The following is a 230,686-nucleotide window of genomic DNA, read 5'->3' as shown; positions in this document are numbered from 1 at the left end:
CGGCACGATGCGCGTAGTCGATGCCGCGGGCAAGACCCTGCTGGAGCACAAGGTCGAAGAGGGTGATATCTGGCGGGCCTGCCAGGTGAAGGATGCCCCGATCCAAGACTGGGTCAAGCTGGCTGTGAACCGTGCCAAGGCGACGGGGGTGCCCGCCGTGTTTTGGTTGAACAAGGACCGAGCCCATGACGCCGAGTTGATTAAGAAGCTGAATACCTATCTGCCGAAGCATGACACGACCGGCCTTGAGATCAAGATCATGGCGCCGGCCGATGCCTGTCGCTACTCACTGGAGCGGATGAAGGAAGGCAAGGACACGATCTCCGTGACGGGCAACGTGCTGCGCGACTACCTCACCGATCTGTTCCCGATCCTCGAGATCGGGACCAGCGCCAAGATGCTCTCGATCGTTCCGCTGTTGAACGGCGGTGGCCTGTTTGAGACGGGTGCGGGTGGATCGGCCCCGAAACATGTGCAGCAGTTCCAGGAGGAGGGATATCTCCGATGGGACTCACTCGGCGAGTTTCTTGCCTTGGCCGCATCGCTTGAGCATCTGGCGAAGGTGGGGGATAACCGGGTGGCAAAGATCTTGGCCGATACGCTGGATCAAGCCAATGCGAAGTTCCTCGAGAGCAATAAGTCCCCCGCACGCAAAGTCGGCGAGATAGACAATCGCGGCAGCCATTTCTACCTCGCTCTGTACTGGGCGCAGGCCTTGGCGGCTCAGACGGCGGATAAGACCATCGCCGAAAAATTCTCAAAGATCGCCAAAGATCTCGGCGACAACGCCGCGAAGATCGATCAGGAGCTCCTGGCTGCTCAAGGCAAACCTCAGGACGTCGGCGGATATTATCATCCGAACGACGAGAAGGCTTCGAAGGCGATGCGTCCCAGTGCCACACTGAACAAGATCATCGACGCGATCGCGTAAGTCATGGGCAAGACGGCCGGGCCGCAGGGCGGCCCGGCCGGAGTGAGCGTCAAGACAGTCGGTTCCGGCGACGATTCAGAATGAGGATGCAGGGAAATGGCTCCAGACGATACCAACGTCATCGACCAACCTGAGGTGCTGAAACCCAGGATGGTGACGATTGAAATCTCCGGGAAAAAATACGAAGTCCCGGAAGGGATCACCGTCATCAAAGCCCTGTGGTATACCGGCCAGGAAGTGGTCAGAGGCGCAGGTTGTCTCGGCGGTTTCTGCGGCGCTTGTGCGACCTACTATCGAACCAAGGATGACCCCAAGGTCAGAACCTGTTTGGCCTGTCAGACGGCGGTGCAGGACGGTATGTCGTTTACGATCATGCCGCCCTTCCCGGCCCGGAAGGCCATTTACGACATCCAGACCCTGAAGGACCCCAAGCAAGACCTGTTCAACCTCTATCCCGAAGCCCCTCTCTGTAGAAATTGCAACGCATGCACGGAAGCCTGTCCGCAGAAAATCGACGTTCGTGAGGGCGTCTGGAAGGCTGTGTTCGGCGATTTCAAGAGCGTATCGGAAATGTTCATGGACTGCGTGATGTGCGGGATGTGCACGCCGGTCTGCATTGCCGATATCGCCCCCAACCTTGTCGCACTGTATGTGAGTCGGGCCCAAGGCGCGCATTTCGCCGAGAAGCCGGCGGGCTTACAGACTCGCATCAAGGAGATTCGAGACGGTCGTTTCAACGACGAGTGGAAGAAGATTCTCAAAATGAGCGAGAAGGAACTCGCCGATCACTGCGCGACGGTGAAGTGAAATGGCGATATTCGTCAATCGTCAGTCCTCAATCGTATCGAAGCTCTGAGAGAAGACGGTTGGCGAATGACGCTTGACGCATGACGGATTGAGAAGATGGACATTCACGCACTCCAACAAATCGTCCACAAGACTCGAGATGCACGCCGTAAGCAAACCATCCCGAAGTTTTCTCCCGCCGATCGCGACCAGCTGATTCACAAATACCATCCCGACTTTCGCGCGAGCGCCTATCGCCCCATCCGATTCGGCCCCAATGCCGGCGACAAGACCGTTGTGGAGCTGGCGACCCTGTTGGAAGGGGATAGTCCGATTCAGAGCGACAGCGACCTGACGCCCCACTACACGACCGACGTGCTGGTGGTCGGAGGCGGAGGCGCGGGCTGTGCCGCGGCTCTGCATGCGCACGGCGCCGGCTCCAAAGTCATTCTGGCCACCAAGCTCCGACTCGGAGATTCGAACAGCGTGATGGCCCAGGGTGGGATGCAGATTTCGGTCGCCCCGGAGGACTCGCCGGTCACGCATTTCATCGACACCCTGAAGGGCGGTCACATGCAAAATGACCATGCCCTGCTCAAGGTGATGGTCGAAGACGGGCCGGCCATCGCGCAATGGCTGATTGATCTCGGCGTTCTGTTCGACCGGCAGGCGGACGGCAATCTTCACGTGAAGAAGGGCGGCGGCAGCTCGAAGCCTCGTCTCCTGACCTGTTCAGACTACACCGGGCTTGAAATCATGCGGGTATTGAAGGACGAGGTCATCAATCAGAAGATTCAGTTGCTGGAGTTCTGCGCGGCAGTCGAACTGCTCAGCGACGACGAGGGGCGTTGTGCCGGCGCCGTGTTCAAGGACCTCGACAATCATCGTACGGTCGTGGTTGCGGCCAAGTCCGTGATTCTCGCCACGGGCGGCATCGGTCGCCTGCACATCCAGGGGTTTCCCACGAGCAACCATTATGGGGCCACCGGCGACGGGCTCTGTCTGGCCTATCGAATGGGTGCCAAACTCGCGCATATCGACACGTTTCAGTATCACCCGTCCGGCGCCGTGTACCCGGAACAATTGATCGGGGCCTTGGTGACGGAAGGCATCAGGTCCGAAGGCGGACATCTCGTCAACGCCAAAGGCGAACGCTTCGTGAATGAGCTCGACACGCGCGACGTGGTATCGTCTTCCATCATCCGCGAATGCGAGGAGGGTCGCGGTATCCGTACGATGTCGGGTCGTGTCGGAGTCTGGCTCGATACCCCGCTTTTGGACGCGGAGCATGGACCCGGAACGGTGGAAAAGCATTTCCCTGCCATGATGCTGCAGTTCGAGCGGTTTGGTATCGATATCAGCAAGGATCCGGTACTGATCTATCCCACGCTGCATTACCAGAACGGCGGGGTGAAGATCGATACGAATTCAGAGACCGACGTGCGTAACCTCTTCGTGGCGGGTGAAGCTTCCGGCGGTCTGCATGGGCGCAACCGCTTGATGGGGAATTCGCTGCTGGATCTCATGGTGTTCGGCAAGCGGTCGGGACTGATGGCTGCGTCCCGCGCCGCGTCAATGCAACAGGGAACACTGACGCTGAAACACCTGCAGCGGTTTCGCGCCGAAGCCGGTAAGCACGGCAATTCCAGCGGAGTGATTTCGCCGATGGTGCTGCCAGCGTACACACGAAAAGTAGGATAGTGCTGAGCGATGAGTGCTGTGTGCTGAGATTGGGAATGCGAGAGCTTTTGTTCAGCTACTCAGCACTCAGAACTGAGTACTCAGCACTGAAGCGACAGAAGGAGCGACATGAACGTTCATGAATTTCAGGCCAAGTCGATCTTTGCCCAGTTCGGTGTCCCTGTACCCCGGGGGAAGGAGATCACGTCCCCCGGTGCGGCGACGGCCTGGGTCGATGAACTCAATACACCTGTCTTCGTCGTCAAAGCCCAGATTCACGCAGGCGGTCGTGGAAAAGCCGGTGGGGTCAAGATCACGAAGGACAAGGGGACGGTGGCGGGCCTGGCCAAGGAACTGCTCGGCAAGACGCTCGTGACGCATCAGACCGGTCCCAAGGGGCGCACCGTCCATCGTCTGCTGATCGAGGAAGGGGCCAACATCAGCAAGGAGCTATACCTGAGCATTCTCGTCGACCGTGAGACCGCATGGCCAACGTTCATCGCCAGCACAGAAGGTGGAATGGAAATTGAAGAGGTGGCTGAAAAGACCCCGGATAAGATCATCAAGGAAGCCATCGATCCAGCGGTCGGTTTTCAGGCGCACAATGGGCGTAACGTGGCCTATGCCCTCGGCCTTCAGAACATCGAGCCTGCGGTCATTACGCCCTTCGTTCAACTGCTCGGCAATCTCTATAGACTGTTCATGGAGAAACATGCGGCGCTGGTCGAGATCAATCCGTTGATCATCACCAAGGACAAGACTCTGGTGGCCCTGGACGGCAAGGTATCTTTCGACGACAACGGGCTCTTCAAGCATGAAGACGTGCAGAACATGCGGGACTTGAACGAGGAAGAACCGTTGGAGATCGAAGCCACGGCGAATAACCTCAACTACGTCAAACTCGATGGAAACATCGGCTGCATGGTCAACGGCGCGGGCCTCGCGATGGCGACGATGGACGTGATCAAGCTCGCCGGCAGCGAACCTGCGAATTTTCTGGACGTGGGCGGCGGTGCCACCAAGGATACGGTGGCGGCGGGCTTCAGAATTTTGCTGAAGGATCCGAACGTCAAGGGGATCTTCATCAATATCTTCGGCGGGATCGTCCGCTGCGAGCGGATCGCCCACGGAGTGATCGAAGCCGCGAAGGAAGTCAAAATCACGGTGCCTTTGGTCGTGCGTCTCCAGGGAACGAACGCGGAAGAAGGGCGAAAGCTCCTGGCGGAATCCGGTCTGAAGCTGGACGTGGCCGATGATCTGTGGGAGGCCGCGCAAAAGATTGTCAAGTTGACGGGAAAGGCGGCGTAGGTCGGTTCCTCCGAACCTTCGCGACCGTCGTGCAGCAGGCTCGATCGGCCGAATCCTATTGTCCATAGGAACACTTCAATGCACTGGACGACGGCAACATTTGCGCTGCTAATCGTGACTATGTCGGGATGCATGATGGTGCGGGAGGGTAAGGTCAAGCCTCCGGCACAGTGGCCTCCCCAGCAGACTCAACAGCAGAAAAAGTCCATCGGCTTGATCGTGGCCGGTGCATTGGATCCCAAGGGTTTCAGCCAGATGCCTCGAATGGAAACGGTAGAATCGGTCCGCCGCCAGGCATTTAAAGCCTATTCGGAGTCAGGCTTGTTTTCGTCGGTCGTGACATCGGGGGAGCCGACGGACATCAGAGCCGACATCGCGGTCATCGAAGACGAGGGCGACGGTCCGGGGGTGTGGGCCTATCTGTCGGCATTGACGTTTGCGATGATACCGGGATACGTCTCCGAAGAAGTGATCGTCTCGACGAGTTTTTCGGACCGTCAAAGGCGGTCGCTCGACAGCGTGGAGCAAAAAGAGGAATTGGGTTTCTGGATGCAGTTCTTCCTGCTTTTTGCGATGCCGTTTACGGAAGCCACAGCCTCGATCAGCCAGTCGGTGCACTACGATATGCATCGAGCCACCATTCAAGAAGCCCACGGCAAGGGCATCTTTTAGAAACCAGACACCGGATAAAAGGACAACTCCATGTCAATTCTCGTGAATAAAGCCACGCGGGTAGTGGTGCAAGGGATCACGGGCAAGGAAGGCTCGTTCCACGCGACGCAGTGCAAGGCCTACGGAACGCAGATCGTAGCGGGGGTGACGCCCGGTAAGGCCGGGCAGGAGGTCGAAGGCATCCCGGTGTTCAATACGGTGTCCGATGCGGTCAGAAAGACCGAGTGCGACACGTCCCTGATCTTTGTGCCGCCTCCGTTCTGCGCCGACGCCATTCTGGAAGCGGCGGATGCCGGTGTGAAGCTGATCATCTGCATCACCGAAGGCATACCCGTGAACGACATGATCAAGGTCAAGCGCGCCCTCCGTGGTCGGGATGTTCGTTTGATCGGGCCCAACTGCCCCGGCGTCATCACCGTCGATGAGGCGAAAATCGGCATCATGCCGGGCTTCATCCATAAAAAAGGCATCGTGGGCGTGGTCTCTCGAAGCGGCACGCTGACATATGAAGCCGTGCATCAGTTGTCGACGCTCGGACTCGGCGAAACCACATGCGTAGGTATCGGCGGAGACCCGGTCAACGGAACCGGGTTCGTCGACGTGCTGCCGCTGTTCGAGAAAGATCCCGAAACGCAGGCGATCGTCATGATTGGCGAGATCGGGGGGGATGCAGAAGAAAAGGCGGCGGAATTCATCAGAAAGCACGTCAAGAAGCCGGTCATCAGTTTTATCGCCGGGATTACGGCGCCTCCGGGGCGCCGGATGGGACATGCTGGTGCGATCATCTCCGGGGGGAAAGGCACCGCCACGGAAAAGATGAAGGCGCTCGAACAAGCCGGCGTGAAGGTGGTGAAGAATCCCGCCGAGATCGCCAGGGCGGTGAAGAAGGCGTTGGGCAAGTAACCATCACGTCTGATCTCCCGCCCGCCACGGCCGTTCTAGACTTTGCCGTGATCCTCGAGCCGCTCCGGCTAAGGAAGGCCGTAATCACGGCCTGGCGCTGAGGGGCTGGTGTGCTGATGAGTAATCTGCCGATGGACTTTCTGGACGAACAGAAAGTCAGAGGGGTGGACATCATCCATGCTTGGACCATCGGATCCTTGGGCAGCCGTTACCTCGTGCCGCGCAACTCAACGGTCTGATCGCGGGGGGCGTGATAACGGAGAGTGTACCGCCTGTGACCCCGAGATCCCTCACGAGAGTCGGCGATGTCCTACAAGGCGATTCCCCAGATGCCCTTGGCGAGAACCCCGATCCCGTAACTGACGCTTACGGCTACGGTAATGATCGCCAAGTTCAGCAGGATTCGCCGCTTGATGTCCATACCGGACAGAAAAGACAGGATGGCCGAGATCACGACGACCATCAGGCCGGCTGTGATCACGGACAAGACGGCGTCAGCCGCGCCGAGAAGCACCGGTAGCACCGGGATGGTCGCACCGAAGAGGTAGGCGATCCCTACGAAGGCAGCCGATGCGAGCGGCTGCTCCGCCATGACCGTCGATTCGAATGGTTCCCCCAGAAACATTTTCTTGGCGCTTTCGGTCGCTCTGACCTCCTGTTCGGAATTGAGCGCCAGGAAGGCTCCCGCCGCCATCGAAAGCGCACCGGCCACCGCGGTCGTCGATGAGGCGATCAGCACCAGCGTCGCGCTGCCGAAGGCTCCGAAGAAGCCGCTGACGGCGCCGAGAATTTCCACCAAACCGTCATTGAGACCCAAGAAGATATTGCGGACCTTCTCAGCATTGATCTTCCGTTCGGTCAGACTGGTCACCAGCACGTCTTCATGCTTGAACTCGTCCATCAGAACGTCGCGGAGAGCCGCTCCCGACGGTTGGTCCTGAAACTCTTTCCACAACGCAAGGTACTTCCGAACCCCGTGAACCTCAATGGCTTCCAGCACCAGATGCACGGCGGTGATGCCGAAGCAGCGGCAGGTGAGGATGAGAAGCTGCAGCTTGATGGATCGGCTCAGATCCAAGTGCTCGATATCCATTGAGAAGAATCGTTTCCAGAATGCCAGGTGGTCGATCTCGATCGCGATCAGCGCGTCCAGAGTCTGTTGTGCGTCACGGTCGCGCGTGATCTCACGGAGCTTGCGATACAGGAAGAGATCGAACAATTCATCCAAGATCAGAGTTCGAGCCAGGGATGGATGGTGCGAGCCATGGGGATGTGTCATGGGGGGTGAGTACCGATTACCGACAGATTATAGCGAACAGCTTCCGGTTCCGTCGACAAGGCCTTGGCCGGTGCTCGCACGGAATCGTCTATTCCGCCGGTTTTCTTGACGAAGCCGCCGCACTACGATAGAAAACTTAGAGAACAATTAGAACTATAGAACCGGTACGAAAGGCTTCACGGCGATGCACCGCGCTCCCAGACGATCGCGTACCCTGATCAGGATTCAGGTCGAATTCCAAGGCATTTCGGAAGACGTGTCGATCAAAGGAAAGGGGTATACGCTCGATCTGAATATCAACGGCTGTCGGATTGAAAGCAGCAGTCCCGTGCCTCGTGGAAGTTACGTGCGGCTGCGGCTCGCCATTCCCAAGGCGCCCCATCCGGTGCTGATCGGCATGGCTCGAGTCAGATGGGTCCAGGCTGGATCCTTCGGGGTGGAGTTCATCCAACGGTCTGCCGAGGACCTCCCGTACATCAGTCGAGCCACGGCCGAGAGCAACCGGCAGGTCTCGGCTCAGGCGCTTCAGCCGAAGGCAGGCAAGGCTCCCTGCACGGTCCTCGTTGTTGAGGACGACCCCGACGTGCTGCATCTGTGCGCCCGCACACTCGAAGATGTGGACTGCAAGGTCCTCAAAGCGCCAGGGAGTTCGGAAGCCCTGCAGATCTGTACCAGCCATAGTGGACCGATTCATTTGCTGTTGGTCGACCTCGTCCTGCGTCCACCGGTTCTGCAACTGAGGTCCGGACATGAGCAATATCCTCGCGTTCACGGGTGTGACCTTATCGAGCAAATCCTCCGTATTAGGAAAAAGTGCCATGTGGTGTTCATGTCGGGTCATGATGAAGCGGCGCTGAAGGCGCTTGGCATCGAAGTCGGAGGAGCCCTGTGTCTGCAGAAACCATTCAGCCGTGAAGACCTGCTGATGGCGATCAATCAAGCCATGGCGGGACTGCCCATGGTCTCCAAGCTTCCTCATTCGGGAACGGTCAAACGGGCCGTCAACGCAGGGTAGACGCGGTTCCCTCCCTCAATTGTTTTCACGTCGACCAAAACGAAGCCGCCGTCATCCGGCTTCTTCAGGCACCCCGCAGGTCGGTGTCCTCGCTACACCGTAGCTGCCGGTTAAACCGGACATGGATTTCGTGGATTGAGCGCGGACCGCGATGGGACCCGGTGCGATCGGTTGGGGAGCACGACCTGTGGATACTGTCGGTTGATGGCGCTGACTTGAGAGGAGCGGCAATTCAGCGTCGCGCTTGCGTGACCACACCAACACCCTCGGGGCGGCTCTTCGCCCGCGCGGCTGACTACGGCTGATCCGCAGCTCCGATCAACCGATCAGGAAATAAGCGCCCAGACCGGCGACCGTGAGCAAGGCGAGACCGAGCATCGCCTTCTCATGACTGCAGAGGCCTTCCTGCGCCTTACAGACTGCGAGGGAGCACATGACGGACATGAGCAGCCTCTCCTTCGTGCTCTTTTAGGCTATACACCGGACTGATACCGAGTCAACCCCTCCGACAGCTGACGGTCGGCATTACTGGAATCTGTAACCCAACATCACCCCGGCTTGAACCATTTTGGCGTCCGGATCTTCGAACCCGACCGACCTGAAAAATACTCCCACGGTGAAATTGAACAACCGGAGGCCGGCATCCGCCGTAACCCCGATCCGTGACGTGGGGTTCGGTCCCACATCGGCCGTCGCAGCAAAGGGCATCAGCAATCCGATTTTCGCGTAGCAATGCTCGTATTCGGCTCCCCCGCCAACTGCTGCATAGGGAAAATTGATGGAGGTCCAGGAGTTGACTGCGTCATCCCGGCTCCAATGCTCGTAGCCCACACCGGCAAAGGGATACAGTTCAAGGCTTTCGGTCGGTCGAAAGCCATAGCGCAGATCGGTATAGAAGCGGCGTCCCTCATTGGGAATAATCCCTGCGTCATCGTCCAGCTTCTCTCCCAGCCACCAATTCTCGAAGTTGAAGCCGACGCCAAGACGATCGAAGCGCGCCAAGGCATTGATCCCCAACGCGACGAGGGACTTATGCCCTCCGATCCCCTGTAATTCATCCCAAGCGATCGTTCCCCCTTTCGCATAGGGCTCAACTTCGATTTCAGCCGGCCCCAGGGTAAAAGCCTGAGCTCCCTCCCAAGGTTGCACAGCCACGAGGCAGACAAGTGCGATACCAAAAGCTCGGCAGATCATGAGGATCCTTTCCTTACTTCACGACGGGAGGTCGTTCGACAAAACATGGTTTACGGATCTGACACGAAGAGAGCGGCCGGCGAAGCATTTCAAATTCCTATCGAGATCCATATAGATACAGGATGAACCCTGTACCGATCCATAAGAATTTGAACGGATCGCTCGCCGAGTGGTTCATTTCGGGTTCCTGTGCGGCCTAGCTAGGTCATGCACGACGGGCGAGTCCATGTCATCGAGATCTTTGCCGATACCGATATAGCGGAGCAGGAGGGAGCAGGGACTCAACCGAGGCGGGCGGTGAGGATGGACCCAGGACATTCTCGTCGATGTCCAAGACCGGGTAGTCTCGGGAGCAGACCATCAACCGGCCAGGGGCCTCCGAACAGAAGGGGAGGAGACTACCGGCAATTGGGCGGAGGACTGTTTCCAAAGACCTGTTTGAGGTTCGTCCATCGTTCGAATTCGGTCGGCGAGAGGTCTCGAGCTCCCAGGCTGCTCGATTTGGTTGAGAGCTTGACCCATTCCTCGTACATGGCGCATTCCTCGGCGGAAGCGGCAGGAATTCTGGACTGCCCATCCCTCATGGATTTGATGCTCTCCCCGGCTGGAGCAGACGATTTGGAAGTGAACTCCGGCGATTCGGGAATCGTGCTGAAACCTTCTCGATTTGATTCCTGTAGCGGCTGGCAACCGGCGCGAGGGGTATCGGTATAGACTTCGCCTGGGCATACATACAGGGCCGCGGCAACGATGATGGTTTCCAGCATGGAACCCTCCCTTAGTCGGAACTCTGTGCTCCATCAACCTAGCATGGCTCTTCCAATCCAGAAAGCAAAACGAGGGGTTTTGCAGTAGCAGCCACGGGCCACCGGCAGGGTGCCGATCGTGAGCCGTCCGACGGCTTCCTTCTCGATCTCCTTGAGAGGTGCCCAGGAATACCTCGAGTCTTGGTGGTTGGATCTTTGAGCGCAATAGGAGATATTCTCCAAGAGCCAAACCGAACCAGGAGGAGTCATGGAGAGCAAGCGTGTGTCCGACAGGAATTACCGTCCACGCGGATTGATGAGGAGCCTGGCCATACTCGTGATGACGGCAAGCGTTGGATGTGCGGAAAGCCTCCTCCAACCCTATTCGTTGGCTTTGCAGCAATCTCGGTTGGTCGACCTGACCCATGCCTTTGGAAGCGAGACGATCGTGTGGCCCACCGAGCAGGACGTCAAACTGGTCGTGCAGCATGCAGAGGACATGCCCCGTGGCTATTACTATGCCTCCAATCGCCTGGAGCTTCCCGAGCATGGCGGCACCCACATCGACGCGCCGATTCATTTTTCCAGAGGGAAACAGACGCTCGATCAGGTTCCCATCGAGCGTCTGGTCGGCAGTGCGATTCGCGTCGACGTCGCAGAGCGGTGCGCCAGGGATCGCGATTACCGCATCGTGGTCCAGGACCTTGAGCGATGGGAATCCACCCACGGCCGGATACCGGCCCATGCCATAGTGTTATTCAACACGGGCTTGAGTCGATATTGGCCGTCCAGGAAGGAGTATCTCGGAACCGAACTCAGAGGATTGGAGGGAGTCGCAGCCCTGCATTTTCCCGGCTTACATCCCGATGCGGCGACGTGGCTGGTGCGCGAGCGACGGGTCAAGGCCGTCGGGATCGATACCGCCTCGATCGATTATGGACAGTCAACCAAGTTTGAAACGCACGTGGCGTTGCTCTCCAATAATGTGCCGGTGTTCGAAAACCTCGCCGGCCTCAGCCAACTTCCAGAACGTGGATTTGACGTGATCGCTCTGCCGATGAAAATCGCCGGCGGCACCGGGGGGCCGCTGCGAATCATCGGTGTCGTACCTCAAGGCAAAGTACTTCGTTAAGCAGACGGGGCGGCCAGGCCTGCTCTGCTCATCGCTCCGACTCGACCGCGCAAGCCGCAGGCTGCTCGGCATCGCAAACTTGTTCAGGCCCCACTCCGTTAGACCTGAACTTCGAACATGCGCCGCCGTCCTCATGCTTCGGACCACAGCGTTCCAGCAAGCGCAGTGCCCTCGCTTCCGCTCCATTCGCTTCCGCAGGCCTGACCACCCACTCTTGTGTAGGTAATACAGACCAATGGTTCTTGTTTCAGTGGCTTCCTCTTCTAACTCGTTCATTTACTCGGGGCAATTTTTGGACGCGAGGACATCGCAGATACTGTTTTTAAGCGAGGCTTCGCTAGTCCGAAGGGTTACCAAGCTCTAGGCGCTGAAGCTTCTCAAAGGCTTGAGGCTGAAGCTCGTGAGCGGGCATCAAAAATTCCCGTGTCTAATAACAGTTGAGAGCGAGTGAGATTTATCATCTCGGTTACTTACCTGCAGTGCTTTATCAGTGGGTAGATCTGATCTTGTCGCCAGTCCACCGAGAGCGATATCACGCACGCAAGCGGAGAACGGTGAAAGACTCTTTGGACGACCATCAAGGCGGCGCCGGGTCACCGCTCTTGCTGAACCAAAACGGCGCGCTTGTCGGGTGCCAAGAAAACAACGGCCGCCTCAGCTGAGGCGGCCTCTTGTTCTACTCCACGAAGCAGACTGGGAAAGGGCTTTCAGCGGGTGGCGTCGATCAGCCACTCGCTCGCAGCGGGGTCCCTACACCGGGCGGGGTAAGAGGGCGCACGGCGCGATGAATAAAAAGCGCCACGCCTGTGCGCGCTGCCGAGATGGTGAGGCGGCCGGACCGAGCGATGATCGACGACAGGACCCACGATTACGTCCCCATTTCCCAGGATGCGAGATACTTTTTCTGTTCCGCCGTCAACATGTCGATCTGCACGCCCATACCGGCGAGCTTCAGCCGCGCGATTTCCTTGTCGATGGCTGGGGGGACCGGATAGACTTTTTTCTCCAGCATCTTGTAGTGCTTGCCGATATATTCCGCGCCGAGCGCCTGATTCGCGAAGCTCATGTCCATCACGCTCGACGGATGGCCTTCGGCAGTGGCGAGGTTGACGAGTCGTCCTTCGCCGAGCAGGCTGACGCGATGGCCGTTCTTTTTGAAGGTGAATTCTTCGACTCCCGTCCTCACGATGCGACGTTTCTTGGCCAGCCGCTCCAAAGCCGGAATGTCCAGCTCCACATTGAAGTGGCCGCTGTTGCAGACGATCGCACCGTCTTTCATGACTGCAAAGTGCTCGCCGCGAATCACGTGGATGTTGCCCGTGACGGTGACAAAGAAATCTCCGATGGGAGCCGCCTGCTCCATCGGCATGACCCGGAATCCGTCCATGACCGCTTCCAGTCCCTTCAACGGATCGATCTCAGTCACGATGACATCGGCTCCCATCCCCTTGGCCCGCATGGCAATCCCTCGCCCGCACCAACCGTAGCCAACCACGACGACGACTGAACCGCAGACGAGCCTGTTGGTCGCGCGCACGATGCCGTCCATCGTCGATTGGCCGGTGCCGTACCGGTTATCGAACATGTGTTTGGTGTCGGCGTCGTTGACCGAGATAACGGGGAACTTCAGGACCTTCTTCTCCGCCATGCTTCGGAGGCGGATTACGCCGGTGGTGGTTTCCTCGGTGCCGCCGATCACGTTGCGAAGGAGGTCCTTCCGCTTTGAATGGAGGTGCGACACGACGTCGGCTCCATCGTCCATGGTGAGGTGCGGGCGATGGGCGATGGCCGATTCGATGTGGCGATAGTAGGTGGCATTGTCCTCGCCCTTGATGGCGAACGTCGGAATGCCTTCATGTTGAACGAGCGCCGCGGCAACATCGTCCTGCGTGCTGAGTGGGTTTGAGGCGCAGAGACGCACATCCGCGCCGCCCGCCTTCAAGGTGATGGCAAGGTTGGCCGTCTCCGTCGTGACATGCAGGCAGGCGGTTACGCGGACGCCCTTGAGCGGCTGCTGCCGCTTGAACCGCTTCCTGATGAGTCGCAACACGGGCATCGTCACTTCCGCCCATTCGATCTTGAGTTTGCCTTGGTCGGCCAGCTTGATATCTCTCACATCGTAATCCACTGATTGCCTCCTCGTTAAGCGTGACGCGTAAAGCGGAAGAACCCCAGAAAAAAGGGGACGGGTCGGGACCCGTCCCCTTCAGTTCTGTGCCTAGCTTGATCTCAATGCTACAGTCCTGCTTCTCTGCGCAGGACTTTCGCCTTGTCGGTCTTTTCCCAGGTAAACTCCGGTTCGCTCCGGCCGAAGTGGCCGTAGGCGGCCGTTTTCCTGAAAATCGGACGACGAAGTTTCAGGTGATCGATGATGCCGCGCGGGGTCATGGGGAAGTGTTTGCGCACGAGCTTGTCGAGGTTGTCGACCGAGACTTTCTCGGTATTCTTCGTGTCGACCAGGACTGAGACCGGATCGGCGACGCCGATCGCGTACGCCAATTGCACCTCGCACTTGTCTGCCAAGCCGGCTGCGACGAGGTTCTTCGCGATGTAGCGCGCCATATACGAGGCGGAGCGGTCGACTTTTGTGGGATCCTTTCCGGAGAAGGCGCCGCCGCCGTGGCTGCCGTGCCCACCGTAGGTGTCCACGATGATCTTCCGGCCGGTCAGGCCGGTGTCCCCCATCGGACCGCCGACGACGAAACGGCCGGTGGGATTGATGTGGTGCTTAACGCTCGTCGGATCGTAGAGGCCCTTCGGCATGACCGGCTTAATCACCTTCTCCATGATGCCGCGCTCGATCTGCCTGTTCGTGACTTCGGGACTGTGTTGGGTCGAGACGACGATCGTGTCGATACGAATCGGCTTCCCGTTCCGATATTCCACGGTGACTTGCGACTTGCCGTCCGGTCGCACCCAGGGAAGGATGTTCTTCTTGCGGACTTCGGCGAGACGACGGGTGAGGCGGTGAGCCAAAACGATCGGCATCGGCATGAGCTCGGACGTTTCGTTCGTCGCGTAGCCGAACATCAGTCCTTGGTCACCGGCTCCGCCGGAGTCGACTCCCATGGCGATGTCGCCGGATTGCTGGTGGATGGCCGTCAGGACCGAACAGGTATTACAGTCGAATCCCCATGAGGCGTCGGTGTAGCCGACGTCCTTGATCACGTCGCGGATGATATCGGGGATCTCCACGTAGGCCTTGGTGGAAATCTCGCCGGCGACGAAGGCGATCCCGGTCGTCAGGATCGTCTCGCATGCCACGCGCGAAAACTTGTCCTGGGCGATGATGGCGTCCAGGATACCGTCTGAAATCTGGTCGGCGATCTTGTCGGGGTGGCCTTCCGTCACGGACTCCGACGTGAACAGGTAGTTGTTTCTCATGGGCTCCTCAAGTTCGGTGGACGATTGTCCGGCCTTCCGGCGTGAACGCATTCACAGCAGCGTTGCCGGCAATATGCGTAATTCCTGCGATACTAGCGGAGATAGGGTGGAGTTGTCTATCTCTTCAATAGTAGGGACTTGCGCTGTTCGACAAGATGGTAAGCTTTGCGCCGCCGGCACCGGCCGCTCGCTTGACACCACTTTTCGGGCACTTGTAAGATGGCGCTGTTGAGGCCTTCCTCCCTTGCGGTTGTACCAAAGGACCTATCGCCAGTGACGGTATCTCCTTCCGGCTTGTAATTGTCCTTGTCAATCGGGTGGTAGCGTCTGGGCCCCAGAAGATTGTGTGTCTGGTGAAGGAAATGGGACTTGTGAGACGATGAACGGTCAGCCTGAGGCCACCGCCGAGCGTGAAACGCCCCGCAATCCTGCGCCGGGCCTTGGTTGGGAAGAGTTCTCACGCGAACTCGTGGAATTTTTCGCGTCGATCAAGCTGGCGATGTTTCTGTTCCTCTTCATCGCCATTACAGCCACGATCGGGACAGTCATTCAACAGGGTGAGCGACCTGAGACCTACATTCAGGAATACGGTGAGAATGCCTATCGATGGTTCCTGCGGCTCGGTATCACGGATGTCTACCATACGTGGTGGTTCACCGGCCTGCTTGGACTGCTCTGTGTCAACTCCTTGACGTGCTTCTACAAGCGGTTTCCTGCGGTTTGGCGGTCGATGAAGCAGGACAAGGTCAGCGTGTCAATGGCCTTCATCAAGGGCTTGAAGCAACAGGCCGAGATTCCTGTCCGGGGTGACAAGGAGACGGTTGCCCAGTCATTGGCCCAGTACTTCATCGAACGAGGCTATCGTGTCTTGGCGAAGAACGACGCGAGAGAGGTCACGTTGTACGCCACCAAAGGCGTGCTCGGACGCGTCGGCGCGCATATGGCACATTTGAGCGCTACGGTGATTGTCGTGGGCGGCCTGCTAGGCAGCTACTACGGATTTCAGGAGTTCGGTGTCTGCCTCGAAGGTCAGACGTATCACATTCCGCGCGGAGACTTCGATCTCAAGGTCGACAAGTTCTGGATCGATTACCACGAAAACGGGTCGGTCAAGTCCTATAACAGTACCCTGACCGTCCTCGAAGGCGGCCGGCAGCAGCTGACTAAGACGATTACCGTAAACGATCCACTGGTCTATAAGGGCATCTGGTTTTATCAGTCCAGTTATGGAGACGCATGGGATCAAATCGAGATTGCGCGGCTCAATATTAAGGACAAGGAGTCGGACAAGATCATCAAGACGGTCGATCTTGAATGGCAGAAAGAACAGGCGATCGACGACTTGAAATTGAAGTTGGCGGTTACGGATTTCGTCGCGGATTTTGCGTTCAACTCCACCGAGAAGAAGGTGTATTCCAAGACCGTCGAGCACGCCAATCCCGCGATCAAGCTGACCGTCAACGAGCGAAGTACGGTGGAAGCCACTCCGTGGATCTTCTATCAGTTCCCTGATCTCTTCGATATCAAGGATTCGAAATATCAGTTCGAATTGATCGGCTACAAGCCGAAGAAATATACCGGGCTTCAAATCGCTAAGAATCCCGGTATCAATATCGTCTGGCTCGGATCCACCATGATCGTCGTCGGCATCACATTGTCCTCCTTTATCTACCACCGAAGGTTGTGGACGAAGATCGTCTCATCGGATCAGGGTTCGACGGTCCACGTGGGTGGAACGACGCACAAGAGCCAGATCGATTTTCAGAAGGAATTTCGAAAGCTTACGGAAAAAATCCGCACGTTCTGAGCCGCAACGGGGAGTAGTCAAACGGCTGTCTTCTTGGGTATCATGATGGTTGATGATGGGCGAGAGCGTCGTGAGTTGATTCGATAGACGGAGGCTGTGCATGGTCCGATCACTCTTTCTTTTCGACATGACATTTTGGCTTTACCTGGCGGCCCTGACCCTCTATGTGGCATATCTCTTTGCCAGACGTCCTGCCATGGCCTTAGCTCCTGCGGGCCACCCGTCGGAGGAGTTTGAGGACCGAGACGGCGCCTGGGCCGCTCAGTTGGGTCAGGTCGCTACGTTGGTCACCGTCTTCGGATGGCTCGTGAATACGGCGGCATTGCTGACCCGGGCCTTTGAACGGTTGGAGCATTCCGGCACCTTCGCACCCTGGTCCAATCAGTTCGAAGCGATGGCCTATGTCTCATGGGCCATCATCCTCGGCTATGTGTTGTTGGAGCTGCGGTATAAGATCAAGGCGATCGGAGCGTTCGTCGTCGGAATCGGGTTCATCGCCATGGGCGCGGCCTCGCTGTTGCCCTACCGCTACCAAACCGCCGAACCGCTCGTTCCGGCGCTCAACAGTTATTGGATTTACATTCATGTTTCCGTGACGCTGACGAGCTATGCGGCGTTTGCCATGGCCGGAGGCCTCGGGTTGATGTATCTGTTCAAAGAGCGGGCGGAACTCCGGGGTAGCCGATCCCGGTTTTACGCCGCGTTTCCAGACTTGGAAACCATCGATGAGCTGGGTTACAAGGCGATCATGATCGGATTTCCACTATTGGCCTTCGGCATCATCCTCGGGGCGATGTGGGCCAACTATGCCTGGGGCGGATACTGGAGTTGGGATCCGAAAGAGACCTGGTCGTTGATCGTGTGGCTCATCTACGGCGCCTACATTCATGCCCGCATGACCCGAGGTTGGGAAGGACGACGAGCCGCGATCTATGCGGTCTTCGGGTTCCTCATGGTGATCTTCTGTTTTTGGGGGGTCAACTTCCTCTTGTCGGGATTGCACGCCTACGCGTAGCGACAGGACACGAATCCCGGCTGCCGGCACCACGCTCGGTCGCCTACTCTTTCTGATGGCGGACGTCAGCTCACCGGTAAGACGGCTTGTCCGCACGCATCGCGCCGGTGAACCATGGAGGGATGCCCTTGCTTGATCAGCCGACTCCCGTGCCGATAGCCAAACCGAGTGCCCCGCGCCTGTTGATTCTGATTGCAGGGACGGTGATTCTCGTCCTGACATTCGCCATAGTCTGGCTGCAGAGCGCGAAGTACGAACTGCTGGTCGTGGGCAAGCCTGCTCCGGACTTCGCTTTGTCCGATCTCAATGATAAACCCTATCGGCTGTCTGATTTTCGCGGGAAGGTGGTGTTCCTGAATTTCTGGGCGACCTGGTGCAAACCATGCCGGGAAGAAATGCCCTCCATGGAGATTCTCAACAAGAATTTCGAGAAGGACGGCCTGGTCATTCTGGCCGTGAGCATCGATCGTGTAACGACGACGAGGGAAATCCCTCCGTTCGTCAAGGGACTGAATCTGACCTTTCCTGTGTTGATCGATTCCTGGGGCAAGACCGACAAACCGTACAAGCGAATGGGGGTGCCCGAGACGTTCATCATTGATCAAGAGGGTATCATCCGGGAAATCGTGATCGGACCCAGAGATTGGACGAGGCTGGACAGCCTGCAGGTGCTGACGAAATTACTCAATGTCACTCCCAAGGCGGCGGCTGTCGGGTCGGCCCGGCTTTCGAGCGTGAAGGGATGAAACGGACTGCCTTATCGCTGAGCTTCATGCTGCTGGCGTTTGCCGCCGCCGGACCATTATGTTCCGACGCCGGCCCGGTCGTTCCGGTCGCCAAGCGCAGCCTGGTGAAGCCAGGGGACGCGGCTCCGAATTTTCAGCTTCGGGATCTCGAGGGACGGATGATGGCGTTGTCGGACATGCGGGGGAAAGTCGTTCTTATCAATTTCTGGGCGACGTGGTGCGGCCCGTGTCGGGTGGAAATGCCGGCCATGGAACAACTCTACCGGTCCTATTCCCGCAATGACTTCGAGATTTTGGCCGTCTCCACGGATCCTCAGGGCGTGGCGGTCACCAGGCCGTTCCAGCAGGAAAATCGATTGACGTTTCCCATTCTGCACGACGCCGAATATCGTATAGGGCTTGTGTACGGGGCACGCAGTCTTCCCATGACGTTCATGATCGATCGTCAGGGGGTCGTGCGGCATCAAATCTTCGGCGCGCGTGACTGGGCCGCACCTGAGGCCCACCAGCTGATCGATATGTTGCTGAAGGCATAGTCAGGGCTGCCTTGTCCCAGTCGATGTCAAATATCTCGCTGATTGCGGCCTTCTCCGCCGGGCTCCTATCCTTCGTCTCGCCCTGCGTCTTGCCGCTGGTGCCTTCCTATATTTCTTACATCACGGGGCTTTCAATCGAACAACTGACCGATGCCGGCACAAGATCTCGTTTCCGTACGGCGATCGTTGCCAACGCCCTGTTGTTCATCGCGGGCTTTTCAGTCGTCTTTATCGCATTCGGGGCGTCTGCGAGCTTCGTCGGACAACTGTTGATCACGTATCAGGACCATATCCGGCGCATCGGCGGCGTGTTGATCGTCGTGTTCGGTCTCTACCTGTTGGGCATCCTGAACATCAATTTTCTTCAGATGGAACATCGCTTTCAGTTTCGCAACCGGCCGGTCGGCTATGCCGGCTCCTTCCTGATCGGGATCGCCTTTGCGGCCGGGTGGACTCCTTGCGTCGGACCGGTGCTGGGCACAATCCTTCTCTATGCGAGCACCACCGACTCGCTCATGACCGGCGTGTTGCTGTTGACCAGCTATTCGTTGGGGCTGGGGCTTCCCTTATTTCTGACGGCCCTGGGCGTCGACCGGTTCCTTGCGTATTTCAAACAAGCGCGCGCCTATCTGTGGGGAGTCTCCACCGTGAGCGGTGTGCTGTTGGTCGTCGTGGGTGTCATGATCTATGCGAATTCGCTGACCATGATTACCAGCTTTCTGGAGCGGTACGGCATCGGCTGGTATCTCGGCCAGTGACGGGTGTTGAAACAGATCTTCGGTGTCGTTCTCACCTCGCTCGGACGCTCGATCCTTCCCTCAATCACCGCTTATCCGCAAGACCACCGAAGCGCTTCTTGATTCCGTTCCGATGAATCCTCAGAACTCTTCACGAGTGCTTTCACGCGAGAACCTCTCTCAAGATGGGTGTTCCGGTCAGAACCGGTCATGCCCGCGAAAACGGGCATCCTGAGTGACCTGAAAAGTCTGGATTCCCGCCGGCGCGGCAATGACGACAACAGATCCCATCCCGTCATGAACGAATTTTGAGATAGGGTCTAGTCAAACGTTTGATCGAAAAGGCTGCAGCGAGAGAGGAGCCGACGTTCAAGTTGTTCGGTCAACCTGCTAGCACCAGGCCCCGAGCCGACAATTGACGAAGGACTCTGTCAGCGAACTGGCTGATGGGATCTGAATGGATCCGGCTGAAGGAGAGGAACTGAGGCTGTTGGCCAGAACAGAGGAGCTTGCTGAGGCGGTCGGGATCGTACCGTCCGGTGATGGAGAAGCGGAGGCCGGTTTCTGGGCCACCACCGGAGCGGATTTCGGCGTCCCGATCTTGGCCAGGAGGCTGGCGCCATCACGCGAGTGCTGAGCGTTCGGATACTTTTGCGCTAGCAGCGTCAACTTGTCGCTGGCCCAATCGTCGGCGCCCATTTCGTGATAGCTCAGAGCGAGGAAATAGAGGGCATCCGGCGCGACAGATTTATCGGGATAGAGCTGCATGATCTGTTCAAACCGATGTGCGGCGGCCAAGTACGAACCACGGCGATAGTAAAATTGTCCGACGAACAGGTGCATCTGGGCGAGAAGATCGTGGCATTCCCGAACCTTCTGCGTGGCTTGGCTGTCGTAGCGGCTGCCCGGATAGTCTCGGCGTAATCGATCGAAGGATTCGATGGCCTTTTGGATCGGTTCGGGGTCGCGCTCGATGCCCTTGGCCCGCCTCATCTGACTCTCACCGATGCGGAATGCGGCATAGGAAGCCAACTGATGGTTCCGATGGAGGTCGAGAAAGTGGTTATACTCGACGATTGCCTCGGCATATTCTTCCTTCTCAAAGAAGGCCTCGCCGCGTTTCATGATCACGTTCGGATCGTAATTCTTCTCGATCGTATCCCCGAGAAAGATCGACTCGTCAGTCCCGCTGATGGCCTTCTTCGCGGCCTGATCTCCGTTCTTGGGCGAGTTGGAACAGCCCACCAGCAGGCCGACCACGATGACGGGAAAGAGGATCCGTAGCCCATCACCTGCCAAACCACGGAGATTGCTGCTCAATCGTCGCATCTGCACCTCAGTACCGTCAGGCTCTGTCACCGATCCTGACACAAGTCCGTTGTAACAGGAGATCTGGTCAATTGCAACGAAGTGAGACGAGTTGACCCATTGGGCACCGAGACCTATAATCCCGCAGCTTATGCGACGCCTTCCATACAATCGCGGCGAGTCATGATCCGCACCAGGATTGTCGGAACCGGCTCTTACCTGCCCGAGCGGGTGGTATCGAATGCGGAGGCAGCTGGTACGCTCGGAATTGCCCCCTCCATGGTCACCCGCCTCACCGGCATCGTCGAGCGACGATGGGCCGATCCATCCCAGGCATCGTCGGACCTAGCTGTGGAGGCCTGCCGGCGGGCGATGGACGCTGCGGGGATCAACCAGTCTGCGATCGAAGCCATTGTTCTCTCGACGACTTCACCGGATATGGCTTTCCCCTCGACCGCCTGCCTGCTGCAACGCAAGCTGGGCTGCCCAGGAGGACCCGCCTTTGATCTGTCTGCCTCCTGCTCGGGCTTTCTCTATGGTCTGTCGATGGGGGATGCCATGATTCGAAGCGGCCAACTGACCCAATGCTTGGTCGTAGCGGCCGAGGTCAAGTCACGGACCCTTGATCCCGACGATGCCCACACGGCACTTCTGTTCGGCGACGGAGCCGGTGCGGTCGTGGTGCGAGCCGAGCATGGCGCAAGCCGACCCGACCGAGGCATCCAGGGCCTGCGGATACATGCCGAAGGCGCCCAGCATGACTTGATTCGGATACCGGTTGGCGGTTCGCGCATGCCGGCGACGGAGGCGACCTTCAGCAGGCCGGGCACGACGCTCCGCATGCGAGGAGGTCCGCTGTTCCGGTTGGCCGTCAAGAAATTGGACCAGGCGATCCGGGACTTACTGAAGGAATTCGGTGTGACTCTGGACGACGTGGCCTACCTGGTCCTGCACCAGGCAAACGGGCGGATCCTGTCCAGCCTCACGGCCAAGCTTGGGCTCCCGGCTTCGAAAATCTGCTCGGTGATCGAGCGTCTGGGCAATACCTCATCCGCCTCGGTGCCGATCGCGCTGGATCATGCCGTCCGTGCCGGTCGAATCGCGCCACAGGATTTGGTCGTGCTGGGAAGTTTTGGCGGCGGAATCACATGGGCGACGGGACTGATTCGGTGGTAGCCGACAGCGGGAGGCGACGGCCGCATTCTCGTCGAGTCGAGGGGAAGGTATTCTGAGCGGGCGACGGCGATTGATCAGCGGAGGAGCGGACCAGCTATGTTCGGACTGATTCCACGGGAGGAAGCCTTCTTCGAGCTATTCAAGAAGGCGGCGCACAACATGATCGAGGGGAGCCGGCTCTTGGCCGCGATGATGAAGGACCTGCGTTCGCCGGTCGAGCAGGCCAGGCGCATCAAAGAAGTCGAGCATGTCGGAGACGGCATTACGCACGATATTGCGCTCCGCCTCAACCAGACGTTCATTACGCCGATCGACCGCGAGGATATCCATGATCTCGCCAGTGCGCTGGACGACATTCTTGATGTGGCCGAAGCGATCGCCGACCGCTTCGTCCTCTACAAGGTGACCAAGCCGACCGAGATGGCCGTCAAGCTGGCCGACATCTTGTACCAGGCGTCGGTGGCGGTCGGGCAGGGTGTAGACCGGCTTGGGATGGCTCATCCGGACGTGAAGGAATGCAGCGTGCAGGTCAACAGTCTGGAGAACGAAGCGGACCGCGTCTCCCGCGACGCCATCTCCGAGCTGTTCGACAAAGAAACGGATCCGATAGCCGTCATCAAATGGAAAGAGATCTATGAAGGATTCGAGGCCGGCACCGACCGCTGCGAAGACGTAGCCAACATTCTGGAACGGATCTCATTGAAACACCACTAGGAGTCTGTCCGAGTAATCCTTCGTAGCGGGGCAAAGGAGGTGCGGGCAGATGCAAGGCCGCAGGCCCGGAAAAACCGGAGGCGTATTCGCTGGAATACATTGAGGATTTTTTCGGGCCGAGCACGATGCAGATGCCTGCAGATCGTTTGCCGCAGTAGAATGGCATTACTCGGACGGACTCCTAGATCAACCACGGACCGTGATGCGCGCGATGATAGAAGCCACCCCGATCGCCTGACCTCCCCCCTGACGACGTCATGATGCTGGAACTCAACGGAATGTTGCTCCTGGTCGTCCTGCTCGCGCTGCTGTTCGACTTTTCGAACGGGTGGCACGACAGCGCCAACGCCATCGCCACGGTCGTTTCCACCAGAGTGGTGAGTCCGCTTGTCGCGGTCATCGGAGCCGGCATCCTGAATATCGCCGGCGCGTTCATGTCCACCGCCGTCGCCAAGATGGTCGGCTCGGGCATCGTGGATCCCTCGACGGTCACGCAGCAGATGGTGGCGTCGGCGCTGGCCGGCGCCATCTTGTGGAACCTATTCACCTTGTTGCTCGGGCTGCCCACCAGTTCGTCCCACGCTTTGATCGGCGGCATGGTGGGAGCGGCTGTGACGCACGGCGGGTGGGACACCGTCAAACTCTCGGGTCTTCGATCCGTGCTGGAGGCCATGGTCCTGTCTCCCTTCTTCGGCTTTGCCATCGGCCTCTCGCTGATGGTCCTGATCAGCTGGCTGTTTTTTCGTGTTCCTCGGGGAATGGCGACCAAGATTTTCAAACGCCTGCAACTACTGTCGGCCTGTTTCATGGCGTTCAGCCACGGCGCGAATGATGCGCAAAAAGCGATGGGCATCATCACGCTCGCGCTGCTTTCGGCCGGTCAGATCCAATCCCACGAGGTGCCCGGCTGGGTCATCGGCACCTGTGCAGTGGCCATGGGGCTGGGAACGGCCGCAGGCGGCTGGAGAATCGTCCGTACTCTCGGGATGGGCATCGTCAAGTTGGAGCCGGTGCATGGATTCGCGGCGGAAACGGGGGCGGCCGCGGTCCTCATGGTCACAGCCCACATCGGCTTACCTGTGAGTACGACCCATACCATCACCTCGTCGGTGATGGGAGTCGGAGCTATCAAACGTCTGTCCGCGGTTCGTTGGGGGGTGACTCGGCGCATCCTCTATGCCTGGCTCTTCACGTTGCCCGGCGCCGCCATCCTCTCCTCAGTGATTTACTTAGTGGGGGCGAGATTGGGATGACTCGTCGACCGGTCCGTAGGCTGGACCGGAAGGCGGACGACGAACCGGCTGCCGCACGGACGGTTTCCCTCGGCCCATACCTGCCCTCCATGCCCTTCGACGATGTGTCTCGCGATCGCCAAGCCGAGTCCGGTGCCTCCCATCTCCCGTGAACGGGCTTTATCGACGCGATAGAAGCGCTCGAACACCCGGGGCCGATCCGACTCCGGAATACCGATACCGCTGTCTGCGACGCTAATCTCGAGACTCTCGGATTTCACGCCCGTCGGCGGTTCGCCGGACGCGATGCGGCGGGCGGCGACCGTGATGCTCCCTCCTTCCGGTGTGTACTTGATGGCGTTATCGAGCAGATTCGACAGGACTTGACCCAACCGTTCTTCATCGCCGTTGACCAGGGGGAGTCCGGAAGGAATGTCCAGCACGAGGCGATGCCCCTTCTTGCCGGCGAGGGGACGCATCATGGCCATCGTGCGCTCGACGATCGCCTCGACTTGCAAGGGCTCGTGCCGGAGGAGCACCTGTCCGGACTCGATTTTCGACAATTGCAGCAAGTCGTCCAAAATCAGGTTCAGACGGTCGCTTTGCTTCAGGATGATATCCAGAAACTTGGCGCTGGTGTCCGGATCGTCCTTTCCGCCGTCCAGCAACGCTTCGACGTAGCCTTTGATCGACGTCAGTGGGGTCCGCAGTTCGTGGGACACATTGGCCACGAAGTCCTTGCGGATCTTTTCGAGCCGCCTGAGTTCGGTGATGTCGTGAAACACCAAGACGGCGCAGGCTTCGTTTTCCTGCTCGCCCCCGGCCACGGACGCTTCGATGTGCAGGCAGCGCCCGTTGGGACTCAAGAGAATTTCATCCTCCTGTCCGATCCTGGTGTTCAACACGGTGGACACCAACACCGCCAGGTGAGGATGGCCGAACACGTCGGAAAATTCACGTCCCCTGGCTTCCGCTCTGGTGACGTTGAACATACGCTCCAGCGCGGGGTTAACTTGGAGCACCCGTCCTCGGTAGTCCAGGACCATGACCCCTTCCACCATCGACGTCAACATGGCAAGGAGCTGGGAGCGGTCTTCCGACACTTCTTCGATCTTCGCGCGTAATTCGTCCGCCATGTGATTGAGCGTTTCGCCAAGCAGCCCCGCTTCGTCACGTGAGGTGACCTGAATGCGGGCGGCTGCATCGCCGTCCGCCATTCGGCGGGCCGCGGCTGCCATATCCGATAGGGGTTTCGTCAAGCTGCGTGCCAGCAGGAGGCTCACTCCAACGGCGACCAGAAAGGCGCTCCCGAAAGCCAACATCAGATGGTGTCGGAGCTGCGAGAACTCCCCTTCCAGCGTCGCGATCGGAAGCCCGAGGCGGAGCACGACCGAGGTTTTGCCGTCGCGTTCGGTGAGCAGGATCGCGTGATATAGCGTGCGTTCTCCGGTGGTCTGGCTTGTACGCAGATCGCTGCCGCTCCCCTGAGCCAGAGCCTGTTCGACTTCCGGTCTGGTCCGATGGTTCTCGACTCCCGGCAGGCTTTCGCTAGAAACCACACTGTCGGCCAGCACTCGGCCGTCGGGAGCGATCAGCGTAATCCGTGCCACAGCCTCGACGCCCAATTCCCGAATGAGGGCTTGGAACGACGGATCGGTGAAATCCAGGGCAGGGGACAGCAGCAAAGGCCGCAATTCGTGGGCTACCAGCTCGGAGCGGACGTCGAGATTTCTGTAGGATTGCGCCAGTTCCTGCCGCTCGAGCGACCGCTCAGCCAGGGCCCCCGCCATCGCAAAGCCGCAGGCCAGGGCGAACAGCGTGGCGAGCGTGACTTTCCATCGGATGGAAAGGTTCATAGTGGCGGCGGCACACGCCGGTGGAGCCGCTTCATCTCCATGGAGTACCCTCAGTCTTCCTCTCTCAATTTGTAGCCGAGGGACTTGACGGACAGGATCGCCTGGTCGAGCAGCGGGATCTTCTGTTTGAGGCGCCGGATGTGGACGTCGACGGTTCTGGTCGTGCCGAAGTAATCGTAGCCCCACACCGTGTTCAGCAGCACCTCTCTCGTCAGCACGCGACCCGGATTCCGAAGCAGATGTTCCAACAAGCCGAACTCCTTGGCGGTGAGCGGCACTTCCCTGTCGTCGTTGGTCACCTCGTGCCGCGCCAGGTCCATGACCACATTGCCGTAGCGATAGACGGTCTCGTGCTGATTCTGGCTGCGGTCGAGACGGCGGAACAAGGCCTTGATCCGCGCCACGAGTGCTTTGGGACTGAAGGGTTTCGTCACGTAGTCGTCGGCGCCCAGTTCGAGACCGATGACGGTGTCGGATTCCTCCGCTTTGGCCGTGAGCATAATGATCGGGACCATCGCCGTGTCCGGTGCGGAACGGAGTCTCTTGCAGACCTCAAGTCCGTCGATCTCCGGCAGCATCAGATCGAGCACCACCAGATCGGGCTTTTCCTGTTTCACGGACTTCAGGGCATCCGTTCCCGTCGCCGCGGTCAGGGTACGGAACCCCTCCTTGTCGAGATAGAGCTTGACCAGCTGGAGTATGTCTTTTTCGTCCTCGACGATGAGAATCTTTCTGGGGGTGGCTTGGGCCATGGGAAATGGGCTCAGCCTACGGGGGAGGGGTAAGCCTGTCAAGGTGGGATAGGGAGCCGAATCCTCGAGGATGAGACGAGAGATCTCACGCCATATCTGTTGACGACCGCCCGACCTCTGACGTATGGTGCAGAGGGGCTTATATCGTTCGGTTGCGCGTGAAGGAGCAGGCACGGTCATGAAAATTTATCTGGCTAATCCACGTGGGTTCTGCGCCGGCGTCGATCGGGCGATCGACATCGTCGATCTGTCGTTGCGCAAATACGGGGCGCCGATCTATGTCCGCCACGAAATCGTCCATAGCCGGCATGTCGTGAACTCGTTACGCCAGAAAGGCGCGGTCTTTGTCGAGGAACTGAACGAAGTGCCCGAGGGCTCCGTGGTGATCTTCAGCGCCCACGGCGTGGCCAAATCCGTGTGGGAGGAAGCCAATCGGCGGCGTCTCCACGTCATCGATGCCACCTGTCCATTGGTCATCAAGGTCCACAATGAGGTGAATCGGGACTATACGCAGGGGTACGATTTGATCCTGATCGGCCATGCGGGGCATCCGGAAGTGATCGGTACATTGGGTCAGATTCCGGACAAATTCCACCTGGTCTCGTCGGTCGAAGATGTCGAGAAGCTTCAGGTGGACAACGTCCACTCCCTGTCCTACGTCACACAGACCACGTTGAGCGTCGATGAATGCCGCGACATCGTGGGAGCGTTGCACCGCCGATTTCCTCATATCAAGGGACCGCATCAGGAAGATATCTGTTATGCTACCCAGAACCGGCAGAACGCCGTCAAGGAACTGTCCAAGCTGGTGGACGTGATTCTGGTGATCGGCTCGCCCAACAGCTCCAATTCCAATCGTCTACGTGAGTTGGGTGAGCATTGCGGGATCGCCTCCTATCTGATCGACTCCGCTTCCGACATCAATCCGGCCTGGCTCGACGGCGTCAAGGCCGTGGGCATTACGGCCGGTGCGTCCGCGCCGGAAGTGCTGGTCGCCGAAGTCGTCGCCTATTTGAAGACCTACGGGACTGCGGAAGTCGAAGATCTGACCGTGATTGAGGAAGACGTGGAATTCTTGTTGCCCAAGGAACTGATCACGATTGAGTCCTCCAAGCCATCGGTCACGGCTTCCACCAGATAGTCCTTGTCTGCCTCCCTCGCCTTCCTCATGCTCTCCCAAATCTTGTGGGGACGTCCTCGGACGCCCACTACAGGCGGTGTTTTTCTTTGATTCCATCGGGTGGCTGTGATACAACGCTGACCCGTGCGATCTCCCAGGCCATCGGACACATCACTCACAGAAGGAGCAGGGCATGTATCTCAAGTCGCTTGAGATGTCGGGGTTCAAGTCCTTCGCGGAGGCGAAGATTGAGTTTCCTGAGGGGGTGACCGCCATCGTCGGGCCGAACGGAAGCGGGAAGAGCAACGTGGTCGACGCCATCCTGTGGGTGTTGGGCGAGCAGAGCACAAAGACCCTCCGAAGCGAAAAAATGGAGGATGTCATTTTCAACGGAACGGAGTTGCGGAAGCCGTTGGGCATGGCGGAGGTCTCGCTGGTGATCGGCGGACTCGACCACATCAAGGTGGATCCGCTCTCGGGACTCACTAGTCAACTCGCGGAATATCAGGAGTTGATGATCACGCGTCGCTTGTATCGAAACGGTGACAGCGAATATTTGATCAACAAAACGGCATGCCGTCTGAAGGACATTCGCAGCGCGCTGCTCGATACGAGGGCGGGAACCAAAGGCCATACGGTCATCGCTCAGGGACAGATCGACCAGATTCTCAATGCTTCTCCGCAGGACCGCAGGGAGTTGATCGAGGAAACGGCCGGGATCGTCCGCTACAAGAAGCAGAAGGCGGAGGCGCTGCGCAAACTCGAGGCGACCCAGCAGAATCTGTTGCGCGTCCGAGACATCATCGGCGAAGTCAAGAAGCAATTGAACTCGCTGGAGCGGCAGGCCCGGCAAGCTCGCTCCTATCAGGTCTTGCAGCAGGAGGCGCGCTCGCTGGAAATCGCGTTGCTCACGAACGAATACCGCGCGTTGCGGACCGTGATTGCCGATATTGAGAAGGAACTGGGTCTGTTGACCGAGCGGGAATCCGAACAGGCCTCGGAACAAGCAAAGCTCAACGTGGAGTTGGAGCGCGTCAGACTGGCGATGGCTGAGGCCGGCGACGGCGCAAACCGGCTCAGGGAAGAGTTGGCTCGTCTCGAGCAACAACAGGCTCAGGCTCTGACGTCCGCGGAAGTCGAGCGCCATCGTAGCGAGCTCTATGAGCAGCAGCGAACGCACGGCGCCTCCGAGCTGGAGCGCGTCAAGCAGGAGCAGGAGCATCTGGTGTCCGCCGAGACGGCTCTGGAGCACACGCTCGAGACGCTGGCCCGGGAACTGCTCGAACAGGAGCAGACCCTCGCGGGCGTCGATCAAGAGATGAAGGCTCTGACGCACCAGCGCACAGGGACGGTTCAAGAGGAAGAGCGGGCGCGTGTGGACGTCATGAACCTTGCCGTACTGGTGGCGAACGCCGAGCAAACTCTGTCTCAGCTGACGGTGCGAAGCGAGGAGATCGCTCAACGGGAACATCGCTTGGGCCGGGAGCGTGAGGAACTGGACGGCCAACGTCAGGTTGCCGCGCAGAAACGTCGACTGCTTCTCGAATCCTGCGAGGAGGCAAAGCACACGGTGGGCGCGCTGCGGGAACAGCAGCGGGCGGTGGAGGAAGCGGTCGCACGCAGTGCCGCGTCGCTGGTGGACGTTGATCAGCACCTGTCGCGCGAATCGGAGGAATTGGCTGCCGCGGACTCCCATTGGCGCGCCCTGCAAGGGGTATTGCGCGAAGACATGGGCTATGGCCGATCGGGAGACGAAGAAGCGACGGCCTTGAAGGCCTGCGAGGGTGTGCATGAGGCGATTGCGGAGTGGTTGGAAATTCCGGCGGAATTGGATCGCGCCGTGGAAGCGTGGCTGGGAGAGCGCGTGCGCGGGTGGTTGGTGGACGGTCCCGCCGCCGCCTGTCGGGCCATTGAATTTCTATCGGGAAAGGACCTCGGGCGAGGCACGTTTATTCCGCACTCCCCGCGATGGAGGGCGTCTGCCGATGACTGGTGGCAGGCCCTGGCGGGCCGGAGAGGTGTCATCGGCCGCGCAGCGGATCTGATCTCGGTGCAGCCGTCCCGTGCGGCGGCACGCGATTACCTGTTCGACCGTGTGGTCTTCGTGGAAACCCTGCAGGATGCGCTGAGCCAGTGGGACGCGCTCGCTGCAGAGAGCGGCGGGCCGGTGTTCGTCACCAAGGCGGGCGAGATAGTGGATGCCGCCGGAGCCATCACCGGAGGTCAAACGGGTCCGACGGGCGGTCTGTTGCAGCGCCGCCGCGAGGTGTTGAACCTGGAAGCTCGCCGGGCCGAATTGACCCAGGCCGTGGAGGAGGGGCGGCAGCGGCGGGAGCAACTCGTCACGGAAGGGCAGCAGTTGCGCGATGAAGCCAGACGCCTGGCCGATTTGCTGCGAGAGGCCGAAATGAGCGGCCTTTCCCTCCAGAAGGATGAGGCGGGACTGGAGCAGGTCCTCGGAGATCTGATTCGCCGCATCGAGGCGCTCACCGAGGAGGCTCAGCGGAATTCGGGCGAAGTGCAGCGACTCCAGCAGGAAGCGCGGGTGGGCGCCGCGCAGCTGCAACAGTGGATGGCGGAAAAGGCCGGTCAGGAGCGCAGCCTTGCGCAGGTTCGGGCTCGCCTCGTGCACATCGAGGAGGATGTACAAGGACTTCAACAGCGACTGACGGCGGCGCAGCTCTCCGTGCAAGGCAATCGCACGACCGGTGATCATCATCGGCGGGACCTGCAGCGGATTCGACAACAACGGCAGGAAGGGCTTGCCCGCATCGAGAGCTTCGTTCAACAATTGGCTTCGCTCGAAGCGTCACTGACCCAGAGCCGGGAGGAGCGGCTGCGGTACGAGGAACTCTGCCGTGAGCTGGGCGGGGCGGTCGACCGAGTGAAGGCGGACGTCGTACAGGCACAGGAACAGCAAGCGCAAAACCTGGCGCACGCGCATGATATCGAAGTGGATCTGGAGCGCGTGCGTGAAGTCATGGCGTCGCTGCGCGAAAGCCGTCTGGCGAGCGAGGTGAGGCGTGCCGAGGTCCGTACTCAGCTGGGGACGGTCGAGTCCACGCTGGCCGGGACTTACCAAGTAGATCTGTCCACGCTCTCCGAGCCCATTCCGGCAGCGGAGGAGGGTACCGCTTCGCAACCAGCGGCTGTCGGCTCCGACGACGACCTCAGGCAGCAGCTGAAAAAGATTCGAGAACGACTCGATCGCATGGGGCCGATCAATCTGGCTGCGATCAGCGAGCACGAGGAGCTGGAAACACGGCATCAATTTCTTTCGACCCAAGAGCAGGATCTGTCGACCTCTATGGCGTCGTTGAAGGAAATCATCCAACGGATCAACCGTACGACCAAAGACATGTTCGCTTCGACGTTCGCGGAATTACAGGAGCAATTTGGTGTGGTCTTCTCCAAGTTCTTTCCGGGCGGCCGGGCGGAGCTGCAGTTGGTCGATGCGACGATAGGCGAGGGAACGGACGAAAAGAGACCGCCGGATGATCCCGGCGTGGAGATCGTCGCCCAGCCGCCCGGGAAACGTTTGAAAAACATCACGATGTTGTCGGGAGGAGAGAAGACGCTGACGGCGATGGCCCTGTTGTTCGCGAGCTTTCTGATCAGGCCGACGCCATTCTGCATTCTGGACGAAATCGACGCGCCGCTCGACGAGGAAAACATCGGACGATTTACCGGCGTTCTGCGGGAGCTGGCTCGGGAAGCGCAATTCATGGTCATTACTCACAACAAGCGAACCATGGCGATCGCCGATTCGCTCTTCGGCGTGACGATGGAAGAGCCGGGGATCTCGAAGCTTGTCTCAGTCCGACTGGCGGATTTGCAGCCGGCATGAGGTTGAAATCCGGAGAAGAAATTCGCTGAAAACATTCGTACTTCAGAGCACTTCGGTCGTCTGTTGCTTGACTTCGCCTGGGGCGTCTGTTATATCCGCAACCATTGAGTCTTCAACCTACGTGTAGGCGGTCCGGTGGGCAGTTCGTAGGGTGATGAGCGGTCATACCGGGCCCGCCGGGTGTATTTCCCTGACACAACCACGATGAACATTCTTCGCACGTTACTGGATCGCCTCTCTGATAGTCTGTTCATCTCCGTACCGGAGAAGATCGGGCTCGCGCGAGACCTCTCCTCGACGCCGCCATTGCGGCTCATTTCCGACAAGTCGATGCCCGCATCAGCTACGGACACGTTCGGCCGGCGCATGGCCGGTCAAACCGGAAGCCAGCTGGATGCGCTCGACGAGGCGATCAAGCGCAGTCAGAGTTGGTTCCTCTCGCGACAACACCCGTCGGAAGGGTATTGGGTCGCGGAGCTCGAAGCGGATACGACGCTGACGTCCGAATACCTGATGTTGCGGCGGTTTCTTGATCGCGTCGATCCGGAGCGCGAGCGCAAGGCCGTGCGCTATCTGCGTTCCGCGCAGTTGTCCGACGGCGGCTGGCCGATCTACCACGGCGGACCGTCGGAAATCAGCGCATCCGTCAAGGCATATTTTGCCCTCAAGATGTCCGGAGTCTCCGCCGAAGAGCCGTACATGATTCGGGCTCGGAACCGCATTCTGGCAATGGGCGGCGTGGTGCAGGCGAATGTGTTCACCAAAATCACGTTGGCCTTGTTCGATCAGTACGATTGGCAGGGAGTTCCGAGCATGCCGCCGGAGATTATGCTCCTGCCGAAACGGTTCTATTTCAGCATCTATGCCATTTCCTATTGGTCGCGCGCCGTGCTCATTCCCCTGTTGATCGTCTTTGCCCATCAGCCGGTTTGCCGCCTTCCCAAGGAACAGGGTATTGACGAACTGTTCGTCACGCCTCGTCCCGCCATCCGGTACCGGCAGTTTCCTCCCTTCAACAAGGATCAAGGATGGTTCACTCCGCATAACGTGTTCGTCGTCCTCGACGCCGTCTTGAAACTCTATGACCGGATGCCCCTCGCGTGGGTGCGAGAGAAAGCGTTGCACCGCGCGGCCGGTTGGATGTTGGAGCACATGAAGGGAAGCGGAGGATTGGGGGCGATCTACCCGGCGATGGCGAATTCGATCGTCGCGTTGCGATGCCTCGGATACCAGGTCGACGATCCGCTGATTCAGAAGGCGCTGCGCGAGATCGAGGAACTGGAAATTCACGATTCGGTGACGGTGAGTGAACAACGCGTCGACGCCATGCATCTGCAGCCTTGCCACTCACCCATCTGGGATACGTCGCTGTTGATGAATGCGCTGATTGAAAGCGGAATGGCGCCGGACCACCTTCCGTTGCAGCGCGCGGCGCGGTATCTCATGTCCCGGCAGACGAAGACGGTGGGCGATTGGAAGTTCTCCTCGCCCTACGCAGAGCCGGGCGGTTGGTATTTTCAGCACGAGAACGAGCTGTACCCGGACGTGGACGATTCTGCGGTTGTGCTCATGGCGCTGGCGAAAGTCCGCATTCCCGAAGCCGCCGACCTCGAGAATTCCATCAAGCGCGGGGCGTCGTGGGTTCTGGCCATGCAGGGATCGGATGGAGGTTGGGGTGCGTACGACAAGGACAACAACCGCATTGTCTTCAATTACATTCCGTTTGCCGATCACCATGCCTTATTGGATCCGAGCACGTCGGATTTGACCGGACGGTGCCTCGAAATGCTCGGAGCCCTGGGCTACGACCAATCCCATCCGGCCGTCGCACCGGCGCTGGCCTTCCTCAAGCGGGAGCAAGAACAAGACGGGAGTTGGTACGGCCGATGGGGTGTCAATTACATCTACGGAACCTGGTCGGTGCTGGCCGGCCTTCGAGCCATCGGAGAAGATCTTTCACAGCCATACATCCGTCGCGCGGTGGCGTGGCTGGAATCCAAGCAGAATCCGGACGGAGGGTGGGGAGAATCCTGCCTCTCGTATGCTGAGGAGGCGTCGGCCGGCAGAGGTGACAGCACTCCCTCGCAGACTGCCTGGGCCGTTATGGGCCTGATGTCCGTCGGTATGACCGATTCGTTCAGTGTCGCCAGAGGTATTCAATACCTGCTCCGGCACCAGTCGAAAGACGGTTCATGGGAGGAGGTGTGTCATACCGGCACGGGATTCCCTCGCGTGTTCTATCTTCGATATCACTGGTATTGCCAATATTTTCCCCTGTGGGCCTTGGCGATGTATCGCAATCTCCGGACACGGGGAAAAATGCGGGCCGATGAAGTCAGACAGCACGTGCTGTCTCACGGGTCCTATCGGTCCCATATGTGATCACCACGAAGCGGTGGCCGTCGGTCGTGAACGCTCCTGTCCGGGTGCATCGTGAAGCCCGTCGCAATTTTTGCTGCAACTCGATGGGAACTCCGCGCCATCCATCGTGCCTTTCCGACCGCCCGCGCTGCCACCCTCGCCGGCCTACGCTGTTTAGCGGACGAACGGGCTGGTCACTCGTATCGGCTCATTCAAACCGGGGTCGGGCCTGAGTCGGCCACAAGGGTTGCCAAGGCCGTCATGGACGCACAAGCGATGGAATCGATCATTTCCGCCGGATTTGCCTGCGCGTTGGTGCCGGCTCAGGTCGGAGATCTTATGATCGGCACACAAAGCGTTTCTGCGCGCTCGAAAGACAACTGGGAGGTCCAGAACAACGTCATTGCCTGCGATGACGAGTTGAAAGAGCGGATGCGCGCGCTGGCGCGGGAAGCGGGCCTGCCCGTACAGACCGGCCGGTTCGTCTCGGTGCCGATCGTGGTGGGGCAAGCCCAGGAGAAGCGCCGCCTTTCTCGATCGGCGGATGCGGTCGCCCTCGATATGGAGAGCCAGGCGCTCGGCGCCGTGGCGTGGCAACGAGGTGTCCCGTTTGCCATCATCCGGACAGTGTCCGATCTTCTCGATGAGGATCTCCCGCTCGACTTCAATCAGTTTCTCAGACCGCTGGGATGGCCCAAGGGATTGCGACAGGTGCTCGCCCATCCCGGCAGTCTTGCCGGCCTGAATCGGCTGAGAAAACAGAGCGGTCTGGCGGCGGAGAGACTCACCGCTCTCTTTGTCCGCTACGCGGCCAGCCGACCTCACAGCCGGAAAATCGAGACCCTCTCGTGAACCGCTTGGTCGAACGGATGGGAGCCCGAGCACTGGCGATGGTCGGTGAAATGGGCCGCATGCTGCTCTTCGTGACTTCGTCCTTTGCGTGGCTCGCTAGGCCGCCGTTTCGGCCGATACAAGTCGTCAAGCAGCTGCACTTCGTCGGATACAAGTCCATGTTCGTCGTTGTGTTGACCGCGGGCTTCACGGGCATGGTGTTGGCCCTGCAGGGGTACTACACCTTGCGTAAGTTCGGCTCGGAAGGATTGCTCGGCTCCGCCGTCGCGCTCAGCATGATCCGTGAACTGGGACCGGTGCTGGCCGCCTTGATGGTTACGGCGCGGGCCGGTTCCGCGATGACCGCCGAGATCGGCATCATGAGGATCACCGAGCAGATTGACGCGATGGATACGATGGCCATCAATCCGCTCCAATACTTGATCGCTCCGAAGCTGCTGGCCGGTCTGATCGGCGTCCCGTTGCTCGTCGCGATTTTCGACGTGGTGGGGATTTACGGCGGATATCTGGTCGGTGTGGAGTTGCTGGGGGGTAACGGCGGCGCGTACTGGAACTCGATCGAGTCCGCCGTCGAATGGAAAGATGTGTACGGAGGCATCCTGAAGTCGATCAGCTTCGGGCTGATCGTGAGTTGGATTTGCTGTTACAAGGGATTTTTCACCAGGCACAGCGCCGAAGGGTTAGGCTCGGCGACGACGGAGGCGGTGGTCCTCTCTTCCGTGTTGATTCTGGTATGGGATTACTTCTTGACCTCGGTGTTGTTGTGATGGGTCGCCGGGCGGTTCCGGCGATCCGCTTGCGTGAGAGATGATCAGACTCGTCGGGGTGGAAAAGACGTTGGGCGGACAGCGGGTCCTGCAGGGCCTCGACTTCTCCGTGCCGGAGGGACAGCTCACGACGGTGATCGGGCGCAGCGGAGAAGGTAAAAGCGTGCTTCTCAAGCACATGATCGGATTGATGCAGCCGGATCGAGGCGAAGTCTGGGTGGGAGATGTGGAAATTTCCCGCTTGAAAGGCAAACGGTTGAACGACGTCCGGAAGCGATTTTCCATGCTCTTTCAGGGCGCGGCCTTGTTCGACTCCCTCTCCGTCTTCGAGAATGTCGCCTTTCCCCTCAGGGAGAAGCTCCAGATGAAGGGACCGGAGGTGTCCCGGCGGGTCGAGGAGAAATTGGAGCAGGTCGGGTTGAAAGGCATGGGGCACAAATATCCGGCCGAACTCAGCGGCGGCATGAGGAAACGGGCCGGGCTCGCGCGTGCCCTGGTCATGGAGCCGGAGATCATTCTGTTCGATGAACCGACGACCGGCCTCGATCCGTTGATGGCGAAATCCATTCATGACCTCATCGTCTCGATGCAACGCCGGTTCCGGTTCACGGCCGTCATGGTCAGCCATGAGATTCCGGAAGTCTTCGGCATTTCCGACTGGGTTGCAATGCTGCAGCGGGGGAAAATCGCCGCCATGGCTCCGGCTGCGGAGTTTGTACGGACCGACGATCAGGAGATTCAGGAGTTCATCACCGCCGGAGGCACCCTGGCCTTGCCGAAGGCGGTGGCCGGATAAGACGGAGGAGTACGCGTCCCATGGAGAAAGCCAAGCTCGAACTGGTCGTGGGAGTATTTGTACTGATAGGGATCGTCTGCCTCGGCTATCTGTCGATCAAACTAGGGAAGTTGGAATTGGTCGGCGGAAACGTCTATGAGGTCGTGGCGCAGTTCAATTCCGCATCGGGACTGAAGCCGGGATCGGCCGTCGAAATCGCCGGCGTCGAAGTCGGGAGAGTGCGCAGCATCGTCCTGCAAGACGATCGCGCGTCGGTCACCTTGGCGGTTCATGACGATGTTAAGCTGTACAGCGATACGATCGCGTCCATCAAGACCAGGGGCATCATCGGCGAGAAGTTTCTCGCGCTGTCACCCGGCGGCGGCGGTGATGCCTTGAAGGCGGGAGACACGATCCGCGATACGGAGTCCGGACTGGACTTGGAAGAACTGGTCAGCCAGTATGTGCACGGGAAGGTCAACTGAGACGTCGCCAGGATATTCCGGCGAAGCGGTCGCGCAGATGGAGACGGACCACATGCCACATTTCATAGAGCGGTTGAGGAGAATCGGTTTCGTGATGGGGCTGAGCGTCGCGCTGACGGCCATGGTCGTCGGAGTCGGTCTCCGTCCTGCTGCGGCCGGGGGCGCCACCGAAGCCATGAAATCGACGATCGACGAGGTGCTGAAGATCCTGGGGGACAAGGAACTCAAGCAGCCGGAGAAAGCCGCGCAGCGGCGGAAGATGCTGGAAAAGGTCGTCGGCGACCGGTTTGACTATGGCGAGATGTCCAGGCGGTCGCTGGGGGCCACGTGGACGGGTTTGTCCGCCGCCGAACGGGAGGAGTTCGTCGATCTCTTCCAGACCCTGTTGGTCAATACCTACGCCGAGAAAGTCGAAACGTATTCCGGTGAAGGCGTCCACTACATCAACGAACGCATGGAGAAGGACTATGCCGAGGTACGGACCAAGGTCCTGACCGGGAAGACGGAGATACCGCTGGACTATCGATTGCTGTACCGAGATTCCGTCTGGCGGGTCTACGACGTCGTGGTGGATGGAATCAGTCTCGTCAACAATTATCGCGGCCAGTTCAGCAAGATCCTCAAGAATGGAACCTTTGGCGAGCTCATCGACCAGCTTCGGAAGAAGTCGGAAAAAATCCGAACCTCATAGCGGTTCGCTGTCGAACGCTCATGACGACCCTGCGCGGCATTGTGGTGTTCTGTGCATATCTGCTCGCGGGAGCCGCAGTCGTCCGGGTTGATCCAGCCAGTGCGGACACCCAGCTCTTTCCCATTCCCTCCGTTTCTACGACCAAGAACGACGGAAACAGCGCGGGGTTGATCGTTCCCATCCTGGTCACCGATCCGGACGGCGAACTCAAGTATCTCATGGCCCCCATGCTGATCCGAAATTCCATCGTCGGTTGGCAGGGGACCGTCAACATGTTCCGCTACGATACGGGTGGACGGCAGCTGCACTTCATCGCGTCGATTTCCGAGAAGATCGAACGGAAGCTCTACTTCAATTACACGGATCCGGCGTTCAGCAATGGGAGATACTTTTTGAACGTCGGAGCCACCTACTTCAAGAACGCGACGGCCCGTTTTTTCGGGCTCGGGCAGACGACGACGGAGGGTGACCAAACCAACTACACGGCAAAGGAAAGTCGCGCCAACTGGCGCTTCGGCATCTACGCCAACGAAGTGACCCAGATCGCCATCAGCCAGCGATTTCGCGCGGTGCAACTTCAACTGGGTGCGACCGACCTGCCTTTTACAGGAGACGTCTACCCCACGGTTCCCGGCGTCCAAGGGGAGACGTATATTCTCGGGAACCGCGCCACTTTTTATTACGATACGCGTAACAGCCTCATATCCCCGACCGACGGCATGGCCGTAATGGCCTATGCGGAACTCAACAATAATTTCCGCAACGGTGATCACCCGATCTATTCGCGGTATGAATTCGAGGTCAAGAAATTGTTTCCCAGTGAATCGAAGCGCGCGATCCTGGTCGTGCGGGCCGATCTGCAGGCGACGATCGGTGAGCAGGTTCCGTTCTTCGAACAAAGCTCGTTGGGGGGGCAGAACAATTTGCGGGGGTACGGGGTGGATCGCTACATCGACAAGAATCTCGTCGCACTCAGTCTGGAGGAGCGCATCCACCTGATCAGAATGAAAGTGGCGGGGGTGACGGCGGATTTCGAAGTCGCGCCGTTTTTGGACACCGGCCAGGTCTTCGACAGCTTCAAGGACGTCAGTTTCAAGGATTATCGGATGACACCGGGGATGGGGTTTCGCGGCATCGTCCGGCCGAACGTCGTCGGCCGCATCGACTACGGATACAGCAAGGAAGGAGGGGCCATCTTCGCCGGTCTGGATTTCCCCTATTGATCGGTCTCTCCGGACGAATTGCAGGCGGAGCCGGTTGTCGAGATAGCGAGCTAACTGCTTGACACTAGAGGGATTCTATGGGACACTGACAAACGCTAGCATGCAAGCCGGTTGACTGCTTCGCCCGAGCCTCTCTATCCGCCTATTCGCGTTGAGCACGACTTCACGCAAAAGGAGCATCTGCTTATGTCGATCTTGAAGACGATTCACAGTCCCGCCGATCTGAAACGGCTTCCACCTTCGAAGTTTCCGGCCCTGTGCCGGGAATTACGCGAGCAGATCATCGGTGTGGTGTCCAGCGTCGGGGGGCACCTTGCCTCCAATCTCGGAGTCATCGAACTCACCGTCGCCTTGCATTACCTGTTGGACACACCCGAAGATAAGATCGTCTGGGACACCAGCAACCAAGCCTACGCCCACAAGCTGCTGACGGGCCGTCGGGAGCAGTTCCATACGCTGCGGCAGTACGGAGGCCTCAGCGGATTTTGCAAGCGCGAGGAGAGCGCCTATGACACGTTCAACGCGGGACACGCCGGCACCGGCGTTTCCGCGGCATACGGGATGGTCGAAGCCAGGGAGCAACTGGGACACAAGCACAAGGTCGTCTGTGTCGTCGGTGACGGGGCCATGACGGCGGGTATGACCCTCGAAGCCCTTCATCATGCAGGAGGGCTGAATAAAGACTTCGTGGTGATCCTGAACGACAATCAAATGTCGATTTCGAAGAACGTCGGAGCCATCTCGTCCTACTTGAACCGGACCTTCACCGGCGAGTTCTATACCAAGATGCGCGAGGAAACCGAACAGCTGCTGAGCAAGATTCCCCACATCGGTCAGGATATGCAGAAGCTGGCGCGTCGCGCAGAAGAGCTGGCGCGGGGCGCGATTCTGCCCGGACTGTTGTTCGAGGAACTCGGGTTCCGTTATGCCGGTCCGATTGATGGACACAACTTCGAGCATCTGCTGCCGACGTTGGAGAACGTGTTGCGTATGAAAGGCCCGGTCCTGCTCCACGTCATCACCAAGAAGGGACTCGGTTATGAACCGGCCGTGCAAAATCCCGTCTGGTTCCATGCGTGCCCGCCGTTCGTCCGCGAAAGCGGAGTTCCGGCCAAAAAGGCGGCGCGCCCGTCTTACACCCAGATCGCCATCGATTCCCTCGTGAAGTTGGCCCGACAGGACAGCCGGATCGTCGCGATCACGGCGGCGATGTGCGAGGGCACGGGGCTCAACGCGTTTGAGAAGGAATTCCCCGAACGCCTATACGACGTGGGCATTGCCGAACAGCACGCGGTGACCTTTGCCGCGGGACTGGCTGCCGAAGGCATGCGTCCGGTAGTCGCGATGTATGCCACGTTTCTGCAGCGCGCCTACGATCAGGTCGTTCATGACGTCGCCACGCAAAACTTGCCTGTAACGTTCTGCATCGATCGTGGGGGTCTGGTCGCGGAGGATGGGACGACGCACCATGGGGCCTTCGACTTCGCGTATCTGCGGCACATGCCCAACATGGTCGTGATGGCTCCCAAGGACGAAAATGAATTGCAACACATGCTCAAGACCTGTCTTCAGTACGACGGTCCCGCCTCGGTGCGGTATCCTCGGGGCGTGAGTCTCGGCGTGCCGATGGACCCGGCTCCTGCCGCGTTGCCGATCGGGAAGGGCGAGCTGCTGCGAGACGGCGACGACGTTGCCATCGTGGCGGTCGGCGTTGCAGTTTGGCAGGCGGCCAAGGCGGCGGAGCGGCTGGCTGAAGAAGGGATTTCGACAGCAGTGGTCAATGCGCGGTTCGTCAAGCCGCTGGACCAAGAGCTGATCGTGAGCGTAGCCAAACGGGTCCGGTATGTCGTGACTGTCGAGGAAGGCTGCAAGATGGGCGGATTTGGATCGGCGGTACTTGAAGCGTTGTCGGATGCCGGCGTGACGGGCGTCAGGACCAAAATTCTCGGCCTGCCGGATTGGTACATCGAGCAGGGACCGCAGGATCTTCTGCGTGAGCGATACGGCCTGACGGCCGAGGGGATCTACGGCAGCGTCAAAGATCTGATCGGCGTCGGGACGGGACAGGCTGTGAAGGAAGGCGCACTATCCGTGTCGTTGACCCATTTGCCTCACGGCGACGAGCAGGGCAGCTAGCCGCGCAGACGCGAGAAGACCTCATGCATATTACAAGACGGAAGACACGGCAGATTCAAGTCGGCAAGGTCAAGGTCGGAGGCGATGCGCCCGTTTCCGTCCAATCCATGTGTTCGACCGACACTCGAAACGTGGCGGCCACGGTAGAGCAGATTCGGCAGTTGGAAGCGGCGGGTTGCGAGCTCATTCGCGTTGCCGTTCCAGATGAAGAGGCCGCGGCGGCCTTGCCGGAGATCAAGGCCGCGATGACCGTGCCCCTGATCGCCGACATCCATTTCGATCATCGGTTGGCGCTGCAGGCGGCCAAGATCGTGGATTGTGTCAGGATCAATCCCGGCAACATCGGCGCCTGGTGGAAAGTCGAAGAAGTCATCAAGGCCGTCAATGACCGGGGTATTCCCCTGCGTGTCGGTGTCAACGGCGGCTCGCTGGAGCGCCCGCTGCTCGACAAATACGGATGGCCGTCCCCCGAGGCACTGGCGGAATCGGCGCTCAATGCCGTCCATGCGCTGGAAGACGTGGGCTTTACCAACATGAAGGTGTCGCTCAAGGCGTCCGACGTCCACCATGCCATCGACGCCTACTGGCTGTTCGCTCATCAATCGAACTATCCCTTGCACATCGGCATCACGGAAGCCGGTACCGCGATGACGGGAGCGGTCAAGTCGGCAATGGGGCTTGGATACCTGCTCTCCCAAGGCATCGGCGACACGATGCGCGTCTCGCTCGCGGCCGATCCGGTCGAAGAGGTCAAGGTCGGTTTTGAAATCCTGAAATCGCTCGAACTTCGTCACCGGGGCATCAACGTCATCGCCTGTCCCACATGCGGGCGGGTCGAGATCGACGTGGTCCGTATGGCCAATGAGCTGGAGAAAAAGCTCAGCCATATCAAGACTCCGCTCAACGTCTCCGTGCTCGGGTGCGTCGTCAACGGCATCGGGGAAGGAAAGGAAGCGGACATCGGGATCGCCGGCGGCGAAGGAAAAGGTATTCTCTTCAAGAAAGGCAAGTTGGTCCGCAAAGTGCCCATCGAAGAACTCATGGATACTCTGATCCAAGAGGTCGAGTTGCTGGCCAAGGAGAAAGAAGCCGAAGGCAGCAGTGACGCTCGCGGTCCTGCCGACGAACGATGGGAACCGCTCGGTCCCCATTCGGACCAACCCTCGACGCTCGGACGGGAGATCCCCGTTCTCCCCAATCGCTGACGCGCGAGTTCCACCTACAGGACGACCGAGACCGGTCGGTTGAGATGCATCAGGAAGGCCCGCTATAATGCGCGCGTGGCGCCGTACCCAAGTGGCTAAGGGAGCAGTCTGCAAAACTGCGATGCAGCGGTTCGAACCCGCTCGGCGCCTCCATACCGAACCGAGCATGCTCGACTGCGCACCTTCGAAAATGTGTGCGCGGATGGTTCACTTCATTCAGTGAATTCGATCGTGCTTCCCGGATGACAGGTGCTGTCGATTGGTCAGTCGTGAGCGTCCAGGAGGGAGAAGCTCGCTCGAAATGAGAAGAATTGATTCTGGTTCTGCTCTCTCGAAATTGACGCGTGGAATCTCGGATGCTAAGATTTTTAGGTTTTCCAGGGTTCAAATCCGGCAGTGTTCACAGCTAATTACTAAATAAGCCTCGCGGACAAGGAGAGCGGGAATGGCCGTTCCGGTTTCTCAAATGTTGACTGTGACCAAGTATGTGCTCATGCAACGGCTCAAAGGCGTGGCGCGGTATCCCTTGGTGCTGATGTTGGAGCCGCTGTTCCGCTGCAACCTGGCCTGCGCGGGTTGCGGGAAGATTCAGTATCCTGACCACGTGCTCGATAAACGGCTCACGCCCGAGCAATGTTGGGCGGCGGCGGAAGAATGCGGGGCGCCGATCGTCAGCATTCCCGGCGGCGAGCCGCTGATTCATCCTGAAATCGCCAAAATCGTCGAGGGCCTGGTCGCCCAACAGCGGTATGTCTATCTGTGCACCAACGCGATCCTCCTGGAACGAAAGCTGGATGAGTACAAGCCGAGCAAGTTCCTCACCTTCAGCATCCATATGGACGGGCTGCGGGACGAACATGATCTGGCTGTGTGTCGAGACGGCGTCTATGACGTGGCGGTCAAGGCGATCAAGGCGGCCCTCAAGCGCGGGCACCGCGTGACGACCAATACCACTCTCTTCGACGATGCCAATCCAGAGCGGGTCCGAAAGTTTTTCGACGAGATGATGGCGCTTGGAGTGGAGGGGATGATGATTTCACCGGGGTACAGTTATCAGAAGGCTCCGGATCAACAGCACTTTCTCAAGCGGGCGAGGACGCGAGAACTTTTTACGCGTATCCTCAGCAAGCCCAAGGCGGGTTGGCAGTTCAATCAATCCCCGTTGTTTCTGGACTTCCTCATGGGACGCCGGGAATACCACTGCACACCGTGGGGTAATCCGACCTACAACGTGTTCGGATGGCAGAAGCCCTGCTATCTTCTCCAGGAAGGCTATGCCAAGACTTTCCGTGAACTGATGGAGACGACGGCCTGGGACGAATATGGAAGCACGAAGAACGAGAAATGCGCCGACTGCATGGTGCATTGCGGCTATGAGGCTTCCGCGGTTCAGGATACGTTCGGCACCGTATCAGGGTTCAGCCGCACCGTGAAACTGACGCTCTTGCCCACCTCACGATGACACGTCGCGTAAAGCGTTGCTCGCTTCTCATCGCTTACAGAAGCAGTCTGCGAGATACGAGATCCGCTTCACGAGCAACAGCCTCCCAATGACGGATACGAAAAACCATAGCGACGGAGACCGATCCGGCTCGCTCGAAGGCCGCCGGTTCCTTCCTGCTTCTCCGTCCGAGCTGGTCGAAGCGATTGAGTTGGCGTTCGACTATCGCGGCGACGTGACCATTGAACTGACGTCCGGCGAACGGCTGGAAGGCTATGTGTTCAATCGGAACACCGGCGGTCCTGCTCCCGCTGTCGAGCTTTTTCCCACGGTTGACCCCGGCGTTCGACACATCCTCTACTCCGACATCCGGTCCATCGCCTTTACCGGCGAAGATACAGCCACTGGGAGATCATGGGAGGCATGGGTCGCGAAGAAGGACTCCGAACGTAGGGCGGAAATCGAGCGGATCGCCGCCGACGCCAAAGCCAGAGGGCATCTCTAGCCGGCCCTGTCCTGTCTCCACCCGACACATTCTCCTCTACCGTCATCCGAAGCGGCAGCCGGCGCGCCGCCTCACATTTTTCCAGCGCAAGTAAGTGGAAAGCCATTCGTCTTTTCGATTGAAATCCTTGTCTTGTCGTTGACAAAGCAGGGGCCCTGTGTTAAAAGGGCGACCTCAAAATTGGGTTCGCTCGGTCTCAGCAAACGTGACGTTGCAGGCGTCCGGTGCCGCGGATCAGGCAACGAAAAGCGCGTCGGTTCCGGGCTTCCGAGACGTCACGGCGATGTGGGTATGAGATCGAAACCGCTCGGGTGGAGCCGTACCCTGGCAGCTGTGGTGGTGATGTCTCCGGGGCTTGTTCTGGCCACCCATGAGGCCGATCACCGGTTTACGGTTGAAGGGTTTGTCTGCGGAGCCGATGGACAAGGCAGCCCGAACGTCGACGTCATGGTCAAAGACACGAGAGTGTCGTACGGCCAGGTCGTCAAGACCGACGGTGAAGGGTACTACAAGGCGACGTTTCATCTGCATAACGACAATCTCGGCGATCCCCTGCTCATTGAGGCCAAGGGAGAGCAGCGGAACGAAAAGGTGCAGTTTGATCCGAAGGACCTGGAGGCGGAGAGGAAGATCCAGGTCAATTTCGGCAGCGGGTGCGTCCGGGACGTGACTCGTCCTCCGACCTGGGTTTATGCGGGATTGGGAGCTGGTGCGATCGCGCTGGGTGGGTTCGTCGGAGCGAGGCTGATCCGTTCGCGGAGGAAGCAGGGGCAGAAACGGGGGAAGTCGCAGGATAAGCGGAAAAAATAGCCGAGGCGGTTCGTGGCGCGTCCGTGCACCCCGCCGAATCGGTCGGTTGACTTGGCGGGAGATGCGCGTGGGTGAGGAGAATTTTTGTTGTCATTGACGCTTTTGCGGGGGATGCAGCCTCAGTAAAAGCGTCTTTTTTTCGCCTTTGATATTGGCGTCTGTTTCTTTTGGCGTCATCGGGATTGAGACAGGAAGAAAGGAGCTTGGAACAGTTATGAAGCAGATGAAAATCGGACAGGCGGGGATTCTGTTCGCCATGGGGCTGCTGGTTGCCGCATGCGGTGGAGAAGGCGGCGGGGAAGGACCGGTCGTGCCTCCTCCTCCGGCTCCTGCCGAGTATGCGGACAAGCACATGCCGGCCGGCTGGTGGACCGACGCCGGGAAAGTGGAAGAGGGACGAAAATTGTTTATCGGTGAGACGAACCCCGACGTGAATTGCGCAAGCTGCCACGGCAAAGACGGGAAGCCCGTTAAGGCCGGCGCCCGCGACTTCCGTAACGGCGAACGGATGAAGCTGTATTCCGATTCCGTCTGGTTCTGGCGTATCTCGGAGGGGGTGCCCAATACGAAGATGAAGGCCTGGAAGAGCAAGCTCTCCGATGAAGACCGTTGGAAGCTCGTGCTCTTCGAGAGGAGTTTCGGCCTCGCCGGCAAGACATGGGACGCCGACAAGAAACAGTGGGCGGACTCCGGCGAGATCAAGGTCGCGGCGGCCGACGCAGCCAAGTAAACGGACTTCGGCTGGATCGAACACTCGGAACGGTGAGGAGGGCGGCGAGCATCATGAAAACATGGCAGCGAGGTCTGTTGGCCTTCTTTGCGCTTCTAGCGCTGTGCGGAGGCGTCGCCTACGCACAGGCCCCGGGCGCTCCGCCGGTGGAGTTTCCGTATACGGGGAACCGGACCGCCGTGTGGATCGTCGCGCAATTGCACATCCTGTTCGCCGCCTTCATCCTGGGCGCTCCTATCTTTGTCGTGACGTCCGAATGGCTGGGGTATCGCAAGCAGGACCCACGCTATGATCGCCTGGCCAAGGAGGTCATGAAGGTCACCGTCATCCTCTACAGCATGACGGCCCTCACCGGCGGACTGTTCATCTTCGTGCTGTTGGCGACCTATCCTCAATTCACCACGTGGCTGATCAATCACTTCTTCCTGCTGTTCGCCGTCATTTATCCGCTCCTGTTCATCGGTGAGACGATTCTCCTCTACATGTACTTCTATTCGTGGGATGCCTGGAAGGGAGCAAAGAAGTCCCGCCACATCGCCTTGGGAGTGCTGCTCAACCTGATCGGCACCATCACGCTGTTCGTGATCGACGGACCGACCTCGTTCATGAACACGCCGGTCAAGGCAGAGGGTGTCTCACCGGCCGAGTTTCTGGCCACGGCAACGCTATGGGACAAGATCTATAACTACAGCTGGATGCCGATGAATCTGCACCGGCTCGTCGGCAATGTCACGTTCGGCGGATTCATCACCGGACTGGTCGCGGCCTACATGTATATGGCGTCCAAGAAGGAAGAAGACCGGTCGTATTACGATTGGATGGGCTTTGTCGGGAATTTGATCGGTGTCGGCGCGCTGCTGTTTCTTCCGTTCATGGGCTATCTGTTGGCGTACGAATTGTGTGACTACGACGCCTCGATTTGTCCCTACATGATGGCGGACCAGCTGTCGATGTTCTTCGAGATGCAGGGCGCCATGGTCGGGCTGATCTTCCTCGCCAGCAATTACTACATCTGGTTGAGCATGAAGCGGATCGAAGGGGTGGAGCGGGTGAGGATGACCATCTTTGCTCCGCTCGTGATGGTGGCGCTTCCGTTCGTCATGACCTACGTCTGGACCATCTTCCCCGTGCCCGATCCCACGTCGCTGGCGATTTTGGTGCCTCTCGCCCTGCTGCCCATGGTGCTCGGCCGGTTCATCCCCATCACCGTCTCCTCTCGCACGGTGATCAAGGTGGGATTTTTGATGGTCGTGGTGGGCGACGCGATCTGGCTCACCCCGCACGGGTTCGTGCCGACCGGGGCCAAGTTGGTGGCCGACCTGGAGCTTCCGTCCGATTGGAATTTCCTCGCGCTCATGCCGGCGAAGAACTCCGCGGCATTCACGTTGGTGTTCGTCACGATCGTGAACTACATCATCTATAATCGAGCGATCAACCAGGGCACGATCGTGTGGGGCAAGATCGATTTTGCGTCCCAGTTCGTCCTGGTGTTCCTGGCCTTCAGCGCGATCTGGACGATGGGCCTGATGGGCGCGGTCCGTTCGTTGCTGCGGAAATATTTCCACACCTACAATCTGCTGCCGGACTTCACGGCCGAATCCTTCACCCCCACGTTGTCCTACTCGGCCTGGTGGATTACGGGCATTACCGTCGCGTTTTTCGTCGTCGTCAGTTTCGCCATTCTCGTCACGCTCAGACCCACAGAGGCCAAGGGGCACGTGTCCGAAGGCAGCCCCGCGCCCGCGGGAGCGAAGTGAACTGATCGAAGGACCTGCTAACGGAAAAGGACCGCTTTTATGGGTAATGTGATCAAGAAACTAGTGGTCGGGTTGGTGGTGGCGGGGGCGTTGTTCGGCATTACGAACGCGCTGGACTTCCCCTCTGTGTTCCAAATGATGTTCGCGGCCTATGCGCTGCTGGGTACGGCCGTATTCATCTTGCTTGATGCTCCGTCCCTCAAGCCCCTGAGCGGTGTGAAGGCGCTGGCCGCCCTGGTGGGGTTCTATGTCGTACTTTGCGTCGTCTACATCGCCGGCGCCTCGCTCTGGCCGCAGTACGATCCGGAGGACGAGAAGGGGAAGATCGAAAAAATTCTAAAACCCAAGCGGGCCGCGACCGAGCAAGGGAAGGCCGACGAGCTGCTAGCCAGAGCCAAGGCGCTCGACGAGCAAGCCAAGGCCTTGTCGGCGCGCATCAAGGCATTGGGTGGGGATCAAGCCACCGCCTCGCAGTCCGCCGGCGGACCCGGGGCGCCTCCGGCGACGACCGGTGCGGCAGGGGGTGACGTGTTGAAAGTCGGTGAGGACCAATGGCAGCTTCAGGAGTGCTACAACTGCCACAAGCTGCGCGGCGAAGGCGGAAAGAAGCGCGGTCCCGAGCTCGACAACATCGGTAATCTTCTGTCGGCCGATGAGATCAAGCAGAAGATTCTCGATCCCAAGAGCTGGATGGCCGAGGGTTTCGAGAAGGAGTATGAAAAGGGCAAGATGCCGGACAAGTACAAGGACCTGATGGAGGAAAAGGACGTCGTGGCGTTGGCGACCTGGTTGGTCACCTTCAAGAACACCTCGGTCAATACACCGAAGCCGATCAAGAAAAAATAGCATGCAGCCCAAACTCAAGTCGAAAGTTCATTGCTCGGATCGCGAAGTCGGAGAGGTGGCGAGCGTCATCGTCGATCCGCTGTCGCGCCAAATCAGTCACATCGTCGTGTCCATGAACGGCCACGGCGAACGCCAGGTGGCGATGGGCCAGGTGCAGAGCGTGACGGAGGGCGCCGTCCAGTTGAGGACCACGTCCTCCGAGGTCGTGGCGTTGCCGGCGTTCAAGCGCGACGAGTACGTGACCAATCACGAAGTCGAAATCCCTCATCTGGAGGATAGTGTCCACGTCACTCCCGGCGAGGTGCTGGTCCCTCTTCCTGAACTGGAGAAGAGCGTCAAGCGCCGAACCTTCTTCATGAACTTCACCCATGCGATCGGCTTTTTGATCGGGCTGCCGATCGCCTTTCCTGTGCTGCGCTACCTGATGAAGCCCATGTATGCCCCCTTCGACAACGGCTGGTTGAGCATCGGGAATATCGGCAAGATCAAACAGGACGACATCGGGGTCCAGTTCAAGTACAAGAAGAAGGTCAAGGAAGCGTACATGCCGGAATCCGAGATCGAGAAGAACGTCTGGATTCTCAAAGGCACGCCGGCCGTCCTCGAGAAAGTTTATCAAGGCAAGGACATGGAATTTCGCGACGCCTTGGGCAAGCCGATCTGGACCAACAAGAAAGAGATTCCCTACGTCGCCTTCTCGGGCAAGTGTCCCCATCTCGGTTGCGGGTACAAGTGGCGGCAGCATAAGGTGCTCGGACAGGTCTTCTTGTGTCCCTGCCATCTGAGCATCTACGATGCCTCCGGAAAGGTTCTCGATGGACCGGCGCCCCGGTCTCTGGACGCCTTGCCGATCCGCGTGTCGGCGGGGGGGGAGGTCCAAATCATCGATATGGAATTCAAGGCCGGCACGAAATCACAAATCCGGATCATCTGACCATGGCACACTCCTCTCTACCCAGCAGCCAGCCGACCGCCATCGAAAAAGTCGTGGCCTTCATCGACGAGCGCGTCGGGTTGAAGCAGTTGCAGGCCAAGATGCTGAACGAGCCGGTTCCAGGCGGTTCGCGCTGGGCCTACGTGTTCGGATCGGTCTTGCTCTTCATCTTCATCATGCAGGCGGTGACCGGCATTCTGCTGATGTTCTATTACGTCCCCACCGCCGATCACGCCTATGCCAGCACCCAGTACATCATTCATGACGTCGATTACGGCTGGTTCCTTCTGAGCTATCACTTCTGGGGTTCGACCGCGATGGTCGTCTGTGTCTTCGCGCACATGTCGCAGGTGTTTCTCTGGGGCGCCTATAAGAGCCCGCGTGAAATGATTTGGCTGGTCGGTTTGGCTCTCTTCGGGATCGTCATGGGGTTCGGGTTCACCGGCTATCTGTTGCCCTGGGACCAGCGCGCGTATTGGGCGACGACCGTTGGCGTGGAGATCATGGACAAGACGCCGCTCCTCGGCGATTTCATGGCGCGCTTTCTCAAGGGAGGGCCGACCCCCGGACAGATGACCTTGAGCCGGTTCTTCGTTATTCACGTCATGATCCTGCCTGCCGCCTTGATGGGGCTTGCCGGGCTTCATCTGTTCCTCTTCAGGTCGGCGGGACCGGCCGGGCCGTTTCGGGGCACCCCGGAAGAGCTCAAGGCGAAGACGGACTATTTCTTTCCCCGCCAAATCTGGAAGGACATCGTCGGGATGGCGGTGGTATTCGCCAGTATCTGTGCGTTGGCCTTCTGGGAGCCGGTGGTCTTGCTTGAGGAGGCGACCCCTGATCCCGGCGATTACCATCCGGAGCCGGAGTGGTACTTCCTGTTCCTGTTCCAATTGCTCAGGCTGAAAATCTTCGCAGGGGAGTTCGGACAGTTTCTGGGCGCCATCGCCTTGCCGGGGGCCTTCATGGCCTTGCTGGCCGCCTTGCCCTTCATCGACAGGGACCCGGAGCGCAATATCTTCAAGCGTCCGATCGCCTTGATCGGCTGGATCGTCGTCATGGTGTCCATTCTGCTGTTTACAGTCTCCGCCATCATCAACCGGGAATTTTTGGACTGAGCCTGTCAGTCCCACGAGCTACCATGGCCGACGAACGCGAATCTTTGTCTCCAACGAAAATCGGGCTTGGGGTCCTGTGGCCGGCATTCTGGACCGCGCTTCCCTTCAAGCTGGCCTTTGTGCTGGTGTTCCTGGCCATGGGCTTGATGCATTTCGAAGGGCGCCTCGGCCTGGCGTTCATCATGCTGCTGGCCAGCCCTGTGACGGTTCTTGCCCTTCCGATCATTACGATGGGGCTCGATTCGCACATCGGCGAGGGCGCCGGAATCGGTCTGCTGTTCCTGCTCTCCATTCCCATCGACATCTGGGCCCTCGGCGTCGTCGGCCGCACCTTTTTCCTGGAACGACTCCGGCGTGAGCCGCCGGACAGTCTGGGCATGACGCTCTGGTGGAAGAGCGCGCTGGTCGGGGCGGTGTTCCTTCCGATTCTCTGGATGATCGTGAGCGCCGTCACCTCGACGAGCATTGCGATCGCGCATGCCCTCATGGAGCTGGAATTGCTGAAAGCGGTACCCGTGGCCGAGCGGATCAGCATCGAGCTGGCCTTGTGGGGCTCGGTCGCGAGCGCGGTACTGATCATCCTGTTGCTGATCGGCGTGTCCCTCGTCGGTCGATTGATCCGGGGCATGGCCCAGGCGACCCCATCCGTTTCAGAAAATTACCAGGGGCTGATTACGCGATGGGATTTGATGCGCGTCCCGGCCGATCAGGGCTTGATGCTGACGGCATTGACCGGCGCCGGCGCGGTCTTGTCGGTGCTGTTCTGGGCGGCATTGCCCGTTACGACTCCTCATCCTCACGAATGCTGCAAGAAGCCGGAGGTCAAGGTCGAGCCGCCCTTGAGGCCGCTCGAGAGCTTGGCCAAGAACGAAAAAGTCATCGCCCAGCTCTCGGCACAGGTCGACGCGTTGGAAAAGCAGAAGACCGAGAAGGCCGAAGCGGAAGCGGATAAAGGCAAAGCAAAAGGCAAGGCAGGGAAGGACAAGGACGCGTCACCTGCGAAGAAACCGTAATGATTCCCAGAGATGAGGTGAGTGCCATGCAATTCGGCGGCGCATCGATTCAGCGGGTCCTTCGGACCACCGGTGGTCTTCGCGGAGTCCTCGCCGGGCTCATGGTCGCCGTGGGCCTCCTGGCCCTTCCTTCGTTCGGGGTCGCGGCGGATACTCCGGCGGCGGCGACCGAGTACAGGGACATACCCGGCATCGGGAGCCGCAACATCGTCTGGGTCATCGCGCAACTCCATCTTCTGCTCGCCGGCTTCGTGTTAGGCGTGCCGATTTTTGCCTGGCTCTGCGAAGTCGTCGGCTGGAAGAGCGGGGAAAAGCGGTACGATAAGCTGGCCAAGGAATTCACCAAACTGTTGACCTCCTCCTACGCGACTACGGCGCTGTTCGGGGGCATCCTCTTGTTCCTGCTCATCGCGTTCTACCCGAAGTTGATGAACTACCTGACGGATATCTTTTTCCCCTCCTTCATTTTCTACTGCATCCTGTTCCTGCTGGAGACCGCGACCCTGTACCTCTACTGGTACGGTTGGGATGCGATGCAGGACGGCGGGAAGAAGACGTTTCATATTTTCCTCGGTTTCCTGCTCAATCTTTTCGCGTTTTTCATCATGATCGTCCCCAATTCCTGGGCGACCTTCCAAGCGAGCCCCGTCGTGATCTCCGAAGGGACGGACCTGCAGCGCGCCTGGGCTGCCACCTGGAATCCCACCTGGTGGCCCGTGAACATCCACCGGTTGATCGCCAACGTCGTGCTCGGGGGGTACATTTGCGGCGCCTACGCCGGCATCCGGTATCTGGCGGCCCGGAATGCGGAAGAGCGTGACCACTACGACTGGATGGGCTATGTCGGCAACTTCATCGGAGTCTTCGGACTGCTGCCCCTTCCGTTCGCCGGCTATTGGCTGATGCGGGAAATCTACCAATACAACCAGCAGATGGGCATCACCCTGATGGGCGGATTCCTCTCCTGGCTGTTTATTCTACAGGCCATGTTGATCGGGGTTCTGTTCCTTGGCTCCAACTATTATTTCTGGCTCGGTATTACGCACCGCATCCCTGGTTCGGAAATGAGGTACCGCAAACCCATCATGACGATGCTGGTCATCCTGCTCCTGTGTTTGGGAGTGTGGATGACACCGCACTCGCTCGTCGCCAGCTTGGAAGAAGCCCGCAAAATGGGCGGCACGCACCATCCGCTGCTCGGGGTGTTCGGCGTCATGTCGGCCAAGATGACGGTGGCCAATCTCATGATTCTTGTCACATTCATGAGTTTTATTATGTATTGGCGGGCGGGAAAACAGGAAACGGCCACGTGGGCCAAGGTGGCGAAGTCGGTCATGGGTGGAGTGCTCGTGCTTGCAGGTATTGCCGTAATCGTACTCGGCGTATGGGGCTATTTCGTGCCGGCGATCATCCGCATCAATTACTTTTCGACCTCGCAGGTGCTCATCGTGCTGTTCGTCATGCTGACGATCACGCCCTTGACCGCGCTCCTGCTGAAAAGCGCCAAGACCACCACCGAAATGGTATGGGGCCGCATGCCTCCGCGCGCGGGCTACGCGTTGGTCTTGAACGCGGTGATGGTCATCCTGCTCATGACGCTGATGGGCTATGCCCGGTCGTCCTCCAGAGTGCACTGGCACATCTACGGTGTCATGCGGGATTCGTCTCAATACGCCTTTTCTCCGGCCCTCGGCTATGCCGCGGCCTTCATGGCGTTGAACACGTTCTTGTTCTGTCTTCTCGTGGCCTTCATCTTCTGGGTCGCGACGATGGGGGACAAGGGCAAGGCCGGAGGACAGGGCGAGGCGGCCAAAGGAGCGTTGCCGCACGGTATGCCGGCGATGGCAGGCGGATCGCCTCATCACTCGGAGCGCGGGTGATGAGAGTGACGAGTTTTGAGTTTTTAGTTCTGAGTTCGAAAAACTGAGAACTAAAAACTAAACACTAAAAATTCGGGGACTCTATGAGTGAAGTAGTCAAGCTGCAGTTGATCGGTCTGAGCGTCGTCGGGGTGGGGATCGTTATCCTGCTCTTTGTCCGCGCGCAATTCGCCCGCGTCATCGGGTTCGTGGCGATCGTCCTCGGGCTCTTCTCGCTGGTCGCGCTCGCCGTTCCGCAAATGGCTTCGTTGCCGCCCGCGGAAGAGAAATTCGACATCGCGACCGTCAAGACCCCGACGGACATGGCGGCCATCGGCCAGAAGATCTTCTTCAGCAAGGGGCAGTGCGCGCTCTGCCACTCGATCGGCCCCAGCGAATCGGCCCGTTGCCCGGACCTCAAGGGAATCGGAGCCAAGCTGAGCCGGGAGTTCATCTTCGAGAGCTTGACGCAGCCGCAGGCCTACATCTATCTGGACTATCGGCATGAGGGCCTGCCGAAGGAGTATCCGGCGAGAATGCCCTATATCAACCGGAATCCCATCGGTCTGACGAAAAATGAGATTCTGTCCGTCATCGCGTTCCTGCAGCAGATGAGCGGAGAACCGATTTCCGTAAATCCGTCCGAACTCGAAGTGCCGGGACAGGCTCCCGCGGCTCCCGTCAAGGCCGGGGAATCGGATCCTGTCGCCGTCGCGAAAGCGCACTGAGGAGGCATTATGGGAGGGGCGCTGGTCAAGCCAATCATCCTGCTGGTCGCGGTCTATCTGGTGCTGAAGTTCATCGTGCCCAACATGCCGGGCTCGGCTCCGCTGCCGTCCAGTCTCATTTTCCTCTATCTGATGCTGGTGAGTTCCGGGATCGTGATTTTTGCGACGCTCAGCGGAGAGTCGAAGGACGCATTTTGGGGGCCGATCCAGCGGTTTCTGACCGGAGAGAACATCGGCGGGCTGCAGATGCTTCGCTACGGCATTCTCATTCTCTTTCCGCTCCTGGTCGGATGGCAGACCTACGGCAGCACGGCGCCGAGCGATCAGCCGCCTGCCGAGAACCGGACGATTCACCCCGCTCCGCCCGGCGAGTATACGGGCTTGTCGAACCCGGTTCCCAAGACCCCGGAAAACATCATGCAGGGTAAGGGCTTTTATGCCGCCTTCTGCTCCCCCTGTCACGGGGGACAATTCGACGGCAAAGGACCGGCGGCCCGTGGCTTCAATCCGCCTCCGGCGAATTTTTCGGATCCGACGACGATCGCGATGTTGCAGGAGAGCTACTTGTTCTGGCGCATCAAGAAGGGCGGGGTGGGGCTTCCCATTGAAGGGATGCCCTGGAAGTCCGCCATGCCGCGCTGGGAAGTCGAGCTCCCGGACGAATGGATCTGGAAGATCATCATGGGCGAGTACGACGGGGCGCATCAATCGCCTCGTACCTGGGAATAGACCGGCGGCTCCGGCTGCCGCGAAACGAGGACAGCATGAAATCGGCAAAGCGGAAGACACAGTGGCACAAGGGCGAGGCGGCGCTGCTTGCGGCCGTCATGGTCCTGTGCGGCGCGACGGTAGGTTTCGCCCAGGAAAGCGTGGCGGTACGGGCTCCGATGGTCAAGGGCACGCTTCCGGCGGAAGATCCGGACTCAGCCGTCTGGACCAGCGCACCGGTTTCGCAATTTCCGATGTCCCCGCAGGTCCATTGGCAGAACCGCATCCAGGAAGCGACGGTGAAAGACGTCAAGATTCGCGCGCTGCACGATGGAACGCAGGTGGCGTTTCTCCTGGAATATGCCGATCCCACGCAGGATCCGGACGACGCGGCCGCCCTGGAATTCATGGTCGGCGACAAGAAGGCGCACTTCGCGCACGGCCAGCCGATGGCTCAGGTCGAAGGGGGGCCGGTCAACATCTGGTTCTGGAAGAACAAAGAGAACAAGGCCGTCGACATGAGCGCCATGGGCTTCGGCACGTTGAAGGCGCAACCGCATCAGGATGTCAAAGCCAAGGGCGTCTATGCGAACGGCACCTGGAAGGTGGTGTTTTCACGTCCGCTGGCGACCGAGCATCCCGACGAAGACGCGCAGGTGAAGCCCGGCGAATTCATCAACATCGCGTTCGCCGTCTGGGACGGACAAAAGGACGCGAGCGGAGAATTGCGTGAGAAGGGGTCGCAGAAGGCCGTCTCGTCCTGGTGGTATTTCCGAGCCGAGCCGCCCGCCGACTATTCCGGCTATCTCTACGCGGCGATGGCCATCGCGCTGGCCGTTGGATTCCAGTTCGTCCTGATCCGAAAACTCAAGAAAGGGCAGTCAGCATGAAGTCGGCAAGGCTGCAAGTCATGGGAGCGGTGGCCGGCCTGATGGGGGTCTGGGCTCTGGTGGCCGGCGGATGCGCGAGCGAGCAGCAGAAGAAAGGGCAGGAGCTCTATGCCCACTACTGCCTGCACTGTCACGGCGAACACGGCCGTCAGAACGAAGGCTTCAACTGGTCCTCCATGCCCGATCCCAAGCCGAAGGACCTGTCCAATAAATCCGAGATGGGAACATTCAAGGACGAGGATATCTTCAATACCATTTCACGCGACATGAAGGACACGAGTCCGGGCGGCGACAAGATCGGCGACGACGAATTCGCCGTCCCGACCATGCCGACGTTCAAGTACACGCTCTCGGAAGATGAAATCTGGGCCATCGTGGGCTATGTCCGCACCCTGCACGGCATGAAGCTGGAGTTCAAAGTCGAGGAACGCAAGAAGGAACTTGCAGACGCGCTACAAGCCGCGCAGTCCAAGTTCGATCAAGCCAAGCAAGCCTACGATGCCGCCGAAAAGAAGGCGAGCGACGAGGCTGAAAAAAAGAGCGCGCAATTGAAGAAGGACGTGGATGTCGACGAGTCCTCCTATGCGAAGGAACAGGCCGCGATGACCCAGGCGAAAAAGGATCTCGACAACGCACAGGTCGCGCTGAACAACTTCTCGACCAGGCCCGGTAAGGGCGTCAACGTGCCGAGGCCGGACTTGACGGTGAAGCCTGATCAGATCGCGAAGTTGGCGGAGGTCGGCAAGAACTTGTATGCAAACAAATACGGCTGCAACGGTTGCCACAGCCTCGCAGAGGAAGGCGGAAAGGTCGGTCCGGCATTGGATCGCGCGGGCTTCCGTCTCAACGGCACGTGGGTCTATCGCTGGGTGAAGAATCCGCAAGCCATGAAGCCGGAAACCAGAATGCCGGCACTGGGGTTGAGTGACGCGGATGCCAAGGCCGTGGTCATGTACCTCAACACGTTGCGTGCGCCGAAGACCGAACCTCCGAGCGACAAGCCGGGCAGCTGAGACCACTCAAGAGGCGACAACCCTGGTCCGCCTCACCCGGCGCCGTGTCGCATGGCGGATGGCCGGACTTGCCGTCTGACGTGCATCTGCTCACCAGAGAAATCCTGCGAGCATTCCGACCAGAATTCCCGACCCGATCCACACGTGCCGATGAAACAGCGTGAAGGCTCGCGCGGGCGAGATCGATCCCGTCAATTCCACAATCTGTATGGCGAACAGGCCGGCGGCGATAGCGAGCGAGGCGTAGTAGCTCCATCCAATCCCTGTAAGCCGGCCGGCAAGCGTCATGAAGCTCAACATCCCCCCGAGCGACGTGGCCACCGCGAGCCAGGTCCATCGGTCGAAGAACAGCGCGGAGGATTTCACCCCGATTCGCCGATCGTCCTCCCGGTCCTGCAGCGCATAGATGGTGTCGTAGCCGATTGCCCAACAGATCGTGGCGCCGAAGAGCAGCCATGCCGGGCTCTCCACCGCCCCGCGTGACGCGGCCCAGGCCATGATCGTCCCCCAGCCGAAGGCGAGGCCCAGTATCGCTTGCGGAACATGGACGACCCGCTTGGCGAACGGATAGAGGGCAGCCAACAGCACGGCGACGGGGCTCAACAGCAGCGTCAGCTGATTGAGCGTCAGGACCAGGGCCGACGCCGCACCGAGCAGCAGACTGGCCAGCAAGCAGGCATGGCGGAACGACAGTTCTCCGGAGGCCAACGGTCGAGAAGTTGTCCTCGCCACCTCCCGATCGACGGTTCGATCCGCCAAGTCATTGAGCACGACCCCCGCGCTCCGCATCAGGAAAGAACCGGCAGAAAATATGACGATCAAGCTCACCGGAGGAAAACCTCGGGCGGCCAGGACGAGAGACCACAGTGTCGGCAGCAGCAACAGCCATGTTCCCGTCTGGCTGTGCAGGCGGATGAGGCGGGCGACCGCGGACCACGAGAGCCGCGGCACCTGACGTTCGGCGTTCGGCTGGGGATGGCAGTCGGTCAAGGGAGTCATCCGATCGAAGGGACCATAGCCGAGCGGTCTGGGCCTGTCAAATCACCGCGTCTGTTGTGCTCGAACAAGACTTTTCGGTATAACGATTATCGTGCGATTGGCACAGCGAGAACCGTGGGTATCCCTCCCGCGCGCGACCGGGCAAGTATTGGCATGGCTCTCGCTGCTCTCCCTCAGCTCCTGCGGTCTGTTCGCCTCCCGCGACGGTCTTGGATCCGGCTACTACCTTCCGCTCACGGTCCAGGTGAGAATGGCTCCGACGATCGAGGAGGCCCGACTCTCCTATCAAGATGCCTGTGGCGCCGACAAAGTGTTGCCTTTCGGCGAGATGCTGACCGCGGCGATCAAGCGAAGGTCCGGCCGCGTGTTCGAAAAGGTCGTCTTCGACCAGCCGGCGGCCGTGGCGGTGGACGGTTACGAGGATGTCTCGCTCGGACTGGCCGAAGCGAACGTCAACGCCTATCGGAAGGCGAATAAGTCCTACCCCGCGACGGTGGAGATCGGCCTCGATTTCGCGTTTACCACGGCAGACGGGACCGTGCTCTACAACAAGAAATTGAAAAGTCTCGGAAAGGGAGAGGTGGAAACGACCGACACGTCTTGCGACGTCACCGGGTTGGATTCGGTCGCCCGGGAGGCCGTCAACAACGTCACGGACGGGATGGCCAAGCAGCTCGGTACCTCAAGCAAGCTGGCCGTCTTTGCCGACGCCAGAAAGGCCGGCACCGCGGCCTCCACCGGATCTCCACCGGCCTCGTCTTCAGCCCCTCCTTCGCCTCTGGCAGCGACGGCAGGCCAGGCGGGGGCGGTCGCCGCGCAGCCTTCGGCACCGGCTGCGGCGGTTGCCCCGTCGAGTCCGGCCGCGGAGCCCGCGACCATCACGTTTCGGGCGATCATCCGCGATGAAAATCGCAACCAATTGCTCCACACAGGCGAGGCCCTTTCCGTCGAGATCGAGGTCAAGAACGAAGGACCGGGTGACGCAGCCGGCGTGGAGATTCTGGTCAGCGGCACGCCGGAGCTGATCGAGCAGATTCCCGGTGTCTTGGCGGTCGGCGAGCTTCCGGCCGGCGAGGTGAAGCGCATGTCGTTGGACGGGAAGATCGGAGCGGTCAAAGAAGAGATCCAGGCCGAGTTGGTGTTGACCCTACGGAGCCGTTCCCCGTCGGACCGGCTGCCTTCCGCAAAGAAGTTTGCGGTGGCCATGAAGCCGGACACGGCGCCGGAGGCGACGGCTGTGCCGGTGGACGTGGACCAGTTGCCCAAGCGGACCGTCAAGATCAAACAACCGAAGGCCGTCGGCATCGCAATCGGGATCGGCCAGTTCCGGGAAGACGGGCTTCAGCGGGTGAGGTATGCCGCCCACGACGCGGAGGTCGTGGCGGCCTATTGGCAGGGGGTCGTCGGCATTCCTCCGGATCGGGTGCGGCGGTTGACGGATTCGCACGCGCTAAAGGGAGATCTGACAGACGTCTTCGAAGAGTGGCTGCCTAAGCAAGCGGACTCCGCCGCGGTGGCGTATGTCTACCTGTCCGGCCGTGGGGTGGTGGAAGCTTCGACCGGCGCCGTGTCGGTGGTCCCGTTCGACGGCACTCCGTCCTCTGTGGCAAGACTCTACTCCTTGAGGCGTTTGCACGAGGCGCTGGTGAAGTCGCCGATTGGGCGCGCCATCGTCATCCTCGATCTCTCGCTCGAACGGGTGGCGATGAAAGACGGGGTGGAGCCGGTGCCTCCGCTGTGGGAGCAGGCGGGCGAGGGGAAGGAACGAATCATGTGGATGGTGGGGAATCGCGCTGTCCAGGAGGCCCACCCCTATGATCTCGGACAACATGGGCTGTTTACCTATGAAATCCTGAAGGGCTTGGGAGGGGCGGCGGATGTCGATCAGGACGGCACCGTGCTCGCCGGAGAACTCTGCACCTATGCGAAAGGGCGGGTGTTCAAGTCGGCGCGGGAACGATTCGGAAACGAACAGGAGCCGCTGTGTATTCCGCCGCCGGGACAAGGGGCGATGGTTCGCTTGCAGCCCGTTGCCAAGCTCAAGTAGCGGACACAAACCGAGGTAGGTCTCCGGCAGCTGTGACGAGCGCCGAACACCGAAAGCAGCATCAGGGGCGTTGATTGTTATTGGGAAGGCTGTTGGAGCCCGATTCTTGCTGTACTTGGGACTGCCGGTATGAATCGTGGGCCATCGAGATGGCCCGTTGGAACTGGATGGTATTGTTCATCGAAGCAGCGAGCAGGAGCAAGGCTCCGAGCGCCAGGGCAACCGGTCGCGCAGAAGTGAGCGTACCGGCTGCGGTAACGAGGATCAAGAAGGGCATGAAATGCAAGCCGTAAAGAAAGGTCTCATCGCCATAGGGGATGTGCAGCATCACCTGGCCGAGCAGCGTGAGCCCCAACATGACGCGAAGTCGCGCATGCGCTTTCAGTTGAACCCACGCCCACACTCCCAGAAGGAGAAGCCCCACCCAAAGCCCGACGGCAAACAGTCCCCACCCGGATCCCGATCCCGCTGATGACCCCTGAATCGTCAAACGTGGCCCCAGGAGCAGCTGACGGCCATTTACCCAGACATAGGCCGCATGTTGACTGTGGGCGACAATAGTCGGCATGACGATCGAGTGAAGGAACGCGGCCCGTGCAACATGAAATGCCCCTCCCGACTCGGGAAGGAGAGTCCACTGGACTTCGCTCGAGACATTCGGGAAGAAAAACGACCTTGATGGAATCAAGGCCTTCTGGATGATCCACAGCACCATCACCAGGCACAATGAATAGAGCATGAGCCGCAAGACACGCTTCCAAGGATATGTCACCCACAGAGCCAAAATTCCGGCCATCCAGTTGGTCGTCGTGACAGCCAGCGATAAGGCATTCGCCGCGACGTACCAACCGGGGGCGAACGGCCTGCATTCAGCCAAGGCGACCAACAAGAAGGCGCATAACAGGCTGAGCGAGCCCAAACCATACGTCTCGGGGATCACGAACATGAAGATCGAGGATGCGCTGACGGACGCCAGCATGGTGAAGAGCGCTGCATCCGGTCGCCGGCATCCAATCACCCTCAACAACGAGAAGAAGACCGCAATCCACACCGACACCACCGCCGCGTTAAAGACCCTCACCGCCGTCGTCGGATCCAGGGAAAGCGCATGTTTGATTAGATAGACCGGCCCGAACGTGAACAGCGGATAGAGCGGGTGCTTGCGGCTCCGGTTTCCGTAGTGAAATCTGGTGTCTCGCCAGGTCATGACCTGAGACACTTTTTCCGGATCGGCCTGGAACCAGAAATCATCGGTGTGCGCGACGAAAGCCGGCAGGGAGCCGGAAAGGTGGTAGAGGGCGAATGCGACCCCCAAGCTCAAGACCAGCCCAAGACCTACGTCACGCCAGTATGACGCAAGGACGTTTCGCAGTCCGACAGGGGAATCTGTATCGTCCATTATCGGTGATGGAGCGCCAGAAGAGTCGCGCATTGAATGTTCTTCGTCTCGCTTGGGTAAGAATAGCTCACAGTCCGTGATGATCCTATTAAAAAGAACGTTCATTTGTTCGAATCATGGCTTAGCCGACAATTGGGATCAAGATAGGGTTGACAGTGGGGCCGCCACCGAATGAAAATGCAGTCGCGCCGGCGTAGCTCAGTTGGTAGAGCAGCGGTTTCGTAAACCGCAGGTCGCTGGTTCGATTCCAGTCGCCGGCTCCAGGTTGCTTCGCAACTTGGAGCCTTGCCAAATGATAAGAACCAGCGGCCTGAGGGGTTTCGAAGGGGATGTGTCCCCTTCGTGGGAATCGTACAAGGGGGCTTGGCCCCCTTCGTAGGAATCGGTGAGGCAAGCTTCAGAGTCGAACCGATGACTGGTTGCTCCGTTCAATCCGGGTCGCCGGCTCCAAACCGCACTTCGTGCGTTCCGGCGGCTATTCGGGCGCAGATTTCCTCACTTCCTCATTGAGCAGCCGGATACATCCATCAAGCGTTTTGTCTATTGACCCGAGCGCTGTCGGGACGTATCGTGACGATCGCGAGCGGAGAGATAGCAGGATCACAGTTGGTGGACGGACATCCCGGTAAGCCTATGCGACGCTCCACTACCTAACGGGAGATACGATGGCCACACGAAAGAAGAAGAAATCGCTTTCACCCAGGCAATGGACGTTCCTCGCATACATTGCCGGCGACAACAACCTGAGCGACAACGGCATTGAAGACATCGCCGAGATGACGGCCGTGGGCACAGCCCCATCATCCTATGCCGGGGTCCAGATCGATACACAGGGCGAGCATGATGGCTCCGTACGATATGAAATTTCCGAGCCCGATGTGACCGGTCAGGCTCATAGACTCGTCATTGAACGGCTGCCGGAGAGCGACTCCGGCAATCCCGAGATTCTTTTGAATTTCTTGAACTGGGGATTGGAGCGGTATCCGGCGAAAAACACCATCACGGTGGTGTGGAATCATGGAGCCGGTTTCCGCACCGTGCGCCGGGATATTGCCTATGACGATTATGGGACCTCACTCGACATGAATGAACTGAAGACGGCATTCATGCGCGCCGGGCTTGGCAAGAAGAAGAAATTAGCCATCTTGGGCTTCGACGCCTGTCTGATGAACATGCTCGAGATTGCCCATCACCTGCGCCATCTGGCCCAGTATGTCGTCGGTTCGCAGGAAACAGAGCCCGGCGACGGTTGGCCGTATGACAAGGTTCTCAAGGCCATGAACCGCAAGCCGACTCCGCAAGCCATGGCGAAGGCCATCGTGCGCGAGTACATGCGATCGTATCGTGTGGTCGGTGACAGCAACATCACCCAGAGTGCGATACGGACTGATCGTACGGAGGCGGCCGTGCTCGCGTGGAGCCGCTTTGGGGACGCCCTGGCGGCGTCGTTGCCAAGAGAGCGGTCTGTCGTCGATCTCGCGCGAACGAAGGTTCAATCCTACGAGTTCCCGGACTACGTGGATGCGATCCATTTCGCGAAGCTGATTGCGGATGGAACGACTATCCCAGTGTTGCGTTCGCGCGCGCAGGCGTTCGCGAAGGCCGCGGCGCGCTGCATCGTGGTCAGCGATTGCGAGGGTGGTTCCGTGGCGAATTCGAACGGTGTCACGATCTGGTATCCGCCGGAGAAAACCCAATACCTCGCGTTTCGCGGCAAGTATGTGGCTATGGATTTCTCTGCAACCGGGCCGGGCTGGGTCAAGTTTCTGGATGCTGTATTCGCGTAGTCGGATGATGTCTGAACAGGTCATCGGACCTCTCGTTTCTACAGACGTTACAAGACACAAGGCCCTCGACTGAACAGGGCGCGTCACTCGTCGCAATAGGGCCGGTTGAGGCCGGCGGCCTTTGTCTTGCCTGATGTGAAAACTCAAGTCATGTGGCAGAACTCGAAATACCACAACATTGCAGTGGTCGCCTGTCTTGTATGGCCGCTTGCCTCGCTTGGTGAGGCGCGTGGGGCTATCGATTCAATGAAGTTAGGCGCGCGATATGACGCGTCCGGTTCGAATGTCCAATTCCGCGTGTTTTCAGCGCGGGCGGAAAGGATCGAGCTGTATCTGTATCAGAAGCCGCAAAGCGTCGACGAGGCGGGGTCGCTGCCGCTCGTCAAGGACGGCGAGGGCGTTTGGAGCGTGACGATCCCGACGACTACCCTCGTGAGTGACTACCACATATCAGGTCCCGTCTATTACGGTTATCGGGCCTGGGGACCCAATTGGCCGTACCGGGCAACGTGGACCAAAGGCAGTTGCGCTGGGTGTGTGGGTGATTGCGATGTGGACAACGAAGGTAACCGCTTCAATCCGAACAAGGTACTCCTAGACCCGTATGCATTGGAAGTCAGTCATGATCCTCAGAATGCCGCATACAAGGAAGGACAACGGTATGCGACCGGACCGGACTATCGTTGCCTGGATTCGGGACAACAGGCTCCAAAAGGAATCGTCCTGCGGCCCGATACCACCTCAACAGGCACAAAGCCGACCCGTGCCTTGAAAGACGATATTATCTATGAGGTTCATCTCAGGGGTTTGACCAAGCACGACAGCAACACAGACATCCCGCCAAAATATCGGGGGACCTATCGTGGCGCCGCATTGAAGGTTCCTTACTTGAAAAGCCTCGGCGTGACGGCTGTGGAATTGCTGCCGGTTCAGGAGAGCCAGAACGATATGAATGATGTTGATCCCGATAGCGGAAGTGGGGACGGGTATTGGGGTTATGATACGCACAACTATTTTTCCCCGGATCGACGCTATTCGTACAGTAAGACGCCGGGAGGGCCTACAAAAGAATTCAAAGCCATGGTGAAGGCCTTTCATGATGCCGGTATGAAAGTCTTCATCGATGTGGTCTATAACCATACGGGTGAAGGGTACGCATGGAGATCATCGGATCCTTTGACCTATAACGTGAGAAGTTGGCGGGGTCTCGACAATCCGACATACTATTCGCTCAGCGGAAACACATATTCCTATGACAACACGGGAGTCGGTGGGAATTATAATTCGCATAATCCAATCGCGCAAAACCTCATCGTCGATTCATTGGCCTATTGGCGCGATGTTCTGGGGGTCGATGGGTTTCGGTTCGATCTCGCGTCAGTCTTGGGCAATAAATATGAACATGACGATTATGAGTACGATCTTCTTGATTCCGGTACAGCGCTCAATAGGATTCCGCGGGAGATAACCCCTCGTCCGACCATGGGGGGGGAGGGCGCAGATCTGATCGCTGAGCCATGGGCATACAGTGGGAACAACAATTATCAAGTCGGCAATTTTCCGTCCCATTGGTCGGAATGGAATGGGAAGTACCGTGATGTCATACGCCGGCATCAAAATAAGGTCGGCTTGACTACGATTACGCCGGGTGAGTTGGCGAGGCGTCTGTCCGGGTCCCCTGATCTCTACCTGGACGGTGGTGATACCAGAAAACCATGGAACTCGATCAATTTTATCGTCGCGCATGACGGATTGACGTTGAACGACCTGTACGCCTGCAATCTCAAACACAATGACCTGGCTTGGCCGTTCGGGCCCTCGGACGGGGGCGAAAACAATAATATGAGCTGGGATCAAGGCGGAAACCCGGCTGATCAACGAAAGGCCGCGCGGAATGGTCTTGCCTTACTGATGTTGAGCGCCGGCACTCCTATGATGACCGGCGGCGACGAATTTTTGCGCAGTCTCCACTGCAACAATAACCCGTACAATTTAGATTCCAGTGCCAATTGGCTCTCCTACAATTGGGATCCCATACAGAAGACATTTCATTCCTTCGTCAAACGGCTCGTTCAATTTAGAAAGGACCATCCTGCCCTGCGACCGTCAGAGTTTTATCGCGGCGATGACACCAACGGAAACGGTATGGCACAGCTGAGCTGGCATAGGCCGGATGGGAATATGGTGGATGACGCCTATTGGAACAATGAAGAGAACTATGCGATCGCATATCGAATTGACGGAACGGAATTTGCTGATCCGGCAAGCGCGATCTATGTCGGATACAACGGATGGTCCGGGGAGGTCGCTTTTACATTGCCTCAGGCCGGCAACAACAAGAGGTGGTATCGAGTGATGGATACGTCGGCCTGGAATGAGGGCCCGAACACAGTGGCCACGCCGGGCTCGGAGACCATGCTTGGAGGAGGAGGCATAACCTATAATTTGAAAGGCAGAGCCGTACTGTTGTTGATCGCAAAGTAAATGGGCCATTCCCGCTAGCGCGCCGCCAAGCTGTCGGATCACGCCCCGCGTTTCTCAAACATCTCTCCGGTCCCGTTCATCCTCATCTGCGACCAGAGCCGGACAAGCCAGCTCCATCCAGGCTCATATCAGGAGCATCCACACAGCCATCATCCCCGGCAGCTTTCATCGAAATCAGCTTCTCACTGTGAGTGTGCATCCGGTTCGGCTAGAATGACGCTTAGCTCTTATGCCAGCGCGGCCCATCGAGTCCGGTGCCAAGGTCCACGGAATGAACGAGTCTAGAGCGGAGGTGAGGATGATGGTACCGTCAAAGAAGCACTTCGTTCTCGTACTGTGTGCGACGGCCGGGCTCGCTATCTTGTCGTCCTGCACCTCGCTCTCCACGCAGCGAAAGGAGGAATCAACGGCATCGATCAAGAAGATCCAGAATATCGACGGAGGACATACGCAGGTGATGACTCTGGGAGAACTGCGTGATGAAGTTCAGCGATTCGCCTATCGGTTTGTCACCCATGTGAACGAGCCATTGCGGACTGTCGGCGGGGCGAACAGCCCACCCGGCGTACGCAAGGTGGTGCAGCGGATGAAATTCTCCAATACATGGTCGGCAGTGGACATCGCAATAGGACCAAACCCTGAATTGAACCTCATCGATATGATGGTGTATGTCACGTTGTCTCGGATGCTGATGGAGGACTACTGGGTTCCAACCGTCTTCACTGAACAGGGAGGTATCCTCACCAAGGCGTTTCGAGACATGGAGGAGGATATCTGGAGCGTCGGAGCTCGAGTCCTCGATCCCGAGCAGCGCGAGGAATTGCGCGGTGTCATCGTGAAATGGCGCGAGCACAATCCTGACGTCCACATGGTGACGGGCGTTCGATTCGGGAACATTGCCCCACAAGCGGGTAATTCGCGTCTCGCCGACATGCAGAAGCCAGGCGGGCTGTTGGGACAGATGCAACGAGCGAACGATGCCGTTGATGAAGTCCGCCTTCTCTCGGAGCGTCTCATATTCCTGATGAAGGCCATGCTGCCGCTCTCGCAGTATCAAGCAGAGGCGACTCTCAGCGACATCCTCGCGGAACCCGCCTTCGAACAGATGTTCTCCGACCTGGACCGTCTCACCACGTCTACGGAACGTTATGCGACGATGTTGGAGCGACTTCCTACCGAGCGGAATGCGACCCTGTCGCAAGTCAGCGCCATCATTGCCAAGGAACGGAACGATTTTCTGACTGAGATCGTTCCTCACGAAGAGCGCCTTCGAGGCGTGCTGACGAATCTGCGCGAGACGCTTGTGGAAGCAAACAAGTTGATCATGTCCGTTGAATCCTTTGCCGGCAAGTATGTTCCAGCTCAGGATCCGTCCGGATCTCACGCGCTCCCTGGAGCCGATCAGAAGCCATTCGATATCAAGGAGTATCAGGACACCGTCAGTGGAGTCACCGACACCGTTCGCGAGGCCCAGAAGCTTGCCCTGATCCTGGAGCAGATCCTCAATTCTCCAGGATGGAAAGAACGTATGCCGGAACTGCTCAATGCCATCGACGTTGTCGGCAAGCAAGGAACCGGGTTGGTTGACTTCTCATTTCGCCGCGCGGTCATTCTCGTCGGGGCTTCCATCCTCACGATCTTTGTCCTGGCGTTCTTGTTGGTGCGATATGCGCTCACAAAAGCCGCCGCCATCCGCCCCTACCAGGATATGGCGGTCAAGTAGGCGCCAGTAACTTCCCGGGCGCGAGCAGCCCGGCGTGAATCACCTCGAAACCAGAACACAACTCCTGATTTCCTGACCACAGGTCATCCTCACCGGTGTGAAAATGATCGCCGCGGCAGGCCGCTGCGCGATAGGGACGAATGGCCTCGCCAACGAGGCCGGATGTCCCTATGGCAAAAATACCTCCGCCACGAGTGCTTCGATCTGATACAGAAGAGCATTGCTCGTATCCGATCTGTCGGATGGCGTGAGTTCGCGAAGGCGGCTGTAATCACCGACAGGCTGCGCAGATGTCATGAACTAGGGGTCTTCCTAGCGCTTCACAACTTCATTCCTTCGTAGGGGGAGATTTTCCTCTCCTCTTGTCGTAAACGAGAAGCGTGCCGCGTGATGTTCGGCGGCGCACGGCAAGCGGAAGAATCCTTTCGTCCGTCTCATCCGTCTCGGACGGGGTCCGAGACACTGTGGAGTGAGAACGAGATGCGATCGCGTGCGGAGCTGATGAGGGAGCAGGCCAAGCTGGTGGACCTGTTGCCGGAGGTCCGCGAACGTCTGCAGCACATACCGGTCATTGCCAATATCGGCATCGGCGCGAAAGAAGTAGCCGGTGAGACGACGGACGATTTCGCATTTCGCCTCTACGTCTCTATGAAGTTGCCGCGCGCAGACGTTGCACCCCAATGGAGAATCCCGCCTCACATCCAGGGCGTGCCGACCGACGTGATACCCGCGGGATCCACAGAGGCGATTGTGGATACCCGGAAAGTGCGGCCGCTCCGGGGAGGCACTTCCGTCAAGAACGAATTCGTGCAGGAGGGTGAGCGGACGCTGGCCGGCACCCTCGGATGCCTGGTGAAGGCCGTCGCGGATTTGAGAGTCATGGCGCTGACCTGCCAGCACGTGATGACGGCGGGACAGGCATCGCTCGGTGTGAATGTCGGTCAGCCGAAGTATGTCGTATCGTGCTGTTGTTGCACGTACAACGCGATCGGGACGCTGTTCCGAGCCACCAAGAACGACAGAATCGACTGCGCAGTTGTCCAACTGGACGACGATATTGCCAACGAGATCGAATCGGCGGATGGCGTCAACGAGATCGAGGAAATCGGGACGTTGACCGGAGCGGCTCAGGCGGTCTGCTTCGAAACCGTCACCAAACGCGGCATCAACACCGGTTTGACCACGGGACGCGTCATCGATGTGTTGTTTGAAGGCTCGCAAATCCTGATCGAACCGGCAGCCCCGACTGCTCCCGCCACCTTCGCCGACCTCGGCGATTCCGGCTCCGTCATTGTGAACAGCGCCAAGCAGGTCATCGGCCTGCTGTGGGCGGTCGATTCGGCCACCCGCACGAGGGGGGTAGCGAACCATATCGGTCCTGTGATGCGGGACTTGCAAATCGTCATCGCTGGACAGGCTGATGCCGGGCTCGATATTCCGGCCACGGGGTGCCCATGAGCGATCAGCCTCGCATGAAACTCGAGCCGTTCGAAGCAGCCTTGTACCGGCTCCCTGACGGCCCAGCGCTGGCCGACGCGTTCCAGAAGCATATCGAGGAAGTGATCGGTCTGGTCAACACCAACCGCCGTGTGGGCGTGGTCTGGCAGCGTTACAAGGGCCCGCTCTTCGTTCGAGCCGCGGTACAGCAACGCGCTTGCGCGGACATCTCCATTCCCGAGGAGGTCGAGGGTGTCTCCCTGGAAATGTTGATGTTGCAGATGGCCGACGTGCTGCAGCGACACGGTTCACAGGGATTGCGTTCGGCGATAGCCGAGCATGCCCTGCGGATTTTTCGCCTGGCGCGCGAGCGCTGCAGCCTGGCGGGCATTCGAGGTGCGGGACCGTAACCCATGCCCGAAAAGACGAAGGAGCAGTTCGACATCGAGATTCAGCATGCAAAGGCGAAGCTGGCGGACGCTCGCGTGAAACTGTTGCGGATTCCTGGTGTGTTCGATGTTCGAGTGGGCCTCAAGGAGACTGGAGGAAAGGCGACTCAGCAGGTCGTCTTCCGGGTATACGTGGCCCGGAAGCGGCCTTCGGCGGACATTGCTTCCACCGATCGAATCCCGACGGAGATTGCCGGAATTGCGACCGACGTGATTGGCCGCGAGCGCGATGTCCGGCACGACGTCATCTGCGGTGGCATGCACATAACGCAAGATACCTGGTGCGGGAAGTACGGGACACTCGGCGCAATCGGATTGGCGACGGCGGGCAATACCCACGTCTCGGCGAACACGCCGCTCCTGCTCACGAATCATCACGTGGCTCATAGTGTCGGCGACGTCGTCGGTCACGGGAACATCTGTGATTCGTGGTGTTGTGAGTGCTGTGATATCGGCCGACTGACCGACGCCGGACTGACGAATCGAGTCGACGGCGCGGTCGGCACACTCCACCCGGAGGTGCGCTTCAGCCACGACATTCTCGGCGTCGGCGCAATACGCGGCACGGGTGTCGCGACGATCGGAATGATCGTCGTCAAGTACGGACACCGGACGGGCTTTACGCGAGGACGGGTTACCGATGACGACGACACGATCGACAGAGATGACGACCACGCGCATTTCGATCATCAGATTCGCGTGGCGCCAGAGCCCGGATTCGACAAGATGAGCGATCACGGCGACTCCGGTTCCGTCTATGTCGAGGAAGCGACCCGGCGGATCGTGGGGCTCAATCACACGGGAACCGACGCCGGAATCGCCAAGGGGAGCCATATTGCCGACGTCATGGACCTATTCAAGATGGATTTCCCCGTCACGGGGACGCCTGGAGCCATTCCGCTTGTCGGGATTCCTGAAGGCCGGTTCCTTGAGCCTGTGCTTGAGCCTGTGATGGCGCTGGAACGCGATCTGGCAGACACCGCATTCGGCCGCGATTGGGCCGATCTCATCCGGGCTCACGCTCCTGAAGTCCGCCGTCTGGTGAATCATCACCGGGCGGCGAAAGTCGCGTGGCAGCGATGTCAAGGACCGGCTTTCCTGGCGCACTTCCTGAAAAGCGCTCGGGAGCCGACGCACCGGGTGCCGCGCGAAATCGCCGGAACTCGAGTCGAGAATGCGATCGTGTCGATGGCCGCCGTGTTCCAGGAATATGGAAGCGCCGACTTGGCGGAGGCCGTGGCTGCACATTACTTGACGGTATTGGAATGCGCAGAACGCACCGGAACTGCCGGGGACGTCATGGCGAACGTGCGGCTTGTCGCGGGCGGGCGGCCGGCCGCACCAAAGGCCGGCCATGCCTGAAAAGACTCCGGAACAATTCGCGGTGGAAATAGCCCGCGCGGAGCGCCAACTGCCCGAAGCCCGCGCGCAGTTGCGGCGCATTCCCGGCGTGATCGACGTTCTCGTGGGGATCAAGGAAACCCGGGGTTTGGCAACGGAGCACGTGGTGTTTCAGGTATACGTCGAGCGGAAGAAATCCACCGCCGAGCTGGTTTCGGCCGATCGGATTCCAGCCGCGATACTGGGCATACCGACCGACGTGATCGGCCGGACGCGTATCGATCCGCATGACGTGCTCTGCGGTGGCATGAAACTCACGCAGAGCCTCTGGGGCGTTTCAAACGGAACGTTGGGCGTCATATGCCTGGCCACGGCGGCCAATACCCACGCACCCGAACAGACACCGTTGGTGCTTACGAATCATCATGTGGCCAGCAGCATCGGCGATCGAGTCGGAATCGGATGTCTGTGCGACTCGTGGTGCTGCGAGTGTTGCGACATCGGAACATTGGTCGATGCCGCCCTCACGGATCACGTCGACGGCTCAATTGCAACCTTGAACGGAGGCGTGCGTTTCAGCCACGACATCCTCGCCGTGGGGGCCATACGCGGGCACGGGGTCGCAACCAAGGGCATGCCGGTCGTCAAGTACGGGGACACGTCCGGGTTCACCCACGGCGTCGTCACGCAAGACAACGAACCGACATTCACGCGCAGCGATGGCGCGACATTTGTCGGGCAGATCCGTGTCGCGCCGACAGCGCCGGATACGGTCATGAGCAGGCCGGGCGACTCAGGTTCGGTGTATGTGGAGGAAGCGACACGCCGGATCGTGGGCCTCCATCATGCGGGGAGCGACGGTATTAGTTTCGGAAACCACATCGCGGATGTCATGGCGCGCTTGAATATTGTTTTTCCGGTCACCGGAACCGCCGGAGCCGTCCCGGTTGGGGGAATTCCCCTCGTCGAATATTCGCGGGGCATAGAGCGGGCGCTCGCCCTCCGTCGTGATTGGGAAGGCACGGAGTTCGGACGGCAGTGGAGCGGGCTGATCCGTCTGCATTCTTCTGAAGTCCGTCATCTGGTGAATCATCACCGGGCGGCGAAAGTCGCGTGGCAGCGATGCCAAGGACCGGCGTTCCTGGCGCACTTCCTGAAAAGCGTCCGAGAGCCGACGCATCGGGTGCCGCGCGAAATCGCCGGAACACGAGTCGAGAATGCGATCGTGTCGATGGCGGCAGTGTTCCGGCAATACGGCAGTCCCGCTTTAGCGGATGCGGTCACCGAACACTATCTCACGGTGCTCGCCTGTGCGGAGCGCGCCGAATCGGCCGACGAGGCGATGGCCAACTTCCATCGATTCGTAGGTGGTGTACCGCTCAAAGGGGTACCACGTGCCTGGTGAACCGGGAACAATCGACAACCTGGTCAGCGGACTTGCCGGCGTCTTTTCGCCGCTTCGCGAACATATCGAGGACGGCACCACGCTGGATCTCCTGGCTGAATTAGGCATCCAATTCCCGAACAGCTTGACTTCGGATCCTGGGTTCAGCAACGCGGTACAGTCGATTTCCGCAGCCCTCGTCAGTCTCCCGGAACTCACCCGCTCTCTCAGCGCGGCTGTCGAGGCCGACGATCAAGCGACCGCCGTTCAGGCGGCCTTCCAGATCATCAAGCGAATTGCCGATTTGATCGCTGGATTCACGACGGTGGCGAACGCGATCAAGGCGAACTCGTACCCAGGCTTGGCGCCGGCCGATGTGAACGCGTTCGCCGACGCGCTGCCGAAGCGGCTGGTGGAGTACTTGGTCATTCGACAAACCGAAGATGCGCTTCCGGTGGCGGCCGCGAGCCTCGACTTTATCGGAGTCTTCAGCCGCACACGGAACAACGTCGGATCACCGGATCCCACAAAGCCGCCGTTCACGAAACGCGAGCTGCATCTCGGCGCGATCAGCGACTTGTTCAAGTCACCCGGCGACCTGTTGCGGGCGAAATACGGTTGGGGAAATCCGGGCTTCGACGGCCGCGACTTGCTCCGCAAGCTCGAGACCCTCTCGCTCGAAATGGGTTTGCCTGCCCTGTACACCGATGGGCCGGTTCCCACGTTGGACCTCGTGTTTTTGGAGATCCAACCCAAAACCGATGTGTCACCGCCGGGACTGCGTGTCGCGGTCCATGAACCGTTGAAGGGTGCGAGCACGTTCACAACCGGAGGGCCGGAGTGGTCGCTCGAGTTCGCCACGGAAGCGCAGGCAGCCGTAGCCGCAGCGCTCATCCTCCAATCCGATGGATCGTTTGCGATCACTTCGCCGTCGGCGCCCGTACAGGGAACGATGCAAGCGACCTTTCGCACCAAGCCGACGCCCGGCGCGAATGCGTACATTCTTGTCGGCGACCCTGGGAAAAGCCGCCTCGAGTTTCAGGAATTCTCGATGGGGCTGAGCTCGACGCTGACCTTCGACAGCGCGACTCTCACGGCGGATGGCGACGTCGGAGCCGATGCCAGAATCAAGGGCGGGCAACTGGTCATCGATCTATCCGAAGCGGACGGATTCATCGGCACGATCCTTTCGGCGGCGAAATTCTCCACCCAATTCGATATCGCCATGGGGGTGTCGCGCAAAGGGTTTTACTTCGAAGGCAGCGGCGGACTCGAAATCCAAATTCCGCTGCATGTGAATCTGGCGGTCGTCGAAATCGAGTCGTTGACCGTCGGAATCGGGTTGACGCCGCAAGGGCTCCCCATCAGCCTCGGCGCGGATCTGAAGGCGAACCTGGGTCCCTTGACGGCGGTGGTTGAAAACATGGGCGTCCAGGCGATGTTCGCCTTCGACGACGACCACAAAGGCAATCTCGGTCCGCTCGATGTCGGATTCGCGTTCAAACCGCCCCGCGGCCTGGGCCTGGCGGTGGACACGGGCGTGGTGAAGGGCGGCGGCTATCTCTACTTCGACTTTGAGAAGGAAGAATACGCCGGGGCGCTCGAGCTGGCGGTCATGGACATCGTGACCGTCAAGGCGATCGGTCTGGTGACGACCCGCATGCCGGATGGGAGCAAGGGCTTCTCGCTGCTCCTCATTATTTCCGCCGAGTTTACCGGCATCCAATTGGGCTTCGGCTTTACGCTGAGCGGCCTCGGTGGACTACTGGGGTTGAACCGGACGATGCAACTCACCGTGATCGCGACGGGCGTGCGGACCGGTGGAATCAACAGCGTCATGTTCCCCAAGGATGTGGTGGCGAACGCGCCGCGCATCATCAGCGATCTGCGAGTGTATTTCCCGCCGATGGAAGGCCGGTTCCTGGTGGGTCTGATGGCCAAGATCGGCTGGGGCACGCCGACGCTGGCCAGCATCTCGCTGGGCCTGATCGTCGAGATCCCGCCGGGGAAGATCGCGATCTTGGGGGTCCTCAAAGTGGCACTGCCGGCCGAGGAGGCGGCGCTGATCCTGATTCAGGTGAATTTCATCGGCGCGATCGAGCCGGACAAGAGCCGGCTTTGGTTTTTCGCGGAGCTGTTCGAGTCGCGCGTGCTGTTCATCAGCATCGAAGGGGGTATGGGCTTGCTCGTCGCCTGGGGCGACGATGCCAATTTCGTGCTGTCGGTCGGCGGTTTCCATCCACGATTCAACCCGCCCCCCTTGCCGTTCCCCGTACCCAAGCGGCTCGCCATCGACATCCTGAACACGCCCGTATCGCGGATCCGGGTCGAATGCTATTTTGCGGTCACGTCCAACACCGTGCAGTTCGGCGCGCGCGCGGAACTGCGGCTGGGATTCGACGAACTCGGAATCTTCGGGCACGTCGCGTTCGACGCGCTGTTTCAGTTCTCGCCGTTCTACTTCGTCATCGACATCTCCGGCTCCGTGGAGCTCAAGGTATTCGGGCTCGGCCTCTTCTCGATCCGCCTCGACTTTTCGCTTGAAGGTCCGACGCCGTGGCGAGCCAAAGGCGAGGGCACACTGTCCCTGCTCTTCTTCGATATCTCCGCGGACTTCGATATTACCTGGGGCGACCGCGAGGATACGTCGCTGCCGCCGATTCCGGTGATGCCCCTCCTGGCCGACGAATTCAATAAGGCCGAGAACTGGCGCGCGGAATTGCCGCCGGGCAATAGTCTGCTGGTGTCGTTGCGCCGACCGGCCGACACGGAGGGTCTGGTCCTGCACCCGGTGGGCGCTCTGGTCGTGAGCCAGCGGCGCGTGCCGCTCGATCTCGACATCGCCAAAGTCGGGAGCCAGAAGGTGGCCGACGCCACACGCTTCACCGTCAAGGTCACGACCACGGGCTTGGGTAAAAACGGCGACCGCAAAGAACAGTTCGCGATGGGGCAGTTTCTCGATCTGAGCAATGATGAGAAGTTGAGCCGCAAGGGGTATGAACTTCAGGACGGCGGGGTCGTGCTGTCCGCCGTCGGCCGGCAAGCGGTGTCGTCGCGGGCGGTCAAGCGCACCGTGCGCTACGAAATGATCATCTTCGACAGCAAATACAAGAAGACGCTCATGCGCTTCGTCGCATTCAGCGGCACGCTCTTCACGCATTTCCTTCGCGGCAACTCGGCGGCAAAGTCGGAATTGTCTCAGGCGACGAAGAAACTGTTTGTGCCCTTCGATGACAAAGTGACGGTGCGGCAGGAAGCCTACGTCGTGGCCACGAATGTCGACAACAAACCGGTCAATCCGACGAAGGCCGTGTTCGCCAGCGAAGCCGAGGCGTACGACTACATGCGTGCGCACACGCTCGTGAGCCCTGAGTTTGCGGGCGCCTTGCATGTGATCCCTGCGCATGAAGCCGTGATGCCGGACAGGAGCCACTGACCGCCATGCCTTCACCCGTTGCCACGTATACGTTTCTGCCATGGCTTCGGCAGGGAATCGCCAATCAGATTCAAGGCGGCGCGACGGCCGTGCGAGCCAAGATCAAGGTGCAACTCGACATCGCCGGTACGGGAATCGGCGACGACGAACACACGCCCGTCGAGCGCGACGTGAGCCTCTACGGTCCCGGCGATATCGTGGGCATCGATCCCAAGGCGATCATCCGCGTCGAGCCGCGAAACTGGATCACGAATTTCGAACCGAACTACCTGCCCTTCATCGAGTTTTACGACGAAGACTTTCCCTGGCGGTACACGCCCGCGCCGGCCGATACCGGTCTCCACAGACTCACACCATGGATCGCGCTGCTCGTCCTCGAAGAGGCGACGGAATTTGAGGACGGCAAGAATATTCAGAACCGGCCTCTTCCGTTCATCACCATCAAAGGCGATCTGACCAAGTTGCTGCCGCGGCATGACGAGCTCTGGGCCTGGGCCCACGTGCACGTGAATCAGGCGCTGCACGCCGGAGCCGAGGTCGTAGCCCCGGACACCGGTGCGGCGCTGTCGCAGTTCGAATCCATCCTGCGAACAAATACGGACATGGCCTACTCCCGGCTGATGAGCCCGCGCGATTTGGCCGAGAACAAGACCTATCACGCCTTCGTCGTCCCGGCGTTTGAAACGGGCCGTCGGGCGGGGCTGAACCTGGACATCCCGCCAGACCTCGATGCGGCCGCGCCCGCGTGGGGCGGCGCCGCGAGACCGGAAGCCGGCAGCTTTCCGTACTACTTTCGCTGGCAGTTCCGCACGGGCGCGATGGGCGACTTCGAGTTCCTTGTGCGTTTGTTGAAGCCTCGACCGATGGACGTGCGCGTCGGCCTGCGCGACATGGATGTGCAAAATCCCGGCGCCTCGCTGCCGAACCTGGGCATGCTCAACGACATTCTGCGATTGGGAGGCGCACTTCGCGTACCGTACTCGACACTGAAGCCCGAAGATAAGGCAGAGTTCGACAAGTACGATCGGTGGGCCACGCCGCCTGCCAATCCCTATCCGCAACCGTTCCAGGGGCGTTTGGCGGCATTGCTCAATCTGGCCGACGATTACGCCGCGACGAGCGCATCGGCGGCCAATGCCGGCGCCGGTCTTCCCCCGATTCCAGCCGACGACAGTGACGATCCGGTGGTGACGCCGCCGGTGTACGGCCGCTGGCACGCGGCTGTCAGCCGGGTGCTCAAGGAGCGCGGCGGCAGCGACGTGGCTCACAATCGGAACTGGCTTCATGAGTTGAACCTCGATCCGCGCTATCGCGTCGCTTCAGGCTTCGGCACAAGAGTCGTGCAGGACAATCAGGAAACGTACATGGACAAAGCCTGGGAGCAGTTAGGCGATGTCCTGGAGGCCAACCGTCGCCTGCGGCGGGGACAGTTTGCGCTGGCGGTGGGAAAACAGTGGCATGCGGCTTACGTGAAGTCGCTCGCGGAAGCGCATCCTGAAAAGCTGATCCTCTTCACTGGGGCGGTCCAGCGGCGAATCGTGGGCGGTGGTGTCACATTGGGCTACCGAGTGAGCGCAAGCCCGCTGACGCGGACCGCCATCTCGGCGCCGTTCCGGAAGTCGGTCCGCTCCGGCAGTCGCGCCATGAAGCTCGCGGGGTTGGGGGCGTTAGCGGGCCCTGCGGCACAAGGCCTGCTGCAGCGGTGGAATAACGGCGATATCGCGCCGGCTGCGCCCAAATCGCTGCCACCCAGTTTGCCGACGATCGATCAAGTCGCCCGGCAGGTGGAGCCCAGGGGCGCGCCGGCTTGGCTGCTGCCGTTGCTGCGTCGATACGCCTGGCTGCCATGGATTCCCTTGGGGATCGGCCTGCTGATTCTCTTGCTGCTCGTCATCGTTTTTCCGCCGGCCGCCGCCGTGGCGGTCGGCGGGCTTGCCGTAGGCGCCGGATATTACGGCTTGCAAATCATGCGGAGCTGGCGGCACCAGACTCAAGTCGCCGACATGCTCGGCGAATCAGGCCGCGCGCCAGAAGCGGTGGACGAGTTGCCCAAGAGTCCGGATTTCCACTTGAGTCAACCCGGCAGCGGATTTCGGCCCGGCACCGGCGATGTCGACAGCCCTGAAGCCACGAATTTCAAGACGGCGTTGCGCGGGCTCTTCACCTTTCAACAGACGGTGGCCGCAGCACCTCGGCCTCCGGAACCCGTAAGGCTGGATGTGACCGCATTCGTCAACGCAACCGTGCTCGGCACGGAACCCGCCCGCACCCTACCGCCGCGGGTCTGGAGTCAGATTGCCGTTCCAGGCCGCATCGCGGGCAACCTCGTGTTCGATTTCGACGACATCATGGAATATCCGAAGATCGATCTGCCGATGTACGAACCGCTGCGGGATATTTCGCCGGAACTGTTCCTGCCCAACATCCATCTGATCGAGCAGAACACCATCTCATTGCTCGAGACAAACCAGAAATTCATCGAATCGTATATGGTGGGGGTCAATCATGAATTCGCCCGTGAGCTGCTGTGGCGCGAATTCCCCACCGACCAGCGCGGCAGTTATTTCCGGCAGTTCTGGGATGTGCGCGCGTATCTCGACCCGCATGATCCCAAAGCGCAGCAACGACGCGAGCAATTGTTCGACATCGAGGAAATACACAAGTGGCCGAAGGATTCAGAATTGGGACGGAACGACCCGAAGGACGCCACGGCGCCCCCGCGCGAAGAGGTTGTGTTGGTGATTCGGGGCGAACTGCTGAAACGTTATCCCAACGCGGTCATCTACGCACATCGCGCCGACTGGCGGCGTGTGGGGGACAGGCCGTCGGGTGCCATCGATCGCGGCCGGCCGCGGGTCCTGGTGGAGATTCCGGCTTCCGAAGAAGAGAACCCGCCGCGCGACAAAGTGAAAACACCGCTCTATAGCGCGCAGGTATATCCCGATATTTACTTTTTCGGATTCGACTTGACGATAGACGATGCCAAGGGCGAAACGCCCACCGCGCCGGATGATCCGGGTTGGTTCTTCGTCATCAAGGAGCGCCCGGGCGAGCCGCGATTCGGTCTCGACGAAGGAAACAACAATGTCTTTCGAACGTGGAACGATCTCGGTTGGGGCGATGTTCAGGAGCAGGACTCTACGTTCCTTCGCGCGGCCCAAAACGATTTACACATCACTCCTCCGGGAGCCGACGATCCCCAGGGGATCCTGCAACAAGCCCATGAGGACGACGACATTCGATGGACCAACGTTTCGAATGCCGCCGACATCGCCTATGTGCTCTATCAAGTGCCGGTTCTGGTGGCCGTGCACGGGTCGGAAATGCTGCCAAGGTAAAGGACGATGAGCGAGTTCGAGCAAGTTCGTCAACAACTGAATCAGGCGCGTGACAAACACTCCGAAGCTCGAAAAGCGCGCGCGGCCGCGAACCGGCTCTTGCAGCGCTTGGACGCGCAGATCGCCCAGCTCGAGCGCCGAGCCGGAGAGCACAATCTCGACGCCGTGCAACGGCTGGTTCAATTGCGCAAGGATCGCGCGAACGCCGCCAATGCGCTCAAGGAAGCCGAAACGCAATACACGGTCGCGCGCAGATCAATGGATCGATTTGCACGCGACTTCTTTGCCTTCAGCGATCCGGCGCAATTTGTGGAGCGTCTTGACGACGGCATCCCTCTGCTGATGTTCCCGGTACGGATTGAGACGCGGTTCATGCGATCCGAACTCTGGGTCCGGATCTATCCCGACGACTGCTTGATCGACACGTTCGAGACGGCGCTCTCGGGCACCGAGGTCAGAGCGGCGAGACGGTATTACATCGAATCCTGGAAGGCCGGCGGGATCGAGGATCAGGAGCGAGCTGCCTGGCGAGGTTTGGTGGGGAGCGTAGGGTCCGGTCGGGCAGCATGGATTCTGCAGCAGTTCGCTCCGCTCAATGCCGCCGATAAGCCCGCCAAGGCGCGACCGGAAGCCATCGTGCTGGTAATCGCCGCCGACCAGCCCTTACCGTTGCCGCAGAATGTGATTGCCGACTACTGGCGGGCGGTCTGGCAGGCTCGAGGCGACGCGACGCTGTCGGACACCGCGTTCCAGAACCTGGCCGGTGCGCCCGGAAGCTCCGTGGCTCTGGCGGAACAGATCGTTCGCGACTTCGTGCCGGACAACATTCGAGCGTGGGCCGCGTCTGCGGAGACGAATCCGGACGTCGCGCTGTTGCGGTTTCCGCCGCTGTCCGAGCTGGACACGAAGAACTTGTCCTGGACCGAGCCCCCCAAGGTATATCTGTTTCCGGACCGCTTCATCTTCATCGGTCAAAACAGCGGGCAGCCGCCGTTGCAGATGCCGTTCAATCCTGTCGTGCTTCCGCTGACGACGGGACCTGATCCGACAGAAGCCCAACAATTCGTTGAGGACGCGGGCGATCTACAAATTGCCGAGGACATTCGGTGGATGACGGATTTCGCAGCCGCGGAGGCCAAGGGCCTCGGCCTGAAGGTGCCTCTCAGTCCCAGCCAAGCCGCCGACGGGTTCGAGAGGGTATTTGTCGTGGGCATCCGCCTGAGTGCGGATGCGGAACGAAACGCTGCAGACTTGCAGGACCTGTTCACACATCATCTGTATAGCCGGAGCGGTTTCGCGATCGTGCCGCAAGGAACGCCGACAAACAATACGGAGGAAGCGACATCGCCCTTCAACCGCACCGACGATCCTGACGACAGCTACGACGTGTTCGTGAAGAGCTCGACGCAGTTCACTCCGAGCGCCGATCCTCTGCGCAAAGCCGACGGCCAGTGGCTGGCCGAGTGGCTGGGACTCGACCCGGCGGTCCTGCAGCAAGTCCCCAACGCAGGGCAGAAGGATCAACTCGAGGCGCGCGCCATCAATACAGCGTTATGGCCCGCCACCTGGGGCTATTATTTCGAGCGCATGCTGAATCCCGTGCTGGACGATACAGCGATACGGCAGACGCGATCATTTTTCTTGAAGTACGTCTCCGGCCGCGGCCCGGCGCCTGCGGTTCGGATCGGCCGCCAACCGTATGGGATTCTCCCGATTTCACCGTTCCGCACTCTGGGTTGGGTCAAGCAGTCGGCAGAACGCAAGGACGCCGACTCGGTGTATACGATGCGGTTGTATGAGCTGCTGCTGAAGCTCGATACGATCTGGCGAGGCTTGGCCGACAAGGTCAAGCAAATCGGCGCGCCGGGCGATCCCGATCCGCAGCAGACGCTGCTCGACGTCTTGGGCTTGCATCCCCTGTGCGAAGAGGTCCACGCCGTGCTCGGCGAGCCGTACAACGTGAGCTACAACACCGTGGTCCTCGGTTTGAACGGCGCGCCGGATACGTTGAAACAGACGCCCGACGCAGCGGGAGGACTGCTCTTGCGCGAGCTCGGGCACCAGGGCATCGACATTCCGGACATTCTGTCGCGCAATTACTTCGGCCGGCCGTTTCAACTGCACGACATCCTGGTCGATGATCGTCCTGCATCGGAAACAGCTCCGGTACGTGAGTACACGCCCGCACCCGCTCCGCTCAATTACATCGGATGGCTGCTGAAGAAGGGGCGCGACTCGGTGGACGATATTCGCCGTGAAGTCGGGTTCACCGACGGGAACAAACCGAACGCCCTCCTGTATCTGTTTCTCCGCCAAGCGTTGCTGCTGGCGTTCGAACGTGCATCGCGACACGTCAAGCGGCCGTTCGTCAGCGCCGACCTATTCGCCGGTTGGAAGGCGCCGCAGACGTTCATCCACGTCGCCGCGCCGGCCCATGACAAAGCGGTCACGTCCGAAAGCCCCTGGGCTCATCTGTATTTGGATTTCCCTCAGGTCACAGGCCGCGCGAACTACCCGCTCGCCCAGTACATCGTCGACTCAATCGAAACGCTCAGCGAGGCGGACGAACTGCGCGACCTCCTGGCCGCGCTCGAGCGGCTGGTCAAGACGCCCACCGCCCCGTTGGAACGGTTGCTGCGCGAACATTTCGATGTGTGCCATTACCGGCTGGACGCCTGGAAGACGGGGCTGAACCATTTGCAATTGTCGTTCATGCGGTTTGCCGACCGCGCCGAGAACGCAGGCGCGCGCCGCGGCATTCACATCGGAGCGTACGGTTGGCTCGAGGGCGTGAAGCCTCAACCCAGAAGGCTGACGCCGGTCCGGCTGGAAGGCGCGCTCGACCGGGTGTTCAACAACGCGCCGGGGCAACCTCAATTGATGCGCGACAGCAACAACGGCGGGTTCGTTCATGCGCCTTCGCTGAACCACGCCGTCACCGCCGCCGTACTTCGCAACGGGTATCGAGCCACCGCCACTCCCTCACATCCGGACCTGCTGTCGATCAACCTGTCTTCGGAACGCGTGCGCAGGTCCCTAGGATTGATCGACGGCATTCGTAACGGGCAAAAGCTTGGCGCGTTGCTCGGTTATCACCTGGAGCGGCGTTTGCACGATGACGGCACAGGATTAGACAAGTTCATCCTCGACCTGCGGAATCAGTTCTCGCTCAACGCCCAGAAGCTGAAGTCGACGCAAACGCCGAACACCCCGGTCGAATTCATTGAAGCGAACAACGTGGTGGATGGATTCGCGCTGATGAACTTCCTTGACAGCAATCAAAGCAACCCGGATCCGCTTGCCGCGATTCTTCCCGGATCGACGCCGGCCGAACGGACTCGCGTGACGTCGTTCGCGCGCGAGTTGTTCGACTCGGCGGATGGAGTGGCGGACGTGGCCATGGCGGAGAGCGTGCACCAGGTGGTGATGGGCAACGCCGACCGAGCCGCGGCGACCATGAACGCATACGCGGGCGCGGACCCGGCGCCGGATCCGGAAGTGGTCCGCACGCCGCGCAGCGGATACACCTTGACCCATCGCGTCGCCATTCACCTGCGTTCGGACAAGACCGCGGCCCCTGGTGACAACCCGCGCAAGCAAGGTGAACCGAGCGTGAACGATTGGCTGGCGGATCACCTGCCTGCGCCCGACGACTTGGGCCTCGTCGTGCGGTACTCCGACCCGGCCGGGAACCCCGTTCGGGTCTTCGTCAGACAGGCCGATCTGGGCCTTGATCCTCTTGACCTGTTGTTCATGGTGAACGAGGCCGCGACTCAGACGGCCACGGCGCTCGAGGATCTGGTCCTGAGGTTTGTGACCGCGCGACCCGATATACGCCCGCACACGCGCATCACGCTCGCTTTCACCGAGCCGGAGGCCGGGAAGATCACCTTGTTCGAGGCGATGCCCTTGTTGACGAGCTTGCGGGCGCTCTTGCTGCGTTCGCGTCCGCTCCAGGCGACGGACGTGCAGTTGCCGGGGGAAGCCACCGTTTCCAACCTCGGGACGATCCGTCTGGATTCGAGCCGGATTGACGCCGTGGCACTGGCGCTGACCGCGCTGCGAACCCAAGCGAACACATTCCTCGCGGGGGTTGAGCCCGATGCAACCGGCAACATTCTTACGAATCTCGACGCCCACCTTGTGCAATTCGGCGGGCTATCGGCGAGGTGCAATCTGTTCGGCGTGCCGCACGCCGGTTTTGCCATGACGTGGCAGGACCGGGGTGACATTTATGCCGCGGTGGTGAAGAAGCTGAACGCGTTGACGAAAGACTGGTCCGATCGCCTGGCGGCTTCCCGCGTGATCACGACCGCATTGGTGGTTCCCACCGGCGCGGATGCCCCGCGGTTGCGGGAGGCCGCGGTTCTGGTTTCGACCGCAGCCCTGCCGCTCGATCTTGCACCGGCCGCCATGTTGGCCGAGGCGGTGAACCGGCAAAATCTGTTCGAGGCGAAGCTCACCGTGCTGCAAAACATCACAGCGGCGCAGCCCGGCACGCTGTTCGGGTTGCATCAGCAGATCGTGGCGCAATTGCCGTTGACAGATTTCGATCCGACGGCGTTCAGCCTGACGGATCAAACCACGGCCATGCGACTCATGCTGGACCGGTTCGTCACAGGCACGCAAGCGATCGTCGCCGAAGCCACCCGCCGCTTGGATGCGGCGTCTGCAGCCGTTGCCGCGCACCATGCATCGGCCGACCCCGTCGAGCAAGTCACGCTGCTCGGCGAGGCTGGACGAATGCTTCTCGGCGACGACTTCCGCATGATTCCGAGCTTCAAGACCACGACGGCCGCGGGATCGGAATGGAAGAACGCGTTGGATGCTTCGGACAGTCTTCTCACATACGTCTCCACTCGTCCGGAAAGTCCGCTGCCGCTGCCGGTGGACGAATGGCTGCACGGCGTGGCGCGGGTACGGGAGAAGATGTTTCACTTGGAAAACACTGTGGTACTCAACGGGGCGTTCGGGCTGACCGAACCGATATTGAGACCGCTGCAGTTGCCTTTTCATGCGGGCGAGAATTGGCTGGCTCTCGAATTCGATCCTGGAAACGGGGCCAATACGCTCGAGACCGAGCGCTTGCTGTACACCGCCCACTACAGCGAGGTGTTCCAGCCCGACATCTTTCAATGCGGCCTGCTGGTGGACGAATGGACGGAAGTGATCCCGCAACAGGAGGAGGTCACAGGCCTGGCCTTCCACTTTGACCGACCCAACGCGGAGCCTCCGCAGGTCTGGTTGTTGGCTACGCCGGCCGCCTTTACCGGAGCATGGCGGTGGAACGACATCGTGGCTTCACTCAACGAGGCCCTCGATGCCGCGCGCACACGGGCTGTGGAGCCTGACGCACTGGGCCGGCAGTTCGCCGCGCTGCTTCCGGCTGTCCTGACTGAGACGTCGTGGTCGCCGATGACGATTTCCGCCGATATCCTGGCTCGTGCGGCTCGGAATTTCACGGCAGTCACTTTGAATAGGTTGTGACGTTATGCCATTGATCAACGCGCTCTCCTCGACTCTCGTCACCGATATGAAGGCCGCGGTGCTGGCTCGCGCCAACCCGTCGATCGTCACCTGGGAACGCACCGAAGGTCGCCCGCGCAATCGCACGAGCTTCGATCGCGCGTTGCGCGCCGAGATTCATGACGCCCTATGGATGCTCAGCCGGCAATGGCAGATGGGCGAATTCAAGGGAGAAGACGCCGGATCTCCCGCACTGGCGAAAATTCATATGGAATCGGCGCGCCCCCACACATACAAGCCTGACGGCCACGCAGCGAGGCCGTTCGACGAGACCATCCCGCTGGAGACGCAGGTCGAGCAGCTGCCGATCGCGTTTCGTCAGGGAGATCAGAAGGTCGCGCTGGATCTGCGGCTGGTGATGGGGCGTTACTGGTTGAAGCTACTCGCCGCGGCCGGTGTCGGCGCGGGTGTGCGAGCCGACTTCCTGACCCGCTTCCCTATCGCGCGGCCCGATCCCGACGCGGCCGCGGATGCGGCGGTGTGCGCGCATCGCGAAGCGTGGCAACAGTTCGCCGCAGTGTCCGGCGGCCGGGCGTTGGACGGCTACGAATTCCATAGCTTTCTTAAGGAGAGCAACTTCGCCCCGGACTGGACGTCGATCACCGCGGGACCCGCCGCGCCGTTGAACACGGCGATGATTGCCTTTAGAGCCTGGTACGAGCGGCAGTTCTATCAGCCGGAAGATCCGCAACAGAAGGCTTGGCGCTCCGACTATCTCGAATATCAGTTCGCCTGCGCCGCACCGAAGTCCGACGGAGAAGACGTGCTGGCGGCGGACGAGTACTATCACGGCCACTTGGACTGGTACAACTTCGACTTCGATACGTCTCAACGCGCTCTGGGTGAACCGGCGGGATCTCCGCCGGCGCCGGCGACGTTCACCCGGACCTTCTGGCCGACCAACATCATTTTTAGCGGCATGCCGCTGACTCGCTGGTGGGCGTTTGAAGATGGAAAAACCAATTTTGGCGCCATCAAACCCGGTACGACCGACCTGGCGAAATTGTTGGTCATGGAGTTCGGCTTGGCGTACGCCAACGACTGGTTTTTGACCCCCTTCCGATTGCCTGCGGGAAGTCTGTCGCGCGTCAAAGGACTAGCCGTCGCAAACGTGTTCGGTGAACGGTTTTGGATCGACCCCGCGGGACGGGGCCTCGATGACCAGTGGTCGACCTGGCGAATGTTTTCACTCAACGTAAAAGGAAACGAGGCGGCGGCAGCCGATCTCGCGCTCCTCCTGCCTTCGAGTACGCCGAAGATACAGGACGGCCCTGCGCGTGAAGAAGTGGCGGTCATGCGTGACGAGATGGCGAATATGGTGTGGGGCATTGAGAAGACGATCACGCTTCCCCACGGACGCCCCAAGCCCGGTTTCGAAGCGGCGTCTGAGACTCGAAAGGTGTTCGAACGGCTGGCGGCAGTCAGCCCGACTCCCGAACCCGAGTATCGGGCCAAAATTCGCTACTCGGTGATGAATTCCGTACCGGAGAATTGGATTCCATTCATTCCCGTGCATGACCCAGGCAGCAACCGGGAGATTCGCTTGCAACGCGCCGCGATGCTGCGCTTTCTCAAGGGCGATGACCACCCGGCGCGCATCCGTCCGCGCACCGAACTCCTGCGGGAAGGGCTGGACGCCAAGCCGAAGCGGACTCCCTATTTCATCCACGAGGAAGAAGTCCCTCGGGCTGGTATCCTCGTGACGCAGTCGTTTCAGAGAACACGGTGGTACGGCGGACGCGTGTTTCAGTGGTTGGGAGTCCGCAAGACGACGGGTCGAGGGGAAGGCAGCAGCGGGCTGGCATTCGACCAGATTCTCGACGTTCCGGAGAAGCCGAAGTGAACACGACTCACGCCCAGGATGGGAGGGCCGACTCGCCCCGATCATAAACATATTTTTCTGGTTGCAAAACCTCGCGCGATTGGTATGATGTCCGATATTGATGGTCGTCAAGAATGTATCGGATGTCTTGACCTACCCATGCGTCCATAAGTAGAAGACCACCAGATAGCCACCATGCCGGATCAAAGGCTCCATCGCTACCTCTGCAGTCCTTCCCAATCCGATCCTCCCGTCAGCACGTCATTCAACTGAATCTCGCTTGGTTCTCGATTTCAATTGCATGCCGGCTTGGGTCACGCGCGACACCGTGACAGGGCATAGAGAGATGGACCCATCCATCGCCCTTACAGGCAAGGAGGACATCATGGGATTCCTGACAAGGATGCCGCTTTCCCGGAACAAGGGAGCCAAACTTCACAGGCTGGAAAAAGCCATCGCCCCGCCGCACGAACGGGTTTCACGCATTGTCGCCGACCTCATGCGTGCGAGGGAGCAGGATGGACCGACCGAAAAGAAACGTGCGCTGGAAGAGTTCCTCGATCTATGCGAATCGGATGAGGGAGTGCGCAGAGTCATGGAGCGCGAGCATCTGTCGCGGGCCGACCTGAGAGGGATCGCCGTCTACTTGATGGTCCGGGGGCTGGCGGAGTGGGTCCAGGGCCACTGCGTGGCATTGTCGACCATCGCCCACGTTGAACCGCTCCTCTACTTCATTCTGGCGGAGAGACATGGCGTCGATCAACAGCGCATGTTCGCTCATCTATTGCAATATTGGGAGGGAAAGATTTCCTCACGGGAGCTACTGGATCACCTGCCGGTGACGTTGTCGCCTGATGCGCCAAGTTCGGAGTTTCCCCATGCTGTACTTCATGTGTGCTAAAATGTTGCGCGGTCGTTGTCCGTCCGTGGGATAGCGCGTTGGGGGGCGTTGATCCTGTTTAACCCTCCACTTGTTCGCCGATGTCCATTCGCACCTCATTCAATGCCGAAATGATGGGGCCGGGTTTTGCCGCATAGGCTGCGGCCGCAAGAACCAACAGATCGGCCGCAAGGTCGATAAAAGCGGCGATCGTTTCGACTGTCTTGATCTTCGATGTGGCCTTATTGATGACCTTCATGAGGTCTGTTTGGGCCAGCTCTAAGTCACTGACGGTGAGCTTCACGGCTTCCAGATAGAGGGCATTGGCTTTGACACGCAACGAGGTCTCGTCTCGGAACAGCGAGTATGCCTGAAACTGCTTGAGTTTCCGTCTTTCGATTTCTTTAATGATCCGGTCATGAATAGCATCAGCGGATCCGACCAAGGCATCGGCCAGATCCTCAACCTCCCTTTTCTTGGATAGTGCCATACGTCAACCTCCATCAAGGTCAGGATCGCAGTTCAATTGTGAAGAGTCTGAAGGTGTCCTCCCAGGACTCGAATGTCGTTCGAGGTGCCCTGCAGCAGGGTTTTCACGTCGGTGGCGCTGATGTTGTTCACATTGTCGACCAGCGCTCTGTGGCCCTGCATGATTTTCCGAATTCCGCTTTCCGCATCATCGTACTTGGATTCGACCAGGCGATACTCCGCGGCCTTCGACTGAACATGCGTTTTCGCCAACGCCGCCAGTAGCGCATCCTGCGGACCATTCCGGAACGGGAGTTCCACTTCATAAAAGCCCAGCACGATGCTCTTCTCCTGGGCGTGAGTCTTTCTAAACAGGCGAACAAGATCACCCATGCCCCCCAAGAGCACCTGGATGTCCGGATCTCCCTTCCGAACCATCTCGCGAACGGCGCTCTGTTGGTACCCTGATGTGATCCATTTCGAAACTGTGTTGCCTATCGATGAATAGGAATCAACCTGCTTGGCCTCGATGCCGAAAGCGGGATGTTGCTTGAGAGTATCGCCGGCGGCCGTCATCTCATGTGACAGGTCAAACGTCTCGTCACCGGCCAACTGTGCCAGTGTCCTGAAATACAGGGAGACACGCTCGTGAATCTTGAGCAACTCCGGGTAGACTTCCTTGCGACCTTTGTCGGTGGCCTCTTCCTGCGCGAGGAGGTCGCCTGTGAGGTAGGGACGCTCGCGGTCGGTGGTGTCGCGAAACCTTGTCGTGAGGTCGGTATAGGTGGAGAATCTTGCTGACTCTGTCGCGAAATCGCGTACTTCTTTGAGATTTGCACATGCGCTGAGCAGGCCTGCGATCAGCAGGACGGGAATGAGACGCTTCATGTGGACTCCTTCCTTTTCTCCATCCAGGGTCACATTCACGCCGACCAGGCGAGGAGGTTCACGTCGCAAGCCCGACCTTTCTCAGGAACTCATTGGTAAAGACTTGTCTCACCTCCGGAGTCAGCAATTGTTCGCGGCTCTGTATCCACTTGTCGAGGTTCGTTCCATACATGTTCTGCAAACGGGGTCTTGTCAGAAAGTCATTGAACTTGCCCCAGTGCATCGTAAACGGAATGCCCTCTTGCTCCAGCTTGCTCCAGACCTGTCTCGCGTAGTCCCACATCCTCGGAGTGTTGAGCCCGTCCATTTCGAGCACGCAGGTCGGATCAAACTTGGTAAATCCGATGAGCGCCTGCGTTCCTTTCACAAAGCGCATGGTATAGGTCATCGGGAGAATGGTCCCGAAATCTTTGTAGATATTGAACAGCACAGCGAGCGCATCGAGCGCCCTCGACAATGGAAGCCCCAAAGCCGACACAAAGACCTTGCCTTTCACGATCTCGCCGCGGAAGAGATCGAGAAAGGTTCCTTTGACTTCATAAGGATCGAGGAAACTTCTTACCTGTGGATTCAGAACAGTCTTTACGAACGGTTGCAGCGGATTGGGGACGGCGCCGAGGAGCGCTCCCATGACCTCCAGACCTGACGCCCCGGGCCCCGGCTTGTCGGCGCCCCAGCTGGGCGGCTGATAGGCGTCTGTGTACGGTTCCTCGAACATCACCGTGACGGATACCTCGTCCGGTGGAGTGCCTTCGTTCGGTAAGAAATGCACTTGAAAGTGATAGAGCTGGGAGGCCGGCTTATTGTGCAAATCCTCAAAAGGCCGGAGCCCGGAGAAGTCCAGGGAAGTAATGGCTTTCTTGATTGGTTCGTCGAATGCATGCCACGATCGGAAGGCGTGCAGCAGGAACCGCTCGCGCGCTTCGATCATCAGTCCATGGATGATCCCAAAGGAGCCGAAGCTGACCAAGGCCGCGTTGAACAACGTGTCGTCATTCTTCAACTCTGCGCCCAGCGCTGCCGCAAAGCTGGGCTGCACGACGGGATAGGATGCGCGCTGCAAATACACATGCTTGGAGGGTCCCGTAATAAGATGGATGCCCACGACAAAGTCCTGGGTGGCTCCGAACTTGAACGCGGACCCGTGTGTGCCGGTGGATATCACGCCGGGCAATGTCTGCCCGTTGTTCGATCCGGAGGCTTTGAGAGACAATCCCTGGTCGAAGAGATAGCGATTGACCTGAACGATCTCGTTGCCGGCTTCCACGAACCGCACCTTGGTGGGATCGCCCGCATAGGCCGGGGAGAAATGGCGGTCGGCCAGTCTGAATGCGAGGCTGAGATTCTTGGTGTTGATGAGCCTGTGCTCCGTCACTCCGACTTTGCTCAAGGACCAGGAACTGCCCATCGCACGCAACGATGTTCCGGTCTGAACGGCCTCGGCGATCATATCTTGCAGTTCTTTGGTGACCCCGTTGTATAGCTCCAATTCGTCGCCATCCGGCGATTGGGAGAAATTGTAATATCCTTCGATGGTCTGTTCGTACGATTGGTGGCGGTTGATCCAAGAACCCTTTTGAAGAAAACTCGCTCTCTTCGCCATGACCTTCTCCTTACGAATTGGGAGGTGTGTGGACTCCGGGATCTTCCCTATCGGATAACACCATCACGGGGACGCTGCGACGCGCAGCGAAAGTTCACCTCGATCGGCATCCAGATACCAAAGGTAAACACGCTGGCCAGGTCATGGAGATAGTTGCGTTTGATGACCACATCGTTGATGGTTTCTCGCCCACAATCGGCCTCCAAGACCTGTGGGTCATACCACTTCCCCCAGGCCAATGCATAGACGGTCCTGCCTTTGTAGTTGATGTCGTTGGGGTGCGAATCAGGGACTGTGACGTGATAGTCGGCGCAGCCTTGGGCGGAAGCCAAGCCCGCCACAAGAAGGAGAACAGGAAACGCCTGCCTCAGGAATCCAATGGCGGAGATGGTGTGTTTCATTGTCTGTCCCTTTCTTTTGGAAGAGTTGCATCGTCCTGAATCCGAGCACTCTCCCTTACGACAAAAGCAATACAAAATCTGCCCTACGAAGGAATGAAGTGAAGAAGGACTAGGGAAACCCCTAGTCTCTAGGCTCTGTGCGGATGAGACTCCACTCTACGATTCAGAAAGTCTTCATAAGTAAGAATAAGTATGGGGGAAAATAAATGGTGGAATTATTTGTGTCACGGGCACAGCCGACTCTATGGGCTGGCCCATTCCGTCGAATAGTGGGCGCTGACTGGAGGGGCGAGAGACCTGCCCCATATGTGGAAGTGCCGAGTGTCATCGCCAGCCGATCGCCGAGGATGAATCATTTTGGGCTGATCGGTTGTACCGATATTGATCCACACGGGTTGACCCACGCCGCCTACGTTGAAACAGTGCCTGCTGCCCGATCAACAAGAAAGTAGTTGGTAATTCTAGCCTACGCAGACAGGAAGCGTTTCTACAAAACTCATGAATCTGATGGTACGCAAACTGCTACCACAGTCGGAATAGGCTGCTAGCCGACATGATTCATGACGATGTCTCCGCGAAGTCGGGGAAAGTTGGTTGCAGCGCAGGGAGATAGGGTAGGGGGATACGATGGGACGTCAATTTGATCCTGGGTATGGTCAGGAGCCGTTCAAAACCCTCTGTGAAAACTATCCGGCCGACAGCGTGTACCCAGCAGATGACTTTCGTCTGGAGTGGGGCCCTATCTTTCATCGGGGCAGGCTGGATGGATCCGCGAGGGTCCTGCTGATCGGACAGGACCCGGCGCAAAACGAAACGATCGTTCGTCGAATCCTTGTCGGTGAAGCAGGACAGCGAATTCAAGGATTGTTGGCAAAATTGGGGATCGATAGAAGCTACGTCATGATCAACACGTTCCTGTACAGCGTTTACGGAAGCGTGAGTGCAAAGAATAGGAAAACGCCGGCGCTCATCGAGTATCGCCATCGGTGGCTGAACGCGCTGATGGCCGGGCAACACATCGAAGCGGTGGTGGCGCTTGGGACCTTGGCGGATGAGGCCTGGAAGCTATGGGCTGCCACACCCGAGGGACAAGCCCACTCGATCACCTACGTGCCCATCACACATCCGACCCAGCCGGAGAGCTCATCGAAAGGCGACAAAGACAAGTTGCGCACAGCGACCAAGACGATGCTGAAGAAATGGAACGACGCCCTGCAAACCCTCCATCCGGCCATAACCCATCCGGACAGCGTGAAACCGCTCCAACTCTATGCTGAGACGTGGCAGCCGGGGGACAAAGTCATGATTCCAGAAATGGATTTGCCGCCGGGACTTCCTTCGTGGATGCGGGAGCAAGACAACTGGGCCAGACGCGTGGGGGCGGATGTCAACGCCAAACGGCGTAACATCACGGTCACCGTGCCTAAGGGGATTGCACCGCAGTTATGAGCAATCCGGACTCCAAGAAGCGCCGTAGACCTGTCGGTCCCGCACAGGCGCCGCCTGCTGATCCTATCGATCCATTGACTGGTCCGAAGCTTGCGCTGAGCGGTCGCCTCGTGCTGATGGATGACGCGTTCCGGGTGATTCCCCAGGGAACGGTCTACATCGATCGAAGCAATATTGTCGCGGTGACGGAATCCCGAGCGCCTCGTCCGGCCGGATTTGAGGCTGTAACTGTTGTAGATGTCGGTGGGACGATCTTTCCGGGCCTGATCGAGCTGCACAATCACCTCGCGTACAATGCCCTTCAGCTTTGGCAAGTGCCCAAGAAATACTACAACCGCGATCAGTGGTCGGGAACAGCCCTGTATCGAAAACTGATCAGCGGACCGATGAAAATCATTGGAAACACTCCGGAATTGGTGCCGGCCTTAGTTCGCTATGTGGAATGCAAAAGCTTGTTCGGCGGCGTGACGACAAGCCAGGGGATTCAATTGTTCAGTCATGCCGGGATCCGGCGCTACTACCGCGGGATCGTGCGGAACGTCGAACAGACGAACGAAGCTGCCTTGCCGAATGCTGACGCCCGCGTGGATGACATTGACGCCAAAGACGCGAGCCGGTTCTTGAGGCGGCTCGAGAAGGCGACGTGCTTTCTCCTGCATCTCAGTGAAGGGATAGACGAGCGTGCTCGGAAGCACTTTCTCGCCTTGCAGATTTCGGACGATCAATGGGCGATCGGAAAGCAACTGGCGGGAATCCATTGTGCCGGATTGTCGTCGGAGGATTTCAACGTCCTCGGAAGCAGACAAGGCGCGATGGTGTGGTCGCCCTTGAGTAACCTGCTCTTGTACGGCCAAACAGCCGATGTCGGCGCGGCCAAGCAGGCCGGAGTACGGATCGGAATCGGCTCAGACTGGGCACCCTCGGGGAGCAAGAATCTCTTGGGAGAACTCAAGGTCGCCCGGTTGGTCAGCCAAGAGATGGCCGGTGTGTTCAGCGATCGAGACATTGTGGCGATGGCGACACGTCAGGCCGCTTCGATCTTACAATGGGATCAGGTTCTTGGATCGCTCGAGCCCGGCAAACGCGCCGATCTTATGGTGATTGCCGGCAAGTCAGGCGACCCGTATGAGCAGCTCTTGGAGGCAACGGAGACCTCGGTTCGGCTCGTGATGATCAACGGCGTGGCGCGATACGGCCTGCCCAGCCTCATGCAGCGATTGGGCGCCGCCGGTGAAAGCATTCGAGTCGGCAGGAGTAAGAGGACAGTATTCCTGCGCCAGGACACCGCCGATCCCACAGTCACGGCGCTGACGCTGAAGGATGCGACCGACATGCTTCAAGAAGCGCTACAAGAGTTGCCGGAGTTGGCCGCCGAATTGGAAGCACCTCCGGATCGTCCTCGGCCGAGATTGTCCGGCATCGTCAGGGGAATGTCCGAGGCTCAAGAGTGGACGCTCGCACTGGATGAGCTTGAGGATTCAGGCGTTGAACTCCGTCCTCGGCTACCCATGCGTGGTGAGAGGGAATTGACCGGGGCCCTCCGAGGATTGGATCGCGCGGCTGCCGCGCTCTCACAAGTCGTCGAGCCGCTGACATTGGATCCACTGACGGTTGCCGACGATCCCGCGTTCCTGACGGGTATTGAGGCGCAACCGAACCTCCCGGACTATGTCAAGGCCGGTCTGAAGCGTGTGTACGTATAGGATGATCGATCAGGCCCCACACAGACTGAGGCGGTGAAGATGATGTCCGTCGTCACTCACACATCGGGCCGGGATCAACCGAGAGAGCATCTGTGATCGAGATGATGCACCCGAGCGATTGAGCGCGAGGGTCTCGCTACACCATTGTCATAGACAGGAGGATACCATGGCAACGTCCTTTATCGGCCAGACGTTCAGCTTCACACAGCCCGACGGCACGGCGCTGCAAGTGCGTGGGTGGGGCGATCAGCACTATGCGGTCTTCGAGACCTTGGACGGCTACACGGTCACGAAAAATCCACAGACCGGTTATTGGGAGGTGGCCCAGTTGTCGGCGGATAGGACCAGATTGGAACCGCTGCGCGATGCCCGTTCCAGCCCCGGCGAAGGCCGCAGCCGCGTCGGTCGAGGGGTGCGCATTGAAGCAGCCAGCGCGAGAGAGGCGGGGATGGCAGGGGCCAGGCGTTTCGGGGGCCGGCGTTGCGATCAGCGGCGTCGGGAGCGGAAAGATCTCATGCGTGCGATGCGTACGATCGTTGCCAGGGGAGGTCCCGCGTTCGCTCCCCCACAACGCACGACGGTCGGCGACTATGTCGGGCTTTGCCTACTGATCGATTTTTCCGACGCGCCGGCTTCCATCGCGCGTGAAGAAGTCGAGCGATTCTGTAACCAGGTCGGCTACAACGGCTTCGGCAACAATGGCTCGGTGCACGACTACTTTGTCGACAACTCCCTCGGGCAGTTGAACTATACCAATCTGGTCGCCCCCTATTATCGGGCACAGCACCCGAAGACCTACTACACGGATCCAGCGATCGAAATGGGGGTCCGAGCGCGGGAGTTGATTCGGGAGGCTCTCACCCATTGGAAAGCCAATGGATTCGACTTTTCCCCGCTGACGGTCGATGAGACCGGCAAAGTCTATGCGATGAACGTGTTCTATGCGGGGCCTGTGGTCAACAACTGGAGCGAGGGGCTGTGGCCTCACGCGTGGATGATGGGCACGGAAGTCCCGCTTATGCCTGGGAAGTCGGCGTTCGACTATCAATTCACCGCGATGGGCCATGAATTGGTGCTGGGGACGTTTTGCCATGAGAACGGCCACATGCTGTGCGACTATCCAGATCTCTACGACTATGGAAATGAATCAGCCGGTGTGGGCATGTTTTGCTTGATGTGTGCCGGCAGCCATGCCGATCCGAAAAATCCGGTGAACATCAGTGCGTACCTCAAACGCCTCTCGGGATGGGCTGGAAGGGTCATCAATCTGGAGCATGGCGTCACGGTCAGCCTGAACGTGGCGCAAAATGAGTTCGCGATGTTTGCGAAGGGCAATAACGAGTACTTCCTCGTCGAGAATCGGGCGAAAACAGGGCGCGACAGTGCGCTGCCCGATGCGGGGTTGGCGATTTGGCATATTGACGAGCAGGGTGACAACAGCAATGAGCACATGAGCGCCACTAGCCACTATGAGTTGTCCTTGGAGCAGGCGGATGGTCTATTCGAACTCGAGCGTTCGCGCACTGAAATGGGAGACGTGAATGACCTGTATGTCGGCGCCGCCGCTCGCTTTGCCGACGACACGGTCCCGAGCAGCAAGTGGTGGGACGGCACGGCATCGTACCTTGCCATCGACAATATTTCAGCCACCAATGCCACGATGAGTTTCCGCTGCATGTTCTCCAATGTCGGCGACCCGCCGGCTACCGGCACCATACGCCGTGAGTCGGCGCCGAACCGCGGCATTCCCGACAATCAAGCGAGCGGTATCACCGACACCATACAGGTGAACGATGTGGCCACGATTGCAGATCTCAAGGTGGGGGTGGAGATCACGCACACCTACCGTGGCGATCTCGAAGTGACTGTGCTGGCCCCGTGGGGGGCGTCGATCGTCTTGCACCCGAAGAACGAGGGCGGTGGTGCGGATGATCTGAAAATGACCTATGACCCGAGCACGCTCCCTCCATTGGCGGGATGGCGAGGTCGAAGCACTCAAGGTGTGTGGACGTTGCGGGTCAGAGACCTCGCTTCCAAAGACCTGGGTACTCTCAACCGGTGGTTCTTAGAGTTCACCTCTGGAACTGCGACCGCAGGGCCGATTGTATTACAGGAATCACCAGGGACGGTCATCCCGGACAATCAACCGGCCGGCATCGAGCGCACATTGGTCGCAACAGCGTCGGGCAGCGCCGGCGATGTCGAAGTCGCAGTCGACATCGGTCACACCTATATAGGAGATCTGCGGGTCAGTCTCGTGTCTCCTGCCGGTACGGAAGTCCTGCTTCACAACCTGACGGGAGGACAAACCAAGAATATCCTCAAGACGTACACCCGCGCGACGACGCCGGAGCTCGCAGGTCTCGTCGGCAAGCCGATCGCCGGCAATTGGCGCCTGCGTGTGTCCGATCGAGCAGCGGAGGATATCGGCAAGCTCAATATGTGGAAGGTCACGATTCAACCGGCATGACCTGAACGCGCGTTCAGCGGCGTCAGCATGGTGCTGAGTTGCTATGCGGGTGAATCCGTCAGACCGCTGATGGCAACTGACCTGCTACTGGACCGTCGCGTTCGTTGCTGCAATGAGGGGACTATGTTAGGCTCAACCCCTATGACCATCAGCTCTCGCAGCGTCGCATGGTGTCGCGTGGCCATCCTCGTGTGGGCTTGCGCCTGGATGTTGGCGGTCCCCTTGTTTCACGTGCATCCGGACGTGGATCACCGCCACGGAGAAGCGACGCACGTCCATGCTGGGACCGTCCACACGGTCCTGTCTCACGATCTGGACTGCGAATCTGACAGCCACGACCAGATCGGTGCGAACGGTGAGGCTGCCCATCCGGGAACGACTCTGTCCTCACACGTCTCGCATAGTGGCGTGGGACATCCCGAGTTTGGCTTTTCTTTTTTGAATGACTCGAACGATAGGAAAGCGTTCAAACCGTTTTTCGCGCCGGTACTAGCTGGCGCCTGTGCCGTCGTCATCGATCCTCATCAGCAGGAGCGAGAAGACCAGCCCGATGCGTTGGCTCCTGCTATTCCGAGCGTGATCCACGAGATTCCTTCACGCGCCCCGCCCAGTTTCCTCATCTAAATCCCTTAGCAGTGTGTTGACGAACGACGTGATGATTTCAGAAATGGAGTCGTATCTGCGGTCACAGACGCCAGCAGCATGCCCTGCAGGCTGTTCAGAAAGGCCGTCCAGCAAGGCCGCAGCGAGGGAAGAGGCGAAGCGTACTCTTTGCCGTACGTTGAGCCTCTGAGCGAGGCGAGAACGCAGCTGGCGGGCTTTGTCAACAGCCTGCTAGTCCTTCGCACGGTACGCAGCTGTCGCAGACACCTTGGGTGGATCTCTCGTGTTTCGCCATGAGACCAAGGTGTGCGCAGGAAGGGAGGTCCCCGATGAGGTTTCGTGCACCCATATCCATAGTATTGGCAACTCTGGTGGTGAGTTTCAGTCAATCCGCTCCTACGGCCTGGGCGGATGAGGCTCGCTCCAATCCCTATTCGCTGGAAGAAATCATGGCTCTCGCGGTCGGGCGCAGCCCGATGCTGGCTGAAGCGCAAGGGGCGATGAAGGAAAGCCGTGGACAGCAGATCGCCGCCGGAGCCTATCCCAATCCAATCCTCGAAGGCGGTGCCGGTAAAGGTTCGATTCGCGACCCCAGTACCGGCGTCTCGATCATCGAACATACCATTACGGTCGGACAGCCGATCGAATGGTCGCCCAAGCGGCAGGCTCGACAGGAGGCTGCGAATGCAGGTGTTGCAGGCGCAAGCGCCGGACTGGAAGCGGCCAAGCTGAATCTGCTGACCGATGTCAAAGTCGGCTTCTACCAATTGCTGCTCGCGCAACGGGATGCGGAACTCGCGGCACAGAACGTGGCAACGGTCGAAGAGGTCTTGCGCACTGCCAAACTGCGAGTGGCGGCAGGGGAGGCGACGTCCTTCGATACCATGAAAGCCGGTGTCGAGTTACAAAAGGCCCAGAAGGAAGCGGCCAGAGCGCGCAATGGTCTGCTGGTTGCCAGGTCGCGACTGAATACGCTGACTGCCGGAGGGCTGGGTAAACAGTTTTCCATCGTAGGAGGTTTCCAGCCCCTCAAGCAGGAGCTCAATGTGGATCAACTTGTGACTGAAGCAGTTGAACGCCACCCGGCGCTCCGGCGTTTATCAAAGCTGGCCGAGCAAGCCGAGCGGACGGTCGAGTTCGAGCGAGAGTCCCGCATCCCGAACATCAATGTGCTAGGGACCTATCACCGGGAGGCTGGAGACCAGTCGATTATTGCCGGCCTGGCGGTTCCGATTCCGATCTGGTATCGACGCCAGGGAGAAATCGAGACCGCCTTGGGCGCGAAACATCGGGCGGTCGCCGAGCGGCAGCGCGCGCAGAATGAGCTGGAGCAGGCCGTGATCCAGCACAGTCAAGACGTCCGGACGGCTCAAGAGCAGCTTCGAGTCTTTGAAACGGGCTTACTCAAGCAAGCCGAACAGATTCTCACTATCGCCCGGACCAGCTTTCGCCAGGGCGCGGCCAGCCTGTTGGATCTGCTGGATGCACAGCGGGTGTATCGGCAGACCTTGTACGAATACGCGCAGGTGAGCGCGGATCTGTCGATTGCGCTTGTCCGTTTGGAACGCGATCTCGGAGCTCCGCTATGACCCGATATCGACGGCAGATTCGCGAGACGGGAGAGCGTCCATGACACAACCACCGAGAATCATCAGATCGAGCCTGCTCATGATGGTCCTGCTGACCGGGTGCGGTGATCGGGGAGGCGAGCCGCCAACACCTGCTCCTCAAGTACAGGCAAACCAGGAAGCGGGTCATGCGAGAACTATTCAACCGCCCGCAGCCGTCCGTGAGCGCCTGAAAACCGTCGTCGTGGCCTTGCGCGCGGTGCCCGAGGTCATCACAGCGCCCGGAGAGGTCGCGCTGGACCTCAAGCAGGTGGCCAAGATCACGTCGCGGATCGAAGGGCAGATTGAACAGATCCACGTTCAGTTGGGCGACCGGGTGAAGAAGGGGCAGGCGTTGGCAGCCATTGGGAGTCTGCAGCTCGACCAATTGATCGAAGAATATCTGGTGTCGAAAGCCCAGTCTGATGTGGCTGAGAACAATCTGCGCCGCACTGAAAAGCTTCGCGCAGAGGATATCGTGCCCGAACGGAAACTCGTTGAAGACAATGGGCGCTATCTCGAGACGAAGGCCCGCTACCAGCATATTCGAGAAAAACTGCTCAACATGGGAGTCTCGAATGCGGAGCTGACGGAATTGGAACGGGGCCGGCACGAAGAGAGTCATCGGTATACTCTCACCTCGCCGATCAGCGGCACCATCGTCGAGCAGAATGCCGTCCGGGGCCAGGGGGTGGCGCCGGGAAACGAATTATTTCAAGTGGTCGATACCAGTCGGGTCTGGGTCTTCGCCAACCTGCCCATCGAGCTCGCCCGGAAGTTCAAGGAAGGCGATCAAGGCACCATTGTTCCGAAAGGCGGAGAAGCGATCACCGCCGCGCTCGCCTATATTGCCCCGGTGGCCGACGAAAAAACGCGGACTGTGAAAATCCGGTTCGACGTGCCGAACAGCGGTGGACGACTCAAGCCGAATGAGTTCGTGGAGGTGTCATTTGCGCTGGAAGGCTCTCCCGCACTCGCCGTACCGGCGTCCGCGCTGACGATGGTGGAGAAGACGCGGGGCCTGTTCGTCCGGCGTCCCGACGGGTTTGCCTTCACCACGATCGAAACCGGCCGCGAGGCCGACCAGTGGATCGAAGTCAAGAAGGGCCTTCAGGGCGGCGAGGAGGTCGTCTCCGACGGGGTATTCGATCTCAAGAATGTTCTGCTGAAAGAGCATATCGAATCCGGCGAGGCGAACTGATATGGCGACCCTCCTGACCCTGTCGCTCCGATATCGCTTCTTTACCCTCGTCGCCATCCTGTTGACGATCGCCGGCGGTCTCTGGTCGCTTCGTACGTTGCCGATCGATGCCGTTCCCGATTTGACGCCTGTGCAAGTCCAGGTCTTGACCCGAGCTCCGGCTCTCGGGCCCGTCGAAGTGGAACAACTGGTCACGTTTCCCATTGAAGCGGCCTTGAGCGGCTTGCCGGGGTTGCAGGAGTTACGTTCGATCTCACGGTACGGCCTGTCTGCCGTCACGGCGATCTTTGATGATCAGGTCGACATTTATCGTGCAAGGCAGTTGGTCAGCGAACGATTGACCCGTGCGCTTGAACGTATTCCGCCGGAATATGGACGTCCCATGCTGGGGCCGCTCACGACAGGCCTCGGAGAAGTGTACATGTTCACCTTGAAGAGCCGACAGCTCGGTGCGATGGAATTGCGCACGATGCTCGAGTGGGACATCGGCATGCGGCTGCGGGCCGTGCCGGGCGTCGTGGAAGTGAATATTTGGGGCGGTGAAACGCAGCAGTACCAGGTGATCGTCGATCCGGTCAAGTTGCTCTCGTATAAATTGGCCCTTCCCACCGTGTTCGATGCGCTGCACCGAAACAACGCCATTGCAGGCGGAGGCTACATAGAGCACTTGCGGGAGCAAGTGCTGATTCGTGGAGAGGCGCTGGCGACGAATCCGGAGAGCATAGCGAAGATCATCGTGGACCATGGCGCAGGAGGCGTGCCGATTCGAATCGGCGATCTTGGGGAAGTCAAGGCGGCGCCGGCGCTCCGGATCGGCGCGGCCACGGCCGATGGCGAAGGCGAGACGGTCATCGGACTCGTACAAATGTTGGCGGGCGAGAATGCCCATCGCGTCGTCCAACGGGTCAAAGCGCGTGTGCGCGATATTCAAGCGACGCTGCCCGCCGGCGTGACGATCGAGCCCTATTACGATCGGACGCAATTCGTGTCGAAGGTCATCAGGACCGTGCGCAACAATCTGCTGGAAGGCGGCGTGCTCGTCGTGGCCGTGTTGTTTCTGTTCTTGGGGAATCTCCGGGCCGGCCTGATCGTCGCAGCCGCGATCCCGCTTTCGATGTTGATCGCCTTTATCGGCATGGCTCAAGCCGGGCTCTCCGGCAATTTGATGAGTTTGGGGGCGGTCGACTTTGGGCTGCTGGTGGACGGGTCGGTGGTCATGATCGACAATATCCTCCGGCGGCTCTCCAAGGTTCAGGCAGCAACGTCGGAACAACGGACGTCGGAGATCCACTCCGCGGCAACCGAAGTGCTGCGGCCGGTGACCTTTGCGGTCGGGATCATCATTCTCGTATATCTGCCGATTCTGACGCTGACGGGCATCGAAGGGAAACTGTTCCGACCCATGGCCCTGACCGTGATTCTCGCGCTGATGGGTTCGCTGATCATTGCCGTCGCCGTCACTCCCGTTCTCGCCACATGGTGTGTCGCCTCCACCGCCGCAGAACGGGAGCCTCGCGTGACGCAGATGTTCCGGCTCACGTACGGTTCCGCTCTTCGCTGGGCAATCAACCGTCCACGATGGGTGGTGCTCCCTGCTGCGGTGTTCTTTGTCGTGAGTCTTGTCATCGGCTGGACTCTTGGGGTGGAATTCGTGCCTCGTCTTGATGAAGGAGATCTCGCCATACAGGTCTGGCGGTTGCCGAGTGTCTCGCTGAGCGAATCGGTCGCGACGTCCCTTCAGATCGAGAAAGTGCTCAGGCGGTTCCCCGAAGTCGTCACGGTCGTGACCCGGACCGGAAGTCCTGAAATTGCCACGGACGTGATGGGCATCGAACTGTCCGACGTGTTCGTGATTCTCAAGCCACGCGACGAATGGTCGAGCGCCAGGACGAGAGAAGCGTTGATCGAGAAGTTCAAATCGGCCATCGAGCAGCATGTGCCCGGAGTCGGTCTCGGCTTCACGCAGCCGATCGAAATGCGGTTCAACGAATTGATCGCCGGTTCGCGGTCGGATCTGGCCGTCAAGATTTTCGGCGACGATTTGGATCGGCTCAAAGAAACGGCGGAAGCGACGGGGCGGGCGATTGAGGCGGTTGCCGGCGCTGCCGACGTGAAGGTCGAGCAGATTGCCGGGTTGCCGATGCTTCGGGTCGTCGTCGATCGGGACCAAATCGCGCGATACGGATTCACGGCCGATGATGTCTTGGCCGTCGTCGAGACCACGCGCGCCGGACGGGTCGTCGGTACGGTCATTCAAGGGGTGCGGCGATTCGAGCTGGTGGTCCGGCTCCGCGCAGGAGCGACGATCGATCCGAAAAGCATCGGGGCCGTATTGTTGCCCACTCCGGAAGGCGAACTCGTCCCGTTGTCTCGGGTCGCCGAGATCATCGTAGACAGCGGACCGGCTCAAGTCAGCCGGCAGGACGTGCAGCGCCGGATCATGGTGGAAGCCAATATCAGAGGCAGGGATCTCGGCGGCTTTGTCGCTGAGGCACGACGCATAGTGGCCGAACGGGTTGCTCTCCCGACCGGGTACTATCTGGTTTGGGGCGGGCAGTTCGAGCATCTGCAGGACGCGTCGCGACGATTGGCCGTCGTGGTTCCGATTACGCTGGTGCTGATTCTCAGCGTGCTTTCAGTGATTTTCGGCGCCATGCGACCTGCGCTGTTGATTTTCTTGAACGTGCCGCTGGCATTGTCCGGCGGCGTGCTGGCGCTCTGGGTGCGAGGTTTGCCTTTGAGCATCTCCGCGGCTATCGGCTTCATCGCGCTCTTCGGGATCGCGGTGTTGAACGGCGTCGTCCTGATCAGTCATATCGGCCAACTCGAGACTGACGGTCGTTCGACTGAAGAAGCGGTGATCGAAGGCTCGCTCGACCGACTGCGTCCCGTCCTCATGACGGCGCTCGTCGCCAGCCTGGGCTTTGTACCCATGGCGATGGCGACGACGATGGGGGCTGAAGTGCAGCGGCCCCTGGCCACCGTGGTGATCGGCGGGCTCATCACTTCGACCGCATTAACCTTGCTTGTGATCCCGGCTCTGTATGCCAAAATGGGTCGTCGCGGCTAGCCAGCGCACGAACGTGAGCGGGCACAGGCTCTACCGCGATTGTCTACCGAAGGGAGTTTCTCATGTCGATTCCTGTTTCTTTCGGACTGTTCGTGCTTGCGGGCTTGTGTGAGATCGGTGGCGGCTATCTGGTGTGGCTGTGGCTTCGAGAGGGTCGGCCGTGGGGATATGCCGTCGCGGGAGCCGCAGTTCTTATCCTGTACGGCGTGATCCCGACCTTTCAACCGGCGCACTTTGGCCGCGTCTATGCCGCCTACGGCGGCTGGTTTATCGTGCTGTCGATCCTGTGGGGCTGGACTATCGACCACATTGGCCCGGATGTCTATGACGTCGTCGGTGGATTGATTTGCCTGGTTGGTGTTGCCGTGATCATGTATATGCCGCGCTAAACGTGCTACGAGTCTTAGGTCTCCGGAGGGAGCGTATCTGGTACGACGCCGCGTAGTATCCTGCTTCGTGGTCACGTGTGGGGCGAGGTTGTGCGAATGAACACCTGTATGCTCACTTCGTGAGCTAGTTACTACAAGAGCCGGGCCGACGGAGTTCAAAGTCGGTCACCCCTCGACGACTATCCAGTTCGATCACGCAACAGTCGTCGAGCAGTTGCCGCAATTGTTTGCGCCCGCGCTGCACGCGGGATTTCATGCCTGGAATCGAAAGCCCCAGGCGGGTGGCTGCTTCGCTCTGTGTCAGCCCTTCAAGATCCACCAGGCGTATCGCCTCGCGGTACTCGGCTGAAAGGCGTTCCAGCATCGGCCGAAGGCAGCCGGACAGTTCCCGCTTGGCATCTGAGTCCATCTCAGCATCAGATTGTGGCTCTTGCTTTTCGAGGTCCGTGGTCAATCCGACCGGGATTTCACGACGGCGTTCCGGCGAACGGTAATAATCGATGATGACGTGCCGGGTGATTTGATAGATCCACGAGGTGACACGGTCGGGATCTTTCAACTGTCCGAGTTTGTGATGCACGCGTAAGAAGACCTCTTGCAGGATGTCTTCGGTTTCAGCCTCATGACGCACGCGCTTGTAGATGAATGCCCTAAGCGCGCTGTGCATGAGTTGCCACATCTCAACCGCGGTGTTCTCCATCAGTCCCTCCCGCAGAGCCCGACATCAGTATGCCTCACCGTACAATCAATTTCCTACTGCAGGGCGGGCGGCGCGGTGATCTCAGAGTTCGGTGTGGCGCATGTTCCGCTCGCGGGGCGCTTCCCGGAAGGCGCGCAGCATCCGGTATTGGAGACCGGCCCGGTCACCGACAACTGCTCATGCACCGTAAATACCTCCCACGCGTTCCCGTCGGGATCCGAGAACCAGACCTTGTCCTGCCGGGCAAAACAGCAGGCGACGTTGTCCTCCACTCGATCGATAAGGCCTTCTTGCTGGAGACGGTCCTTCCATGCGGCGATCTCTGCCGGCGATTCCACCTCAATACCCAAGTGATTCACGGAGCTGATTCGGCCGGTCGAGGATACGAGCGAGAGGTTCAGGGCCGGACGCGTCAGGTCAAACTTCGCGTAGTCGCTCGTCTGCTTCTGCGGGGCAAGGCCAAACACCTTCCGGTAGAACTCCACCGAGACGGGGACATTGCGGACATCGAGAGACAGATGTGGTCTCATGGCGGTCTCCTTCTTTTGGGGTTCTCGTGAAGGCTCCATTGCCGTCACCCCTAAAGACGGAGCTCGCCCCTAAAGGATGCAGGAACTCAATCTGCCGCCGGATGGGTGTCGTTTCGGCGACTGGCCCACGCAGACCCCTCGACGTGGAAACCGATCTAGGCCGCGGTCGGCACCGATGAGAGGAACCGCATCGACCTCGTCAAATTCTGACAAGGCAATCGCTTTTCCCTGACGGGGCTTGAAAATGAGATTTCGCAGCTCGATCGGTCGGTTCGGCCAAATATCGCCGAAAGGTCGCAACGGACCTCAAGCTTCGAGTGATCCATCGATCGGCTTTCTGAGACGACTCGAATGCGAGCGAGAGATGGTAGTGGGTGCCCATCAGATAGTAGGCATGCCACTACCATCTGCAGCGATCCGTGACATGGGCCGGAAGCGTCAGGTCACGCAATCTTGAGATGCGGTCTAGAATCCGCCTCCGCCGCCCGTCGGGACGGCGATGTTGAATTCTTGAATCGGCGTCACGATCAGCGCGAAGTTGTACAGTTCATCGGCCGCCACGTCGTGGATGCCGTATTCGTGGTTCCGCAGCATCTTGAACCACCTCCCCATTTCCTTCCTCACCATCGCTTGATCGCCGCGGCCTAGGGCGTCCTTCACGACCGCGAGTTTGCCGAGGTACGGCTCCCAGTTGGAGGCCGGGTAGTTGCTCTTGTAGAAGCTCACGGAGTTGGTCAACTCGTCGATCCAGGTCGTCGACACTTCCGCTTGACCTGCCGTTGCGAGCAGGAGCCAGAAACAGATCAGCGCGCTCACTATCGTCAGGATCTTCATGACGTTCTCCTTTGATGTGCGGTCGCTGCGAATAGGCCGCACCGTCCGTTGCCGGCCCGCAGGCCGGCGGGTTGGCTAGAATGACACGCAGTCATTGCCTTCCGTGCAGTTCGCGAAGCTGATCTCGTTCCTGGTCGGTCCGGTAAAGGCCTTCGAGTCCGCCGGTCCCGCTTGGGCGCCGGCGTCCGGCACGCCCATCGGCCTCTCCATCTCCTCCGTCAACTCGCCGGTCTTCGGGTCGATGCGCTGCATCGACAACCCGTGGTCCGGCGCGGAGTTCCCGGAGTCCATCGCCGGGCCGATGGCTTTCTCCATCGGTTCATCCGCCGCGAGGGCGGAGAGACCGATCAACACGACAGCCATGGCGGCAAACCCCATCACCAGCATCGCATAGCCTATAAGATTGTCCCGTTTCATCACGCGACCTCCTTCGTGAAGAGTCCTGCGCCGTGATGCGCCGTCCCTCGATCCGCCTGATTCTACGAAGCGGTCGGACGGCAGACCATCGCCTGAAGGGTGGATTTCATCTACACCGATCGGGTGATTCCGGTGTCCGCCCGCGGTGATGAGCGGCTAGCAGGCTCTCAGATAGGAGAGAATGGCTTCGACCCGGCCGGTGACGTGAAGCTTTTGATAGATGTGATGGAGGTGAGTCTTGACCGTATCGAGCGACAGGCCCAGACGGTCGGCGATCTCCTTGTTGCCTTGTCCGGAGGCGGCGTGCGCGAGAATTTCCCGTTCTCGTTCGGTGAGGTGGACGAGGCCCGGCGGCGGGGTCCCGGACCCTTGCAATGCGGAGACCGCCCGGTGCGCGAAGCGGTCCGGCATGAACGGCAAGTGGAGATGTTCGCCGCGGTGCGTCGCGCGGATGATCCGCAAGAACTCGGCGTGGTCGGCGTCCTTGAGGATGTAGCCGCAGGCGCCGGCCTGAACCGCGGCCACGATTCTGGCGTCTTCGTCATGGACCGAGAGCATCAGCACGTTGGTGTCGGGCAGGCAGCCTCGGATCAGGCGCGTCGCGGTCACTCCGTCGAGCCGCGGCATATCCACGTCCATGAGGATCATCTCCGGTCTGAGCTTCATAGCCTGCTCGAACGCCTCCCGCCCGTCGGTGGCTTCTCCCACCACCCGGAGATCGCGTTCCCGTTCCAGCAACAGCCGCAGGCTTTGCCTGAACAGACGTTGATCTTCAGCGATCAGCAGCGTGACCGGCATAGATGTCCTGCTTCACCGGTAACACCAAGGAAAAGACGGCGCCGCCGCCGCGACGGTTGTCCGCGCTGATGCCGCCGCCGTGGGCTTCCATGACCAGCCGGCAAAAGTGGAGTCCCAGCCCGCGTCCGGTCCTGATGTCGCCCGCCTCCTTCTTCTTGAAGAACAAGTCGAACAGGTGGGGCAGATCCTCCTCGGCGACTCCCGGCCCTTCGTCCATCACCCGGATCGTCACGTGCGATGAGCCGGCGCACGCGCCCGGACGCCGGCTGCCGTGATGCTCGCCGCGGATCTGCACGGCGATCGTCCCACCCGCCGGCGAGAACTTCACGGCGTTGTGGACGAGGTTGATGAGGACGCGCAACAGGCGCCGGCCGTCTACGCTTACCCGGATCTCTTCCGGCTCGAGATCGACGAGGAATCGAATGCCCTTTGACTCTGCTTCCATCCGGAATGGTCGCAAGGCTTCGTCCGCCAGTGCCTTGAGCGAGACGGCGGAGGTCAGTAGCGGAAGTCCTGAATAGCTGTCTTGGTAGACGTCGAGCATGTCATTGATCATGCCCAGCAGCAAGTCGACCGTGAAGCGCATGTCGTCGCACCACCGCCGGGGCCTGTCGAGGGTCACGGTCTGCCCATCCGAGAGCAGTTCCAATGTTTTCTTGATCCCTGCGAGGGGGTTACGGATGTCGTGCGCGAACATCGAAGCGAAGTGGCTCAACGAGGCCAACCGCTCCGACCGGAGTAGCTGCTCCTGAAGCTGCTTCTTCTCGGTCAGATCGGTCAATTGGACCATGACCGCTTCGACCGCGCCGCCCTTTTCGAGGGGGACGAGATCGACGTCCATGATATAGAGATCCCCGGTCGGCGCCGGCACGATCACTTCACCGGCCACGGATTCTCTGCCTGCGGCGAACGTGTCGGCCAGCAATCGGCGGAGCCGCGGGCGTTCCGGTTCGGCGAACAATGACAGCACCGGGGTGCCGACGACATCGGCGGCGGGGCGCCACAATTTAATTTCCCCTCGCCGGTTGAGATCCCGAATCTGCCCGTCGGCATCGACCAGCAATCGAATGTGGAGAGAATGATTCCACAACATGCGATAGTGCTCTTCGGATGTCGCCAGTTCTCGATTGGCCCGTTCGAGCTGTGTCACGTATTGTTCGCGTTCGCCGGCGGTTCCGGCAAGCCGTCTGGCCAGGTCGTCGAAACTCGCGGCGAGGTCGTCCAGTTCGACGATGCCGACTTGTTCCATCGGCGCCGGCATCGTGGGAGGCGCAATCTCTCCGAACTGCTTCATCCGACGGACCAATGCTCGGATCGGCTGCACGATTCGCAACGCCAAACGCCACCGGAGGAATGCCACGATCCCTACAGCGAGGACCCCGAAGGCGGCCAGCCTGCGCATCAAGACGGTCAACGGCGCATAGGTTTCATCCGGATCCTGGCGAACAAGAATGAACCACTTGCCGGCCTGCGCGATATCGGAACGGAGGACGACCGGCGCGACGCCGACGATGCCGCCCGCTTTTCCATGTCCGTCGTCCTGCGTCTCCAGCCATCGCGCGTCGGAAATGGGGTAGGCCGCATCGAACAACGCCCTTCCCTCGACTTGAACCACGCGATGCTGAGTGGAAGGAAGAATCGGACAGGCGAGGACAAGACCTCGACTCGTCAACAGCATGACATGTCCGGTCTCGCCGATACGGCTGCGAAAGACGGACGCGAACAGTTGGTCTTTCTCGATCACGACTTTGATCGCGCCGATGACGGCTCCACGGCGATCCGTGATCGGAACGGCGACTTCCCAGTATCCGGACCCCGCTTCGTTCGACCGCAGTTCCCCCACCCAGATTTGTCGTTGCTCAAAGACGACGGGCCACCAGAGCTGTTGGTTATAGTGTGCCCTGGTAACATCGCTGATGACTCCGCCCACCGAGCGGCCCTGACGGTCCAAGATGACCATCGAACGAAAGTAGCGTAGTTGACTCTCACGCCAGCGCTGGAATGCGGGCCGATCGAAGGCCACTCCCGTCCCAGACGTGACAGCGTCCACGACGTCCGTCGTCGAGGCCAGGCGTTCGACCCATTCCACTTCTTTTTCCAGAATGAGCCCGACCTTGTCCGCGCTTTGATGAGCCAGTTCCAGAAAGGTAAGACCGATGGTGCTCCGCAGCGAATGCTTGGCGTGCCAGTAGGCGTATAGCAGGCCGAAGGCTCCGGTGAGCAGGCCTATAGAAAGGACCCAGAGGGTGACCAGGCGTTGGAGGCTGACTCGCTTCCTCATACGGCACGAGAGGGCGAGCATCGGAGCCAGAAGCCACGCGTCAGCCCTCCATCCAACGCCCTCTCAGGGGGGATTGTCAAGTGCGCCTGCTTCGCCATGCCCCTGCTGAGAATGGCTGCGGTCGCGTCATTGGGTAAGTAGAGATGTCGCCCTGTAAGAAGCGAGCGATTCGTGCGACTGAGTCCGACGAAGGGTGAGCAGAGCTATGCAAATCGTCGTTGATACCATGCGGAGACATTGGCCCGAGTATCTGATGGAAGCCGCGGGGCTCGGTCTCTTCATGATCTCAGCTGTGCTTGTGACCACGTTGCTCGAATATCCGCTCTCGCCTTTTCACGAATTGTTTCCCAATCAGACCATCAGACGGGTCGTGATCGGATTGGCTATGGGGATGACCGCGATCGCCCTCATCTATTCGTCGTGGGGCAAACGATCCGGCGCTCATTTGAATCCGGCGGTGACAGTCACGTTCTTTCGTTTGGGGAAAATCCAAGGAGTCGATACGGCGTGCTACATGGTCGCCCAGTTCGGTGGAGGTTTGGCGGGGTTGCTCATCGGCGCAACGGTGATCGGTATGGCGGTCGAACATCCGGCGGTGAACTATGCCGTCACGGTGCCGGGATCAGCGGGAAGCGGCGCGGCATTTACCGCTGAAGTCGTGATGTCGTTTGTGCTGATGCTGGTTATTCTCATCACATCGAATCGCGTCGCGCTCAATCCATGGACCGGCGTTCTTGCCGGTTGTCTGGTCGCGGCGTATATCAGTATCGAGGCCCCGTTATCTGGAATGAGCATGAATCCGGCTCGCTCGTTTGCCTCCGCCCTTCCATCTCACGTGTGGACAGGTTTTTGGATCTATCTGACCGCTCCTCTCATCGGCATGTTGCTCGCGGCGGAGTGCTATGTCCGCCTGTACGGTGTCCGTCGCGTCCTCTGCGCGAAACTCCACCATCAGAATGACAAGCGGTGCATTTTCCGTTGCTGCTACACGAGCTGAGGGGACCGAGACAGACCTCCGTCCACCGGTATCCTGTAAGGACTCGAGCTCTTGCTCGACAGACGGGCAGCTGCGGGAGCAAGCGGGGTTGAAGAGAATCAGCGCCGCACGGTACTCACACCACAAGGAGGACGTTATGAGGGCGAAGAGCGCATTCACAACGGGGTTTCTGTCTTGGGTCGCCGTTGCCGGATTAGTCGCGGCGTCGAACGGCTCTGCCGCCGAAGTGCACACCACGGCGAAATTCGAAGGCGTCAAGGCGAACAGCGGCACCGCCACACACGGCCGGTCAGGCAACGGCGACACGTTGACCTGGTCGGATGATTTCAAAATTCCCGAAACGCCCGCGCCGCATTGGCAGGTGGTCGATACGAAAGGCAATGTGTATTTGCTGAATCGCCTTGCGATCAAAGGGGATAAGCAGAACCGCACCATCACGTTGCCGTCCTATGTCCATGACGTGGCCAAGGTCCAGATCTGGTGCGCCTACGCAGAAACTTTGCTGGGAGAAGCGCCGTTTGCCAAGCCGATTCAAACCGCTTCCGGCGAGCGGATGCGCAATGATATGAAGGCCGACAGCGGCATGAAGGCTGACGGTATGGCGATGAGCCGGTAACGGAACTGCCCGGTAGAGACCGGAGAGGTGCGCGGCATCTCTCCGGCTTGCCGGAACAAAGGAGTGAACGATGAGAATCCTCTCGCTTGCGGTAATGACCATCGGGCTATCGGTAGGTGCGACGACGGCCCAATCACAACAGGCACAACTGGTCGAGAAGAGCTCGCTCACGTTGGACGGCGCGAAGACCATCGCGGCAGCGGCGGAGGCCAAGGCGAAGGCCGAGGGCGCGCGGGTCGTGATTGCCGTCGTCGATGACGGCGGCAGCCTTCTCCTGTTGGAGCGGCTGGATGATACGCAGGTTGCCAGCGTGAACGTCGGCATCGACAAGGCGAGAACCGCGGCGATCTATCGGCGCCCCAGCAAAGTATTCGAGGACCAAGTAAAGAACGGACGCGTGTCGGCCCTGGCGCTCCACGGTGCGGTCGCCTTGCAAGGCGGCGTGCCGATCACCGTGAAGGGGAGGGTCATCGGCGCGATCGGCGTCAGCGGCGAGACGCCGCAAGTGGATGAGGATATCGCCTTGGCTGGGGCCGCCGTGGCGGCGTCGTTTACAAAACAGTAATGTGCTGTCCCGGAAATTCGTTCGTGGTGAGATCAGTCGAACCATGAGCGGAACTCATTGCAAGTAGGTGCCCTTCGACGGGCTCAGGGTGAACGGAGTATGAGCACACTCTGTGGGACGCCATACGAGCTGACAGCTTTCAGTGCCGAGCTTTCAGCTCAGGGACCAGATTCGGAGCCGAGAGTTGACTGCTGAGGGCTGACGGCCCGATCAGAGAAGGGGAGGGAGAATCACCATGCAATGCCTCACGACCATCGGGATAGGAATCATGTTCACGATGTTGACCTCGACCAGCTACGCCGGCTCAGTCTCGGATAAGCAAGGGCTTACCTTGGAGGGAGCCAAGAAAGTCATTGCGGCGACAATCGCAGAAGCGAAGCGCGTGAACGCTCCAGGCGGTTCCATCGCGGTCGTCGACGAGGGAGGCAACCTCCTGGCACTTGAACGATTGGACCAGACCTTCGCCGCCAGCGCCAACATCGCGATCGGTAAGGCACGCACATCCGCGTTGTTCAAGAAGCCGACAAAGGTCTTTGAAGAAGCGATCAAGAGCGGGCGCACCTCGATGGTCGCGCTCGGCGGCGATCTCCAACACTTCACCCCTTTGCAAGGCGGGATCCCGCTCGAATGGGAAGGAAAGGTGGTCGGCGCGATCGGCGTCAGCGGCGCATCCAGCGCTCAGCAAGATGAAGAGCTGGCCATCGTCGGCGCCAAGTCGCTCGACAGCATGGAGATGGCCGGCATGACGAACGGCAATACCCCGCTGCCCGTCACCTATATCGAGAGCCGGAAGGTGGCCGCCTCGTTCGCCAAGGGCGCAGTCCTCGTCGGCGAAGACGAGAACATCATGCATACCTCGCGAAACTACATGGTGCACGCCAGTCATCGCGACAAGGCCGGCGTCGTTGAAATTCACGAGTACGACACCGATATCGTCTACGTCCTGAAGGGCTCGGCCACGTTGATCACCGGCGGCACACCGGCGGGCACGAAAGCGATCGCGCCGCATGAATTCCGCGCGACGACGGTCAGCGGTGGGGAGACAAGGAAGCTTGTCCCGGGCGACGTGGTGATTATTCCGAACGGCGTGCCGCATTGGTTCAAGGAAGTGGAGCCGCCGTTTGATTATTACGTCGTGAAGGTGCGGTGAGGCGTGACCCGAGAAAGCGCACGCAATGGGTGCCGTGCGTCTCACACTCCAAGGCCGTCATTCTCGCGCCCCTCTTCGTCATTCCCGCGAAAGCGGGAATCCAGCTCTGACAGACTGGATTCGGGTCAAGCCCGGAATGACAGCGAAAGACAAGGGAGGAGAATCATCGAACGAGGTCAATGGTTGGAAGAGGGAGTTTGAAATGAAGAGTTGGAGGGTACTGACTGCAACGGTTCTGGTGCTGGTCACGCAGCCGGCCTATGCCCAAGTCACCTCCGACGCGCCGGGGGTGCGGCCGGAGGCGATCGTCGATCTGAAGACCGACGAGGGGATCGCGTTGGTCAAGGGGCAGTGGCGGTACAGCAACGTCAAGGTCGTCGATGTCGATCACCACAGTCCAGGCGCTGATCTGGCGCCATCCGGCCCGCCGAATCGCACGCAGGATCTCGACGTCCATGCCAGCGCGGCGGCCTTCGACGATTCAAAATGGGAGCAGATCAAGCCCGCTCAACTCGAAGAACGTCGATCGACCGGGCGGCTCTGCTTCAATTGGTATCGCACGAGCGTGACGATCCCTGAGACAATTGGTTCGTTCGACCCGACCGGCTCGACCGTCGTCTTCGAAATCGCCATCGATGACTATGCGGAGGTCTGGATCGATGGGAAGCTGCCGCTTGTGCTGGGCCAGGCAGGCGGGCAGTTGGTCAAAGGCTTCAACGCGCCCAATCGGGTGGTGCTGACGAAGCACGCACAACCTGGTCAGAAGATTCACCTAGCCGTCTTCGGCATCAACGGTCCCCTCTCGAATCCGCCCGGCAACTTCATTTGGGTCCGCTCCGCCACGCTCGACTTCTACAAAGCCAATCAGATCGGCCAGACGCAGTTCGTGAATACTGAGATCGTGAAGGTCCATCCGGCGCTCGATCAGATCGTCCCCCCAGGGACACAATTGGAAAAACTCGCTGGTGGTTTTCTCTTCACCGAGGGACCGGTGTGGGTCCCCGCCTCCGCCAACACCCCGGGATATCTCCTCTTCAGCGATCCCAACGCCAACACCATCTATCGTTGGTCACCTGAAGGGCAGGTATCCGCCTTCCGGACAAAGAGCGGCTACAGCGGTTTCAACGTCGGAGAGTACCGCCAGGCCGGCTCGAACGGACTCACGCTCGATGACAAGGGACGTCTTACGATCAACCAGCACGGCAACCGCCGGGTCATTCGCGTCGAGCCGCACGGCAATATTACCGTGTTGGCGGATCGCTACGACGGCAAACGGCTGAACAGCCCGAATGATCTCGTCTATCGTTCCGACGGCACCCTCTACTTCACCGATCCGCCGTTTGGTTTGCCCAACGTCTTTGACGACCCGGGCAAGGAGTTGCCCTACAGCGGCGTCTATTGTGTCAAAGACGGTCAGGTGAAACTGGTCAGCACCGACCTGGACGCGCCGAACGGCATCGCGCTGTCACCGGACGAGAAGCAGCTCTATGTGAACAATTGGAACGACAAGAAGAAAGTCATCTTGCGGTATGACGTGAACGCCGACTGCACCCTGTCGAACGGCACACTGTTCTTCGATATGACGAATGCGCCGGGCAACGACGCGCTGGACGGAATGAAAGTCGATCAGAAAGGCAACGTCTATTCAACCGGCCCCGGCGGGCTCTGGATCCTTTCGCCGCAAGGCAAACAACTCGGGCTCATTAAGGGCCCGGAAGATCCCCACAACATGGCCTGGGGCGACGACGATGGGAAGACGCTATACATCACGGCGTTGACCGGAATCTATCGGATCAGACTGAACGTTGCGGGAGTGCGACCATAACCTGAATAGGAGTTTGAGGAGGATCAAGAATGTCTGTAAGTCGCACAATGAGAGCTGTCCAGATGAACCGCTTTGGTGGGCCCGAAGTCTTGGAGCTTGTCGAAACTCCTACACCCAGGCCAGGCCCCGGCCAGGTACTGGTCAGAGTCCGTGCCGTTGGTGTCAACCTTTCCGAGACGCTGATGCGGCAGAATCGTTACGCGGTAACGCCCGAGCTTCCAGCGGTTCCCGGCAACGAGGTCGCCGGCGTAATAGAAGCGCTCGGGGCCGGTGTCGGCGGGCTGGCTGTGGGTGCCCGTGTCGTGGCTCCGCTGTTCGCCGCCGGCGCGCTTGTCGGCGGGTATGCCGAGTATGTGTTGATCGATGCGGGCGTTGTGGTCCCGATCCCGGACGAGTTGTCGTTTGAGGTCGCGACGGCATTGATGATACAGGGACTCACCGCCCTGTATCTCATCAAACAAGTTGCTCCGCAATGCAAAGCCGTGCTGGTCAGCGCCGCCGCGGGAGGAGTCGGCAGTCTTCTTGTGCAGCTCGCCAAACGCGGCGGAGCCAAGGCCGTGATTGCCGCTGCGAGTACGACCGAGAAACTCGACTTCGCCCGTTCACTGGGCGCCGATGCCGGTGTGAACTACGCCCGCGCGGATTGGGTCGAGCAGGCGCGCGCGGCTAGTGGTGGAGCCGGACCTGACATCATCTACGAATCCGTCGGTGGTGCGGTCACCAATGCTGCTCTTCAAGCGCTGGCGCCGCTAGGCCGACTTGTCATCTATGGCGCACTCAACGTTCAGAGTTTCCAACTCGGAGTGCCGGAACTGCTTGGTCTCATTTTCAAGAACCAGTCGATTACCGGCTTCGCTTTCGCGCCCCTTCTGACCCCAGTGAGCCTGAAGACAGGGCTAGCGGAGTTGTTCGACCTCGCCTTGCACGGTCAGATCAAGGTCACGATCAACGAGACTTTTCCGCTGGAACGTGCAGCCGACGCACATCGCGCGCTCGAAGGACGGCGCACGACCGGCAAGCTCGTGCTGGTGCCGTAGACATGAACCTGTCCCTATAGAGAAAGGAGAGTGGTCATGAAGCTGGCTCTGTGCAAACTGGAGGATATTCCTGATGACAAGACCAAGACGGTTGACTTTTTCGGTCGCGAGGTCTTGGTCTTCACGATTCACGGGAAGCCGAAGGCCGTTCTGAATATGTGCATGCACCTGGGAGGCCCGATGAGGCGAGACGGCAACAAGCTAATCTGCGAATGGCATGCGGCGGAGTTTGAATGCGGCCAGGGGAAATGTCTCAAAGGCCCGGCCGATCGAGATTCGCGATTGATCACCCTCCCAACGCAGGTCGAGAACGGCACGTTGACGTACGTGTATGGCGAGTGAAAAGCCAGTACTCAGGCTTGACCTCAAGAGCTGAATCGTAGCTCGGTTAGTCTAATGGAGTACCTGACACACCGGACCATACGGCTTCAAACTCGCATCACCGGCGAGCAAGCGCAATTGTTCCACCTGGGCTTGCGCCAACAAGATACGGTCAAAGGGGTCGCGATGATGCAGTGGTAACCGTTCAAGGGCCAGAGTGTGAAGGACGGAGACCGGCAATTCCTGAAACCCACTGTCCGCGATCTTAGCCGCGCGCTCGGCCGGATCTGCGGAGAGCTTGTTCATTTGAACCTTAATAACGACCTCCCAGAGTGAAGCATCACTGATTAGGTACGGGTGTGGTCTCCCACGCTCGAACACGGCGATCATGTCAGTTGGTAACGGCGCATCAAAATCGTCCGCGATGCCTATGCGTCCTTTCAGCAACCCTGGACGGCGGACCGGAATGTTGGTTTCGAGCGGTCCCAACTCGGCCACGGGCGTCCCGGCTTTGCAAATCGTGATGCGCTGCCCCTTCGCGACGGCGGCCAGGAGTTTAGAACAATGTGTCTTGGCCTCATGGACATTCACTGTGCGCGTGGCGGCTTTCATACCTCCCCTCCCTACGGACTCAACCTGCTCTATTTCTGACCTGTGCGGGAGTCAATCGTCACGTTCCGACCATTCAGGAGTGCTCCGGAAACGAACGGGGTCATGCCTGAGCATTGACTGATGGATGGGCCGTGCGGAGGCTTCGCGGCATGGGTCGCAAAACTCGCGTAGAGTTCCCCGGCGCGCGACGATTCTTCATGATGCCGCGGATGACACCCACTCTCTTCACCTCGCCACGTCGCCCGCATTATTCATGAGCACTTCTGCTGCAATCACGGATTCGCGGCTACAACAAGCCTGCGCGCGGGTTTCAGGCGCGCAGGCGGTCGGACTCGCCGCTCGCTCCCTCGACGTACTGTTTCAAGTACGCCTCAGGCTCTCGCAGCTCCGCACGCCCGTCTCGCTAGGCGACTGCGTGATTTCGCGACGAACCGTCATGAATAATGCGGGCTGGCCGGCCCTGTAAGACCTGACCAGCTGATTCGACAGAGTGATAGCCGGAGGTTTCCCTATGTTTCCTCCTTCTGTGCTCACCATCACGCTGTTGTCCGTGGCCTTCGGGGTTCAGTTTTTCCATACGACCGCGTTGGCCGAACCCGTCGCGGCGACCATCACCGGCCTCGATCCCCGCTTCGCCCAGCTCGTCCCCAAGGACGCGAAGTTGGAGAAAATCGCCGATGGGTTCAGCTGGGTGGAAGGCCCTGTCTGGCATAAACAAGGCGGCTATCTGCTCTTTTCGGATATTCCGTCGAATGCCATTTACAAGTGGAAGCCCGGCGAGGGCGTCAGTCTCTTCCTCGATCACAGCGGCTACAGCGGCGCCATGCCCTTTTCGGGCAGAGAGCCCGGTTCGAACGGGTTGGCGTTGGATGAGAACGGGCGGCTCGTGCTGTGCCGTCATGGCGACAGGGAGATCGGCAGATTGGAGGCGGATGGCCGAATCACCCCATTGGTTGATCGGTACAACGGCCATCGCCTTAACAGTCCCAACGATCTCGTCTTCAAATCCGACGGCGCGCTGTACTTTACCGATCCTCCGTTCGGGCTTCCGAACGGTTTTGACGATCCGGACAAGGCACCGGTGCAAGGCGTCTACCGCGTTACGCAGGACGGGACGGTCTCCCTGGTCATTGACAATATCCATGCGCCGAACGGCATCGCGTTTTCACCGGATGAGCGGATCCTCTACGTCTCCGATGTGGGTCCGAAGCGGGCCGCCTGGCTGGCCTACGATGTGAAGCCGGATGGAACGGTTACCAACGGCCGGGTCCTGTTCGATGCCGCGAGATGGAGGCAGGATCCGTTCTTCGGTCCCGACGGACTGAAAGTGGATCGGTGGGGAAATATCTTCGGCGCTCGCCCGGGCGGGGTCAGCGTGATCGCTCCGGATGGGACGTTACTCGGGATGATCGAGACCGGGCAACCGACCTCCAACGTCGCATGGGGAGAGGATGGAACGACGCTCTTCATCACAAGCGGCCATGCGGTCTATCGCCTGCCTCTGACCACAGGCGGCGCTCACTTCTAGCGTCTTGTAAGACTTTCGGAGACCGGCCGACTCCATCCATTATGACCTCGCGTCGTCGAAGCCCGTCCTTCTTTCCACAGCCGGTCCCGGCAGAGCAGCTGCGTCTTCAAGAAGACGCGCAGCGGCGCCGGCACTGGAAACGTTGGGGGCCATATCTCAGCGAGCGGGCATGGGGAACGGTGCGCGAGGACTACAGTTATGACGGTCAAGCGTGGCAATCGTTTCCCCACGATCATGCCAGGTCACGGGCCTATCGTTGGAACGAAGACGGGCTCGCAGGCGTGTGTGATCGTCACCAAGAGATCTGCTTTGCCTTGGCGTTGTGGAACGGACGGGACCCCATCTTGAAGGAACGACTCTTTGGACTGACCGGTCGCGAGGGCAATCACGGCGAGGATGTCAAGGAATGCTACTACTATCTGGATTCAACGCCGACGCATTCGTACATGAAGTACCTGTACAAGTATCCGCAAGGCGCGTTCCCGTACGCCAGGCTCCTCGAGGAGAATCACAGTCGGCGGCGTCATGATCCTGAGTTCGAATTGATCGACACCGGCATCTTCGACGAGAACCGGTATTTCGACGTCTTTGTGGAGTATGCCAAGGCGACGCCGGAAGACCTGTGCATCAGAATCCATGTTGTCAATCGCGGTCCGGACGACGCCGAGCTCACCCTGCTTCCCACACTCTGGTATCGCAATACATGGTCATGGGGATCAGGCATCCGACGTCCCTGCCTCAAAGAAGGGGAGCCCACGGCGCGCCTGACCGTGATTGAGTCGACGCACGAGCAGTATGGCCTTCGCCGGCTTCTGTGCGACGGCCGGCCGACGCTCCTCTTCACGGAAAATGAGACGAATACGCGCCGCCTCTACGGCGACCCGGAAGGCGCCCGGTACGTGAAGGATGGCTTCCACGACTATGTCGTGGAAGGGGATAAGGGGGCGGTCAATCCCGACCGCATCGGAACCAAGGCCGCGGCCCATTACGTCCTCACCCTGGCGCCCGGTGAGACGCAGACCCTTCGTTTGCGATTCACAAACGAGGCGCACAACCTCGTCTTCACGGAAAAGGACTTCGACCAGGTATTCGCCGACCGTCTTCAGGAAGCCGACGAGTTCTATGACGGATTGGCGCCGACCCATCTATCAGAAGACGCGCGCTTGGTTCAACGACAGGCGTTTGCCGGACTCCTCTGGAGCAAGCAGTTTTACCACTACGATATCAACCGATGGCTCAAGGGCGATTCGACGGCCGAACGGCCGCCGCACGAACGCCTGCGCGGTCGCAACGCCGACTGGGCGCATCTCTACAATGCCGATGTCATCTCGATGCCGGATAAGTGGGAATACCCATGGTATGCCGCCTGGGATCTCGCGTTTCACTGCATCCCGCTCGCGCTCGTCGATCCGACATTCGCCAAGGAACAACTCGTGCTCATGCTGCGCGAATGGTACATGCATCCCAACGGCCAGATCCCGGCCTACGAATGGTCGTTCGGCGACGTGAATCCTCCCGTCCATGCCTGGGCGGCCTGGCGCGTCTACAAGATCGACAAGAAAATGAACGGAGCCGGCGATCGCCGGTTCCTGGAGCGGGTCTTCCATAAGCTGCTGCTGAACTTTACCTGGTGGGTGAATCGCAAAGACACCGAAGGCAAGAACATCTTTCAAGGAGGGTTTCTCGGTCTCGACAACATCGGGGTGTTCGATCGAAGCGCGCCGTTGCCGACCGGCGGACACATCGAACAATCGGATGCCACCAGTTGGATGGGCATGTACTGCCTGAACATGCTGACGATCGCATTGGAGTTGGCCCGCGACAACCCGGCGTACGAAGACGTCGCCAGCAAATTCTTCGAGCACTTCGTGTACATCTGCAGCGCCATGAACAACATCGGCGGGGAGAAGATTGAATTATGGGATCGCCAGGACGGCTTTTTTTATGACGTTTTGCACTTGCCGCACGGCGAAACCACACACATGAAAGTCCGGTCCATGGTCGGCCTCATCCCCCTGTTCGCGGTCGAAACGCTCGACTCCGATCTCATCGACTGTCTGCCTCGATTCAAGCACCGGATGCAGTGGTTCATCGAGAATCGTCCTGAATTGGCTCAGCATCTTGAAACGCAGTCCCACGACGGCGGCCTCCGACGTTTTCTCTCGCTGGTGAGTCGTGATCGCTTGCGCTCCGTGCTCCGCTACATGTTCGACGAGCAGGAATTTCTTTCGCCATACGGGATTCGAGCGTTATCGCGATATCACCGGGATCATCCCTATGTCGTCTCGGTGATGGGACGGGAGCATCGGGTGGAGTATGAACCGGCTGAATCCGGCACCGACCTGTTCGGAGGCAATTCCAACTGGCGGGGACCGATCTGGTTCCCGGTCAACTACCTGCTGATCGAATCCTTGCAAAAGCTCCATTACTTTCTCGGGGACCGGTACCACGTCGAGTACCCGACCGGATCGGGCCGGCATTTGAGCCTTGGGGAAGCGGCGACGGACCTCTCACGCCGATTGATCCACATCTTCCTGCGGAATGCGGATGGAACACGTCCCGTCTTCGGCGGGACCACCAGGCTCCAGGACGACCCGGATTGGCGGAATCACATCCTGTTCTACGAATACTTCCATGGCGACAACGGGGCCGGGATCGGCGCAAGCCACCAGACCGGTTGGACCGGATTGGTCGCAAAGCTGATTCAACAGTCCGGGGAATGACGCTTGTCAGCCGCCTCCCAGCACTCCTACAGTCACAGCTTGCCAAGGATCCATGAACTGGCGCCGCGCGCCGCAAAGCGGTCCTGAGGCCCCTGTGCCGCTCCTCGTCCATTGACGAGCGGCAAGCCGGTCGGCTACAAGCGGAGTATGGATCGACGATCTCTGTCGAGACGGCTCGGGCTCGCCGGTGGACTGGTGTGTACCCTCATCGCGGTGGGCCATGCGGCCGATGAGGAGCAACGTCAACCTCCCGCTTCACCGGCGACGTCGCAAGTCTTCCGCGCCGCCGATTGGAAAGGCGGAACCGACGTGGCGTTCGAAGACTGCAAAGCCGACTCGGGCGAATATGCCCTCTGGGTCTATGCCTCGGGCGACCGCTGCGGTGTGCCGCGCCGAGAGGCCGACCGGGTCGTCATGTTTCGCCAGCCGCTTCCCGGTGTCTCGCCGATTCGAGCGACCTCGCGTTTGCCGGAGGGCCGGTATGCTGTCTGGCTGTATGGAGCGGGTGAGCCGGGACATCCCTGGGTGAACCTGTGCGGGAAAACCTGTGTGAAGGGAGAACTGCCCTCGGCAGCAGGATGGGTGTCGCTTGGATGGATCGAAGTGCGGGAGAATCACCAGCTGCTACTCAAATCCTGGGAACAGCCGTATGGCCATCAGCTCTATGTGCAGGTGATCGTGCTCTCCGCGACCGACGCACAGCCGGACTGGACCCCGTGAGCCGAAGGCTATCGGCGAAACATCAGGGCCAAAACTTGCTGCGCGGCTCGAATCACTTGGTCACGATCGGAGTGATGGAGGGTCAGCGTCTCCAGCAGCGCATGCGCGTCCGCATTGTCCGGTTTCAACTCAATCGAGGCTCGAAGCGCGTCCGCTGCACCCGTCACGTCACCCTGCACCATGCGGACCAGCCCTAAGTCCGCATAGGCCTCCGCGTCATCGGGTTTGATTCGTACCGCAGTCTCAAGGGCCGCCGCCGCCGCAGGCCAATCGCTCTTTCCCATCAGGCCTCTCCCCAACCAATAGTAGGTCTCACTATCCTGCCGTCCCAATTGCACGGCCTGCTCAAGGGCCGCAACTGCACCGGGGTAATCATGCCAATCGAGCAACAGCGTGCCGAGGTCTCGATAGGCCTCCCCGAAGCGAGGATCACACCGGATAGCAAGGCGATATTCCTCTGCCCCGCCGACCATGTCGCCGCGACCGTGAAGAGCCTTGCCCAATCGATAGTGAGCGTCGGCAGTGTCCCCTTGGAACTCCGGCCGTGCCCGCAGCGCGTCGCGCGATCGCCGAAACTCCACTTCCAAATCCATTTCGGTCGGCCCGGGCGCTGGACTGCCGGCGTGCTGGACGAGATAGACCGTGCTGTGGTCGAGGTCGACAGAGGCTAGGGGAGCGAGGATCACAGGCACCGCGAGCCAAGAGGATAGCCCAACCATAAAGAGGATTCTAGGAAAGCCGCGGGGTCTCTTGCAACGAGGTCCGTGGCGGACGATTGTCGAACCGCCGCGCGTGGCGCAACCGGAGCTAGCTAGGAGTCTGTCCGAGTAATGCCGTTCTACTGCGGCAAACGATCTGCGGGCATCTGCGTCGTTCTCGGCCCGAAAAAATCCTCAACGTATTCCAGCGAATACGCCTCCGGTTTTTCCGAGCCTGCGGCCTTGCATCTGCTCACAGCTCCTTTGCCTCGTCACGAAGGATTACTCGGACAGACTCCTAGGCGGCTTTAAGGATCGCTTTTCGGAGGGATTGAGGAACGGTGATGGGCAGAAAGAGACTCTTGGGATAGAGATAGTCCTCGCCCGACTCGTCGATCACTCGCACCTGGCCGTGCTTGAGGGCCACGGCATCGGGAAGCGCCAGATAGACCTTCCGCCGCTCAAGTGAAACCGTGTAACCCTTGTTGTCCACACAGATCAGAAATCTTGAAGGGGCGTGTTTCGGTTTTCGCATTGCGATGACCTCAGAGTAAGCGTTTGATCTTGTATTCTCTCCGGCCTATCCCTGTCGCTTCGTACCAGTGAATCTCGGCGAGGTGAGCAGAACCATCCGTCAATCGAACCCTCCCGATACCCTTTCGCTTCCGCCAACGGCCTTTCCCATAGCACTTCCGGAGTCGCGCAACCTCCCGAATTCGAGACCCAACCGCAAACGTTTCAATCTGCGTGATCGGGCCAAGCAGCTCGAAATGCACGAGGCCATGGTCCCAGAGTGACAAGGCCTCCGTCAACGGGAAAGATAGGGCCAGCCAATACCGCCGCGCGCCGCGAAACGCGCAGATCTCACCCGATGGCGATCCGCCGTCGTTTGAGCTTGTAACCCACCTGCACGATCGCCTCGATGGCCGGTGTGAGTTCATGCCCAAGATCGGTCAACGCATACTCCACCGTCGGCGGTGAAGTCGGCATCACTTGGCGCGTCACGATGCCGTCCCGCTCCAGTCGCTTCAGCCGCGCCGAGAATACTTTCGGCGACACACCGTGAATATCCGCCATCAATTCGCTGAAACGCCGAGGCCCCTCGCGTAGGTACCAGATCACGTTGGGTGTCCAGGCTCCTTTGAGGAATTGCATGCACGCTGTGAGTGGGCAGCCTAACGGCGGCGGCGCAACCTTCGATACCCTGCGCTTGACGGCCATCCAACCCTCTCCCATTCACTTTCCAAATGGAAAGTCCAAAATGCACTTACCAAAAGATAGCACATTGCCTTATGCCAGTACACGCCTTAGCTTGGCTCGCAGGAGAAACAACAGTCACTCACCCATCACCCATCGAAAGGAGTCGCATCATGGCAACGAGGAAGACCGCAATCGTCACTGGGGCATCCAGCGGGATCGGGCTCGGTCTGACCACCGCAATGCTCGAGCATAGCTACCGCGTCGTCGCCAATTCGAGGCGCATCACGGAATCGGGCGCTCTCGCGCCCTCGGAAGAGTTGGCTCTGATTGACGGCGACATCGCCGATCCCGAGACGGCACGGCGCATCGTCGACACCGCCGTCCAGCGGTTCGGGACGATCGACGTGCTAGTCAACAATGCCGGCATTTTCATCCCCAAGCCCTTCACGGACTATACGAAGGAAGACTTCGAACGCATGGTCTCGACGAATCTGTCCGGATTTCTCTATGCGACCCAAGAGGTCGTCCGGCAGATGAAGCGACAGGGTGCAGGCCATGTCATCAATATCACGACAACACTGGCAGACCAGCCTGTCGCAGGCATAGCTGCCGCCATCCCTGTTCTCACCAAGGGAGGATTGAACGCGGTCACTGCCGCCCTCGCCATCGAGTTCGCGGGAGACGGAATCAGGTTCAATGCCATCAGTCCCGGGATCATCGATACCCCAATGCACAAGCCTGAAATGCACGGATTCTTGAAGACCCTCCATCCGATCCAACGAATCGGGAAGGTCTCGGAGATCGTCGATGCCGTGCTCTACCTCACCGAGGCCACATTCGTGACCGGTGAAGTGCTGCACGTCGACGGCGGGGCCCATGCTGGGAAATGGTGAACGAGAGGTCCGAGCGCTCCTTGCGAGCGCTCGAACGATCCAAGGAAGGAGACTGACTATGCCTTATGTCCACATGCAGGTGACCCGCGAAGGCGTCACCCTTGAACAGAAAGAAGCCCTGATCAAGGGAGTCACAGACCTACTGGTCTCAGTGCTGAACAAGAAACCGGCCCAAACCTTCGTCGTGATCGAAGAAATCGACACCGACAATTGGGGTGTCGCCGGTATGACGGTCGCCAAATACCGACGTCACGAGCACACGGCCGACGGAAGAAGCCTGCCTTTACCACAATCTTCTCACGATGAACTTGTAGATATTCCATGTTCGGGAGAAACATGAGCAAGACAGGAGTTACCTATTTGAAGTTACCTACTAAAGGGAAAGTGTCAACGAGATGATTGTGGGAATGCTGGCATTTCACGCGATGGACGCCGCTCGCCGTGATGGAGATCATCTTCACAAGTCTTCCGGCGTAAGACCCGTCACTTTGGCAAGTCGAGCCAACATGCGTGGGCCGATTTCTTCGCGATCATGAAAGGCAAAGACGACATCGGACCATCCGCTCCGTTGAAGCACACGGTGAGAACCAGTCGTTCGCTTGATTTGCCAACCGATGCGGATCAGCGCGGAGAGAATGTGAGAAGCTTATTGGAAGGCCAGCGGCTCATGCCGAAATAAATGAGACGTTCAGCAGTTCCTCAGGGACAGCCTCATTGTGTTCCAAGCGATCGGCCATCGCACGAAGAGCCAGGGCTTGAACGGCGGCCATGGCGGCAGCCTTCGTCTGCCCATAGGCCATCCCACCCGGCAGCGTGGGCACCTCGCCGATCCACCGGCCGTCTTCTTCCTGCTCCAGCTCAATCTTGAGTTGCGTCACTTTTGCCATGGCCATAGGCTAATGCTCAATCAGGCCAAATAGCAAGCGGGCCGATGAATACCGCCGCGCGCCGGGAAACGAGGAATGCCAATTCTTGTCTTAATTCAGCTCTTGTCACTGTTAAGAAAAGTCAGCGACGGCTCCTTTATCTGCACAACAAGCCGGTCAACGCTCACTTCGTCGGTATCGGCTGAAATAAAACAGACGCCCAAGTCACGACTCAAGAGGCCACCCATGTACTTGCTGTTGTCAATGTCCTTCCCGTCGGCGGGATGGTTTGACAGCCGCGCCAAGCTGTCGTACTCTGTGTGTGGCGGTTACACATGGAGGAACGCATGGCGACGAATCTCGCGATCGATGACGCGTTGCTCGAACGCGCCCGGCGCATCGGAAAACTTCGAACGAAGAAAGAAACCGTCACGCAGGCCTTGAACGAGTTCATTCAACGTCGCCGGCAGCGGGATATCCTCAAGGCGATGGGCTCGATCGAATTCCGAAAGGGATGGGACTATAAGAAGGACCGTCGCGATCGTGAATCTGGTCGTTGACACGTCCGTCTGGTCCTTGGTGCTGCGGCGGCCTCGGGTCGATGAAGCCGACCCTCACGTTCGGGCCTTTCGGTGGCATCTTGATTCCGGCGACGGGCTGTTTCTTATCGGCAACATTCTGCAAGAACTGCTCGACGGACTCCGGTCTGCCAGACAGTTCGACCGTTTATTAACTCTCCTCGATCCTTACCCGCTTCTTGAACTGGATCGACAGACCTACGTCGCTGCGGCTCGCCTCCGATCCCTGTGCCGCTCAAAGGGCGTCAATGCCGGCCCGATCGATTTTCTGATTGCGGCGGCATGCTGTGAGCACGGATTCCCGCTCCTGACGGTCGATAAGGATTTTCAGAGAATCGCCAGGTACTGCGATCTCGTCACACTGCCTATCTAATGGTCCCTCCGAGCTTGCTTGTTTATCCCTCTCCCCGTCAGGGTGAGGATGGCTGGGTGCTCTGCGACATGCAGCTTCACCCCTCGCCGGAGCAGAGCAAGCCGGCTATCCTCATTCCCTCCCACCATCCTGTAAGACTCCCCCTCTTCATCCGACTACCCGCCATGCCATCTCACTACGACATCATCATTATCGGCACTGGCCCCGGCGGCGGCACGCTGGCCTACAAGCTGGCCCCGTCGGGGAAGAAGATCCTCCTGCTGGAGCGGGGCGGCTATCTCCCACGCGAAAAGGACAACTGGAACACCAAAACGGTCTTCATCGAGAACCGCTACAAGGCCAAGGATACCTGGCACGACAAAGACGGCAATACGTTTCACCCCGGCATTCACTATTACGTGGGCGGCAATTCAAAGGTCTATGGCGCCGCACTCTTGCGCATGCGCGAACAGGACTTCAGCGAGGTGAAGCACCAGGGCGGGATTTCACCGGAATGGCCGATCCACTACCACGACCTCGAGCCCTATTACACAGAGGCCGAACATCTCTATCACGTGCACGGAAGACATGGTGAAGATCCGACTGCTCCGCCGGCAGGCGCCCAATACAAGTACCCGCCGCTCAAGCATGAACCTCGTATTCAGGAGCTGCACGATGACTGGATCAGGGTGGGCTATCATCCCTTTCACCTCCCGGTCGGTGTAATGCTCGATGAGGAGCAGAGCGAGAAGAGTGCGTGCATCCGCTGCAATACCTGCGACGGATTTCCTTGTCTCCTCGGTGCCAAGGCCGATTCTCATGTGATCTGCGTGGAACCGGCCTTGCGCTATCCGAACGTCACGATGCTCACTCATGCGATGGTGACCGGCCTCGAGACAAGCGCGTCGGGGCGCGAGATCACCGAAGTTGTCGTCGAACGAAACGGGCAGATGGAGGCGTACAGGGCCGACCTTGTGGTCGTCTCCTGTGGCGCGATCAATTCGGCGGCGTTGCTCTTACGCTCCGCGGACGACAAACACCCGAACGGCCTGGCAAATTCGTCCGACATGGTGGGCCGCCACTACATGTGTCACAACAATTCGGCCATGCTCGCGATCTCGAAGACGCCCAATGCGACTGTCTTTCAAAAGACGATCGGGCTGAACGACTTCTATCATGCTTCGGCCGACTGGGATTTCCCCATGGGCCACATCTCGATGATCGGCAAGTCGGACATGAATACGCTGCGGGCGGGCGCGCCGGCCTTTGCCCCCGGCTTTGCCCTCGATCAGATGGCGAAACATTCGCTCGATTTCTGGATGACCTCTGAAGACCTGCCCGATCCCGACAACCGCGTGCTCGTCGGCAAGGACGGTGGCATCACGCTCGCCTATACCGAAAACAATCTCGAAGCCCATCGCCGATTGGCCGAGAAGCTCAAGAGCATGCTGAACCACCTGGGCTGCGAAGAACATCTGCTGCCGACGCACTTGTACCTCGGGAAGAAGATTCCGATCGCCGGCACCGCGCACCAATGCGGCACGGTGCGATTTGGTCGCGATCCGAAGACGTCCGTCCTCGACGTGAATTGCAAGGCGCACGATCTGGACAACCTTTACGTGGTCGATGCGAGCTTCTTCGTGTCGAGCAGCGCGGTGAACCCCTCGCTCACGATCATTGCGAACGCCTTGCGGGTTGGAGACCATCTGCTGGAAAGACTAGGCGCAACATCGCCGGAGGCCGTCGCATGATCGCCCGAATGGACGGGAGCGAGCACCAGGAAGAGGCCTGCCAGATCGTTCCGGGGCGGAAGCACGTCGTGATTCTGGGCGGCGGCTTCGGCGGGGTCTATACGGCCCTGGAGTTTGAACGGATTCTTCGACGCGAATCATCCTTCGACGTGACACTCGTCAACCGGGAGAATTTCTTTCTGTTTACGCCCATGCTGCACGAGGTGGCCTCAAGCGATCTCGACATGACCAACATCGTGAATCCGATTCGCAAACTGTTACGCCGTGTCGAATTCTTCCACGGCGAGGTGGATTCCATCGATCTCGAACAGCGGCAGATCCGCGTCACGCATGGGCAGACGCATCATGGGCACACATTGCCCTACGATCACCTAATACTCGGGCTCGGATCGGTGACGAATTTCTACAATCTTCCCGGCCTAGCGGATCGCGCGCTGACCATGAAGACACTCGGCGACGCGATCTACCTCCGTAATCGCATGATTGCTCATATGGAAGAAGCCAACTTCGAATGCGCGGCCTCGCTGCGGAAGCCGCTATTGACGTTTGTCGTCGCAGGCGGCGGATTTGCCGGCGTGGAGACCATCGCCGGCATGAACGATTTTCTGCGCGAAGCGCTGCCCTTTTACCCACACCTCCGCGCGGAGATGCTCCGGCTGGTGCTGGTGCATTCCGGAGCGGTGATTCTGCCGGAACTCGGCGAGGCGCTGGGGCGCTATGCGCACGAGAAATTATCCGCGCGTGGCGTTGAGATCCATACGAGTGCGAAGGTCGTGAATGTGTCCGACGAGGAAGTCTGCTTGAGCGATGGGACCAGCATTGTCAGCCGCACTCTGGTGTGGACGGCCGGGACCTCGCCGAATCCCTTGCTGGCGACGCTGCCTTGCCAGACGAAAGGCGGGCGTCTGCTCGTCAATGACTGTCTCCAAGTGCCGGGCTGGCCTGGTGTCTGGGCGTTGGGTGATTGTGCCTTGATACCCGATCCCTTGACCGGTGGCAGCCATCCACCGACCGGCCAGCACGCGCTCCGGGAAGCAAAGATTGCCGCGCACAACGTCCTCGCGTCGATTCAAGGTGCCGATACACGGCCGTTCCGATTCAAGACGATCGGCCAGCTTGCGGCCATCGGCCGGCGCACGGGCGTCGCGAGAATCTTGGGATTCAACTTTTCCGGTGTGATCGCCTGGTCCATGTGGCGGTTCATCTATTTGAGCAAGTTGCCGCGGATTGAAAAAAAGGTCCGCGTCGTACTCGATTGGCTGCTCGATATCGTCTTCTCGAAGGATCTGGTGCAATTCCAAACCGTGCGCGGACAGGCGCCTGCGGCGATCACGGCTCCTGAAACGCGAGAGTTGGCAGAGACCGCGCAAGCATAGGCATGATTGGGACCGATGAATACACTACGGCTGACCGTTGGCGCCCTCTGCATGGTTCTCGTTGCCGTTGAAACTGTGAACGCGGGTGAATCGCGCGCCGCCGTGCACGCAGTGGCGGCGGTCGGCTTCACCGTCTCCGACATGGACCGGTCGGTGGCGTTCTACCGCGATATCCTGACGTTCACGCCGGTCAGCGATGTAGAGGTGGACGGACCGGAATACGATCAACTCTATGGGATCTTCGGCGTGCGGGTTCGAGTCGCACGCATGCAACTTGGCGAGCAGCAGATCGAACTGACACAGTTCATTTCGCCCCCGGATCTGCGACCGATTCCCATGCCGTCGTACAGTCACGACCTTTGGTTCCAGCATGTCGCGATCGTCGTGCGCAATATGGAAGAGGCCTGGGCGCGCCTGCGCCGGCATCATGTCCGGCAGATTTCTCCCCGTCCGCAAACGATTCCTGCATCGAATGCGGCGGCGGGCATCAAAGCCATCAAGTTTCGTGATCCGGACGGCCACAATCTCGAACTGCTCTGGTTCCCGGAAGGGAAGGGAAATCCGATCTGGAAGAAGCCGGGCGTCGATCTGTTCATGGGCATCGACCACACGGCCATGACGGTGCGAAGCACCGAAAGCAGCACAAAATTTTATCGGGATCTGTTGGGGATGACGGTTGCCGGGGGCACGCTCAACATGGGCACGACGCAACAGTATCTCGACAGTTTGCCTGGAGCCCGTACGCGGGTCACCGGCCTGGTCCCCATGATGGCCCCGCCCGGCTTGGAGTTTCTCGAATATGAATTGCCCACAGCCGGCCGTCCCTTCCCCGCCGATTCGCACCCGACCGATCTGTGGCATTGGCAGACCACGTTGGTCGTGCCGGACGTCGAGGCGGCGGCGACGGCTCTACGAGAGACGGCTCAATTCGTGTCATCCGGCGTGGCGTCGCTTCCTGACGGAAGCCTGGGTTTCAAGAAAGGCTTTCTTGTACGTGATCCGGACGGCCATGTGATGCAGATGGTGTCACCATGAGTCCGGCGGTCCCGCCCCGCATGACGGTAAAAGCGGTGATGAATGCCGTCCGTCGGTTGCAGCCATTTCCTCCCCGATGTTAGACTTCCTCACTCCTTCGCCTCCTCGACACGACCCACGACAGGGTGATGCGGATGTCATCTCCCGATCTTGAAGAATCCCTCCGGCGCAGCGAAGAGTTCGCCGCTCGTCTGGTCGAAAGCAGCCGCGACTGCATCAAAGTCCTCGATCTCGAAGGCCATCTGCTCTCCATGAACACCCACGGCATGTCGGCGCTGGAGATTTGCGACTTCGGCCCGTTCGCCGGATCACGCTGGATCGAATTCTGGGAAGGCGACGACGCAACGCATGCCGCCGCCGCAATCGAGGCGGCCCGCAAGGGAGCGGTCGGACGCTTCACAGGATTTTGCGCCACGACACAAACCAAGACACCGAAATGGTGGGACGTGTGCGTCACCGCCATTCTCGACAAAGACGGCCGGCCGGAAAGGCTGCTTGCAATCTCGAGGGATGTGACCGAAGTCAAGGAGGCCGAGCAGCAGCTGCGACGCTCGCAGGAGGATCTGGAAAAGCGGATCAGCGCACGCACCCGTGAGTTGGCCCAGACCGGCATGGTTCTGCAGGACATCGTCGAAGGCGTCGAAGCGAAAGTCGGCGAGGAGTTTTTCCCCTCGCTCGTCCAGCAACTGGCCACGTCGATGGGCGTGGATTACGCGTATATCTCGGAGCTCAGTGAACAGGGCGGCCGGTTCCAATCGAGGGCGGCATGGGGCAAGGGCCGGCCGCTGCCGCCGTTCGACGTCCCGGCGAAGGGTCCCTGCGAAACGGTCCTGATGCGGAAGTTTGTGCATCATCCCGATCAGCTGCGCGAGCTCTATCCTCATGTGCCGTTCATCCAAGCGATCGGGGTCAACAGCTACTGCGGGGTGCCGGTCGTAGACTCCAACGACCGAGTCCTAGGGCATCTGGCCATCATGGATTCCAAGCCGATGCCGGATCCTGTGCGCGCGACCTCCATCCTCGGCATTTTCGCCATGCGAGCTGCGGCGGAGTTCGAGCGGTTGCGATTCGAAACGGCCATGCGCAAGAGCGACCTGACGCTGCGTAAGATCGACGAAGGTACGGCAGCGGCGACCGGAGCCGCGTTTTTTCCGTCGCTGGTCAGAAATCTGGCCGAGGCCCTTCAGACCAAGTACGCGTTCGTCTCCAAGTTCGTCGAGGGAAATCGGGCGCGCGTGCGGACGCTGGCCTTCTGGAACGGCGACGGCTTCCTGGACAACTTCGAATATGACCTGCCCCATACCCCTTGCGAACGTGTGTTGGCCGGAGAAGTCTGTCTCTTTCCGGAAAAGGTCCAGGAGCTGTTCCCGGACCACCGGAAGGAACTGGCGGAGCTGGGGGTGGAAAGCTATTTAGCGATTCCGGTTTCGGACCGTTCCGGCACGGTCATGGGCCACCTCGCCGTCATGGACACGATGCCGATGCGCGACGACCCGCGCGTGCTTTCCGTCTTCAAGATCTTCGGGGTCAGGGCCGGGGCCGAAATGGAGCGAGACCGGATGGACGCACAATTGAAAGACAATGAAGAGCGTTTGCGCGACTTGTTCGACGAGGCGCCGATCGCGTACGTCAACGAAGGCCTGGATTCCAAGTTCATCCGAGCCAATAAGACGGCGTTGAAGACCCTCGGCATCACGCCCGATCAAGTGGATGGGACCTATGGATTCTCGTTCATTCCCGACCAGCCGGATGCGCAGCGCCGATTGAAAGAAGCGTTCGAGTCCATCGGGAAGGGCATCGATACGAGCGGCGTGGTGCTCGAACTGCGTCGCAAGGACAACGGCAACCCCCTCTGGATCCGGTGGTGGTCCCGGCCGGACCCCAGCGGCGCCTACACCCGCACCATGTTCGTCGACATCACCGAGCAAGTGCTGATGGAACAGGAAAAGGCCCGACTCGAAGCGCAGGCCGTCTACCTACAGGAGGAAATCAAGGGCACGCACAACTTTGAAGAGCTGATCGGCTCATCCACCCCGCTCAAGAAAGTTCTGAAAGAGGTGGCGCGCGTCGCGCCGACCGATTCCACCGTCCTCATCACCGGCGAAACCGGGACCGGCAAAGAGCTCATTGCTCGGGCCGTTCACAATTTGAGTCCGCGCAAGAATCGCGTGTTGGTGAAGGTCAATTGCGCCGCGATTCCCGCAGGGCTGATCGAGAGCGAGCTGTTCGGTCATGAAAAAGGCGCCTTTACCGGCGCGTTGGCGAAACGGATGGGGCGGTTCGAGGTGGCCGACAAGGGGACGATCTTTCTCGACGAGATCGGGGACCTTCCGCTCGAGCTGCAATCCAAGTTGCTGCGCGTCCTTCAAGAAGGCGAGTTCGAGCGGGTCGGAGGCACGGAGACCTTCAAGGTGAACGTACGGGTGATCGCCGCCACGAACCGAGATCTCGAGCAGCTCTCGAAGACCGGCCACTATCGCCCCGATTTGTATTACCGGCTGAACGTGTTTCCGATTCATCTGCCGGCGTTGCGCGAACGGGATGGCGACATTCCGCTGCTGGTGCAATATTTCGCGCGCAAGTTCGCGGCGAATCTCGGAAGACAGATCGACCGGATTCCGGAACGGATGATGTCGGCGCTCCAGCGATACCAATGGCCGGGCAACATTCGTGAGTTGGAGCACGTGATCGAGCGCGCCGTCATTTTGAGCGAAGGATCTGAGTTGGAGCCGATTGATTGGCTCTCGCCCGCGACCGGCAAGGCCGGAAATGAAGCGAGCGTGACGCTCGAAGAAACGGAACGCCGATATATCCTCGAGGTGCTGGAACGAACCGGCTGGCGCGTGAGCGGCGACAAGGGTGCGGCCGCCATCCTGGGGTTAAAACCCACGACGCTTGAAGCGCGCATGAAAAAACTGGGTATTGTCCGCGTGAAGCGCGATGAATGACGCGTGATTCCAGGGCCGTCATTCCCGCCCCCCTGTTCGCCATCCCCGCGCCCCTGTTCGTCATTCCCGCGCCCCTATTCGTCATTCCCGCGAAAGCGGGAATCTAGATCAGAAACCTGGATTCCGGGTGCTTCTCATTACTCCACGAATCTTGTTCCTGCCATAGGCCGATAGCTCTCAGCTCCCTGGTTTCCTCCCAACTAATTGGGGCGCTCCCAAGATATTGGGAATCCTCCTTGGGAATCGTCGTCGACTTTCTCACGACGAACGAGTCGATTCCTCAGAGACTTCTCTTCCAGATCAATCAGTTGCTTGCCTCCTCTCACGCTCTGCAGGGCATGGCACAGCCGTTGCTCACTGCCCTAACCGTCGAAAGGGAGACGAGACGATGCTGAAAATTACGAAGATACGAGAAAGCGCGAGCGACGTCCTCATCAAGCTGGAAGGCAAGATCATGACGCAGTGGGCCGCCTTGCTTGACGGTGAGTGTCGGTCCTATCTCCGACAGAAAAAGGCGGTCTATCTGGATTGCTCGAACGTCGACTATCTCGATGGCAGAGGCATTGAAGTCCTGAAAAGTTTACCCCAGACGAAAGTCACCCTTATCAGTGCTCCCAACTATCTCACGGAGCTGCTGCAGATTGGAGGCCGATTATGACTCCCGACGCCGTCACCTTCACTGAGTCCTTGAGCCGTCAGCCGGTATCCCTCTGGAAGGTGCCGGCCAGGGAGATCAGTCAGAAGAGAGGCGAAGCGGCCCTCGTCACCCGTCTCAGATGCGGGGATGAAGGGGCCTTCGACGAAGTGGTCAACCGACACCATAGCGCCTTGATCCGCATGGCGATGGGCTATGTCGCCGATCGGGAAGTTGCGAAAGAAGTGGTCCAAGATACCTGGATGGCGGTGATTGAGGGTCTGGATCGATTCGAAGGCCGGTCGTCGCTCAGAACCTGGATCTACGGCATCATGATCCACAAGGCCAAGGATCGCGGCGTCCGGGAAAAGCGCCACACGACGTTCTCGGCCTTCGAATCCTGCGAAGACGACAACGAGGAAGCGGTCGACCCGTCTCGCTTCCATCAGAAAGGCGAGTCGGCCGGCCACTGGGCCTTTCCTCCGCAGCCCTGGGACGATCAGACACCCGAGAAGCTGCTGTCCTCGCAACAGACGATCAACGCCATGAACAGCGCGATTGAATCGCTGCCGGGAACCCTCAAGGAAGTCTTGATTCTCCGTGACGTTGAAGGAGTCGATATCAAGGAGGCGTGCGCCCTGCTGAACATCACGGAAACCAACCTGTATGTGCGGTTGCACCGAGCGCGCGAGCGGGTGCGCAAGGTGGTGGAAACGTATCTACAGATGTCGGCCTAGCCCGCATGATCGCTGTCACAGTCTGCTGCAACCGCGTCTAGGGTGCTCCGTAAATCCTGGAGGGACGAAGGTGTTTCTCCAACGTCCATCAGATGCTGTTGAGGTGGTCCGATGAGCAGACAAACGACGTCGGACCTCTTAACCATCGCCCAGATGAAGCGCCCTCCGACTGTTTCCCCAACTCAACAAGTTTCCACCAGTTCGGCGGTGCTCGTCGGGAGAGCGTCAGGCCTAGCAGGTCCATCAGCCCAAGCAAATCATGATGGAACCACTGGAGCGGCACAGGCTGCCGGTGCTCATGCGCAGGTTTTGACGACGGTAGACGAGAACGTACGAAAAGCGTCCAGATGCGTGGTGATGATCATATGGACGATGTCGAGATTGAGACGGGCGTATTCATCGACGGCCACATTGCGGAGGCCGACCATCCGCTGCATCCGCGCCGCCAGGTCGGCCGGGAGGAGGCCGGCGGCCTGCAGTAGCGCGAACGCTTCTCGACTTTCTTGGGGGAGCCCCAGCCGACGCTGGCTGACCACATACATGGCCAGGTCGATGACGGTCTTACAGGCGGGTCAGCGAAACAGGGGACAGATTCCTTAACGGGTCGCCATCTCTATGAGGCTGGAAACTTCGGCGTATAATTCTGCTGCCCGTCGAGAGACCAGATCCCATAGTGTCCTTCGGCGCCGTTCGGCCCTTGCCACGGGGCGGTCGGTGGAACGGTGACATTCTGGTTGCTTTTCCAGGGCTCGTCGATCGCCTCAAAATAGTAGGTCATGACGCTGCGCTGCACGGCCCACTGCTTGATCGCCTCGTAGTAGGCTTGGGCATTCGCCACATTGTTCACCGAATTGTTGAAACTGATCCCCGCCGATGGCCACCCCGTCTCGCCGATCATGACTTCACATTGTGGATTCAGGCCGGCGACGGCGGTCTTGATGCTGTCGAAGGCCTGGGCGATGTTCTGGACGCTGTCTCGGATCGTGCCGGGGGGATTCGGCGGGTAGAGATTGCAGAGCATCACATCACAATTCTGGACCAGCGTCTGCAGCTGCGTCAGATAGGGGCAGGCCGGATTGGTGAGCTGTCCGAAGGTCTGCGAGCGCACTCCAATTTTCAGATTGAGATTCTTCGCCTGTGCCTTGTTGGCCGTGAGCATCGCCGTGACGGCGCTGGTCGTGGTCGCGTCGGTGACGTATTCATTGGTGAAAACCAACGTCGTGACCGTATTCGCGAACACCGAGTTGGCCGCCTGCGCCGCGGCAAACGCGGCGGCGATCTCCGCCTGTTGCAACTCCGGCGTCGGCTGCTGATAAATGCCCTGTGAAACCGCAATCACGAGCTTGCCTTGCTGCCGATTCACCTGCGCCGCCGCGCCGGCGATGCGGCAATTGGAATCGACCTGATTCCATGGTGTACTGGGCTGGTAATAGCCTGCATAGCCCATCCCGTATGTACTGATCTTGTCGAAAGCAGGCGCGATGACCGCAAGCATGCGGGCAATATCCTGCTGGCTGTACGAATTCCAGAGGGGTGTTGAGGCGTGAGGGGGCGTCCCGGTCCACTGTCCCGCATAGGGTTGAAACGCTATTCCAAGATACGTCGGTGCCATGCTCGTGTCCTCCTTTGGTGTCCGCTCGATAACTCAGCCTTGGCCGGATCTCACGGAGGTGCTGCACAGGCAATAGCTGTGAATTGGACAGCAGTCAGAGCGGTGATGTGTTGGACCGTAGTGTTCACGAGCAGGAGCAGTAGAGTGGCGTACTTCATGGTGGCGCGACGGAGGAGTTCGTTTGAGTTATTTGTCTGATATGCGTGTGAACATGCCCAACCCATCTTGGTTCAAATTCTCAACGACGACACCGGCGGCGTTGCCATCGACGCCTACGGTAAACGTGACGCCGCTCCAGCTGACCGCGTTTTCACCGGCCGTCTCATAGTAGAGCCTATCGTGATCATAGCGCGTCAGCGGATACGCCGACTTGTTCGGTCCCTGGCGCATCGTGAGCTTGCCGTCCTGCACGACGAGTTCAAGCTTCCCGCAAAAATCGTTCGCGTAGGTGCCGAGATAGACGACATTTGCCAGCGGCGGCGTCCGCCGTGACCGCGCGCGCGATTGGGGCGCGCCAGGAAATCCGACAGGCGGGACCTCGTGGCACTCATGCCCAATCGCTGATACAGCCGCTCGTCGGAGAGCGTTTCCCACGATGTCCCGGCAGCCTTGGACGCGGCGACGGCGCAAGACCTCCGCGCGGTCATAGCCCATATCCTCCAACAAGTCGCCCGCATGATCCGGCAACCCACTCCGATGGGCAGATGTATCCCGAATCGTGAGCGCGGCCGTCACGGACGCATCATGCATGTGAAAGCCGGGATCGTGATCGATGATGCGATCGTCCCATGTCACCACGCGATCACCGACGAGCCCCGCGATCACGGTCGAGCCCAGCGGCTTGGACATCGAAGCGAGTTGAAACACGGTGTCCGCGTCCACAGCCCTTGGCATAGACGACCTGATCGTGATACACCACGGCGATAGCTAGGCCGGGCACGCCTGTGTTCTTGCGGAGCTCGTTGGCCAGCTTCTCCAGCTCCGGGAGCGCCGCTGTGGCCTGGTCCGGCGTGATTTCAGTGGTCATGTGCAGCACCCTCTCCTCTCGTTTCAGTTAACATCGACAATACCGACCTATCCGAACAGCTCCCGGAACAATTGCGCATTGGCCGGGAAGCCGCCGATAGATTGTTCGTTGATCACATTCCAGCAGGAAAGGTGCGCGAGCAGGTTCACTTGCCGAGACTCCAGGCGCAGTTGTAAGAACGTGTCGTAGTTGGGAAACGTACGATAGAGGAGCGGCTCGAATTCCATCCCGAGCCGGACCGTGCGGCTCAATTGGTTGAGCCAGGCCGTGACGGGATTCGTGTAGACCCAGAGCACGTCCACCGGCCCGACCCCTTGAATGCCGAACCGTGGGTTGTCCTGCACGGTGAGCCTTGTCTGCTTGCAGATGGCCGAGCCGCCGGCCTGGTGCGCCTGCCAGAGGTGATCGATCAAACTATAGAAGGCTTGCTGGTCAAAGACCTGGTTGTACCGATACGGCGCAGCGGAGGATGAGACCGGAGCCGGAGACGATGGATAGGGCTGATACGGCTGTCCCGCCACCTTGGGTTGCAGGCCGAACAGCGGCGGGAGCTGGCTGTCCACCACGACCTGTTTGGCGACCGGGTCCCAGGACAGCGGCGTCAGCGCATGGACGAAGGCGACGATACGAGTGATCTTTCGTCTCAGCAACGCCATGATGCCGGTGTTCTCCAGATTCCCTCCATCGCCGATGAAATACTGCTGCGCAGGCGTCTGATCGGCCGTCATCACCGGCCAGTAGGAATACACGGGATCGATCTCCTCCAGCCAGGGATAGTGCGCGTAGAAATACTGGATCAACGGACCGACGAACGCCGAGCTGCTGGTGCCGGCGATGTCCGATAAAGAAAATCGCTGCGGCGGGGTCGGAACCTGCACGCGGTTCTGTGCCGGCGGGGCCGCCGGCGCTTGACCGCCGAAGGCAAATGAATCGACGGTGCCTCCGCCGACACCTCCTTGCAGCGGTAACGGAACCCCCGCGCCGGTCACGGAAGCCTCGAACGGGTAGGGCTCCAGCGGCGGGCTGCCCGGCGCGGGCCGGCGCAGATGGACGCCGGTCGGCGAAAAGATGGTGGAGTTCGTGATCAGATGCGGTCTTCCTGATTTCTGGACGAGGTGAAAGTCGGCGGCGCTCAGCGTCGGATTGCGCCCGTCGCCGAGGATCACGCTCTCCAGCCACTGCGGAGTTGAGCTGAAGTAGGTCGCGGGAGACCCTTGCTGCGTGATATCGCCGAGGCCGAAGGGTTCAAGAATCAAGGCGCCCACCGCCCGACACCACAGCACGTGCGGCGAGTCGCGGTACTTGGCAAGAAGGTCGGCGGCCTCGGCGAGGAACTCGACCAGGCCGATGCGCGTGCAGAGGCTGCCGAGCGCGTGATCGGACAAGGTGTCCAACGCCTGCGCCGGATCTTCGCCGGAGCGGTGTTCCCAGGTCAGGTCGCCCGGATTTGGAACGACGCCGCCCAGAAATTCATCGTCCGAAATGTCCGCCGGCAGATAGGTGAACGGCACGCCGGCCCACGAACCGCCGGACACCGTCGAGAGCGCCGAGATTCGATTGAGGAGACCCAGCGAGCGGAGTCCGCGCAGCTCGCCCATCGAGGCGGACGCCGCGCGAGAACCACCGCCCGAGAGACACAGGCCGACGCCGGAGGTGATCGACAACGGCGGAAACGGATACAACTGCGGGTGCAACGACGCGGGCGAAGCCGGCGCGGCGACTGTCTGTCGCATTTGCTCGATCCGACTTTGCGCCCCGCTTCGCCAGCGCTGCTGAAGCACGTCGTACCGCACCCGCAACGCTTCCACGGCGCGGGCATCGCCGCGCTTGAGCGCGCTTTCCAGATCCTCCCTGGCACGTTGGAGGTCACTGAAGGGGTTGTTGCTCGGAGATGTCATGTGGATCGGCCTTGCCGACCTGCAGGGCCGTCAGGTCGGCGTTCATCGTTGTGCAATCCGGCCAAGCCGGCTGGACCTTCTCGTCGTAGCTCGGTCGACCGCTGATGGACTGCGCTCCTCGACTGGTTGCGCGATCTCAGCAGATATCCCCGCCGGCTTGGGCCAAAAGATCTGAAGCAAGGCGCTGAGGAAGCTCGCTACCACCCCCCGCCTTTCCTCCAAAGACAGACTGTTAACTGTTACAGGTTGCACCCTAGGGGCCTCTCATCCCGCAGGCCACTAGGAAGAACTCTAGAACCTATCTCAAATTTCATTCATGATGGGATGGGATCTGTGGTCGTCATTCCCGCGCAGGCGGGAATCCAGTCTTATCAGGTCATTCTGGATGCCCGCTTTCGCGGGCATGACCAGTTCTGACCGGAAGACCCATTTTGAGATAGGTTCTAGTGGAAACTTGATCATCTGATGATTGAAGGCGGTTGTGAAGCCGGGCTGAAAGAAAGGCCGTCGAGAGAGATGTACGGGTAAGCCATGAAGAAAGTATGCGTCACCACCTTGAGCCAAAATCTGCTCCGCCTTGTCGATAAAGTGATTGAGAGCGGCAGGTCTCTCGTCATCAAACGAAAAGGAAAAGGTCTGGCCTGTGCGTCCGGTCGTGGTCAAGGTTTCCAGTGTGCTCGTCGGTCACACCCTCAGGCTGTGTGTAAGAAACGGGCTGGAACGCCGACTCACGGTTAAGACGTCAACCGGAGAGTCTGCATATGGCAGCCGATCCATCCGAACAGGCCGCACGGATGATGACATGCCGCGAAGTTGTGGAGTGTACGACTGCCTATCTGGAGGAGTATATCCGGGACTCCGCAAGAGTCAGTATGGATGTTCACCTGGCCGTCTGCGCCGGCTGCCGTACCTATGTGAACCAGATCGCGTTCGTTCGAGAGGCGACGGCACTCCTCCCAAGACCGGTTTTCCCTCCGGCTGAACAGGCGCGTCTCCGCCAATACTTTGCCCAACGCCACCATCCTTTGCGGCAGCCGAAGCAATTCGGGTATGGTGGGGACGGCGCGGGTTAGTCAACGCCCCTCCACGTCTTGATCCATCAGCACGGAGCCTTCATGGAAAGTGCGCTGATCTATGACCGCCTGCAATTTGCGATCACCGCCACCTTCCACTATCTCTTTCCGCAGTTGACGATGGGGCTGGCACTGTTGCTGTTCTACTTGAGGAGCAAGGCGCTCCTCGGCGGCGGCGAGCATTACCACCTGGTGGCTCGCTTTTGGACCAAGATCTTCGCCTTGAGCTTCGCCTTCGGCGTGGTCACCGGCATTCCGCTCGAATTTCAGTTCGGCACCAACTGGGCGAAGTTTTCCAACTTCGCCGGCGGCGTCATCGGCCAAACGCTGGCGATGGAGGGGCTATTTGCGTTTTTTCTGGAGTCCTCGTTTCTTGGCATCTTGTTGTACGGCGACAAGCGGTTCAGTCGTGGCGTGCAATGGTTCGCGTCGTTGATGCTCTTTCTGGGCTCCTGGCTCTCCGGCTATTTCATCCTGGCCACGAACGCCTGGATGCAACATCCCGTCGCCTACACGGTCGCGCCGGACGGGCGGCTGTTCGTCGACAGTCTCTCTGGATTGCTGACCAATCCCTGGCTTCTCTGGCAATTTACGCACAACATGACGGCGGCGGTGGTCACTGCTTCGTTCGTCATGGCGGCCGTCGGGGCGCTCTACCTGCTCTCGGGAGTCCATCAGGAGTACGCCCGGACGTTTGTTCGCATCGGCGTGGTGGCCGGCTGCGGCGCGGCCGCGCTGATGATCTATCCGACGGGCGATGGGAATGCCAAACAGGTCTTCGAGTATCAGCCGGTGAAAGGTGCGGCGTTTGAAGGGCTTTTCAGAACTGAACGGGGTGCCGGGCTGTTATTGATCGGTCAGCCGAACATGGAAACGATGACCATCGACAATCCGCTCGTTGTGCCAGGTGCCTTGAGCTTTTTGGTGTACGACGAGATCTATGCCAAGGTGAAAGGACTCGACGCGTTTCCGCGTCTCGACTGGCCTGATAACCTGCCGCTCCTCTATTACTCCTACCACATCATGGCGGGGTTGGGGACCATCTTCGTCGGCGTGATGGGGCTCGCGTTGCTGTGGCTGTGGAGAGGTCGACTCTTCACCGCCAGTTGGCTGCTGTGGCTCCTCGTGCTGTCGGCGCCGTTCCCCTATATCGCGACGACGGCCGGATGGATGACGGCGGAACTCGGCCGCCAGCCTTGGCTGGTCTATGGTCTCCTGCGCACCTCCGAGGGCGCCTCCCCGCTGGTGCATTCCGGCAACGCGCTCTTCACCCTGTTGGGTTTTCTTGGACTCTATCTGTTGCTCGGCATTCTTTTTCTCTTCTTGTTCCTCGAAACGATTCGACAGGGGCCGGCCGGCAGTCCGAACGGCGGTACGGCATAATCGGACAAGATGGAAACATTTTGGTACATCGCTGTGACGCTGATGCTGGGGGCCTATGTCCTGCTCGATGGCTTCGACTTCGGCGTGGGCCTCGTCTATCCCCTCGTGACAAGAACGGAAGAGGAGCGCGTGACTGCCTTGGGTGCAATCGGGCCGGTCTGGAATGGAAATGAAGTGTGGCTCATCGCGGCAGGCGGCCTGTTATTCTTCGCCTTTCCCAGGGCCTATGCCGCCGGGTTCAGCGGGTTCTATCTCGCGCTCATCATCGTGTTATGGCTGTTCATGGCCCGAGGACTCGCGCTTGAACTGCGGTCGCATGTGGACCATCTCCTCTGGAGACAGTTCTGGGATCTCGCGTTTTGCGGCGCGAGTGCGCTGCTGGCTGTCGTGTTCGGCGCGGCGTTGGGTAATCTCATCCGCGGGGTGCCGCTCAACCAGGACGGCTACTTTTTCGTGGCGCTCTGGACGAATTTCATGACGGGGCCGGAACCGGGTATTCTGGATTGGTTCACGGTGTTGACCGGACTCACCAGCGCGGCAATCCTTGCGCTCCATGGCGCGAATTACCTGGCGATGAAGACCGAGGGCTCGCTACAGGCGCAGGCCAGGACCATCGCCAGACTGGCCGGCTTTGCCACGGTCGGCTCGGTGGTGCTGGTGCTGGCTGCCGTCCCGTTCGTTCAGCCGTCGTTCAGTCACAACTATGAAGCCCATCCGATGGGCGCTGTGTTGCCATTCCTTGGTATCGGCGCGCTGGTGGCCACAATCGTCCTGCGACGTCGCGAGCATGACGTCTACGCATTCTATGCCTCCTGCGTCATGATCCTCGCGTTCTTGGCCGGCACGGCCTGGGGGTCGTATCCCAACATCCTGATCGCGACGACCGACCCATCGCATAGTCTGACGGTTGGCAATGCGACCGCCGGAATCTATGGCATGCACGCCGGTCTCTGGTGGTTCTTGCCTGGGTTCATCCTGGTGATCGCCTACCAGGTCTATGCCCATCGGCTGTTCTGGGGCAAAGTCCATCCCTCCTCGCACTGATTCACCCTTCAACTGACGGTAAGATTTCCCTCCGCTGTCCGACTGATCGGCAATGGCTCATCCCTACCTATTTACCATGAGGACATAGACCATGAAAGCTGTCGCCGTCATCCCTGGAAAACCCGATTCGATCCATCTCGCCGAACTGCCCAAGCCATCGGTCCATGAGATCCCGAACGGACGCGGCGTGCTCGTACAGGTCTTGCGCGTCGGTGTCGACGGGACGGACAAAGAGATTAACGCGGCGGAATACGGGCAGGCGCCTCCCGGCTACGATTTTCTCGTGATCGGCCATGAGTGTTTCGGCCGGGTGCTTGAGGTCGGGCCGAGCGTGACCGAGTTGATGCCCGGCGACTATGTCGTCCCGACGGTTCGTCGTCCCGGCGGAAGTTTCTACGATCAAGTCGGCCAGTACGACATGACGCTGGAAGATACCTACTATGAGCGTGGCATCAATTTGCGCCATGGCTACCTGACGGAACTCTTTATCGACGATCCGGAATATTTGGTGAAGATCCCGCGAGGACTGAAAGATGTGGCTGTCCTGCTCGAACCGACCTCGATCATCGAAAAGGGGATCATCCAGGCCTATGAGGCGCAGCGGCGATTCAAAATCTGGCGGCCCAAGAAAGCGGCGGTGTTGGGCGCTGGGACCGTGGGATTGCTCGCAGCCCTTTCATTGAAGATGAAGGGACTCGACGTGACGAGCTTCGGCAAACAGAGCGGGCCGTCTCGGAATCTCGATCTCTTGGCGCAGCTCGGCGTGCGATACATCTCGACGGATGATCTGTCGATCCGTGAAGCAGCGAAACGATTCGGTCCGTTCGATCTGATGTTTGAAGCGACCGGCTATTCACCGGTGGTGTTTGAAGCCATGGAGTCGTTGGGGAAGAACGGCGTGTTGATCCTTGCCAGCGTAACCGGCGGAGACAGACAGCATCCGATCCCAGCCGACAAGATCAACCTGGACTTCGTGTTGGGGAACAAGCTCGTCGTCGGGACGGTCAATGCCAACAGGGAGTACTTCGAGGCCGGCGTGTATGACTTTGCGCGGGCGCAGCTCGAATTCCCAGGCTGGCTTCCGAGGCTCCTGACCCATCCAGTCACGGGATTGGAAAACTATGAAGAGATGATGAGGACGTTGACGACGGAAAAACAGGCCATCAAAGTCTATGTGAACGTGGCCTACGAATAGAAGGTGCGGATGGTGGGACCGCTCGCTCCGGCGACGTGTTAACCCGCATGGCTCTGTCGCGCCTTGGCTCCGCAACTCGCTCCGATCGAGACTTCGTCCGACCGGAGCTTCGAACAGTGCTCGCCATCTCGCCTGCGGCAGACCGCACCGACAGAACCATGCAACCCATCGCATGTCGCAGCCGGCCCCACCATCCTCATGCGCCGGATCATGCGCGCCAGTGACGGTTGACTCGCCGCGACAATACTCATAGTCTCTAGACTGATCGGCTGCCATATCTGTACTGATGCCTGATGCCTTCACCTCAGCAGCGGTTTGGCAGGCAGGTCCGCCGGCTCCGATTGAAGAAGGGGTGGACACAGGAAGAGCTTGCCGAGAGAACCCACCGTTCTGCAGACCAATGGCGTGATTTCGAGCTATCATTGGTCGGACAAAGACGGTGAACCGGACTTTGCGGTCGAATACCACGGTCATCGGCTCAAGATCGAGTGCAAGAACATCAGAAGCAAAGAGCTGTTTCGTACACCGCCAAGTTATAAGGTTGAGTTGCAGAAGACACGAAACTCAAAGGACGGAACAAATACACGCGGCTATAGGCCGAAACAGCGTCCTTCCGGTCACAACATCACGGATAAGTTCCGAGATAACGGGGGAGCGATTCCGCCAAACCTGCTGACCTTCGGAAACAACGACAGCAATGGTTATTATATGGAGGCTTGCAAGAGAGCCGGAATCAAACCGCACCCTGCAAGATTTCCAATTCAGGTGCCATCCTTCTTCATCCGATTCCTCACAGACCCATCAGACTTGGTACTTGATCCCTTTGCTGGGAGCAATACCACCGGCGAAGCTTGTGAACGAGAACACAGGAAGTGGATTGCAATGGAGCTGAACGAAAGCTACCTAGCGGGAAGCCGATTTCGTTTCGACAAGAGGAACCTTGAGAATCTCCTCCCGTTTGAAGCAGATCCTGCTCAGAGGGCCGAAGAAGGGAATCTCGTATCACTGTTCGATTGACCGCGCTAGACCTACTCACCCCTTCCAATTCCCTCCACACGCATGTCCATTGTTCATGGGTAGCCATGGTAAGCCTATCTGCGAGTTGCGAGATGGCATTTCCTCATTTCCGGTTCGGGTGGACCGGTTGCGCGATGAGAAATGCCCTCTCCCTTCAATCTAGGATGCCCTCGGATAAGCGAGCATGACCGGAGGAACGAGGCATCCGCCGAGGCTTGGCCGGGAAGGAAAGCTGGAACTGACTGACGGCACTGCGATCGTATGATCGCAGCGGAGGGAATTCCAGAAGGGCGCACGGCGCGAGGAATAACGAGCGCCATGTTTGTGCGCGCCGCCGAGATGGTGAGGCGGCTGGAACCGTTCCGAGAGGTACCGCGAGCGAAACCGAGGGCATCCGCCATTCGTCGCATGATGGTGCATCCGAACCGCGCGTCGTTCGTCAGCCGAACCGCTCCTTCCTTCGTACACTTGGGCCGGAACGCCAGTGCAGGCAGGCCACGGTCTCCGAGTTCTGACGAAGTCGCTGCGATGTCCGGATCGCCGTACAGCCCTCCCATGCGGACTTGCAGGGCCGCTTCGAAGCTGCTACGGTCTATACAATTGCCATACAGTGGGAGCGATGCCATGAACTCGGCAAACATTCTGAGGAAAGCCAAACCGGTCAATGTTCGAGAAGCACAGGCTCAACTGTCGAAGCTGATTCGCTCCAAATCTCCATCAATGGTGCTCTCGCATGGAAAGCCGGTCTCATTTCTCGTGCCGTACGAGGACATGCTGGACTTGGTCGAATCCCTCGACGAATTGAAGAACAAGAGGCTGCTTGCTGAAATCGAACGCGCCCGTTCCGAGTACGCGGACAAGAAAGCCGTTCCTGCGGAGCGTCTCTTCAAGAAGATGGGGCTATAGTTGCCCTACCAGGTCGTGTTCCCCAGCGAACGGGTCGAACGCGAGTTTCAGAAAACGTTGACCAAGATCCCCGCCGACTACAGGGAAGCCGTCGTTCGCGCGGTCCGGTCTCTCGCCGTCAACCCAAGGCCGGAAGGAAAGCGGATGAAAGAGCTTACCGGCCACAAGGTCGCTTCACACTTCACCACCGAGTTTCGTTTACGCGTCGGCCCCTTCCGGGTCCTGTACGACGTGGATGACCAACGCAGGAAGGTGGTGCTGCTCAAGCTCGCCAAACGCAACGAACAGACGTACAAGTAGAATTTGCGACTCGCCTCCATCACTGGATCAAACAGACCTGACTTCCTTCGCATCCTGCTGTAAGAACAAGCCTCGTCGACCGACATTCCTCTAGCCAGCGGGAGTGGACTTCGATATGAGACCCCCGCTCAAGAGTTGGTTTCTCACGATTCTGTATGCAACAACCTGCGCCGTGCAGGCTTCTGCCGACGAAGATTTCGAGCGTGGCGGCGCGGCAATCGCCGGCTACGATCCGGCGGGCTACTTCACGGAGATGAAACCTGTGAAGGGTATCATGGTTACGTTCACTCCACTCCATCATTCAAGAGGAGGTCTTCCATGAAAGGGATATTCGTGGCGATGGTTGCGGTTCTCAGCTTGGCAGGATTCGGTTCTCTTTCTTTTGCCGACGAGATGGGCAAGATGAAGGATGAGATGAAAGGCGACGCGATGGGGCACGGGGACGCGATGAAAGAGGAGATGAAGGGAACGTCGAGCGAAACGAAAGGGGAGAAGGATGCCATGAAGGGTGAGGCGAAAGCCAAGCACGACCAGATGAAGGGAGACATGAAGCCCAAACACGATGAGATGAAAGGCGAGATGAAAGGAGCGATGGGCAAGTAGCCGATAGAGAGCACTCACGAGAGGAGATCATCATGGTCACCGTGATCGAACGAGAGTTGGATACGCAGAGTCCAGGGCGAGATGCGATTCCGTCTCCGGAGCGGAAACCTGAGCCGATGCGCCCCGCGCCAGCCGGAGCCCTCAAGGAACGAATCTATCGACACAAGCTTCCCGTGCGGCTTGCCCATTGGCTCAACGTCGTCTGTCTGTTCATCTTGATCGGAAGCGGCTTGCAAATCTTCAACGCGCATCCGGCGCTCTATTGGGGCGATCGATCAGATCGCGACCGGCCGTTGCTCTCGATCCGTCCGATGAGGACCGACAGCGGCGAGATGAGAGGTGTCACGACGGTCTTAGGACGCCAATTTGATACGACCGGCGTGCTCGGCTATTCGAATGGGTCCGGCCGCGCGTTCCCGGCATGGGCCACGGTGCCCAGCGCACGTTGGCTTGCGATGGGACGGCAGTGGCATCTCTTTTTTGCCTGGGTTTTCGTGATCAACGGAGTGATCTTTGCGACCTACGCCTTCGTCACTCGCCACTTCAAGAGAGATCTCTTGCCGACCGGCCGTGACTTGAAACAGATCCCGCAAGCGGTGAAAGACCATATTGTCCTGCGTCATCCGATGGGCGACGAAGCCAAGCGCTACAACGTGCTGCAGAAACTGGCCTATGTCGGCGTGATCCTCGGCCTCGCGCCGTTGATCGTGTTGACGGGCCTGACTATGTCGCCGACGATCGATACGGCGTTCCCCTGGTTGTTGACGATCTTCGGTGGACGCCAAGCCGCGCGCACGATTCACTTCGTCGCCTGTTTCTCATTCGTGGGATTTATCGTCATTCACGTCGCACAGGTGATCTTGACAGGGTTCTTCAACAACATCCGCTCGATGATCACCGGATGGTTCGTCATTAGACATGAGGGAGTCAACCATGAAACCTAGAAAGTCATTGAACCAGGACGCTTCCTTTGAACATCTTGCAGGAGCACAACCGAAGACGGCCATGAAACGCCGCCAGTTTTTGAAGGGCACCGTCGGCGCAGCCAGCTTGCTTGCGCTAGCAGGCTGCGACAACCTGACGCAAAGCAGTTGGTTTCCGAACATTCTCAATAGGGCGGAGAAGCTGACCAACTTCGCCCAACGGGCCATCACGCCGGTCAACGCGCTCGCCAAGGAATACACGGAGTCGGATCTCTCGGCCGTATTTCCCGCGAACGGCAATACCGATCCGGGTACGCAGGCCTATGCCCAGGCGCTGCGAAATGATTTCGCGGACTGGGATGTGACGATCGATGGGCTCGTATCCAATCCGACCAGCTTTTCACTCGCGGCCATCAAAGAGATGCCGGCGCGGACACAGATTACCAGACATGATTGCGTCGAAGGCTGGAGCGCGATAGGCAAATGGACCGGCGCGTTATTGGGCGACTTGATGCGCCAAGTCCAGCCCTTGCCGAACGCCAAGTATGCCGTGTTCTACTGTGCCGACGTGGACGACGAAGGCATTTCCTATTACGAGAGCATGGCGTTGGCTGATGTCTTTCATCCCCAGACAATTCTGGCCTATGAACTGAACGATCAGCCGCTGGATGTTCCGCATGGCGCGCCACTGCGTCTCAGGTTCGAGCGCCAACTCGGCTACAAGCAAGCGAAGTATGTGACGCGAATCCAACTGGTCGAAACCCTCGAAGGCATCGCCGGCGGGAAAGGCGGGTATTGGGAAGACCAAGGCTATGAATGGTACGCCGGAATTTAGGAAGGTCGAGGTTCAGGTTGAGGTCGAGGACATCATATGAGGATCAGGCAGAATCAATTCAGCTCAGTCTTGACCTTAACCTCAGCCCTCTTCCTGCTGACCGGCTGCTTGTCGCCGATTGCCATGCACCGGGCGGTGATTGAGTACGATCGGACGGTCAGTTACGTCGAAGCGGATCTCCTGCTCTTGAATATCGCGCGGGCCCGCTATCATCGACCGGTCCATTTCACGGCGGTGTCCAGCGTGGCGGCCACGTTCGATTTCCGTACCAGCGCGGGGATCAGCGGTGGAATCGGACGCGCTCCAGATGCTGCGGAACGGGCGATCAGCCTCGAATACAGCGCGAGCGTCGCGGAGAACCCTACGATCACGATCGTGCCGATCACCGGCGAAGAATTCACCAAGCGCGTGTTGCGTCCCCTCGACGAGGACAAGTTCGAATTTCTGGTCCACCAGGGGTACGACATCAACATGGTGCTGCGGCTCATGGCTCGCGGCATCGCGATCGAGACCGAAGAAGGCGCGCGCGTGTTGTTCAACCAACCGACGCAGGGGGAAGGGTATGTCGAATTTCGTCGTCGTCTCTTGCATTTGGCCGGACTGGACGCGGAGCGGAAGCTGTTCGTCGAACCGATCCTTTTTGAGGAGTCGCAGACGGTCAAGACGAGCCGTGCGCCGAATCCCGACGAAGTCGTCGCCGCGCTGGAGAAAGGGCTCCGCTGGGAGGGCGATCAGGAGGGGAAAATCCACACCGTGCGACGCAAGGCGGTCGGACGGCTGCTCATTGCCAACTACGATCCCAAGCGGCTGTCCAACGAAGACCGGCGCAGACTTCACGAGGAAGCCCAACGATATCCCGCGGACTATATCATGGTCGACATCCAGGAAGGCTTTCCGGGCGGCGACTATCCGTTGCGCGGATCGATCTTGCTCCGCAGCATGAATGCGATCATCGGCTTCGTGGCGCGCAGTATCGAGGAGGAGCCGGAAATGATGGTGCCTCCCGATTCGCGCACCAGAACGGTCGTGCGAAATCCGGCCAGGACACTCGAAATCGATGAATCCACGTCGAAGCCGGACGACTATGAGTTCTCCGTGTCCTTTGACGGACGATACTATTCCATTCGGAAATTCCCCGTCAGCCAGGGGATGGTGCCGAGTTGGAACCAGGAGGCCTTTGCCGTGTTGTCGAACCTGTTCCAGATGACGGTGACGGACCTGACGAGGTATCCGACGCCGGCGATCGCGATCGCGAAGTAACGCGCGAAATAGGGACTGGCCCCGGCGCCGCCGGTGCCTGTCCCTGTTTGTTCGCCGGTACCTGTCCCTGTCCTGTAAATCCAGTCGATGGACGACTTCCGTAGGAGTGGAAGGAGGACGTCATGCTCGATCGATTTCTCATGGCATTGTTGGCGGTCTTGGCCGGCATTCTGTTCACGTGGGCCGTGGTCAATGCGAGCGTCGGCATGAAGGCGCCGGACATCACGAACCAGACCTGGCTGAACAGCGATCCGCTTCACCTGAATGAGCTGAAAGGCAAAGTCGTGATGGTCGAGTTCTGGACCTTCGGCTGCTATAACTGTCGAAACGTCGAGCCGTACGTCAAACGATGGCACGAGAAATACACCGGCCAAGGCCTCGTCGTCATCGGGGTCCATTCGCCCGAGTTTTCGCGCGAACGCGAAGTCGAAAACGTCAAACGTTATCTCAAGGAGCACGACATTCGCTTCGCCGTTCCGATCGACAACGATTTTTCAACCTGGAACAAGTACGGCAATCGCTATTGGCCGGCGATGTACGTGATCGACAGGCAGGGTATCATCCGGCACATTCGAATCGGAGAGGGCGGTTATACGGAGACGGAGCAGTGGATCAAGCGGCTCCTGAAGGAGCCGTCGTAGGGGAGGCCATGCCGCAAACGTCGCGCCGTGCATTCTTGCAAGCTGCCGCAGCCCTTGGTCTATCTGTGACGCCGATGTCCGCTCTGGCCGGTCTCCTTGACCGGATCTTCAGCCGGCGTGAGGCGAAACCGACCAGCCCCATCACATCGAACGAGGACTTCTACACCACATCCTATCGAAGCCCTCCCACGATCCGGATCAACGATTGGTCGCTGTCCGTGAACGGTCTTGTGGAACGGCCGATGGTTCTGGCCTATGATCAGTTCATGGCTAAGCCCTCCATAACCCAGGTCGTGACTCTCGAATGCGTCGGGAATACCGTTGCAGGCGAGTTTATCAGTACGGCCGAGTGGGCTGGAATTTCGTTGCGCTCGTTGCTGGAGGAATGCGGTGCCGGTGCACAGGCCTACGACATCGTGCTTCATGGGGCCGATGGATTCTCGGACAGTATCCGGTACGACCGGGCTATGGCCGGTGACGTCATGATCGCCCACAGCATGAACGGGGTGAGGCTGCCTCTGGGCCACGGCTTTCCCGCCCGCGCGATTGTTCCAGGCCACTATGGGATGAAAAGTGTGCAATGGCTGACGAAAATCGAGGTGGTGGCCCATGACTATAAAGGCTACTATCAACAGAAGGGATGGACCGAAGAGGCGGTCGTCAAGACGATGTCGCGCATCGATGTGCCCGGTCACGGATCAACCGTTCAAGGACTGCATCAGAAAATAGAAGGGCTCGCATTTGCCGGGGCGAGGGGGATCAGCCATGTTGAGATCAGTGCGGATGGAGGGGAGCGCTGGAACGTCGCCAACCTGACGCCATCCCTGTCTCCATACGCCTGGAGGTTCTGGAATTATGACTGGACCGTATCGGCGCCTGGTCGACATACGCTGATCGTTCGCGCAACGGATGGAACCGGTTCACTTCAGACGAGCGTGGAACAAGAACCGGCACCCGATGGCGCAACCGGCCTCCATGAAATCACCGTCACGGTGGAGCCGTAACGAAAGGTAGACGGCCGCCAAGAAAGAAGGCTTCGATGGTTTGGGTGTGGATCATTGTCCTCACGGGAATGGTTGAAGCCGGCTGCTCTTCGGTCCCCGAGCGATTTACTCCTCTCGACCCGGTCGACCCCGCTCAGATATCACATCAGTTGCTGAACGATGTGTTCCAGGCCTCTGTCACAGACGGCTCTGTGAACTATCCACAGATTCAGCTAGACGGGAGATTCGGGGCCTATATCACGATGCTCGATCGCGTGAATCCTTCCGCGCTTCCCAATGGCGATCGCCTTGCATTCTGGATCAACGGTTACAACGCTTGTGCGATTCAGGGCATTCTCCATGGATACAGCCCGAAGCCCTATATCGGGTGGTATCGCTTCTTCAAATCGCATACGTGTGGGATTGGAGGGGTGCGCCTGACTCTCAGCGACATCGAACATGCAATTCTGCGCAAGCAATTTCATGAGCCGCGCATCCATTTCGCCATCGTCTGTGCCTCGTCGTCCTGTCCCAAATTGCCATCATGGGCCTACAATCCAAGGCAGCTCGACGAGCAACTGGATCAAGCCGCACGAGCATTCGTCAACGACCCGACGAGGAACCGTTTCGATCGACAGCAGAAACTCGCCTACCTGTCGAAGATCTTCGATTGGTTCGAGGAGGATTTCACCGGGGATTCCGGTTCGGTCTTGCAATTTGTCGCACGTTACGTACATGACGCGGACCTCGCGCGCGAACTCACACCGGGCGCATACCGAATCGCCTATCTGGACTATGACTGGAGTCTCAATGGTCCAGCGCCGAAGGAGATGACCCATGCTCGTACACAGTGATGAACGGGTGCCGATCGCGAGGTTACTTTCGTTTCTTGAGCACGGAGAGCGTCTCGCACATGCCTGTGCAAAGGCTCAGGCCGCTTTAACGATGGACCCCGGTCATCGCCGATTTTTGCTCAGCCAGGCGCGCCAGGAAGCCGTACATGCGAGAGTCTTTCAGGGGGCCGTTGCGTGGCTGGTGCCCAGGTATCTCGGAGAGACACCCCTCCTTCCGGCCTTGGAGGAATATCGGAAATTGCTCGTTGACGCGCTGTCTCGGGAGGATCTGATCGAGAGCGTCCTGGCCGAACAGGTCATTCTGGAGGGGTTGGGTGAAGCCATCCTGACGCGTATCGAGGCCGGATTGATCAAGCGAGCCGCCCCCTTCGGTCGGTTGCGGCGCATACTACTGCATCAAGAGGAAGCCCATCATGGATTCGGCCGGCGGATGCTTGAGCGGGCCATAGTCGCCGGACAGACCGATGCGGCGGCTCTGAGGAGTCGGGCGCAACACTATTTCGAACTGACCGAACGGATGGTTCTTACTTTGAGCGATCTATTTGAATCGATTGCTGAGGATCCCGCAGCCTGGGCCGCCGATGTCGGCACGTTTTTGCCGCCGTGGCTCTCGCCAGAAAGTATGGGCGATCGGATTTAAGCCGAGGTGATCGTATGGTCTCGGTCATCGTGCCGGCCTACAACGAGGAGGCCGCCCTGCCGCACACCTTAGAGGCCCTGTTGCGGCAAGAGGGAGCCTACGAAGTGATTCTTGTCGACGGCGGCAGCAGCGATCGCACACGTACGATCGCAGAGTCCTTTGGATTCATCGACGCTGCCGGCCATGCCCATCATCCGTCGGAGTCGTCTCCCGCATCGGGTGGTCGAAGCGTTGAGAATCCTCTTCCCCATCGAATCCTCACGGCACCCAAAGGCCGCGCGTCACAGATGAATGCCGGGGCCGTCGCCGCTCGGGGTGAGTGGTTGCTCTTTCTCCATGCGGATACAGTGTTACCGCACGGCGCGATTCGACGATTGAATGCGATGCAGTCTGAATCAACCATTCAGGCCGGCGGTTTCATGCATCGGTTTTCCGGCAGTGACTGGCGGCTCAAGCTCATATCATTTCTCGACAATGTTCGTTGTCGGTGCAGTCGCGTCGTTTACGGCGATCAGGCCCTGTTCGTCCGTCGTACGTTGTTTGAACGAATGGGAGGCTTCCCCGATCAGCCGATTCTGGAAGATGTGGCTTTCTGCGAACGCCTTATCACTGTGACCCTCCCGGTCTTGCTCTCTCCTCCTGTCGTGACCGATGCCCGGAAGTTCGTGAAGATGGGCATCTGGCAAAGTTTCATCCGGGTTCTTCTCATCATCCTTCACGTCGAATTCCGCCTGCCGATCCTCCCCCGCGCATTCTTCCAGGATATTCGGTAGGGGCGACCCTCTTGAGAATGTGGTCCCTCCTCGGAGTGTCGATTCGTCGAAACTGCGCTACGTCTCCTGTGCTCACCGTCGGGCATAGGTCGGGACGAGAAGGAGGTGAATCGGTTTCAAGCACTTCTGCGAACTGTAATAATTACCTGCCTCTTACGTCTGTAGCAGTGACAGGGCCATCACGACTACATCAAGGAGGTTTCACATGAGGCACATCGCCGCTGACGTCGTCCTACCGCGCATAGAGGAACCGGGATCTTGCTGCGCCACGTCTCAATCCCGGCAGGATCGTCGGAAGCATCCGGTTCCGCAGGCGCATCACGAGCACCATGGCTCCCACGGAGCGACGCACAAGGACGTGTCCCTGAACCGGACGGCCTTCATGGCCACCGTCCATTGCCTGACAGGATGCACCATCGGAGAAATTCTCGGGATGGTGGTGGGGACTGCCCTTGGCTGGAGTAACTGGCCGACGGTGGCGTTGGCGGTGGTCTTGGCCTTTGCGTTTGGGTATGCCATGACGCTCCGGCCGCTTCGAAAGTCCGGACTGGCGTGGAGTAGCGCTCTTGGGCTGGCCTTCGCGTCCGATACCTTGTCGATGACGACGATGGAGGTGGTAGACAATGCCATCATGCTGGTGATCCCCGGTGCCATGGATGCCGGCCTCGGGACGGGGTTGTTCTGGGGCAGTCTGACGGTTTCGCTGATCGTGGCCGGTATCGCCGCATTCCCTGTGAACCGCTGGTTGATTGCGAAGGGCAAAGGGCATGCCCTGGTGCATGCGCATCACGGGTGCTGACGTGATCTGGACAAAGAGGACAGGCACAACGCTTGGGGCGATCGTGGCCACGGCCGCGGTCGCCTTGACCTTGGTCGCCTGCGGTCAGTTCGAGCAGCGAGACAAGCGCTTCTATTATCGCGCCTTCTGGAATTTCGCCCTCCGAGAGGATCTCAAGGAGCTCGATATCGAATTCAACGGAGTCGACTTCGGCCACTCCAATTTGTACGAACATCTCCTGCTGACAGGAGGCCACGATGTCCCCGCCATCGAGGACCGCGCGCGTCGGGAGACGCTCGACTTCATCGCGTCGCGGCCGGTCCTGAACCCGAATGAGGAGGCGATTGCGCCGAACTATATGAAGCTGGCCTGGAAGGCGCAGAATACCTTCGACGAAGCCCATGCGCTGCACCGGTCCACCTACGATATTTATGTGTCGGACGTCAAAGACAAGGAGAGCGCCATCCGCAAGGTGCTCGCGTTCTATCAGGACAGTGAGTATGCGATTACGGCGAAGCCACTGGACCATCACCGGTTGGACAGCCTGCCCTATTCGAAATCGTTCCGACGCAGGTTTCCGCTGTTCAATGCCACGATCTGGTCCTATCACTATCTGCAAGTGGCCGTGTACGACGCCTTGGCAGCCGCACCGACATTGGAGGCCAAACAGAAAGCGGTGGGGCCGATTCTGCGCACGTATCGCGGATACCTGGAGAAACCGCCCGTGGAATGGACCTTTATGCCGCTTACGGCGGAGTTGAGTCCGAAATTCGCCGCGCAGTACCCCGAGATCGCCCACATCTTCGATAACCTCCATATGCTCCACGACACCATCAGCGACATCCTGACCACCGACGTGTTTCCGACGTGGGAGGACAAGCGCGCGGAGATCTATCGGGTCGTGAGGGAATACTACTGGGCCAATGCGGATGCGACGAATCCCATGATCGTGCCGAAAGAAGTTCAGCCCCATGCTCCTGCTCCACAGCCGGCGGGGCCTGGCGGACATTCCGGGCACTGAGGGAGCCGTGAAAGTCAGGATCCTCGAAACGGTGACGGTGCTCCTGCTGATGCTGCCGCCCTTGGCCGCCGCGCTGGATCACGACAATCTCGACCCCAATCGGCCGATTGCCATCGAGGATGCCTATCCGGTACCCCACGGCGAGATCGGGGTGGAAGGAGGCGTGTTGTTCAATGACCGCAAGCAAGGCAACAGCCGCTGGGTGTTCCAACCTCAGATCCTTATCGGGGCCTTTGCCAATACTCAAATCGAGCTCAGCAGCAACCTGGCGACGGATCCCGCCACGGTCGTCGGAGACGATAGATCCGGAGATCTTTCGCTCGGCGTTCTGTACGAGTTGAATACGGAGACCGTCAACGTCCCCGCCTTTGCCGTACGCGCGGGAGTGGGATTTCCGACCGGCGTCAATTCGCAGGGCGTGGACACGGAACTGACCGGTGTCATGACCCGCTCGTTCGGTCGCTGGCGAACGCATCTCAACGTGGGGTACACGTTTCTCGGATCTCCTCAGGACAACGAACGCTCCGGGTGGTATCGCGTGGTCGCGGCGGTCAGTTACCCCTTGGGATATCCGACGAGTTTCCGGGACACCATCATTGCCAACGTCTTTACTCGCCAGTCCAACGTGGCCGGTCAGACCAATCCGACCGGGATTGGAATGGGTCTTCGGCACCAGGTCAGTTCCCGGGTCGTCCTCGACATGGGGTTGGGATCGGAGTTTGCGGGGCCACCGGATCGGTCGGTGTTCTTCAGCACGGTTGGGCTCTCGGTGGGGTTCTGATCCTCTTAACCCAGGATCATCTGGAGGCCGGAACAACAGGAGGAGATTCCATAGTCACCGAGAGGCTCCGGCGATATCGGCATGAAAGTTCGCGAGCGCTTCCGCCTCGTTCGCGGCGCTCGTATAGTAGCGGACAAACTGCTCACAGTGCTGGATGGCTTCTTCTTTCGTCACTTTGGGAGAAGGTCGATTCTGCATGGTCGCGTAGGCTTCCCCCATGACTCGCATCTCTTCAGCCCTGGCCCGCAGTCGAGCAGCCTCTGCGTGATACCAGTGCGCGAGCCCAACGTGATCCTGACGGCTGACCAATTCCTTTGGGGGAGCCGCCGCACAGCCGAATACAGACATGACCAAGAAAAGCCACAGTGAGGTATGACGTAACCAGGATGAGTTCGCGATATGTAGCGTCGATCGCATTCTCGCCCATGCTATTCAGCAACTAGAATGCCACATCCAAGGAGTAATCCGATTCTCCTTCGTGATGAACTCCGCGGTGTTGACTGCAAACCTGAGAGGTCCGGTTAGACGGTTGGGGCAAAAGAGGGCACGAGATACACATCCTGATGACGCGAAACACCTCACGGCATTTCACAAGGGGTTCATCACACAACAGTGTGTTAAATTTGTGCGGTGTTTGAGTGAATTGCTCTTCAAAACCTTTCTGTCTGCTTTGTTGAGTGCTTTTCGGTCTGGCGCCGACGTTGTAAGCTTCCGCAATGGTCGGCAGCCGAAGGAAACGTTCCGGCACGACGAACCCTTGACTGACTATTGGTGATCGACTACACGATCTCTATGAAACATACACGCACCAAGGAGCACCTCTCGGAGAAATCCGACGAGAACCGAGCAGGTCCGGAGAAACCGAGCCTCCAGCGGCCTGCCCCGATTCAGCACGTCGTCGGACCGTTCCAAGAATTTGTGCATGCGGAGTCCTCGGGAGGAATCCTCCTGTTGGCGGCCACCGCGGTGGCATTGATCTGGGCTAATTCTCCTTGGGCCAACACGTACCACGAAATCTGGCAAACCCCGATTAGTCTCGTCGTGGGACAGCATGTGCTGAGAGAAACAGCGTTGGAATGGATCAATGACGGCCTGATGGCGATGTTTTTTTTCGTGATCGGACTTGAGATCAAGAGGGAAATACTGGTGGGTGAATTGGCCTCCATTCGGCAGGCGGCGTTTCCGCTCGGGGCCGCCGTGGGGGGCACGATCGTGCCGGCCACCTTGTATTTGGCCTTCAACGCCGGTGCGCCGGGAGCGCCTGGATGGGGCATCCCCATGGCGACAGACATCGCATTTGCGTTAGGAGTTCTCGGGTTACTGGGCGCCCGTGTGCCGGTGTCACTCAAGGTGTTCTTGGCAGCCTTGGCTATCGGCGACGACCTGATGGCCGTCGTGGTCATCGCCATATTCTATACCACGACGATTTCTTGGCTCAGCCTCGGTGTCGGGGCTTTCTTTCTGATCCTTCTCATCGGCGCCAATGTTCTCGGGATCCGGCACGTGCTGGTCTATTGCCTCTTGGGTATCGGGGGGCTGTGGCTGGCCTTTCTCCTGTCGGGGGTACACGCCACGATCGCCGGCGTCTTAGCCGCGATGACCATCCCGGCTCGCCCGAAGCTCAGCCGAGGCGAATTCCTGGCGCGCGGTCTGGCGCTCTTGCGGCGCTTTGAACAAGTGACCGTCCCCGACAGTTCGCCTCTGGCGAATCAAGAGCAGCATGAAGTGGCGCATCGGTTGGAGACGGCAGTCAAAAATGTGGCGACGCCACTGCAGCGTCTGGAGCAGGCGCTGCATCCCTGGGTCACCGTCGTCGTGATGCCCATCTTTGCACTGGCCAATGCAGGCGTCACATTAGATGCCGGGTTTGCCGCGACGCTGGTCAATCCGGTCGCATTCGGTGTGCTCATCGGTTTGCTGATCGGCAAACCAGCCGGAGTGTTACTCGGAGCAGGGGCCGTGATCCTCTCGGGAACGGCAAGAATGCCGGAGAGCGTCACATGGGTGCATCTGATCGGCGTCGGATTTCTCGCCGGTATCGGGTTTACCATGTCGCTCTTCATTACCGATTTGGCATTCGGACAGGCTGAGGCGGCCACTTCAGCCAAGATCGGTATCTTGTTGGGATCGGCCTCGGCTGGCTTGATCGGGTGGGCTGTTCTTCGACGAGTTCGACTGTCTCATTGAGGATCGAGGAAGGGCTCATGAAGGGGCAACTGCTTCGGCATCGACAGGCGGCTTTTCATCTGCATTTTGATGGCAGAGCGGCCTTTCCACCGACCGAAATGCCGGAAAGAATTGGCCGGATTATTCGGAGAGGATAGCATAGGTCACGAGCATGAAGCGGAGAACCTGTTCAGTCGTCGTGATGGTAACGGCCTTGGCGGCTGGGTGGCCCGTTCCTTCTCAGGCCGATGTCGTGGCGCGCGTCATCAGCGTTGTGGAAGGCGACCGATTGACCATCCGACAGGGGGGACGAACGAACACGATCTCGATCAAGGACATCGATTGCCCTGAACTGACGCAGCCCTACGGCAAGCAGGCCAAGCGAGTCACCACCGCCTATGTTGGAAACCGCGATGTCGTCATTCGTGGGCTCGCGACGGACAAACAAGGGCGCTTGTCCGCCGAGGTTCTGCTGCAGGACGGCCGAAGTCTCGGACGCGAGCTGCTCAAAGAAGGGATGGCGTGGTGGAAACGATCGGCCTCCGCCGACCAGCGCCTCGAACTGCTCGAAGAGCTGGCGCGGGCCGGTGGCAAAGGTTTGTGGTCCGACCCGAAGCCGGTCCCGCCATGGGAATGGAAGCAGCAGGCGAAAGCCAAACGGTAGCCCATCAGACTTGCCCCTCCCGTTGCGACTCTGCCTCCTCTGCTTCGGCCACGACAACCCATCGCAACGGCCCTCCCGGTATCGGCGTATCGAACGGATAGCAGGTCACCAAGACCAGAGTCGAGCGATCGGTCGTGAGCGCAATGCCGTCCGTTCGACTGTCGGCGATCCGCCGTTGCGTCACACGATAGGAGCGGCTGTGACCGTCAATCGTGTGAATCGTGATCAGCTCGCCCGGTCGGAGTTGTTTCAAGAATGCAAAGTGGGTATCCCGATGTCCCGTCAGAATGGTGGTGCCTGCTGAACCGGGAGACGCACTGGATTCCACGTAGCCTGGTCCGAACGCGAGGGTGCGCCCGTAGGCGCCGTGCAATACGATCAGGTCTCGCTGTTCAGATGGAACGGTGAGCCGCGCGACCGGCCAGGTATCGGCCCAGGGCCAGGGCCGCACCGCTTCCTTTCCGGCCAGGCTGCGAGACCAGGCTCGCTGCAGCAGATGCTGCGCAAGCCCGGCCTTCGCATAGACCCAGATTCCTTGTCCCACCTGCCACGATCCGGCCACGACCAAACAGCCGATCAAGACCGCAGTCCATCCACCAAGCTGGTGATGCCGACTCAGCCGGCCTGTCGCCACAAACGTCCTATGAACCATGCCAGTGCGAACAATGCAATTCCGATGAGGATCTGCATCTGGCCGGGCGTCGCGGTTCGCGGCAATCCGAAGATTGCCTGATAGTCTTGTCCGTCAGGCAGGTTGACCTTCATGGGATGAGTGGCGAGCGTCTTGTCCGTCGGACGAACCGGCTCGTGGTCCACCGCAACCAAGCTCGTGTACTTGCTGACCAGGTGGTGGGCCAGCGCCACGTCGACGGCGGCTTGCCGGATAGCCGGATCTTCCAGGCCCTGCCGCTGTCGGTCCATGATGGAGTCGATCTTGCGGCGTGCCCAATGGATGGAGAGTCCTTCGCGCGCGGGGGCGTCTGTCAGCGTAAGCGAGGCGGTCCACTGACTCGTTCCGGTCGAGCCTCGAACGGTCAAGAGAGCCGGCAAGCGCTTGCTCTTTAGCGCCAGGACAACCGGTTCGCCTTCGTAGAGATCGGGGATGCGCGGCGGGAACAGTTCATCCGCTGGGTCCAGCCCATCCACCCTGACGTCCGTCAGCACCGGCCGTTCCAGCTTTCTGAGCATGTTGTCCATCTGTGCCTTCACGTCGTTCGTACTACCGACATAGGTAAAGGTGCCTCGTCCGAATTCCGCAGCCTTCCGCATGAAGTGGCTGTTCGGTGCCGAGCCGATACCGATGGTGAACAGCCGGCTTGTACCGAGCTGTTCCTGAATGACGCCGAAGAGTTCGTCTTCATTGCCGACTTGGCCGTCGGTGAGGAAGATGACCTGACGCACATGGGTGGCGGGCGCGGTGCCCTTGAGGGCGGTCTTCAGCGCCGGCAGAATCTCCGTGCCTCCGTCGGCATGGAGCCGTTCGACATAGTGAACGGCTTTGCGGACCGTTGCCACGGTGACGGCCTGGGCCTCCGAGAACAGGACGCGGGTGACGCTGTTGAATTGGATGACGTTGAAGCGGTCCTGAGACGTCAGTCGGCTCAAGGCCGTCAGCAGTGCGGCCTTGGCCTGGTCGATGGACGTACCGGCCATGGAACCGGACGTATCGATCACGAAAATTGCCTCGCGAGGTTGGCGAGGTTGAATGGACTGCGACTGGTCCGATCCGACCGGCGGCGTGAGCATGAGGAGGGCGTACGATGCCTCGCCCTCATGTTGGGTGTAGGCCGTCGCGATCGGAGTGCTGTCTATGGCGGCTTTCCACCTCAGCACAAAATCACGATCAGCTGGGACTCGTTCTGTCCGCAAGCTGATCTGGCGTCGCCCGTCCGGCTCTGCCACGACGAGGATCGGGTGGGAAGGAGAATCGATCTGAGCCGGAGGAAATCCGGGGGCCAAATCGATGGATAGGGTGACGGGATTGATCGGGCCGCGGACCGGATGCTGCACCGGCGGCGTGATGCGAGAGGCATCCGTCACTCCATCCGTATCGAGCGACCAACCGGTTCCAGGCGACTGATCCTCAATGACCACCGGGGTGCCGGGGATATATCGTGGTCCGACGACCATCGGGAAGCGGATCGAGTAGGTGCCCTGATCGTACCGGACCGTCTCCTGATATTCGATCTCGACCGTGATCCGATCGCCAGGAGCGATGTTCGCCACGGAGGTCGTGAAGATGTTCGGTCGTTCCTGTTCGACCAGGCTCGCCCGCCGGCCTTCCCGTTTGGACTGTTCGTAGACCTTCTTGGCTTCCATTCGTTCCTTGATCTGTCCCTCGATCGTGCGCTCTCCGACCGTCATGCGCATGTGGTCCACTGCGGCGGTCTCCGGCAACGGGAAGACATAGATACCCTCGGCCCAGTCGTCTTTGCCTCGACTTGGATTGACGAACTCCTGCTTGAGCCTTGCGCGGACGATCGTGCCGGTGACGGTGATCCGGACGTCGGTGTGAAGAATGGGCGCGGGGAGGTAACGGCCCGATTGAGCCGTCTTGAAGAGCAGGCTGCCTTGGGTGACGTCCTTCAGACCGATGAGGTTTGGAACAGCGTCTGGAGAGCTTAGTGTTTCTCCGCAGGCGAGAGGTGTCGGGAGGCCTCCGAACAGCAGCACCAATGTCGTCAGCAGGCATGTCACCAATAGCCGTGTCGTGGATCTGAAGGTTGATGTGCGTGCGAGCGCGTTGTGCGTCATGCGGTCCTCGTGTCTTCGGATGTGAACAGCGCAGTGCAGGTGTTCCTGCATGAGGCGCAGGCCTCATGCAGGAACGGCATCCGGCAGAGTCGTCAGCTTCCCGAAGCCGGTTCGCCGGAAGCCGATTCGATGGACGTGGTGTTTGGATCGGCCGGTTGTGCGGCGTCGACGGAAGGAATGAGCATCTCGCCCAGGGACCCTTGCTCGTCGGATGATTGGTTCTGATCTGCCGACGCTTGCGTCGCCTCGGTGGAGTCGGGCGTGGTCGTGACGATCGGCGGGACCATATGTTCCTGTCCGATCGTCCGGATCTCCAGATGGACGCGGCGGTTCATCTGCCGGCAGACATCGCTGTTGTCGATGCAGAGCACGCCTTCTTTGCCCAGGCTCACCGTCTTGATTTGATGCTCCGCTACGCCGGCGCTCATCAATTCAGTTTTCACCGATTCGGCCCGCTTCATGCCGAGCGCCAGGTTGTAGCCGGCCGATCCCTGCCGGTCGGTGTAGCCCTGCACGAGGACGCCGAGGTCGCCGTCGTTCTTGAGCAGGACCGCCTGTTGCTGGATGATCGACCTGGCTTCGTCGGTCAATCCCTTACGGCCCACCTCGAAGAAGAGGTCTCGGTGGATGATGTCCGGGACGGAGGGTGTCTGTAGAGATCCCTGAGTCTGGGTCACAGGAAGCGAGACAGGCATGGCCGCCGGTTGCGTCGTATTCTTCAACGCCTCGCTGACCTCGGTTTCGGTCAAGCGATCGGGAACGGTGGCGGTCGTCTGTTCGATCGAACTGTAGTACCAGAACCCGCCGATGATGACAGCCAGGCTCACGATGAGCCCCGAGAAGAGGAGTACCTCGTGATCCTTTTTAGGTCCGGAAATGGCCGGCGCGATGGGGCCGGATGTGACTGGTGACGGACTTTTCTGCATGGCTCAACCCTCCCTTGTCATTTGGATAAGATGGACAAATTCACAACTCATCATTCAAAACTCACAATTGAGCTCTCACTCAGGTCGCATCACCTCCTTTCCAGCCGTCTGTTGCATGCGTGTCGATGCCAAGCCGGTTGAGCAACGGAGGTGCCGGTCAGTCAGCGAGATAAAAGTGAAGAACAGTCGAATGAAGTTAATGGGTTATGGGCGAGATGGACGGGATCGGTTCATGCGGGGAAGGGGAGACCAGCAGGCCATGCGGGGATAGCCCCGCATGCGTCTTATGTTTCGGAGCGGGTCCTGTCGTAGATCATCGCTCGGTTTGGCCGCCTCACCATCCGGGCTGCGCGCACAGGCGTGCGCTCTTTATTCATCGCGCCGTGCGCCCTCTTACCCCGCCCGGTGTAGGGACCCCGCTGCGGGCGAGTGATGGTCGACGCCACCTGCAGAGGACTACCTCAGCCAGCGCGCGTAGTGAAGTTTCAACCAGCCTCCCGCTGCCAGCAAGCATGGAAGTGTTCGATAGCCAGACTCAGCGGCCAGCACGGCGCACCTTTAGGTAGGAGGGGGAACTAGCAAGCTTGGAGAGAGCTACTTATAGGCTGCAGCCTTAGGGGAGTCGGTTTGAACATCCTGTCGATCCTGAGCTGAGCAGCGAATACCTATTGGCTTTCTAGAGTTGCCAGAAGAGTTCTTGGAGAGTATCTTGCGACATTGCAAGTCAAGCGCGACTACTGGTTAAGGAAGTGGAGATATGCCTATCGTTGATTCAACCAACGCCAATGATAACTGGTTTGAAATTCTGGCGCTGTGGAGTCGCATTGCCAATTGGATTCACTACCGAACGTCCGAGCGAGAGCTCAATCGACAGATCAAATGCTTTCTCATATTTCTGTGGAATGAGAAAGATTGGCTGAAAGAGCAATATCCTGAAAAGTCTCATGAGATCGAATCGTGCATCAACAACTCCAAATACATGGGTGTTGTGGGTAATCTTGCAAACACAGTGAAGCATCGGCGGCTCACTAAGGGATCGCGCTCGCCGGTTACTCAAACAGATTACTACGGTCGAATCACTGTTAAGGATGGTGTCACGCGACGCTTACACCACATCAATATCGGCGACGCAAAATATGTGGAGATAATGCGCGTGCTCCGTATTGCGTTACAGGACTTTGAGAAACTCAGACGTGCTCTGCGATGAATCTGCCTGAAAAGGGCTTTGCTTTTCCGCCTACTCCTAGAGATCATCTGCTCCAGATGGTTCTATCAGGAACGAGGAGACGATCATGCAACGGTTATTGATCTTCGGTGTATTTACGGCAGTGTTGTTCCTGGTGTCGCGAGCTCAAGCAGAGTTAGATGGCAATGGGTGGATGCAGCAGTCGGAAGAATTCAAGCGCGGATATGCTGCAGGCCATCTCGATACGCTTACAGTCCTAGGAACGTCTCTACTTTCAGGTGGCACTCTTTCTGCGGAAAGGGCGCGTACCTTAGATGTAATCGGTTCAATGACACGTCATGTGGCCTTGTGCGTTCGAAACAAGAGCGTCACCTCAGATCAGCTTAAGACAATGACGGATAAGTATCTTCACGATCATCCCACTAAAGCAAAGTCTCTCATGTTCATCACAGCCGGAAGCGCACTAGGCCAAACTTGTCCGCCCTAATACTCGAAGCGAGAAAAGAGTCAGAAATCGTTTATCGGATCAACCTGTAGCCTGTTTGGACAGGTCGGCTCTCAGCGATGAGAAACAATTGATCGGAACAAAAGCAACTTTAAGGGGTCGGACCCTGTTCCTGTGGCTTGGTGTCGAATTCCTGCGGCCTTCCTCGCACATCACGCAGCCCACAGCCCGCTATCCGATATGCTGTGCTCTCCAGACTTCCTTGACGGCGATCTCATATTGAGATAGCATGGCCTCGTGCACATTATCACGCGTCGACGACTGGTGGACTTTTGGAGCATCCATCCGGAAGCCCGCGCGCCATTGCAACATTGGTACGCGATTATCCGCAAGACCGACTACGCTTCCTTCGCTGCCCTGCGGACCACGTTTCCATCAGCGGACCAGATTGATCTGTTCACCGTTTTTAATGTCGGCGGCAACAAGTTCCGGCTTATCGCAGCGATTCACTATAACCGGAAGAAAGTCTACATCCGGCATGTGCTGACGCATGCAGAGTATGATCGAGGTCGCTGGAGGAGCTAACCGATGCTTGCCAAATATATCCGTGAAGCGAATGCCGACTACCGCCGCCTCCGTCTGCACATCCCCATCGGGCCATTGCGAACAGAGACGGAATATCATCGAGCGGTCGCCGCTCTCGACGAGATCGTGGACGAAATCGGCGAACAAGAGCGACACCCTCTCGCCGATCTGGGTGAAACTCTGGCGCTTGCCATCGCAGCCTACGAAGAGGTCCATGTACTGGTCCAGGACACCTCCGGTCCTGCGGTCCTCCGCACCCTCATGGACGAGCATGGCTTGTCGCAGTCGAATCTTCCAGAAATCGGCAGTCAGGGCGTCGTCTCGGAAGTCCTCTCAGGCAAGCGTGACTTGAATGTCCGACAAATAGCCAGACTTGCTGCGAGATTCGGGGTGTCACCAGCAGTGTTTTTGCCGGCTTCCATCCGCGCAGGCCGTCGGTCGCAAGAAAGGGGTCGTCCTCGCACTGGAAGAAAAAGTAGAGCGACTCAGAGGAACGCCAGGCTGGCGTAGGTGACCGCGAAAAGTGGGAGAAGATTTAAGGGGTCGGCCCCGGTTCCTTTGACGCTTTATATCAGGCGGCTGTGCCGATGAGGCTTGCCAGCGGAATGCGCAGTTTCCGGTGCAACCGACGGATCATTGCTAGAGACAAGTTACGCTTCTTGGTCAGGATTTCTGAAACACGTCCGCGCTAGCCGAGCAAGGCTTCCAAATCTTTGCGCGGCATGCCGAGTTGATCCATCCGAAACTTGATGGCCCTGATGGGGTCGGATGGGCAGATGGCATAGTGTTTCGCTTCATAAGCTTCGACCAGGGTCGTCAAGACGTCCAGCTTGTCTCCAGCTTTGTTTCCGAGCTGTGCATTCGGGAGTTGCTCGATGCGTCGCAAGGCTCGGTTGTGATCTCGCGCTGTTTTAATCCGTAATAACAACCACGGCCAAGCTGATGACTCTTACAGTCGCAGCTTTGCACCCGTGGAGTCGAACATGGGGGTGACCCGCGTTTGTCCAAGGTAACTGTTCCGGGAAGTGGATCTGGGACAGCATCTGACCAGAATACCTGACACTTCTGGAGGCTCCACAAGAGGATCGATCTGGACCAGAAATTACGTCCTTTGCGCCAACGGCGTCTTCTTTGGCAGTTCCTCAGGTGTTTTGGACAGCATCTCCGCCTCCAGGAAATCTCGATTCACGGAGAATGGGCCACCCGGTATGTCAATGCGTGGGCGGCGAGAGGACACGGGTTGCCTCCCGTCTTTGACAGCAGTGGGTCTAGTTCCGTAAATTCTCACGCAGCCGCGAGTGCCTGATTTGCTCGTGCGATCCCCGAGCGGCCCGACGCGGATGGGTCAGGCGCTAAGAGGACTGTAGGGGATGAGGATCACTGTAGCCTGCAGGTTGAGGGGGTTGCCGCATCGGCTCGGTATGGGACACACGTGAGTGATATGCAGAAATGATCATAGGTAGGTATCTGAACACCGTGATTCGGAAGGGTTACCTCCGGGCGTTGTTCCATTTTCTTCGGAGAAACTCAGGAATAGCGCTTGGGTGCCTGATCGTGCTTCTGTGCTTGGCCGCGACTCTCAAGTCGGCCACTGCGCCTTCGGCTGAAAGCGCTACGTATTATGTCTCCACGACCGGGGACGATTCCAACAGCGGTACGCTGGCTCAGCCCTTTCGCACAATCCAAAAGGCAGCGAATGTGATGCGCGCGGGGGACACAGGTCTCATTCGTGGAGGGGTCTACCGCGAAACCGTCACGCCGGCCAACTCCGGAGCGGCGGGCGCGCCGATAACCTTCGATGTGTATCCCAACGAGCATGCCGTCATCATGGGAACCGAGATCGTCTCCGGCTTCACTCCCTATCAAGGAAGCATTTATAAAGCGTCCATGTCCTGGAGCATGGGCCGAGGGAAGGATCAGGTGTTCGTCGGTGGCGTCGTGCGGCCCGAGGCTCGGTTTCCCAATGAACCCTCGCCCGGCCTTGCCTATTCCGTCCCGGTCGGTCCGCTCTGGCCTCCCTTGGGAGCGTTCTCGATCCCAACCGGCACGACCGACCGCGTGACGAGCGAGCTTTTGAACGGCCAGGCTGAGGACTTCTGGAGTGGAGCGCTGTACTCCGGCATGCACTACCAAAGCTACCATGCTCAGACGGCCGACATCACTCATTCGGCTTCAGGTGTCCTCTTCGTGACCCCTCTGGTAGAGAAGTGGTACAACACCACCGATGGCTGGTTGCCAGAGATTGGACGTGGCTCGATCTCCGGCGTGCTCGCGGCATTGGACGCGCCGGGGGAATGGGTTGTCAAGAATGGAAGCCTCTATCTCTGGCCGCCGCAAGGTCAAGACCCGAGTTCCATGACCGCCGAGGCCAAGGCACGGCAGCTCGCCTTCGATCTGGCGGGAAAGTCCTACATTACCATCCGAAATCTGGAGGTGATCGGCGCCTCGCTGAAAATGAACGGTTCTTCATACTGCGAGGTCGATGGCGTCAAGTTTTCATTCGTCAGCCAGGTCAATCACGTTGTTGACGATGCACTCACGGACTTAAGCCCTCAACGTGGCGAGGCCGGCATCTTCCTCGGCGGTCACCATAATACCGTGAAGAACTCGGTGATCGCCGACAGCGCCAGAAGCGGCCTCGTTGTCACTGGACGGGGCCATCTGATTACCAACAACGTCATTCACGATTGCGGCTGGGCGCTATCCCCAGGGAGCAGCTGTATCGAGATCACTGTCGACCGTACGGTTGAAGCAGGTCTCGCCGATCGTGGCGGCCATGAGATCAGCTTTAACACCATTTACAACTCCGGAATGTCTTCGATCGGCCTGGGACGTGATGTCGTGCAATTCAATTCCACAGGACGCGCAGTCCCGACACCCTTCAGAAAGATATGGATCCACCACAACGAGCTTTACAACGCGAACCTTCTCAGGCGCGATGGTGGTATGTTCTACACGTTCGGCGCCGCCGGCGGCACGTACACCAATCCCGGCGATATTTCCTACAACATCATCCACGATGAACTGGAGCCGTGGAACATGGGCGCGGGAATCTACCTCGATCAGGGCAGCGCCAATTTCAAAGTCCATCACAACCTCATCTGGCTGGGCCGCGAGGGGCCGGGGTCTGGACCGGAATCGTGGGCGTCGTGCAGTAACCTGCGCCGGCCGGTCTTTTTCAACGACGGTAGATTGTGTGGGCAGAAGGGTCCCTACCCTCCGGGATACAACCGCCATGCCTACAGCAACTCCCTCAAGTGGAACTATCGCGGCTCGGTGGCCGGCCTAGCCAATGCTGATTTCCCCGATGGGAAACGCTTCGCCGTTGGCGCGAACTCACAGGCACCGACACCGTTCCCTCTCCCCAAAAAATAGACTGGTAAAAAGGAGAATGTTCCAGCACAATGCCGCTCTTTCCATGGCGTGCCTGTTCATTGAGCCGGATATCCCTGAGCACATGACTTTGCCATGCCTGACGGAATGTTGCGAGATGGGTTGCTGAACAGAGCATTGTTGTATCCACTGCGCAAGGCGCGGTGAACGCTGGTGTGGGCGCTATACGTCCACCGTCCGAATCGTGCGCGATGGAATCCTAGCTAACAGGCTGTTGACAAAGTCCGCCAGCGGCGTTCTCGCATCGCTCAGAGGCTCAACGTACGGTGGAGAGTACGCTTCCCCTCTTCGCTCGCTGCGGCCTTGCTGGACGGCCTTTCTGAACAGCCTGCGGGGTATGCTGAAGGCATCCGTGATCTCAGGCACGACGCTATTTCCGAGGGCATCACAGGGTTTGTCAACACACTGCTAATAGAAGATGGTACAGCTGTCATGACTACGAAACAATCCGGCCCGCCGGCTTTGGCTCCCATGTTGCAGAACGGAGCTTTTCACCTGTCGTCGAAGCTCTCCGTTAATCGGCAGGTGGTACTGTGGCTGACCGTCGGTTGTGCGCTGTACTTCATTGTTGCCTTCATTCAGGTCGGCGGGCAAGTCGTGATAGGCGAGGACGTACAATCATCTGTTCACGCGACCGCGCCAGGAGCCATCGTGCGCGAATGGGTCGAAGGTTTAGCTTTAGGTTCAGATATCGACAAGCGGAATGACTCATGGCTTCCCATGCTGATGGCATACAACGCCTCGTTGGAAGACTCCATGCGGAGTCTATATGATCTCACGCGTAGGGGGTTGGAGAAGTTTCAGTACCCTCCTTCATCGCTACTTCTTTTAGATCTTCTCCCGAGAGAACTGACGAGTATTGAAGGCGAGAAAATTCATGCGACCCTAGGCTATTACCTTTGGGTCCTATCGCTGATTGCGTTTTCTGTCACAATCGGCACTTCATGGCTTCTGCTGGAAGTGCAGTTGGCCAGATTCAGCACTAGGCGCTCCTCCTCGCTTCTCACACCATTGGGCGTGTTGAGGGGATTACTCATCATCATCATAAGTTTCTTCTACTACCCGCTCCTGAAAAGCCTCGCCCTCGGACAGGCTCAAACGTTTCTCAGCTGCCTGATCGCTCTCGCTATCCTCGCCTATTTTCTTGGGTGGAGGACCTGCAGCGGGATTTGCATAGGACTGTGCTGTTTGTTCAAGCCCCAATATGGCTGGCTGCTTGTATGGTCTCTTTATCGACGGCAACGACGGTTCACGCTGGGCTTGGCGAGCGTGGTATTGCTGGGCGGCGCGCTATCGGTCGCCCGATACGGACATGCGAATTGGGCTTCATATCTTGAGCTGCTTGGAAGGATCGGCCGCCAAGGTGAAGCATTCTGGGCCAATCAGAGCATGAACGGATTATTGAATCGGTTGCTGGAAAATGGCGATCCTTTGCACTTTTTCAATTCCAGTTATGCTCCACTCCACCCCACAGTGTCCTTCCTGACAATTGCCTGCTCGCTCATTTTGCTCGGGCTTGCTCTCAGACCGTGGTCTTCCAATAGAACAGACTCAGTTGGACCGCTCGATCTGATGATCGTCATCGTCGGCGTGACCTTAGCTTCGCCAGTCGCTTGGGAACATCACTATGGTGCGTTCCTGCCTATCTTTGCCGCGGCTCTTGCCAGCACGATCATCATGCGACCGTTCGGACGCGTGACCAGCGGTATCTTTGCTTGCAGTTACATTGCGTGCGCCAGCGTCCTCCTCCGCCCCCGACTGTTCTACAAGTTTCCCTTGTTAGGGCTTGTTGGGTCTCATATGTTCTTCGGAGGGCTGGTCTTATTTGTCGTGCTCCTCGTCTTACGGCAGATGGATAACCGTGAAGGCGCTTAAGGGAACAGATCACAAGGGGAAAACTCCAGGCCTCGGAAGATGTGCCGGCTGGGCAAACGGCCGCGGCCTTGCAGTGACGTTCATGAGCCCTGCCGAGACGCTCATCACCGAGCAGGCGAAGGCTCTCCTGGACAAGGCAGCCGCTCACGTCCACTGAGGCAATTCCTACCAAGTTCGCGTATACTCCCCACGCCTACGCAGGGGATGGGGTCCCCCGTATAACCGCCACGGCCAGGCTGATGACTCCTACGTTCGCATCGCCGGAGCCGTGGGGTCTGTCGCCGTCGTGGCGATAGCCGGTCTGCGCAAGTGAATCCCGGCCGGAACGGAGGACTCCTTCGATGGAATCGATCTTTCTCACCGCGACCCTGTGGCTCGCCCTCGCCGTCGTATCCGCTCTTCTTGCTTCCTCATTGCGATTGTCCGTCGCGTTGGTCGAAATCTGTGTCGGGGTCGGTGTTGCCGCCCTGGTCGGAATCTTCGGTCTTGGCGATGTGCTGGAGGCCGACAAGGAATGGTTGCGGTTTCTTGCCGCATCCGGCGCCGTCGTCCTGACCTTCTTGGCCGGGGCAGAGCTGGACCCCGACGTGCTCCGTCATAAGCTGGCCGAGGTGAGCATCGTCGGGGTTATAGGATTCGCCGCGCCGTTTTTGGGCTGCGCGGCCGTCGCCTATTACCTCTTGGGATGGGATGTCAACGCCAGTTGGCTCTGTGGCGTGGCCCTGTCGACGACCTCCATGGCCGTGGTCTATGCGGTCATGTTGGAAACGAGCCTGAATAAGACGGAATTCGGGAAGGGGATTCTCGGCGCCTGTTTCATCAATGACTTGGGGACGGTGATTGCGCTGGGGCTGCTGTTTGCGCCCTTCACCTACAAGACCCTCGTGTTTGTCGCGGGCACCATCGCGGTTTTGGCGTCGCTGCCCGGCACGACGGCCTGGCTCACCCGTCACTATGCCAATCGGACCGCAGCGATCAGGACGAAATGGATCATGCTGATCCTGTTCGGACTGGGCGCACTGGCCTTGTGGTCGGGGAGTGAAGCGGTACTTCCGGCTTATCTCGTCGGCATGGTGCTCGCGGGCACTGCGGCACGGGATGCACATTGGATGAGACGGTTGCGGACGCTGACGGTCGGCTTTCTCACGCCGTTTTATTTTCTTCGCGCGGGGACGCTTGTCTCCCTTCCGGCCCTGTTGGCCGCTCCGCTGGTCTTTTTCGGCCTGCTGTCGGGCAAAGTCCTCGCGAAAATCTTCGGCCTCTATCCGGTGATCGGCGTCTTCCGACGTGAACGACGCGAACGGTGGTATTACACTCTTCTGATGTCGACCGGCTTGACGTTCGGGACGATCTCATCCCTCTATGGATTGGCGCACGGGATCGTGACGCAAGAACAGTATTCCTTCCTCGTGGCCGCCGTCATCGCGAGCGCCATCGTGCCCACGCTGATCGCCGGGCTGTGCTTCCTTCCCACCCATTTGCTTCCGGACAGGGATCGACCGGCGAAAGCACATCGCCTCAACGGATTGAGCGACGAGGGCTAGCCGGAGGCACGAGACATCGACCGGTGGTCTCGCGCGAACCACCGGCGGACCAATCTTTCCACCGATTGGAAGTGTCGCTCCGGCAGATTCTTGAATCGCCGTTTGCACTCGACCAGGGCCTCGTCCGGCGAGGAACAGGGTTCGATGACCGAGAGCAGATGATGGTAATAGTCCGTCAGTTTGAGTTCGACGGTCCTCATATGACCCGGGTCGCCGGCCACGCTCGCCGCAGCCTTGGACTGGTCGCCGTCGGCATCGACGAGCGCCTGAAAGCACAGGCCTTTCAAACGCTGCGTGACGGTGCTGCGGTCCCAGCCCAATACCTTGGCGGTCGCCTGCATATCAAAGTCCTGTCGTCTCAAACAGTCCAGCACGGCCGTGTCGCCGGCCGTATCCGGCAAGAGCGAGGTGCGTTCCTTGAGCAGCGGGGCACTCCGCGGTTCAAGCTGCAGCGCTGGTGCCGTGAGGATCGGCTGATCACTCAATGCGACGGCCCGTTCCAACGTGTGGCGAAGCTCGCGGACGTTGCCCGGCCACGAATACTCAGTCAAGGTCCGAAGCGCGTCGTTGGAGAGCTTTGGCGCCGGCCGTCCCAGTTGTCGTGCGATGTCGGCGAGAGCCGCTTCGGCCAGGGGCGCGATATCGCCGGAACGCTCGCGTAGCGGCGGCAACCGGAAGACCAACCCGGTCAGCCGGAAATACAGATCCTCGCGGAACCAGCCTTCCGATACCCCTCGCTGCAGATCCCGGTTGGTCGCCGCAACGATGCGGACATCTACGGTCGTGGGCGTGGTCGCCCCGACCCGGTAGAACGACCTTTCCTGAACCACCCGCAGTAATTTACTCTGATGATCGAGCCGGAGATCGCCGATTTCATCCAGGAAGATCGTTCCGTGGTCGGCAAGCTCAAAATAGCCGCGACGGTCGGACGTCGCTCCTGTAAAGCTGCCCTTGGTGTGGCCGAAGAGCTCGCTCTCAAACAACTCGGGGGAGATGGCGGCCATGTTCACCGCAATGAAGGTCTTCCCGGCTCTCGGGCTGAGGCGGTGAACGGCTCGCGCGAACAGTTCCTTGCCGGTTCCCGGCTCGCCGAGGAGCAGCACGGTGAGAGAGGATCTAGCCCCTTTCTTGACGTCGTGGAACAGTCGAAGCAATGCCGGATGCTGGGTCACGATGCCGAGCTGCCGGCTTTCCGATCGAAGTTGATCGAGTTCCGCATCGCCGAGCGATCCGGTCTGCACGCCGGCCTCGCGGAGGTCGTGAAGCTGTCGCTCAAGTTGCTCGAGTCGCCGGCGAGCTTCCTGCTCTTGCGCTTGAACGGTGGCCAATTCATCCCGCAAGGATTCGGCTGCGAGGGATAAGCCTTCCTGCTCTCCGGCCGATCTGGCCGCTGCCGCCCTTGCCGCCTCCAGATCCTCCTGCAGCCCCTCGGACCGGCTCTCGTGACGGGTCAAGGATTCTCTCACCGCGGCCTCGTCCTGCCGGATGCGCAGCATGTCTCGCTCAAGCAGCACCAGGCGCTGGCTCGCGGTCAAATGTGTCCACGCGGTGCTGCCCATCACGACAAACAGGCATGCGGTCAGCGGCAGCGCCGCGGGAAGGACGAGGTGCGTCACCGGCAGCGCCGCGCCGAGCATGGCGAAATACAGCGCGACCGTCGCTCCGGCGGCCAGGAGTCCGGTCCATCCTTGAAAGCGCAACAGACACCAGCCGACCAGAGAGGCTACCACCAACGCGACGACCGATTGGGCAAGCCCCCCGAGGTTGGCCATTGGTCGCTGGGTGAGCAGGCTATTGAGCAGGTGGAGGTGCATGACCGTGCCGTTCACCGACAGGCCTGTGGGCAGGAGCCAGATGTCCTGTGCAGCAACGCCGGTCAGGATGACAACGATCTTGTCCTTGAACCAGGTCTCGAGGGCGGCCTGATCCTGTTGCCGCGCTGCTTTCCAGACGGCCGACAGCGGCACCGTCGGGAGAGCGTCCAGCGATCCGTTGCCGACCACATTGACCAAGGCCGGGGGTCCTGCCGACGTCACCAAGGCTTCCGCTGTCGGCGCCGACCGTTGCCGGGACAGGTCATACAGGATCGAACCGAAAGCCGGTAGAGTCCGCGCGTTGACCGAGGCCAACAGGGGAACGTGGCGCGTCACGTGATCCAGCTGGGTCGTCACCAGGACATGGCTCGGGATGGCCGCGTCGGAGTACAACCTCGAGTCCAGCCCTTGAACGAAGACCACGGGACCGGCCGTCTCAATCGCTTCCAGAAGCAGCGCGTCGCTTGCCGCGCCGCCCAGCTGTGTCGGACTGGCATAATCGAGTCGATGGTCGAGGCCGATGGCCGCCGCTCCCGCGTCATGCGCAACCGTGATCAGGGTCGCGAGCAGGCTTCGATCTAAGGGACCGGTGCCGAACCGATCGTCAATTGCCGGGTCCCGTAGCAGGATGATTAAGGAGGGGCTGACCTGGACTGAGGTTCGATGCCGGAGCCACATGTCATACGGAGCCCATTCCAGGGTCGTGAAGGTCGCCGGCATCAGGGTCTGAAGCAGGAGAGCGCACAGCGTAGCGAGCAGACCGATCGCCGGCACCTGGAGCGGTCGCGACGTGATGAAGAGGCGCCAGAGTTTGATGTCGTCCATTCTGTACCTGGCCTGAATGTGGGCTATGGTGTCGCGAACTCATCGAGCAGGGCTTTCACCTCCTGCTTCGGGAGCCCTTTCAACGCCGCCTTGGCCTTCCGAAGATCCGGCGCGGTGCCGAGACCCTTGCCGTAGATGCGCGCGACGGTCTTTTTCGCGGGAGCGAAGCCGTCGGCCGCCGTCGTCTCGAAGCAGGCGAGCAAGGCGGGATCATAGGGTGGCAGCTGCTGGTCCCATCCCATCTCGTACAGTTTGGCCAATGCAGCCTGTGCCGCCTCGCTGAGTGCATAGGCTTCCTTCAAGAGGACAGGAACGGCCGCGTCAGTCCGATTCTGCTTCAGGAGTGTCATGCCGAGGGTCTCGCCGTCTTCCATCTGAATCTGCTGAACTTGGTCGGGAAACTCCTCTCGCAACCTCTCCCGATAGGCCTGAAACGCATCGAGTGTCTCCTTGCGCTTCCGCTCCGGCTGATCGGCAGACAACGCCAACCGCCTGGTCTTCGAGAGGGCCTCCGCGGCGGCCTGATGACCGAATTCCTCGGCTCTTGCCCACCAGTAGATCGCCAGGGCCAGATTCTTCTGAACCCCCTGGCCGCCTTTGTAGGCATTGCCGAGGAAGAATTGGGCCTGCGGTACGCCTCCGATCGCCGCTTCCTCCATGAATTGCGCCGCCTCCTCACCGCGGTTGATCAGCTTCAGCAGCAGTGCCAGGCGATAGCGCGCATCGGGAAAGTTCGGCTGCAGCTCCAGCGCCTGTCGATAGGACTCGATCGCCGCTTTCACGTTCCCGCCCGTGTACTGCACGCTGCCGAGGCTGTAATGCGCATGAGCCAGCGTGGAATCCAGCTGAACGGCTTCCTTCAGCGCGGCCGAGGCTCCGCGCCAGTCCTGCTTGGCCATAAGGAGCACCCCAAGCTGTAAGTGCGCTTGCGGATCCGAGGCGTTCAACTTGATCGCGGCACGGCATTCTTCGATCGCGGCGTCGAGATCTCCGATTCGATAGAGTCCCCGCGCGAGATTCAAGCGGTTTTCCGCGTTCTGGGGCGCCAGACGGGCCGCGTTGCGGAGATCGCTGAGGGCGAGCGCGGCATCCTCTTCCTGCTCGTCCATCGGCGGTTCCCGAGTCAGAGGCTCCGCGTGGGGCGGTGCCGGCAGGAGCGGGACGCTCTCGACAGGCGGCGGGCTTTCGACGAGCGGTGGGCTGTCAACGAGGCGTGAATTGTCGACGAACGGTGGAGCAGTCGGCTCATCCGGTATCTGGGAATACGAAGGACCGGTCCGGAACAGCAGCGCGAGGGACGCGGCCAGAATGGTCACGGGAACCGATCGACGCATGAAAGACTGTGACCCTCCGACTCCGTGTGGCAGCCGGGACCATTATAGCATCCGGTGTGAGGATGGGGAGCCGGTCGGTGCGGCACCCGGATTGACGCCGTACGGGTTATCGCAGCCTGGCGATGGCTCGGGCGATGCATTGAAGCTGCTTCTGGAGGTCTTCGCCGGTCAAGCGAATCGGTTCATGCGGGACGCGCCAGACCGGTTCGAGTGGAGCCGGGTCTGTCGTCAACCGGGGAATCACATGCCAATGGATGTGCGGGAGCTGGTTGCCGAGCAATTCGTAGTTGATCTTCTTGGCTCCGAAGGTATCGGCGAGAGCCTTGGCCGCCACGTTTACTTCTTCCATCAGTTGAATGCGTTCCGTGGGAGCCAGGTGGAACAACTCAGTCGCGTGCCGTTTGAAGACGACCACCGTCCACCCCGGAAAGTATTGATCATCGTACAGATAGGCGTTGGAGAGCCCCAGGTCCGCGATGAAGTGATCGGTGCCCGGCCACCGTCCTCCGCAGGCTCGACAGGATGGATCGGTCACGGTTGGTTCGCCTTCCGCCATTCCTCCTCGGTAATGACTCCCTTCTTGAGCAAGAGCTGGATGAGTTTCTCGGTCTGTCGATCCTGGGCTTGGTTGCGGGGAGAACCGGGCTGCGTTTGGGTCTGCTGTTTGGGCTCGGGCGGAGGCCGTCGGATTCCGTAGACCTTGAATGATGGGGTAAAGACGATCATGTAGTCCTTGTTGCGGAGCCGGACATTGGCGGGAAGACTTTGGCTGTAGGGAATGAGATCGGGATTGGCACCGGATGGGATTCGGAAGTAGGGCCGTCCGTCAGAGGTCTCTCCCTCTTGGCCCAACACTTCCATGCGGCTCAAAATCGGATCGCTGTTCAGATTTTCGCGTTCCTCGCCGCCGAGGTTGGTCACTTTGTCGAGCACGATGAACAGGGAATCTCCGACGAAGGTATCGGAGGACAGGTTCTTGGCGCTGACGTCGTACCGGTACTCGCTGTTGAAATTGTCTCGCCCTTTGAGGGTGACCACGGCGGAGACCTTGCCGGTCAGGTCGCTCAGTTGGTCGATCGGCGAGGCAGCGGTCTCGGAGAAACCGGTGACGATCGTCCCTATGGCTGCCAACCAGCAACCGGCGATCAGTTCAAGACACCGAGGCGTCCTAGGCATGGCGTGCTCTGTCAAGACCATAAGTCTGTACCGATCGGTTGAATCGGCTAAAGGATAGCAAAGATCCGGTGGTTGAGCGAGGCCCTTCCCGACGGCCTTACCTTGACACCTTGTTTCAGCCGACGATATTCTCGTGCATCCGAGGCAGGATTCCGGCGGCCGTCGCTCCCGTCTATGAGACCACCCAGGCTTAGGTCCGCTCCGTTGGTCGTTCCGCAGGCGCTGGTTTCTGGACTGCTTCGGCTCTACGATTATCCGCATCCCCGCCAGAGAGGCAAGACGATCCGAGGCTATGATCGCCCGCATGCGGTGCGGACGGCCAAGATGTGCGCGGCCGTCGCCGCAGAGCTGGGTCACGGCCCCGAGCGCGTGCGCCAATATCAGATCGCCTGTCTTTTGCACGACTTGGGCCGAGCCGGCTTGGATCGCCGACTCTTCGGAAAGATCTGGTCTTGGGCCAAGGCGCACGGGATCCCTACGAGACCGCGCGAATGGCGGACCATACATCCGGAGACCGTCTATGGACGCGAGACCGAAGCCTTCCTCTCCCGCTATCGGCGGGAGTTGGAAGCAGACGGGGTCGACATGACCCCCTGGGCGGTGGAACAGGTCGAAATGCGACTGGGCTATGCCCGCCGCCTGGCCCGCCGGCTTCGCACCGTCCGTTCGGCGATCAAGCGGCTGGGCATCCGATGGGAGCCCTGGATGCAGGCGGTGATGCTCTACTATTATTATCCGGAAAAGCTCGCCGGGGCCAAACCCTGGGTCAGGCAACTGGCGGAAGTGCTGGTGGCCTGCGAACAATTTGAAGCGTACAGCAACCAGCGGCGGGGCCGGGATTATTATGTGCGACGGAAGGAAACGATTCCCGAAGCGTTTACCTATCTCGCCGCGCTGCAGCGGGAAGGGATTCTGAGCGCCGAAGTCCTGCGTGCGCTCAAGCGCCTGGCTGCGGACGGGGTCTTCGACAAGGTGCTGGCGGAGGCGCGCGGGCGTCGGCTCACCCCGGCGGACCGTAAACTTCTCCGCCGCCTGAGGAGCTGAGCATGGCCGTCAAGACCGTTCCCGTCCGTCTGGCGATGCGCGGCGACACGCAGATCGAAAACGTGACCAAGGTGGTACAGGAGGCGCTGTCGGAGTCAAAGCTGGCGGCCGGCATCGCGACGGTGTTCGTCCGGCACACCACCGCGTCGGTCATGATCATTGAAGACGAGCCGGGCATCCGAGCGGACACGCAAACGTTCTGGGATCGGGCAGTTCCCGCGGACCCGACCTGGCAGCACAATGTCCGCAACACCGGAGAGGACAACGGGCACAGTCATTTGCGCGGGCAACTGCAGGGGCCTTCGATTACCGTTCCCTTTGCCTCCGGCGCATTGCTGTTGGGGACCTGGCAGCAGATCGTCGTCGTTGATTTCGATACTCGAGCCCGCACGCGCGAACTCATCATCCAAATCATGGGGGAATAGTCCCGTTGCGCTCCGGCCTTCTCCTGATCATTGCCGCGCTGGCTGCGATCGGCGTGCTTCTCGACGCTGCTGCCGTTCCGGCTGCGGAGTGGGGAAAGCCGCTCGGGTCGGCCTATGACGGGGTCGAGGGAAAGCCTCGACCGGTGATGCCTGGTCCGACTGAGCTGTCGCCGGACGAACGGGCGACCATGGCCGTCTTCGAACGGGCGACCAAGTCCGTGGTCTTCATTTCGAATACCGCCATCCAACAGGACTTCTGGTCCTTCAATACGATGGAGGTACCGCAGGGATCGGGGTCGGGGTTCGTGTGGAACAAGCAAGGACACATCGTCACCAACTTTCACGTCATTTACGGCGCGCACTCGATCAAAGTGACGTTGGCCGACCGATCCGAGTACAAGGCCGTCCTGATCGGGGCGGATCCGGATCATGATCTGGCGGTCTTGCAAATTCAGTTCACGGAAGGTTCTCTGGAGCCGCTCGCGGTGGGCACGTCGAACGATCTGCGCGTCGGGCAGAAGGTGTTGGCGATCGGCAACCCGTTCGGATTGGACCATACGCTGACCACCGGCGTCGTCAGCGCCTTGGGGCGCACAATCAAATCGATGTCGAATCGGACGATCGAAGGGGTCGTCCAAACCGACGCCGCCATCAACCCGGGCAACTCCGGCGGTCCGTTGCTCGACAGCAGCGGTCGTTTGATCGGCGTCAATACGCAAATCATCAGTCCGAGCGGCGCCTACGCCGGCATCGGGTTCGCCGTTCCTGTTGATACGGTCAACCGGATCGTGCCGGAGCTGATCAAGCACGGAAAACTCATCCGTCCCGGGCTGGGCGTGTCGCTTGTTCCGGATGCGGTGGCGAAACGCTGGGGAGTGAAGGGCTTGATCGTCGGCAAGGTGTCACGGGGCGGGGCCGCGGAGAAGGCCGGGCTCCAAGGTGCACGGGAAACTTCCCCCGGACGGGTAGAACTCGGCGACATTATCACCTCCGTCGACGGGAAAACGGTTTCGACGGTCGACGACCTCATGGACGTGATGGAAACGCGTAAAGTCGGTGATCGCGTAATCGTGGAAATCTTGCGAGGGAATCGCAAACAACAGGTCGCGGTGAGCCTTCAAGCGGTGAATTGAATGGCGGCATTGTCGAACATCTCTATGGTAGGATCAGGCATTCGATCAGCGTGGAGGAACAGGAATGAGTGACCGTCGGTCGCCCGATTCAGGTTTTGAACCGTCCAGGAACAACATGGATGACTCAGCCGACAAGAAGCAGGCCGGTACGGATCCGTTGGAACTGATCGAAGAATGTCTCGCGTCGTTTACCGAAGCGGATCCCCGTCGGAAGCTGCTGTACAAGGTGCGGCATGCGGTGATGCTCGCTCAGACGGCGAACCAGCAACGCGAGGCCGAATTCAAGAAGGTGAGCGAAGTCGTGGCGAAGCTGACGGCGCCCGCCAACCGGATCGGGACGTTGCTCGACCGACCAGGCGAAGGATTGGCCAGGATTCTCATCGGCGGGGCCGAGTACTATGCCAACGTCGATCCCCGCGTGCCGGCGCAGGATCTCAAGATCGGCACACAGATTTTGGTGAACGAAGCCTATGCCGTGATCAAGACGCTGGGCTATGACCGGAACGGACCCGTCTTGAAATTGGCCGAAGCCATGACCGACGGACGGTTGCGCTTCGAGCAGGAGATGGGCCGACAAGCCCTGGTTTTACAACGGTCGAGCGACCTCGCGGGGGTCGAGCTGAAGGCGGGCGACGAAATCCGGATCGATCCCAGCCATCGGATCGCCATCGAGAAGCTCGAGGAGCGCAAGGCCACCCGGCATGTGCTGGATGAAGTGCCGGCCGTGACGTGGGAGCAGATCGGCGGACAGCGAGATGCGATCACCGCGATCAGGAAGGCGATCGAATACCCGTTGTTGCACAGGGAGACCTTTGAGAAGTTCAAGTTCTCGCAACCCAAGGGATTTCTGTTGTACGGCCCACCCGGTTGCGGCAAAACATTGATCGGACAGGCTGCGGCCGGCAGTCTGGCGAAACTGGTCGGGGAATCCAAACAGCAGGCTGCAGTTGACGATCGCCGCCCGCCGGTCGTGACCGGGGCGTTCCTCCACGTGAAGGGACCGGAAATTCTGAACATGTGGTTGGGAGAATCGGAGCGGATGGTCCGCGACCTCTTCGCCCAGGCCCGGGCTCGGCGCAAGGAAGGGGCGTTGCCGTTTATTTTCATCGATGAGGCGGAATCCATCCTGGGCACCAGGCGTGCGATGCGATCCTTCAACATCTCCAACACCCTTGTGCCGATGTTCTGCAGCGAGATGGACGGGATCGAGTCGTTGCAGGACGTGGTCATCATTCTAGCGTCGAACCGGCCCGACCTGATCGATCCGGCCGTGCTGCGGCCCGGCCGCATCGACCGGAAGATCAAGGTGCGCCGGCCGAACCGCGAAGCGTCCACCGAGATTCTCAAAGTCTATCTGACATCGGATCTGCCGTTCGATCAGGCGGTGCTGGACGAACGGGGCGGCGATGCGGTCGGAGTGTCGGCCTGGCTGGCCCAGGAGGTCATCGACACCCTGTTCAAGCGAACAGATGACAATCGGCTGCTGTCGATCCGGTTGCGCAACGGGCAGCATCAGGTGCTCTATCGCAGCGACCTTATCAGCGGAGCGATTCTGGCGTCCGTCGTTCAACGGGCCAAGGAGAAGGCGATCGATCGGACGATCCAAGCAGGGCGGCCTGCCGGCATGACGGCGCAGGATCTGTTGGATGCAACGGCGGAAGAATTTCGCGAAGGCGAGATGCTGCCGCCTGACGATGCCGCCGAAGAATGGCTCAAGCTCCTCGATCACCACCCCGAGCAAGTTGTGGGGATCTCCTCGTTCCGCCGCGGGCGGCCAACGGAAGAGCGAGCCGTGAACCAAATCATTTGACGAGCCAGGACGAGGTTTGACGGGTATGCCGGTGTCTGTGCGGCTGTTCGGGATCGAAACCGAATACGGGATTGCCAGGGACGACCTGGAGCAGATGGATCCCGTGGTCGAATCGATGGAGTTGGTGCGGGCGCACCTCACGGCGTCGTTCGAGCGGCGCTGGGACTATGCGGGGGAGGATCCGCATGAGGATGCGCGCGGATTTCGCGTGTCGGGATTGCAACAGGACCGGGAAGAGGACGAGTTCGCAAAGGTCGACGCCCATCGGCCGTTTTCCTTTCATGAGATGAAGAGCGACCTCGTGTTGCCGAACGGCGCGCGGTTCTATAACGATCATACGCACCCCGAATATTCGACGCCGGAGTGCCGGACCTTGAAGGACCTAGTGGCTCAAGACCGAGCGGGGGAGCGCGTCCTTCAACGGGCAGCCGATCGCCGGAACCGGAGTCTCGGCGGAGCTCACGTTCACCTCTACAAGAACAACACCGATTTCCACGGGCACAGCTACGGCTGTCACGACAACTATTTGGTGCCCAGAACCGTGTCCTTTGCCGCCTTGGTGTCGGGCCTGTTGCCGTTTCTCGTGAGCCGCCAGATCATTGCCGGATCGGGGAAAGTGGGCACGGAAGCCCAGGAGTCTGGGTTCGTGGCGGGCCCCTACCAGCTGTCGCAGCGCGCTGATTTCATGGAGACGGATCTGAGCGTCGATACCATGCACAACCGGCCCATCCTGAACACCCGCGACGAACCGCACGCGGATGCCCGGAAATACCGGCGCCTCCATCTCGTCTTGGGCGACGCCAACATGTGTGAGTATGCGACGGCGCTCAAGGTCGGCACGACCAGGCTGGTGTTGGAGTTGATCGCCCGCGATGCGGCGCCGGATCTTGAATTGGAGTCACCGGTCTCGGCGATCAAGCAGATTTCGCGGGATGCGGACCTCAAGGTCAGGGTGCGCCGGCAACAGGGCTCGGCTCTTTCTGGGCTCGACATTCAGGAGGAATACCTGGCCGCGGCCCGTCGGACACTGTCGGGATCCGATCCGGAGACGGACTGGATCTTGGCGGAGTGGGAGAACGTCCTGTGTCAACTGAACGGCGAGCGAAGCCAATTGGTGGGAAAGCTGGACTGGGTGACCAAACAATGGCTGTTGGAAACGTTCGTCCGCGAAGAGCGGATCGGCTGGGATGATCCCTGGCTGGCAAGCTTGGATCTGGAATATCACAATGTCAATCCCGAGCGGGGACTCTTTCTGGGGCTTGAAGCGGAAGGCAAGGCCTGGCGGTTGACGACTGAGAAGGACGTCGAGCAATCGCTGTCATCAGGACCGCGCGATACCAGGGGTGGATTGCGAGGCCTCTGTGTGCGCCGGTTTCCCGACCAGATTAAGGGCATGCAGTGGGAACGGATTCAGTTCACCGGCGGGTTTCGGTCGAGGGTGCTGGATATGAGCGATTTGTTCGAACCGGAGGCCGTCTTGCGCTGCACGGAGGTCTTCCAGGCTGCGTCTTCGCCGGCCGAGGCGCTCGATGTCTGGGATGCAAGAAAGGATACTGAACCATGAGCAACGTGATGACGCCCGAACGCCGCGAAGGGCCGGCGGACCCGATGCCGAAGGGGCCCGGTCCTTCCGAAGAGGAACGAGGTCCTCGGCGTCCCGATACCGGATCGCCGGAGACGGACAATCTGATGAAACGCATGCGCAAGGTCGATCCGAAACAAGCGGAACGGTATCGGCAGAGGACAGGTCAGTAGTGAAGCAGTGCTGAGTTCTGAGTGCTGAGCAAGAAGCGAGTAGAGGAATGCGGCTTCGGCTCAATACTCAGTCCTCAGCACTTGTAACTCAGGACTAGGTGAAAAGATGGGGATGCAGGGAGATTTTTTTCAACTGCTGAAGGAACAGGGCTATCAATTCGGCCTGCCCGCCGCCGCGGCGTCGGACGTCGAGATTCCAACGGCCACGACGATTCTGGCCTTCAGATATCGGGACGGCGTCCTGGTCGCCGGAGACCGCCGTGCCACGGCCGGCAACATGGTGATGTACGATCGGACCGACAAGGTGCTCGAGATCGACCGGCACAGCGTCATGGCGATTGCCGGAGTGCCGGCCACGGCGTATGAAATGGCCCGCATTCTGGAACATTCGTTTAAGTACTATCGGCGGACGCAGCTTCAGGAATTGAGCTTCGAGGGAAAGTTGCGGGCGCTGTCCAAGTTGCTCAAGGAAAATGTGGCGGCGGCGCTTGCCGGAACGGGAGCGGTGGCGCCCATCTTCGCCGGCTATGACGTCGATCAGGGAGTGGCGAAGACGTATTTCTACGATATCCTGGGGGCGGAATTCGAAGGCGTCGAGTATGCCGTGTCGGGCTCCGGTTCGCCTACGATTCGAGGGATACTTCACTATCTGAACACCTGGAGCGAGCAGCCGTTGAGCGGCATGGTGGAAGAGCAGGCGGCGATTCAAGCCTTGCGGCTGTTGACCTGCGCGGCTGAATTTGATTCGGCGACCGGCGGGGTGAATCGCGAAGCCAATCTCTATCCGGTCATTAAGCTGATCACACAGGACGGAGTCCGCACGGTGCCGGATGCGGATCTCAAGCAGACGTTCGAAGCCGGCGTGAGCCGTCGAGCCTGAGCCCGGGATCCCGGGGCCTCGGAGCAAGCCGGAGATTCAGGGGTATCCGCGACGCTTGTCGAGTAGGAGCCTTATGTACGAAGAACCATACCGTTGGGTCGAAGCGGTCGGCAACCGCCGGCAGTATCTGGACGAACAATTCACGCAGGGGAGCCCGGTGATCGCCGTGACGTACGCGGACGGGATTCTGCTCCTCACGGTCAGCAAAGGCACTCCGAAACTCTATGAAATTTACGATCGTCTGGCGCTGGGAGGCATGGGCCATCCGGCCGATCTCGAGAAACTGCGCTTCAGCCTGTTGGAAATGGCTCATGTTGAGGGGTTCAATCGGTCGCCGTCCGATGTCACCGGCGGTCGCATGGTCAAGTATGGGATCGCACCGGTGATCAAACAGGCGTTCGAAGAGGTCTTCAAGGCGCCGTTCATCGTGAAAATCCTGCTGGCCGAACTGGGACAGAAAGCCGACAAGGACAGGTTTCTGACTATCAATTATGACGGGACGTTTGAAGAACGGACTCACTGTGCCGTCTTGGCCGCCAATCGGTCCGTCGAGCAAGCGATGCTGGCTTATTTGCAGGCGGATCCGGCCCATGCCGGCACACTTGATCAGGCGATCGGTATTGCGCTGCATGCGTGGGTGTTGGGGGAGCGGTCTCAGCGCAGGACCGCGGAGACACGATCGGAGCAGGAGCCGGCCGCGCCGGAATCGGAGCAGGCCAAGATCGATGCCGAGACGGTGAGAGAGTATGTGCGTGATCAGCTTGACGGCCGTACGATCGAATGCGCCGTGCTCGATCGGAACCATCGCGGATCGGCAAAATATCGGGCCCCCCTCAAGCCCGCCGAACTCGGCGAGTGGGCTGTAGCGTGATCCTATTCGCGTGAAGTCATGTTGAACCGTATATTCGGCTTGGAGACCGAGTACGGCCTCCTGGTTCACCAAGACCGTCCGGATCATTCTCCTACCTGGTTCGCACACAAGATTCGCGACCATCTGTTCCATGTCCGGCGCCTGGGTGTCCTCGATGTGCATCATCGGGGACACGATGAGCCTCCCGGCAACGGTGGATTTCTCACGAATGCGGGCCGGGTGTATCTGGATATGGGGCATCTGGAATATGCCTCACCGGAGTGCCATTCCTTGACCGACGTGGTCGCGGCCGATCGCGCAGGGGATGCGATCTTGCAACAGACAATCGAGGACCTCGGAATTGCCGATCAGGTGTCGCTCATCAAAAACAACGTCGATCACCAGACTGACGCCACCTTCGGCTCTCACGAGAACTATCTGGTCTCCAGACGATTTCCGTTCACGCGGCGCGGCTTGGCTCCTCTCGTGACCTTTCTGGTCACAAGACAGATTTTCACCGGGTCGGGACGAGTCGGGTCGGCCGGTCCTCAAGACGCCTGGATTCAGATGGATCGACTGATCGTACCGCGCGCGTCGATCGGCTCAGGGCGCCTGGACCCGGCATCGCCGTTTCAGATTTCGCAGCGGGCCGATCACATCGTCAATGACTTTTTCGAGTGGGTGCAGCAGAATCGGGCCATCGTCAATACGAGGGATGAACCCCTGGCGGACCCGAATCAGTATCGACGCATCCACCTGCTGCTCGGCGACTCCAATATGACGGAGTATGCCGCCGCCCTGAAGATGGGAACCACCGGTCTGGTGTTGCAGTTGATCGAGGAGGGGCATGTCCCGGGCGATCTCGAGATCAACGAACCGGTCGAAACCCTGCAGGAGATTTCCCAGGATCAGGATCGGCAATGGATGGTGCAACTGCTGTCCGGCAAGACGATGTCCGCGATCGACATCCAGGAGCGGTTTGTCGAGGCGGCGAGGCAGCATTGCCGCGGACAGGACGAGGAGACCGATTGGGTACTCGACGAATGGGCCGCGGTGCTGCAGGACCTGCGCAGCGAGTACGTCAAGCTGGTTGGGCGGGTGGATTGGGCGTCAAAGCTGTGGCTGTTGGAGTCGTTCCGCGAGGCCGAACAGGTCGACTGGACGGATCCAATCTTGAAGAGCCTCGACCTTGAATATCACAACCTGAATCCGGACAAGGGACTTTACTTCGGATTGCTGGAGGAAGGGCGCGTCCCTCGTGTGACGACGGACAAGGCGATCGAACTTGCCGGGGCTCATCCGCCGCGAAACACCCGAGCATACGGGCGCGGCGAGCTGGTTCGGCATCTGCTGGGCAAGGCTCATCCCCCCGATGAGCCTGAGCCCAGGCAAGAGGAGCGATTCTTCCCCCCCTACGTGATCAATTGGTCGATTTTCCAAGTCAAAGGCCAGGCGCCCTTCCCCATGCCGGACCCCTTCAGGACCTACGTTCAAGAAGTACATGCTCATCTAGCCGGATCCTGACCGGTTCGGCAAGTCCGAGCCACCTCTCGAATCCTCCCGTGAGCCCGACATTCATGGCGCGCCGTCGCGTCGGGTCATCAGGTCGATGATCCGATTTTCGGCCCAAAAGCGGTCCTCGTCGGCGCGGCGCGGCTGGACGAACCCGCAGTGCCCTCCGTGCCGAGGTGCGATCAGTCGGATTTTTGGATTCTCTCGGATGGCCGCCGTGTCGAACATGTCATAAGGGATGAAGGGGTCGTCCTGAGCCGTGATGATGACCGTGGGAACGGCGATCGACTTCAATACGTGTCTTGCCCCGGCGCGGTCATAGTAGTCCGCTCCGTCTCGATAGCCGCCGTCGCGTGCGGTATAACGGTCGTCGAATTCGCGTAGCGTGCGGATGGCGTCTAAGTCGGTAAGGTCCCATCGACCGGGAAAGAGCAGGGCTTTCCGGCGGATGCGCGCTTTCATACTTGTGAGGAAATGGCTGTGGTAGATCCAGTTCCTGGGATGTTCCAGCGCGGCGACGCATTGTGTGGGATCGATGTTGGGGCAGACCGCGACTGCTCCGGCCAACCCCGGCTGCAATGAGGCGGTTTCACCGGCTGCCCTCAGCACCAGGTTCCCCCCCATCGAATAGCCGACCAGCCATATGCCGGCCAGGCCGTCGAGGCGAACCAACTCGTCCACCACCGTTCGATAGTCGTGACCCAACCCGCTGTTGTACAGCGTGGAGGTCAGATGCTCGGTGCCGCCGCAGTTGCGCTGGTTCAAGCGAACCACGTTCATGCCTGCGCGGTAGGCTTTGGCGGCGATCCCGTGCATGTAGTGGGATTCGCTACAGCCTTCGAGGCCATGCACCAGAACCACGGTTCGGTGAGCCCGCCGATGTTCTTGCCAATGGCAGAAGCCCTGGATTCTCGTCTCGTCAGCGACGGTGAAGAGCCGGGATTCGACCGCAATTCCGTGCAAGAGGCGCCCCCGAGGCCAATACCGAGGGAGCAGTGTCATGAGGTGAGGGTTGCGTAGGAGCGGGGACGGGACGAAATCCGGAAACGGTGTCACGTTGCCATACTATCAGGAGGGATCGTCGGTCTGCCACAGCGGGACGGGCGATCCAGGGACCGACCGTCCTGAAGTCCGCAGCGTCACAGGTCGTTTCTATTTGGAAGAAAGCGGGATGGTCAACAGGATCCCCCCCATCACGTCTCCGGACTTGAAATTCCTTTTCGTGCTCTTCGGATGCACATTGTGACAATCAGCGCATCGTTGAGAGATGGCTTTGTCGGCGTAGAGCGCTTGAAACACGCGAGTTTTACCCTCCGTCGTAATGCCTGTATAGGGGCGGTCGGCATTGACAAGGACTTTTGCCAGAGCGGTTTGCTCGAATTCCGTCATCGGACCGTTCTTCTTGTTGATCGGCCAATTGCTGATCAACCGATACCGCATTCCATTAGATTGTTGAGCGACGAGCCGACCCGTTTCGAGCACAAATTGAGCAGGCAGCGGGAGATCTCCTGTCTCCTTCCAATGCTCCGACGCGGAAACGATGCCTCTCGTCTGCATCCGTTCAACGATTTCATTCGTGTAGAAGGTTCGATCCGCTTGGATGATGCTATGGATATAATCGGCCACAGCCTGCGGTGCGATACCATCGGACGGGTCCGGATCCTTGCTCGCGGCCGAGAACACCCAGGGACTGAATAGACAAGTGGAAACGGTTCCAACGGCGAGACCCAACCAAAAGCCTCTCAGATCCATGATTCATCCTCCGGTTATGTCAATGTGCACTTTGTCCACCTTCATCGATCGTGACGACAGAAGCGGCTTACAAACAGCCGGACGGCTCCAGATCTCGAACGCGCTGAATTAAAGAGCAAATATCCTGCTTCTCCCTATCTCCGCTTGAGCTGGCGTGGCGCCCGATCGACTCCTGCTAGATACTTCGGAGAAACTGAGGTCGCTTTGTTTCGCAGCAACGCATAGATCGGATCCCCAAGTTACGTGAAGATGAGTACTGGACAAGTCGTGTGAGGATCTCAGGGAGAAATGTCCAGGCTTGTCAAGTGTAATGCAAATGACCACATCGTTACTACAGAATAGTGTACGAACTGCTTGTCGAAGTCGTTCCTTCCGATTAATTGTGGACCGGAACATACTGTCGTCATTGCCTTCCCGTCCATCTCCTTCCGCATCGACATTCCGAGGCAAATTCCACGAGGTTGACGTATCCATGTGTGCGTAGCCGCCCAATACGAGCGGTGTGCGATCGCACAGTATGTGCGGCCGAAGCAACTGGTGTCCCTCGTCCATGTAATGTGCTTAGCGATTTAACAGGCATTCAAATGATTTCTCCAGTCTTGACTGCGGAATGAAAGCTGCTTGCCGCATCCGTTGACGCCCGCTGTCCTGTCACACACCAGTCGAGCCTAAATGAACCTCGTCATACTACTTTCCTACGCCACTGCGTTAACTTGTGGGATGCCGGCGCTTCCTAATCTGGAGGGAAATCGCACAGAGTCTTCTTGCGACGTGGCTTCAATATTCCGTTCTGCGGATGCCTGATTTCGACGATCCTCTCCGGTAGAAGTGGAAGCGACAGGACTCCACGAACCGGCAAGAGGGACAGGAAGAACCAGCTTCCTTTGCGATGCCCGTCGCGCACCATGTCCCCAATATCAATCTCGGCTTCTTAAACTCAGTTTTGTTCGATGTCCATTGCGCCCAATATACGAGCACTTGACAGAGATTCTTGCTGAACGGCAGGGAATTACGAAAATCAGACTACTCAGCGGCTAGGAGCGGCATTGGTGAAAGATATTTATCTAGGCCTTAAACCTCATCAGGAGGAAATATGCCCAACCTTACTAATGCGGCCCGACGTGTTCCGAAAGCGACCTATGTGCCCTTAAAATTGCCAGAACAGGCGCACAGTACAAGTGATTCGTCTGACAATCAGAGTCACTCAGCGGCGACGGCAGCTGTCATAAAATTCGGTTATCTACGCCAGCTCAACTTGCAACCTGGGGAAGTGGATGAGGCCCTTTCGTCAATGTCTGAGCAGGATCGACCACAAAATGTGCCACACAACACAACCGCCGTTGGCGGTCTTGCAGAGAATTTGCGCCGATTTGAGGGCGCTCCTATGCCCGCGCTTCTTCCTTCCCCTAGTGCATTGGCCTCGGTAAGTATTTCCACGCTCACGACCTTTGGTAACGCGGTAATTGCGGGCCGTCAGAATGCGTTGGCAGCTCCCCAACAGACTAACGCGGTATCCACCAGACTGACGCTGAGGCCTGCCTCCGTAGTAGCTCCGGCTGTAGCCGCCAACCTATTGCAAAAGGCCGTAACCGCCACGAAAAACTTTCAAGCGAATGCGGCTGCCGTCCGCATCGGCATGCTTAATCTAGAACGCCTGGAAATGACGCCAGCAGGCCTCGAACGTGGCGAGTTAGTTTCCACCATCTGTCTTGCTCCGATGGAGGAAACCTCGGTCATCCAAAAGGAATGGTCCGTCACGAACAAGGAATTCACGTCGATCGTGACAGATTCTCTAGAGGATTACAGCGAGACGGGAGTGACCGAAAATACGGAACTCGCACAGTCGACGACCTCCCAGGCGACCCGTAACAATCAGTTCAATGCAACCGGGAACGTGCAAGGTAGTTTCGGAAATTTTGTGACTGCCTCGGGTTCCACAGGGTTCAGCATTCAAGACCAAACATCTAGATCGGCCACAGATAGCCGAAAAGATGCTCTGGCGGTCACACGTAAAGCCTCGTCGCGCGTAAAGCAGTCGCATAAAGTGACTATCTCGACTTCAACCACTTCAGGCGCTTCCGAGACCTCGACGAGAATATTGAAAAATCCCAGCGCCACAGATCCAATGCGGATCGATTATTTCAGTTTGATGCGTAAATGGCATGTCGGCTTATACCGTTATGGATTGCGTCTAACGTATGACATCGTGATTCCGGAACCAGGTGCGGCAATGCGTAAAATCCATGCCCAAATGTGGGAATTGCAACAGAAAGTCAATCAGGTGTTTTCGTTTCCGCTTACTTTCGGGCAAATCACTCCGGATATTCCCACTTGGCAACGGCTCAGCGAACAATTCAACGTTCAATTGCCACCGCCGCCCAACCCGTCTCCCCCCCCGCTTCAACTGACTCAGGCAGCTGGTGGGTTGCCGCCGGCCGGAGATGACAATCGTGATTGGCATGAGTATTCTCTGCCTTTCGATGTCCCTCCGGGCTATTGGATTACAGGTGTGGAAGTTCACGCGTCGCTTGAAACCAGTCATGAAGATAGTTACAACCGCCATGATTTTGCAGTAGCCGACACGGGGTATCTCTGCACCAAAGATATACGAGACTATGTTCTCAATTTCGCCACAAGCAGCTTCACCCCTCCTTCCGAATCGCCCTTGGTCACGGACAGCTTTCTTCTACATGCGACCGGCTCTCAAGTTGTTTCGTTTCATTTCAGATTAGTTTCTCCAGCGACCGTTGGTTTGGTTGTCCAACTTGAACCAACCCCTGAGGCAATTCAGCAATGGCAATCTACCGTGTGGAACGCTTGCTACAATGCCGCTCAAACCAACTATTATGCCCAACTTCAGGCTTGGAACGCTCAGATTGCCGCACTGCAGGCTCAGATTGCGAACGTCGATACGTTGACATTGCGACGTGAGGAAAACGACGAGATCATGAAATGTGTATTGCGGTGGTTGCTCGGCGAAGGCTTTGATTTTATGCCGGCGGACGTGGCGGCTCTCTTTAAGACAAATCCGGATCCGACTGATCCGGTAGGGAATATGCTGAAGTATGGGGTCGCCTTTACCGGGAACGACTCGAATCTGTCTCCGACCGCATGGTCGACGGTCTCTCAGTACGAACAGATGGTTCGCTTCATCAATGACGCCGTGGAATGGGAGAACGTGGTGTATTTCCTGTATTCCTATTTTTGGGATGTGCCGGGAAGCTGGGAATTTATTCGTGCGATCCGCCATCCCGACCTGACGCGGCAAGGCTTTCTTCGTTCCGGCAGCGCCCGAGTAGTACTGACGATTCGCGAGGGCTATGAGGAAGCCTGGGTCAAATTTGCCGAAGGTGGTGCCGTTGATGCCGTCTATTCAGGCCCCTATTTGGCAATTGCACAACAGATTGCAGACTACAACAACACCAACTATCCTGGCATTCCTCCGACGACACCAGGTGGTGCACCGTTGCCAGACGACGGACCTCAGGTGGCCACTGTCACAACCGACCGCCTGTCCCAGAATTCAAGCCCCGTCACCATTGCCGTGTCGACAAGTGCCGGATTTGTGGCGGGATATACTGCGATCATTGACAATTATGATTCAGGCGTGCAGGAGGTCCAACCGATTGTCTCGGTGCCAGACTCGACCCACATTGTCGTGCAGGCCATGGCAAATGCGCATGACGGCTCGCAAAAACCAGTCAGTATTATGCAAGCGGGGGAGAAGGGTCTTTTGATTGCTGAATGGTTTGAGTACACGCCTTCGTCTGGCACTGATATCGCCGTAACGAGCAATTTGGCGACAATCGCTTAGTCAATAAATGACAGACGCCCCGCGCATCTTCAGCAGTGTCTTTTCTTTGACTTAGAGAGATCCCGATGATTGTCGGATACAACTATCCTTGGCCATCGAACAAGTTCGGGAGCTGGTTGGGACCCCACCTACCACAAGGTCAGTGGCCTCAGAACTATTCAGTGGAATGGAAGGACCTTGAGTTCAAACAGCAGATGGCGGACAACTTGAAAGTGCTCAAGGACAATGGGGTGCAAGTCGTTCGATGGCAGCTGTTAGGCAATGGATTAACCTATGGACTACCGCCACGGGTAATCAAGGCACAGACCACTGACGTTAATAATCGAGCCGTAATGGATGTGAATTTCTTCGGGCGAATGCAACTACTGCCCCGATATGGGAAGAATGACATCGTCTCTCCTCTAATCAATTTGAGTAATCCTTTAACTGCCTTTGATCCGCCAGCCACGCTAGATCCATTATTCCTGGACCACTTCCGACAATTGTTGGAGATGCATAAAGCCGTCAATATGCAACTGATCCCATCGCTGATCAGCTTTGAGTTTTTTGAGACGCATGATACCGCAATCACCAACGCTGGCGGACGAGGGAGTGTTGCCGAGGATGCGACGAAACGAAACAAGTTTCTCTTCTCTGTCCTGGGAGAATTTCTTCGAGTCTCGCTGGACTACAAAAAATTGATCTATGCATGGGAAGTGATCAACGAACCAATCTGGACTGTGATTCCTGTCCCAATCAACATCAAGAAGCCATTCCATCTTTTTCCCTATGTACAGCCATCCGCTTTGGTAGCATTCATTTCGTTGGCCTTGAACTGGATTGAAGACAAGAAATTTCCCTCGACCGTCGGACACCGTTTCCAATCCGACCTCTCCATATTGCCGACAGGGACGCAACGACAATTCCACTATTACTCAGAAAAATTCGGACCCTTCGGTGATTATACACCTTTGCCTAGTGCTAGCACGGCCAACGCTCATATCCTTGGTGAGTTCGGGTCCGTGATTGGGAAGGGGTATGAGAAAGACGAAAACATAAAAGGGGAAGCACTTCCGAAGGGCAGCTATGGACATCCCTGGGACCAAGACTTTCCGGACCACCGGGACCGCGATCCCGCGCGCACAGTGTTTGAGCGATTGAGGCTGATTCGGAGCTTAGGATATCAGTTGGCATTGGTATGGCCGGATCTGGATGACAATAGCCTTCCGGGAGATACCTTAAAGCTGTCGCCCCTAAAACTCTCCCAAATCAAGGCATTTGCCGCAGATTCGTACTAGCCTTGAACGCTGTCATGCGTGGGTGGGCGATTCCTCTTCCCTTCCGGGACATCGGCAATCGCGGTTCTGTCAACCGCTGCTGTCCGATTGATCAAAGCGATGGCGCCGGCTGCGTGGGTAGCCGTTTCACTGTTCCGCGTTATGGACGGACAATCCAACTATGACGGCGGCGGACATTGCTGCTGAATCATCCGGGTCGCTTCCATACCATCAAGTTCTGGCATCACTGACATGCATGAGAGTCACATCGGGTCCAGCTCTCTTGCCGGTAGGTTGCCTCCTCCTCAACCTGGGCTTGTCCAATTCTTTCTGTCAGAAGAAGCATTGGAAATTGATGATTCCAAGGCGGTGGTAGTCAAATGGGATTCGAGGGCTGCTTGTCTTGGGACAGAGGGTGGGGGATCTGGGAGTGTTCAGTAAGCAAAGAAGCACCCTAACCCCTAGTGCAGGAGGGTCCGTCACGAAATCCGTCGGCTGATCATGAAGAGAAGTTGCAGACCGGTGGTCCGTGCTGCCGGAGAAAAGGAAGGGCGGGACCCCGCGATGGGGTATGCCTCCTCTTGATCTGGGTTGGCTCCCCGGGCAGGACTCGAACCTGCGACCAGCCGGTTAACAGCCGGCTGCTCTACCAACTGAGCTACCGGGGAACGCAGAAGTCAATTGGAGGAAAGGCATTCTAGCAAAAGTCTGTACGGAAGGGGGAGGAATTTTCAAACGTCGAAATCTTCGGTTTCGTCCTCGTCGCTGGAAGCGTCGGTGTTCCCCTCGGCCAAGGCCGCATAATGCTTGGCCCAAGTCAGATAGAGATTGCCGCTGTCGCGCATGGTATCGGCAGCCTTGACCAGCTTCTCCACGAGCTCGGGGTCTTTGCCCGCGGCCTGAATGGCCGCTGCACGGCGTTCAATGGCTTTCGGGTACTGAGTGATCAGGTCTGTAATTTCTTTCAACAATTCGTCGATCACGTTGTCTTCGGATTCCATGGTGCACCCTTTTCGAATGTCCCAACAAAAAACCCCATAGCGAGAACGCCATGGGGTCTTTCGATTCGAACCGTATCGGCTTAGCCTTGGTAGGCCTGCCCCAATGCCGCAGATTCGCCTTTCTTCGACATCAACTGCCCGGTGGCGCTGACAGCCTGCATGACGATCGCTTCGTGCTTGGCGGCGTTGCAGACCACGACGCAGAGTTCGCAACCCTTGCAACGATCGATGGTGACCTCGGCGACCATCTTGGCGGAATTGAGGTCCAAGCAGTTTGCCTCAGGGCAATACATGATACAGAGTCGGCAACCTTTCTTGGCCGTACACTTGTCATCGATGACTTGCGCGACGTTGTACATTAATGATGGTTCCTTTTTCTTACGCGGCAACGGCCGGATTACCGACCTGCAGCTCGACTTTGTTCTTTGCCGCCCATTCGCTGGCGATCTCGTAGGCACGTTTTACAGTCGCCAGATTCTTGGCCAGCAGCATCTCTTTCTTCGCAAACTTCTTCTTGATCGCCTCGTCCAACGAAGCTGTACCGCCGGAGGCCACGAATTTCTTACCGAAGCGCTCTTGAAGGGCGCCGTCGAGGGCTTCCATAGTGACGCATTTGGTGATGCCCGATACTGAGCCGATCATCGCCATATTGGTGGACAATTCGGTACCCGCGACTTCAATAGCAAGCTCGGTTCCCGCAATATAAAACACGGCGACGTTCAAATCCTTGAGTCGTTGAATGTCTTCTTCCGAAAGAAGAGGCTGAGCCGAATTGATGATGACCACCCCGCCTTCCTTCACACCGGAATAGAAAGGCATCGTATAGCTCTTCCCCATGGTAATAACCTGAGGATGGAACACTTGAATCACGTCCGGAAAGACGAGCTCGCCGCGATCGTAGATGCGTTCGATCCCAATTCGACAGTAACTTTCCGCCGGAGCCATTCGCTTCTCCGCCCCAAAAAACGGATTTGAAATGGAAAACTTCCCGTCGCGGTTGGCGGCCATGGCTAAGACGTGCGCTGCTGTGACGGCGCCCTGTCCCCCCAAGCCGGACATCCGGATATTGAGCCGTTTCTTAATCATATGTGACCTCCGGTCGGGTTAGGCTTGTCCTGCCAATTGCTTGGCCGCCGCTTTCCGTTCCTTCTCTTTCGCCGTCATCTCAGCCAGGAGTTGCTTGGCAGGTTCGCTGATGTATTCCTTGTAGGCAAAGCGCTCGGTCGGCTTCTCGGAATCCCGCATTTCTTGCAAACCTTCCATGCTGTTCTTCCCGATTTCCAGAATGCAGGGCGTGTAGAGCTGAAGATAGGTGGGTCCGATCTCGCGTGCCACGTGCACCGCGTTCCGGATGACCTTCTCGACCAGCGAAGGCTTGCTGACGGTGCAATTGACGACATAGTGACAGCCGGATTCCCGCGCGATTTCCGGCAACCGGACCTTGTCGAACAATTTGCCGACCGGCGCCATCTTCGCGACGAAGCCTTTCTGCATGAGCCCGCTCTCTTGACCGCCGGTATTCGCGTAAAGCTCGTTGTCGAAGCAGATGGTCGTAAACTTCTCCTGCCGGAACCAGGCTTGGAGCGTCATATCAAGACCGATGTCCACGGTGGCACCGTCACCGGCGAGGACCACAACGTCCTTCACGCGATCCGGGAATCGGACGCTGAGAGCGCGCTTGAGACCGGACGCGATCGCGTTCTGGTTGCCGAACAGGGAATGGATATTATGAACCGCAACCATCGGAAACACCAGGCTGGTGCACCCGGTTGATCCGACCATGACCGTATCTTCGGGATTTGGGAGAGACGCCAAGATGTATCGGAAGGCCATCGATTCCGGGCAGCCCGCGCAAAGAGAGTGCTGCTCGATGAGTTCCTTGGAATTACCGATATCTTTCCAGCCGCGATCTTCCTTCCCATACGTTGCGCTCTTGACCAGGTCCTGGTAGTCCGACGGCATAATGTCATACAGATCTTCGGAAATCTTGATCCGTTCCTTGCTCATGTGGCCTCCTCAAGATTCGCTCGCGGGAGCGAACAGGTTCTTTTAGTGTACTGCTCAGCTTCCACGACCGGCCAGGGAAAAGCTCTTCATCCCGAGGGCCGTCTTAATTTCCTGAACGATGATCTCCGGCGGCATCGTCATGCCGCCGCAGACGTGTGGGCCAGCATGGACGCGATGCGGATTCGGAATCGTCGCACGAATTTCTTTCGCCAGCCAGCCGGTCACGTTGAATTCCGGCACGAAGATGTGTTTGGCGTTCTTCGTGGCTTCTCGAATCTCCTCTTCCGGCCAAGGACGCAACGTTTTCACCTTCACGAGCCCACAGCGGACCCCCTCATCCTCCAATAACCGGATCGCTTCACGACCTTGAGAGACAGCGGTACCGGAAGCCACGATGAGGATTTCCTGGTCGGTGTTTTCCGTATCGATCAACCCGTTCAGCCAATGGATCGAATGTTTGCGGGACCGTTCAACGGCGGCCCAGATTTCCTGCTGCCAGCTCGCATGCGTCGCATAGCTGATGTAGTTGCTCTTCATGACAAAAGGATCTCGCATCATGCGAACCGGGGGACATTCCATGTCCATGCAAGGAACCGGTGACCGATAGGGATCGTAGGGCGGAAGGCACATGTCGGTCGGCGTCAGGTTGACGACATCCTTGGTGTGCGTCACGAAGAAACCATCGCAACATAAAGCGAGAGGGAGATGCACATCGGGTTCTTCGGAAACCATGTAGCCCTTGAGAATCCAATCGAAGAAGTCTTGGGCTGTCTCCGCATGCCAGACCAGCATGCCGGTGTTCAGCAGATAGGCAATCTCCAGCGTGTCCGGTTGGATCGACAGCGGAGAGTTGATGCCGCGACAGGTGACGATCATCTGGATCGGCAATCTTGCACCGGCCCACATAGGGAAATTCTCCATGGCCCGCATCGTGCCCGGTCCCGCCGTCGTCGTAAATACCCGAGCGCCTCCGAAGGCGGCGCCTGCGCATTGGGACATGACGGCGAATTCGCTTTCGCCGCGGAAGTAGTCTCCGATATAACCCTCGGCGAACAACTCGCCGATCAACGCCGCTGCTTCGCTCTGCGGAGTAATCGGATAGGCAATCATGACATCGCAGCTCGCCCGACGAACGGCTTCTTTAATGACTTCACTGCCCGTAAAGAACGACGGAGTGCGAGGAGCGTCATGGAGCATCTTCCACGGATCGGTAAATGTCTGGCCCTTCTTATTCTGCGTCCCGATGACCGATTTTGTTTCCGCCATGACCCCAGCCTCCTTTCACTGCATCAGGCAGTGCTTAGCTTGTTGCGCCGCTCTTGGTCGTCAGCCGCGGTTTGACCGTTCCCTTTAACTTCTTTACCCAATCGGCGAGCGTCATGATTTTTTCGACCGATGCGTCACGGAACGACAGCATCGCGTCCTCATGGCCGGCCTGCGCACACATGGCAATCGTGTAGCAGGATGTCCCGCCCCGAATGATTTTCAGCGAGAGATTCGCCTGGTGGCAATGCACTCCCACGAACATGCAGCAATCGATCTTGTTATGCCAGATGGTCAGATTGGGATGGTTTGGGTTGATTTCGACTTCTGGATTGATCTTGGGGTACTTCGGTCTGTAGTCGGGCATGGGAATGAGCATCGGCCTCTGGCCGGGCTGCACGCATTCCTTCAGCGTGTTATACAGGTGGCGAATGGCCGTCGCTTTCTTCGCGGCTTTTTCGTTCCAGGCCCACAACACCAACGGGCCGGGGAAAATTGTCGGCACGGAGGCCATGAGAAACTGACGTGCGGCTTCTTCGTACGCCTTTTCCTCTGATGCGATGACGCCGTTGATGTGGGCCTCGCCGGGATTCGGCAAGTACACACCCATGGACGCTGCAGCGGGAGGAAGAAAATGTTCAGGACCTGGCAACACGCGATATTGACTCATTCCGACTCTCACTTCGCCTAAGGGTTAACTACGAGAGAACTTCGATTTTTCAATAAGCTCGGCTGCTCCCAATGTAAGCTTTTCCCGGGATATCTGCAACCTCACAGAAGGCCCAAGCAGGGGAAATTTTGGGCTATCGGACAAAGTCGAACCTAGGCCTATTGTCCTAAGCCAAGCCGTCTGTTCCGTGAAGAATCAATCGCAGGCTTTCCAAGTATTATAGGAGGGGGAATTTCGCTATGTCAAACGGAGGCGAGAGGAATTCTCCTTGTCTTGCTCGCATCTTGCTCGCAGAAGTTCACTCCCGTGTGCATCTCGCGCAAGCCATTGATAGTCATTGGAGGTTCCAGTCGCTCATTTATGGGAGCTGTTCGCATGCCTCGGTCGATCCGAGCACACAGGCTCTCTCTAGATCGTCTTTCGCGAGCCTACCTTGGAGTGCGTCCTGGTACAGCTTGGCACGGGTGAGGAGCGCCCCGGTGTTCGTGGGATCGACACGGATGACCGTCGAGAGATCTTCAACCGCTTGCCCTGGACGATTCAGCTTCAACAGTATGTCGCTGCGGAGCAGGTAGGCCTCCTTCTGATAGGGAATCCAACTTTCTGGGGTCTGGGTGTCGAGAAGCCGCCTCAAGGTGGCGAGGGCTTGATGCAGATGTTTGGATTCCGCTTGCCGCCGGGCCTGGGTGGTAGAGACGGCGATGAGGCGTTGGCGCGCAATATCGAAGAATGGGTCCAGAGCCAGGGCCTGTTCATACGAAACAGCGGCTTGGTCCATGTGCTTGAACCATGTCTGGACATCACCCCTGCCGACCCATCCCCATGCATTTTGGCTATCGAGCTGGAGCGCCCTGTCAAAGTCCGTTTGGGCCTTCTGGAGATAATCGGCATACGTATCCGGGCTCGAATGTTGCGCAAAAGCCAGAGAAACCAATCGAAGATAGGTCTGACCTCGAATGAGGAGCGCTTCCACGGAACGACTGTCAAGCGTGACGGCTTCGGAGGACAGCTGGATTTTCTCGCGCAGATTCTGTGATTGCACGGCCCTGCTCACCAAACCTCTCGCTTGCTGAGCAGGCTCGGATTTTCCGCTTGGTTCGATGATCAGCATTCGAACGCCGATGGGGTCCTGCTGGAATTCTTTCAGCTGTTTGCGGAGTTGCTGATTTTCCTGCTGCAATTGACGAAAATGCTGAGAAAGCTTCGCCTCCGATTGCAGCCGTCGAACCGCCGCGGCGAGATTCTCGATATCGACCGTCGCTCGGATCCGCACGAAAAACACCGGCCGATCGTTTTCAAGGAATCGCCGTGATTCGAGAATCTCGGTTTCCGTAATGCCGGCGGCGATCGTGCGTATTTCCAGCATGCTGTTCTGTGTCCGTTGCCCCCGGAATTCCCTCTCGATGTCCTGAAATGTCGCCTCGAGATACACTCCCGCTTCTTCAATCGCTTTCCGCTGGGCACGCTGGAATACCTTTTCCTCCGCGCTCGTTAACGTATCGTCATCCGTCATGGCGTAGGAGGCTTCGGCGGTTATGACCTTTCCTGACGAAGCCGAGGCGGGGGGCAGGAGAGTGGTGAAGACTAAAGCGAATCCGAGAAGGGCCACCGACCCAGTGGTGGATTGTAGGGCGGAGCACATGGAATAACTATAGCGCTCAGCATCCAGGGCGGCAATTCGACAAAAGTATAGTCGACGATACTGGTGTAATGATTCCTGATCGCGGGAACGATTATCTTGGTTTGGGGAACACCTGAGCGAACGGATGCACTTCTACCCGTTCGAACACGCCGTTGACCGTGTAGGGGTCTTCAAGCGCAAACGTGCGAGCTTCCTCAAGGGAGTCTGCTTCGATGATAATGAGGCTTCCCGTCTTGTCCGTTAGGGGGCCTGCCAGGAGGATCCGGCCGGCTTGATCGAGGGGCTCGAGATTGGCGAGATGAGCAGGCCGGTGAATTTTGCGCCGTGCCTCTCCATCAGGACCATCGAATCCGAGAATGACGAAGATCATGACGGGTAGTAGGGCCGTCGATGAGGTTTCGAGAAAGGGTTAGGAAGAACTCTCAAGTGGGCACCGGTCCTTGTAACCTGATGTCGTTTCATGCCACCATCTGATCTCCTGTTCCCCCATTTTCCAGCAGAGGAACACGATTCGGCCTTCGCGAAGGTGGGGGAAATCGCAGAGTCCCATATCAAGATCCTTGACGACGACCCCTAACTCGTGGATTGCCTTGATATTGGCACTGACCTGCTGGAGGCTGGTGATATAGAGAGCCCCGACTGTGCTTCCTCCGCCGTATTCGGCGCGAGCACTCGCCTTCCGAATGTCTTCTTTGGTTCGAACCAACGTTTCTCTCGCCTGCTTGACCGAAGTCAGACGGGAATTCAGTTGGGGGATCAGGCGATTGGCCTCCGCCAACGTGAACAGCCGCTCGTGGTGTTCCTGCTCGTCGTCTTGCGACATGCGCGCCCCCGGGTTGTTGCGCTCATGTAGCACATCGGTGTTTCTTCCCGCAATACGGCCCCGGCGGCTGAGGATCCGGATTTTATCCCGAATGCTCGTGGGGGGGCAATGGGACCGCGGAAGGGCATGCTCGACAGAACAGAGACTCTCTCTGCTTCTTATTCTGTTGACAAGCATAGATCAGCGGGGTATGCTGCACCGTAACTAGCTTTCGGTTCGAGTCTACGGACATTCCGCACACGAGTACTTCCGGGGCACGTCTCGACACAATCTACAAGGTATGCCATAGGACCGGTCGGTGGGCGGGAGTTCTCGCTCATTAAGTATCTACGGGACATGAGGCAAGATCGTCCCTCACAAAGCGTCCCCTCGAATTAGAAACACACGCGGCACAATCGCCAACTCATTGATCAGTTCCGTAATTACGCGCCAGTCGACGTTGACCATGTTTCGCATTCATCTGCTCACTCACCAGCTAAGAGCTTGAGAGGACACGTATGGCACAAACCAAGGGAGAGGTTATGCATCTTGCCGAGTTGAAGCAAAAAACCATCGCCGACCTCAATGATGTCGCGCGGGATCTCAAAATCGAAGGAGCGGCAAATCTTCGCAAGCAGGAATTGATTTTTGCCATCCTTCAAGCTCAGACAGAGAAGAACGGCGTGGTTTTCGGCGAGGGGGTCCTCGAAACATTGCCAGATGGGTTCGGCTTTCTCCGTGCCCCCGACTCCAACTATCTTCCCGGCCCGGACGACATCTACATCTCGCCTTCGCAAATTCGTCGCTTCAATCTTCGTACGGGAGACATCGTGTCCGGCCAGATCAGGCCTCCGAAGGAAAGCGAGCGATACTTTGCGCTGCTCAAGGTGGAAAAGGTCAACTACGAAGATCCGGAAGTCGCGCGTGACAAGATTCTCTTCGACAACCTCACCCCTCTGTATCCGGAAGAGCGCATCAATCTTGAATTCGACCGTGAGGAATATTGTACTCGGGTGATGGATCTGACGACTCCGATCGGTAAGGGGCAGCGAGGTCTGATCGTTGCCGCTCCGCGAACCGGCAAGACCATGCTGCTGCAGGCCATCGCTCGCGCCATCCTCAAGAACCATAAGGAAGTCACCCTGATCGTGCTGCTCATCGACGAGCGCCCGGAGGAGGTCACCGACTGGCAGCGACAGGTCAAGGCGGAGGTGATCAGTTCCACGTTTGACGAGCCGGCTCAACGCCATGCCCAGGTGGCGGAGATGGTGTTGGAAAAAGCGAAACGGTTGGTCGAACACAAGAAAGACGTCGTCATCCTCCTAGACAGCATCACTCGTCTGGCGCGTGCCTACAATACGATCGCTCCTCCGAGCGGCAAGGTCCTCTCGGGCGGGCTTGATTCCAACGCGCTTCAGCGGCCGAAGAGATTCTTCGGCGCAGCCCGGAACATTGAAAACGGCGGGAGTTTGACCATCATGGCTACCGCACTCGTCGATACCGGCAGCCGGATGGACGACGTCATTTTCGAGGAGTTCAAGGGAACCGGCAACATGGAAGTGCATCTGGATCGTCGGTTGGCCGACAAGCGCATCTTCCCGGCGATCGACATCAGCCAGTCCGGGACGCGCAAGGAAGAACTGTTGGTGGACAAGGACCGACTCAACAAGATGTGGATTCTCCGGAAAGTGCTGAGTCCGCTCGGCACGATGGAAGCCATGGAGTTTCTGATGGATAAGGTGCAGGGGACCAAGACCAATCAGGAGTTCCTGCAATCCATGAACCGATAATACCGACTTGTATCCGGTGGTCGGACAGGGTACAGTGGCGGGTCTTCGAATAGGCGAAGGCAGCAGTTTCGGAGGCACAGGACACATGAAGAAGGGTATTCATCCGTTATACCGGGAAGCGACGGTACATTGCGCGTGCGGCAACAAGTACAAGACCCGATCGACCGTCGGGGACATCAACGTCGATATCTGCTCGAATTGCCATCCGTTTTTCACGGGGACGCAGAAAATCGTCGATACCGAGGGGCGGGTCGAGCGATTTAAGAAGAAGTACGCGAAGAAGGGTAAGTAGCGAATTCTGCGAACATAGGAGAGGCCCTGCTTCGCAAGCGGCAGGGTCTCTCTTTTTTTGCCTCGAATCGTTTTCCGACAGATCGCAAGGACCACGTTGAGGGAATATGGAAGCCGCACTGCTGAAAAGATGGGAATCTCTCGCGAGCCGATATGACGAGTTGACCACACAGCTCACGGACCCCTCTGTCATCGGCCAACCCCCTCTACTGGTCAAGTTGAATCGAGAGCGAACCGAACTCGAGCCGGTTGCGCACCTCTTCCAGCGTTATCGAGACCTCCTCAAGCAGTCGGAGGACATTTCCCACATGCTTGCAGATGCGGCGACCGGTACGGAGTTTCGGTCCTTGGCTGCCGAAGAAAGTGCGCGGCTCGAGGACGCGATGGCGGCGCTGCATGCCCAGGCTATGGAGCATCTGACACCGAAGGATCCGCGCGACGACAAGAGCCTATTTTTGGAAATTCGGGCGGGTACGGGCGGCGATGAAGCTGCCTTGTTCGCCGGAGACCTGTTCCGGATGTACGTGAAATTTGCCGAACGGCACAAGTTGAAAGTTGAGATCGTGGAGGCCTCCGAAACCGGGAAGGGCGGCTATAAGACGGTGATCGCGTTCATCGAGGGGAAGGGCGGCTATGCCCTATTCAAATATGAAAGCGGTGTCCATCGGGTTCAGCGCGTGCCGGTGACTGAGGCGGCAGGACGAATTCATACATCAACCGTTACGGTGGCGGTTATGCCGGAAGTGGACGAGGTGGACGTCCAGATCGATCCGAAGGATCTCCGAATCGACACGTTCTGTTCGTCCGGGGCGGGAGGGCAAAGCGTCAATACCACCTATTCGGCCGTGCGGATCACGCACATTCCGACCGGGGTCGTGGTGTCCTGTCAGGACGAACGGTCGCAGCTCAAGAATCGTACGAAGGCCATGCGAACGCTACGCGCCCGAATCGTCGAGGCCGAACGGGAAAAGCAAGAGGCCGAAATCGCCCGGAATCGCAAAGCGCAGGTAGGAACCGGAGACCGAAGCGAGAAGATCCGCACCTATAACTTTCCTCAGAATCGGGTCACGGATCATCGTGTGGGTTTGACGCTCCATAAGCTAGAACATGTGCTGGCCGGTGACATGGACGAACTGGTCGAGACGCTGCGTTCCCAGCGTGATCACGCGGCTGTCTCGGAGGCTTCATGAGTCTGTCGTCTCCGGGAGCGGCTGCCGAGGAATGCCGGACGGTCGGACGGGTGATCGCCGAGGCATCTCGACAGCTATCAGAAGCAGGGTTGGACGCTGCCGACCAGGAAGCGGTCTGGTTGGCCGAATACGCACTCGGACTGTCGAGGCTGCAGCAAGTCCTTCATGGGAAGCGCGAGTTGTCCCTCGGCGACGTCGCAGGATTGCAGCGGCTCGTGTCCAGACGGACCGAGAGGGAACCACTGCAATATATCCTCGGCACGCAGGATTTTTGTGGTCTCGAATTCGAGGTCAATCGCTCGGTGCTGATTCCTAGGCCGGAAAGCACCTTGCTGGTCCAAGAAGCAATTCGCCGAGTCAGCTCGTGGGAACGGCCGGTCCTCGTCGATGTGGGTACGGGCTCTGGTTGCCTGGCGATTGCCCTCGCCCGCCTGCTGTCCCCCCGGCAACTGCTCGCGATCGATCTCTCGTCGGACGCCTTAAGAACTGCGAAGCAGAATGCGGCGCGTCTGCAGGTCGAATCGGTGACGTGGCTGGAAGGCGACCTCCTGGCACCTCTGGCAGGACGAGGCCTAGAGCAGCGTATCCGGGTGATTGTCTCAAATCCGCCCTATGTCTCTGAATCGGAGTGGCCGACGCTTCAACCAGAAGTTCGTCTCTACGAACCTCGATTGGCTCTGGTCGCCGGCGTTCGCGGCACTGAGCTGCACGAGCGGTTGATCGACGACGCGATCCCGTTTCTGGAGCCGGGAGGGTGCTTGATCATGGAACTCGGATGGGGACAGAGCCGATCGTTGATCGAACGCGTAGAGGCTTGTCCTGCGTATCAGTCGGTCGGGACGCTTCGCGACGAGGCGGGGATCGAGCGTGTGTTGGTTGCTGAACGGGGAAGAGGATAGGATCGACGCGTGGACAAGATCGTGATCAACGGAGGCGTCTCGCTAGAGGGAGACGTTCGGATCAGCGGGGCCAAAAATTCCGCTTTGCCGATCCTTGCCTCCACGATTCTGGGCGGCGGGGAGTGCGTCATCAGCAATGTACCGCGCGTCGTCGACGTGGTCACGATGGGCAAACTGCTGGGGATTCTTGGGGCCAAGGTGAAGCAGGAAGGAAACCGCATCGTCATCAAGGCCGACGTGATCAACTCGACTCAAGCCCCGTATGAACTCGTGAAGACGATGCGCGCTTCCGTGCTTGTGTTGGGACCGCTCGTCGCACGCTGGGGGCAGGCAACTGTGTCGCTGCCGGGTGGATGCGCCATTGGTTCCCGTCCGGTGAACATGCATCTTGCCGGGCTCACCAAGCTTGGAGCGGAGGTGTGGGTCGAGCACGGCTACATTCATGCAAGGGCCAAGCGTCTGACCGGTGCATCCATCTATTGCGACGTGCCCACGGTGACGGGCACGGAAAACCTGATGATGGCCGCTTCACTCGCTCAGGGGACCACCGTGATCGAAAACGCCGCCAAGGAACCGGAGATCGTGGATCTGGCCGATTTCCTGACGAAACGCGGTGCTCGTATCAACGGGGCCGGCACAGATATGATCACCATAGAAGGCGTTCGGGAACTTCGAGGCAGCGATCACGAGGTCATTCCTGATCGTATCGAAGCCGGCACGTACCTGGTTGCCGGTGCGATCACCAAGGGGTCGATCTCCGTTAATCGATGCCGTCCAGACCATCTTGAGCCGGTCATCGCCAAGCTTCGGGAAGCCGGCATGGACATTCGCGTTGAGAAGGAGTCGGTGCATCTGGATGCGGCAAGATGCGGCCGTCCGGCCGGTGTTGACATACGCACGATGCCGTTCCCGGGGTTTCCGACCGACATGCAGGCGCAAATGGCGGCACTCATGTCCGTCGCCAGAGGGGCCAGCATCATTACCGAAACGGTGTTTGAAAGCCGGTTCATGCATGTGGAAGAACTGCGGCGGATGGGAGCCGATATTCGCGTCGAGGGCAATCGCCTGATGATCACCGGATGCGAACGCTTGACCGGTGCGCCTGTTATGGCGTCCGATCTTCGCGCGAGTGCGGGGCTCATCCTTGCAGGGTTGGCAGCGGAGGGAACCACAGAGGTTCTGCGGGTGTATCATCTCGATCGCGGCTACGAAGAAATCGAGGAAAAGCTTCGGGGACTCGGGGCGGTCATCCATCGCTGCGCTGCCTAGCGCCGCGATCATTGTCAGAGCGAATGGCTCAGGATCTCATGCTGACGGTCGCACTCTGCAAAGGTAAGTTGATTGAACCGACGCTGGCGTTGTTCGGACGGGCCGGCTATGCAGGGGCAAGCCTGGCCACAGACAGCCGGCGCCTGGTATTTGCCTGTCCAGGTATAGGAATGACATTCTTAATCGTCCGTCCGACCGATGTGCCGACCTATGTAGAATATGGAGCGGCGGATGTGGGTATTGTTGGAAAAGACGTACTGTTGGAGCAGGACGGCGACGTCTATGAGCCGTTGGATTTGGGGTTCGGAGCGTGTAGAATTGCCGTCGCGGCGCCACGGGGCCAGGATTCTCGTGACCGGCTTTCCTCAAAAATTCGGGTGGCGACCAAGTACCCGAGAATTACCGAACGCTATTTCAACCAACGCGGCGTGCCGGTCGAGATCATCAAGCTGTACGGGTCGATTGAGCTGGCACCCCTTGTGGGTCTTGCTGATCGTATCGTGGATCTGGTCGAGACCGGCAATACGCTCAAGACCCACGACCTTGTCGAGGTCGAGTGCATTGCGACGTCGACGGCGCGTCTGATCGTCAATCGAGCCAGTCTGAAACTCAAACATGCCGCCGTAACCGAGCTCATTCAGAAGCTTCGAAAAGCCACGATCATACGGCGGCCCTCCGCCTTGGTTGCGGCGCCCGGACGAAGCCGGACGAGTCGTAAGGCCAAGCGGGTCTCTGCATGAGAATTATTGCCTCGACAGACCGTGCATTTGCTCCGGTCCTGAGAAAAGTTGTCGCGCGGGCGCGGGCTCAAGGAGCCGCGGCTGAGAGGACGGTGCACACCCTGTTGCAGACAGTGGAGCGGGGTGGTGACAAGGCCGTGCTGCGCTACACGAAGCAGTTCGACAAGGTCGCTCTCAAGGTGAGTGATCTCAAAGTGACCTCCGATGAGATCAAGGATGCCTATCACCGTATCAGAAAGGACGAAGGCGATGCCCTTCGATTCGCCGCCCAGAGGATCGCGGCGTTCCACGAGCGGCAGCGCACGAAAACCTGGATGTATCAGGACGGCGAGGCGACGCTGGGCCAGGTCGTGACACCGATCGATGCCGTGGGCGTCTATGTGCCGGGCGGGAAGGCGGTATATCCTTCGACGGTGCTGATGAGCGCCATTCCGGCGAAGGTCGCGGGCGTCTCCCGCATCGTGATGTGCACCCCGCCGCAGAAGGCCGGAATCAATCCGTATTTACTCGTTGCGGCGGATATCGCCGGTGTCACGGATATTTTCCGCGTCGGCGGAGTACAGGCGATCGGGGCCTTGGCGTTCGGGACAACGTCCATCCCAAAGGTCGACAAGATCGTGGGACCCGGGAACATTTACGTAGCAACGGCCAAGCGCCTATTGTACGGAACGGTGGGTGTCGACATGGTGGCGGGCCCGAGCGAATTACTGGTAGTCGCCGATGACGACGCGAATCCGGCCCATGTGGCGGCGGATCTGCTGTGCGAGGCCGAGCATGACGAAGACGCTCAAGTATGGCTTGTGACGACATCCGCATCGCTTGCGAAGGACGTCGGAAGACTGCTGGAGCAACAACTGCGGGGGTTGCAGCGGGAGAAGATCGCCGCCAAGTCCGTGGCGAGACATTCCGTGGCGTTTGTCGTGACGACGATGGACGAAGCCATCGACGTGGCCAACCAGATCGCCCCTGAGCATCTGACACTGTCAGTGGACCAGCCGTTTGACTACTTGGAGAAGGTTCGTCACGCCGGAGCGCTATTCTTGGGCCGATATACTCCGCCCTCGGTCGCAGACTATATTGCCGGCCCGAATCATGTCCTGCCGACCGGAGGCACCGCCAAGTTCTTTTCGGCCTTGTCGGTTCTCGACTACCTGAAAGTGAGCAACATCGTGCATTACACGAAGGAGGAACTGAGCAAGGTGAAAGATCATCTCGTCCGATTCGCTCACATCGAGGGCTTCGATGCCCATGCGAAGTCGGCTCAAAGCAGGTTCGCATGAAAAAGGACGGCGCGCCTTCACGACAGGCTTCCATTCATCGGGCGACGAAGGAGACGGATATCCGTGTCGAATGGGTGTTGGATGGCAGTGGGCGAAGCACGATCGACACTTCCATCCGGTTCTTCGATCACATGCTCGAATTGCTGGCAAGGCACGGATTTTTCGATCTCGCGGTCAAGGCCAAGGGCGATATCGATATTGACGAACACCACACGGTCGAGGACGTGGGAATCGTCATGGGCAAGGCGCTCTATCAAGCCCTAGGCGAAAGGGCCGGCATCAAACGATTCGGCTTTGCTTCCGCTCCCCTGGATGAGACGTTGGCGCAGGTGACCGTTGATTTGAGCGGCCGGCCTTTTTTGGTCTACAACGTCAACCTACCAGATCGTAAAATCAAGTCATTCGATCTGGGATTGTTCGAGGACTTTTTCCAGGCATTCGTGACACATGGGGGACTCAACCTGCACGTCAATCTGCTGTACGGTCGCAATCCGCATCACATTATGGAGGCGATCTTCAAGGCGTTGGCGAAGGCGCTTGATCAGGCGACGACTATCGAAGAGCGTCTGGCGGGCAACGTGTTGTCGACGAAAGGGATGTTGTAGCCGGGGGTTCGATCTTGGCGAACCGCCTCACCCTGGTGATTCCACTGATTCTCTTCCCCCAAAGAGGTCCCTTCCATTTCCAAGCGCTGTTGAGCGAGGCCTCATCTTCGCGCGACTAGGGTTGGCTGGGTGACTTCACCCAAGAGTGGCGAGGTGGCTACGCAGCTGTACGGCCAAGCGAGCCATCGCTCACGTCTCCCCCATCACGGCTTTCGTTGTTTTGAAGTGAAGTTTTGCTACCGCTGCCAATCGATCCCGTCCGTGTTTTTTGACCACCATCCTTCCTGCGAGTTCGACGGCCGGTGACGCACCTTTGGGGAGGATGGTGCCGACGTCGTCCGAGAGGCGTTTCAACCGGATCAAGAATTCCGCCCGTGCAAGGATCGAAGCGGCCGCGACGGCGAGGTCCGATTCCGCCTTGGTCCGCTGTTCGAGGGTGATGGTGCGGCCCTTGGCCTGCAAGGCGTTCAGGATAAGACGCTCGTCGCCGAACTGATCGGAGATAGCCAGTCCGCAGGGCACCCGTTCCAGCAGGTTCTCGAGAGCTTTGGCATGGCCCCAGGCGAGCAGGCGATTGAGGTTGCGGATCTTTGCATAAAGCTCGTTATATTTCTGAGGCCCGATCGCGATGACACTGTGCGGACAAATGGTCTTGATATCCGGGGCCATTTCCAGGATCCGTCCGTCGGATATCTTTTTGCTGTCCCGGACCTGCATTAGCGCGAGTTCCGCTTGCGTGGTCCCGTCGACGAATACCGCGGCGATGACGAGGGGACCGAAATAGTCGCCCTTCCCCGATTCGTCGATCCCGATGCGTTCGATCGCGGGCCCCGGCATGTTGTCGGATTCAGTCTGGCAAGTCAGGTAGAAAACGGCGTGGTGGCGCGGTAATCTAGCAGAGCCGCTGAGGGCGGTCAATTTTGAGACATTGTTGAGAAGGGAGGAGGTCGATGGCCGCACGTCTACGTCGTGGTCGCATATGGGGTCTGGCTGTGCCTTGTTTGGTACTGGCCGTCGGGCTCGTCGGTTGCGAAAAGAATCCTTACACAGGCCGCTCCCAATTGCTCATGACCTCTGTGGCAGAAGAAATGGAGATGGGCGCTCAGGCCTATACTCAGGTGAAGAGCGATCCGAAGATGAGACTCTCTCAGGACCCGCGGGAGATCGAGCCCGTCAAGCGCGTTGCAGCACGCATCGTCGAAGCCGCAAAACGCTCAAAATATGCAGAGATGGCGAAACAGTTTCAGTGGGAAGTGACGGTGATCAAAGACGACAAGATGGCGAATGCGTTCGCTCTTCCGGGCGGCAAGATGGCGGTCTACACGGGGATCTTCCCCGTCGCAAAGACGGAGGCTGGCCTGGCGGCGGTGATGGGGCACGAAGTCATCCATGCCCTGGCTCGTCACGGGGCCGAGCGTATGAGTCAGGAGCAGTTGACGAACGCGGCCGTACAAGCCGCCGGAGTGGCGGCGGGAGCGGCAGGAGGCGGCCTCGTATCCCAAGGAACGATGGCGGCTCTTGGCGCGGGTGCTCAGGTTGGGGTGTTGCTGCCCTTCAGCCGACAGCACGAATCGGAAGCGGACTACATCGGCATCCTGCTCGCCGCCGCCGCCGGCTATGATCCCAGAGAGTCCATCGCGTTGTGGGAGCGCATGGAACGGATGTCGGGAGGAGACGGACCGGCCGAGTTCTTGTCAACGCATCCGAGCCATGGGACCAGAATCGAGGATCTCAAGAAAGCCATGCCGGAGGCGCTGAAAATCTACAAGACACGGCAACCAGTCCCTGCAGTTGATCTGCCGAGGCTCGGCAGCTGACCGGAACCGATCCCCGCCCTTGAGCGTGTCGGTGCCGCTCTTTTGTAGGGATGGTTCGTTTCACCGATCGCTGGGACAATGCGTAGCGTGACCGTTTTATCCCAACGGAAACGGGAGGCGTCCATGGTCGCTCGATACGGACATCGAGTCCCGGTGGTCGGTCAGGCCGTCCTGGCTGGTAACCAGGCGTACTGCGAAGGCCGGGTGCTGGATCTTTCGGTTCCAGGTTGCCTCATCGAATGCTCCCATCGCTTACGCGTCGGAGACTACGTTCGGCTTCGGATATCGTTGCCCGATGGAGGTGTGGCCATGACCGTGCCCCTTGCCGCCGTGCGCTGGGCACGTGGAACTCGCGTGGGGCTGGAATTCATTCGGTCTACCGACGCAGATCAGCAGCGCCTGGCCGCCTTCGTTCGTCGGCACGGGCCTCGAGCAGGTCTTCCCATCGCCCGCGCCTCGAGGTGGAAGGAAACGGTGACACTTCTTGGTGCGTCAGGGGATTGATGGGACCGTCGCATCCCGGCCCCGACTCGAATTTGAGTTGCTTGCATCCGTCATCTCCATTTCCTATACTGACCTCGCGCGAGGGGGAAGACCGGGGGATCGCTCGGCGCGGAAACGCGATGAGAGGAAAGTCCGGACTTCACGGGCAGGACGCTGGGTAACGCCCAGGCGGAGCAATCCGACACCCGCACCACAGAGAACAGACCGCCGATGGCCAAGGCGATTGGACCCCAATTCTCATCGCTACGGCTCAGGTAAGGGTGAAACGGTGGAGTAAGAGCCCACCGCGGTGGTGGTGACATCACCGGCAGGGTAAGCGTCGTCCGATGCAAGGCCAAATAGGAAGACGCCACCGGCTCTTTTCGGAGAGCCGGTGATCAGCTGGCCCGGCTGAGGTCTTCGGGTAGGTCGCTAGAGGTTCGGGGTAACTCGAATCCCAGAGAAATGATCTCCGCCGACCGAGAGCATATCCCAGTCGGCACAGAATCCGGCTTATAGGTCTTCTCCACCGCGTTCATCATTTCGCACCTCTTCGTTTCAGGGTCCAAGTCTGAAATCCCTCTATTGACCTGTCACAGACAGGATGGTAGGATCTCGCATCTTCCCCATTGTTTTTTCAGAACATTCTGAACGATTGACGAAAAGGTGCTTGGTAACGCACCTGCATCTCTACGTATCTCCTTCTCTGTGGGGAACCCATGGATTGGAGAGAGGGGGCCGGCATGAAGCTGACAGGCGCTGAAATCTTTATCGAATGCTTAAAGCGCGAAGGCGTTAAGACGATCTTCGCCTTGCCAGGTGGCGTGGTGCTGAAGATTTTCGACATGCTGCATCAACAGAAGGGCATTGACGTCGTCTTGACCCGTCATGAACAAGGTGCAGGCCACATGGCAGAAGGCTACGCGAAGGCTACAGGTCGGGCAGGAGTCTGCCTGGTCACCTCCGGTCCCGGGATGACCAACGTGATTACGGCCTTGGCCGACGCCTACATGGATTCCGTTCCGTTGGTCTGTTTCAGTGGGCAGGTTCCGACAAGTTTGATCGGTAACGATGCGTTCCAAGAAGCCGACAACGTGGGGCTCAGCCGACCTTGTACGAAATATAACTTTCTCGTCAAGGACGTGAACGATTTGGCGTCCACCATCAAGGAAGCGTTTTACATCGCCACGACCGGGCGTCCGGGCCCTGTCCTCGTGGACATTCCCAAAGACGTGTCGATGGACAAAGCGGAGTTCACCTACCCGAACTCCGTGTCGATCCGCGGCTACAATCCGACGTACGAAGGAAATAAGTGGCAGATCAAGCAGGCAGCGGAAGCGATCATGAAGGCCAAGAAGCCGGTCCTCTACGTGGGCGGCGGCGTAGTGTTTTCCGGCGCGTCCCAAGAGCTGATCGAGTTGGCCGAGTTGACACAGATTCCGGTCGATATGACGCTAATGGGTCTTGGCGCGTTTCCGGGGGAGCACCCCCTCTCCATGGGCATGATGGGTATGCACGGCACCTATCAGGCCAATATGGCGGTGCATTACGCGGATCTCGTGGTGGCAATCGGGGCGCGGTTTGATGATCGGGTGACGGGAAAGGTGTCGGAATTTTGTCCGTACGCGAAGATCGTTCATATCGACATCGATCCGACCTCGATCAGGAAGAACATTCATGTCGATATCCCGATCGTGGGGGACTGCAAGGCCGTTTTGCGCGAGCTCAACCAGATTCTGAAAGCGACCGTCAACGGCGAGCAGAAGGAACTCCGCAAGGCCTGGTGGGATCAGATTCGCGAATGGGAACGCGCGCATCCCTTGGCGTACCGACAGGAGAAAGACGGCCCGATCAAGCCCCAGCATGTGATCAAGCGACTCTACGAACTAACCAAGGATCGCGATCCGATCGTCTCCACGGACGTCGGCCAGCATCAAATGTGGGCCGCCCAATACTTCAAGCTCTCAAAGCCCAACCGATGGCTCACGTCCGGAGGGTTGGGGACGATGGGATTCGGTTTCCCTGCGGCGATGGGAGCACAGGCGGCGTTCCCGGGCCGGTTGGTTCTCTGCATCGCCGGAGACGGGAGTGTGCAGATGAATATGCAGGAGATGGCCACCGCTGTGGTCAGTAAGCTGCCGGTGAAAATCGTCGTGCTGAACAACCGGTTCCACGGCATGGTTCGGCAGTGGCAGGACTTGTTTTATGAGGGCCGATACGCGTCCAGCTACCTGGATACCACTCCTGACTTTGTGAAATTGGCGGAGGCCTATGGGGCCGTGGGATTGCGAGCGGGTAGAGCCGGCGAATTGGATGACGTCCTCAAGGAAGCGATCGCCGTCAACGGGCCGGTCATCGTGGACGTCCCGACGCATCCCTATGAGAACGTGTATCCCATGATCCCGGCCGGAGGCTGCAATCACGAAATGATCTTGGAAGATCCGCCGGAGTTGAAAAACAAACAGCAGGGTGCCGAAAAGGTGACTCCTGAGGATAAGGATACGATTCTTACGGCCTAACCTGCTTGGCTAGAGTAGTTGGCCGTTTGGCTGGCCGATGACCGGCCGTCGCTGTCGGAGCGGAACCGCATGGAACACATCATTTCCGTCACGGTCGAAAACAAGTTCGGTGTACTGTCCCGGATCGCCGGACTCTTCAGCGGCCGTGGATTCAATATCGAAAGTCTGTCTGTTGCGCCGACGTTGGACCCCTCGATGTCTCAGATGACGATCGTCACGTCCGGCGACGAGCGCATCGTCGAGCAGATCGTCAAGCAGTTAAATAAACTCATCGACGTGATCAAGGTCGTCGATCTGAACGAGAGCGAGTTCGTCTCGCGCGAGACCGCCTTGATCAAGGTTCACACCAGACAGGAAGATCGGGCGGAGGCTCTGAGGATTGCCGACATCTTTCGCGCGAACGTGATCGATTCTACGCCCTCGACCTATACGATCGAAGTCACGGGCGATCCGAGAAAAATCGAAGCCATCATCAACCTACTGCAACCGCTGGGAATCAAGGAACTCACCAGGACCGGGCGAGTGGCAGTGGCGCGCGAGCCTCTTCGGTCCGCCGCGGTTCAACCCAAGAAAATCGCCCGCGAGTAGGCGCGGACGGCGCTTGCCGTTCGACCCCGTACATCACATATTATTGTTACCATTGTTACCCAGGAGCCAGCGATGAAGATCTACTATGACAAGGACGCCGACCTTCAACACATACGAAACAAGACTGTCGCCGTCATCGGGTACGGGAGTCAAGGGCACGCTCATGCGCTCAATATGAAAGAAAGCGGCGTCTCGGTCGTGATCGGCTTACGCGAAGGTGCTTCCTGGAAGAAGGCCGAGCACAGCGGATTGAAGGTCATGCCGGTGGCCGATGCGGTGAAAGCATCCGATGTCGTGATGATCCTCGCGCCGGATGAAGCGCAGGCGGCCATTTATCGCCAGGAGATCGCGCCGAACCTGAAGCCGGGCGCCTATCTTGCGTTCGGCCACGGATTCAATATCCATTTCGGACAGATCGTGCCGCCGTCGTCGATCAACGTCTTCATGGTCGCTCCCAAGGGGCCCGGACATTTGGTACGATCAGAATACACGAAGGGGAGCGGAGTCCCCTGCTTGTTGGCGATTTATCAGGACCCAAGCGGATCTACACGGCAGGTGGGATTGGCCTACGCCAGCGCAATCGGCGGTGGGAGGGCCGGTGTCATCGAAACCAACTTCCGGGAGGAAACAGAAACCGACTTATTCGGCGAACAGGCGGTGCTGTGCGGCGGGCTGACCTCGTTGATTCAGGCAGGGTATGAAACCCTCGTGGAAGCGGGGTACTCTCCGGAGATGGCATATTTCGAATGTTTGCACGAGGTCAAGCTGATTGTGGATCTGATCTACCAAGGGGGCATCGCAAACATGCGATATTCGATCAGCACGACCGCCAAGTACGGTGATGTGACCCGCGGGCCCCGGGTCGTCACGGACCAGACCAAGCAAGAGATGAAGAATATTCTGCGTGAGATCCAGGAAGGACGGTTCGCCAAGGAGTGGGTGTTAGAAAACCAGGCCAACCGCCCGGTCTACAATGCGTTACTCGCCAAGGGCGAAGCCCATCCGATCGAGGCCGTCGGCGCCCGTCTGCGGGCGATGATGCCCTGGCTGAAGAAAGATCAGTTAGTCGACAAGAATAGAAACTAACGGTGTCGTGTGGCATCGGATTGCGTCTCGCTCCAAAGGCGTGATCGAAGACGGCTCCTGCCGCTCACGGTTCCATCGACAGCGGCCAAAGATTGGGTAGGTGGAGGTTTTCGTGGCCGATCGTGCCGTCGGCGTCCCCGTTGCCAAAGAAGGAATTCCCTTCATCGCGGTTGCCGCCGGCGGTACACTGGCGGCGGGATGGATGGGCTGGACCTTCCTGGCGGTGGCGGCCGGACTGTTGACCCTTTTCATCTCGTGGTTTTTTCGCAACCCCCTTCGGACTATTCCTCAGGGACCCAGACTCGTAGTAGCGCCGGGCGACGGGAAAGTCATCGCCCTCGAAGAGGAGTTTGAACCACGCTACCTCAAGGATCGCAGCATTCGCGTCACGATTTTCTTGAACGTGCTCGACGTGCACATCAACCGGATCCCCTGTGAAGGAATCGTGGAGAATGTGCACTATCAACCTGGACAGTTCCTGGTGGCCAGCAAGCCCGAAGCGACGATTAAGAATGAACAGAATGCCGTGATGATCAAGACCTTACAAGGCTCGAAGGTTCTCTGTGTCCAGGTCGCCGGCTTGATCGCCAGACGGATCATCTGTTGGGTCTCGCCGAAGGACAGGGCCGTGTTGGGTGAGCGGTTTGGATTGATTCGGTTCGGATCTCGTATGGACACGTTCCTCCCGATAGGGTCCGTGATCAAGGTCGCCCTCGGCGATCGTGTGAAGGGTGGGGAGTCCATTCTAGGAGAACTGCCATGAAGACCACTGCGTTGCGCCAGTCGTTTGCGAAGGGCGGGAAGCGCCATAAGGCGGCGATGCATTTGATCCCGAACCTGTTCACGACAGGAAACTTGTTCTGCGGCGTGTTCGCCATCCTGTCGGTTTTTAACGCGAATTACCTTGCCGCCGCGATCGCAATTTTGGTGGCCATGGTGTTCGACGTCCTTGACGGCAAATCCGCGCGGTTGACGAACAGCACCAGCCACTTCGGCCTCGAGTATGACTCGCTTTCCGACGTGGTCTCGTTCGGCGTTGCCCCAGGGCTGCTCATCTATTCATGGGCGCTCAGTGGGCAGGGTACATTCGGTATCGCAGTCATGTTCGCCTACGTGGCCATGGGCGCCGTTCGTCTCGCACGATTCAACGCGACGGCTACCGTGTCGGACGGCAAGTACTTCACCGGGCTGGCCATACCGGCCGCCGCTGGCGTCGTTGCCTCTCTGGTGATTTTTGATCACCACGTCGTCCGAACCGGATCGGAAATCAAGCCGATTCTGATGCTGATTATTACCCTAATCTTGTCCTTCCTGATGGTCAGTACGATAAAGTATCGGAGTTTCAAGGACTTGAAGTTCCGAGGCGGTCGCCATATCACCTATCTGGTCTGGGGTATTTTGACCGTGGTCCTGGTAGCGGCCTGGCCTCAGGTTATGCTATTTGTAATCTTCACCGGCTATGCCTTGCTTGGTCCCATCGAACGGGTGATCACGTTGGTCGCGAGGACTGGGAAGCAGATACAGCCGAAAAAGGAACAGCCGGCAACTGACTCGAAAATATAAGGCGACGACGAGGAGTAGTAGGCTATCCGTCGAATCAAGAGAGCTGGTGGGCGGTGCAAACCAGTTTCGACGACGCTGAACTCGCCTCCGAGCCAGAATTCATGAAACACGAGTAGTGGATTCCGCCTTGCCCCCGTAAGGGCTGAATGAAGGACCTGGGCGGCAGCATTCCGGGTCGAATCAGGGTGGTACCACGAAGCGCGTCAAGCCTTCGTCCCTGGGTTCTTGGGGCGAAGGCTTTTGCCTTTTTTCAAGCTGCTGAAAAGCCTTCCCGCTGCGTTCTCTGTCGTTCGAACCCCTCGATGTGGGGACTAGTTCCTGGAGGAAAGGTACCTATCCGCTCGCGTGTGATCAAAGCGAGCGGTTCAAGCGAAGCTTGGTATGTACCTCCTCGGGTTCTTACTCCTTGCGGCCTTGCCGGAAGGATTTTTGAGCAGCTTGCCAGGTGGAGGTGATGCGATGACCCGTATGATCAGGATTTTTGATACAACTTTACGCGATGGAGAGCAATCTCCCGGGGCCAGCATGAACGTCGAAGAAAAGGTCATGGTGGCGAAGCAGCTGGCGCGCCTAGGTGTCGACATCATAGAAGCGGGGTTCGCCTACAGTTCACCAGGAGATTTCGAAGCCGTGCATCGGATCGCTCAGGAGGTGGAAGGTCCGACGATCTGCAGCCTGGCCCGGGCGCGTCCGGAGGACATCGAGCGGGCTTGGGAGGCCTTGAAGGGTGCCTCCAAGGTCCGCATCCATACGTTTCTCTCGGCTTCGGATATTCATTTGAAGCATCAGTTCAGAATGACGCGTGAGGAGGCGAAGCAGCGGGCGGTGGCGATGGTCCAATTGGCAAGGAGCTATGTCGAGGATGTCGAATTCTCTCCGATGGATGCCAGCCGCTCGGATCCCTCCTACCTCTATGAGGTCATTGAGGCCGTCATCGCCGCAGGCGCCGGCACGATCAACATACCCGACACCGTGGGGTACGCGATGCCGCAGGAGTTCGGCAAGCTGATCCGCGGAATCCGTGAGACCGTGCCCAACAGCAGCCGGGCCGTGATTTCGGTGCATTGCCATAACGATCTCGGATTGGCGGTGGCCAATAGCCTGGCGGCCGTTATGGAGGGGGCCGGTCAGGTGGAGTGTACGATCAACGGCATCGGTGAGCGTGCCGGAAATACTTCATTGGAAGAAGTCGTCATGGGATTGCGCACGAGAAAAGACTGGTATCAGGCGGATACGCGGATCCGCACGGAGGAGATTTCAAAGACCAGCCGGCTGGTCAGCAAGACCACCGGCATGGTCGTGCAACCCAACAAGGCCATCGTCGGCGCGAATGCCTTCGCACACACATCGGGTATCCATCAAGATGGCCTGCTGAAGGACAAGATGACCTATGAAATCATGAGACCGGAATCGGTCGGCTTGGTCGAAAGCAAGATGGTGATGGGTAAACTGTCGGGGCGTCATGCGTTTCGTCAGCGGATCGAGGAGCTGGGATACAAGCTGACGGATGACGAGATCAACCACGCCTTCGAGCGGTTCAAGAAGCTGGCCGATCAGAAAAAGGAGATCTATGAAGAGGATCTCGAAGTCATCGTCTCGGAAGAATTGGCCAAGATGGCCGATCGGATCACTCTGAAGTCGTTCTATGTCGAAAGTGGAACCAATCAGGTGCCTACCGCGACGGTCGAATTGGAGATCGACGGGAACGCGGTCACCCGGACCGGCACAGGCGACGGGCCGGTCGACGCGGTCTATCGGACCATTGCCGCCATCACGTCGACCAGGAGTAGGTTGTTGATGTATGTGGTCAAAGCCATTACGGGCGGGACCGATGCTCAGGGGGAAGTGTCCGTGCGTGTGCAGGAAGACGGCCGAACCGTATCAGGGCACGGGGCGGACACCGACATCATTACCGCCTCCGCCCGTGCGTACTTGAGTGCATTGAATAAGCTTGCCTATCTGTCGGCCAAACAGGTGCAGGGTGAGCAGAAAGTGAACTTGATTTGACGTGGGACGCACGGTAGAGTGCTCGACTCGCTAAACCTTGCCGCGGAGGGGGCGGTCCGTGCTGAAGGTCACGCTTTCGGAGCGTCCGGAATTCCTGGCCGGAGACCATACCCGTCTTCGTGAAATCATCCACCCCGATAAGCATCATCTGAAACTGGGTTACAGCCTCGCGTATGGGACCCTGGGGCCCGGCCATCGCTCCAAGCGGCATATCCTGAAATCATCGGAGGTGTACTACTTTATTGCAGGCAGAGGGCGTTTTCTGCTCGATAACCAAGAAATTCCGGTCGAAGAGGGGACGACACTCTATGTCCCGCCTGGCGGCGAGCAGTCGCTGGAGAACACGGGAGATCAAGAGATCGAATTTCTCTGCCTGGTTGACCCGGCTTGGAAGGTGGAAGACGAGCAGGTTTTGGAGTAACGCCTGTCAGCTAAAGGAGTCGAATGACGTGAAAGCCAAGATTACGGTGCTTGCCGGTGACGGTGTCGGTCGAGAGATTGTTCCGGAAGCGGTCAAAGTGCTGAAGGTCATCGCGGAAAAATTCGGCCATACGTTCGAATTCGTCTATGGCGATGTGGGAGGGCAGGCGATCGACAAGGTCGGAGTGCCGCTGCCGCAGAACACCTTGACCATGGCCAAACAGAGCGATGCCGTTCTGTTGGGTGCCGTGGGAGGCCCCAAATGGGAAGGGCTCGAATACAGCCTACGCCCTGAACGCGCGCTGCTCGGGCTTCGCGAGCAGCTCGGACTCTTTGCTAACCTTCGACCGGCCAAACTGTATGACGTTCTGGCCGATGCGTCGACCCTTAGGAAGGATGTGATCCAGGGAATCGATATCTTGGTGATCCGCGAGTTGACCGGCGGGATCTACTTCGGCAAACCGAAAGGGATAGAGGTGCTGCCCCACGGCGGCGAACGCGGGGTGAATACGGAAGTCTATACGACGGAAGAGATTCGTCGCATTGCGAAGGTGGCGTTCGAGGCGGCTCGCAGACGGCGCAAGAAGGTCACCTCCGTGGACAAGGCCAACGTCTTGGAGTCTTCAGAACTCTGGCGACGAGTGGTAATCGAGGTGCAGAAAGACTTTCCCGACGTGGAGCTCAATCACATCTATGTCGACAACGCCGCGATGCAGCTGGTTCGAAATCCGAGACAGTTCGACGTGATGCTCTGCAACAACATGTTCGGAGACATTCTCAGCGACGAAGCGGCCATGCTGACCGGATCCATCGGCATGTTGCCGTCGGCGAGCATTGGAGCGCAGGTCGGCCTGTTCGAGCCCATTCACGGTAGTGCTCCCGACATTGCCGGGAAGAACGTCGCCAATCCCATCGCGACCATCGCGTCGGCGGCCATGCTGCTCTCGTATGCGTTCAAGCTGGATCAGGAGGCTCAGGCGATCGAAGGTGCCATCGTGAAGACGTTGGATCTCGGTTATCGCACGAAGGACATTCACGGCGCCGGTGCTCGGTTGGTCGGAACGACCGACATGGGCGAGGCCATCGTTCGAAATCTCAAATAATTCGAGACAGCCCGATGCGCAGAGAAATGAATCGGAAAACCGGCGTCATCAAGACGGTTGCCGGGATGGGGGACGGAGCCATGTCCGGGGACGGCGGGCCAGCGGTGGCGGCCTGCCTCAACGAACCCAAGTCGCTGACCTACGATGGCCACGGCAATCTGATCATTGCAGATTCCGAGAACCATGTCGTCCGAAAGGTCGATCGGCGGCACGGCACCATCTCGACGGTCGCAGGCTGCACTATCCCTGCACAGTGTCATGAAGACGCGGTCCAGTCCGCTGGCGAAGCACGCATGGCGGATGAGGATCCCTTGGCCGATCAGACCTCCGGGCCTCACACATTCGCGCACCAGACCGATTTGAGCGGGACGGTTCGGTACGTCATCAATGGCGGAGGACCGTCGGTGCGATTCGGCGGGGACGGGGGACCGGCTATCAAGGGATTGCTGAATTTCCCCACGGCCGTCGCCGTCGATGCGGCGGGACATCTGTATATCGCCGATACTATGAACCATCGCATTCGGCGAGTCGACCGCGAGTCCGGCAGAATCAGCACGATCGCAGGGGTGGGACAGCCTCGATTCAGCGGAGACGGCGGGCCGGCGCTCTCGGCTGGCCTGAATGAACCGAGCGCGCTGGCCATAACCTCATCCTCGATCTTGTTCGTGGCGGATCAGAATAATAATCGGGTAAGAGCGATAGACCTGCGGACAGGTCTGATCCGGACGGTCGCCGGAACCGGCGCGGCGGCGTACAATGGGGATGGAATTCCCGCCATCGAGGCGGCATTGGCAGGTCCCAGCGGTCTCGCCGTCGGAGTGGACGGCACCCTGTTTATCGCCGACACCTTCAATGGCAGAGTTCGCTCCATCGATCCCGGCACCGGTGTGATTCAGACTGTCGTCGGAGACGGTGGGACCTATCGCTATCAGGGTCCCACGGAGCCCGCTTCCACAAGTTTGGCCAGGCCTTATGGGATCGCTCTGGACGCCGAAGGCAATCTCTTGATCTCGGATTCGGACAACCATCTTATCCGGCGGTGGGACCGGATGACAGGTCGCCTGGATCGTGTCGCGGGAGTGGGGGTGGCGGCCTACGGTGGCGACGGGGGATCGGCGCTCGACGCGAGCCTGAATTATCCGTTCGGGATTGCCGTGGCTGCAGACGGAAGACTGTTCATCGCCGACACCTTTAACCATCGGATTCGTGAAATCGTCCTGTAACCGACGGAGTGCACGGTGAAGAAGAAATCGAAGTACATCCTGGGCATTCTCGGTGCGACGGGGGCTGTGGGAAAGGAAACGCTGGAGATTCTGGAGGAACGAAAGCTCCCGCTGGAATCCTTACGGCTGTTTGCGTCCAAGCGATCGGCCGGCGAGGTCTTGTCGTGCCAAGGGCGAGAATGGAAAGTGGAGGAACTGACTCCGGATACCTCTTTCGCCGGCATGGATATCGCCCTGATTTCCGCGACGGATGCCATCAGCCGCGAGTACGGTGCCCGGTTAAGCGGGGCCGGCGTTCTGGTTATCGACGACAGCGGAGTGTTTCGCATGGAAGACGATGTCCCGCTCGTGGTGCCGGAAGTGAATCGGCACGCGTTGCGGTCGATGCCGCGCCGAATCGTGTCGATCCCGAACTGTACGACCACCCCGTTGGTCATGGCGTTGAAGCCGCTGCAGGAGGCGGCCGGAATCAAACGGGTCGTGGTCACGACATTTCAGTCCGTTTCTGGGACGGGGGCTGCGGCAATGGATGAACTGATGGAGCAGACCAGAAACCTCATGGCTTTTCGTGAGACCAAGGCAGCGGTGTATCCCTATCAGATCGCCTTCAATTTGTTGCCGCATATCGGATCATTCAACGAGAGTGGTGACTGTTCCGAGGAGATCAAGATCATGCGGGAGACGAGGAAAATCCTGGATGCTCCCGCGCTCCGTCTCACGGCCACGACTGTGCGCGTGCCGGTGCTGCGATGCCATTCAGAGGCCGTCAATGTGGAGCTGGAACGTCCGCTCAAGCCCCACGACGCGAGGGCCGCGTTGGCGGAAATGCCCGGGGTGCTGGTGTATGATGATCCATCTAGAAAGCTCTATCCGATGCCGCTGGATGCCACCGGAAAAGACGATGTATTCATCGGTCGGATCAGGGAAGACGAGTCGACCGCCAATGGGTTGAATCTCTGGGTGGTCTCCGACAACCTACGGAAGGGGGCCGCTCTCAATGCCGTGCAGATTGTCGAGTGTTTGATGGAACTCTGATGGCCGAATGGGCAAACCTCGGGAAAGTGCTGCTTGGGGCCGGCGCGCTCATCGCGTTGACGGGGGTGCTCTTGCTGCTCTCCGACCGCGTGCCCGGCCTCGGCAGCGTTCTTGGCCTGTTCGGACGCCTGCCGGGGGATATCTCCTTCAAGCGAGACAATTTCAGTCTCTATATCCCGCTCGGCACCAGCCTTGTGCTCAGTATCCTCCTAAGTTTGGTATTCTATTTCCTGTCATGGATGCTTCGCCGTTGATCCCGATACGCCGATGGACTGTGGCGATCGTGCTCGGGATCGCGCTGACCCTCGATACGACGTCGCTGCAGGCCGCGCAATCCTTGCGCGTCCTCCTTGCGACCGATGTGGTAAAGCTCGACGTCCAGTCGAGTAGCCCCGTCTGGGTGTCCGATTCCACTCGCCGCGGGAGGGCAGTCCGGCCGGTCATTCGAATCGTACCGTCCGGAAAGGGGCTTGTCGTCAATGGCGTCCGGATGATGCGCGAGCAATTGACCTTGCAAGGGGAGCAGGGGTTGACCCTCACCTTTGTCACATCGGACGGAGCTGCGGGCACGACGGAGCGGGGGGTGATCAAGACGGCGACGATCCAGCGTGTCACGGTTCCAGTGAGCGGCCTTGTGCACGTCATTCGACGAGGCGGGGGCGCCTTGGTGATCAATCAGGTCGATTTGGAGGAATATGTCAAAGGTGTCGTTCCGGCGGAGGTGAACTCGTCCTGGCATCCGGAAATGCTCAAGGCGCAGGCGGTGGCGGCCAGGACCTACGCACTGTACCAGCAGATGCTTAGTGCGAGCCGTGACTACGATGTCGTGGCAAGCGTGCAGGACCAGGTCTATCGTGGGAAGCAGGGTATCGATGGGGCGGTAGTGAAGGCAGTCGAAGAGACGAGAGGGTTGGTACTCACGTACCAGGGGGCGCCGATTTACGCGGCTTTTTCCTCAACGGCTGCCGGCCTGACCGAAGATGCGGTCAATGTTTGGTCCAAGGACTATCCCTATCTCAAGGGAGTCGAATGTCCCTTTGACCTGGCCTCTCCCTATTACCAATGGACGGCTTCGTTTCGGAGAGAACTGCTCGAGCAGAATCTTCGCCAACAGGGATTCCCGATCGGGACCATCACCGCGCTGACTCCGTCGTCGTTCAGCCGGGGTGGACGGGTCGCCACCTTGCGTGTCGTCCATACGGAAGGGGAACTCATATTACGGGGCGAAGAGTTGCGCAAGGCCGTCGGGTACATGGTGGTCCCGAGCACGCAATTTACGGTCGAGTCCGTGGAGTCGGAGATCGTCCTGTCCGGCTATGGAGCAGGTCATGCGGTCGGGATGTGTCAATGGGGCGCCAAAGAGTTGGCCGAGTTGGGCTATCCCTTCTCCACCATCCTGAGCTATTACTATCCCGATACGCAATTGCAGGACATGGCGTTGACGAAAGCGCCGATTCTTCCCTCCTCCTGATGCAGATATCAGAGTTCGATTTTCCTTTTGATCCAACGCTCGTTGCGTCCGAACCCATCCTTCCGCGGGATCAGGCTAGGCTATTGGTCTTGCCTCCGAGCCATCATTCGCCTCAGTCGATGATGCACCGCCGAATCGCGGATCTCCCTCAACTCCTGGCTCCCGGTGATGTGATCGTCGTCAATGACACCAAAGTGATGCCGGTTCGTCTTTCCGGCCGAAAGCAGCCGACCGGGAAAGCCGTCGACATCCTGTTCGTCCGGGAAGTTGCGGAGCGTCTATGGGAGGTCTTGATCAAAGGCCGGCTTCGGCCTGGTCAGAGAATCGACTTGGGGTCCGACGGCGGCGTTGTGGTTCAATCGCGGGACAACGTTCGGACCGTGGTCCGTGTCGATTGCCCGATGTCGCCGCGCGAATTCTTCGAACGCCGGGGCGTGATGCCGCTCCCACCGTACATCAATCGGCAACCCGACGACATGGATCGCGAGTGGTATCAAACCGTGTTCGCCCAGGAGGAAGGAGCGATTGCGGCACCGACTGCCGGGCTTCACTTTACGCGGGAGCTGTTGGCCCGACTCAATCAGGCGGGGGTGGGAGTCGCGAGGATTACACTGCACATCAGCATCGGGACGTTCAAGCCCGTCACGGCCGACCATGTCGAGGACCATCGGATGGGTTCCGAATGGTTCGAGGTCGGACCGGAGACGGTCCAGGCCATCGAACATGCCAAGGAGAGAGGCGGAAGGGTCGTGGCGGTGGGCACGACCGTCGTGCGCGCGTTGGAAACGGCGGCCTCTCGGCAAGGCCGATTGCGTCCTGATCGCGGAGAAACAAGCCTCTTCATCACCCCCGGATTTTCCTTTCGAGTCGTTGATGCTCTAATGACCAACTTCCATCTCCCCAAGACAACGCTGCTCATGTTGGTGTCGGCCTTTGCCGGGACCTCATTGCTGCGCCAAGCCTATGAGGAGGCCGTCCGAGAGCGATACCGGTTCTACAGCTACGGAGATGCCATGCTGATACTGAAACCTTGACGGTTTCAGCCTCTGGTGTCGCCGTCCGGTCACGGTCGTGTCTGGTCAGACTCTTCACAATCTACAGAGATCAGGATGAAATGCGAATTCCCGTCAGCCATCGGCGTCCAAGTCGACGAGGAAGAACGGTTCGTCACGATGGGACTGTGTCCAAATATCCGAGGGATCGCCGTTATAGCAGTTCGCGATGAATCGTAATGGGGATGGTGGCCTTCAAGGATTGCGTGTACGCCGCCAGCGCGCGCTGCTGCTTTTGAAACAACACGTCCTGAACGGCGCGATCCTTTGCCGCCGCCGCCTTGGCGGGGTCGGACTCGGGTTGCCTGATCGTGAGCGCCTGCGCTTCGGCCAGCTCGGCGGGTGTGAGGGTGACCGCTTCGCTGATCATCATTCTCGCCCGATTGCCGAGGAGTTCCTTAGCTTCGACGGCCTCGAAAAGCGAAGGCGTCAGGTGATTGGCTGCCAGAAGGCGTTGATAGAGGTCAGGGTCGAAGACCCCGTTCTTCTGAAACTCCGGAATCTGCATGATCGCGTCACGCAGATCCGCGTCGCTCACAGTCAACCCCATGTTCTTAGCCGCCACGAGCCAGACTCGATTGTCGATCAGTTGCTCAACCACAACCTGCTTAATGGTCTCGTCTTTGAACTCACCTGGCAGCTTGTCCTTGTAAAATCGGTACGAATTCTCATAGGCTCGCCTGAACTCGTCATGGGATACCGTGAGATCTCCGACCGCCGCCACGACCGAGCCTCGCTGTTCTCCGAACCCCCACCACCCCATCGTGATCACAAAGGCGATGGCCAGAATTCCCATGATTGACTTGAGCAACCACGGATGGTTGTGGGAGGCCTCTCTCATCAACTTGATCATGTCGGTTCCTGCTGAATCTTACAGAGACGGATTGTACAGAGCCGTTTCTGCGATGGCAAGTACGGAGATCATGGGTCTGGTCGGAAAACATTCAGCGACCTGAGAGACAGACGATCCGTCGATTCGCGAAAGGAGGTTTATGCTTTCGTTTGTGCTAGGTAGCCGGATTTGTTATACTTTGCCACGAATTGTAGGGAGATTTCTTGGTCGCCGAGTCTCATGAGGTTCATCTCTTCGGTTTCAACGCCGGGATGTATCCGAAAGCGCAGGTCCTCAATCGGTTCATTGCCAAGTTGATCGACCTATTCATTGTGGCAGGCGCGGCAAGCCTGATCGATCCCGTCGGGTTCCTTGCGGGACTGGCGTATGTCTTGGTAGGAGATGGGTTTGCCGGCGGCCGCAGCATCGGCAAGCGGCTCATCGGTCTCCAAACGATCCTTCCCGATACACGTGTGACGGCAGGATTCAGGGAATCGATTATTCGCAATGTGCCTTTTGCAGTTGCCCAGATGGCGTTTATGGTCCCGTACGTAGGATGGATCCTCTCGGCCGGAATCGTCGCATTTGAGGCCGTTCTCATCATCGGGAATGAACAGGGTCGACGCATCGGTGACGAATTGGCAGGTACGCAGGTGTTGGACGTCGGACGTTTCGCACTGCCGGATTAAGGCATCGGGTCCGGCGGTCGGCCCGCAAGTTTGAAAGGGAGAATCCTCGTGGGTCTTGCGAGCGACATATTCGGATGGTTCTCGAACGATCTGGCGATCGACCTCGGGACGGCGACGACCCTCGTCTACGTGCACGGCAAGGGCATCGTGTTGAACGAGCCGTCGGTCGTGGCCGTCGAGAAGAAGACGGAGAAAGTGCTGGCGGTCGGCGCTGATGCCAAGAAGATGCTCGGTCGGACGCCAGGGAATATCGTGGCGGTGCGCCCCATGAAGGAAGGTGTGATCGCCGATTTCGAAATGGCGGAGCAGATGCTGAAGCGGTTCATCCAAAAGGCGCACAACCGCAGCGCCTTTGTTCGCCCCCGTATCATTATCGGGGTACCGTCGAGAATCACCCAAGTGGAGCAACGCGCGGTGCGGGATTCGGCAGAATTGGCCGGTGCACGGGAGGTTTACCTGATCGAAGAGCCGGTCGCGGCTGCGATTGGAGCGGGACTTCCGATCACGGAGCCGTCGGGGAATATGGTTGTCGACATCGGCGGCGGCACGACGGACATCGCGGTCATCTCATTGGGCGGAATCGTCTATAGTGAGTCGGTCAAAGTCGCCGGCGATCGCATGGATGATGCGATCATGAACTACATCAAGAAGAAGTATAATCTCCTGATCGGCGAACATATGGCGGAACGGATCAAGTTCGAGATCGGATCCGCTTATCCGTTTGAAGAACGCAAGACCATGATGATTAAGGGGCGTGATCTGATCTCCGGTATTCCGCGCACATTGGTCGTGGACGATGCCGAAATCAGGGAAGCCCTGCAGGAACCAATCGGAACGATCGTCAATGCGATCAAAGTCGCTTTGGAGAACACCCCGCCGGAACTGGCCGGTGATATCATCGATCGCGGCATCGTGCTGACCGGGGGCGGCTCCTTGCTGAAGGGCATGGATACGCGATTCCGGGAAGAAACGAATTTGCCGATCATTACCGTGGACGACCCCCTCACCTCCGTCGTGTTGGGGGTGGGGAAGATCCTCGATGAGCTTGATCTGCTGGCAAAAGTTGCGGTCATGTCCCAGGCGAATACCTTCCGATAAAGGTTCCATCCCTAATGTGGATGGCCACATTGCGTGCCCCCTATAATGCTCGACGTTTTGCGCTAGGAGGCTTCGCCCTGCTGCTCCTGGTGCTGTTCCTCTTCCCCTCACAAAGCCAGGGTGTGCTCCAATACCTCGACGGTCCCGTCGGGCAGGTCGTCCGTATTCCGCTAGAAGTGGTGGTATCGATTGATCAGGGCATTTCAGGGGTTTGGCACCGCTATATCGCTCTTCAGGGCGTTCAGACAGAAAATGAACAGCTGCGACAGGATATCGAGTGGTTGAAGGGACAGAACACCCAGTTGCGGGAGGCCGCAGCGGCGACGGAGCGATTGACGGCGCTCCTGCACTTCAAGGAACAAGCGTTGCCCACCTTGGTCGCCGCGCAAGTGATCGGGAGAGACGCAACGAGTTGGTATCGCTCGGTGATTCTCAATAAGGGCGAAAGCGACGGGATCAAACCCGATATGGGGGTGATCACTCCCGCTGGCGTCGTCGGGCGGGTCGTGAAGACGAACAGCGCGACATCGGTCGTATTGCTGGTGACGGATCCCAACAACGCCATCGCCGGGTTGATTCAGCGGACGCGGGATGAGGGCATCGTCGAGGGAACCCAACAGGGCCTGGCCAAGCTCAAGTATATCCCGATGCTTTCAAGCGTTCGAAGCGGCGATCGTGTGATCACTTCGGGCCTTGTCGGCGGTTTCCCAAGAGGTCTCGCTCTCGGCACCATCAGTAGGATCGACAAGGAGGAAGGCGCTCTGTTTCAGTCGGCCGAGCTGACCCCGGAAGTGGATGTCGGCAGGCTCGAAGAAGTGCTGGTGATCCAAGCTCCGTACGGCGTATCGGTGCAAAGGCAAGGGAATGACAGGAATGCCCCGGTAGGCAAGCCGTGAAGCTCCTCATGTACAGTATCGTCATTCTGTTGCTGGTGCCCCTGCAGACCACGCTGCTTCCGCATGTGAGCATTTGGGGGCTCACGCCGGACGTCGGACTGGCTGTGGCGGCGCTGATAGGGCTCTTTGCCGGTGAACTGGAGGGGCTCGTCGTCGGGCTGGTCATCGGGTGGATTTTGAACATGTATTCCGCCGGTGACCTTTGGGTCGGTCTCGTCACCAAGGGCGGAGTCGGACTGTTGGCGGGTTTATTGGGGCAACACATAGCGCATGTGACTCCGACGGTCGTGTCGGTGGGGCTCCTCATCTTCTCTGCCGTCGGCGGAACGATGGTGGTTTTAACCATGAAGAGTGCCATCGGGACCGATATTTGGTGGATGGTCCAGTCCATGGTGCTTCCGCAAGCCTGTTTGGATGCGGTGGTCGGAGCGGGGCTCTTCTACGTGGCGAACCAGCGGCTGGCCGGCGACCGCATGTTGCTGTCTGACCGATTGTAGATGGCGGATTGATTCGACAGGCTATGGCGATCTCTGGAGCGTTCGATTCTGATTTGGGCGAGTTGCAGCGGCGTCTGGTGCTCCTTCGCATCGGCCTGCTCCTCGTCGTGGCGCTGCTGGCGTTGCGGTTGTGGCATTTGCAGATCCGTGAAGGCCCCTATTACCGTGATCTCTCCGAGAACAACCGCACCCGTTCGGTGATTCTGGAACCGGCTCGCGGTCTGATCTACGATCGCAACGGCGTGCTGTTGGCCAATAACGTGCCGAGCTTCAGCCTCTATGTGTCCCTGGAGGACGTCAAAGATCGCGAAGCGCTGATCGACCAACTCACGCAACTGATCGGTCTGGATCCGGCCCTTGTCAGAAAAAAACTCGCCGGGCGCGGTGCGAAACAGCTGCCGAGAAAGATCAAGGATCGCCTGACGCTGAAAGAGGCGACAGTCATCGAATCCCATCGACTGGACCTTCCCGGTGTCATGATTCAAGTGGAGTCTCAGCGCAACTATCCGAGCGGCACGGCGGCCGCGCACGTGCTAGGCTATGTCGGCGAGGTATCGGCCGAACAGCTGGAGAAGCCAGAATTTTCCGAACTTCACCAAGGTAGCATCGTCGGCCAGTACGGCGTGGAAAAATACTTTGACCGGATCATGCGGGGGCTGGCGGGCCAGAAGAGCGTCGAGGTGGATGCGCTGGGTCATGAGAAGCGGACGGTCGTGGTCGATCAACCGAAGGCCGGCGATGATCTCTATCTGACGATCGATGCCAGATTGCAGAAAATCGCTGAAGAGCTACTGGGACTGGAATCCGGTGCGATCGTCGCACTCGATCCGACCACCGGGGATATTCTTGCCATGGCCAGCCGCCCGGCGTTCGATCCCAACGTCCTGTCGAGAGAGCTCACGGCCAAACAATGGGTGGAAATCGTTCAGGATGAGGGGAGGCCGCTGAACAACCGAGCATCTCAGGGTCAGTATCCCCCGGGATCAACGTTCAAGGTGATGATGGCCGCGGCGGCTTTAGAGACCAACACGGTCACTCCTTCCAGTACGGTCCATTGCAACGGCGGGTATCAGTTTGGCCGGCGCCTGTACCATGACTGGAAGGCCGGAGGACACGGTTCGGTCGATCTGCATCAGGCGCTCGTCCATTCGTGCGACGTGTACTTCTACACGGTCGGCCAGCGCATGGGGATTGATACGATCGCCGCCTACGGGCACCAGTTCGGCCTCGGCGAAGAAACCGGCGTGGATTTGCCTTCCGAGCGAGTGGGGATCATGCCGTCGACGGCATGGAAGCAAAAAGCCAAGAATGAGGCCTGGTTGCCCGGTGAGACCATCTCCGCCTCGATCGGGCAGGGGTATGTCACGGTGACGCCGCTTCAGATGGCCAGTTTGATCGGTACGCTGGCCAACGGCGGCGTGGCCTATCGTCCACGGTTGGTCCAAGGAATCATGAGTCGAGATACCGGCCATCTGGAGGAACTGCCGCCGATCGAGAAGCATCGCTTGAAGGTCAAGCAGGAGCATCTGAAGTTGATCAGGGAGGCGTTGGCGGATGTCGTGACCGAGGGCACGGCCACAAGGGCCAAATCTTCCATCGTGACTATTGCGGGGAAGACGGGGACGGCCCAGACGTCTGCGCTGCGAACCGGTCCGGAGAAGGATATCCCCAAGAAGCTTAGAGACCATGCCTGGTTTGTGGCGTTTGCTCCCGTCGAATCGCCGAAAATCGCCGTGGCCGTCCTGGCCGAAAACATGGGGCATGGGGGAGCTGCCGCGGCTCCGCTGGCCAAAGAAGTCATTGAATCTTTTGTCAGGCTGACGCAACATGCACCCGCAGCCGGACATGTGATGACTCATAAGGCTCACACCGGGAGTTCGGAGTTCTGATGATCGATCGAGTTCTGGAAAGCCGCCAGTTCGACAATTTTGACTTGCGGTTTCTCGGATTGATCTTCTTGATTCTCGGGATCGGCGTGCTTTCGATATACAGCGTCACGCATGACCAGGGCGGGATCATGCCCTTCTTTGCGAAGCAGTTGGTATGGATCCTCCTTGGCAGCGTGGCGTTTCTTGTCATGCAGATTTGGGACTATCATCGCATCGCCCGGTGGGCCTATCCGGCGTATGTGGTGATTCTCTTGCTGCTGGCCTTCGTCCTGTTCGAGGGGAAAACCAGTCGGGGAGCCCAACGGTGGATTCCTGTCGGTCCCTTTGCATTTCAACCTTCTGAATTCGCCAAATTGGTTCTGGTCTTGGTGCTCGCGCATTACTATTCAAAGGCTCCCCGTGTAGGTTGGCTGCAACGGGTGGTGGTGCCGGGGTTGTTGATGCTTCCCGGCCTCTTGCTGATTTTGAAACAGCCGGACCTCGGCAGCGGGTTGAGCTTTCTCGCCGTCTATGCCGCCATGTTGTTAATGGTGGGGATGCGCTCTCAAGCCATGGGGTTGATCCTCCTGTTTTCGCTGATGTTGTTTCCTTTCGCCTGGGAAATGATGTGGGGGTCCTTGCATGATTACCAACGTCAGCGCATTATGGCGTTCGTTGACCCGGACTATGATCCGGCCGGAAAAGGCTACCATGCGCTGCAATCACGGATCGCCATCGGAGCGGGGGAACTGACGGGAAAGGGGCTGTACGGGGGAACGCAGAGTCAGTTGAAATTTCTGCCAGAAGGACACACGGATTTCGTCTTTTCGGTATTTGCAGAAGAATGGGGGTTTGTAGGGGTGCTCGTGTTGCTCCTCCTGTTCGTGGCGTTGATCTGGCTGTCGCTGGAAATCGCCGCAAGGGCGAAGGATGAGCTTGGGGCGCTTTTGGCAGTCGGCGTGGTATGCATGCTGTGTTTTTGCGTCGTGGTGAACATCGGAATGACCGCCGGCATGTTTCCCATCGTCGGAATTCCGCTTCCGCTCATGAGCTACGGCGGCAGCGCGACCGTCATGACGATGGCATCGCTAGGACTGCTATTGAATGTGAAGCGGCGTCGATTGGGTTTGTTTTACTGAGCGGGCAGCGACCTGGATCGAATCCGGCGGGCTGGAATCG

Annotated in this window: 206 protein-coding genes, 3 tRNA genes, 1 other RNA gene, 1 riboswitch and 1 other annotated feature (1 of these 212 cut by a window edge); of the genes, 155 read left to right on the top strand and 55 right to left on the bottom strand. The window is 59.0% G+C overall.

What is annotated here, in order from left to right; all coding sequences use genetic code 11:
- The 7 genes from P0111_14700 to P0111_14670 form a co-directional block, all read left to right on the top strand.
- On the top strand, positions 1-931 hold the 3' end of the coding sequence (locus tag P0111_14700) for an NADP-dependent isocitrate dehydrogenase (GenBank protein ID MDF0645276.1). Its footprint begins 1,301 nt before the window's first position; only the last 931 of its 2,232 coding nucleotides appear in the window; the start codon falls outside the window, past its left edge; it ends in the stop codon at positions 929-931.
- A 96-nt stretch (positions 932-1,027) separates the two neighbouring features.
- On the top strand, positions 1,028-1,738 hold the full coding sequence (locus P0111_14695) for a 2Fe-2S iron-sulfur cluster-binding protein (protein ID MDF0645275.1): 711 nt from the start codon (positions 1,028-1,030) through the stop codon (positions 1,736-1,738).
- Positions 1,739-1,834: 96 nt separating this feature from the next.
- The gene (locus P0111_14690) at positions 1,835-3,418 is read left to right on the top strand and encodes an FAD-binding protein (protein MDF0645274.1); all 1,584 of its coding nucleotides are present in this window, start codon (positions 1,835-1,837) and stop codon (positions 3,416-3,418) included.
- Positions 3,419-3,526: 108 nt separating this feature from the next.
- Positions 3,527-4,705, top strand: coding sequence for an ADP-forming succinate--CoA ligase subunit beta (gene sucC, locus P0111_14685; GenBank protein ID MDF0645273.1), 1,179 nt, complete (start codon positions 3,527-3,529; stop codon positions 4,703-4,705).
- Positions 4,706-4,783: 78 nt separating this feature from the next.
- Complete coding sequence (locus P0111_14680; GenBank protein ID MDF0645272.1) at positions 4,784-5,377, top strand: hypothetical protein; 594 nt, start codon at positions 4,784-4,786, stop codon at positions 5,375-5,377.
- Between the two features lie 30 nt (positions 5,378-5,407).
- Positions 5,408-6,280, top strand: coding sequence for a succinate--CoA ligase subunit alpha (gene sucD, locus P0111_14675; protein MDF0645271.1), 873 nt, complete (start codon positions 5,408-5,410; stop codon positions 6,278-6,280).
- A 116-nt stretch (positions 6,281-6,396) separates the two neighbouring features.
- Positions 6,397-6,519 carry a hypothetical protein gene (locus P0111_14670; protein MDF0645270.1) on the top strand — a complete coding sequence of 41 codons (123 nt, stop codon included), beginning with the start codon at positions 6,397-6,399 and terminating at the stop codon, positions 6,517-6,519.
- A 71-nt stretch (positions 6,520-6,590) separates the two neighbouring features.
- Here the strand turns inward: P0111_14670 and P0111_14665 are convergent, their stop codons facing one another.
- Positions 6,591-7,559: a VIT1/CCC1 transporter family protein gene (locus P0111_14665; protein ID MDF0645269.1), complete on the bottom strand. Its 969-nt coding sequence runs from the start codon at positions 7,557-7,559 to the stop codon at positions 6,591-6,593.
- Positions 7,560-7,743: 184 nt separating this feature from the next.
- On the opposite strand from P0111_14665, the gene P0111_14660 reads away from it, so the two are divergent.
- On the top strand, positions 7,744-8,574 hold the full coding sequence (locus tag P0111_14660) for a response regulator (protein ID MDF0645268.1): 831 nt from the start codon (positions 7,744-7,746) through the stop codon (positions 8,572-8,574).
- Positions 8,575-8,892: 318 nt separating this feature from the next.
- Here P0111_14660 and P0111_14655 read toward each other — a convergent pair whose 3' ends face one another.
- The 3 genes from P0111_14655 to P0111_14645 all read right to left on the bottom strand — a co-directional run bounded on the left by P0111_14655 (position 8,893) and on the right by P0111_14645 (position 10,535).
- Positions 8,893-9,018 (bottom strand): hypothetical protein, encoded by a 126-nt coding sequence (locus tag P0111_14655; protein MDF0645267.1) that lies wholly within the window; start codon positions 9,016-9,018, stop codon positions 8,893-8,895.
- Between the two features lie 81 nt (positions 9,019-9,099).
- Complete coding sequence (locus P0111_14650; GenBank protein MDF0645266.1) at positions 9,100-9,768, bottom strand: hypothetical protein; 669 nt, start codon at positions 9,766-9,768, stop codon at positions 9,100-9,102.
- A 398-nt stretch (positions 9,769-10,166) separates the two neighbouring features.
- The gene (locus P0111_14645; GenBank protein MDF0645265.1) at positions 10,167-10,535 is read right to left on the bottom strand and encodes a hypothetical protein; all 369 of its coding nucleotides are present in this window, start codon (positions 10,533-10,535) and stop codon (positions 10,167-10,169) included.
- A 247-nt stretch (positions 10,536-10,782) separates the two neighbouring features.
- Here P0111_14645 and P0111_14640 point away from each other — a divergent pair, with 247 nt between their 5' ends.
- Positions 10,783-11,646, top strand: a complete 864-nt coding sequence (locus P0111_14640) for a cyclase family protein (GenBank protein ID MDF0645264.1) — start codon at positions 10,783-10,785, stop codon at positions 11,644-11,646.
- Positions 11,647-12,514: 868 nt separating this feature from the next.
- On the opposite strand, the gene ahcY is transcribed toward P0111_14640, so the two are convergent.
- Both ahcY and metK read right to left on the bottom strand, forming a co-directional pair.
- On the bottom strand, positions 12,515-13,774 hold the full coding sequence (ahcY, locus tag P0111_14635) for an adenosylhomocysteinase (GenBank protein ID MDF0645263.1): 1,260 nt from the start codon (positions 13,772-13,774) through the stop codon (positions 12,515-12,517).
- A 107-nt stretch (positions 13,775-13,881) separates the two neighbouring features.
- Positions 13,882-15,030: a methionine adenosyltransferase gene (gene metK / locus P0111_14630; protein MDF0645262.1), complete on the bottom strand. Its 1,149-nt coding sequence runs from the start codon at positions 15,028-15,030 to the stop codon at positions 13,882-13,884.
- Positions 15,031-15,409: 379 nt separating this feature from the next.
- Here metK and P0111_14625 point away from each other — a divergent pair, with 379 nt between their 5' ends.
- From P0111_14625 to P0111_14605, 5 genes are all read left to right on the top strand, one after another.
- Complete coding sequence (locus tag P0111_14625) at positions 15,410-16,837, top strand: cytochrome c biogenesis protein ResB (protein ID MDF0645261.1); 1,428 nt, start codon at positions 15,410-15,412, stop codon at positions 16,835-16,837.
- Positions 16,838-16,937: 100 nt separating this feature from the next.
- A complete protein-coding gene (ccsB, locus tag P0111_14620; GenBank protein MDF0645260.1) occupies positions 16,938-17,852 on the top strand; it encodes a c-type cytochrome biogenesis protein CcsB in 915 nt (304 codons plus the stop codon).
- Positions 17,853-17,974: 122 nt separating this feature from the next.
- Positions 17,975-18,598: a TlpA disulfide reductase family protein gene (locus P0111_14615; GenBank protein MDF0645259.1), complete on the top strand. Its 624-nt coding sequence runs from the start codon at positions 17,975-17,977 to the stop codon at positions 18,596-18,598.
- A complete protein-coding gene (locus P0111_14610) occupies positions 18,595-19,134 on the top strand; it encodes a TlpA disulfide reductase family protein (GenBank protein MDF0645258.1) in 540 nt (179 codons plus the stop codon). Before P0111_14615 ends, P0111_14610 begins: the two co-directional genes overlap by 4 nt.
- Positions 19,135-19,157: 23 nt before the next feature.
- The gene (locus P0111_14605) at positions 19,158-19,892 is read left to right on the top strand and encodes a cytochrome c biogenesis protein CcdA (protein ID MDF0645257.1); all 735 of its coding nucleotides are present in this window, start codon (positions 19,158-19,160) and stop codon (positions 19,890-19,892) included.
- A gap of 369 nt (positions 19,893-20,261) precedes the next feature.
- Here P0111_14605 and bamD read toward each other — a convergent pair whose 3' ends face one another.
- Positions 20,262-21,200, bottom strand: coding sequence for an outer membrane protein assembly factor BamD (gene bamD / locus P0111_14600; GenBank protein MDF0645256.1), 939 nt, complete (start codon positions 21,198-21,200; stop codon positions 20,262-20,264).
- 162 nt (positions 21,201-21,362) lie between these two features.
- Here bamD and P0111_14595 point away from each other — a divergent pair, with 162 nt between their 5' ends.
- From P0111_14595 to P0111_14585, 3 genes are all read left to right on the top strand, one after another.
- Positions 21,363-22,355, top strand: coding sequence for a ketoacyl-ACP synthase III (locus P0111_14595; GenBank protein MDF0645255.1), 993 nt, complete (start codon positions 21,363-21,365; stop codon positions 22,353-22,355).
- Positions 22,356-22,451: 96 nt separating this feature from the next.
- A complete protein-coding gene (locus P0111_14590) occupies positions 22,452-23,069 on the top strand; it encodes a DUF47 family protein (protein ID MDF0645254.1) in 618 nt (205 codons plus the stop codon).
- Positions 23,070-23,326: 257 nt separating this feature from the next.
- Positions 23,327-24,322, top strand: a complete 996-nt coding sequence (locus P0111_14585) for an inorganic phosphate transporter (GenBank protein ID MDF0645253.1) — start codon at positions 23,327-23,329, stop codon at positions 24,320-24,322.
- On the opposite strand, the gene P0111_14580 is transcribed toward P0111_14585, so the two are convergent.
- Positions 24,295-26,157, bottom strand: a complete 1,863-nt coding sequence (locus tag P0111_14580) for an ATP-binding protein (protein ID MDF0645252.1) — start codon at positions 26,155-26,157, stop codon at positions 24,295-24,297. The two genes, P0111_14585 and P0111_14580, sit on opposite strands and share 28 nt — an antisense overlap.
- A gap of 50 nt (positions 26,158-26,207) precedes the next feature.
- Positions 26,208-26,909: a response regulator transcription factor gene (locus tag P0111_14575; protein MDF0645251.1), complete on the bottom strand. Its 702-nt coding sequence runs from the start codon at positions 26,907-26,909 to the stop codon at positions 26,208-26,210.
- Between the two features lie 178 nt (positions 26,910-27,087).
- Here P0111_14575 and ispH point away from each other — a divergent pair, with 178 nt between their 5' ends.
- From ispH to P0111_14445, 26 genes are all read left to right on the top strand, one after another.
- Positions 27,088-28,050: a 4-hydroxy-3-methylbut-2-enyl diphosphate reductase gene (gene ispH / locus P0111_14570; protein ID MDF0645250.1), complete on the top strand. Its 963-nt coding sequence runs from the start codon at positions 27,088-27,090 to the stop codon at positions 28,048-28,050.
- A gap of 172 nt (positions 28,051-28,222) precedes the next feature.
- On the top strand, positions 28,223-31,876 hold the full coding sequence (smc, locus tag P0111_14565; GenBank protein MDF0645249.1) for a chromosome segregation protein SMC: 3,654 nt from the start codon (positions 28,223-28,225) through the stop codon (positions 31,874-31,876).
- A 204-nt stretch (positions 31,877-32,080) separates the two neighbouring features.
- Positions 32,081-34,258: a squalene--hopene cyclase gene (gene shc, locus P0111_14560; protein MDF0645248.1), complete on the top strand. Its 2,178-nt coding sequence runs from the start codon at positions 32,081-32,083 to the stop codon at positions 34,256-34,258.
- A gap of 51 nt (positions 34,259-34,309) precedes the next feature.
- Positions 34,310-35,089 (top strand): hypothetical protein, encoded by a 780-nt coding sequence (locus P0111_14555; GenBank protein ID MDF0645247.1) that lies wholly within the window; start codon positions 34,310-34,312, stop codon positions 35,087-35,089.
- A complete protein-coding gene (locus P0111_14550; GenBank protein ID MDF0645246.1) occupies positions 35,086-35,856 on the top strand; it encodes an ABC transporter permease in 771 nt (256 codons plus the stop codon). Before P0111_14555 ends, P0111_14550 begins: the two co-directional genes overlap by 4 nt.
- Before the next feature lie 40 nt (positions 35,857-35,896).
- The gene (locus tag P0111_14545) at positions 35,897-36,652 is read left to right on the top strand and encodes an ATP-binding cassette domain-containing protein (GenBank protein MDF0645245.1); all 756 of its coding nucleotides are present in this window, start codon (positions 35,897-35,899) and stop codon (positions 36,650-36,652) included.
- A 20-nt stretch (positions 36,653-36,672) separates the two neighbouring features.
- Entirely contained in the window at positions 36,673-37,116 is a 444-nt protein-coding gene (mlaD, locus tag P0111_14540; GenBank protein ID MDF0645244.1) for an outer membrane lipid asymmetry maintenance protein MlaD, read from the top strand.
- Positions 37,117-37,168: 52 nt separating this feature from the next.
- Positions 37,169-37,807, top strand: coding sequence for an ABC transporter substrate-binding protein (locus tag P0111_14535; GenBank protein MDF0645243.1), 639 nt, complete (start codon positions 37,169-37,171; stop codon positions 37,805-37,807).
- Positions 37,808-37,827: 20 nt separating this feature from the next.
- On the top strand, positions 37,828-39,030 hold the full coding sequence (locus tag P0111_14530; GenBank protein ID MDF0645242.1) for a BamA/TamA family outer membrane protein: 1,203 nt from the start codon (positions 37,828-37,830) through the stop codon (positions 39,028-39,030).
- A 186-nt stretch (positions 39,031-39,216) separates the two neighbouring features.
- Positions 39,217-41,166, top strand: coding sequence for a 1-deoxy-D-xylulose-5-phosphate synthase (gene dxs / locus P0111_14525; GenBank protein ID MDF0645241.1), 1,950 nt, complete (start codon positions 39,217-39,219; stop codon positions 41,164-41,166).
- A 23-nt stretch (positions 41,167-41,189) separates the two neighbouring features.
- On the top strand, positions 41,190-42,371 hold the full coding sequence (ispG, locus tag P0111_14520) for a flavodoxin-dependent (E)-4-hydroxy-3-methylbut-2-enyl-diphosphate synthase (protein ID MDF0645240.1): 1,182 nt from the start codon (positions 41,190-41,192) through the stop codon (positions 42,369-42,371).
- A gap of 77 nt (positions 42,372-42,448) precedes the next feature.
- Positions 42,449-42,524 (top strand) — tRNA-Cys (locus tag P0111_14515).
- 292 nt (positions 42,525-42,816) lie between these two features.
- Entirely contained in the window at positions 42,817-43,833 is a 1,017-nt protein-coding gene (hpnH, locus tag P0111_14510) for an adenosyl-hopene transferase HpnH (protein ID MDF0645239.1), read from the top strand.
- Positions 43,834-43,921: 88 nt separating this feature from the next.
- Positions 43,922-44,317: a hypothetical protein gene (locus P0111_14505; GenBank protein MDF0645238.1), complete on the top strand. Its 396-nt coding sequence runs from the start codon at positions 43,922-43,924 to the stop codon at positions 44,315-44,317.
- A 291-nt stretch (positions 44,318-44,608) separates the two neighbouring features.
- Positions 44,609-45,127 (top strand): hypothetical protein, encoded by a 519-nt coding sequence (locus P0111_14500; GenBank protein ID MDF0645237.1) that lies wholly within the window; start codon positions 44,609-44,611, stop codon positions 45,125-45,127.
- A 214-nt stretch (positions 45,128-45,341) separates the two neighbouring features.
- Positions 45,342-45,857 carry a c-type cytochrome gene (locus tag P0111_14495; GenBank protein ID MDF0645236.1) on the top strand — a complete coding sequence of 172 codons (516 nt, stop codon included), beginning with the start codon at positions 45,342-45,344 and terminating at the stop codon, positions 45,855-45,857.
- Between the two features lie 53 nt (positions 45,858-45,910).
- Complete coding sequence (locus tag P0111_14490; GenBank protein ID MDF0645235.1) at positions 45,911-47,614, top strand: cytochrome ubiquinol oxidase subunit I; 1,704 nt, start codon at positions 45,911-45,913, stop codon at positions 47,612-47,614.
- Positions 47,615-47,653: 39 nt separating this feature from the next.
- Entirely contained in the window at positions 47,654-48,460 is an 807-nt protein-coding gene (locus P0111_14485; protein MDF0645234.1) for a c-type cytochrome, read from the top strand.
- Position 48,461: 1 nt separating this feature from the next.
- Positions 48,462-49,394 carry a ubiquinol-cytochrome c reductase iron-sulfur subunit gene (locus P0111_14480; GenBank protein ID MDF0645233.1) on the top strand — a complete coding sequence of 311 codons (933 nt, stop codon included), beginning with the start codon at positions 48,462-48,464 and terminating at the stop codon, positions 49,392-49,394.
- A 2-nt stretch (positions 49,395-49,396) separates the two neighbouring features.
- Positions 49,397-50,509 (top strand): cytochrome bc complex cytochrome b subunit, encoded by a 1,113-nt coding sequence (locus tag P0111_14475; protein ID MDF0645232.1) that lies wholly within the window; start codon positions 49,397-49,399, stop codon positions 50,507-50,509.
- 23 nt (positions 50,510-50,532) lie between these two features.
- Positions 50,533-51,522 (top strand): hypothetical protein, encoded by a 990-nt coding sequence (locus tag P0111_14470; protein ID MDF0645231.1) that lies wholly within the window; start codon positions 50,533-50,535, stop codon positions 51,520-51,522.
- On the top strand, positions 51,522-53,402 hold the full coding sequence (locus P0111_14465; protein MDF0645230.1) for a cytochrome ubiquinol oxidase subunit I: 1,881 nt from the start codon (positions 51,522-51,524) through the stop codon (positions 53,400-53,402). Before P0111_14470 ends, P0111_14465 begins: the two co-directional genes overlap by 1 nt.
- A gap of 83 nt (positions 53,403-53,485) precedes the next feature.
- On the top strand, positions 53,486-54,109 hold the full coding sequence (locus P0111_14460) for a cytochrome c (protein MDF0645229.1): 624 nt from the start codon (positions 53,486-53,488) through the stop codon (positions 54,107-54,109).
- A 9-nt stretch (positions 54,110-54,118) separates the two neighbouring features.
- On the top strand, positions 54,119-54,838 hold the full coding sequence (locus P0111_14455; GenBank protein MDF0645228.1) for a cytochrome c: 720 nt from the start codon (positions 54,119-54,121) through the stop codon (positions 54,836-54,838).
- 35 nt (positions 54,839-54,873) lie between these two features.
- Positions 54,874-55,707, top strand: a complete 834-nt coding sequence (locus tag P0111_14450) for an ethylbenzene dehydrogenase-related protein (GenBank protein MDF0645227.1) — start codon at positions 54,874-54,876, stop codon at positions 55,705-55,707.
- A complete protein-coding gene (locus tag P0111_14445; GenBank protein ID MDF0645226.1) occupies positions 55,704-56,720 on the top strand; it encodes a c-type cytochrome in 1,017 nt (338 codons plus the stop codon). Before P0111_14450 ends, P0111_14445 begins: the two co-directional genes overlap by 4 nt.
- 90 nt (positions 56,721-56,810) lie before the next feature.
- Here the strand turns inward: P0111_14445 and ubiA are convergent, their stop codons facing one another.
- Entirely contained in the window at positions 56,811-57,719 is a 909-nt protein-coding gene (gene ubiA / locus P0111_14440; protein ID MDF0645225.1) for a 4-hydroxybenzoate octaprenyltransferase, read from the bottom strand.
- Between the two features lie 91 nt (positions 57,720-57,810).
- On the opposite strand from ubiA, the gene P0111_14435 reads away from it, so the two are divergent.
- Positions 57,811-59,766 carry a hypothetical protein gene (locus P0111_14435; GenBank protein MDF0645224.1) on the top strand — a complete coding sequence of 652 codons (1,956 nt, stop codon included), beginning with the start codon at positions 57,811-57,813 and terminating at the stop codon, positions 59,764-59,766.
- A gap of 61 nt (positions 59,767-59,827) precedes the next feature.
- On the opposite strand, the gene P0111_14430 is transcribed toward P0111_14435, so the two are convergent.
- Positions 59,828-61,165 carry a hypothetical protein gene (locus P0111_14430; GenBank protein ID MDF0645223.1) on the bottom strand — a complete coding sequence of 446 codons (1,338 nt, stop codon included), beginning with the start codon at positions 61,163-61,165 and terminating at the stop codon, positions 59,828-59,830.
- A 187-nt stretch (positions 61,166-61,352) separates the two neighbouring features.
- On the opposite strand from P0111_14430, the gene P0111_14425 reads away from it, so the two are divergent.
- The 13 genes from P0111_14425 to P0111_14365 all read left to right on the top strand — a co-directional run bounded on the left by P0111_14425 (position 61,353) and on the right by P0111_14365 (position 86,793).
- Positions 61,353-61,428 (top strand) — tRNA-Thr (locus P0111_14425).
- A 402-nt stretch (positions 61,429-61,830) separates the two neighbouring features.
- A complete protein-coding gene (locus tag P0111_14420; protein MDF0645222.1) occupies positions 61,831-62,952 on the top strand; it encodes a clostripain-related cysteine peptidase in 1,122 nt (373 codons plus the stop codon).
- Positions 62,953-63,198: 246 nt separating this feature from the next.
- Positions 63,199-65,436: an isoamylase gene (locus P0111_14415; GenBank protein ID MDF0645221.1), complete on the top strand. Its 2,238-nt coding sequence runs from the start codon at positions 63,199-63,201 to the stop codon at positions 65,434-65,436.
- Between the two features lie 298 nt (positions 65,437-65,734).
- On the top strand, positions 65,735-67,159 hold the full coding sequence (locus tag P0111_14410) for a hypothetical protein (protein MDF0645220.1): 1,425 nt from the start codon (positions 65,735-65,737) through the stop codon (positions 67,157-67,159).
- Positions 67,160-67,639: 480 nt separating this feature from the next.
- Positions 67,640-68,617: a hypothetical protein gene (locus tag P0111_14405; protein MDF0645219.1), complete on the top strand. Its 978-nt coding sequence runs from the start codon at positions 67,640-67,642 to the stop codon at positions 68,615-68,617.
- On the top strand, positions 68,614-69,006 hold the full coding sequence (locus tag P0111_14400; protein ID MDF0645218.1) for a hypothetical protein: 393 nt from the start codon (positions 68,614-68,616) through the stop codon (positions 69,004-69,006). The genes P0111_14405 and P0111_14400 overlap by 4 nt, the downstream gene beginning before the upstream one ends.
- 3 nt (positions 69,007-69,009) lie before the next feature.
- Positions 69,010-70,407, top strand: a complete 1,398-nt coding sequence (locus tag P0111_14395; protein MDF0645217.1) for a hypothetical protein — start codon at positions 69,010-69,012, stop codon at positions 70,405-70,407.
- Positions 70,400-71,791 (top strand): hypothetical protein, encoded by a 1,392-nt coding sequence (locus tag P0111_14390; protein MDF0645216.1) that lies wholly within the window; start codon positions 70,400-70,402, stop codon positions 71,789-71,791. The genes P0111_14395 and P0111_14390 overlap by 8 nt, the downstream gene beginning before the upstream one ends.
- Positions 71,781-75,206, top strand: a complete 3,426-nt coding sequence (locus P0111_14385; GenBank protein ID MDF0645215.1) for a hypothetical protein — start codon at positions 71,781-71,783, stop codon at positions 75,204-75,206. Before P0111_14390 ends, P0111_14385 begins: the two co-directional genes overlap by 11 nt.
- Before the next feature lie 5 nt (positions 75,207-75,211).
- Positions 75,212-78,544, top strand: coding sequence for a hypothetical protein (locus P0111_14380; protein ID MDF0645214.1), 3,333 nt, complete (start codon positions 75,212-75,214; stop codon positions 78,542-78,544).
- 6 nt (positions 78,545-78,550) lie between these two features.
- Entirely contained in the window at positions 78,551-84,031 is a 5,481-nt protein-coding gene (locus tag P0111_14375; GenBank protein ID MDF0645213.1) for a hypothetical protein, read from the top strand.
- Positions 84,032-84,035: 4 nt separating this feature from the next.
- Complete coding sequence (locus tag P0111_14370) at positions 84,036-85,913, top strand: hypothetical protein (GenBank protein MDF0645212.1); 1,878 nt, start codon at positions 84,036-84,038, stop codon at positions 85,911-85,913.
- A 364-nt stretch (positions 85,914-86,277) separates the two neighbouring features.
- On the top strand, positions 86,278-86,793 hold the full coding sequence (locus P0111_14365) for a hypothetical protein (protein MDF0645211.1): 516 nt from the start codon (positions 86,278-86,280) through the stop codon (positions 86,791-86,793).
- Between the two features lie 58 nt (positions 86,794-86,851).
- Here P0111_14365 and P0111_14360 read toward each other — a convergent pair whose 3' ends face one another.
- Genes P0111_14360 through P0111_14345 form a run of 4 tightly spaced genes read right to left on the bottom strand, consistent with a single transcriptional unit; the run spans position 86,852 to position 90,132 of the window.
- Complete coding sequence (locus P0111_14360) at positions 86,852-87,262, bottom strand: hypothetical protein (protein ID MDF0645210.1); 411 nt, start codon at positions 87,260-87,262, stop codon at positions 86,852-86,854.
- A gap of 32 nt (positions 87,263-87,294) precedes the next feature.
- Positions 87,295-88,128 carry a hypothetical protein gene (locus P0111_14355; protein ID MDF0645209.1) on the bottom strand — a complete coding sequence of 278 codons (834 nt, stop codon included), beginning with the start codon at positions 88,126-88,128 and terminating at the stop codon, positions 87,295-87,297.
- 58 nt (positions 88,129-88,186) lie between these two features.
- Complete coding sequence (locus P0111_14350; protein ID MDF0645208.1) at positions 88,187-89,731, bottom strand: FAD-binding protein; 1,545 nt, start codon at positions 89,729-89,731, stop codon at positions 88,187-88,189.
- Positions 89,732-89,778: 47 nt separating this feature from the next.
- Positions 89,779-90,132, bottom strand: a complete 354-nt coding sequence (locus P0111_14345) for a hypothetical protein (protein ID MDF0645207.1) — start codon at positions 90,130-90,132, stop codon at positions 89,779-89,781.
- 627 nt (positions 90,133-90,759) lie between these two features.
- On the opposite strand from P0111_14345, the gene P0111_14340 reads away from it, so the two are divergent.
- The 8 genes from P0111_14340 to P0111_14305 all read left to right on the top strand — a co-directional run bounded on the left by P0111_14340 (position 90,760) and on the right by P0111_14305 (position 102,624).
- Positions 90,760-91,581, top strand: coding sequence for a uracil-DNA glycosylase family protein (locus P0111_14340; GenBank protein ID MDF0645206.1), 822 nt, complete (start codon positions 90,760-90,762; stop codon positions 91,579-91,581).
- Positions 91,578-93,284, top strand: coding sequence for an amidohydrolase family protein (locus tag P0111_14335; protein ID MDF0645205.1), 1,707 nt, complete (start codon positions 91,578-91,580; stop codon positions 93,282-93,284). Before P0111_14340 ends, P0111_14335 begins: the two co-directional genes overlap by 4 nt.
- Positions 93,285-93,450: 166 nt before the next feature.
- Entirely contained in the window at positions 93,451-95,754 is a 2,304-nt protein-coding gene (locus P0111_14330; GenBank protein MDF0645204.1) for a M6 family metalloprotease domain-containing protein, read from the top strand.
- Positions 95,755-95,895: 141 nt separating this feature from the next.
- Positions 95,896-96,378, top strand: coding sequence for a hypothetical protein (locus tag P0111_14325; GenBank protein MDF0645203.1), 483 nt, complete (start codon positions 95,896-95,898; stop codon positions 96,376-96,378).
- Between the two features lie 308 nt (positions 96,379-96,686).
- Entirely contained in the window at positions 96,687-97,946 is a 1,260-nt protein-coding gene (locus tag P0111_14320) for a TolC family protein (GenBank protein ID MDF0645202.1), read from the top strand.
- Between the two features lie 40 nt (positions 97,947-97,986).
- On the top strand, positions 97,987-99,165 hold the full coding sequence (locus tag P0111_14315; GenBank protein ID MDF0645201.1) for an efflux RND transporter periplasmic adaptor subunit: 1,179 nt from the start codon (positions 97,987-97,989) through the stop codon (positions 99,163-99,165).
- 1 nt (position 99,166) lies between these two features.
- A complete protein-coding gene (locus P0111_14310; GenBank protein MDF0645200.1) occupies positions 99,167-102,235 on the top strand; it encodes a CusA/CzcA family heavy metal efflux RND transporter in 3,069 nt (1,022 codons plus the stop codon).
- 62 nt (positions 102,236-102,297) lie between these two features.
- Positions 102,298-102,624 carry a YnfA family protein gene (locus tag P0111_14305; protein MDF0645199.1) on the top strand — a complete coding sequence of 109 codons (327 nt, stop codon included), beginning with the start codon at positions 102,298-102,300 and terminating at the stop codon, positions 102,622-102,624.
- A 124-nt stretch (positions 102,625-102,748) separates the two neighbouring features.
- Here P0111_14305 and sigZ read toward each other — a convergent pair whose 3' ends face one another.
- The 6 genes from sigZ to P0111_14275 all read right to left on the bottom strand — a co-directional run bounded on the left by sigZ (position 102,749) and on the right by P0111_14275 (position 108,184).
- Entirely contained in the window at positions 102,749-103,324 is a 576-nt protein-coding gene (gene sigZ, locus P0111_14300; protein ID MDF0645198.1) for an RNA polymerase sigma factor SigZ, read from the bottom strand.
- A gap of 53 nt (positions 103,325-103,377) precedes the next feature.
- Positions 103,378-103,854: an ArsI/CadI family heavy metal resistance metalloenzyme gene (locus tag P0111_14295; protein MDF0645197.1), complete on the bottom strand. Its 477-nt coding sequence runs from the start codon at positions 103,852-103,854 to the stop codon at positions 103,378-103,380.
- Positions 103,855-104,319: 465 nt separating this feature from the next.
- Positions 104,320-104,688: a hypothetical protein gene (locus P0111_14290; protein MDF0645196.1), complete on the bottom strand. Its 369-nt coding sequence runs from the start codon at positions 104,686-104,688 to the stop codon at positions 104,320-104,322.
- A 75-nt stretch (positions 104,689-104,763) separates the two neighbouring features.
- Complete coding sequence (locus P0111_14285) at positions 104,764-105,108, bottom strand: hypothetical protein (GenBank protein ID MDF0645195.1); 345 nt, start codon at positions 105,106-105,108, stop codon at positions 104,764-104,766.
- 153 nt (positions 105,109-105,261) lie between these two features.
- On the bottom strand, positions 105,262-105,903 hold the full coding sequence (locus tag P0111_14280) for a response regulator transcription factor (GenBank protein MDF0645194.1): 642 nt from the start codon (positions 105,901-105,903) through the stop codon (positions 105,262-105,264).
- The gene (locus tag P0111_14275; protein MDF0645193.1) at positions 105,878-108,184 is read right to left on the bottom strand and encodes an ATP-binding protein; all 2,307 of its coding nucleotides are present in this window, start codon (positions 108,182-108,184) and stop codon (positions 105,878-105,880) included. Before P0111_14275 ends, P0111_14280 begins: the two co-directional genes overlap by 26 nt.
- A gap of 205 nt (positions 108,185-108,389) precedes the next feature.
- Between P0111_14275 and P0111_14270 the strand changes: the two genes are divergently transcribed.
- From P0111_14270 to P0111_14240, 7 genes are all read left to right on the top strand, one after another.
- Entirely contained in the window at positions 108,390-109,181 is a 792-nt protein-coding gene (locus tag P0111_14270) for an aquaporin (protein MDF0645192.1), read from the top strand.
- A 136-nt stretch (positions 109,182-109,317) separates the two neighbouring features.
- Positions 109,318-109,797, top strand: a complete 480-nt coding sequence (locus P0111_14265) for a hypothetical protein (protein ID MDF0645191.1) — start codon at positions 109,318-109,320, stop codon at positions 109,795-109,797.
- Between the two features lie 70 nt (positions 109,798-109,867).
- Complete coding sequence (locus P0111_14260; protein MDF0645190.1) at positions 109,868-110,362, top strand: heme-binding protein; 495 nt, start codon at positions 109,868-109,870, stop codon at positions 110,360-110,362.
- A gap of 235 nt (positions 110,363-110,597) precedes the next feature.
- Positions 110,598-111,512: a heme-binding protein gene (locus tag P0111_14255; GenBank protein ID MDF0645189.1), complete on the top strand. Its 915-nt coding sequence runs from the start codon at positions 110,598-110,600 to the stop codon at positions 111,510-111,512.
- A gap of 202 nt (positions 111,513-111,714) precedes the next feature.
- On the top strand, positions 111,715-113,337 hold the full coding sequence (locus P0111_14250; GenBank protein ID MDF0645188.1) for an SMP-30/gluconolactonase/LRE family protein: 1,623 nt from the start codon (positions 111,715-111,717) through the stop codon (positions 113,335-113,337).
- 62 nt (positions 113,338-113,399) lie between these two features.
- Positions 113,400-114,374 carry a zinc-binding dehydrogenase gene (locus P0111_14245; protein MDF0645187.1) on the top strand — a complete coding sequence of 325 codons (975 nt, stop codon included), beginning with the start codon at positions 113,400-113,402 and terminating at the stop codon, positions 114,372-114,374.
- A gap of 36 nt (positions 114,375-114,410) precedes the next feature.
- Positions 114,411-114,716 (top strand): Rieske 2Fe-2S domain-containing protein, encoded by a 306-nt coding sequence (locus P0111_14240; protein ID MDF0645186.1) that lies wholly within the window; start codon positions 114,411-114,413, stop codon positions 114,714-114,716.
- Positions 114,717-114,767: 51 nt separating this feature from the next.
- Here P0111_14240 and P0111_14235 read toward each other — a convergent pair whose 3' ends face one another.
- Positions 114,768-115,307: a type II toxin-antitoxin system prevent-host-death family antitoxin gene (locus P0111_14235; protein MDF0645185.1), complete on the bottom strand. Its 540-nt coding sequence runs from the start codon at positions 115,305-115,307 to the stop codon at positions 114,768-114,770.
- Between the two features lie 511 nt (positions 115,308-115,818).
- On the opposite strand from P0111_14235, the gene P0111_14230 reads away from it, so the two are divergent.
- The 3 genes from P0111_14230 to P0111_14220 all read left to right on the top strand — a co-directional run bounded on the left by P0111_14230 (position 115,819) and on the right by P0111_14220 (position 120,278).
- Positions 115,819-116,835, top strand: a complete 1,017-nt coding sequence (locus P0111_14230; GenBank protein ID MDF0645184.1) for an SMP-30/gluconolactonase/LRE family protein — start codon at positions 115,819-115,821, stop codon at positions 116,833-116,835.
- Positions 116,836-116,876: 41 nt separating this feature from the next.
- A complete protein-coding gene (locus P0111_14225; protein MDF0645183.1) occupies positions 116,877-119,558 on the top strand; it encodes a glucosidase in 2,682 nt (893 codons plus the stop codon).
- A 147-nt stretch (positions 119,559-119,705) separates the two neighbouring features.
- Complete coding sequence (locus P0111_14220; protein ID MDF0645182.1) at positions 119,706-120,278, top strand: hypothetical protein; 573 nt, start codon at positions 119,706-119,708, stop codon at positions 120,276-120,278.
- A gap of 8 nt (positions 120,279-120,286) precedes the next feature.
- Here P0111_14220 and P0111_14215 read toward each other — a convergent pair whose 3' ends face one another.
- From P0111_14215 to P0111_14205, 3 genes are all read right to left on the bottom strand, one after another.
- Positions 120,287-120,997, bottom strand: a complete 711-nt coding sequence (locus tag P0111_14215) for a tetratricopeptide repeat protein (GenBank protein MDF0645181.1) — start codon at positions 120,995-120,997, stop codon at positions 120,287-120,289.
- A gap of 277 nt (positions 120,998-121,274) precedes the next feature.
- Entirely contained in the window at positions 121,275-121,511 is a 237-nt protein-coding gene (locus P0111_14210; GenBank protein ID MDF0645180.1) for a hypothetical protein, read from the bottom strand.
- A 329-nt stretch (positions 121,512-121,840) separates the two neighbouring features.
- Positions 121,841-122,131 (bottom strand): helix-turn-helix domain-containing protein, encoded by a 291-nt coding sequence (locus P0111_14205; GenBank protein MDF0645179.1) that lies wholly within the window; start codon positions 122,129-122,131, stop codon positions 121,841-121,843.
- A gap of 215 nt (positions 122,132-122,346) precedes the next feature.
- Here P0111_14205 and P0111_14200 point away from each other — a divergent pair, with 215 nt between their 5' ends.
- Positions 122,347-123,069 (top strand): SDR family NAD(P)-dependent oxidoreductase, encoded by a 723-nt coding sequence (locus P0111_14200; GenBank protein MDF0645178.1) that lies wholly within the window; start codon positions 122,347-122,349, stop codon positions 123,067-123,069.
- 58 nt (positions 123,070-123,127) lie between these two features.
- Positions 123,128-123,409, top strand: coding sequence for a 4-oxalocrotonate tautomerase family protein (locus P0111_14195; protein MDF0645177.1), 282 nt, complete (start codon positions 123,128-123,130; stop codon positions 123,407-123,409).
- A gap of 325 nt (positions 123,410-123,734) precedes the next feature.
- Here P0111_14195 and P0111_14190 read toward each other — a convergent pair whose 3' ends face one another.
- A complete protein-coding gene (locus P0111_14190; protein MDF0645176.1) occupies positions 123,735-123,962 on the bottom strand; it encodes a hypothetical protein in 228 nt (75 codons plus the stop codon).
- Positions 123,963-124,282: 320 nt separating this feature from the next.
- Between P0111_14190 and P0111_14185 the strand changes: the two genes are divergently transcribed.
- From P0111_14185 to P0111_14150, 8 genes are all read left to right on the top strand, one after another.
- Positions 124,283-124,495: a type II toxin-antitoxin system VapB family antitoxin gene (locus P0111_14185; protein MDF0645175.1), complete on the top strand. Its 213-nt coding sequence runs from the start codon at positions 124,283-124,285 to the stop codon at positions 124,493-124,495.
- Entirely contained in the window at positions 124,479-124,886 is a 408-nt protein-coding gene (locus P0111_14180; protein ID MDF0645174.1) for a PIN domain-containing protein, read from the top strand. The genes P0111_14185 and P0111_14180 overlap by 17 nt, the downstream gene beginning before the upstream one ends.
- Before the next feature lie 56 nt (positions 124,887-124,942).
- Positions 124,943-126,616, top strand: a complete 1,674-nt coding sequence (locus tag P0111_14175) for a GMC family oxidoreductase (protein ID MDF0645173.1) — start codon at positions 124,943-124,945, stop codon at positions 126,614-126,616.
- Positions 126,613-127,992, top strand: coding sequence for an NAD(P)/FAD-dependent oxidoreductase (locus tag P0111_14170; GenBank protein ID MDF0645172.1), 1,380 nt, complete (start codon positions 126,613-126,615; stop codon positions 127,990-127,992). Before P0111_14175 ends, P0111_14170 begins: the two co-directional genes overlap by 4 nt.
- A gap of 15 nt (positions 127,993-128,007) precedes the next feature.
- A complete protein-coding gene (locus tag P0111_14165) occupies positions 128,008-129,027 on the top strand; it encodes a VOC family protein (protein ID MDF0645171.1) in 1,020 nt (339 codons plus the stop codon).
- A gap of 134 nt (positions 129,028-129,161) precedes the next feature.
- A complete protein-coding gene (locus P0111_14160) occupies positions 129,162-131,975 on the top strand; it encodes a sigma 54-interacting transcriptional regulator (protein MDF0645170.1) in 2,814 nt (937 codons plus the stop codon).
- A 388-nt stretch (positions 131,976-132,363) separates the two neighbouring features.
- A complete protein-coding gene (locus P0111_14155) occupies positions 132,364-132,633 on the top strand; it encodes a hypothetical protein (protein ID MDF0645169.1) in 270 nt (89 codons plus the stop codon).
- On the top strand, positions 132,630-133,346 hold the full coding sequence (locus tag P0111_14150) for a sigma-70 family RNA polymerase sigma factor (GenBank protein ID MDF0645168.1): 717 nt from the start codon (positions 132,630-132,632) through the stop codon (positions 133,344-133,346). Before P0111_14155 ends, P0111_14150 begins: the two co-directional genes overlap by 4 nt.
- A 296-nt stretch (positions 133,347-133,642) precedes the next feature.
- On the opposite strand, the gene P0111_14145 is transcribed toward P0111_14150, so the two are convergent.
- The 6 genes from P0111_14145 to P0111_14120 all read right to left on the bottom strand — a co-directional run bounded on the left by P0111_14145 (position 133,643) and on the right by P0111_14120 (position 138,546).
- The gene (locus tag P0111_14145; GenBank protein ID MDF0645167.1) at positions 133,643-133,894 is read right to left on the bottom strand and encodes a DUF86 domain-containing protein; all 252 of its coding nucleotides are present in this window, start codon (positions 133,892-133,894) and stop codon (positions 133,643-133,645) included.
- A gap of 65 nt (positions 133,895-133,959) precedes the next feature.
- Complete coding sequence (locus P0111_14140; protein MDF0645166.1) at positions 133,960-134,958, bottom strand: glycosyl hydrolase family 17 protein; 999 nt, start codon at positions 134,956-134,958, stop codon at positions 133,960-133,962.
- A gap of 186 nt (positions 134,959-135,144) precedes the next feature.
- A complete protein-coding gene (locus P0111_14135; protein MDF0645165.1) occupies positions 135,145-135,807 on the bottom strand; it encodes a serine hydrolase in 663 nt (220 codons plus the stop codon).
- Positions 135,761-135,985, bottom strand: coding sequence for a serine hydrolase (locus tag P0111_14130; protein ID MDF0645164.1), 225 nt, complete (start codon positions 135,983-135,985; stop codon positions 135,761-135,763). Before P0111_14130 ends, P0111_14135 begins: the two co-directional genes overlap by 47 nt.
- A 47-nt stretch (positions 135,986-136,032) precedes the next feature.
- The gene (locus tag P0111_14125) at positions 136,033-137,883 is read right to left on the bottom strand and encodes a hypothetical protein (protein MDF0645163.1); all 1,851 of its coding nucleotides are present in this window, start codon (positions 137,881-137,883) and stop codon (positions 136,033-136,035) included.
- Between the two features lie 303 nt (positions 137,884-138,186).
- Positions 138,187-138,546, bottom strand: a complete 360-nt coding sequence (locus tag P0111_14120; GenBank protein ID MDF0645162.1) for a hypothetical protein — start codon at positions 138,544-138,546, stop codon at positions 138,187-138,189.
- Positions 138,547-138,644: 98 nt separating this feature from the next.
- Here P0111_14120 and P0111_14115 point away from each other — a divergent pair, with 98 nt between their 5' ends.
- The 20 genes from P0111_14115 to P0111_14020 all read left to right on the top strand — a co-directional run bounded on the left by P0111_14115 (position 138,645) and on the right by P0111_14020 (position 154,893).
- Positions 138,645-138,956, top strand: coding sequence for a hypothetical protein (locus tag P0111_14115; GenBank protein MDF0645161.1), 312 nt, complete (start codon positions 138,645-138,647; stop codon positions 138,954-138,956).
- Between the two features lie 42 nt (positions 138,957-138,998).
- Entirely contained in the window at positions 138,999-140,339 is a 1,341-nt protein-coding gene (locus P0111_14110; protein MDF0645160.1) for a cytochrome ubiquinol oxidase subunit I, read from the top strand.
- A 9-nt stretch (positions 140,340-140,348) separates the two neighbouring features.
- A complete protein-coding gene (gene cydB, locus P0111_14105; GenBank protein ID MDF0645159.1) occupies positions 140,349-141,383 on the top strand; it encodes a cytochrome d ubiquinol oxidase subunit II in 1,035 nt (344 codons plus the stop codon).
- 91 nt (positions 141,384-141,474) lie between these two features.
- Positions 141,475-142,578, top strand: coding sequence for a glucose 1-dehydrogenase (locus P0111_14100; GenBank protein ID MDF0645158.1), 1,104 nt, complete (start codon positions 141,475-141,477; stop codon positions 142,576-142,578).
- 369 nt (positions 142,579-142,947) lie between these two features.
- Positions 142,948-143,595 carry a site-specific DNA-methyltransferase gene (locus tag P0111_14095; protein ID MDF0645157.1) on the top strand — a complete coding sequence of 216 codons (648 nt, stop codon included), beginning with the start codon at positions 142,948-142,950 and terminating at the stop codon, positions 143,593-143,595.
- Positions 143,596-144,219: 624 nt separating this feature from the next.
- Complete coding sequence (locus tag P0111_14090; protein ID MDF0645156.1) at positions 144,220-144,501, top strand: hypothetical protein; 282 nt, start codon at positions 144,220-144,222, stop codon at positions 144,499-144,501.
- Positions 144,502-144,801: a type II toxin-antitoxin system RelE/ParE family toxin gene (locus tag P0111_14085; protein MDF0645155.1), complete on the top strand. Its 300-nt coding sequence runs from the start codon at positions 144,502-144,504 to the stop codon at positions 144,799-144,801.
- A gap of 115 nt (positions 144,802-144,916) precedes the next feature.
- On the top strand, positions 144,917-145,123 hold the full coding sequence (locus P0111_14080) for a hypothetical protein (GenBank protein ID MDF0645154.1): 207 nt from the start codon (positions 144,917-144,919) through the stop codon (positions 145,121-145,123).
- On the top strand, positions 145,120-145,404 hold the full coding sequence (locus P0111_14075) for a hypothetical protein (GenBank protein MDF0645153.1): 285 nt from the start codon (positions 145,120-145,122) through the stop codon (positions 145,402-145,404). The genes P0111_14080 and P0111_14075 overlap by 4 nt, the downstream gene beginning before the upstream one ends.
- Positions 145,405-145,436: 32 nt before the next feature.
- Entirely contained in the window at positions 145,437-146,348 is a 912-nt protein-coding gene (locus tag P0111_14070; protein MDF0645152.1) for a cytochrome b/b6 domain-containing protein, read from the top strand.
- Complete coding sequence (locus P0111_14065; GenBank protein MDF0645151.1) at positions 146,338-147,162, top strand: molybdopterin-dependent oxidoreductase; 825 nt, start codon at positions 146,338-146,340, stop codon at positions 147,160-147,162. The genes P0111_14070 and P0111_14065 overlap by 11 nt, the downstream gene beginning before the upstream one ends.
- 36 nt (positions 147,163-147,198) lie before the next feature.
- Positions 147,199-148,422, top strand: a complete 1,224-nt coding sequence (locus P0111_14060) for a hypothetical protein (GenBank protein ID MDF0645150.1) — start codon at positions 147,199-147,201, stop codon at positions 148,420-148,422.
- A 122-nt stretch (positions 148,423-148,544) separates the two neighbouring features.
- Positions 148,545-149,063: a redoxin domain-containing protein gene (locus P0111_14055; GenBank protein MDF0645149.1), complete on the top strand. Its 519-nt coding sequence runs from the start codon at positions 148,545-148,547 to the stop codon at positions 149,061-149,063.
- An 8-nt stretch (positions 149,064-149,071) separates the two neighbouring features.
- Entirely contained in the window at positions 149,072-150,067 is a 996-nt protein-coding gene (locus P0111_14050; GenBank protein MDF0645148.1) for a molybdopterin-dependent oxidoreductase, read from the top strand.
- A 35-nt stretch (positions 150,068-150,102) separates the two neighbouring features.
- Positions 150,103-150,900, top strand: a complete 798-nt coding sequence (locus P0111_14045; protein ID MDF0645147.1) for a DUF547 domain-containing protein — start codon at positions 150,103-150,105, stop codon at positions 150,898-150,900.
- Entirely contained in the window at positions 150,884-151,540 is a 657-nt protein-coding gene (locus P0111_14040; GenBank protein ID MDF0645146.1) for a hypothetical protein, read from the top strand. The genes P0111_14045 and P0111_14040 overlap by 17 nt, the downstream gene beginning before the upstream one ends.
- A gap of 14 nt (positions 151,541-151,554) precedes the next feature.
- The gene (locus P0111_14035; GenBank protein MDF0645145.1) at positions 151,555-152,313 is read left to right on the top strand and encodes a TIGR04283 family arsenosugar biosynthesis glycosyltransferase; all 759 of its coding nucleotides are present in this window, start codon (positions 151,555-151,557) and stop codon (positions 152,311-152,313) included.
- 205 nt (positions 152,314-152,518) lie between these two features.
- A complete protein-coding gene (locus tag P0111_14030) occupies positions 152,519-153,112 on the top strand; it encodes a DUF4396 domain-containing protein (protein MDF0645144.1) in 594 nt (197 codons plus the stop codon).
- Positions 153,081-154,112, top strand: coding sequence for a hypothetical protein (locus P0111_14025; GenBank protein ID MDF0645143.1), 1,032 nt, complete (start codon positions 153,081-153,083; stop codon positions 154,110-154,112). Before P0111_14030 ends, P0111_14025 begins: the two co-directional genes overlap by 32 nt.
- Complete coding sequence (locus tag P0111_14020) at positions 154,063-154,893, top strand: transporter (protein MDF0645142.1); 831 nt, start codon at positions 154,063-154,065, stop codon at positions 154,891-154,893. Before P0111_14025 ends, P0111_14020 begins: the two co-directional genes overlap by 50 nt.
- A gap of 54 nt (positions 154,894-154,947) precedes the next feature.
- Here the strand turns inward: P0111_14020 and P0111_14015 are convergent, their stop codons facing one another.
- On the bottom strand, positions 154,948-155,241 hold the full coding sequence (locus P0111_14015; GenBank protein ID MDF0645141.1) for a hypothetical protein: 294 nt from the start codon (positions 155,239-155,241) through the stop codon (positions 154,948-154,950).
- Between the two features lie 444 nt (positions 155,242-155,685).
- Between P0111_14015 and nhaA the strand changes: the two genes are divergently transcribed.
- Both nhaA and P0111_14005 read left to right on the top strand, forming a co-directional pair.
- Positions 155,686-157,080, top strand: coding sequence for a Na+/H+ antiporter NhaA (gene nhaA, locus P0111_14010; GenBank protein MDF0645140.1), 1,395 nt, complete (start codon positions 155,686-155,688; stop codon positions 157,078-157,080).
- A gap of 151 nt (positions 157,081-157,231) precedes the next feature.
- On the top strand, positions 157,232-157,723 hold the full coding sequence (locus tag P0111_14005) for a thermonuclease family protein (protein MDF0645139.1): 492 nt from the start codon (positions 157,232-157,234) through the stop codon (positions 157,721-157,723).
- A gap of 4 nt (positions 157,724-157,727) precedes the next feature.
- Here P0111_14005 and P0111_14000 read toward each other — a convergent pair whose 3' ends face one another.
- The 3 genes from P0111_14000 to P0111_13990 form a co-directional block, all read right to left on the bottom strand.
- Complete coding sequence (locus P0111_14000) at positions 157,728-158,375, bottom strand: class GN sortase (protein MDF0645138.1); 648 nt, start codon at positions 158,373-158,375, stop codon at positions 157,728-157,730.
- Positions 158,339-160,477 carry a marine proteobacterial sortase target protein gene (locus tag P0111_13995; protein ID MDF0645137.1) on the bottom strand — a complete coding sequence of 713 codons (2,139 nt, stop codon included), beginning with the start codon at positions 160,475-160,477 and terminating at the stop codon, positions 158,339-158,341. Before P0111_13995 ends, P0111_14000 begins: the two co-directional genes overlap by 37 nt.
- A gap of 92 nt (positions 160,478-160,569) precedes the next feature.
- Entirely contained in the window at positions 160,570-161,403 is an 834-nt protein-coding gene (locus P0111_13990) for an OmpA family protein (GenBank protein MDF0645136.1), read from the bottom strand.
- Between the two features lie 757 nt (positions 161,404-162,160).
- Here P0111_13990 and P0111_13985 point away from each other — a divergent pair.
- The 4 genes from P0111_13985 (at position 162,161) to P0111_13970 (ending at position 164,129) form a co-directional block, all read left to right on the top strand.
- Positions 162,161-162,610 carry a hypothetical protein gene (locus tag P0111_13985; GenBank protein MDF0645135.1) on the top strand — a complete coding sequence of 150 codons (450 nt, stop codon included), beginning with the start codon at positions 162,161-162,163 and terminating at the stop codon, positions 162,608-162,610.
- Between the two features lie 85 nt (positions 162,611-162,695).
- A complete protein-coding gene (locus P0111_13980; protein ID MDF0645134.1) occupies positions 162,696-163,076 on the top strand; it encodes a hypothetical protein in 381 nt (126 codons plus the stop codon).
- A gap of 282 nt (positions 163,077-163,358) precedes the next feature.
- Positions 163,359-163,619: a type II toxin-antitoxin system HigB family toxin gene (locus P0111_13975; GenBank protein MDF0645133.1), complete on the top strand. Its 261-nt coding sequence runs from the start codon at positions 163,359-163,361 to the stop codon at positions 163,617-163,619.
- A 3-nt stretch (positions 163,620-163,622) separates the two neighbouring features.
- Positions 163,623-164,129, top strand: coding sequence for a hypothetical protein (locus tag P0111_13970; GenBank protein ID MDF0645132.1), 507 nt, complete (start codon positions 163,623-163,625; stop codon positions 164,127-164,129).
- A gap of 178 nt (positions 164,130-164,307) precedes the next feature.
- On the opposite strand, the gene P0111_13965 is transcribed toward P0111_13970, so the two are convergent.
- On the bottom strand, positions 164,308-164,505 hold the full coding sequence (locus P0111_13965) for a hypothetical protein (GenBank protein MDF0645131.1): 198 nt from the start codon (positions 164,503-164,505) through the stop codon (positions 164,308-164,310).
- 941 nt (positions 164,506-165,446) lie between these two features.
- Between P0111_13965 and P0111_13960 the strand changes: the two genes are divergently transcribed.
- From P0111_13960 to P0111_13950, 3 genes are all read left to right on the top strand, one after another.
- The gene (locus P0111_13960) at positions 165,447-166,994 is read left to right on the top strand and encodes a right-handed parallel beta-helix repeat-containing protein (GenBank protein MDF0645130.1); all 1,548 of its coding nucleotides are present in this window, start codon (positions 165,447-165,449) and stop codon (positions 166,992-166,994) included.
- Positions 166,995-167,315: 321 nt separating this feature from the next.
- A complete protein-coding gene (locus P0111_13955; GenBank protein MDF0645129.1) occupies positions 167,316-168,887 on the top strand; it encodes a glycosyltransferase family 87 protein in 1,572 nt (523 codons plus the stop codon).
- A 191-nt stretch (positions 168,888-169,078) separates the two neighbouring features.
- Positions 169,079-169,143: riboswitch (Fluoride riboswitch) on the top strand.
- 85 nt (positions 169,144-169,228) lie between these two features.
- The gene (locus tag P0111_13950; GenBank protein ID MDF0645128.1) at positions 169,229-170,431 is read left to right on the top strand and encodes a cation:proton antiporter; all 1,203 of its coding nucleotides are present in this window, start codon (positions 169,229-169,231) and stop codon (positions 170,429-170,431) included.
- Here the strand turns inward: P0111_13950 and P0111_13945 are convergent.
- The 4 genes from P0111_13945 to P0111_13930 all read right to left on the bottom strand — a co-directional run bounded on the left by P0111_13945 (position 170,428) and on the right by P0111_13930 (position 175,580).
- Positions 170,428-173,070, bottom strand: coding sequence for a sigma 54-interacting transcriptional regulator (locus P0111_13945; protein ID MDF0645127.1), 2,643 nt, complete (start codon positions 173,068-173,070; stop codon positions 170,428-170,430). The two genes, P0111_13950 and P0111_13945, sit on opposite strands and share 4 nt — an antisense overlap.
- A 23-nt stretch (positions 173,071-173,093) precedes the next feature.
- Entirely contained in the window at positions 173,094-174,404 is a 1,311-nt protein-coding gene (locus P0111_13940; protein ID MDF0645126.1) for a tetratricopeptide repeat protein, read from the bottom strand.
- Positions 174,405-174,510: 106 nt separating this feature from the next.
- Complete coding sequence (locus P0111_13935) at positions 174,511-174,960, bottom strand: HIT family protein (GenBank protein MDF0645125.1); 450 nt, start codon at positions 174,958-174,960, stop codon at positions 174,511-174,513.
- Complete coding sequence (locus P0111_13930; protein MDF0645124.1) at positions 174,936-175,580, bottom strand: hypothetical protein; 645 nt, start codon at positions 175,578-175,580, stop codon at positions 174,936-174,938. Before P0111_13930 ends, P0111_13935 begins: the two co-directional genes overlap by 25 nt.
- A gap of 174 nt (positions 175,581-175,754) precedes the next feature.
- Here P0111_13930 and P0111_13925 point away from each other — a divergent pair, with 174 nt between their 5' ends.
- The 9 genes from P0111_13925 to P0111_13885 all read left to right on the top strand — a co-directional run bounded on the left by P0111_13925 (position 175,755) and on the right by P0111_13885 (position 185,001).
- A complete protein-coding gene (locus tag P0111_13925) occupies positions 175,755-176,624 on the top strand; it encodes a hypothetical protein (protein MDF0645123.1) in 870 nt (289 codons plus the stop codon).
- A gap of 2 nt (positions 176,625-176,626) precedes the next feature.
- Positions 176,627-177,049 carry a secondary thiamine-phosphate synthase enzyme YjbQ gene (locus P0111_13920; protein ID MDF0645122.1) on the top strand — a complete coding sequence of 141 codons (423 nt, stop codon included), beginning with the start codon at positions 176,627-176,629 and terminating at the stop codon, positions 177,047-177,049.
- Between the two features lie 5 nt (positions 177,050-177,054).
- Complete coding sequence (locus P0111_13915) at positions 177,055-178,182, top strand: trypsin-like peptidase domain-containing protein (protein ID MDF0645121.1); 1,128 nt, start codon at positions 177,055-177,057, stop codon at positions 178,180-178,182.
- 115 nt (positions 178,183-178,297) lie between these two features.
- Entirely contained in the window at positions 178,298-179,992 is a 1,695-nt protein-coding gene (locus P0111_13910; protein MDF0645120.1) for an AAA family ATPase, read from the top strand.
- A 25-nt stretch (positions 179,993-180,017) separates the two neighbouring features.
- Complete coding sequence (locus tag P0111_13905) at positions 180,018-181,556, top strand: proteasome accessory factor PafA2 family protein (GenBank protein ID MDF0645119.1); 1,539 nt, start codon at positions 180,018-180,020, stop codon at positions 181,554-181,556.
- Positions 181,553-181,747 (top strand): ubiquitin-like protein UBact, encoded by a 195-nt coding sequence (locus P0111_13900; GenBank protein MDF0645118.1) that lies wholly within the window; start codon positions 181,553-181,555, stop codon positions 181,745-181,747. Before P0111_13905 ends, P0111_13900 begins: the two co-directional genes overlap by 4 nt.
- Before the next feature lie 106 nt (positions 181,748-181,853).
- Positions 181,854-182,627, top strand: coding sequence for a proteasome subunit alpha (locus P0111_13895; GenBank protein MDF0645117.1), 774 nt, complete (start codon positions 181,854-181,856; stop codon positions 182,625-182,627).
- 73 nt (positions 182,628-182,700) lie between these two features.
- On the top strand, positions 182,701-183,498 hold the full coding sequence (locus P0111_13890; GenBank protein MDF0645116.1) for a 20S proteasome subunit A/B: 798 nt from the start codon (positions 182,701-182,703) through the stop codon (positions 183,496-183,498).
- Positions 183,499-183,516: 18 nt separating this feature from the next.
- Positions 183,517-185,001, top strand: a complete 1,485-nt coding sequence (locus tag P0111_13885) for a proteasome accessory factor PafA2 family protein (protein MDF0645115.1) — start codon at positions 183,517-183,519, stop codon at positions 184,999-185,001.
- A gap of 51 nt (positions 185,002-185,052) precedes the next feature.
- Here the strand turns inward: P0111_13885 and P0111_13880 are convergent, their stop codons facing one another.
- Positions 185,053-185,991, bottom strand: a complete 939-nt coding sequence (locus P0111_13880; protein ID MDF0645114.1) for an alpha/beta fold hydrolase — start codon at positions 185,989-185,991, stop codon at positions 185,053-185,055.
- A 150-nt stretch (positions 185,992-186,141) separates the two neighbouring features.
- Positions 186,142-186,741 (bottom strand): DUF3365 domain-containing protein, encoded by a 600-nt coding sequence (locus P0111_13875; GenBank protein ID MDF0645113.1) that lies wholly within the window; start codon positions 186,739-186,741, stop codon positions 186,142-186,144.
- 1,093 nt (positions 186,742-187,834) lie between these two features.
- On the opposite strand from P0111_13875, the gene P0111_13870 reads away from it, so the two are divergent.
- Both P0111_13870 and P0111_13865 read left to right on the top strand, forming a co-directional pair.
- Positions 187,835-190,555 carry a hypothetical protein gene (locus P0111_13870; protein ID MDF0645112.1) on the top strand — a complete coding sequence of 907 codons (2,721 nt, stop codon included), beginning with the start codon at positions 187,835-187,837 and terminating at the stop codon, positions 190,553-190,555.
- Positions 190,556-190,716: 161 nt separating this feature from the next.
- The gene (locus P0111_13865) at positions 190,717-191,832 is read left to right on the top strand and encodes a hypothetical protein (protein ID MDF0645111.1); all 1,116 of its coding nucleotides are present in this window, start codon (positions 190,717-190,719) and stop codon (positions 191,830-191,832) included.
- A 571-nt stretch (positions 191,833-192,403) separates the two neighbouring features.
- Here P0111_13865 and P0111_13860 read toward each other — a convergent pair.
- The 10 genes from P0111_13860 to P0111_13815 form a co-directional block, all read right to left on the bottom strand.
- A tRNA-Asn gene (locus P0111_13860) sits at positions 192,404-192,479 on the bottom strand.
- Positions 192,480-192,542: 63 nt separating this feature from the next.
- Positions 192,543-192,812: a hypothetical protein gene (locus P0111_13855; GenBank protein ID MDF0645110.1), complete on the bottom strand. Its 270-nt coding sequence runs from the start codon at positions 192,810-192,812 to the stop codon at positions 192,543-192,545.
- An 80-nt stretch (positions 192,813-192,892) separates the two neighbouring features.
- Positions 192,893-193,171, bottom strand: a complete 279-nt coding sequence (locus P0111_13850; protein ID MDF0645109.1) for a pyruvate ferredoxin oxidoreductase — start codon at positions 193,169-193,171, stop codon at positions 192,893-192,895.
- Between the two features lie 19 nt (positions 193,172-193,190).
- Positions 193,191-193,898, bottom strand: a complete 708-nt coding sequence (locus P0111_13845; protein MDF0645108.1) for a 2-oxoacid:acceptor oxidoreductase family protein — start codon at positions 193,896-193,898, stop codon at positions 193,191-193,193.
- A gap of 18 nt (positions 193,899-193,916) precedes the next feature.
- Positions 193,917-194,819 (bottom strand): thiamine pyrophosphate-dependent enzyme, encoded by a 903-nt coding sequence (locus tag P0111_13840; protein ID MDF0645107.1) that lies wholly within the window; start codon positions 194,817-194,819, stop codon positions 193,917-193,919.
- A gap of 54 nt (positions 194,820-194,873) precedes the next feature.
- Positions 194,874-196,085: a transketolase C-terminal domain-containing protein gene (locus tag P0111_13835; GenBank protein MDF0645106.1), complete on the bottom strand. Its 1,212-nt coding sequence runs from the start codon at positions 196,083-196,085 to the stop codon at positions 194,874-194,876.
- Between the two features lie 34 nt (positions 196,086-196,119).
- Complete coding sequence (locus P0111_13830; protein ID MDF0645105.1) at positions 196,120-196,752, bottom strand: carbon monoxide dehydrogenase beta subunit family protein; 633 nt, start codon at positions 196,750-196,752, stop codon at positions 196,120-196,122.
- A gap of 358 nt (positions 196,753-197,110) precedes the next feature.
- Positions 197,111-198,265: a hypothetical protein gene (locus tag P0111_13825; GenBank protein MDF0645104.1), complete on the bottom strand. Its 1,155-nt coding sequence runs from the start codon at positions 198,263-198,265 to the stop codon at positions 197,111-197,113.
- Between the two features lie 220 nt (positions 198,266-198,485).
- Entirely contained in the window at positions 198,486-198,764 is a 279-nt protein-coding gene (locus P0111_13820; protein ID MDF0645103.1) for a YciI family protein, read from the bottom strand.
- A gap of 39 nt (positions 198,765-198,803) precedes the next feature.
- Positions 198,804-199,217, bottom strand: coding sequence for a DUF2203 domain-containing protein (locus P0111_13815; protein MDF0645102.1), 414 nt, complete (start codon positions 199,215-199,217; stop codon positions 198,804-198,806).
- Between the two features lie 521 nt (positions 199,218-199,738).
- Between P0111_13815 and rho the strand changes: the two genes are divergently transcribed.
- The 8 genes from rho (at position 199,739) to hisB (ending at position 207,260) form a co-directional block, all read left to right on the top strand.
- Complete coding sequence (rho, locus tag P0111_13810) at positions 199,739-200,986, top strand: transcription termination factor Rho (protein ID MDF0645101.1); 1,248 nt, start codon at positions 199,739-199,741, stop codon at positions 200,984-200,986.
- 85 nt (positions 200,987-201,071) lie between these two features.
- Positions 201,072-201,278 carry a 50S ribosomal protein L31 gene (gene rpmE, locus P0111_13805; protein MDF0645100.1) on the top strand — a complete coding sequence of 69 codons (207 nt, stop codon included), beginning with the start codon at positions 201,072-201,074 and terminating at the stop codon, positions 201,276-201,278.
- Between the two features lie 106 nt (positions 201,279-201,384).
- Entirely contained in the window at positions 201,385-202,467 is a 1,083-nt protein-coding gene (gene prfA, locus P0111_13800) for a peptide chain release factor 1 (GenBank protein ID MDF0645099.1), read from the top strand.
- Positions 202,464-203,366: a peptide chain release factor N(5)-glutamine methyltransferase gene (gene prmC, locus P0111_13795; GenBank protein MDF0645098.1), complete on the top strand. Its 903-nt coding sequence runs from the start codon at positions 202,464-202,466 to the stop codon at positions 203,364-203,366. Before prfA ends, prmC begins: the two co-directional genes overlap by 4 nt.
- A 9-nt stretch (positions 203,367-203,375) precedes the next feature.
- Entirely contained in the window at positions 203,376-204,635 is a 1,260-nt protein-coding gene (murA, locus tag P0111_13790) for a UDP-N-acetylglucosamine 1-carboxyvinyltransferase (GenBank protein ID MDF0645097.1), read from the top strand.
- 38 nt (positions 204,636-204,673) lie between these two features.
- On the top strand, positions 204,674-205,375 hold the full coding sequence (hisG, locus tag P0111_13785; GenBank protein ID MDF0645096.1) for an ATP phosphoribosyltransferase: 702 nt from the start codon (positions 204,674-204,676) through the stop codon (positions 205,373-205,375).
- On the top strand, positions 205,372-206,655 hold the full coding sequence (hisD, locus tag P0111_13780) for a histidinol dehydrogenase (protein ID MDF0645095.1): 1,284 nt from the start codon (positions 205,372-205,374) through the stop codon (positions 206,653-206,655). Before hisG ends, hisD begins: the two co-directional genes overlap by 4 nt.
- Complete coding sequence (hisB, locus tag P0111_13775) at positions 206,652-207,260, top strand: imidazoleglycerol-phosphate dehydratase HisB (protein MDF0645094.1); 609 nt, start codon at positions 206,652-206,654, stop codon at positions 207,258-207,260. Before hisD ends, hisB begins: the two co-directional genes overlap by 4 nt.
- 189 nt (positions 207,261-207,449) lie before the next feature.
- Here hisB and rnhC read toward each other — a convergent pair whose 3' ends face one another.
- Positions 207,450-208,097 carry a ribonuclease HIII gene (gene rnhC, locus P0111_13770; protein ID MDF0645093.1) on the bottom strand — a complete coding sequence of 216 codons (648 nt, stop codon included), beginning with the start codon at positions 208,095-208,097 and terminating at the stop codon, positions 207,450-207,452.
- Positions 208,098-208,210: 113 nt separating this feature from the next.
- On the opposite strand from rnhC, the gene P0111_13765 reads away from it, so the two are divergent.
- The 16 genes from P0111_13765 (at position 208,211) to queA (ending at position 223,609) form a co-directional block, all read left to right on the top strand.
- Positions 208,211-209,077 (top strand): M48 family metallopeptidase, encoded by an 867-nt coding sequence (locus P0111_13765; GenBank protein MDF0645092.1) that lies wholly within the window; start codon positions 208,211-208,213, stop codon positions 209,075-209,077.
- 123 nt (positions 209,078-209,200) lie between these two features.
- Positions 209,201-209,581, top strand: a complete 381-nt coding sequence (locus tag P0111_13760) for a PilZ domain-containing protein (GenBank protein MDF0645091.1) — start codon at positions 209,201-209,203, stop codon at positions 209,579-209,581.
- An 83-nt stretch (positions 209,582-209,664) separates the two neighbouring features.
- An RNA gene (rnpB, locus tag P0111_13755) (RNase P RNA component class A) lies at positions 209,665-210,092 on the top strand.
- A 211-nt stretch (positions 210,093-210,303) separates the two neighbouring features.
- Entirely contained in the window at positions 210,304-212,079 is a 1,776-nt protein-coding gene (gene ilvB, locus P0111_13750; protein ID MDF0645090.1) for a biosynthetic-type acetolactate synthase large subunit, read from the top strand.
- 69 nt (positions 212,080-212,148) lie between these two features.
- On the top strand, positions 212,149-212,667 hold the full coding sequence (gene ilvN, locus P0111_13745) for an acetolactate synthase small subunit (GenBank protein MDF0645089.1): 519 nt from the start codon (positions 212,149-212,151) through the stop codon (positions 212,665-212,667).
- A gap of 72 nt (positions 212,668-212,739) precedes the next feature.
- Positions 212,740-213,753: a ketol-acid reductoisomerase gene (gene ilvC, locus P0111_13740; protein MDF0645088.1), complete on the top strand. Its 1,014-nt coding sequence runs from the start codon at positions 212,740-212,742 to the stop codon at positions 213,751-213,753.
- A gap of 112 nt (positions 213,754-213,865) precedes the next feature.
- Positions 213,866-214,516: a phosphatidylserine decarboxylase family protein gene (locus tag P0111_13735; GenBank protein ID MDF0645087.1), complete on the top strand. Its 651-nt coding sequence runs from the start codon at positions 213,866-213,868 to the stop codon at positions 214,514-214,516.
- On the top strand, positions 214,513-215,316 hold the full coding sequence (gene pssA / locus P0111_13730) for a CDP-diacylglycerol--serine O-phosphatidyltransferase (protein MDF0645086.1): 804 nt from the start codon (positions 214,513-214,515) through the stop codon (positions 215,314-215,316). The genes P0111_13735 and pssA overlap by 4 nt, the downstream gene beginning before the upstream one ends.
- Positions 215,312-215,538: a binding site (T-box leader), on the top strand. (Overlaps the previous gene by 5 nt.)
- A 237-nt stretch (positions 215,539-215,775) precedes the next feature.
- Positions 215,776-217,323 (top strand): 2-isopropylmalate synthase, encoded by a 1,548-nt coding sequence (locus P0111_13725; protein ID MDF0645085.1) that lies wholly within the window; start codon positions 215,776-215,778, stop codon positions 217,321-217,323.
- A 58-nt stretch (positions 217,324-217,381) separates the two neighbouring features.
- Positions 217,382-217,744 carry a cupin domain-containing protein gene (locus tag P0111_13720; protein ID MDF0645084.1) on the top strand — a complete coding sequence of 121 codons (363 nt, stop codon included), beginning with the start codon at positions 217,382-217,384 and terminating at the stop codon, positions 217,742-217,744.
- A gap of 28 nt (positions 217,745-217,772) precedes the next feature.
- A complete protein-coding gene (gene leuB / locus P0111_13715; protein MDF0645083.1) occupies positions 217,773-218,846 on the top strand; it encodes a 3-isopropylmalate dehydrogenase in 1,074 nt (357 codons plus the stop codon).
- Between the two features lie 26 nt (positions 218,847-218,872).
- Positions 218,873-220,069: a hypothetical protein gene (locus P0111_13710; protein ID MDF0645082.1), complete on the top strand. Its 1,197-nt coding sequence runs from the start codon at positions 218,873-218,875 to the stop codon at positions 220,067-220,069.
- 15 nt (positions 220,070-220,084) lie between these two features.
- Positions 220,085-221,104 (top strand): aspartate-semialdehyde dehydrogenase, encoded by a 1,020-nt coding sequence (locus tag P0111_13705; protein MDF0645081.1) that lies wholly within the window; start codon positions 220,085-220,087, stop codon positions 221,102-221,104.
- Positions 221,104-221,358, top strand: coding sequence for a DUF2905 domain-containing protein (locus P0111_13700; GenBank protein MDF0645080.1), 255 nt, complete (start codon positions 221,104-221,106; stop codon positions 221,356-221,358). The genes P0111_13705 and P0111_13700 overlap by 1 nt, the downstream gene beginning before the upstream one ends.
- The gene (locus P0111_13695) at positions 221,355-222,575 is read left to right on the top strand and encodes a SpoIID/LytB domain-containing protein (GenBank protein ID MDF0645079.1); all 1,221 of its coding nucleotides are present in this window, start codon (positions 221,355-221,357) and stop codon (positions 222,573-222,575) included. Before P0111_13700 ends, P0111_13695 begins: the two co-directional genes overlap by 4 nt.
- Positions 222,575-223,609 (top strand): tRNA preQ1(34) S-adenosylmethionine ribosyltransferase-isomerase QueA, encoded by a 1,035-nt coding sequence (gene queA / locus P0111_13690; protein MDF0645078.1) that lies wholly within the window; start codon positions 222,575-222,577, stop codon positions 223,607-223,609. Before P0111_13695 ends, queA begins: the two co-directional genes overlap by 1 nt.
- 172 nt (positions 223,610-223,781) lie before the next feature.
- Here the strand turns inward: queA and P0111_13685 are convergent, their stop codons facing one another.
- Positions 223,782-224,480, bottom strand: coding sequence for a SurA N-terminal domain-containing protein (locus P0111_13685; protein MDF0645077.1), 699 nt, complete (start codon positions 224,478-224,480; stop codon positions 223,782-223,784).
- Positions 224,481-224,683: 203 nt separating this feature from the next.
- Here P0111_13685 and P0111_13680 point away from each other — a divergent pair, with 203 nt between their 5' ends.
- The 6 genes from P0111_13680 to rodA are packed head-to-tail and all read left to right on the top strand — an operon-like array spanning position 224,684 to position 230,646.
- Positions 224,684-225,148 (top strand): hypothetical protein, encoded by a 465-nt coding sequence (locus P0111_13680; GenBank protein ID MDF0645076.1) that lies wholly within the window; start codon positions 224,684-224,686, stop codon positions 225,146-225,148.
- Positions 225,149-225,196: 48 nt separating this feature from the next.
- Positions 225,197-226,246: a rod shape-determining protein gene (locus P0111_13675; protein MDF0645075.1), complete on the top strand. Its 1,050-nt coding sequence runs from the start codon at positions 225,197-225,199 to the stop codon at positions 226,244-226,246.
- Positions 226,247-226,260: 14 nt separating this feature from the next.
- Positions 226,261-227,142: a rod shape-determining protein MreC gene (gene mreC, locus P0111_13670; protein MDF0645074.1), complete on the top strand. Its 882-nt coding sequence runs from the start codon at positions 226,261-226,263 to the stop codon at positions 227,140-227,142.
- Between the two features lie 8 nt (positions 227,143-227,150).
- Positions 227,151-227,639 (top strand): hypothetical protein, encoded by a 489-nt coding sequence (locus P0111_13665; protein MDF0645073.1) that lies wholly within the window; start codon positions 227,151-227,153, stop codon positions 227,637-227,639.
- A gap of 23 nt (positions 227,640-227,662) precedes the next feature.
- On the top strand, positions 227,663-229,528 hold the full coding sequence (gene mrdA / locus P0111_13660) for a penicillin-binding protein 2 (GenBank protein MDF0645072.1): 1,866 nt from the start codon (positions 227,663-227,665) through the stop codon (positions 229,526-229,528).
- A complete protein-coding gene (gene rodA, locus P0111_13655) occupies positions 229,528-230,646 on the top strand; it encodes a rod shape-determining protein RodA (protein ID MDF0645071.1) in 1,119 nt (372 codons plus the stop codon). The genes mrdA and rodA overlap by 1 nt, the downstream gene beginning before the upstream one ends.
- The last annotated feature ends 40 nt before the right edge of the window (positions 230,647-230,686 follow it).

The sequence above is a fragment of the Nitrospira sp. genome, assembly GCA_029194535.1.
Lineage (GTDB): Bacteria > Nitrospirota > Nitrospiria > Nitrospirales > Nitrospiraceae > Nitrospira_C.
This window is presented reverse-complemented; position numbering and strand designations above follow the sequence as displayed.

What these genes read in the sequence shown, in the direction of transcription:
- P0111_14695 (MDF0645275.1), top strand. Translation starts at nt 1,028, where the DNA reads ATGGCTCCAGACGATACCAACGTCATCGACCAACCTGAGGTGCTGAAA.
- P0111_14690 (MDF0645274.1), top strand. Translation starts at nt 1,835, where the DNA reads ATGGACATTCACGCACTCCAACAAATCGTCCACAAGACTCGAGATGCA.
- sucC (MDF0645273.1), top strand. Translation starts at nt 3,527, where the DNA reads ATGAACGTTCATGAATTTCAGGCCAAGTCGATCTTTGCCCAGTTCGGT.
- P0111_14680 (MDF0645272.1), top strand. Translation starts at nt 4,784, where the DNA reads ATGCACTGGACGACGGCAACATTTGCGCTGCTAATCGTGACTATGTCG.
- sucD (MDF0645271.1), top strand. Translation starts at nt 5,408, where the DNA reads ATGTCAATTCTCGTGAATAAAGCCACGCGGGTAGTGGTGCAAGGGATC.
- P0111_14670 (MDF0645270.1), top strand. Translation starts at nt 6,397, where the DNA reads ATGAGTAATCTGCCGATGGACTTTCTGGACGAACAGAAAGTCAGAGGG.
- P0111_14665 (MDF0645269.1), bottom strand. Translation starts at nt 7,559, where the DNA reads ATGACACATCCCCATGGCTCGCACCATCCATCCCTGGCTCGAACTCTG.
- P0111_14660 (MDF0645268.1), top strand. Translation starts at nt 7,744, where the DNA reads ATGCACCGCGCTCCCAGACGATCGCGTACCCTGATCAGGATTCAGGTC.
- P0111_14655 (MDF0645267.1), bottom strand. Translation starts at nt 9,018, where the DNA reads ATGTCCGTCATGTGCTCCCTCGCAGTCTGTAAGGCGCAGGAAGGCCTC.
- P0111_14650 (MDF0645266.1), bottom strand. Translation starts at nt 9,768, where the DNA reads ATGATCTGCCGAGCTTTTGGTATCGCACTTGTCTGCCTCGTGGCTGTG.
- P0111_14645 (MDF0645265.1), bottom strand. Translation starts at nt 10,535, where the DNA reads ATGCTGGAAACCATCATCGTTGCCGCGGCCCTGTATGTATGCCCAGGC.
- P0111_14640 (MDF0645264.1), top strand. Translation starts at nt 10,783, where the DNA reads ATGGAGAGCAAGCGTGTGTCCGACAGGAATTACCGTCCACGCGGATTG.
- metK (MDF0645262.1), bottom strand. Translation starts at nt 15,030, where the DNA reads ATGAGAAACAACTACCTGTTCACGTCGGAGTCCGTGACGGAAGGCCAC.
- P0111_14625 (MDF0645261.1), top strand. Translation starts at nt 15,410, where the DNA reads ATGAACGGTCAGCCTGAGGCCACCGCCGAGCGTGAAACGCCCCGCAAT.
- ccsB (MDF0645260.1), top strand. Translation starts at nt 16,938, where the DNA reads ATGGTCCGATCACTCTTTCTTTTCGACATGACATTTTGGCTTTACCTG.
- P0111_14615 (MDF0645259.1), top strand. Translation starts at nt 17,975, where the DNA reads ATGCCCTTGCTTGATCAGCCGACTCCCGTGCCGATAGCCAAACCGAGT.
- P0111_14610 (MDF0645258.1), top strand. Translation starts at nt 18,595, where the DNA reads ATGAAACGGACTGCCTTATCGCTGAGCTTCATGCTGCTGGCGTTTGCC.
- P0111_14605 (MDF0645257.1), top strand. Translation starts at nt 19,158, where the DNA reads ATGTCAAATATCTCGCTGATTGCGGCCTTCTCCGCCGGGCTCCTATCC.
- bamD (MDF0645256.1), bottom strand. Translation starts at nt 21,200, where the DNA reads ATGCGACGATTGAGCAGCAATCTCCGTGGTTTGGCAGGTGATGGGCTA.
- P0111_14595 (MDF0645255.1), top strand. Translation starts at nt 21,363, where the DNA reads ATGATCCGCACCAGGATTGTCGGAACCGGCTCTTACCTGCCCGAGCGG.
- P0111_14590 (MDF0645254.1), top strand. Translation starts at nt 22,452, where the DNA reads ATGTTCGGACTGATTCCACGGGAGGAAGCCTTCTTCGAGCTATTCAAG.
- P0111_14585 (MDF0645253.1), top strand. Translation starts at nt 23,327, where the DNA reads ATGATGCTGGAACTCAACGGAATGTTGCTCCTGGTCGTCCTGCTCGCG.
- P0111_14580 (MDF0645252.1), bottom strand. Translation starts at nt 26,157, where the DNA reads ATGAACCTTTCCATCCGATGGAAAGTCACGCTCGCCACGCTGTTCGCC.
- P0111_14575 (MDF0645251.1), bottom strand. Translation starts at nt 26,909, where the DNA reads ATGGCCCAAGCCACCCCCAGAAAGATTCTCATCGTCGAGGACGAAAAA.
- ispH (MDF0645250.1), top strand. Translation starts at nt 27,088, where the DNA reads ATGAAAATTTATCTGGCTAATCCACGTGGGTTCTGCGCCGGCGTCGAT.
- smc (MDF0645249.1), top strand. Translation starts at nt 28,223, where the DNA reads ATGTATCTCAAGTCGCTTGAGATGTCGGGGTTCAAGTCCTTCGCGGAG.
- shc (MDF0645248.1), top strand. Translation starts at nt 32,081, where the DNA reads ATGAACATTCTTCGCACGTTACTGGATCGCCTCTCTGATAGTCTGTTC.
- P0111_14545 (MDF0645245.1), top strand. Translation starts at nt 35,897, where the DNA reads ATGATCAGACTCGTCGGGGTGGAAAAGACGTTGGGCGGACAGCGGGTC.
- mlaD (MDF0645244.1), top strand. Translation starts at nt 36,673, where the DNA reads ATGGAGAAAGCCAAGCTCGAACTGGTCGTGGGAGTATTTGTACTGATA.
- P0111_14535 (MDF0645243.1), top strand. Translation starts at nt 37,169, where the DNA reads ATGCCACATTTCATAGAGCGGTTGAGGAGAATCGGTTTCGTGATGGGG.
- P0111_14530 (MDF0645242.1), top strand. Translation starts at nt 37,828, where the DNA reads ATGACGACCCTGCGCGGCATTGTGGTGTTCTGTGCATATCTGCTCGCG.
- dxs (MDF0645241.1), top strand. Translation starts at nt 39,217, where the DNA reads ATGTCGATCTTGAAGACGATTCACAGTCCCGCCGATCTGAAACGGCTT.
- ispG (MDF0645240.1), top strand. Translation starts at nt 41,190, where the DNA reads ATGCATATTACAAGACGGAAGACACGGCAGATTCAAGTCGGCAAGGTC.
- hpnH (MDF0645239.1), top strand. Translation starts at nt 42,817, where the DNA reads ATGGCCGTTCCGGTTTCTCAAATGTTGACTGTGACCAAGTATGTGCTC.
- P0111_14505 (MDF0645238.1), top strand. Translation starts at nt 43,922, where the DNA reads ATGACGGATACGAAAAACCATAGCGACGGAGACCGATCCGGCTCGCTC.
- P0111_14500 (MDF0645237.1), top strand. Translation starts at nt 44,609, where the DNA reads ATGAGATCGAAACCGCTCGGGTGGAGCCGTACCCTGGCAGCTGTGGTG.
- P0111_14495 (MDF0645236.1), top strand. Translation starts at nt 45,342, where the DNA reads ATGAAGCAGATGAAAATCGGACAGGCGGGGATTCTGTTCGCCATGGGG.
- P0111_14490 (MDF0645235.1), top strand. Translation starts at nt 45,911, where the DNA reads ATGAAAACATGGCAGCGAGGTCTGTTGGCCTTCTTTGCGCTTCTAGCG.
- P0111_14485 (MDF0645234.1), top strand. Translation starts at nt 47,654, where the DNA reads ATGGGTAATGTGATCAAGAAACTAGTGGTCGGGTTGGTGGTGGCGGGG.
- P0111_14480 (MDF0645233.1), top strand. Translation starts at nt 48,462, where the DNA reads ATGCAGCCCAAACTCAAGTCGAAAGTTCATTGCTCGGATCGCGAAGTC.
- P0111_14475 (MDF0645232.1), top strand. Translation starts at nt 49,397, where the DNA reads ATGGCACACTCCTCTCTACCCAGCAGCCAGCCGACCGCCATCGAAAAA.
- P0111_14470 (MDF0645231.1), top strand. Translation starts at nt 50,533, where the DNA reads ATGGCCGACGAACGCGAATCTTTGTCTCCAACGAAAATCGGGCTTGGG.
- P0111_14465 (MDF0645230.1), top strand. Translation starts at nt 51,522, where the DNA reads ATGATTCCCAGAGATGAGGTGAGTGCCATGCAATTCGGCGGCGCATCG.
- P0111_14460 (MDF0645229.1), top strand. Translation starts at nt 53,486, where the DNA reads ATGAGTGAAGTAGTCAAGCTGCAGTTGATCGGTCTGAGCGTCGTCGGG.
- P0111_14455 (MDF0645228.1), top strand. Translation starts at nt 54,119, where the DNA reads ATGGGAGGGGCGCTGGTCAAGCCAATCATCCTGCTGGTCGCGGTCTAT.
- P0111_14450 (MDF0645227.1), top strand. Translation starts at nt 54,874, where the DNA reads ATGAAATCGGCAAAGCGGAAGACACAGTGGCACAAGGGCGAGGCGGCG.
- P0111_14445 (MDF0645226.1), top strand. Translation starts at nt 55,704, where the DNA reads ATGAAGTCGGCAAGGCTGCAAGTCATGGGAGCGGTGGCCGGCCTGATG.
- ubiA (MDF0645225.1), bottom strand. Translation starts at nt 57,719, where the DNA reads ATGACTCCCTTGACCGACTGCCATCCCCAGCCGAACGCCGAACGTCAG.
- P0111_14430 (MDF0645223.1), bottom strand. Translation starts at nt 61,165, where the DNA reads ATGGACGATACAGATTCCCCTGTCGGACTGCGAAACGTCCTTGCGTCA.
- P0111_14420 (MDF0645222.1), top strand. Translation starts at nt 61,831, where the DNA reads ATGGCCACACGAAAGAAGAAGAAATCGCTTTCACCCAGGCAATGGACG.
- P0111_14415 (MDF0645221.1), top strand. Translation starts at nt 63,199, where the DNA reads ATGAAGTTAGGCGCGCGATATGACGCGTCCGGTTCGAATGTCCAATTC.
- P0111_14410 (MDF0645220.1), top strand. Translation starts at nt 65,735, where the DNA reads ATGATGGTACCGTCAAAGAAGCACTTCGTTCTCGTACTGTGTGCGACG.
- P0111_14405 (MDF0645219.1), top strand. Translation starts at nt 67,640, where the DNA reads ATGCGATCGCGTGCGGAGCTGATGAGGGAGCAGGCCAAGCTGGTGGAC.
- P0111_14400 (MDF0645218.1), top strand. Translation starts at nt 68,614, where the DNA reads ATGAGCGATCAGCCTCGCATGAAACTCGAGCCGTTCGAAGCAGCCTTG.
- P0111_14395 (MDF0645217.1), top strand. Translation starts at nt 69,010, where the DNA reads ATGCCCGAAAAGACGAAGGAGCAGTTCGACATCGAGATTCAGCATGCA.
- P0111_14390 (MDF0645216.1), top strand. Translation starts at nt 70,400, where the DNA reads ATGCCTGAAAAGACTCCGGAACAATTCGCGGTGGAAATAGCCCGCGCG.
- P0111_14380 (MDF0645214.1), top strand. Translation starts at nt 75,212, where the DNA reads ATGCCTTCACCCGTTGCCACGTATACGTTTCTGCCATGGCTTCGGCAG.
- P0111_14375 (MDF0645213.1), top strand. Translation starts at nt 78,551, where the DNA reads ATGAGCGAGTTCGAGCAAGTTCGTCAACAACTGAATCAGGCGCGTGAC.
- P0111_14370 (MDF0645212.1), top strand. Translation starts at nt 84,036, where the DNA reads ATGCCATTGATCAACGCGCTCTCCTCGACTCTCGTCACCGATATGAAG.
- P0111_14365 (MDF0645211.1), top strand. Translation starts at nt 86,278, where the DNA reads ATGGGATTCCTGACAAGGATGCCGCTTTCCCGGAACAAGGGAGCCAAA.
- P0111_14360 (MDF0645210.1), bottom strand. Translation starts at nt 87,262, where the DNA reads ATGGCACTATCCAAGAAAAGGGAGGTTGAGGATCTGGCCGATGCCTTG.
- P0111_14355 (MDF0645209.1), bottom strand. Translation starts at nt 88,128, where the DNA reads ATGAAGCGTCTCATTCCCGTCCTGCTGATCGCAGGCCTGCTCAGCGCA.
- P0111_14350 (MDF0645208.1), bottom strand. Translation starts at nt 89,731, where the DNA reads ATGGCGAAGAGAGCGAGTTTTCTTCAAAAGGGTTCTTGGATCAACCGC.
- P0111_14345 (MDF0645207.1), bottom strand. Translation starts at nt 90,132, where the DNA reads ATGAAACACACCATCTCCGCCATTGGATTCCTGAGGCAGGCGTTTCCT.
- P0111_14340 (MDF0645206.1), top strand. Translation starts at nt 90,760, where the DNA reads ATGGGACGTCAATTTGATCCTGGGTATGGTCAGGAGCCGTTCAAAACC.
- P0111_14335 (MDF0645205.1), top strand. Translation starts at nt 91,578, where the DNA reads ATGAGCAATCCGGACTCCAAGAAGCGCCGTAGACCTGTCGGTCCCGCA.
- P0111_14330 (MDF0645204.1), top strand. Translation starts at nt 93,451, where the DNA reads ATGGCAACGTCCTTTATCGGCCAGACGTTCAGCTTCACACAGCCCGAC.
- P0111_14325 (MDF0645203.1), top strand. Translation starts at nt 95,896, where the DNA reads ATGACCATCAGCTCTCGCAGCGTCGCATGGTGTCGCGTGGCCATCCTC.
- P0111_14320 (MDF0645202.1), top strand. Translation starts at nt 96,687, where the DNA reads ATGAGGTTTCGTGCACCCATATCCATAGTATTGGCAACTCTGGTGGTG.
- P0111_14315 (MDF0645201.1), top strand. Translation starts at nt 97,987, where the DNA reads ATGACACAACCACCGAGAATCATCAGATCGAGCCTGCTCATGATGGTC.
- P0111_14310 (MDF0645200.1), top strand. Translation starts at nt 99,167, where the DNA reads ATGGCGACCCTCCTGACCCTGTCGCTCCGATATCGCTTCTTTACCCTC.
- P0111_14305 (MDF0645199.1), top strand. Translation starts at nt 102,298, where the DNA reads ATGTCGATTCCTGTTTCTTTCGGACTGTTCGTGCTTGCGGGCTTGTGT.
- sigZ (MDF0645198.1), bottom strand. Translation starts at nt 103,324, where the DNA reads ATGGAGAACACCGCGGTTGAGATGTGGCAACTCATGCACAGCGCGCTT.
- P0111_14295 (MDF0645197.1), bottom strand. Translation starts at nt 103,854, where the DNA reads ATGAGACCACATCTGTCTCTCGATGTCCGCAATGTCCCCGTCTCGGTG.
- P0111_14290 (MDF0645196.1), bottom strand. Translation starts at nt 104,688, where the DNA reads ATGAAGATCCTGACGATAGTGAGCGCGCTGATCTGTTTCTGGCTCCTG.
- P0111_14280 (MDF0645194.1), bottom strand. Translation starts at nt 105,903, where the DNA reads ATGCCGGTCACGCTGCTGATCGCTGAAGATCAACGTCTGTTCAGGCAA.
- P0111_14275 (MDF0645193.1), bottom strand. Translation starts at nt 108,184, where the DNA reads ATGAGGAAGCGAGTCAGCCTCCAACGCCTGGTCACCCTCTGGGTCCTT.
- P0111_14270 (MDF0645192.1), top strand. Translation starts at nt 108,390, where the DNA reads ATGCAAATCGTCGTTGATACCATGCGGAGACATTGGCCCGAGTATCTG.
- P0111_14265 (MDF0645191.1), top strand. Translation starts at nt 109,318, where the DNA reads ATGAGGGCGAAGAGCGCATTCACAACGGGGTTTCTGTCTTGGGTCGCC.
- P0111_14260 (MDF0645190.1), top strand. Translation starts at nt 109,868, where the DNA reads ATGAGAATCCTCTCGCTTGCGGTAATGACCATCGGGCTATCGGTAGGT.
- P0111_14255 (MDF0645189.1), top strand. Translation starts at nt 110,598, where the DNA reads ATGCAATGCCTCACGACCATCGGGATAGGAATCATGTTCACGATGTTG.
- P0111_14250 (MDF0645188.1), top strand. Translation starts at nt 111,715, where the DNA reads ATGAAGAGTTGGAGGGTACTGACTGCAACGGTTCTGGTGCTGGTCACG.
- P0111_14245 (MDF0645187.1), top strand. Translation starts at nt 113,400, where the DNA reads ATGAACCGCTTTGGTGGGCCCGAAGTCTTGGAGCTTGTCGAAACTCCT.
- P0111_14240 (MDF0645186.1), top strand. Translation starts at nt 114,411, where the DNA reads ATGAAGCTGGCTCTGTGCAAACTGGAGGATATTCCTGATGACAAGACC.
- P0111_14235 (MDF0645185.1), bottom strand. Translation starts at nt 115,307, where the DNA reads ATGAAAGCCGCCACGCGCACAGTGAATGTCCATGAGGCCAAGACACAT.
- P0111_14230 (MDF0645184.1), top strand. Translation starts at nt 115,819, where the DNA reads ATGTTTCCTCCTTCTGTGCTCACCATCACGCTGTTGTCCGTGGCCTTC.
- P0111_14225 (MDF0645183.1), top strand. Translation starts at nt 116,877, where the DNA reads ATGACCTCGCGTCGTCGAAGCCCGTCCTTCTTTCCACAGCCGGTCCCG.
- P0111_14220 (MDF0645182.1), top strand. Translation starts at nt 119,706, where the DNA reads ATGGATCGACGATCTCTGTCGAGACGGCTCGGGCTCGCCGGTGGACTG.
- P0111_14215 (MDF0645181.1), bottom strand. Translation starts at nt 120,997, where the DNA reads ATGGTTGGGCTATCCTCTTGGCTCGCGGTGCCTGTGATCCTCGCTCCC.
- P0111_14210 (MDF0645180.1), bottom strand. Translation starts at nt 121,511, where the DNA reads ATGCGAAAACCGAAACACGCCCCTTCAAGATTTCTGATCTGTGTGGAC.
- P0111_14205 (MDF0645179.1), bottom strand. Translation starts at nt 122,131, where the DNA reads ATGCAATTCCTCAAAGGAGCCTGGACACCCAACGTGATCTGGTACCTA.
- P0111_14200 (MDF0645178.1), top strand. Translation starts at nt 122,347, where the DNA reads ATGGCAACGAGGAAGACCGCAATCGTCACTGGGGCATCCAGCGGGATC.
- P0111_14195 (MDF0645177.1), top strand. Translation starts at nt 123,128, where the DNA reads ATGCCTTATGTCCACATGCAGGTGACCCGCGAAGGCGTCACCCTTGAA.
- P0111_14190 (MDF0645176.1), bottom strand. Translation starts at nt 123,962, where the DNA reads ATGGCCATGGCAAAAGTGACGCAACTCAAGATTGAGCTGGAGCAGGAA.
- P0111_14185 (MDF0645175.1), top strand. Translation starts at nt 124,283, where the DNA reads ATGGCGACGAATCTCGCGATCGATGACGCGTTGCTCGAACGCGCCCGG.
- P0111_14170 (MDF0645172.1), top strand. Translation starts at nt 126,613, where the DNA reads ATGATCGCCCGAATGGACGGGAGCGAGCACCAGGAAGAGGCCTGCCAG.
- P0111_14165 (MDF0645171.1), top strand. Translation starts at nt 128,008, where the DNA reads ATGAATACACTACGGCTGACCGTTGGCGCCCTCTGCATGGTTCTCGTT.
- P0111_14160 (MDF0645170.1), top strand. Translation starts at nt 129,162, where the DNA reads ATGTCATCTCCCGATCTTGAAGAATCCCTCCGGCGCAGCGAAGAGTTC.
- P0111_14155 (MDF0645169.1), top strand. Translation starts at nt 132,364, where the DNA reads ATGCTGAAAATTACGAAGATACGAGAAAGCGCGAGCGACGTCCTCATC.
- P0111_14150 (MDF0645168.1), top strand. Translation starts at nt 132,630, where the DNA reads ATGACTCCCGACGCCGTCACCTTCACTGAGTCCTTGAGCCGTCAGCCG.
- P0111_14140 (MDF0645166.1), bottom strand. Translation starts at nt 134,958, where the DNA reads ATGGCACCGACGTATCTTGGAATAGCGTTTCAACCCTATGCGGGACAG.
- P0111_14135 (MDF0645165.1), bottom strand. Translation starts at nt 135,807, where the DNA reads ATGTCCAAGCCGCTGGGCTCGACCGTGATCGCGGGGCTCGTCGGTGAT.
- P0111_14130 (MDF0645164.1), bottom strand. Translation starts at nt 135,985, where the DNA reads ATGACCACTGAAATCACGCCGGACCAGGCCACAGCGGCGCTCCCGGAG.
- P0111_14125 (MDF0645163.1), bottom strand. Translation starts at nt 137,883, where the DNA reads ATGACATCTCCGAGCAACAACCCCTTCAGTGACCTCCAACGTGCCAGG.
- P0111_14115 (MDF0645161.1), top strand. Translation starts at nt 138,645, where the DNA reads ATGGCAGCCGATCCATCCGAACAGGCCGCACGGATGATGACATGCCGC.
- P0111_14110 (MDF0645160.1), top strand. Translation starts at nt 138,999, where the DNA reads ATGGAAAGTGCGCTGATCTATGACCGCCTGCAATTTGCGATCACCGCC.
- cydB (MDF0645159.1), top strand. Translation starts at nt 140,349, where the DNA reads ATGGAAACATTTTGGTACATCGCTGTGACGCTGATGCTGGGGGCCTAT.
- P0111_14100 (MDF0645158.1), top strand. Translation starts at nt 141,475, where the DNA reads ATGAAAGCTGTCGCCGTCATCCCTGGAAAACCCGATTCGATCCATCTC.
- P0111_14090 (MDF0645156.1), top strand. Translation starts at nt 144,220, where the DNA reads ATGAACTCGGCAAACATTCTGAGGAAAGCCAAACCGGTCAATGTTCGA.
- P0111_14080 (MDF0645154.1), top strand. Translation starts at nt 144,917, where the DNA reads ATGAGACCCCCGCTCAAGAGTTGGTTTCTCACGATTCTGTATGCAACA.
- P0111_14075 (MDF0645153.1), top strand. Translation starts at nt 145,120, where the DNA reads ATGAAAGGGATATTCGTGGCGATGGTTGCGGTTCTCAGCTTGGCAGGA.
- P0111_14070 (MDF0645152.1), top strand. Translation starts at nt 145,437, where the DNA reads ATGGTCACCGTGATCGAACGAGAGTTGGATACGCAGAGTCCAGGGCGA.
- P0111_14065 (MDF0645151.1), top strand. Translation starts at nt 146,338, where the DNA reads ATGAAACCTAGAAAGTCATTGAACCAGGACGCTTCCTTTGAACATCTT.
- P0111_14060 (MDF0645150.1), top strand. Translation starts at nt 147,199, where the DNA reads ATGAGGATCAGGCAGAATCAATTCAGCTCAGTCTTGACCTTAACCTCA.
- P0111_14055 (MDF0645149.1), top strand. Translation starts at nt 148,545, where the DNA reads ATGCTCGATCGATTTCTCATGGCATTGTTGGCGGTCTTGGCCGGCATT.
- P0111_14050 (MDF0645148.1), top strand. Translation starts at nt 149,072, where the DNA reads ATGCCGCAAACGTCGCGCCGTGCATTCTTGCAAGCTGCCGCAGCCCTT.
- P0111_14045 (MDF0645147.1), top strand. Translation starts at nt 150,103, where the DNA reads ATGGTTTGGGTGTGGATCATTGTCCTCACGGGAATGGTTGAAGCCGGC.
- P0111_14040 (MDF0645146.1), top strand. Translation starts at nt 150,884, where the DNA reads ATGCTCGTACACAGTGATGAACGGGTGCCGATCGCGAGGTTACTTTCG.
- P0111_14035 (MDF0645145.1), top strand. Translation starts at nt 151,555, where the DNA reads ATGGTCTCGGTCATCGTGCCGGCCTACAACGAGGAGGCCGCCCTGCCG.
- P0111_14030 (MDF0645144.1), top strand. Translation starts at nt 152,519, where the DNA reads ATGAGGCACATCGCCGCTGACGTCGTCCTACCGCGCATAGAGGAACCG.
- P0111_14025 (MDF0645143.1), top strand. Translation starts at nt 153,081, where the DNA reads ATGCCCTGGTGCATGCGCATCACGGGTGCTGACGTGATCTGGACAAAG.
- P0111_14020 (MDF0645142.1), top strand. Translation starts at nt 154,063, where the DNA reads ATGCTCCTGCTCCACAGCCGGCGGGGCCTGGCGGACATTCCGGGCACT.
- P0111_14015 (MDF0645141.1), bottom strand. Translation starts at nt 155,241, where the DNA reads ATGTCTGTATTCGGCTGTGCGGCGGCTCCCCCAAAGGAATTGGTCAGC.
- nhaA (MDF0645140.1), top strand. Translation starts at nt 155,686, where the DNA reads ATGAAACATACACGCACCAAGGAGCACCTCTCGGAGAAATCCGACGAG.
- P0111_14005 (MDF0645139.1), top strand. Translation starts at nt 157,232, where the DNA reads ATGAAGCGGAGAACCTGTTCAGTCGTCGTGATGGTAACGGCCTTGGCG.
- P0111_14000 (MDF0645138.1), bottom strand. Translation starts at nt 158,375, where the DNA reads ATGGTTCATAGGACGTTTGTGGCGACAGGCCGGCTGAGTCGGCATCAC.
- P0111_13995 (MDF0645137.1), bottom strand. Translation starts at nt 160,477, where the DNA reads ATGACGCACAACGCGCTCGCACGCACATCAACCTTCAGATCCACGACA.
- P0111_13990 (MDF0645136.1), bottom strand. Translation starts at nt 161,403, where the DNA reads ATGCAGAAAAGTCCGTCACCAGTCACATCCGGCCCCATCGCGCCGGCC.
- P0111_13985 (MDF0645135.1), top strand. Translation starts at nt 162,161, where the DNA reads ATGCCTATCGTTGATTCAACCAACGCCAATGATAACTGGTTTGAAATT.
- P0111_13980 (MDF0645134.1), top strand. Translation starts at nt 162,696, where the DNA reads ATGCAACGGTTATTGATCTTCGGTGTATTTACGGCAGTGTTGTTCCTG.
- P0111_13970 (MDF0645132.1), top strand. Translation starts at nt 163,623, where the DNA reads ATGCTTGCCAAATATATCCGTGAAGCGAATGCCGACTACCGCCGCCTC.
- P0111_13960 (MDF0645130.1), top strand. Translation starts at nt 165,447, where the DNA reads ATGGGAACCGAGATCGTCTCCGGCTTCACTCCCTATCAAGGAAGCATT.
- P0111_13950 (MDF0645128.1), top strand. Translation starts at nt 169,229, where the DNA reads ATGGAATCGATCTTTCTCACCGCGACCCTGTGGCTCGCCCTCGCCGTC.
- P0111_13945 (MDF0645127.1), bottom strand. Translation starts at nt 173,070, where the DNA reads ATGGACGACATCAAACTCTGGCGCCTCTTCATCACGTCGCGACCGCTC.
- P0111_13940 (MDF0645126.1), bottom strand. Translation starts at nt 174,404, where the DNA reads ATGCGTCGATCGGTTCCCGTGACCATTCTGGCCGCGTCCCTCGCGCTG.
- P0111_13935 (MDF0645125.1), bottom strand. Translation starts at nt 174,960, where the DNA reads ATGGCGGAAGGCGAACCAACCGTGACCGATCCATCCTGTCGAGCCTGC.
- P0111_13930 (MDF0645124.1), bottom strand. Translation starts at nt 175,580, where the DNA reads ATGCCTAGGACGCCTCGGTGTCTTGAACTGATCGCCGGTTGCTGGTTG.
- P0111_13925 (MDF0645123.1), top strand. Translation starts at nt 175,755, where the DNA reads ATGAGACCACCCAGGCTTAGGTCCGCTCCGTTGGTCGTTCCGCAGGCG.
- P0111_13920 (MDF0645122.1), top strand. Translation starts at nt 176,627, where the DNA reads ATGGCCGTCAAGACCGTTCCCGTCCGTCTGGCGATGCGCGGCGACACG.
- P0111_13910 (MDF0645120.1), top strand. Translation starts at nt 178,298, where the DNA reads ATGGATGACTCAGCCGACAAGAAGCAGGCCGGTACGGATCCGTTGGAA.
- P0111_13905 (MDF0645119.1), top strand. Translation starts at nt 180,018, where the DNA reads ATGCCGGTGTCTGTGCGGCTGTTCGGGATCGAAACCGAATACGGGATT.
- P0111_13900 (MDF0645118.1), top strand. Translation starts at nt 181,553, where the DNA reads ATGAGCAACGTGATGACGCCCGAACGCCGCGAAGGGCCGGCGGACCCG.
- P0111_13895 (MDF0645117.1), top strand. Translation starts at nt 181,854, where the DNA reads ATGGGGATGCAGGGAGATTTTTTTCAACTGCTGAAGGAACAGGGCTAT.
- P0111_13890 (MDF0645116.1), top strand. Translation starts at nt 182,701, where the DNA reads ATGTACGAAGAACCATACCGTTGGGTCGAAGCGGTCGGCAACCGCCGG.
- P0111_13885 (MDF0645115.1), top strand. Translation starts at nt 183,517, where the DNA reads ATGTTGAACCGTATATTCGGCTTGGAGACCGAGTACGGCCTCCTGGTT.
- P0111_13880 (MDF0645114.1), bottom strand. Translation starts at nt 185,991, where the DNA reads ATGACACTGCTCCCTCGGTATTGGCCTCGGGGGCGCCTCTTGCACGGA.
- P0111_13875 (MDF0645113.1), bottom strand. Translation starts at nt 186,741, where the DNA reads ATGGATCTGAGAGGCTTTTGGTTGGGTCTCGCCGTTGGAACCGTTTCC.
- P0111_13870 (MDF0645112.1), top strand. Translation starts at nt 187,835, where the DNA reads ATGCCCAACCTTACTAATGCGGCCCGACGTGTTCCGAAAGCGACCTAT.
- P0111_13855 (MDF0645110.1), bottom strand. Translation starts at nt 192,812, where the DNA reads ATGGAATCCGAAGACAACGTGATCGACGAATTGTTGAAAGAAATTACA.
- P0111_13850 (MDF0645109.1), bottom strand. Translation starts at nt 193,171, where the DNA reads ATGTACAACGTCGCGCAAGTCATCGATGACAAGTGTACGGCCAAGAAA.
- P0111_13845 (MDF0645108.1), bottom strand. Translation starts at nt 193,898, where the DNA reads ATGATTAAGAAACGGCTCAATATCCGGATGTCCGGCTTGGGGGGACAG.
- P0111_13840 (MDF0645107.1), bottom strand. Translation starts at nt 194,819, where the DNA reads ATGAGCAAGGAACGGATCAAGATTTCCGAAGATCTGTATGACATTATG.
- P0111_13835 (MDF0645106.1), bottom strand. Translation starts at nt 196,085, where the DNA reads ATGGCGGAAACAAAATCGGTCATCGGGACGCAGAATAAGAAGGGCCAG.
- P0111_13830 (MDF0645105.1), bottom strand. Translation starts at nt 196,752, where the DNA reads ATGAGTCAATATCGCGTGTTGCCAGGTCCTGAACATTTTCTTCCTCCC.
- P0111_13825 (MDF0645104.1), bottom strand. Translation starts at nt 198,265, where the DNA reads ATGACGGATGACGATACGTTAACGAGCGCGGAGGAAAAGGTATTCCAG.
- P0111_13820 (MDF0645103.1), bottom strand. Translation starts at nt 198,764, where the DNA reads ATGATCTTCGTCATTCTCGGATTCGATGGTCCTGATGGAGAGGCACGG.
- P0111_13815 (MDF0645102.1), bottom strand. Translation starts at nt 199,217, where the DNA reads ATGTCGCAAGACGACGAGCAGGAACACCACGAGCGGCTGTTCACGTTG.
- rho (MDF0645101.1), top strand. Translation starts at nt 199,739, where the DNA reads ATGCATCTTGCCGAGTTGAAGCAAAAAACCATCGCCGACCTCAATGAT.
- rpmE (MDF0645100.1), top strand. Translation starts at nt 201,072, where the DNA reads ATGAAGAAGGGTATTCATCCGTTATACCGGGAAGCGACGGTACATTGC.
- prfA (MDF0645099.1), top strand. Translation starts at nt 201,385, where the DNA reads ATGGAAGCCGCACTGCTGAAAAGATGGGAATCTCTCGCGAGCCGATAT.
- prmC (MDF0645098.1), top strand. Translation starts at nt 202,464, where the DNA reads ATGAGTCTGTCGTCTCCGGGAGCGGCTGCCGAGGAATGCCGGACGGTC.
- hisG (MDF0645096.1), top strand. Translation starts at nt 204,674, where the DNA reads ATGCTGACGGTCGCACTCTGCAAAGGTAAGTTGATTGAACCGACGCTG.
- hisD (MDF0645095.1), top strand. Translation starts at nt 205,372, where the DNA reads ATGAGAATTATTGCCTCGACAGACCGTGCATTTGCTCCGGTCCTGAGA.
- hisB (MDF0645094.1), top strand. Translation starts at nt 206,652, where the DNA reads ATGAAAAAGGACGGCGCGCCTTCACGACAGGCTTCCATTCATCGGGCG.
- rnhC (MDF0645093.1), bottom strand. Translation starts at nt 208,097, where the DNA reads ATGCCGGGGCCCGCGATCGAACGCATCGGGATCGACGAATCGGGGAAG.
- P0111_13765 (MDF0645092.1), top strand. Translation starts at nt 208,211, where the DNA reads ATGGCCGCACGTCTACGTCGTGGTCGCATATGGGGTCTGGCTGTGCCT.
- P0111_13760 (MDF0645091.1), top strand. Translation starts at nt 209,201, where the DNA reads ATGGTCGCTCGATACGGACATCGAGTCCCGGTGGTCGGTCAGGCCGTC.
- ilvB (MDF0645090.1), top strand. Translation starts at nt 210,304, where the DNA reads ATGAAGCTGACAGGCGCTGAAATCTTTATCGAATGCTTAAAGCGCGAA.
- ilvN (MDF0645089.1), top strand. Translation starts at nt 212,149, where the DNA reads ATGGAACACATCATTTCCGTCACGGTCGAAAACAAGTTCGGTGTACTG.
- ilvC (MDF0645088.1), top strand. Translation starts at nt 212,740, where the DNA reads ATGAAGATCTACTATGACAAGGACGCCGACCTTCAACACATACGAAAC.
- pssA (MDF0645086.1), top strand. Translation starts at nt 214,513, where the DNA reads ATGAAGACCACTGCGTTGCGCCAGTCGTTTGCGAAGGGCGGGAAGCGC.
- P0111_13725 (MDF0645085.1), top strand. Translation starts at nt 215,776, where the DNA reads ATGACCCGTATGATCAGGATTTTTGATACAACTTTACGCGATGGAGAG.
- P0111_13710 (MDF0645082.1), top strand. Translation starts at nt 218,873, where the DNA reads ATGAATCGGAAAACCGGCGTCATCAAGACGGTTGCCGGGATGGGGGAC.
- P0111_13700 (MDF0645080.1), top strand. Translation starts at nt 221,104, where the DNA reads ATGGCCGAATGGGCAAACCTCGGGAAAGTGCTGCTTGGGGCCGGCGCG.
- queA (MDF0645078.1), top strand. Translation starts at nt 222,575, where the DNA reads ATGCAGATATCAGAGTTCGATTTTCCTTTTGATCCAACGCTCGTTGCG.
- P0111_13685 (MDF0645077.1), bottom strand. Translation starts at nt 224,480, where the DNA reads ATGATCAAGTTGATGAGAGAGGCCTCCCACAACCATCCGTGGTTGCTC.
- mreC (MDF0645074.1), top strand. Translation starts at nt 226,261, where the DNA reads ATGTGGATGGCCACATTGCGTGCCCCCTATAATGCTCGACGTTTTGCG.
- P0111_13665 (MDF0645073.1), top strand. Translation starts at nt 227,151, where the DNA reads ATGTACAGTATCGTCATTCTGTTGCTGGTGCCCCTGCAGACCACGCTG.
- mrdA (MDF0645072.1), top strand. Translation starts at nt 227,663, where the DNA reads ATGGCGATCTCTGGAGCGTTCGATTCTGATTTGGGCGAGTTGCAGCGG.
- rodA (MDF0645071.1), top strand. Translation starts at nt 229,528, where the DNA reads ATGATCGATCGAGTTCTGGAAAGCCGCCAGTTCGACAATTTTGACTTG.